Source organism: Paenibacillus sp. FSL H7-0735, assembly GCF_038008505.1.
Lineage (GTDB): Bacteria > Bacillota > Bacilli > Paenibacillales > Paenibacillaceae > Paenibacillus_AQ > Paenibacillus_AQ odorifer.
The window spans coordinates 2,883,577-3,114,262 of sequence record NZ_JBBOZH010000001.1; the positions used below are offsets into that span (position 1 = coordinate 2,883,577).

226 protein-coding genes, 1 tRNA gene and 6 pseudogenes (1 of these 233 cut by a window edge) are annotated in these 230,686 nt (G+C 44.0%); 176 read left to right on the forward strand and 57 right to left on the reverse strand.

Features of this window, described 5'->3' with window-relative positions; genetic code table 11:
* Positions 1 to 120: 120 nt before the first annotated feature.
* The 13 genes from NSS82_RS12870 to NSS82_RS12930 all read left to right on the forward strand — a co-directional run bounded on the left by NSS82_RS12870 (position 121) and on the right by NSS82_RS12930 (position 6,771).
* The gene (locus NSS82_RS12870; RefSeq protein ID WP_036689778.1) at positions 121 to 531 is read left to right on the forward strand and encodes a CidA/LrgA family holin-like protein; all 411 of its coding nucleotides are present in this window, start codon (positions 121 to 123) and stop codon (positions 529 to 531) included.
* A complete protein-coding gene (locus NSS82_RS12875) occupies positions 531 to 1,217 on the forward strand; it encodes an LrgB family protein (protein WP_036689780.1) in 687 nt (228 codons plus the stop codon). The genes NSS82_RS12870 and NSS82_RS12875 overlap by 1 nt, the downstream gene beginning before the upstream one ends.
* 94 nt (positions 1,218 to 1,311) lie before the next feature.
* A complete protein-coding gene (locus tag NSS82_RS12880) occupies positions 1,312 to 1,491 on the forward strand; it encodes a hypothetical protein (protein ID WP_036689781.1) in 180 nt (59 codons plus the stop codon).
* Between the two features lie 166 nt (positions 1,492 to 1,657).
* Entirely contained in the window at positions 1,658 to 1,837 is a 180-nt protein-coding gene (locus tag NSS82_RS12885) for a hypothetical protein (RefSeq protein ID WP_038570027.1), read from the forward strand.
* 164 nt (positions 1,838 to 2,001) lie between these two features.
* On the forward strand, positions 2,002 to 2,568 hold the full coding sequence (locus tag NSS82_RS12890; protein ID WP_036689784.1) for a putative ABC transporter permease: 567 nt from the start codon (positions 2,002 to 2,004) through the stop codon (positions 2,566 to 2,568).
* Between the two features lie 146 nt (positions 2,569 to 2,714).
* A complete protein-coding gene (locus tag NSS82_RS12895) occupies positions 2,715 to 3,191 on the forward strand; it encodes a DUF523 domain-containing protein (protein WP_036689786.1) in 477 nt (158 codons plus the stop codon).
* A gap of 49 nt (positions 3,192 to 3,240) precedes the next feature.
* Positions 3,241 to 3,387, forward strand: a complete 147-nt coding sequence (locus NSS82_RS12900; protein ID WP_155288116.1) for a hypothetical protein — start codon at positions 3,241 to 3,243, stop codon at positions 3,385 to 3,387.
* Between the two features lie 168 nt (positions 3,388 to 3,555).
* The gene (locus tag NSS82_RS12905) at positions 3,556 to 4,005 is read left to right on the forward strand and encodes a DUF4362 domain-containing protein (protein WP_076273056.1); all 450 of its coding nucleotides are present in this window, start codon (positions 3,556 to 3,558) and stop codon (positions 4,003 to 4,005) included.
* A gap of 30 nt (positions 4,006 to 4,035) precedes the next feature.
* Positions 4,036 to 4,509 (forward strand): NUDIX domain-containing protein, encoded by a 474-nt coding sequence (locus tag NSS82_RS12910; RefSeq protein WP_036689829.1) that lies wholly within the window; start codon positions 4,036 to 4,038, stop codon positions 4,507 to 4,509.
* A gap of 16 nt (positions 4,510 to 4,525) precedes the next feature.
* A complete protein-coding gene (locus NSS82_RS12915) occupies positions 4,526 to 5,113 on the forward strand; it encodes a histidine phosphatase family protein (RefSeq protein ID WP_076100752.1) in 588 nt (195 codons plus the stop codon).
* Positions 5,110 to 5,535: a hypothetical protein gene (locus tag NSS82_RS12920; RefSeq protein WP_076273055.1), complete on the forward strand. Its 426-nt coding sequence runs from the start codon at positions 5,110 to 5,112 to the stop codon at positions 5,533 to 5,535. The genes NSS82_RS12915 and NSS82_RS12920 overlap by 4 nt, the downstream gene beginning before the upstream one ends.
* Before the next feature lie 9 nt (positions 5,536 to 5,544).
* Positions 5,545 to 5,955, forward strand: a complete 411-nt coding sequence (locus tag NSS82_RS12925; protein WP_076273054.1) for a ribosomal maturation YjgA family protein — start codon at positions 5,545 to 5,547, stop codon at positions 5,953 to 5,955.
* Between the two features lie 24 nt (positions 5,956 to 5,979).
* A complete protein-coding gene (locus NSS82_RS12930; RefSeq protein WP_036689792.1) occupies positions 5,980 to 6,771 on the forward strand; it encodes a lipid II flippase Amj family protein in 792 nt (263 codons plus the stop codon).
* Positions 6,772 to 6,789: 18 nt separating this feature from the next.
* Here NSS82_RS12930 and NSS82_RS12935 read toward each other — a convergent pair whose 3' ends face one another.
* A complete protein-coding gene (locus NSS82_RS12935) occupies positions 6,790 to 7,521 on the reverse strand; it encodes a hypothetical protein (RefSeq protein WP_256718551.1) in 732 nt (243 codons plus the stop codon).
* Between the two features lie 282 nt (positions 7,522 to 7,803).
* Here NSS82_RS12935 and NSS82_RS12940 point away from each other — a divergent pair, with 282 nt between their 5' ends.
* On the forward strand, positions 7,804 to 8,664 hold the full coding sequence (locus NSS82_RS12940; protein WP_076273053.1) for an SDR family oxidoreductase: 861 nt from the start codon (positions 7,804 to 7,806) through the stop codon (positions 8,662 to 8,664).
* 342 nt (positions 8,665 to 9,006) lie between these two features.
* Positions 9,007 to 9,432, forward strand: a complete 426-nt coding sequence (locus NSS82_RS12945; protein ID WP_141118582.1) for a DUF4265 domain-containing protein — start codon at positions 9,007 to 9,009, stop codon at positions 9,430 to 9,432.
* A gap of 82 nt (positions 9,433 to 9,514) precedes the next feature.
* On the opposite strand, the gene NSS82_RS12950 is transcribed toward NSS82_RS12945, so the two are convergent.
* Positions 9,515 to 10,492 (reverse strand): alpha/beta hydrolase, encoded by a 978-nt coding sequence (locus tag NSS82_RS12950; protein WP_076273052.1) that lies wholly within the window; start codon positions 10,490 to 10,492, stop codon positions 9,515 to 9,517.
* Between the two features lie 167 nt (positions 10,493 to 10,659).
* Between NSS82_RS12950 and lepB the strand changes: the two genes are divergently transcribed.
* The 3 genes from lepB (at position 10,660) to NSS82_RS12965 (ending at position 13,492) form a co-directional block, all read left to right on the forward strand.
* Positions 10,660 to 11,145 carry a signal peptidase I gene (gene lepB / locus NSS82_RS12955; protein ID WP_256718550.1) on the forward strand — a complete coding sequence of 162 codons (486 nt, stop codon included), beginning with the start codon at positions 10,660 to 10,662 and terminating at the stop codon, positions 11,143 to 11,145.
* 184 nt (positions 11,146 to 11,329) lie between these two features.
* Entirely contained in the window at positions 11,330 to 12,367 is a 1,038-nt protein-coding gene (locus tag NSS82_RS12960) for an HD-GYP domain-containing protein (protein ID WP_036689800.1), read from the forward strand.
* 264 nt (positions 12,368 to 12,631) lie between these two features.
* A complete protein-coding gene (locus NSS82_RS12965) occupies positions 12,632 to 13,492 on the forward strand; it encodes an alpha/beta fold hydrolase (protein WP_076100749.1) in 861 nt (286 codons plus the stop codon).
* 83 nt (positions 13,493 to 13,575) lie between these two features.
* On the opposite strand, the gene NSS82_RS12970 is transcribed toward NSS82_RS12965, so the two are convergent.
* The gene (locus tag NSS82_RS12970; protein WP_036689803.1) at positions 13,576 to 13,893 is read right to left on the reverse strand and encodes a MazG nucleotide pyrophosphohydrolase domain-containing protein; all 318 of its coding nucleotides are present in this window, start codon (positions 13,891 to 13,893) and stop codon (positions 13,576 to 13,578) included.
* A 97-nt stretch (positions 13,894 to 13,990) separates the two neighbouring features.
* On the opposite strand from NSS82_RS12970, the gene NSS82_RS12975 reads away from it, so the two are divergent.
* The 4 genes from NSS82_RS12975 (at position 13,991) to NSS82_RS12990 (ending at position 17,746) form a co-directional block, all read left to right on the forward strand.
* Entirely contained in the window at positions 13,991 to 14,569 is a 579-nt protein-coding gene (locus NSS82_RS12975) for an LOG family protein (RefSeq protein ID WP_036689805.1), read from the forward strand.
* Positions 14,570 to 14,585: 16 nt separating this feature from the next.
* Entirely contained in the window at positions 14,586 to 15,146 is a 561-nt protein-coding gene (locus NSS82_RS12980; protein WP_076100748.1) for a GNAT family N-acetyltransferase, read from the forward strand.
* A gap of 68 nt (positions 15,147 to 15,214) precedes the next feature.
* On the forward strand, positions 15,215 to 15,964 hold the full coding sequence (locus tag NSS82_RS12985; RefSeq protein ID WP_036689808.1) for a GTP pyrophosphokinase: 750 nt from the start codon (positions 15,215 to 15,217) through the stop codon (positions 15,962 to 15,964).
* 156 nt (positions 15,965 to 16,120) lie between these two features.
* Positions 16,121 to 17,746 carry a glycoside hydrolase family 9 protein gene (locus NSS82_RS12990; protein WP_076105396.1) on the forward strand — a complete coding sequence of 542 codons (1,626 nt, stop codon included), beginning with the start codon at positions 16,121 to 16,123 and terminating at the stop codon, positions 17,744 to 17,746.
* A 121-nt stretch (positions 17,747 to 17,867) separates the two neighbouring features.
* On the opposite strand, the gene NSS82_RS12995 is transcribed toward NSS82_RS12990, so the two are convergent.
* Entirely contained in the window at positions 17,868 to 18,137 is a 270-nt protein-coding gene (locus NSS82_RS12995; protein WP_038570042.1) for an excalibur calcium-binding domain-containing protein, read from the reverse strand.
* A 209-nt stretch (positions 18,138 to 18,346) separates the two neighbouring features.
* Here NSS82_RS12995 and NSS82_RS13000 point away from each other — a divergent pair, with 209 nt between their 5' ends.
* Complete coding sequence (locus NSS82_RS13000; protein WP_076273051.1) at positions 18,347 to 18,847, forward strand: hypothetical protein; 501 nt, start codon at positions 18,347 to 18,349, stop codon at positions 18,845 to 18,847.
* A 1,344-nt stretch (positions 18,848 to 20,191) separates the two neighbouring features.
* On the opposite strand, the gene NSS82_RS13005 is transcribed toward NSS82_RS13000, so the two are convergent.
* The gene (locus NSS82_RS13005) at positions 20,192 to 21,049 is read right to left on the reverse strand and encodes an alpha/beta hydrolase (RefSeq protein ID WP_081386639.1); all 858 of its coding nucleotides are present in this window, start codon (positions 21,047 to 21,049) and stop codon (positions 20,192 to 20,194) included.
* A gap of 171 nt (positions 21,050 to 21,220) precedes the next feature.
* Between NSS82_RS13005 and NSS82_RS13010 the strand changes: the two are divergent.
* Positions 21,221 to 21,808: pseudogene (locus tag NSS82_RS13010) on the forward strand (cupin domain-containing protein); the annotation flags it as partial.
* A 312-nt stretch (positions 21,809 to 22,120) separates the two neighbouring features.
* Here the strand turns inward: NSS82_RS13010 and NSS82_RS13015 are convergent.
* Positions 22,121 to 23,116, reverse strand: a complete 996-nt coding sequence (locus NSS82_RS13015; RefSeq protein ID WP_076272833.1) for an acrylyl-CoA reductase family protein — start codon at positions 23,114 to 23,116, stop codon at positions 22,121 to 22,123.
* 139 nt (positions 23,117 to 23,255) lie between these two features.
* Here NSS82_RS13015 and NSS82_RS13020 point away from each other — a divergent pair, with 139 nt between their 5' ends.
* From NSS82_RS13020 to NSS82_RS13050, 7 genes are all read left to right on the forward strand, one after another.
* Positions 23,256 to 23,831, forward strand: a complete 576-nt coding sequence (locus NSS82_RS13020) for a hypothetical protein (protein ID WP_076272834.1) — start codon at positions 23,256 to 23,258, stop codon at positions 23,829 to 23,831.
* 320 nt (positions 23,832 to 24,151) lie between these two features.
* On the forward strand, positions 24,152 to 25,570 hold the full coding sequence (locus tag NSS82_RS13025; RefSeq protein WP_076272835.1) for an NAD-dependent malic enzyme: 1,419 nt from the start codon (positions 24,152 to 24,154) through the stop codon (positions 25,568 to 25,570).
* 116 nt (positions 25,571 to 25,686) lie between these two features.
* The gene (locus NSS82_RS13030) at positions 25,687 to 26,220 is read left to right on the forward strand and encodes an AAA family ATPase (RefSeq protein WP_076100738.1); all 534 of its coding nucleotides are present in this window, start codon (positions 25,687 to 25,689) and stop codon (positions 26,218 to 26,220) included.
* Between the two features lie 194 nt (positions 26,221 to 26,414).
* Positions 26,415 to 26,567, forward strand: coding sequence for a hypothetical protein (locus tag NSS82_RS13035; protein WP_178944226.1), 153 nt, complete (start codon positions 26,415 to 26,417; stop codon positions 26,565 to 26,567).
* Between the two features lie 26 nt (positions 26,568 to 26,593).
* Positions 26,594 to 27,037 (forward strand): GNAT family N-acetyltransferase, encoded by a 444-nt coding sequence (locus tag NSS82_RS13040; RefSeq protein ID WP_036683459.1) that lies wholly within the window; start codon positions 26,594 to 26,596, stop codon positions 27,035 to 27,037.
* 31 nt (positions 27,038 to 27,068) lie between these two features.
* The gene (locus tag NSS82_RS13045) at positions 27,069 to 27,560 is read left to right on the forward strand and encodes a DinB family protein (RefSeq protein WP_076272836.1); all 492 of its coding nucleotides are present in this window, start codon (positions 27,069 to 27,071) and stop codon (positions 27,558 to 27,560) included.
* Between the two features lie 88 nt (positions 27,561 to 27,648).
* Positions 27,649 to 29,637: a CotH kinase family protein gene (locus NSS82_RS13050; protein ID WP_076272837.1), complete on the forward strand. Its 1,989-nt coding sequence runs from the start codon at positions 27,649 to 27,651 to the stop codon at positions 29,635 to 29,637.
* Between the two features lie 71 nt (positions 29,638 to 29,708).
* Here NSS82_RS13050 and NSS82_RS13055 read toward each other — a convergent pair whose 3' ends face one another.
* Positions 29,709 to 31,403 (reverse strand): ABC transporter substrate-binding protein, encoded by a 1,695-nt coding sequence (locus NSS82_RS13055; RefSeq protein WP_076272838.1) that lies wholly within the window; start codon positions 31,401 to 31,403, stop codon positions 29,709 to 29,711.
* Positions 31,404 to 31,515: 112 nt separating this feature from the next.
* On the opposite strand from NSS82_RS13055, the gene NSS82_RS13060 reads away from it, so the two are divergent.
* From NSS82_RS13060 to NSS82_RS13105, 10 genes are all read left to right on the forward strand, one after another.
* Positions 31,516 to 33,027, forward strand: coding sequence for a DUF4153 domain-containing protein (locus NSS82_RS13060; protein ID WP_076272839.1), 1,512 nt, complete (start codon positions 31,516 to 31,518; stop codon positions 33,025 to 33,027).
* A gap of 24 nt (positions 33,028 to 33,051) precedes the next feature.
* Positions 33,052 to 33,576, forward strand: coding sequence for a hypothetical protein (locus NSS82_RS13065; RefSeq protein WP_036683471.1), 525 nt, complete (start codon positions 33,052 to 33,054; stop codon positions 33,574 to 33,576).
* 94 nt (positions 33,577 to 33,670) lie between these two features.
* Positions 33,671 to 34,369, forward strand: coding sequence for a Crp/Fnr family transcriptional regulator (locus tag NSS82_RS13070; protein ID WP_036683474.1), 699 nt, complete (start codon positions 33,671 to 33,673; stop codon positions 34,367 to 34,369).
* 161 nt (positions 34,370 to 34,530) lie between these two features.
* Complete coding sequence (locus NSS82_RS13075; RefSeq protein ID WP_076272840.1) at positions 34,531 to 36,225, forward strand: methyl-accepting chemotaxis protein; 1,695 nt, start codon at positions 34,531 to 34,533, stop codon at positions 36,223 to 36,225.
* A gap of 266 nt (positions 36,226 to 36,491) precedes the next feature.
* On the forward strand, positions 36,492 to 40,394 hold the full coding sequence (locus tag NSS82_RS13080) for a discoidin domain-containing protein (RefSeq protein WP_076272841.1): 3,903 nt from the start codon (positions 36,492 to 36,494) through the stop codon (positions 40,392 to 40,394).
* 148 nt (positions 40,395 to 40,542) lie between these two features.
* Positions 40,543 to 41,463: a cysteine synthase A gene (gene cysK / locus NSS82_RS13085; RefSeq protein WP_036683481.1), complete on the forward strand. Its 921-nt coding sequence runs from the start codon at positions 40,543 to 40,545 to the stop codon at positions 41,461 to 41,463.
* A gap of 20 nt (positions 41,464 to 41,483) precedes the next feature.
* Positions 41,484 to 42,377, forward strand: coding sequence for a hypothetical protein (locus tag NSS82_RS13090; protein WP_076272842.1), 894 nt, complete (start codon positions 41,484 to 41,486; stop codon positions 42,375 to 42,377).
* Between the two features lie 241 nt (positions 42,378 to 42,618).
* On the forward strand, positions 42,619 to 43,437 hold the full coding sequence (locus NSS82_RS13095) for a sensor histidine kinase (RefSeq protein ID WP_036683484.1): 819 nt from the start codon (positions 42,619 to 42,621) through the stop codon (positions 43,435 to 43,437).
* The gene (locus NSS82_RS13100; protein WP_036683486.1) at positions 43,434 to 44,093 is read left to right on the forward strand and encodes a response regulator; all 660 of its coding nucleotides are present in this window, start codon (positions 43,434 to 43,436) and stop codon (positions 44,091 to 44,093) included. The genes NSS82_RS13095 and NSS82_RS13100 overlap by 4 nt, the downstream gene beginning before the upstream one ends.
* Before the next feature lie 62 nt (positions 44,094 to 44,155).
* Entirely contained in the window at positions 44,156 to 44,797 is a 642-nt protein-coding gene (locus NSS82_RS13105; protein ID WP_076138753.1) for a DUF1775 domain-containing protein, read from the forward strand.
* A gap of 112 nt (positions 44,798 to 44,909) precedes the next feature.
* Here NSS82_RS13105 and NSS82_RS13110 read toward each other — a convergent pair whose 3' ends face one another.
* The 3 genes from NSS82_RS13110 to NSS82_RS13120 all read right to left on the reverse strand — a co-directional run bounded on the left by NSS82_RS13110 (position 44,910) and on the right by NSS82_RS13120 (position 48,295).
* Positions 44,910 to 46,709, reverse strand: coding sequence for a CotH kinase family protein (locus NSS82_RS13110; protein ID WP_341109823.1), 1,800 nt, complete (start codon positions 46,707 to 46,709; stop codon positions 44,910 to 44,912).
* Positions 46,710 to 46,850: 141 nt separating this feature from the next.
* Positions 46,851 to 47,579 carry a DUF4956 domain-containing protein gene (locus NSS82_RS13115; RefSeq protein WP_036683492.1) on the reverse strand — a complete coding sequence of 243 codons (729 nt, stop codon included), beginning with the start codon at positions 47,577 to 47,579 and terminating at the stop codon, positions 46,851 to 46,853.
* A 2-nt stretch (positions 47,580 to 47,581) separates the two neighbouring features.
* On the reverse strand, positions 47,582 to 48,295 hold the full coding sequence (locus NSS82_RS13120; RefSeq protein WP_036683495.1) for a polyphosphate polymerase domain-containing protein: 714 nt from the start codon (positions 48,293 to 48,295) through the stop codon (positions 47,582 to 47,584).
* 226 nt (positions 48,296 to 48,521) lie between these two features.
* Between NSS82_RS13120 and NSS82_RS13125 the strand changes: the two genes are divergently transcribed.
* From NSS82_RS13125 to NSS82_RS13135, 3 genes are all read left to right on the forward strand, one after another.
* Positions 48,522 to 49,763, forward strand: coding sequence for a purple acid phosphatase family protein (locus tag NSS82_RS13125; RefSeq protein ID WP_076272844.1), 1,242 nt, complete (start codon positions 48,522 to 48,524; stop codon positions 49,761 to 49,763).
* A 218-nt stretch (positions 49,764 to 49,981) separates the two neighbouring features.
* Positions 49,982 to 50,740 (forward strand): DUF6612 family protein, encoded by a 759-nt coding sequence (locus NSS82_RS13130; RefSeq protein ID WP_038570065.1) that lies wholly within the window; start codon positions 49,982 to 49,984, stop codon positions 50,738 to 50,740.
* A 351-nt stretch (positions 50,741 to 51,091) separates the two neighbouring features.
* Entirely contained in the window at positions 51,092 to 54,712 is a 3,621-nt protein-coding gene (locus NSS82_RS13135; RefSeq protein ID WP_256718537.1) for a X2-like carbohydrate binding domain-containing protein, read from the forward strand.
* A gap of 599 nt (positions 54,713 to 55,311) precedes the next feature.
* Here NSS82_RS13135 and NSS82_RS13140 read toward each other — a convergent pair.
* Positions 55,312 to 56,052, reverse strand: coding sequence for an SDR family NAD(P)-dependent oxidoreductase (locus NSS82_RS13140; protein WP_076272846.1), 741 nt, complete (start codon positions 56,050 to 56,052; stop codon positions 55,312 to 55,314).
* A gap of 131 nt (positions 56,053 to 56,183) precedes the next feature.
* On the opposite strand from NSS82_RS13140, the gene NSS82_RS13145 reads away from it, so the two are divergent.
* Together NSS82_RS13145 and NSS82_RS13150 are read left to right on the forward strand one after the other, a co-directional pair.
* Positions 56,184 to 57,077, forward strand: coding sequence for a LysR family transcriptional regulator (locus NSS82_RS13145; RefSeq protein WP_076272847.1), 894 nt, complete (start codon positions 56,184 to 56,186; stop codon positions 57,075 to 57,077).
* Between the two features lie 388 nt (positions 57,078 to 57,465).
* On the forward strand, positions 57,466 to 58,176 hold the full coding sequence (locus NSS82_RS13150; RefSeq protein ID WP_076272848.1) for an SAM-dependent methyltransferase: 711 nt from the start codon (positions 57,466 to 57,468) through the stop codon (positions 58,174 to 58,176).
* A gap of 74 nt (positions 58,177 to 58,250) precedes the next feature.
* Here the strand turns inward: NSS82_RS13150 and NSS82_RS13155 are convergent, their stop codons facing one another.
* Complete coding sequence (locus NSS82_RS13155; RefSeq protein ID WP_038574369.1) at positions 58,251 to 59,465, reverse strand: MFS transporter; 1,215 nt, start codon at positions 59,463 to 59,465, stop codon at positions 58,251 to 58,253.
* A 174-nt stretch (positions 59,466 to 59,639) separates the two neighbouring features.
* On the opposite strand from NSS82_RS13155, the gene NSS82_RS13160 reads away from it, so the two are divergent.
* The 7 genes from NSS82_RS13160 to NSS82_RS13190 all read left to right on the forward strand — a co-directional run bounded on the left by NSS82_RS13160 (position 59,640) and on the right by NSS82_RS13190 (position 65,796).
* Positions 59,640 to 59,801 carry a hypothetical protein gene (locus NSS82_RS13160; protein WP_155288118.1) on the forward strand — a complete coding sequence of 54 codons (162 nt, stop codon included), beginning with the start codon at positions 59,640 to 59,642 and terminating at the stop codon, positions 59,799 to 59,801.
* Positions 59,798 to 60,760, forward strand: coding sequence for a phosphotransferase enzyme family protein (locus NSS82_RS13165; protein ID WP_076272849.1), 963 nt, complete (start codon positions 59,798 to 59,800; stop codon positions 60,758 to 60,760). The genes NSS82_RS13160 and NSS82_RS13165 overlap by 4 nt, the downstream gene beginning before the upstream one ends.
* Before the next feature lie 60 nt (positions 60,761 to 60,820).
* Complete coding sequence (locus NSS82_RS13170) at positions 60,821 to 61,306, forward strand: DUF3888 domain-containing protein (protein WP_143761271.1); 486 nt, start codon at positions 60,821 to 60,823, stop codon at positions 61,304 to 61,306.
* 932 nt (positions 61,307 to 62,238) lie between these two features.
* Positions 62,239 to 62,577: a hypothetical protein gene (locus NSS82_RS13175; protein WP_254924697.1), complete on the forward strand. Its 339-nt coding sequence runs from the start codon at positions 62,239 to 62,241 to the stop codon at positions 62,575 to 62,577.
* Positions 62,578 to 63,720, forward strand: coding sequence for a DNA polymerase III subunit beta (dnaN, locus tag NSS82_RS13180; protein ID WP_076272850.1), 1,143 nt, complete (start codon positions 62,578 to 62,580; stop codon positions 63,718 to 63,720).
* A gap of 567 nt (positions 63,721 to 64,287) precedes the next feature.
* Positions 64,288 to 65,172, forward strand: coding sequence for an EFR1 family ferrodoxin (locus tag NSS82_RS13185; protein WP_038570079.1), 885 nt, complete (start codon positions 64,288 to 64,290; stop codon positions 65,170 to 65,172).
* 3 nt (positions 65,173 to 65,175) lie between these two features.
* The gene (locus NSS82_RS13190; RefSeq protein ID WP_051491419.1) at positions 65,176 to 65,796 is read left to right on the forward strand and encodes a hypothetical protein; all 621 of its coding nucleotides are present in this window, start codon (positions 65,176 to 65,178) and stop codon (positions 65,794 to 65,796) included.
* 111 nt (positions 65,797 to 65,907) lie between these two features.
* Here the strand turns inward: NSS82_RS13190 and NSS82_RS13195 are convergent, their stop codons facing one another.
* Complete coding sequence (locus NSS82_RS13195) at positions 65,908 to 66,525, reverse strand: nitroreductase family protein (protein ID WP_036685885.1); 618 nt, start codon at positions 66,523 to 66,525, stop codon at positions 65,908 to 65,910.
* Between the two features lie 221 nt (positions 66,526 to 66,746).
* On the opposite strand from NSS82_RS13195, the gene NSS82_RS13200 reads away from it, so the two are divergent.
* From NSS82_RS13200 to map, 6 genes are all read left to right on the forward strand, one after another.
* The gene (locus NSS82_RS13200) at positions 66,747 to 67,589 is read left to right on the forward strand and encodes a DUF2785 domain-containing protein (protein WP_076272870.1); all 843 of its coding nucleotides are present in this window, start codon (positions 66,747 to 66,749) and stop codon (positions 67,587 to 67,589) included.
* A gap of 200 nt (positions 67,590 to 67,789) precedes the next feature.
* Positions 67,790 to 68,233 (forward strand): DUF1641 domain-containing protein, encoded by a 444-nt coding sequence (locus NSS82_RS13205; protein ID WP_036685888.1) that lies wholly within the window; start codon positions 67,790 to 67,792, stop codon positions 68,231 to 68,233.
* A 40-nt stretch (positions 68,234 to 68,273) separates the two neighbouring features.
* Positions 68,274 to 69,452 carry an NAD(P)/FAD-dependent oxidoreductase gene (locus NSS82_RS13210; RefSeq protein ID WP_036685891.1) on the forward strand — a complete coding sequence of 393 codons (1,179 nt, stop codon included), beginning with the start codon at positions 68,274 to 68,276 and terminating at the stop codon, positions 69,450 to 69,452.
* Between the two features lie 164 nt (positions 69,453 to 69,616).
* Positions 69,617 to 70,243, forward strand: a complete 627-nt coding sequence (locus NSS82_RS13215) for an SGNH/GDSL hydrolase family protein (protein WP_076100709.1) — start codon at positions 69,617 to 69,619, stop codon at positions 70,241 to 70,243.
* 168 nt (positions 70,244 to 70,411) lie between these two features.
* Complete coding sequence (locus NSS82_RS13220) at positions 70,412 to 71,398, forward strand: hypothetical protein (protein ID WP_143761272.1); 987 nt, start codon at positions 70,412 to 70,414, stop codon at positions 71,396 to 71,398.
* 32 nt (positions 71,399 to 71,430) lie between these two features.
* A complete protein-coding gene (map, locus tag NSS82_RS13225) occupies positions 71,431 to 72,177 on the forward strand; it encodes a type I methionyl aminopeptidase (protein WP_076100706.1) in 747 nt (248 codons plus the stop codon).
* 196 nt (positions 72,178 to 72,373) lie between these two features.
* Here the strand turns inward: map and NSS82_RS13230 are convergent, their stop codons facing one another.
* Both NSS82_RS13230 and NSS82_RS13235 read right to left on the reverse strand, forming a co-directional pair.
* On the reverse strand, positions 72,374 to 73,462 hold the full coding sequence (locus NSS82_RS13230) for a hypothetical protein (RefSeq protein ID WP_036685899.1): 1,089 nt from the start codon (positions 73,460 to 73,462) through the stop codon (positions 72,374 to 72,376).
* Between the two features lie 33 nt (positions 73,463 to 73,495).
* Positions 73,496 to 74,482, reverse strand: a complete 987-nt coding sequence (locus tag NSS82_RS13235) for a hypothetical protein (RefSeq protein WP_038570088.1) — start codon at positions 74,480 to 74,482, stop codon at positions 73,496 to 73,498.
* Between the two features lie 248 nt (positions 74,483 to 74,730).
* Here NSS82_RS13235 and NSS82_RS13240 point away from each other — a divergent pair, with 248 nt between their 5' ends.
* The 27 genes and pseudogenes from NSS82_RS13240 (at position 74,731) to NSS82_RS13365 (ending at position 104,466) form a co-directional block, all read left to right on the forward strand.
* A complete protein-coding gene (locus NSS82_RS13240; protein ID WP_178944227.1) occupies positions 74,731 to 75,507 on the forward strand; it encodes an electron transfer flavoprotein subunit beta/FixA family protein in 777 nt (258 codons plus the stop codon).
* Positions 75,504 to 75,590, forward strand: a pseudogene (locus NSS82_RS32695) (4Fe-4S binding protein); the annotation flags it as partial. The gene NSS82_RS13240 and the pseudogene NSS82_RS32695, both read left to right, overlap by 4 nt.
* Before the next feature lie 3 nt (positions 75,591 to 75,593).
* Positions 75,594 to 76,706 (forward strand): electron transfer flavoprotein subunit alpha/FixB family protein, encoded by a 1,113-nt coding sequence (locus tag NSS82_RS13245; protein WP_445321969.1) that lies wholly within the window; start codon positions 75,594 to 75,596, stop codon positions 76,704 to 76,706.
* Positions 76,703 to 77,398 (forward strand): hypothetical protein, encoded by a 696-nt coding sequence (locus NSS82_RS13250; RefSeq protein WP_076272854.1) that lies wholly within the window; start codon positions 76,703 to 76,705, stop codon positions 77,396 to 77,398. The genes NSS82_RS13245 and NSS82_RS13250 overlap by 4 nt, the downstream gene beginning before the upstream one ends.
* Positions 77,399 to 77,424: 26 nt before the next feature.
* Positions 77,425 to 78,282: a hypothetical protein gene (locus NSS82_RS13255; protein ID WP_076272855.1), complete on the forward strand. Its 858-nt coding sequence runs from the start codon at positions 77,425 to 77,427 to the stop codon at positions 78,280 to 78,282.
* Positions 78,283 to 78,300: 18 nt separating this feature from the next.
* Entirely contained in the window at positions 78,301 to 79,443 is a 1,143-nt protein-coding gene (locus NSS82_RS13260; protein ID WP_341109824.1) for a DegT/DnrJ/EryC1/StrS family aminotransferase, read from the forward strand.
* The gene (locus tag NSS82_RS13265) at positions 79,440 to 80,447 is read left to right on the forward strand and encodes an ABC transporter ATP-binding protein (protein ID WP_036685909.1); all 1,008 of its coding nucleotides are present in this window, start codon (positions 79,440 to 79,442) and stop codon (positions 80,445 to 80,447) included. Before NSS82_RS13260 ends, NSS82_RS13265 begins: the two co-directional genes overlap by 4 nt.
* On the forward strand, positions 80,444 to 81,235 hold the full coding sequence (locus NSS82_RS13270; RefSeq protein ID WP_036685911.1) for an ABC transporter permease: 792 nt from the start codon (positions 80,444 to 80,446) through the stop codon (positions 81,233 to 81,235). Before NSS82_RS13265 ends, NSS82_RS13270 begins: the two co-directional genes overlap by 4 nt.
* Before the next feature lie 5 nt (positions 81,236 to 81,240).
* Positions 81,241 to 82,035, forward strand: a complete 795-nt coding sequence (locus tag NSS82_RS13275; RefSeq protein ID WP_036685913.1) for an ABC transporter permease — start codon at positions 81,241 to 81,243, stop codon at positions 82,033 to 82,035.
* Between the two features lie 12 nt (positions 82,036 to 82,047).
* Entirely contained in the window at positions 82,048 to 83,529 is a 1,482-nt protein-coding gene (locus NSS82_RS13280) for a class I adenylate-forming enzyme family protein (RefSeq protein WP_076272856.1), read from the forward strand.
* A gap of 8 nt (positions 83,530 to 83,537) precedes the next feature.
* Positions 83,538 to 84,452, forward strand: a complete 915-nt coding sequence (locus NSS82_RS13285; RefSeq protein ID WP_038570110.1) for an NAD-dependent epimerase/dehydratase family protein — start codon at positions 83,538 to 83,540, stop codon at positions 84,450 to 84,452.
* A 56-nt stretch (positions 84,453 to 84,508) separates the two neighbouring features.
* Positions 84,509 to 85,645, forward strand: a complete 1,137-nt coding sequence (locus tag NSS82_RS13290; protein WP_341109825.1) for a glycosyltransferase — start codon at positions 84,509 to 84,511, stop codon at positions 85,643 to 85,645.
* Between the two features lie 3 nt (positions 85,646 to 85,648).
* Complete coding sequence (locus NSS82_RS13295; protein WP_038570123.1) at positions 85,649 to 86,818, forward strand: peptidase U32 family protein; 1,170 nt, start codon at positions 85,649 to 85,651, stop codon at positions 86,816 to 86,818.
* Positions 86,819 to 86,832: 14 nt separating this feature from the next.
* Entirely contained in the window at positions 86,833 to 87,099 is a 267-nt protein-coding gene (locus NSS82_RS13300) for an acyl carrier protein (RefSeq protein WP_076272857.1), read from the forward strand.
* 2 nt (positions 87,100 to 87,101) lie between these two features.
* Positions 87,102 to 88,295 (forward strand): glycosyltransferase, encoded by a 1,194-nt coding sequence (locus tag NSS82_RS13305; RefSeq protein ID WP_076272858.1) that lies wholly within the window; start codon positions 87,102 to 87,104, stop codon positions 88,293 to 88,295.
* A 10-nt stretch (positions 88,296 to 88,305) separates the two neighbouring features.
* Positions 88,306 to 90,039 (forward strand): hypothetical protein, encoded by a 1,734-nt coding sequence (locus NSS82_RS13310; RefSeq protein ID WP_076272859.1) that lies wholly within the window; start codon positions 88,306 to 88,308, stop codon positions 90,037 to 90,039.
* Positions 90,032 to 92,617, forward strand: a complete 2,586-nt coding sequence (uvrA, locus tag NSS82_RS13315; RefSeq protein ID WP_076272860.1) for an excinuclease ABC subunit UvrA — start codon at positions 90,032 to 90,034, stop codon at positions 92,615 to 92,617. The genes NSS82_RS13310 and uvrA overlap by 8 nt, the downstream gene beginning before the upstream one ends.
* Positions 92,611 to 94,263, forward strand: coding sequence for a carbamoyltransferase family protein (locus NSS82_RS13320; RefSeq protein WP_036685931.1), 1,653 nt, complete (start codon positions 92,611 to 92,613; stop codon positions 94,261 to 94,263). The genes uvrA and NSS82_RS13320 overlap by 7 nt, the downstream gene beginning before the upstream one ends.
* A gap of 27 nt (positions 94,264 to 94,290) precedes the next feature.
* Positions 94,291 to 94,578 (forward strand): hypothetical protein, encoded by a 288-nt coding sequence (locus NSS82_RS13325; protein WP_036685933.1) that lies wholly within the window; start codon positions 94,291 to 94,293, stop codon positions 94,576 to 94,578.
* Positions 94,579 to 94,616: 38 nt separating this feature from the next.
* Positions 94,617 to 97,958, forward strand: coding sequence for a non-ribosomal peptide synthetase (locus NSS82_RS13330; RefSeq protein WP_341109826.1), 3,342 nt, complete (start codon positions 94,617 to 94,619; stop codon positions 97,956 to 97,958).
* A gap of 18 nt (positions 97,959 to 97,976) precedes the next feature.
* Complete coding sequence (locus NSS82_RS13335; protein ID WP_162164283.1) at positions 97,977 to 98,237, forward strand: acyl carrier protein; 261 nt, start codon at positions 97,977 to 97,979, stop codon at positions 98,235 to 98,237.
* Positions 98,209 to 99,237, forward strand: coding sequence for a hypothetical protein (locus NSS82_RS13340; RefSeq protein WP_340960357.1), 1,029 nt, complete (start codon positions 98,209 to 98,211; stop codon positions 99,235 to 99,237). The genes NSS82_RS13335 and NSS82_RS13340 overlap by 29 nt, the downstream gene beginning before the upstream one ends.
* A complete protein-coding gene (locus NSS82_RS13345) occupies positions 99,234 to 100,406 on the forward strand; it encodes an NAD(P)/FAD-dependent oxidoreductase (protein WP_036685941.1) in 1,173 nt (390 codons plus the stop codon). Before NSS82_RS13340 ends, NSS82_RS13345 begins: the two co-directional genes overlap by 4 nt.
* 21 nt (positions 100,407 to 100,427) lie before the next feature.
* A complete protein-coding gene (locus NSS82_RS13350; RefSeq protein ID WP_076272863.1) occupies positions 100,428 to 101,171 on the forward strand; it encodes a hypothetical protein in 744 nt (247 codons plus the stop codon).
* An 18-nt stretch (positions 101,172 to 101,189) separates the two neighbouring features.
* On the forward strand, positions 101,190 to 102,614 hold the full coding sequence (locus NSS82_RS13355; protein WP_076105502.1) for a B12-binding domain-containing radical SAM protein: 1,425 nt from the start codon (positions 101,190 to 101,192) through the stop codon (positions 102,612 to 102,614).
* 41 nt (positions 102,615 to 102,655) lie between these two features.
* A pseudogene (locus NSS82_RS13360) lies at positions 102,656 to 103,261 on the forward strand (4'-phosphopantetheinyl transferase family protein); the annotation flags it as partial.
* Between the two features lie 377 nt (positions 103,262 to 103,638).
* Positions 103,639 to 104,466, forward strand: a complete 828-nt coding sequence (locus NSS82_RS13365; protein WP_081386641.1) for a hypothetical protein — start codon at positions 103,639 to 103,641, stop codon at positions 104,464 to 104,466.
* On the opposite strand, the gene NSS82_RS13370 is transcribed toward NSS82_RS13365, so the two are convergent.
* Positions 104,463 to 104,669, reverse strand: a complete 207-nt coding sequence (locus NSS82_RS13370; protein WP_076147195.1) for a hypothetical protein — start codon at positions 104,667 to 104,669, stop codon at positions 104,463 to 104,465. The genes NSS82_RS13365 and NSS82_RS13370 overlap by 4 nt on opposite strands.
* 145 nt (positions 104,670 to 104,814) lie before the next feature.
* Here NSS82_RS13370 and NSS82_RS13375 point away from each other — a divergent pair, with 145 nt between their 5' ends.
* The 11 genes from NSS82_RS13375 to NSS82_RS13425 all read left to right on the forward strand — a co-directional run bounded on the left by NSS82_RS13375 (position 104,815) and on the right by NSS82_RS13425 (position 112,938).
* The gene (locus NSS82_RS13375; protein WP_076100677.1) at positions 104,815 to 105,237 is read left to right on the forward strand and encodes an Rrf2 family transcriptional regulator; all 423 of its coding nucleotides are present in this window, start codon (positions 104,815 to 104,817) and stop codon (positions 105,235 to 105,237) included.
* A 175-nt stretch (positions 105,238 to 105,412) separates the two neighbouring features.
* Positions 105,413 to 105,937, forward strand: coding sequence for a hypothetical protein (locus NSS82_RS13380; protein ID WP_076272864.1), 525 nt, complete (start codon positions 105,413 to 105,415; stop codon positions 105,935 to 105,937).
* Between the two features lie 751 nt (positions 105,938 to 106,688).
* Positions 106,689 to 107,423 carry a metallophosphoesterase family protein gene (locus NSS82_RS13385; protein WP_076105504.1) on the forward strand — a complete coding sequence of 245 codons (735 nt, stop codon included), beginning with the start codon at positions 106,689 to 106,691 and terminating at the stop codon, positions 107,421 to 107,423.
* An 81-nt stretch (positions 107,424 to 107,504) separates the two neighbouring features.
* A complete protein-coding gene (locus NSS82_RS13390; RefSeq protein WP_051491425.1) occupies positions 107,505 to 108,107 on the forward strand; it encodes a GNAT family N-acetyltransferase in 603 nt (200 codons plus the stop codon).
* A 5-nt stretch (positions 108,108 to 108,112) separates the two neighbouring features.
* Complete coding sequence (locus NSS82_RS13395) at positions 108,113 to 108,871, forward strand: Type 1 glutamine amidotransferase-like domain-containing protein (RefSeq protein ID WP_143761273.1); 759 nt, start codon at positions 108,113 to 108,115, stop codon at positions 108,869 to 108,871.
* Entirely contained in the window at positions 108,868 to 109,419 is a 552-nt protein-coding gene (locus NSS82_RS13400; RefSeq protein ID WP_036685956.1) for a GNAT family N-acetyltransferase, read from the forward strand. Before NSS82_RS13395 ends, NSS82_RS13400 begins: the two co-directional genes overlap by 4 nt.
* A 36-nt stretch (positions 109,420 to 109,455) precedes the next feature.
* Entirely contained in the window at positions 109,456 to 109,800 is a 345-nt protein-coding gene (locus NSS82_RS13405) for a low molecular weight protein tyrosine phosphatase family protein (RefSeq protein WP_076100670.1), read from the forward strand.
* A complete protein-coding gene (locus NSS82_RS13410) occupies positions 109,790 to 110,302 on the forward strand; it encodes a GNAT family N-acetyltransferase (RefSeq protein WP_036685959.1) in 513 nt (170 codons plus the stop codon). The genes NSS82_RS13405 and NSS82_RS13410 overlap by 11 nt, the downstream gene beginning before the upstream one ends.
* Before the next feature lie 154 nt (positions 110,303 to 110,456).
* Positions 110,457 to 111,323 (forward strand): VOC family protein, encoded by an 867-nt coding sequence (locus NSS82_RS13415; RefSeq protein ID WP_076272866.1) that lies wholly within the window; start codon positions 110,457 to 110,459, stop codon positions 111,321 to 111,323.
* 82 nt (positions 111,324 to 111,405) lie between these two features.
* Entirely contained in the window at positions 111,406 to 112,284 is an 879-nt protein-coding gene (locus NSS82_RS13420; RefSeq protein ID WP_036686534.1) for a beta-1,6-N-acetylglucosaminyltransferase, read from the forward strand.
* A gap of 18 nt (positions 112,285 to 112,302) precedes the next feature.
* A complete protein-coding gene (locus NSS82_RS13425) occupies positions 112,303 to 112,938 on the forward strand; it encodes an NAD(P)-dependent oxidoreductase (RefSeq protein ID WP_036685963.1) in 636 nt (211 codons plus the stop codon).
* 77 nt (positions 112,939 to 113,015) lie between these two features.
* Here NSS82_RS13425 and NSS82_RS13430 read toward each other — a convergent pair whose 3' ends face one another.
* Positions 113,016 to 113,777, reverse strand: a complete 762-nt coding sequence (locus NSS82_RS13430) for an MBL fold metallo-hydrolase (protein WP_076272867.1) — start codon at positions 113,775 to 113,777, stop codon at positions 113,016 to 113,018.
* Between the two features lie 250 nt (positions 113,778 to 114,027).
* Between NSS82_RS13430 and NSS82_RS13435 the strand changes: the two genes are divergently transcribed.
* The 4 genes from NSS82_RS13435 to NSS82_RS13450 all read left to right on the forward strand — a co-directional run bounded on the left by NSS82_RS13435 (position 114,028) and on the right by NSS82_RS13450 (position 118,456).
* Complete coding sequence (locus NSS82_RS13435; protein WP_036685967.1) at positions 114,028 to 116,046, forward strand: Na+/H+ antiporter; 2,019 nt, start codon at positions 114,028 to 114,030, stop codon at positions 116,044 to 116,046.
* Positions 116,047 to 116,048: 2 nt separating this feature from the next.
* Positions 116,049 to 116,579 carry a GNAT family N-acetyltransferase gene (locus tag NSS82_RS13440; protein WP_244886468.1) on the forward strand — a complete coding sequence of 177 codons (531 nt, stop codon included), beginning with the start codon at positions 116,049 to 116,051 and terminating at the stop codon, positions 116,577 to 116,579.
* Positions 116,576 to 117,037: a DIP1984 family protein gene (locus tag NSS82_RS13445; RefSeq protein WP_038570144.1), complete on the forward strand. Its 462-nt coding sequence runs from the start codon at positions 116,576 to 116,578 to the stop codon at positions 117,035 to 117,037. The genes NSS82_RS13440 and NSS82_RS13445 overlap by 4 nt, the downstream gene beginning before the upstream one ends.
* 534 nt (positions 117,038 to 117,571) lie before the next feature.
* Entirely contained in the window at positions 117,572 to 118,456 is an 885-nt protein-coding gene (locus tag NSS82_RS13450) for a DegV family protein (RefSeq protein WP_076272872.1), read from the forward strand.
* 110 nt (positions 118,457 to 118,566) lie between these two features.
* On the opposite strand, the gene NSS82_RS13455 is transcribed toward NSS82_RS13450, so the two are convergent.
* From NSS82_RS13455 to NSS82_RS13470, 4 genes are all read right to left on the reverse strand, one after another.
* Entirely contained in the window at positions 118,567 to 118,995 is a 429-nt protein-coding gene (locus NSS82_RS13455) for a threonine/serine exporter family protein (protein ID WP_036685970.1), read from the reverse strand.
* Between the two features lie 28 nt (positions 118,996 to 119,023).
* Complete coding sequence (locus tag NSS82_RS13460; protein WP_051491428.1) at positions 119,024 to 119,788, reverse strand: threonine/serine exporter family protein; 765 nt, start codon at positions 119,786 to 119,788, stop codon at positions 119,024 to 119,026.
* A gap of 157 nt (positions 119,789 to 119,945) precedes the next feature.
* Positions 119,946 to 121,208 (reverse strand): DNA polymerase IV, encoded by a 1,263-nt coding sequence (locus NSS82_RS13465; RefSeq protein ID WP_036685972.1) that lies wholly within the window; start codon positions 121,206 to 121,208, stop codon positions 119,946 to 119,948.
* Positions 121,209 to 121,289: 81 nt separating this feature from the next.
* Positions 121,290 to 121,892 carry a YitT family protein gene (locus NSS82_RS13470; protein WP_036685975.1) on the reverse strand — a complete coding sequence of 201 codons (603 nt, stop codon included), beginning with the start codon at positions 121,890 to 121,892 and terminating at the stop codon, positions 121,290 to 121,292.
* A gap of 459 nt (positions 121,893 to 122,351) precedes the next feature.
* Here NSS82_RS13470 and NSS82_RS13475 point away from each other — a divergent pair, with 459 nt between their 5' ends.
* Positions 122,352 to 122,603 carry a hypothetical protein gene (locus tag NSS82_RS13475; RefSeq protein WP_340960348.1) on the forward strand — a complete coding sequence of 84 codons (252 nt, stop codon included), beginning with the start codon at positions 122,352 to 122,354 and terminating at the stop codon, positions 122,601 to 122,603.
* Positions 122,604 to 123,494: 891 nt separating this feature from the next.
* Here NSS82_RS13475 and NSS82_RS13480 read toward each other — a convergent pair.
* Positions 123,495 to 124,361 carry a helix-turn-helix transcriptional regulator gene (locus tag NSS82_RS13480; protein ID WP_036685980.1) on the reverse strand — a complete coding sequence of 289 codons (867 nt, stop codon included), beginning with the start codon at positions 124,359 to 124,361 and terminating at the stop codon, positions 123,495 to 123,497.
* 162 nt (positions 124,362 to 124,523) lie between these two features.
* Between NSS82_RS13480 and NSS82_RS13485 the strand changes: the two genes are divergently transcribed.
* From NSS82_RS13485 to NSS82_RS13500, 4 genes are all read left to right on the forward strand, one after another.
* A complete protein-coding gene (locus NSS82_RS13485) occupies positions 124,524 to 126,491 on the forward strand; it encodes a glycoside hydrolase family 127 protein (RefSeq protein ID WP_340960794.1) in 1,968 nt (655 codons plus the stop codon).
* 164 nt (positions 126,492 to 126,655) lie between these two features.
* Entirely contained in the window at positions 126,656 to 127,153 is a 498-nt protein-coding gene (locus tag NSS82_RS13490; RefSeq protein ID WP_076273751.1) for an HIT family protein, read from the forward strand.
* Positions 127,154 to 127,171: 18 nt separating this feature from the next.
* Positions 127,172 to 127,807 (forward strand): pyridoxamine 5'-phosphate oxidase family protein, encoded by a 636-nt coding sequence (locus NSS82_RS13495; RefSeq protein WP_076100658.1) that lies wholly within the window; start codon positions 127,172 to 127,174, stop codon positions 127,805 to 127,807.
* A 104-nt stretch (positions 127,808 to 127,911) separates the two neighbouring features.
* A complete protein-coding gene (locus tag NSS82_RS13500) occupies positions 127,912 to 128,220 on the forward strand; it encodes a hypothetical protein (protein ID WP_076100657.1) in 309 nt (102 codons plus the stop codon).
* 94 nt (positions 128,221 to 128,314) lie between these two features.
* Here NSS82_RS13500 and NSS82_RS13505 read toward each other — a convergent pair whose 3' ends face one another.
* On the reverse strand, positions 128,315 to 130,750 hold the full coding sequence (locus NSS82_RS13505; protein ID WP_036685988.1) for a GH36-type glycosyl hydrolase domain-containing protein: 2,436 nt from the start codon (positions 130,748 to 130,750) through the stop codon (positions 128,315 to 128,317).
* 176 nt (positions 130,751 to 130,926) lie between these two features.
* Positions 130,927 to 131,982, reverse strand: a complete 1,056-nt coding sequence (locus tag NSS82_RS13510; RefSeq protein ID WP_076220152.1) for a LacI family DNA-binding transcriptional regulator — start codon at positions 131,980 to 131,982, stop codon at positions 130,927 to 130,929.
* 288 nt (positions 131,983 to 132,270) lie between these two features.
* On the opposite strand from NSS82_RS13510, the gene NSS82_RS13515 reads away from it, so the two are divergent.
* Positions 132,271 to 133,293, forward strand: a complete 1,023-nt coding sequence (locus NSS82_RS13515; protein ID WP_036685992.1) for an ABC transporter substrate-binding protein — start codon at positions 132,271 to 132,273, stop codon at positions 133,291 to 133,293.
* Positions 133,294 to 133,414: 121 nt separating this feature from the next.
* Complete coding sequence (locus NSS82_RS13520; protein WP_076273749.1) at positions 133,415 to 135,010, forward strand: helix-turn-helix domain-containing protein; 1,596 nt, start codon at positions 133,415 to 133,417, stop codon at positions 135,008 to 135,010.
* A 1-nt stretch (position 135,011) separates the two neighbouring features.
* On the opposite strand, the gene NSS82_RS13525 is transcribed toward NSS82_RS13520, so the two are convergent.
* A complete protein-coding gene (locus NSS82_RS13525) occupies positions 135,012 to 135,203 on the reverse strand; it encodes a DUF6199 family natural product biosynthesis protein (protein ID WP_036685995.1) in 192 nt (63 codons plus the stop codon).
* A gap of 317 nt (positions 135,204 to 135,520) precedes the next feature.
* Between NSS82_RS13525 and NSS82_RS13530 the strand changes: the two genes are divergently transcribed.
* Positions 135,521 to 136,417: an SDR family oxidoreductase gene (locus NSS82_RS13530; protein ID WP_038570168.1), complete on the forward strand. Its 897-nt coding sequence runs from the start codon at positions 135,521 to 135,523 to the stop codon at positions 136,415 to 136,417.
* Positions 136,418 to 136,940: 523 nt separating this feature from the next.
* A protein-coding gene (locus NSS82_RS13535) for an IS3 family transposase (protein WP_094903917.1) occupies positions 136,941 to 138,499 on the forward strand; the annotation gives its coding sequence in 2 pieces (ribosomal slippage) (positions 136,941 to 137,574 and positions 137,574 to 138,499; 1,560 coding nt in all).
* A gap of 159 nt (positions 138,500 to 138,658) precedes the next feature.
* Here NSS82_RS13535 and NSS82_RS13540 read toward each other — a convergent pair.
* Positions 138,659 to 139,336, reverse strand: a complete 678-nt coding sequence (locus NSS82_RS13540; RefSeq protein ID WP_076273484.1) for a DUF1796 family putative cysteine peptidase — start codon at positions 139,334 to 139,336, stop codon at positions 138,659 to 138,661.
* 163 nt (positions 139,337 to 139,499) lie between these two features.
* Here NSS82_RS13540 and NSS82_RS13545 point away from each other — a divergent pair, with 163 nt between their 5' ends.
* Both NSS82_RS13545 and NSS82_RS13550 read left to right on the forward strand, forming a co-directional pair.
* Positions 139,500 to 139,706, forward strand: coding sequence for a hypothetical protein (locus NSS82_RS13545; protein WP_341042639.1), 207 nt, complete (start codon positions 139,500 to 139,502; stop codon positions 139,704 to 139,706).
* Positions 139,707 to 139,836: 130 nt separating this feature from the next.
* A complete protein-coding gene (locus NSS82_RS13550) occupies positions 139,837 to 140,478 on the forward strand; it encodes a uridine kinase family protein (RefSeq protein WP_076273482.1) in 642 nt (213 codons plus the stop codon).
* 141 nt (positions 140,479 to 140,619) lie between these two features.
* Here NSS82_RS13550 and NSS82_RS13555 read toward each other — a convergent pair whose 3' ends face one another.
* Positions 140,620 to 143,163, reverse strand: coding sequence for an Ig-like domain-containing protein (locus NSS82_RS13555; protein WP_076273483.1), 2,544 nt, complete (start codon positions 143,161 to 143,163; stop codon positions 140,620 to 140,622).
* A gap of 266 nt (positions 143,164 to 143,429) precedes the next feature.
* On the opposite strand from NSS82_RS13555, the gene NSS82_RS13560 reads away from it, so the two are divergent.
* From NSS82_RS13560 to NSS82_RS13575, 4 genes and pseudogenes are all read left to right on the forward strand, one after another.
* The gene (locus NSS82_RS13560; RefSeq protein WP_076273481.1) at positions 143,430 to 144,221 is read left to right on the forward strand and encodes an AraC family transcriptional regulator; all 792 of its coding nucleotides are present in this window, start codon (positions 143,430 to 143,432) and stop codon (positions 144,219 to 144,221) included.
* 5 nt (positions 144,222 to 144,226) lie between these two features.
* A pseudogene (locus NSS82_RS13565) lies at positions 144,227 to 144,822 on the forward strand (DJ-1/PfpI family protein).
* 42 nt (positions 144,823 to 144,864) lie between these two features.
* Positions 144,865 to 145,071 carry a hypothetical protein gene (locus NSS82_RS13570; protein ID WP_143766171.1) on the forward strand — a complete coding sequence of 69 codons (207 nt, stop codon included), beginning with the start codon at positions 144,865 to 144,867 and terminating at the stop codon, positions 145,069 to 145,071.
* 53 nt (positions 145,072 to 145,124) lie between these two features.
* On the forward strand, positions 145,125 to 145,559 hold the full coding sequence (locus NSS82_RS13575) for a hypothetical protein (protein ID WP_081384456.1): 435 nt from the start codon (positions 145,125 to 145,127) through the stop codon (positions 145,557 to 145,559).
* A 32-nt stretch (positions 145,560 to 145,591) separates the two neighbouring features.
* Here the strand turns inward: NSS82_RS13575 and NSS82_RS13580 are convergent, their stop codons facing one another.
* A complete protein-coding gene (locus NSS82_RS13580) occupies positions 145,592 to 146,551 on the reverse strand; it encodes a hypothetical protein (protein WP_081386702.1) in 960 nt (319 codons plus the stop codon).
* A 134-nt stretch (positions 146,552 to 146,685) separates the two neighbouring features.
* Here NSS82_RS13580 and NSS82_RS13585 point away from each other — a divergent pair, with 134 nt between their 5' ends.
* Positions 146,686 to 146,925 (forward strand): hypothetical protein, encoded by a 240-nt coding sequence (locus NSS82_RS13585; RefSeq protein WP_036686008.1) that lies wholly within the window; start codon positions 146,686 to 146,688, stop codon positions 146,923 to 146,925.
* A 67-nt stretch (positions 146,926 to 146,992) separates the two neighbouring features.
* Here the strand turns inward: NSS82_RS13585 and NSS82_RS13590 are convergent, their stop codons facing one another.
* Positions 146,993 to 147,124, reverse strand: coding sequence for a hypothetical protein (locus tag NSS82_RS13590; RefSeq protein ID WP_256717407.1), 132 nt, complete (start codon positions 147,122 to 147,124; stop codon positions 146,993 to 146,995).
* Positions 147,125 to 147,344: 220 nt separating this feature from the next.
* Here NSS82_RS13590 and NSS82_RS13595 point away from each other — a divergent pair, with 220 nt between their 5' ends.
* Genes NSS82_RS13595 through NSS82_RS13605 form a run of 3 tightly spaced genes read left to right on the forward strand, consistent with a single transcriptional unit; the run spans position 147,345 to position 148,182 of the window.
* Positions 147,345 to 147,542 (forward strand): hypothetical protein, encoded by a 198-nt coding sequence (locus NSS82_RS13595; RefSeq protein ID WP_370510578.1) that lies wholly within the window; start codon positions 147,345 to 147,347, stop codon positions 147,540 to 147,542.
* A 22-nt stretch (positions 147,543 to 147,564) separates the two neighbouring features.
* Entirely contained in the window at positions 147,565 to 147,843 is a 279-nt protein-coding gene (locus NSS82_RS13600; RefSeq protein ID WP_143766873.1) for a hypothetical protein, read from the forward strand.
* Positions 147,844 to 147,855: 12 nt separating this feature from the next.
* Positions 147,856 to 148,182: a YolD-like family protein gene (locus tag NSS82_RS13605; protein ID WP_036686011.1), complete on the forward strand. Its 327-nt coding sequence runs from the start codon at positions 147,856 to 147,858 to the stop codon at positions 148,180 to 148,182.
* Positions 148,183 to 148,344: 162 nt separating this feature from the next.
* Here the strand turns inward: NSS82_RS13605 and NSS82_RS13610 are convergent, their stop codons facing one another.
* The 9 genes from NSS82_RS13610 to NSS82_RS13650 form a co-directional block, all read right to left on the reverse strand.
* The gene (locus NSS82_RS13610) at positions 148,345 to 149,172 is read right to left on the reverse strand and encodes a hypothetical protein (protein WP_038570183.1); all 828 of its coding nucleotides are present in this window, start codon (positions 149,170 to 149,172) and stop codon (positions 148,345 to 148,347) included.
* A gap of 373 nt (positions 149,173 to 149,545) precedes the next feature.
* Positions 149,546 to 149,767 (reverse strand): hypothetical protein, encoded by a 222-nt coding sequence (locus NSS82_RS13615; protein WP_141240305.1) that lies wholly within the window; start codon positions 149,765 to 149,767, stop codon positions 149,546 to 149,548.
* A gap of 313 nt (positions 149,768 to 150,080) precedes the next feature.
* On the reverse strand, positions 150,081 to 150,611 hold the full coding sequence (locus NSS82_RS13620) for a GNAT family N-acetyltransferase (protein WP_036686017.1): 531 nt from the start codon (positions 150,609 to 150,611) through the stop codon (positions 150,081 to 150,083).
* Between the two features lie 572 nt (positions 150,612 to 151,183).
* Positions 151,184 to 151,435 carry a hypothetical protein gene (locus tag NSS82_RS13625; protein WP_076104774.1) on the reverse strand — a complete coding sequence of 84 codons (252 nt, stop codon included), beginning with the start codon at positions 151,433 to 151,435 and terminating at the stop codon, positions 151,184 to 151,186.
* Between the two features lie 617 nt (positions 151,436 to 152,052).
* The gene (locus NSS82_RS13630; RefSeq protein WP_256715480.1) at positions 152,053 to 153,138 is read right to left on the reverse strand and encodes a hypothetical protein; all 1,086 of its coding nucleotides are present in this window, start codon (positions 153,136 to 153,138) and stop codon (positions 152,053 to 152,055) included.
* Positions 153,139 to 153,282: 144 nt separating this feature from the next.
* On the reverse strand, positions 153,283 to 153,408 hold the full coding sequence (locus NSS82_RS13635; RefSeq protein ID WP_256715481.1) for a hypothetical protein: 126 nt from the start codon (positions 153,406 to 153,408) through the stop codon (positions 153,283 to 153,285).
* 370 nt (positions 153,409 to 153,778) lie between these two features.
* Positions 153,779 to 153,964 carry a hypothetical protein gene (locus NSS82_RS13640; RefSeq protein ID WP_038570197.1) on the reverse strand — a complete coding sequence of 62 codons (186 nt, stop codon included), beginning with the start codon at positions 153,962 to 153,964 and terminating at the stop codon, positions 153,779 to 153,781.
* Between the two features lie 246 nt (positions 153,965 to 154,210).
* On the reverse strand, positions 154,211 to 155,017 hold the full coding sequence (locus NSS82_RS13645) for a dihydrodipicolinate synthase family protein (RefSeq protein WP_445668225.1): 807 nt from the start codon (positions 155,015 to 155,017) through the stop codon (positions 154,211 to 154,213).
* A gap of 479 nt (positions 155,018 to 155,496) precedes the next feature.
* Positions 155,497 to 155,664, reverse strand: a complete 168-nt coding sequence (locus tag NSS82_RS13650) for a hypothetical protein (protein ID WP_254924592.1) — start codon at positions 155,662 to 155,664, stop codon at positions 155,497 to 155,499.
* A gap of 297 nt (positions 155,665 to 155,961) precedes the next feature.
* Here NSS82_RS13650 and NSS82_RS13655 point away from each other — a divergent pair, with 297 nt between their 5' ends.
* The 3 genes from NSS82_RS13655 (at position 155,962) to NSS82_RS13665 (ending at position 156,889) form a co-directional block, all read left to right on the forward strand.
* Positions 155,962 to 156,111 carry a hypothetical protein gene (locus tag NSS82_RS13655; RefSeq protein ID WP_178944282.1) on the forward strand — a complete coding sequence of 50 codons (150 nt, stop codon included), beginning with the start codon at positions 155,962 to 155,964 and terminating at the stop codon, positions 156,109 to 156,111.
* Between the two features lie 187 nt (positions 156,112 to 156,298).
* A complete protein-coding gene (locus NSS82_RS13660; RefSeq protein ID WP_143759042.1) occupies positions 156,299 to 156,493 on the forward strand; it encodes a hypothetical protein in 195 nt (64 codons plus the stop codon).
* A gap of 57 nt (positions 156,494 to 156,550) precedes the next feature.
* Positions 156,551 to 156,889, forward strand: a complete 339-nt coding sequence (locus NSS82_RS13665) for an ArpU family phage packaging/lysis transcriptional regulator (RefSeq protein ID WP_076104777.1) — start codon at positions 156,551 to 156,553, stop codon at positions 156,887 to 156,889.
* Positions 156,890 to 157,199: 310 nt separating this feature from the next.
* Here NSS82_RS13665 and NSS82_RS13670 read toward each other — a convergent pair.
* The 4 genes from NSS82_RS13670 to NSS82_RS13685 all read right to left on the reverse strand — a co-directional run bounded on the left by NSS82_RS13670 (position 157,200) and on the right by NSS82_RS13685 (position 159,032).
* A tRNA-Val gene (locus NSS82_RS13670) sits at positions 157,200 to 157,271 on the reverse strand.
* 149 nt (positions 157,272 to 157,420) lie between these two features.
* Positions 157,421 to 157,723 carry a phosphatidylinositol kinase gene (locus NSS82_RS13675; protein ID WP_076104778.1) on the reverse strand — a complete coding sequence of 101 codons (303 nt, stop codon included), beginning with the start codon at positions 157,721 to 157,723 and terminating at the stop codon, positions 157,421 to 157,423.
* 162 nt (positions 157,724 to 157,885) lie between these two features.
* Entirely contained in the window at positions 157,886 to 158,281 is a 396-nt protein-coding gene (locus NSS82_RS13680) for a hypothetical protein (protein ID WP_076104779.1), read from the reverse strand.
* A 145-nt stretch (positions 158,282 to 158,426) separates the two neighbouring features.
* A complete protein-coding gene (locus NSS82_RS13685; RefSeq protein WP_178944257.1) occupies positions 158,427 to 159,032 on the reverse strand; it encodes a stalk domain-containing protein in 606 nt (201 codons plus the stop codon).
* Positions 159,033 to 159,268: 236 nt separating this feature from the next.
* On the opposite strand from NSS82_RS13685, the pseudogene NSS82_RS13690 reads away from it, so the two are divergent.
* The 4 genes and pseudogenes from NSS82_RS13690 to NSS82_RS13705 all read left to right on the forward strand — a co-directional run bounded on the left by NSS82_RS13690 (position 159,269) and on the right by NSS82_RS13705 (position 161,531).
* Positions 159,269 to 160,341, forward strand: a pseudogene (locus NSS82_RS13690) (site-2 protease family protein).
* Between the two features lie 100 nt (positions 160,342 to 160,441).
* Complete coding sequence (locus NSS82_RS13695; protein WP_036686109.1) at positions 160,442 to 160,654, forward strand: hypothetical protein; 213 nt, start codon at positions 160,442 to 160,444, stop codon at positions 160,652 to 160,654.
* A 107-nt stretch (positions 160,655 to 160,761) separates the two neighbouring features.
* Positions 160,762 to 161,205 (forward strand): GNAT family N-acetyltransferase, encoded by a 444-nt coding sequence (locus tag NSS82_RS13700; RefSeq protein ID WP_036686111.1) that lies wholly within the window; start codon positions 160,762 to 160,764, stop codon positions 161,203 to 161,205.
* An 86-nt stretch (positions 161,206 to 161,291) separates the two neighbouring features.
* Positions 161,292 to 161,531, forward strand: coding sequence for a DUF3892 domain-containing protein (locus tag NSS82_RS13705; RefSeq protein ID WP_036686113.1), 240 nt, complete (start codon positions 161,292 to 161,294; stop codon positions 161,529 to 161,531).
* A 65-nt stretch (positions 161,532 to 161,596) separates the two neighbouring features.
* Here NSS82_RS13705 and NSS82_RS13710 read toward each other — a convergent pair whose 3' ends face one another.
* On the reverse strand, positions 161,597 to 162,334 hold the full coding sequence (locus NSS82_RS13710; protein WP_076104781.1) for an MBL fold metallo-hydrolase: 738 nt from the start codon (positions 162,332 to 162,334) through the stop codon (positions 161,597 to 161,599).
* Positions 162,335 to 162,498: 164 nt separating this feature from the next.
* Here NSS82_RS13710 and NSS82_RS13715 point away from each other — a divergent pair, with 164 nt between their 5' ends.
* A complete protein-coding gene (locus tag NSS82_RS13715) occupies positions 162,499 to 163,053 on the forward strand; it encodes a copper amine oxidase (RefSeq protein WP_036686116.1) in 555 nt (184 codons plus the stop codon).
* 80 nt (positions 163,054 to 163,133) lie between these two features.
* On the forward strand, positions 163,134 to 163,445 hold the full coding sequence (locus NSS82_RS13720) for a DUF1292 domain-containing protein (protein WP_036686118.1): 312 nt from the start codon (positions 163,134 to 163,136) through the stop codon (positions 163,443 to 163,445).
* Positions 163,446 to 163,574: 129 nt separating this feature from the next.
* Here the strand turns inward: NSS82_RS13720 and NSS82_RS13725 are convergent, their stop codons facing one another.
* Positions 163,575 to 165,050: an aminotransferase class I/II-fold pyridoxal phosphate-dependent enzyme gene (locus tag NSS82_RS13725; protein ID WP_036686120.1), complete on the reverse strand. Its 1,476-nt coding sequence runs from the start codon at positions 165,048 to 165,050 to the stop codon at positions 163,575 to 163,577.
* A 97-nt stretch (positions 165,051 to 165,147) separates the two neighbouring features.
* On the opposite strand from NSS82_RS13725, the gene NSS82_RS13730 reads away from it, so the two are divergent.
* The 4 genes from NSS82_RS13730 to NSS82_RS13745 all read left to right on the forward strand — a co-directional run bounded on the left by NSS82_RS13730 (position 165,148) and on the right by NSS82_RS13745 (position 169,785).
* Complete coding sequence (locus NSS82_RS13730) at positions 165,148 to 166,437, forward strand: MFS transporter (RefSeq protein WP_036686122.1); 1,290 nt, start codon at positions 165,148 to 165,150, stop codon at positions 166,435 to 166,437.
* Positions 166,438 to 166,818: 381 nt separating this feature from the next.
* Positions 166,819 to 167,415 (forward strand): hypothetical protein, encoded by a 597-nt coding sequence (locus tag NSS82_RS13735; protein WP_036686566.1) that lies wholly within the window; start codon positions 166,819 to 166,821, stop codon positions 167,413 to 167,415.
* Between the two features lie 261 nt (positions 167,416 to 167,676).
* Positions 167,677 to 169,092 carry an NADP-dependent phosphogluconate dehydrogenase gene (gndA, locus tag NSS82_RS13740; protein WP_038570246.1) on the forward strand — a complete coding sequence of 472 codons (1,416 nt, stop codon included), beginning with the start codon at positions 167,677 to 167,679 and terminating at the stop codon, positions 169,090 to 169,092.
* Between the two features lie 144 nt (positions 169,093 to 169,236).
* Positions 169,237 to 169,785, forward strand: a complete 549-nt coding sequence (locus NSS82_RS13745) for a shikimate kinase (protein ID WP_235219530.1) — start codon at positions 169,237 to 169,239, stop codon at positions 169,783 to 169,785.
* A 4-nt stretch (positions 169,786 to 169,789) separates the two neighbouring features.
* Here NSS82_RS13745 and NSS82_RS13750 read toward each other — a convergent pair whose 3' ends face one another.
* Positions 169,790 to 170,095 (reverse strand): rhodanese-like domain-containing protein, encoded by a 306-nt coding sequence (locus NSS82_RS13750; RefSeq protein WP_038570249.1) that lies wholly within the window; start codon positions 170,093 to 170,095, stop codon positions 169,790 to 169,792.
* A gap of 110 nt (positions 170,096 to 170,205) precedes the next feature.
* Here NSS82_RS13750 and aroA point away from each other — a divergent pair, with 110 nt between their 5' ends.
* From aroA to NSS82_RS13790, 8 genes are all read left to right on the forward strand, one after another.
* Positions 170,206 to 171,498, forward strand: a complete 1,293-nt coding sequence (gene aroA / locus NSS82_RS13755) for a 3-phosphoshikimate 1-carboxyvinyltransferase (protein ID WP_076273338.1) — start codon at positions 170,206 to 170,208, stop codon at positions 171,496 to 171,498.
* 75 nt (positions 171,499 to 171,573) lie between these two features.
* Positions 171,574 to 172,008, forward strand: coding sequence for a CoA-binding protein (locus tag NSS82_RS13760; RefSeq protein ID WP_076273337.1), 435 nt, complete (start codon positions 171,574 to 171,576; stop codon positions 172,006 to 172,008).
* Between the two features lie 398 nt (positions 172,009 to 172,406).
* A complete protein-coding gene (locus tag NSS82_RS13765) occupies positions 172,407 to 173,075 on the forward strand; it encodes a hypothetical protein (RefSeq protein ID WP_038570261.1) in 669 nt (222 codons plus the stop codon).
* A gap of 262 nt (positions 173,076 to 173,337) precedes the next feature.
* Entirely contained in the window at positions 173,338 to 173,481 is a 144-nt protein-coding gene (locus NSS82_RS13770) for a hypothetical protein (RefSeq protein WP_178944159.1), read from the forward strand.
* 812 nt (positions 173,482 to 174,293) lie between these two features.
* A complete protein-coding gene (locus NSS82_RS13775; protein WP_036686132.1) occupies positions 174,294 to 176,180 on the forward strand; it encodes a glucose PTS transporter subunit IIA in 1,887 nt (628 codons plus the stop codon).
* Entirely contained in the window at positions 176,177 to 177,946 is a 1,770-nt protein-coding gene (ptsP, locus tag NSS82_RS13780) for a phosphoenolpyruvate--protein phosphotransferase (protein ID WP_076099558.1), read from the forward strand. Before NSS82_RS13775 ends, ptsP begins: the two co-directional genes overlap by 4 nt.
* Positions 177,947 to 178,125: 179 nt before the next feature.
* Positions 178,126 to 178,656 (forward strand): sigma-70 family RNA polymerase sigma factor, encoded by a 531-nt coding sequence (locus NSS82_RS13785; RefSeq protein WP_143758627.1) that lies wholly within the window; start codon positions 178,126 to 178,128, stop codon positions 178,654 to 178,656.
* The gene (locus NSS82_RS13790; protein ID WP_076273617.1) at positions 178,649 to 180,049 is read left to right on the forward strand and encodes a DUF4179 domain-containing protein; all 1,401 of its coding nucleotides are present in this window, start codon (positions 178,649 to 178,651) and stop codon (positions 180,047 to 180,049) included. The genes NSS82_RS13785 and NSS82_RS13790 overlap by 8 nt, the downstream gene beginning before the upstream one ends.
* Positions 180,050 to 180,140: 91 nt before the next feature.
* Here NSS82_RS13790 and NSS82_RS13795 read toward each other — a convergent pair whose 3' ends face one another.
* Positions 180,141 to 180,665: a type 1 glutamine amidotransferase domain-containing protein gene (locus tag NSS82_RS13795; protein WP_036686137.1), complete on the reverse strand. Its 525-nt coding sequence runs from the start codon at positions 180,663 to 180,665 to the stop codon at positions 180,141 to 180,143.
* Between the two features lie 209 nt (positions 180,666 to 180,874).
* Between NSS82_RS13795 and NSS82_RS13800 the strand changes: the two genes are divergently transcribed.
* The 3 genes from NSS82_RS13800 to NSS82_RS13810 all read left to right on the forward strand — a co-directional run bounded on the left by NSS82_RS13800 (position 180,875) and on the right by NSS82_RS13810 (position 183,390).
* A complete protein-coding gene (locus NSS82_RS13800) occupies positions 180,875 to 181,339 on the forward strand; it encodes a hypothetical protein (RefSeq protein ID WP_076273618.1) in 465 nt (154 codons plus the stop codon).
* A gap of 252 nt (positions 181,340 to 181,591) precedes the next feature.
* Entirely contained in the window at positions 181,592 to 182,602 is a 1,011-nt protein-coding gene (gene ccpA, locus NSS82_RS13805; RefSeq protein WP_036686140.1) for a catabolite control protein A, read from the forward strand.
* A gap of 92 nt (positions 182,603 to 182,694) precedes the next feature.
* Positions 182,695 to 183,390: a 5'-methylthioadenosine/adenosylhomocysteine nucleosidase gene (locus NSS82_RS13810; protein WP_036686141.1), complete on the forward strand. Its 696-nt coding sequence runs from the start codon at positions 182,695 to 182,697 to the stop codon at positions 183,388 to 183,390.
* Positions 183,391 to 183,393: 3 nt separating this feature from the next.
* On the opposite strand, the gene NSS82_RS13815 is transcribed toward NSS82_RS13810, so the two are convergent.
* A complete protein-coding gene (locus tag NSS82_RS13815) occupies positions 183,394 to 184,026 on the reverse strand; it encodes a GNAT family N-acetyltransferase (protein WP_036686143.1) in 633 nt (210 codons plus the stop codon).
* Between the two features lie 159 nt (positions 184,027 to 184,185).
* Here NSS82_RS13815 and acsA point away from each other — a divergent pair, with 159 nt between their 5' ends.
* The gene (gene acsA / locus NSS82_RS13820; RefSeq protein WP_036686145.1) at positions 184,186 to 185,910 is read left to right on the forward strand and encodes an acetate--CoA ligase; all 1,725 of its coding nucleotides are present in this window, start codon (positions 184,186 to 184,188) and stop codon (positions 185,908 to 185,910) included.
* Positions 185,911 to 185,993: 83 nt separating this feature from the next.
* On the opposite strand, the gene NSS82_RS13825 is transcribed toward acsA, so the two are convergent.
* Both NSS82_RS13825 and rpsD read right to left on the reverse strand, forming a co-directional pair.
* The gene (locus NSS82_RS13825) at positions 185,994 to 188,906 is read right to left on the reverse strand and encodes a transglycosylase domain-containing protein (protein ID WP_076273619.1); all 2,913 of its coding nucleotides are present in this window, start codon (positions 188,904 to 188,906) and stop codon (positions 185,994 to 185,996) included.
* 244 nt (positions 188,907 to 189,150) lie between these two features.
* On the reverse strand, positions 189,151 to 189,750 hold the full coding sequence (gene rpsD, locus NSS82_RS13830) for a 30S ribosomal protein S4 (protein ID WP_036686147.1): 600 nt from the start codon (positions 189,748 to 189,750) through the stop codon (positions 189,151 to 189,153).
* Positions 189,751 to 190,150: 400 nt separating this feature from the next.
* On the opposite strand from rpsD, the gene NSS82_RS13835 reads away from it, so the two are divergent.
* On the forward strand, positions 190,151 to 192,154 hold the full coding sequence (locus NSS82_RS13835) for a sensor domain-containing diguanylate cyclase (RefSeq protein ID WP_076099563.1): 2,004 nt from the start codon (positions 190,151 to 190,153) through the stop codon (positions 192,152 to 192,154).
* A gap of 528 nt (positions 192,155 to 192,682) precedes the next feature.
* Here the strand turns inward: NSS82_RS13835 and NSS82_RS13840 are convergent.
* The 3 genes from NSS82_RS13840 to NSS82_RS13850 all read right to left on the reverse strand — a co-directional run bounded on the left by NSS82_RS13840 (position 192,683) and on the right by NSS82_RS13850 (position 194,224).
* The gene (locus NSS82_RS13840) at positions 192,683 to 192,871 is read right to left on the reverse strand and encodes a hypothetical protein (protein WP_076099564.1); all 189 of its coding nucleotides are present in this window, start codon (positions 192,869 to 192,871) and stop codon (positions 192,683 to 192,685) included.
* 160 nt (positions 192,872 to 193,031) lie between these two features.
* Entirely contained in the window at positions 193,032 to 193,958 is a 927-nt protein-coding gene (locus NSS82_RS13845) for an IS3 family transposase (protein WP_341109918.1), read from the reverse strand.
* The gene (locus NSS82_RS13850) at positions 193,907 to 194,224 is read right to left on the reverse strand and encodes a transposase (RefSeq protein ID WP_036683594.1); all 318 of its coding nucleotides are present in this window, start codon (positions 194,222 to 194,224) and stop codon (positions 193,907 to 193,909) included. Before NSS82_RS13850 ends, NSS82_RS13845 begins: the two co-directional genes overlap by 52 nt.
* 328 nt (positions 194,225 to 194,552) lie before the next feature.
* On the opposite strand from NSS82_RS13850, the gene NSS82_RS13855 reads away from it, so the two are divergent.
* From NSS82_RS13855 to NSS82_RS13870, 4 genes are all read left to right on the forward strand, one after another.
* Entirely contained in the window at positions 194,553 to 195,380 is an 828-nt protein-coding gene (locus NSS82_RS13855) for a hypothetical protein (protein WP_036686151.1), read from the forward strand.
* Positions 195,381 to 195,475: 95 nt separating this feature from the next.
* Complete coding sequence (locus NSS82_RS13860) at positions 195,476 to 196,591, forward strand: aminopeptidase (protein ID WP_036686152.1); 1,116 nt, start codon at positions 195,476 to 195,478, stop codon at positions 196,589 to 196,591.
* A 106-nt stretch (positions 196,592 to 196,697) separates the two neighbouring features.
* The gene (locus tag NSS82_RS13865; protein ID WP_036686154.1) at positions 196,698 to 196,943 is read left to right on the forward strand and encodes an HPr family phosphocarrier protein; all 246 of its coding nucleotides are present in this window, start codon (positions 196,698 to 196,700) and stop codon (positions 196,941 to 196,943) included.
* Between the two features lie 202 nt (positions 196,944 to 197,145).
* Positions 197,146 to 197,442, forward strand: a complete 297-nt coding sequence (locus NSS82_RS13870; protein WP_036686156.1) for a YlaN family protein — start codon at positions 197,146 to 197,148, stop codon at positions 197,440 to 197,442.
* Positions 197,443 to 197,529: 87 nt separating this feature from the next.
* Here NSS82_RS13870 and cax read toward each other — a convergent pair whose 3' ends face one another.
* A complete protein-coding gene (gene cax, locus NSS82_RS13875) occupies positions 197,530 to 198,600 on the reverse strand; it encodes a calcium/proton exchanger (protein ID WP_038570286.1) in 1,071 nt (356 codons plus the stop codon).
* Between the two features lie 154 nt (positions 198,601 to 198,754).
* Here cax and NSS82_RS13880 point away from each other — a divergent pair, with 154 nt between their 5' ends.
* The gene (locus NSS82_RS13880; protein ID WP_019911482.1) at positions 198,755 to 199,120 is read left to right on the forward strand and encodes an Asp23/Gls24 family envelope stress response protein; all 366 of its coding nucleotides are present in this window, start codon (positions 198,755 to 198,757) and stop codon (positions 199,118 to 199,120) included.
* Positions 199,121 to 199,208: 88 nt separating this feature from the next.
* On the opposite strand, the gene ftsW is transcribed toward NSS82_RS13880, so the two are convergent.
* Both ftsW and NSS82_RS13890 read right to left on the reverse strand, forming a co-directional pair.
* A complete protein-coding gene (gene ftsW / locus NSS82_RS13885; protein WP_080742469.1) occupies positions 199,209 to 200,450 on the reverse strand; it encodes a putative lipid II flippase FtsW in 1,242 nt (413 codons plus the stop codon).
* Positions 200,447 to 200,794, reverse strand: a complete 348-nt coding sequence (locus NSS82_RS13890; protein ID WP_036686159.1) for a YugN family protein — start codon at positions 200,792 to 200,794, stop codon at positions 200,447 to 200,449. Before NSS82_RS13890 ends, ftsW begins: the two co-directional genes overlap by 4 nt.
* Positions 200,795 to 201,000: 206 nt before the next feature.
* Here NSS82_RS13890 and NSS82_RS13895 point away from each other — a divergent pair, with 206 nt between their 5' ends.
* From NSS82_RS13895 to NSS82_RS13940, 10 genes and pseudogenes are all read left to right on the forward strand, one after another.
* Positions 201,001 to 202,215, forward strand: a complete 1,215-nt coding sequence (locus tag NSS82_RS13895; protein WP_370511327.1) for a M20 family metallopeptidase — start codon at positions 201,001 to 201,003, stop codon at positions 202,213 to 202,215.
* A gap of 63 nt (positions 202,216 to 202,278) precedes the next feature.
* Positions 202,279 to 202,710: a CBS domain-containing protein gene (locus NSS82_RS13900; protein WP_036686162.1), complete on the forward strand. Its 432-nt coding sequence runs from the start codon at positions 202,279 to 202,281 to the stop codon at positions 202,708 to 202,710.
* Positions 202,711 to 202,829: 119 nt separating this feature from the next.
* Positions 202,830 to 204,542, forward strand: a complete 1,713-nt coding sequence (locus NSS82_RS13905) for a DNA repair helicase XPB (protein ID WP_076273884.1) — start codon at positions 202,830 to 202,832, stop codon at positions 204,540 to 204,542.
* Positions 204,539 to 206,464 carry a helicase-associated domain-containing protein gene (locus NSS82_RS13910; protein WP_076273883.1) on the forward strand — a complete coding sequence of 642 codons (1,926 nt, stop codon included), beginning with the start codon at positions 204,539 to 204,541 and terminating at the stop codon, positions 206,462 to 206,464. Before NSS82_RS13905 ends, NSS82_RS13910 begins: the two co-directional genes overlap by 4 nt.
* 20 nt (positions 206,465 to 206,484) lie before the next feature.
* The gene (locus NSS82_RS13915; protein ID WP_036686168.1) at positions 206,485 to 206,922 is read left to right on the forward strand and encodes a YlbF family regulator; all 438 of its coding nucleotides are present in this window, start codon (positions 206,485 to 206,487) and stop codon (positions 206,920 to 206,922) included.
* Between the two features lie 40 nt (positions 206,923 to 206,962).
* Positions 206,963 to 207,226 carry a YlbG family protein gene (locus NSS82_RS13920; RefSeq protein ID WP_036686170.1) on the forward strand — a complete coding sequence of 88 codons (264 nt, stop codon included), beginning with the start codon at positions 206,963 to 206,965 and terminating at the stop codon, positions 207,224 to 207,226.
* A gap of 163 nt (positions 207,227 to 207,389) precedes the next feature.
* Positions 207,390 to 207,827 carry a hypothetical protein gene (locus NSS82_RS13925; RefSeq protein ID WP_036686574.1) on the forward strand — a complete coding sequence of 146 codons (438 nt, stop codon included), beginning with the start codon at positions 207,390 to 207,392 and terminating at the stop codon, positions 207,825 to 207,827.
* 170 nt (positions 207,828 to 207,997) lie between these two features.
* Positions 207,998 to 208,897 carry a selenium metabolism-associated LysR family transcriptional regulator gene (locus tag NSS82_RS13930; RefSeq protein WP_036686171.1) on the forward strand — a complete coding sequence of 300 codons (900 nt, stop codon included), beginning with the start codon at positions 207,998 to 208,000 and terminating at the stop codon, positions 208,895 to 208,897.
* A gap of 23 nt (positions 208,898 to 208,920) precedes the next feature.
* Positions 208,921 to 209,373 (forward strand): annotated as a pseudogene (locus NSS82_RS13935) (GNAT family N-acetyltransferase); the annotation flags it as partial.
* A 72-nt stretch (positions 209,374 to 209,445) separates the two neighbouring features.
* On the forward strand, positions 209,446 to 210,333 hold the full coding sequence (locus NSS82_RS13940; protein WP_076224033.1) for a PHP domain-containing protein: 888 nt from the start codon (positions 209,446 to 209,448) through the stop codon (positions 210,331 to 210,333).
* A gap of 82 nt (positions 210,334 to 210,415) precedes the next feature.
* On the opposite strand, the gene NSS82_RS13945 is transcribed toward NSS82_RS13940, so the two are convergent.
* Complete coding sequence (locus NSS82_RS13945) at positions 210,416 to 212,299, reverse strand: Rqc2 family fibronectin-binding protein (RefSeq protein ID WP_076099568.1); 1,884 nt, start codon at positions 212,297 to 212,299, stop codon at positions 210,416 to 210,418.
* Between the two features lie 290 nt (positions 212,300 to 212,589).
* On the opposite strand from NSS82_RS13945, the gene NSS82_RS13950 reads away from it, so the two are divergent.
* The 5 genes from NSS82_RS13950 (at position 212,590) to NSS82_RS13970 (ending at position 220,519) form a co-directional block, all read left to right on the forward strand.
* On the forward strand, positions 212,590 to 215,409 hold the full coding sequence (locus NSS82_RS13950) for a calcium-translocating P-type ATPase, SERCA-type (RefSeq protein ID WP_036686174.1): 2,820 nt from the start codon (positions 212,590 to 212,592) through the stop codon (positions 215,407 to 215,409).
* Between the two features lie 137 nt (positions 215,410 to 215,546).
* Positions 215,547 to 216,383 (forward strand): diaminopimelate epimerase, encoded by an 837-nt coding sequence (dapF, locus tag NSS82_RS13955; RefSeq protein ID WP_076147270.1) that lies wholly within the window; start codon positions 215,547 to 215,549, stop codon positions 216,381 to 216,383.
* Positions 216,384 to 216,529: 146 nt separating this feature from the next.
* On the forward strand, positions 216,530 to 218,191 hold the full coding sequence (locus NSS82_RS13960; RefSeq protein ID WP_076273882.1) for a spore germination protein: 1,662 nt from the start codon (positions 216,530 to 216,532) through the stop codon (positions 218,189 to 218,191).
* Entirely contained in the window at positions 218,109 to 219,395 is a 1,287-nt protein-coding gene (locus NSS82_RS13965) for a Ger(x)C family spore germination protein (RefSeq protein ID WP_080742471.1), read from the forward strand. Before NSS82_RS13960 ends, NSS82_RS13965 begins: the two co-directional genes overlap by 83 nt.
* 23 nt (positions 219,396 to 219,418) lie before the next feature.
* Positions 219,419 to 220,519: a GerAB/ArcD/ProY family transporter gene (locus NSS82_RS13970; RefSeq protein ID WP_036686178.1), complete on the forward strand. Its 1,101-nt coding sequence runs from the start codon at positions 219,419 to 219,421 to the stop codon at positions 220,517 to 220,519.
* Here NSS82_RS13970 and NSS82_RS13975 read toward each other — a convergent pair.
* Positions 220,492 to 220,749, reverse strand: coding sequence for a hypothetical protein (locus tag NSS82_RS13975; protein WP_036686181.1), 258 nt, complete (start codon positions 220,747 to 220,749; stop codon positions 220,492 to 220,494). The genes NSS82_RS13970 and NSS82_RS13975 overlap by 28 nt on opposite strands.
* 184 nt (positions 220,750 to 220,933) lie before the next feature.
* On the opposite strand from NSS82_RS13975, the gene NSS82_RS13980 reads away from it, so the two are divergent.
* The 10 genes from NSS82_RS13980 to rsmB form a co-directional block, all read left to right on the forward strand.
* Complete coding sequence (locus NSS82_RS13980) at positions 220,934 to 222,802, forward strand: bifunctional homocysteine S-methyltransferase/methylenetetrahydrofolate reductase (protein ID WP_340960328.1); 1,869 nt, start codon at positions 220,934 to 220,936, stop codon at positions 222,800 to 222,802.
* A gap of 38 nt (positions 222,803 to 222,840) precedes the next feature.
* A complete protein-coding gene (locus NSS82_RS13985) occupies positions 222,841 to 223,734 on the forward strand; it encodes a YicC/YloC family endoribonuclease (protein ID WP_036686185.1) in 894 nt (297 codons plus the stop codon).
* Positions 223,735 to 223,782: 48 nt separating this feature from the next.
* Positions 223,783 to 224,043 (forward strand): extracellular matrix/biofilm regulator RemA, encoded by a 261-nt coding sequence (gene remA, locus NSS82_RS13990; RefSeq protein ID WP_006209218.1) that lies wholly within the window; start codon positions 223,783 to 223,785, stop codon positions 224,041 to 224,043.
* 19 nt (positions 224,044 to 224,062) lie between these two features.
* Positions 224,063 to 224,632 (forward strand): guanylate kinase, encoded by a 570-nt coding sequence (gene gmk / locus NSS82_RS13995; RefSeq protein WP_036686186.1) that lies wholly within the window; start codon positions 224,063 to 224,065, stop codon positions 224,630 to 224,632.
* Positions 224,633 to 224,684: 52 nt separating this feature from the next.
* Positions 224,685 to 224,885 carry a DNA-directed RNA polymerase subunit omega gene (gene rpoZ, locus NSS82_RS14000; RefSeq protein WP_036686188.1) on the forward strand — a complete coding sequence of 67 codons (201 nt, stop codon included), beginning with the start codon at positions 224,685 to 224,687 and terminating at the stop codon, positions 224,883 to 224,885.
* A 216-nt stretch (positions 224,886 to 225,101) separates the two neighbouring features.
* Positions 225,102 to 226,337, forward strand: a complete 1,236-nt coding sequence (gene coaBC, locus NSS82_RS14005; protein ID WP_038570318.1) for a bifunctional phosphopantothenoylcysteine decarboxylase/phosphopantothenate--cysteine ligase CoaBC — start codon at positions 225,102 to 225,104, stop codon at positions 226,335 to 226,337.
* Positions 226,337 to 228,868 carry a primosomal protein N' gene (gene priA, locus NSS82_RS14010; protein ID WP_036686191.1) on the forward strand — a complete coding sequence of 844 codons (2,532 nt, stop codon included), beginning with the start codon at positions 226,337 to 226,339 and terminating at the stop codon, positions 228,866 to 228,868. Before coaBC ends, priA begins: the two co-directional genes overlap by 1 nt.
* 85 nt (positions 228,869 to 228,953) lie before the next feature.
* Positions 228,954 to 229,433 (forward strand): peptide deformylase, encoded by a 480-nt coding sequence (def, locus tag NSS82_RS14015; RefSeq protein WP_036686193.1) that lies wholly within the window; start codon positions 228,954 to 228,956, stop codon positions 229,431 to 229,433.
* Positions 229,434 to 229,438: 5 nt separating this feature from the next.
* Positions 229,439 to 230,374: a methionyl-tRNA formyltransferase gene (gene fmt / locus NSS82_RS14020; protein ID WP_076273880.1), complete on the forward strand. Its 936-nt coding sequence runs from the start codon at positions 229,439 to 229,441 to the stop codon at positions 230,372 to 230,374.
* Positions 230,371 to 230,686 carry the beginning of a 16S rRNA (cytosine(967)-C(5))-methyltransferase RsmB gene (rsmB, locus tag NSS82_RS14025; protein WP_076273879.1) on the forward strand. Its footprint extends 1,139 nt past the window's final position, so 316 of the gene's 1,455 nt are visible here — the first part of the coding sequence; its start codon is at positions 230,371 to 230,373; its stop codon lies off the right edge, out of view. The genes fmt and rsmB overlap by 4 nt, the downstream gene beginning before the upstream one ends.

Sequence of the window (230,686 nt, forward strand, 5' to 3'; positions counted from 1 at the left end):
CGATATTTCTTATAAGATTCAAAAAGTAATTGAAAGTTTCATGAAAACTCTGATACCCTTATGAAGGTGACTCAATATTAGCGCTATCGCTTTAACTTAATAATGAAGGGATCCTGCATCATGAAAATCATTCGCATTATTATCCAAGTGTTCCTGCTATATTTGTTCTACTTGGCTGGGGACTATCTGCAAAAGCAACTGCATCTCCCCGTGTCCGGGAGTATCGTAGGATTACTGTTACTTTTTGTTCTATTGCTATTCAGGGTCGTGCCTGTGAAGTGGATTGAAGAGGGTGCAACAACGATATTAGCTTATCTTCCGTTATTTTTTATTCCAGCGACAGCTGGGATCGTGAATCATATGGATATCTTTAGTGGTAGAGGTTTACTATTAATCCTAATCCTTATCGTTAGCAGTGTTCTCACGATTGCCGCAGCTGCACATTCTAGCCAATGGCTTACTAGTGTAAACAACAAGCTGAAAGCGGGTTGGAGCGGCAAGAGACTAAGCGAAAAGGGGAAGGAAATATAATGTTTTTTATCGCAACAGGTATTGTACTGCTTAACGTAGCTATTTATTTGATGATGTCAGTAGTATATAGACGATTTCGTATTCCTGTACTTATTCCCGCGCTTACAGCAACAGTGATTGTTGTAACTTTACTGCTATATTTTCATATTCCGTATGATACATATATGATAGGCGGCCAATGGATTAATCAGCTGCTCGGTCCTGCTGTAGTCTCGTTAGCCTACCCATTATATAAACAACGTAATGTGTTGATTGAGAATCTCCCGGCGATTCTGGGCGGAGCGATTGTGGGACTGCTTATAGGGATGTTTAGTGGACTGCTTTTGGCGGCAGGTCTAGGATTCTCTAAATTATATGTTTTATCTTTATTACCTAAATCGATCACTACACCTGTAGCGATACAGATCTCGAACAGCCTAGGTGGGGACTCTTCTTTAACCTCCGTATTTGTTATGATTGCTGGATTTACTGGTGCGATTGGCGGACCTTTTATCATCAAGCTGTTTAGAATTCGTAGTGAGGTTGGAATCGGAATTGGTCTCGGAACCGCTTCTCATGCTCTAGGAACAGCAAAGGCCTTGGAATATGGTGAACAATCCGTTTCGATGAGCTCGGTTGCGATGACTGTATGCGCGATAGTTGGTTCTTGTATCGGCCCACTTGTAGCGTGGATGATGTACCCTTAAATTATTCTTTTAATTGGACTATGTTTGCAAAACACTCCATCGGGTAACTATAACTAAGGAACAAAAAAAGCAAAGCACCTGAGGAGGATTTCACATGTCCGATCACACACAAGATGAAGCGGAAATCCGCAACAAGGAAAATAAAGAAGGCGATTCATTAGCTGAAATTAAGAAGATGGAGAACGGTGTAGACATCGAGCCAGAGGCAGATGAGTGGGTAGCCAAACCTGCTGAATCCTCACACCCAGATCCGCTTCCCGATAATTTGGAGTAAATGATTCGGAAGACAGGCTGTCCTTTAAGGGACAGTCTGTTTTTGTTGATGATTGTAGTAAGTATTGTATAATAAATAAAAGTACAACCTCATCAGAGTGTTTTCTCCAAGTTCGTCTTAGCTTTTCGCAAATTTCACAGATCTTTGCCAATGGGGAGGAAATGGAATGCGTAGTCGAAATGAGAACAGCCGTTATCGGCAAAAACGTGGTGAGGCTCTCGCAGGAAACTTTGAGAAAAAGTACGGTTCAAACTTTGGCGTACGCAGTGAGCTTAAGATGGATGCACTGAAGAAACAAAACGACGATCAGTTGCTGACGACACCTCATGAAGAAGAGCATAAATAATTAGAAAGTAACGAGTGGGAGACTTTTACTCCTGGAATTCTGGAATGAAGGCATAACCTTTTGGGTTATGTCTTTTTTGTGCGCATATTTCCTGAACGATCAAGACATAATAGGGCCGGATGGACAACTAAGAAAATAATGACAACGAGAGGCGGGATTAGGTCATGATTATTCCTATATTTTCGTTAAGTGGAGATATAGCAGTTACTGTGGTGGGCCAATACTTTTTTTATTTTATGGTCTATTCCTTTTTAGGCTGGGTATTGGAAGGGACCTATAATCTATACAGTAATGGAAGCTTTCGCAAAGAAGGATTTCTAAAAGGTCCATTTAAGCCGATGTATGGCTTTGCTCCACTATTGCTATTGATTGCTAGAGATTTGACGCTGCCACTTCCGCTTTTCCTATTTCTTGCGCTAATCATTCCTTCTGCTGTTGAATTTATAAGCGGCTGGCTGTTAAAAACGGTATTCCATAAGCAATGGTGGGATTACTCAGGAATGTCTTATCAACTGCAAGGGCATATTTGCCTGCGTTTTTCTCTATATTGGTGGGGGCTTTCAGTAGCTAGTGTGTATGTAATTCAGCCGCTTATGGAGCTTTTATATTCGGGTGTTCAGCCTATTTGGAAATTCGTGCTTCCGATCGTGGGGTTCTACTTTATGGCGGATTTATTATGGACCTGCTGGAGCCGGTATCGGATGGAGAAAACCCCTCAATATCAGAAATAATGGTTTTCTATATGTATACAATGAGTCTTCTTTTGTGTATCAAGCACAAACATTTCGTGGACAGGCATTTCGATATTGCATATCCGTTTCTAGTCATAAATAATATAGCAATATATTAAATACTAGACGGACTGGTGGCGATAACGATGACAGGGAAGATTCTAGTGAGCGCATGTCTGTTAGGGCATAAAGTACGTTATGATAATGGCGATGTTCCGTGTCTCGATGCCCGATTCCTAAAGTGGTATGAGGAAGGGCGTTTTGTCCATATTTGTCCAGAGGTAGTGGGCGGTTTGCCAACCCCTCGTCCTGACGCACAGCGGCAAGGAGATCGGGTAGTGACGGGGGCAGGAACGGATGTTACCGAGCCATTTATGAAGGGGGCTCAAGCCACACTAAAGCTGGCTAGGGAGCATCAGGTTGCATTAGCTATTTTAAAACAAGACAGTCCTTCATGCGGAAGCCTGTATATTTATGATGGAACCTTTAAAGATACGAAAGCACCGGGAGAGGGCACCACTACGGAGCTGTTGAGGAAAAATGGGTTTAAAGTATTTGGCGAAGATCAGCTAGACGAAGTCGAGCAGGAACTCGCACGTATGGACGGGCAGGTTATTCTTTAAGTAATAAATAGGTTGCAGGATACATAGTGTGTATAAGGGGAACGAAGCAGTGTCCTTGGGAGAGGAAATGCCGTCCGATGAGCCATCCTTCATTTGGGATAGGAGGCGGACGCAGATGAGTATTGATCAGCTCATTGCTTTGCTCGTTCTTGTTATTATGATCGTACAGCTTGCTGGCACAAAAGGTAAACACTAAGTCTCACCTCATTGTAACTGCTTCCGGAGCTCAGGATTTTTTGAGTTCGGAAGCTTTTTTTGTCCCTGGCTATGCATATTGTGAAATCTAAAGGATTCCTTCATAGTGATGTCTAATATACATATAGTGGGTTTTTGGGAAGTCCAAGGAAAGAAATTAGGGGGAACTATGAAATTTAGAACATGGATAATCATTGTTCAGTTGTTTATAATTGCTGTGCTTGTAGGCGTTTTGGCGGCCGATCTAGGTAAGCCAGGCTCAGATGAGTCTAAACATGATGATATTTTAATACATTTTGATCAAAAAGATTTAAACAGGATAAAAGAAACGGTTCAAAGGTTTAGTGAAGGTAAAGGGGATAACCTGATGTTGATTGAGCCAACCACGGATAGTGGACGGTTAATTCATGATTTCTATTCTAATGGTAAAGAGCTTCATTGGGTAAAGGATGATACAAGAGATGCATGGAGTAATAGTCCTGGGAAGATCGAATATGTATGCAAGGCGATTGAACTAATAGAGACAGGTGAGCGGTTTAATGTCGAGTTATCCCAATGTAATGTTCAGCCAGACGGTGAGAAAATAAATGTGATCAGCTTTTTAAAAGAAAGATTATAAACCCATTTACGGAGAGGATGGATGAACAATATGCCGATGTCTGAGTACTATCAAGGAATTCGTGGGAAAGTGGGCTCAGAATTATTAATGATGCCTTCCGTAGCTGCAGTAATAAGAAATAAAGAGGATGAGATTCTGTTCATCCGCAAGCCAGGAGAATCTTTGTGGGGATTGCCTGCGGGAGCGATTGAGCCAGGGGAGCGTCCTGGAAGAACCTTACGCAGAGAGGTATATGAAGAGACAGGGTTGATGGTTCATCCTACGTCTATTTTAGGTGTTTTTGGTGGAGCGAAATATAGATACGAATATAGTAATGGCGATCAGGTAGAATATACGGTTATTGTATTTGAGTGCTCTATCATCAGAGGAACGCTTAGAGCTATAGATGGGGAGATCGAAGAATTTAAATTTTTCAAAGAGAACGAGCTGCCAGAGATTGCAATTCTATATCCTAGAGAGATTTTTATAAAAGACCGAGAGAAGACTGCAACGATATTTGAGTGACTGAGAGGAGTGCCTCATGAAGACCTACATTTATATGGTTAGACATGCAGTGTCACCTTTTGTATTAGGGAATGAGCGGGAACGGGGATTATCCGAAAAAGGGCACGCAGACGCTTATAGAATCAAAGAGCTTTTGGCGGAGGAGAAAATTACACATTTTGTCTCCAGTCCATATAGACGAGCCGTAGAGACGATCAAGTATTTGGCAGAAGCTTCGAACCAAGAGATTGAACTGTATGAAGAACTCAGAGAACGAGCAATCGGAAGTGTCGAGATTGAAATTAGTGAAGATGACTTTCTGCAGGGCATTCGGACATCATTCAGCGACAAATATTATAAAATGCCGGATGGAGAGAGTACTCAGGAAGCACAAGAGCGTGCAATTCCTGTTATCAAGCAATTAATTAAACAGCATAAAGGCGGCAAAATCGCTTTAGGTACGCACGGGAATATCATGACCATTATCCTGAATTACTTCGATAAGAAGTATGGATATGAGTTCTTTGAACAGACGTCCAAGCCGGATATTTATAAGCTGGAATTTGAAGAATTGGAGCTTACCCATGTGGAGCGGCTGTGGGACTCCGAAGTGCTGAACAGATGAAATATTTCATAAAGTTGAATGCACTAAGCGTACTTTATGCCTTTATGTTATTTGTTGTAATAGAGCTGCCATTGAATATTTATCGAATCAGCAGAATTTCCGGCTTGGAGTTGGGTAAAGTGGATACCTTGCTGTTTATCATCAAGCTTGTGTTATTTTTATTATCTTCTATGGTATTTATTTGGCTTACAAAAAAATATTTGAGCGGAAAAAAATCCATGTATTTCACTACGATCCTATGGTTTCCCTATTTGATTCTGTTCATTAGTTTATTCGCAACCTGGTTCCCAATCACAGAACCTGTAGATAAACCTGCACCGGTAACAGGACTGATCATAATAGGAGCCATGATTATTTATCCGTTTTATATCGCAATGATTAGTATTATCGCAAGCATCACTTTTAAGTCAGACGCTGGATAGAGGTTGGAAATGAGGATCAATGATCTGAAAGAAAAACTTTTTTATATTTGTATTAGTCTCGTTGTTATTGTATTGGGGTTAAGTACTAGAGTATTCTCGGATCAGCTGCCTTTGTTTATATCTAGACATTTCGGAGATGCGCTTTGGGGCAGTATGGTTTATTTTATGTTTCGGGTCCTACTGGTAAATCAAAAGCTAAGGCTCGCCTTTGTATGGAGTTTGGTGTTTAGCTTCGGCATAGAATTTAGCCAGCTGTATCAAGCGGAGTGGATCAACAGCATCCGATCTACAGTATTGGGTGGTCTAATTCTCGGAAAAGGATTCCTATGGATCGACCTCGTTAGATATTTGGTTGGCATTACCCTTTGTTATGGATTGGATCAATACTTTCACCAAAAGGTGCACCGAAATGATAAATAGTGTTTATTGGAGAGGAACCTTTAAATGGTAAATAGTTTGATTGTGGTATGCTTGCTTACGATGATTATTCACACGGCAGAAACCTTATCGTATTCGGTACGATATGCCGGAGTGAAGCTGAACAAGATAGCCATTGCTTTATCTCTCACAGGCATTATTGTTCTCGTCTCAAGAACTGCAAATATGATCCAAGCTCCACTGACGGCTAAATTCGTAGATTATGCCAAAATACATTCTGATTTTCCGCTTCTAAATTACTTGAGAATTATATTATTGGCTTCTTCCTTAGGAACATTAATTGCCATTGCTGTTTTTCCTACCTTTGTCGGCTTGTTTGGGAGAATCATCTCTAAGCTTGAAATTGAGGGTTCTATCCCAAAACTGCTTACCAGTGTAACGATCGGGCAACTAAAGAACACAAGAAAATACATAAGAAAACCAAAAGTGAATCTATATAACTTCAGATACCTGGGGATTCCTAAACGATTTATTGTGATGAATGTTTTTGTTACAGCCTTTTACACCGTAGGTGTCATATCATCATTGTATGCTGCTCATCTAATGCCTCAATATAGCACGACTGCTTCTCAAGCTTCCGGACTGATTAACGGTATGGCGACTATTCTGCTGACCATATTTATCGACCCACAGCTTGGTCTAATTACCCATAAGGCTACTGAAAATGTAGAATACCGTGATCAGCTAGGAAAAATATATGTGGTATTGATGGGTTCTCGATTTGTAGGCACTATATTTGCTCAGCTCCTGATTGTGCCCGCAGCCCAGCTAATTAGTATGTTAGTGAAGCTGATTTGAGCCAGTGGGAGCTAATCATTAGCGAAGTTTAGATTCTGCTGCTCTTAGAGCTAGCGAGATCTTCTGCTCCCAGCTGTAAATATTCTGCTGCATGGAATGAATTCGTTTCATTTGCTCATAGGATGATTTCAATTCTGTAGCGGCTCTAACTGCATCGCCTTGCTTAACAGCTGCTTTATATTGTTTGTCAGCATCCGCGCGTACTTTCTGCGTGACAGTGAGATTCTTACTTTCGGCAGTTATTTGCTTCTTTAAAGCAGTGATGGGTGCCAACGCATCTTTGACGGGTTTAAGCTTAGCAGCGGTTTGCTTGCGAGCGGCTGCCAAAGCGGTTGTCTTCGTTTTAATTTCGGCTCGGGCCAGGGTTACAGCAGCTTTTAATTTATTGCGCTTCAGGTCTAGCAATGTGACTGTTTTCAAGTCTTTAGCTTTCTTGGCTGCGGTAGACTGTTTACCGAGTGTGCTGTATTGTTCCAGAAGGGGAGCGTGTTTCTTCTTAACTGAGGTTGCTTCTGAAAATAAGCGGCTTAACAGTGCTTGATCTGTTGACTGTATGACGGAACGAATAGATTTCAGAGCGTCATTATTCTGCTTGCGTAACTTCTGAATTTCTGAGTTATCTGTCTTGAGGGTGGCTTGAAGCGCGGTATAATTACCATGAAGACTGTTAATGTCATCCAGCGCGGCATCCCAGCCAGTAGCAGCAGACACAAGTGTAAGGTTACAGGTTAGGAAAGTTGCTACCAGCACTAATTGAGCCACCCATTTTAAATCCCTAATTCTGAAAAGGTTCTTTCTACATCTGACGGTACCTTTTGGTTTAAACATTCATCTCAGCTCCTTAATGAATTAGTTAATATACGCAAAAAAGCACCTCCAAGATAGGCATTGACGCCTGTCTTGCGAGGTGCTTCTCCCGCACAGAAATATAAAAGATGCTCTTACTATAACTTGAAATTAATGGATAGTCAATGGACAATAGAACGTTTGTTTGCTTGTTTTTATAATTGTGAAATACAAAGGGGAGTAAATATGAGTTCACATCTAGAGTATGGGCACGATCGAGTGGCCCTGATTACCGGAACCTCCAGTGGATTTGGATTGCTGACAGCGCTCAAATTGGCTGGACAGGGGTTTAAGGTGATAGCAACCATGCGTGATTTAAGCCGTAAAGCCGAGCTGGTGCAGCAGGCAGAGCAGGCAGGAATTTTAAAGCAGCTTCATTTAATGACGATGGATGTCACCGACAGCGATTCTATAGAGACAGCAATATCTTCAGTACACGAAACATTTGGAAGAATTGATGTTCTAGTCAATAATGCAGGTTTTGCCATTGGCGGTTTCATAGAAGAAATATCTATGGAGGAATGGCGGCGGCAAATGGAGACGAACTTTTTTGGATTAGTGGCTGTGACAACAGCTGTGCTGCCCATTATGCGAGAACAGCAGAGCGGCACGATTATTAATGTGGGAAGTGTAAGCGGATTATCCGGATTTCCAGGTTATGCGCCTTATGCAGCTTCTAAATTTGCTGTTGAAGGTTTCAGCGAAAGCCTGCGTCATGAAATGTCCCCTTATGGAATACGGGTGGTATTAATTGAACCGGGCTCCTTCCGTACACCGATATGGGGAAAAGGCATGGAGCAAATTCGACGTAAGGAGGATTCTCCGTATAAAGAACGTCTTGACGCTGTGCTACGATATTCCAAACATACTGCTGAGACAGCGCCTGACCCTAGTCAAGTGGCTAATCTTATCGGTCGTATTACCGAAATGAAAGCACCACGGCTACGTTATCCTATCGGCAAAGGCACGCGAATCTTAATCTTAGGCAAAACGCTGCTTCCATGGAAATGCCTGGAGAGAATTATTGCGAAAGAATTGAGGGGATAGGATGGAGTCATCCATAAATTTAACAATCATTAAACTAATAGGTTATATGTCCAGTTTGATGACCGTTTTTTTATGGCTAATTTTTATATTCATCAATCCATATGCTGAGATTACGAATCGCTCCACTCTTGTAATTAGTATAATTATGTTGTTATTACCGGCGGGGTTATTAGCAATAGGTGTCTTTTTAAACAGAAGTCGGCTAATGCTGCTTGCATTTATCTGGAGTTTTCCCTACAGTTTATATATGTTATTAACGCCCGGAATCTTTAGGTTGTTCGGGATTACGAGCCTAATGTATTTACTTTGTTTTGTGTTATTTAGAATGAACAAGATTAGATATTGAACAAGGATAGAGGTGTGCCGATGCTAGAATCGTCCGGAATCCATATCTGCTTCAACGCAGATGGCCGTGAAATAGAAATCCTCGATGTTACTCCATTTGGCAAAGATAAATTTCGAATTGAAGAGACACCGATTTTTAATCCGGCTGTTACAATGGGAGATATTATACAGGTGAAGGAAGAAAATGGAGTCTATTATTACCAAGAGACCGTCCAGAAATCTCCTTTCAAAAGATACGCTTGGCTGCTTAGTAAAGAGGCTGTTGATTCAACGGCCATTGCAGATTTTAAACATAGAATTATAGAGAATGAAGGCAAATGTGAGTTGATCTTTGGCGGTTTGTTCGTCATTCATATTCCTAAGAATACTTCGATTGATGTTGATGGGGAAATGAATCGAATTATTGAGCGGTTCGAGATTTGAATACTAAGAAAAATGCTGCGTCATGAAATGCAAGGAAACTTGCACACGATGACTGCAGCATGGAGAATAGAAGAAACGCTTTTTATTTTATTTCTTCCATAAATGTCTTGAAATTTTCAGTGATTTCTTTTGATTTGGTATGGTGCAGATAATGTCCTGCATCAAGTTTTACCAATTTTCCTTGTTTAGAATTTTTGACTTGCTCTTCATGCAATGATATCCAATCTTTTAAGAGAGTATCATCCCCTTGTACAAAGAGCAAAAGGGGAAGATCCTTTGGAAAAGTTGAATTTAGAGCCCCTTTATAATTAGAAGACATATGTTCCACTTCATTTAAGTGAGTGTAATTATAAGTGTTTCTAAGTGTAAATAATCTCAATTGTTCTTTAGTTTCATCATCAAACGGCAATCCAACATAGGGGTTTCCACTTGTTTTAAATAACAATCTGCCCAAGCCTGATTTTCTAAGTAGTTTTAATTTTCCTGTTGGTATATTAACATTTGTTCTGTCTTCTGTTGCAATACTGTCATCAATCCCGACAAATGCACTCACTTCGTTTGGATATTTGTTCACATAATTCAAACTGTACATACCGGAAATAGAGTGTGCCATTAGAATATAACGGTCAATATTAAGCTGCTTTACAGCTTCATGAATTTCACTTACAATATTTTCCGTGGTTCGTTCTTTTTCAGTTCTATCACTTAATCCATAACCGAAAGGCTCAATCGCGACAACTTTGTAAAATGGAGATAGTTCATCTATCAGCAGTTTAAAATCAAGTCCCGGTGCCACCGTTCCATAACCAGGTAAGAGTACGACCGTCTCTTCGCCATTTCCTTGAATCAAAACATTCATATTTTTACCGTCGACGCTTACAGACTGACCATAGGGTTTTATTTTAGCTTGGTCCGATTTATTAAGGAAAATATTAGCGACAAAAACAGTCACTAGAAAAAGTACTATTGCAGTAGCTAAAGCCCCTAAGGAAATAAGTATAATTTTCAGCGGTTTATTCATCCTTTTTTTTATAACCTCTTCTTCTGGTTTCACTCGCATCTTCTCCTGTTCTAATCGCTTTATTCTAGCTACCTTAACGAGTCGCTAAAGGAAGCTTACCCGATGAAGATGAACTATACATGACGACAATATGAACTGAATATGAACCAGCTGAAAAAGTTTGACTCAATAAAATGAATGCGAGGTGAGCAATAATGTTGAAATTTATGAAGCAATGGTTGCCGAGTATTATGATCGCAGTGGTTATTTCTTTGTTTGTTAGAACCTATGTTGCTGAAGCCATGCGAGTTCCAACGGGCTCTATGATCCCAACGATTCAAATCAATGATCGCTTGATTGTTGAGAAAATGTTATGGATGACCACACTGGAGCATGGAGATATTGTTGTATTTACGCCACCTGTAGCTGGTGATGAGAATAAAAGATATGTAAAAAGGCTAATGGGGCTGCCTGGAGATACCTTGGAAATTAAAGATGGCGAACTTTACCGAAACGGAGCGAAGGTTAACGAACCTTACCTCAATGAACAGATGGATTACACTTTTGGACCGGTTACGGTACCCGCCGATCATTATTTTTTTCTTGGAGATAACCGGAATATAAGCTATGATGCTCATCTGTGGGATACTCCATTTGTGTCGAAGGATAAGCTGATTGGGAAAGTGATCGCTGAATTTAGCAATCCCTTTTAGGTAGTGTGTAAGACGGATAAATGTAAGGCTTAATCTCTAAAAATAGATTTAGGGGTGCTGAAGTCGCGGGGGTCTTTTGAACTAACCGAGTGGTTTAATGAGACTTTAACCATATTGTTACTTTGGAAGAATTTAGCTATCCTTAAGGTAAAATATACCTACATATAGTAAGGGGTGCTGAATTTTGAAAGCTCATGTCACAGATCTCAAACATGGCGATTGTCTAATAGCAGATACATTCAATAGTGTTGGCCTACACGTGCTTCCGAAGGGGACAGTGGTCTACGGAGAAGAAATCACCATCCTGATGAGGCATCAGATTGATTATGTCGATATTGAACCACGCATGATGGCGCTGGATAATGAAGAAATGAATGTGGCACAAGGGATAGATGGTAATTTCGATCAAGCCATCCAAAACTATGAATCTATATTTCTGGAAGCACTCAGCAAGGGTAGCTTTACGCAGTCGGATGTTGATAATACGCTGCAGCCATTGCTGGAGAAATTGGATGAACAAAAGGATGTCGTTTCTTTATTATTGCTGCTTGAACGTGATGATATCAGTACATACAATCATTCATTGCAGGTCGGACTGTTATCCTTTTACATAGCGACTTGGTTAGGTCATACAAAAGCCGAAAGATTTGAGATTAGTAGAGCCGGTTATTTGCACGATATCGGAAAAAGCCAGATTGCTCCACATATCTTAAATAAGACGGATAACTTAACTCCTGAAGAATCAGAAGAACTAAAACGTCATACTACGTATGGATACGACATTATCCTTAAATCGATGAATGACGAAAAGACCGCACTAGTGGCGCTTCAGCATCATGAATTCGAGGATGGTACAGGTTATCCTAACAATCTCCGTAAACAGGACTTGCACCCGTATACGCAGATTGTTGCTGTCGCAAATACTTATGTAGGCATGACCTTAGGAAGAGCGAATCAACCGAAACAAGGCCTGATTAACGTTCTTCGCAAGGTACATGAACTTGGATTTGGCAAGCTGAATGGAAATGCGGTACAAGCTCTGATCGGACATTTATTGCCGAATTTTGTGGGTAAGAGCGTTCAGCTTAGCAATGGTGAGCAAGGTACGATTATTATGAATAATCCGTTGGATATTTTCAAACCTCTGGTAAAAATAAATGAGACTACGTTCAGAGACTTATCTAAAGAGCGTAATTTGACTGTTGAAGAAGTATTTATTTAACGAATATTTTTGTGGCGAAAAATAGTAAGGCTATCTCCTTGATCCGTAAAATCAGGGGATAGCTTTTTTGTGTTATAATCGGAATTGGGTTAAAAACCCTTTAATATGGAATAGGAGAGTGCTTATCGTGATTATCAAATTCATTCGTTTACGTTAATTTGAGGTGCAATTCAATGATGACATCATCCATTTTTTTGAAAATGTATTGAGTCTTATTTAACTGTGCATTCATTGATAAAATTCGAATGAAATGAGGAATGAACAATGAGCGAAAAAATAGTAAAAGTAAACGGAATTGATATATGCTCGGAAAGTTTTGGAGATCCTAGCAATCCTGCGATATTGCTGATTATGGGTGCCACATGTTCTATGGTTTATTGGGATGAAGAGTTCTGTCAGCGATTAGCAGATACCGGACGTTACGTTATTCGTTATGATAACCGGGATGTCGGACGTTCCGTTGTTTATGAGTCTGGGAGTTCCAATTATACCGTGATAGATATGGCTAATGATGCCGCTGGGTTACTAGACGCCTATAATATTGAACAGGCAAATATCGTTGGGATGTCCTTAGGCGGAATGATTGCACAAGTCCTTGCTACACGTCATCCGCAAAAAGTTCTAACCTTAACCTTGATCGCATCAAGTTTTTTCGAATCTGATGATAATGATCGGAACTTGCCTCCTATGGATGAGCGGATCCTCGCATTCCATGCAGATGGAGCAACACTGGATTGGTCTAATGAGGAAGCGGTAGCCAATTATTTGGTTTCAGGTTCCGGCATACTCTGTGGTTCAAAACATAAATTCGATGAGAAAAGAGTGTATAAACAAGTAAGGATGGAAATAAAACGTGCCAACAACTTGCTTAGCATGTTTAATCATTCTCTCCTTACAGGGGATGACGACTACGAGGGCAAGGCAAAAAATATCATGGTTCCTACCTTGGTTATCCACGGCACAGAAGACACGGTGCTTCCTATAGAGCATGGCTTGGCACTTGCTGCGGAAATTCCTAATGCGTCGCTTCTAACCCTGGAAGGAACGGGCCACGAAGTCCACCCGGATGATTGGGAAACCATAATCAAAGCGATTTCGAATCATACATTAGGCGGTAAAGCTTAACAGGGCTTAAAGAGTAAATTAAAGAAGGGCTACAATTCGGTGTTGCCGATTGTAGTCCTATTTTTTTCAGGATTACTTTGTCCCTAGGAATTAAACCGCTTCACTAATTTGTCTTTATGTGCAGTAAAAGCCTCTTCTAAAGTGATGCCATATAAGTCGGCTAACAATGCGATATTTCCGAGAACATCCCCGATTTCCTCAATCAAGTCGTTTTTCAGTTGCTCTGGAGTGCGAGTCGATTCATCCGGTCGATCTCTGCCGATTTCATAGGAGCGTACAGCTCGTGCTACTTCACCTGTCTCTTCCATTAAGAATCCCACTCTTATAAAAGGACCATAAGTAGTCCAGCCTCGTTCTCCATAAAAATGATTAATCCATTTCTGCACATCATTAATTTCCATATTATGTAGCACTCCTTAATCTTTCACATGATTTATACTCCAACATATAGTATATTAGATAGCGGACATTATCAATATATAGTTTGGAGATGGGATTTTGAAATCAATATGTGTTTTCGCAGGATCGAATTTAGGGGGACATGAGGATTATAAAGCTAAAGCTGTTGAACTTGGTAACTACATGGCTATGAATAATTATCGTTTAATTTACGGTGGCTCAAAAATCGGATTAATGGGTGAAGTCGCTAATGCTGTTTTGAATGGTGGAGGCGAGGTAATCGGGGTAATGCCTAGAGGATTATTTAATGGGGAAATGGTACATAGAGAATTAACGGAGTTGATAGAAGTAGAAGATATGCATGGCCGTAAAGCAAAAATGGGAGAATTGGCAGATGGCTTCATTGCTTTACCTGGAGGGTTTGGAACGTATGAGGAGCTTTTTGAGGTTTTGTGCTGGTCACAAATTGGCATACACAAGAAGCCGGTAGGGGTTCTAAATATCAGGAATTATTTTGATCCTCTGCTGAATCTGATTCATAACAGTATCCAAGAAGGCTTCTCTAATTCTTCGCATCTCAGTCTGCTAAACGTATCCAACGAGCCGTTGGAACTCTTAACTCTATTGAAGGAGTATGTTCCGCAAACGCTAGAGCAAAAGTGGAAACAGCTCAACTAGAAAAAGGAGAACTTACATGAATTCAGAATTTGCATTTACTGATTTCCCTGTGTTACAAACTGAACGATGCACACTACGTAAAGCAACAGAAAATGATCGCTATGATATATTTGAACTTTATTCCCAAGAAGCCGTTGTGAAATATATGCCATTTACACCCTTCATTTCGGTCGAGGATGCGATAGATGAAATGAAATGGTATGACAAAATTTTTAAGGAACAATCCGGTTTACGGTGGATGATTGAAGATCGTGAGACTCAAAAAGTGATTGGAACCTGCGGATTTCTGAATTATGAGCAAGATCATCATCGTGTGGAAATTGGGTATGACTTAATGCCTGCTTTTTGGGGAAAGGGGATTATGACAGAGGTAGTGAACCGTGTTATGCAGTTTGGCTTTTTGAACATCAGACTAAATAAAATTGAAGCGAGAGTGGAACCGAAAAATGAGGCGTCACTTATATTGATGAATAAGCTCGGCTTCTACAAAGAAGGGGTCTTAAGGCAACATGAGTTCGAAAAAGGTCGGTATGTGGATCTTGCTGTCTTCTCTAAATTGAAAAGTGAATACCGCTGAATTTGAATTTCACTAGTGGATTGGCTATGATAAATATAGAGAAACGCTACAAGAGGAGAAATGAGATAATGACCCCCGAGAATCAAATTGAACAATTTAAGAAGCTTAAGCACGATATCACTCGTTTCATGTTGATTTATAAATTTGCATTGGATGAGATGGAAACAAAGATTGAGATCCTAAAACAGGAGTTTCAGTCTCTGCATGATTACAGCCCAATTGAACATACCAAATCGCGTATTAAGTCACCAGAGAGTATCATGAACAAAATGCTGCGCAAAAATGGTGAATTATCGCTGAATTCAGTGAAAAATTGTATTAAAGACATCGCTGGTCTGCGGATCACCTGTTCTTTTATCTCTGATATCTATCATGTTAGTGAGATGCTTCAGAAGCAGGATGATCTAACGGTTCTTGAGGTGAAGGATTATATTAAGAATCCTAAACCTAACGGATATCAGAGTCTTCATTTGCTGATTCAAGTCCCTGTTTTTATGTCCGATCGCCAGGAGCTTGTCTGTGTAGAAGTTCAAATTCGTACCATTGCTATGGATTTCTGGGCAAGCCTCGAACATAAAATCTTTTATAAATATAATAAATCAGTACCTGAGAGCATGACTCGTGAGCTGAAAAATGCGGCGGATGCCGCCCATGCTCTTGATCTGCAAATGGAGCGTCTGCACCGAGATATAAAAGAAATTAAAGACGATGATGAAGATGATCTTAGCTCTTTCGAGGAGGAGCTTCGCCGTATAGTGGTTCATAATAAGCAGTTCACACTTCCAGCTAACTTTATTAAACTGCTTGACGATAAATAAGCTGTTTTGTCCGCCTAGAGTTATCCGTTTCGTTTCGGGTGACTCTAGGTTTTTTCTTGTATACATCATTGCCATAGATAACTAGAATAGAGTATTCTCAACTAGAAGAGAAAGGTTACTTCAGCTTCATCATTTTTACATAAAAGGAGAATGAAGATGAGCGAGCGTACACTTCGCGCCATTACTGTGAATCAAATCGGATATCCGCTGGATGGAGAAAAAATCGCAGTATTTACAGGTGCTGAGCATGATTTTCAGGTAGTTGATGTTGATAGCGGGACTATTGTGTTCAAAGGTAGTTCAGATGCTGGAAGATTTGATAAAGCCAGTGGAGTAACTTTGCACACAGGTGATTTCTCGGAGGTCAAGGCTGAGGGAAGATATCGGATTGAGCAGGGCGAGGGTGTAGCTTCGGCATCCTTTACAATCTCAGATCAGCCTTATCATGAGCTTCAACAGGGCTTGCTGAAAGCTTTCTATTATTATCGCTGTGGCGTTGAATTGACTGAAGAATATGCTGAAGATTGGAAGCACAAGGCGTGTCATACCGCAAAAGGGATTGTATATGGGCAACCGGATCTTCAACTAGACTGTTCGGGTGGCTGGCATGATGCAGGTGATTATGGAAAATATAGCGGTCCCGGAGCGAAAGCTATCGCGGATATGCTGCTTGCATATGAATTATATCCCTCGGCTTTTGTAAGCGCTATCCCATTGCCTGAAAGTGATGGATCTACGCCAGATGTGCTGCTGGAATGCAAGGTGGAGCTCGATTGGTTGTTTAAAATGCAAGACTCCGCAACAGGTGGTGTATACCATAAACTGACTACGCTAAGCTTTCCTGGACTGGATGTTATGCCTGAGGACGATACAGCGGATCTGTACTTCTCACCAATATCTGCTACTGCTACTGGAGATTTTGCTGGGGTTATGGCTATGGCTGCAAGAGTGTACGAGTCTTTTGATGCTGCTTATGCGCGGAAATGTCTGGATGCTGCAGGGGCAGCATGGGAATGGCTTGTTCAGCATCCAGATGTACCCGGTTTTACGAATCCGCCTGAGATTAGCACTGGAGAATACGGGGATGGAGTCGATAAGGACGAGCGGTATTGGGCAGCGGCGGAGCTGTATCGTACGACAGGGAAAGAGGAGTATCATCAAGCTGTTCTCCAGCTAGTGCAGCTGGCTTTTCCAAAATACAGTTTAGGCTGGGGTGATATGGGGGGCTATGGCACTATTGCTTATCTGTTAAATGGTGAGGAGCAAGCAGAACGTGCTTTATATGTGTCGTTAAAAGAAGGGCTTGTTGCTGAGGCGCAACGATTAGTGGAACAGAGTCGTGAGGAGGGCTATAGGATCTCTTTAAAAGAGGAGGACTATATCTGGGGCAGCAATATGCTTGTAATGAACAATGCAATGCTGCTGCTGGCGGCTGAATATTTTAGTGGAGACTCCGGTTTTGCGGACTGTGCCTTAGATCATCTACATTATCTGATGGGGCGTAACGTATTGGATATCAGCTATGTTACCGGATTTGGGGATCATGCCGTGATGAATCCGCATCATCGCCCTTCTGTAGGTGACCAAGTGGCTGATCCGGTGCCAGGATTGGTGTCAGGGGGGCCAGATCGTGGGCTGCATGATGAATATGTAGTTGAGCATTTACAGGGAAAACCAGCTGCGCAGTGCTTTGTCGATCATGAGCTTAGCTATTCTACGAATGAAGTGACGATCTATTGGAATTCACCTGCGGTGTTTGTTGTGGCCCGGTTTAATCAATAAAAAGCAATAGTTCGAATAGGGAAAGGCGTCCTGGATCTGGATGTCTTTCTCTTTTTTATAGTTGAAATGCGATATTCACGCGGGATCTAAGGCTCAAGCAAATGGTTGAGCAAGGTTAAGCCTATTTCTCACAAGCGATTCCGTCTTTGTCACGGTCGCTTTTTTTATTGGCATTATAGAGTTCTTTCGATACATAGGGTTTATTTTTCGTTTTGCCGCCTTTGTTCTTGGTTGAGCTGGAAATAGCAACTCCACCTTTGTAATCTTTGTTTAGCTCCGAGCAGTTTTTGTAGGTTTTGACCTTGGATTCTGCGCTTGCTGTATTTAAGGTACCGACGGATAGAGTGAGTAGCAGGCCTGATGCTAGACAAATGTTTAAGATTTTTTTCATGAGAACATCTCCTATAAAAATCTAATGGAATTGATGATTGCGTAGTATCGTATGTATTTTATATTACCAGTTTAATTCATTGAGGTATACATTATTGGTGGATTTGGAAACAGTGTACATATTTATGAGTGAAGTGGGGGAATAATTAGATTCAATTCACATGTAGTGAACAGGCTACGAATGAGGTGATTCTAATTAGCAAAAAGAAAATGGCGACTGCTCTAATTGCAGGGTTGTTGCTTCTGCCGGGAATGGCCTTGTGTGCATCAGCCCCCGTTACTATGACTCGCGTTAATGGAGAACTGCTATCGGCTATGCCCAAGCCAGCTCCGGAGTCCAAGCGCATTATATTACCTTCTGCAATTCAAGCATCAGAGCTATACGGGTTCGGATTACAGCATCGGAATGCCTCGATTCAATATTCGATCTTCTCTAAAGAATTCAAAAAGATTATGTATCCGCGGTTTGTTGAACTAAACTGGGTAACGGGTGTCTCCAGCCCCTGGATCACGAACTACGAGGTCACTAAAGAAACGATAATTAACAAGAACTCAGAGGTCATAGAAATGCGTTTGGATACTGCGACTTCAAGTGGACCAGCACCTTCTATATTTTTGACAATCTCACTTGTGCAAGAGAAGAATAGCTGGGTGATTACCGGAGTGACATCGGACCCCGAGCTGCCGCGTGGCGGATTGCCTAGGAATTAGGTTGGTTATGGATAGGAAAAAGAGCAAGCGTAGTAGGGGGTTCCCATACGCTTGCTCTTTTTTTTGATTCGAAAGCACAATCGTTCAGTCCACGCGGTCTGTTTCTCCACAAATCATCAGTGACAATGTTCAGCCCAGAGTGGCAATGCCAGCTCGAGTCACAAATCATCAGCCTACGTTGGTGATTAATTAAGAGACCTCGCGTCAGACATCGTTACGGACCGTATTGCAGCTATTTTGGCATTATGATCGTTCTGGCGAGAGTTTCGGACTGTATGGCTCTTATTCCCCTGAAATCACGCATTATAGGAGTACTTTTGGGTGAATAGCTGCATCTGAGTCCGATAGCATGGCTAATTCGCCGAAATTATGAAAATAAGAGCTTCTCGGTCCGATCACCACCAAGCTCCAGTGGATTTGGAGTCGCAATGTTCAGCCCAGAGTGACAATACCTGCTCAGCGTCACAAATCATCAGCCTACGTTGGTGATTAATTAAGAAACCTCGCTTCACACATCGATACGGACCGTATTGCAGCTATTTTGGCATTATGATCGTTCTGGCGAGAGTTTCGGACTGTATGGCTCTTATTCCCCTGAAATCACGCATTATAGGAGTACTTTTGGGTGAATAGCTGCATCTGAGTCCGATAGCATGGCTAAATCGCCGAAATTGTGAAAATAAGAGCTCCTCGGTCCGATCCCCGCCAAGCTCTAGTGGATTTGGAGTCGCAATGTTCAGCCCAGAGTGACAATACCTGCTCAGCGTCACAAATCATCAGCCTACGTTGGTGATTAATTAAGAAACCTCGCGTCAGACATCGTTACGGACCGTATTGCAGCTATTTTGGCATTATGATCGTTCTGGCGAGAGTTTCGGACTGTATGGCTCTTATTCCCCTGAAATCACGCATTATAGGAGTACTTTTGGATGAATAGCTGCATCTGAGTCCGATAGCATGGCTAAATCGCCGAAATTATGAAAATAAGGGCTCCCCGGTCCGATCCCCGCCAAGCTCTAGTGGATTTGGAGTCGCAATGTTCAGCTCAGAGTGGAAGGCCAACTCAGCATCACAAAGCCCAGCTTGCATTATAGAGTATAGCATACGTCACCAGCCCAGCTCATATCATACAGCGCAACTGACGTCACATAGCCCAGCTCGCATTACAAAGCGCAACTCACATCGCATAGCTCAGCTCACATCACAAAGCGCAGCTCGAGCCACCAGCGCAACTCACATCGCATAGCTCAGCTCATACCAAACAGCCCAGCTCACGTCACCAGCCCAGCTCGCGAACCCCAGCTCAAGCCACAACAGCTACCTAGACTATCCAGCTGTTAGCGACTAATCTCTTCCCGCCTTCACCATCAATTCCGCCAGCATTTTGGGCTCGGTTCGAACGGTGGTCATATGATCCCCTTTGCCTTCGATGAAGCGGAAGACGCCTAAATGACTGGATTGTGTAGGATGGAATCCGTATGGACCTTGCGGTATCGCGGTGTCCTCCGTTAGATAAAGATAACTTTTGGGAATCTGGAGACTGTAGAATTTCTTGAGATCAAGCTTTTCGAAAAGTGGACTTGCTGGCTCAGGAGGAGCTTGTTTATAAAAAGCTTGCGCTTCCGCAAGACTGGCGGTGTTGACGAATGTATCCCGGAAGAGAGGAAAGGGGAGCGTTATGGTGTTATTGCCGGAAGTATCTCTTAGCTGTTCAAAGTACTTAAGCGAATCAGCTGGAAATTGGTCCGCCAGACTTTGCCCATCCAGCGGTACGAAGGCATCGAAGAATACCAGACGTTTGGTCCGATCCGGTACTTGCTGAGAGACGGTTTGGATCACCGATCCACCAAAGCTATGTCCGAGCAGAATGATATCCTTTAAGTCTTTTTGCTTGATAAAGTCGACAACAGACTGTGTAATTTGCGCATGCGTTACATTATTGTTTTTGTCCCCGCCATGACCGGCATATTCCGGAGTATAGACGGTGTGTCCTAAGCTGCGAAGTGCGGCGGCCGTTTGATCCCAAAAACCAGCAGTAGCCCAAGACCCATGAACTAGAACAAATGTAAGAGGCGCCTGTTTCGATGATGTTTTGTTATTGGCGGCCTCAACCGTGGAGCTGAGATTCATAGGCTGGAAACCCATAATTGTAAAGAGAGTGATACATAACGCTAACACTATTTTTGTGTGAATGGATTTCATACTATGCCTCCTATGTGGGGTGAGAGTGTAATACTTAGAGGATGCCCCGTTTAGAAAAGAAAGATGAATTTTTATCAGGAGTAGTGAATCTCCGCACCTAGGCATAGGCAAACGCATATCTTGTGTTTAGGGAAAGCAAAAATTTATAGCAACAGAAAGGCAGGAAAAAAAGTGACTTCATACATGGACTATACGTCCCCCAATACAGAGTTTACTTTTGATGTGAACACCAATACACTTTTTAAAAAAGATGCCAACAACTTCATTAACTTGCTGTCGATTAAACAATTGAACACGCTTGAGAACATATCGCTGCTGGATATTTTTCTTAGCAAATCAAATGTTGTGGAACCTCATTATCATCAAAATGCTGCAGAGCTTGTATATTGTATCTGCGGTTCAGCGGTAGTGTCTTTAATCAATCCGTTCACAAATGAACTTCTGCATTTTCCGATTTGTCCGGGTCAAGTGGCAAACGTGCCGCAAGGCTGGTGGCATTATGAGGTAGCTACTGTGGATAATACACATCTGCTCGCGATTTTTGACGCACCTATTCCTGAGGTCATTTTAGGTTCGGATATTCTTAGCAAAACCCCGGCTAATGTATTAGCCCATACTTACTGCTTAAATGAAGCTAAGGTAAAAGAAGCTCTTGCTCCAATCAAGCCGGGAACCTTCATCGGCCCTCCTGCTGACTGCTGCGAAGAAGATAAAGTAATGGGCAGCAGCAATATGGCTCCTAATATGGCCCCTAACATGGCCCCTAACATGGTCCCAAATATGCAAGCCAATGTTAAACCAAATATGCATCCTAATATGCAGCCAAATATGAATCCATACGCTCATATGCAGGCACAACCCATCCCGATATCTTCACAAATGCCTCCAGCTACACAAGCCTTTAATTATCAGCCATACCCGATGCAAGGGTACTATACGCAGGGTTATGATCAGCATTATCGCCAACAACCCTATGTACAGCAGCAGCCGCATTACCAGTATCCAAATAACCAAGAGTAAACTAAAAAAACCTCCCGGAACTCTAGATTCCGGGAGGTTTCGTTGTTAAACCTAGGATAAACGGACAAGTACTCTTCCTCTAAGGTTTCCTTGTAGAATATCTTCCAATGCTTGCGGTAGCTCGTTTAACGTGACTTCACGATCCACGAGGTTCTCCAGTTGACTTGGCTTCAGATCGCTCGCCATCCGTTTCCAAGCCTTCTGGCGAAGGTCTGCAGGACATTCAACGGAATCTATGCCGAGAAGGTTAACACCCCGAAGAATAAACGGAAGTACTGTAGTTGGAACTGAAGTGCCTCCGGTTAAGCCACTTGCAGCTACAGAACCTCTGTAGGTGATTTTACTCAAAACTGCGGCAAGGGTGTCACCACCCACCGAATCTACTGCGCCTGGCCATAATTGTTTGTCCAAGGGTTTGCTGGCGCCGCCAATGACCTCTTCACGTGAGATCACGTCTTCGGCTCCTATACCTCTAAGGTAATCGGTAGCTTTGGCGTTACCTGTGCTTGCCACTACGCTATACCCTTTTGCGCCAAGCATGGCAATAGCAGATCCACCTACACCGCCGGTAGCGCCTGTTACAAGTACTTTGCCTTTGTCCGGGGAAACGTCATGATCTTCCAGGGCTAGTATGGACAAGGCGGCTGTCAGTCCTGCAGTACCGTAGATCATAGCTTCTTTAAGCGTCAGGCCTTCGGGAAGGGGAGTGATCCAACCTGCGGGAATCCGAGCGTATTCGCTAAAGCCGCCAAAGTGTGATACGCCAACACCATATCCTGTCGCAATGACTTGCTGCCCTTTATGAAACCGCTCATCTGTGGAAGATACCACAACACCGGATAAATCTATCCCTGGAATAAAGGGATATGTTCTTAGAATTTTACCGTTTGGAATACTGGCTAAACCGTCTTTATAGTTTACACTGGAGTAAGCAACCTTAATTACAACCTCTCCAGCTGGCAGATCCTCTAGGGTAACCGGCTTAACAGCTACGGAGAAGGATGATTCTGTTTTGTCGACAACTAACGCCTGAAATGATTCTGTCATAAGTGTGAGCTCCTTCAACTACGTTATAGGTAAGACATGTATATAATATTTATTCTGCCCGGTCAATTTGTGATTGTCTATGATATAGCGCAATTGTTTATTAAGGTTCCGTTAAATCTTGTGATAGAGGGTGAAGCTTATGAAATGGAAAAATTTAATGGGTACAGTCTTAGCGGGTATCACATTAGTCTCACTTGGCTTTAATGGATATTCTTTTTATAACAAGCCACCAAAAGAGACTAACCAAACTACCAAGGAGCTTGTTCAAACTATAGGCGAGATTTCAATCCAATCTAATTCTGAGAGTGGAGTGCAGGGTGAAAGCGTGGAGGAACTGAAAAAAATTATTTATAACTTACCTCAAGTGGAGAAAAAATCAGCTTTTATAAAGGGAGTAATCACAGAAGGGAATACGGTTTATCTGGATCTGGATGAGGTGGAATGGTTCGGTGGAGAGGCGGCAGAAATTGCGGCTAAAGAAGATGGTATACAAGAACCCGAATCATTGCCTAATGGATTCTATATCCGAAATGCAAGCGATGAAATCGAACGACTTAAGCTTGAGACTGATGTAACTATAGCTGAACTAAATGGGGCGAGACCTCAGCAAGTTGACTATACGAATTTTATTAGCGAAGAGCTTGTGGATAGATTATTCCATCTGACATTTGTAGAAGGTAAGGCTGTTTTGCTAGAAGAGCAGTACAGACCTTAGTGAGGAGAGCAACTGAAAGTGCCAGCGGAGAAAAGAATCGGCGGGATGCTCTACAGCATGCAGAGAAGGTAATGAAGAGTAGAAGAGCTTACTGTTTGTTTATGCTTACATACACTTAAGATTATGATGAAATTTATTTTCACGGGAAAAATGGCTCTGTGTCCGTAGCTGCCATACCTGATGTATTTGGACCGGGTGCGGATGGGAATACTGTATGAAGAAAAATTTTTCGTTGATCTAGTTAATAGGCGGAAGATATGTTTAAATGGGAAAGTATAGTATTTTTTAAATAATAGGATTGAAGAAAGAGAGGCTAATTCATGTCGATTGCGACTACAATGATTATCAGGCTCGAAATTCGGAAATCGGTTGCATCTTTTGGCGATGTTGCTTCAGGAATTGCCGCAGCTGGCGGAGATATTGTTGCTATTGACGTGATACGTGCAGGGAAGGATGTCACTACCCGAGATATAACAGTGAATGTGCAAGACGCAGCTAATGGAGAAATTATCTCAATATTATCGAAGATGCCGGGAATTAAAATAATCAACGTGTCGGATCGGACGTTTCTGGCTCATCTTGGCGGAAAAATCGAAATCACACCTAAAATGCCGATTAAAAATCGGGAGGATTTATCCTTAGTGTATACGCCGGGGGTAGCCCGAGTGTGTACGGCGATTGCCGAAGATCCCAGAAAAGCTTATTCTCTGACGATGAAAAGAAATACAGTTGCAGTCGTTTCGGACGGCACTGCTGTGCTTGGACTAGGGGATATCGGCCCGGAAGCAGCTATGCCTGTCATGGAAGGTAAGGCGATGCTGTTTAAGCAATTGGCGAACATTGATGCTTTTCCGCTATGCTTAAATACCAAAGATCCGGAAGAAATTATCAATATCGTAAAAGCAGTTTCTCCTGGCTTTGGAGGGATAAACTTAGAGGATATAAGTTCACCACGCTGCTTTGAAATCGAACGCCGGCTTGCGGAAGAGCTGGACATTCCGGTATTCCATGATGATCAGCACGGAACTTCCGTGGTGGCTTTTGCAGGACTTTTGAATGCGCTTAAAGTTGTTAATAAATCTATTGAAAATGCGCGGATTGTTGTTGTGGGTATAGGGGCGGCTGGGGTGTCCATATGTAATCTGCTGCTGGCAGCGGGCGCGCGTTATATTTATGCGGTTGATCGTGAAGGCGTTCTCAGAAAAGATCTCCAGTATGATAATCCGGAATGGCAGAAGCTTGCTGCCGCAACCAATCCTGAGGGAATTGAGGGTGGAATAACGGAGGTTATACGAGGGGCAGATGTCTTTATTGGGGTGTCCCGTGGGGGGATTCTGACCGTGGAGCATCTTAAAAGCATGGCCAGTGATAACATCGTTTTTGCGATGGCTAATCCTACACCGGAGATTGAACCGGATTTTGCAGAACCTTTTGTTCGCGTTCTAGCGACAGGCAGAAGTGATTATCCGAACCAGATCAACAATGTGTTATGTTTTCCGGGTATTTTCCGTGGCGCACTTGATTGCCGGGCTAGAACTGTGAATCTGGAAATGAAGCTGGCTGCGGCAAAAGCCATTGCATCGGTCGTTCATCCCGATGAACTCAATGAGCAATATATCATCCCAAGTATTTTTAACGAAAAAGTAGTTGAACAGGTCCGCCTGGCAGTAATCCAAGCGGCTATATCCACGGATGCAGCACGCCGGATTCCTAAAGACGTAGCAGCTATAACGGAATAAGAGCTATACGATAAATGGACTGCTTTGCTTACTTAGAGAGCAGTCTATTTGTTTTTATATTTGGAGGGAAATTGCCCGAATTGCAACTTTAAATCCACTTAAAGGTGAGGGAATGTATGAGAAAAATTCATATTATGGGAGCCTCAGGCGTAGGAACGAGTACTTTAGGTTACGAATTAGCTAAAGTGTTGCCACATGTCCAGTTAGACAGCGACGACTATTTTTGGGAGCATAAATTCACTAAGCAGCGTGAGGTCAATGAGCGATTAGCAAGAATTACAAGGGATTTGACCCATAAGGAGCCTTGGATTCTAAGCGGTGCGGTATGTGGCTGGGGAGATGGCCTTCGACCATTATTCGATTTGGTTATTTTTCTAGGACTTCCACCGGAAATTCGTTTAGATAGATTAAGAGCCAGAGAGTACGAGAGATATGGTGATCATATTTTGCCTGGAGGAAGTAAATACGAAGCATATCAGACCTTTATGGAGTGGGCGGCATTATATGATGTTGCTGGAGTTGAAGTCAGGAGCAAAGTGCTGCATGAGGAATGGATGTCCGCACTGGAATGTCCTATTTTACGAATAGAGGAAGATTTATCGGTTGGAGAGCGCGTTGAGATCGTGCTGAGATATTTACAAATGGCATAGGAGGAACTTTTGGTCGGCGGAATATATTCAACAGGCTACTGAAGAATTCAGCAATAATGTTGAGGGAGTCAAAGGTGAGTTAAAGTCCGTACATTCTGGGATTGGTGCGTAGAGTGGGATGGACAGAAGGATGAATTCGAGTTGATAGTTCGTAAATAATGGGGCTATGAAGAAGATTAAGCTGCATCCATTTTATGTGGCTAGTGCTGGGGCGGATGGCTTGGTATTATGGGCATTCTTCTTTTATGAAGGTGTTGGCACAGCAGTTGGTCCAAAGAGGTTATAATGGAAAGCGTATATCTCATCCACGGAATGGTGGACTGTATGTGTATGAGCAGGGCTGTTAATTTAAAAGAAAGCAGGATGAACAATCATGGTTGATATTAAAGAAATAGAAATGGAATCTCTTCCTGAACTGGGGAATTTATATCAAGAGCTGATGAATAAACCGTCTGACCTTAATAAGCTTGAAGAAGTGTTTAAAGTGGTTAAGGCGGATAACCGGTACATTCTATTGGGTGCTTTTGTAGAGGGGGAGTTACTAGGGTCTTTGATGGGCATCGTGTGTCAGGACTTAGTGGGGGACTGCAAACCGTTTATGGTGATTGAGAATGTGGTCGTTTCAGCGCGGGCACGTCGTCAAGGCGTCGGCAAAAAACTTATGAACGCCATTGAACAAGCGGCCCGGGAAAGAGACTGCTATTATATTATTTTAGTCTCCGGTGAGCAGCGGAAGGAAGCGCATGTGTTCTATGAATCGTTAGGTTATAGAGATGAAAAGGTAGAAGGATACCGAAAACATTTAAGTTCCCATTAAAAAGTACAACAACTTTCTAGGAGGTTTTTATTTGCAGACATTTTTTCAATATAACTGGATGGTCCGCGAACAATGGTATGAGTGGTGTGCAAATATTTCTGAGGAGGAGCTGCTTGCAATACGTATAGGTGGTGTAGGCAGTATACTCGAGACGCTTTTTCACATTGTGGATGTGGAGTGGAGCTGGATTCAAGTATTGCAAGGAAAACCGGATTTCCAAGAGGATTTTGAGCAGTACAAGACTTTGCAGCAAGTACGAGAATTGGATGCAAAATTCCACACAGAGGTGGAACCCTTTGTAACGGCTTGGCATGAGGGGCTGGAGCAGAGGATTTTTGAGGATCACCTTCCGGATGGCAGGATCGTGACCGATGCCTGGGGTGAGGTAATGCGCCATGTGATTGCTCATGAGATTCATCATGTCGGGCAATTATCTGTCTGGGCCAGAGAGATCGGAAAACCGCCGGTTTCAGCTAATCTGATTGGCAAAGGGCTGATAAACAGCCTGCCTGGCAAAGCGTAGACAAGCTATTCAGCGTATATTCAGATTCATATTTTACAATCTCCTTGAACTGCGAAAACATAAATCTGTACTTCAAGGAGGATTACACATGGTGAAGAAGAAAAATTTACTGAGAAAGTTTATGGCAGTTACACTAAGTCTTGCTATCGTCTCAACGGCGTTTGGTGTTGCTGGAAACACGCCCGTAGTTAGTGCGGCGGATGCAGGTGTAACGAAAGCGTATGAATCCCTGTTCGCGGGTGACAGAATCATTGATGTTAAAGTAACGATTGATGATGCGGATTGGAAAAGTATATTAGCAAGTCCCCTCGAAAAAGAATACAAAAAAGTTAAGGTTGAAGTTGACGGGAATGTTGTTGAAAATGTTGGATTTTCTACTAAAGGGAATCTGACGTTAAAATCGGTAGCCAGTATGACAGACTCGGACAGATACAGCTTCCGGCTGAAATTTGATAAATATGATAAGAAGCAAACGTTACTTGGTCTTGATAAAATGGTACTGAACAACAATTTTTCGGACCCTTCGTATATTCGTGAATATTTACATTACGAAGCGCTCCGTTCTGTTGGTGTGGATGCACCTTTGACTGTGTTCACCAATCTGTATATCAACGGAGAATTATATGGTTTTTATGTAGGTGTGGAAGCAATAGATGACAGCTACTTAGAACGTACCTATGGAGAAAATTATGACGACGGTGTTCTGTATGATACAGAAGAAAAAAGTTATCTGCAGTACAAAGAAGGCAGCGACTACGAAACGATAACTTATGATACAGGTAAAGAAGATGATAAAGCTTCGTTAAAGAACTTCATCAAGGTGCTGAATGAGATGCCTGCCGGTGAGAAGGGTTCTATTGAAAGTGTGCTAGATGTGGATTCGGCCCTGAAGTATATCGCTGCTAATGCTGTATTGGGGAACTATGACAGCTATAACGGGGATAAAGGTCATAATTATATGTTGTACGGGGATGCATCCGGTAAATTTAGTGTACTTCCATGGGATATGAACATGTCCTTTAACGGGTATTCTGGTGGCGGAGGCGGCAGAATAGGGACAACAGATACAACAGCTGCTGCGGGCACAACTTCTACATCGGCAACAACCATCGCAGCCAATACCAACGCAGTAACTGCATCGATTGATAATCCTACACTTGGGATAAGTTTAGATCAGGTCCCAATGATTGCTAATCTGTTGGAAGTGCCTGAATATAAGACTAAATACCTGAAATATGTATCTGAGCTGGTTGATTATTTGGAAGGAATTCAGAGCAGAATTACTGAATTGGCTACCTTAATTAAACCTTACGTTCAAGCAGATCCAACCAAATTTTATACCATGGAACAATTTGAAAGTAATGTTACTTATTCAGCAACAGGTGAGATGGGTGGTAGTGGAGGAATGACACCACCAGCTGGGATGGAAGGCATGACACCTCCTGAAGGGATGGAGGGCATGACACCTCCGGATGGAACGACACCGCCAGCACGTCCTGATAATACAGGGACTGCGACTGATGGTAATCCTACACCTCCAACAGGTAACGCTGGAGGCGGGGGACAAGGTATGGGCACAATGGCTGCAGGTTCGATTATGACCTTTGCGCTGAACAGACTTGCTAATCTGCAAGGCCAGCTAGGACTTAACGTCACACCTCTACCCTCTGTAACTACAACACCATCAACAACTAATCCGAACACGACGGGCACTAACGGAATATCCGTACTTTTAAACGGAACAGCGGTCAGCTTTGCAGATCAGCTTCCTGTGAATAAGGATGGCCGGGTGCTTGTGCCAGTGAATGCAATCTTTAATGCTCTGGGTGCTACAGTAACCATGGATCAAACGACTAAGAAAATCACTGCAGTAAAAGACAATACAACGATCGTAATGGCCATTGGCAGCAAGACTGCTTACATCAATGGCAAAGCGCTCACACTCGACGTTCCTCCGCAAATTATCGGAAATCGGACATTAGTTCCGGTTAGATTTATTTCCGAGGGATTGAATATGGATGTGAAGTGGGATGCGGGGACTTCTACAGTTACAGCTACGACTAAAACAGCAGCTTAATAATTAGCTTTATCGCGTATGCGGAAATCCGGGGCAAGCTCTGGATTTCCGCATTTTTTAATTCAAGCAGATCAACTCGTGCTGCTGCTAGAGAGCAGTGGCGGAAACCAGACATGACGAAGATCGACCCAACCCTGGCTATTGAAGCTAACCCCGCGGACAGAGGGGAGATAAGCTGTCTGAGTCGGCTTTTCATACAAAATATGTAGGTGGTGTTCTTTAATCAGACGGTTCTCGATGATACTGAAACTTTCCGCTCGGGCCACCGGATTAGGTTCGCGCGCGATGGTATACAGCCAGCCTTCTATATCCGCCCGGGTATACGGTTCAATATGCTGGGAGAGCGTAAGGTATAGATCAAATAAACGAAGTTGTTCATCCTCGTCACGGAATAATGAGAAAACAATCAGATCAGATTCCAGCCGAATCGGACCTTTAAATTCCTCTGGAGACACGGAAATGACATTGCATTTATAACCTTGTTGCTCTAGTCTAGTGGCAATAAAATCAGCATCGCCAGCATATTGTGGAATCGTAGAGATTTGCAACGTGATTTCTTGATCTTTTATCACTTCTTGCTCGATGGACGCTGAATCGCCTTTTAAACAGGAGACTATTTTTGCCCGAAGCAGGGGATCGCTTAGCGGTCCCTTTTTTTGCGTATTGCAGGTGACGAATTTCCGGATGGAAGACTCCGAATGAATTCGGCTCCAGGTCGAAGAACTGGCGGATGAGGGATTCTGAATCACGTGAAAAGCAGAACCCGTATCAGAGGATGACGTTTCGGTATCCCACGGGACATAAAGGATTTCAACCCGATCTAAATGAGCCCGTCCTTGAAAATAATAAGGAAAAACCTCCAGCACACAAGTGTCCTCGGTCATGTCCACAACCTTAAAGGGGCCAGTCCCCACGGGTCTACGGCCAAAGCTCTGCTCATCTATTCCTTCTAAATCACGCGGTACAATTGCGGCTCTGCTCGTGCACAAAAATGGCAGAAATAGTTCATTAGGCTGCTTAAGCGTAATTTGAACGGTAGATGGATTTAATGCGGTGACCCGCTGGATTTCTTTGAAAATATAGCTATAGAGTGTTCGTTTAGAGGTTCGCATCAACCGTCCCAGGGAATAGACTACATCCTTGGCTGTAAGCACTTTTCCATGATGGAATAACACCTCTTTGCGCAGAAAAAAAGTCCAGAGCGTCCGGCTCTCATCGACTTCCCAGGCGTGAGCCAGACAGGGAACAATCTTGTCCCGTTCACCGCTTCTTTTCACTAACCCGTCGAAAACATGGCTGGAAACAAATGACTCTGCCAGCAAATTCATATATAACGGATCGAAGGTATGTAGCTGCTGGGTAATGGGCAGGCGGAGAGTATCAATTTGTTTGTCACTACGAATTTCAGAATGATGCCCAAAATAGGTCAGCAGCCAACCCTGTAGTGTATCCTGCAGTGAGGTGGAGCTGGCATGGGTTTTGATGCCTTCTATAGCGTGGTGGACATCTTTGCGGCTAATCGCCTGCATCATGGATTGAAGGGCAATTTCTTCGGAGGGAACAAGAAATTGCAGCAAAGAGCGGCTTCCCCGCCCACGCTTAGGAGTCCATTTGATCCATTCCTGCAACATCATTTTATTCACAATATGCATGGCATTGCGGTGTGTACAGCCGAAAATCAATGCCAACTCATCCATCGTCACTGAGATTTCTATGGCTCCCCCAAAATGAGATTGCAGCTTTAAAAATTGGCTATGCAGCTTCATTGTTTTGGTTCCTTTCGGAAAATAGGAAATTATAAATAAATTCTTTCTCTTTTTTTTCTTATTTTATCACGTAAAATAAGGATGAGAAAGTAAGAAAATGGGGGTAATTACCATGACCGAGGAAATGGAAACGGGAACGGGACTTAGGCTTAATCGATCGCTTGCTGCTTTGCTTGCTGCGTTCTTACTGGCAATAGTTCATCAGTATTTATTTTATGGAAAGCTGGCGGGCCTATCGTATCCAATCTTTGTGTGTCTGTTCTATGCGTTCATGCTTTATTATGCCAAGGCTAAAATCCGCAAGCTCAACAAATTCAGTTACTTCTGGTTTGGAGCGATTTTTCTACTTTCATTAACCTATTTATTCTTTCATAATTTTTTCTTCTTTGGGCTGAACCTGCTGGTGATCCCGGTGTTGATTTTATTACATATGACTTATTTGCTTAGTGATAAACGGCCGGCTTGGAGCCGGCTTGGATTAGTGGGGAACACGCTGGAGCATGTGCTTCCACAGAATTTCCGCCATTGGAGCACTGTGTTTACGATCATTAAAAGGACTGGCGGCAGTAAAATGAAGGACGAGCGTAAGCAGGTCATGGGGAAAGTGCTGATAGGACTTGCGATCTCTTTTCCAATATTGCTGGTTGTGGTTACTCTGCTGTCCTCAGCGGACGGAGTGTTTCATCATGTACTGCTGGAGCTGCCGAATGTGCTGGATCGGATTTCATTTGGGGAAAGTTTTGTGCGGGTGCTGTGGATTATCCTGCTGGGCATGGGCTTGTTCGGCTTAGTGTGGGGGTATGTGGATTCGAAAATCTATGACTGGAATATGCAGCCTAAGGAATATGGTCCAGTGCTGGCGCCTGTAAGCTTTAAAATGGATCCGATAATTATGACGACGATTCTTATAGCCATTAACACGGTATATGTATTGTTTGTTTTCGTACAGTTTTCTTACTTGTTTGGAGCATGGGAAGGGATTTTACCAGAGGGCAGCTCATATGCTGATTACGCACGTAGTGGATTTTTTGAGTTGATTATGGTGGCTGCGATTAATTTCGTGATTTTGCTGCTGGCTTTGGTATCGGAAGGAAATAGAAGTGGAGGGCTGCAAAAATTTATTAATGTCCTGCTCTACATTCTGGTTGGTTGCTCGACAGTGATGCTATATTCCGCCTATACCCGTCTGACTCTATATGAAGAGGTGTACGGCTATACCACGACTCGGTTTTTAGTGCATGCATTTATGATATTTATGGGCTTATTGTTGGTGGTTGCAGCCTTACGGATAGCTGTTCAGCGTGTTCCATTGGCGAAATGTTATATTGTGCTGGGCTTGATCTCCTACGTCGTCATGAACTATATCGGGATGGATGTTATTATCGCTAATAAAAATATGGATCGTTATGCGGCAAGTGGTAAATTGGACGCCAATTATTTGGTCCGTTTATCTCCGGAGGTCATCCCTTCTCTGATAAGGTTTAGTGAACAGGAAGATGGGATGCTGGATGATTTTTTAAAGAATGAATGGAGAGAACTCAATAAGCGTGAGCGGGCCTGGCAGTCGTTCAATTTCCCGCAATATCTGGCGCAGCGTGAGCTGGCTGAATATTTTGCACAGTAAAGGTAAGAAGAAGGTGTGAGGTCAGTGAGGAAGAAGCCATTTAAAAGAGGCTGGTCATTTATCATCATTTTTATTACGGTAGGTTTAAGTTACGGGATCTATCATATCTATTTATACAATGCGCCCAAACAAAATCATTACTCGCGTGTTTCCAGCACCAATCTTGAACAGGAAAGTCTGGGCGGCATTCAGCTGCTTCAAAGCCTTGATTCAATTGCTAGGGAACCTAAGCCAAATAATGATATAGAGCGGTATCAGTATTATGATCTGGGCCACGAGACAACAATAGCCACAGCACGTGGCGATGATAAAATTATTTTAATCAGCGTCTATTCCGATCATACGATGAGTACGGCAAGAGATATTCATGTTGGAGCTTCAGCGGACGAAGTGATCAAGGCTTATGGCACTTCTTATTATAAAAGAGGGGAGCAAGGGGCTGAGATTATCGGATACGTGGATAAAATCAACCATCGGAGTATTGAATTTTGGCTGCAGGATCAGAAGGTAGATATGATTCGTTATTGTGTGGATTCTGTTGTAATGTAAAGTGTCATAGGAAAACCTCATTAAAAAGGACATATGTCCTTTTTTTGTGGGGTATTCTAAATTACACTGGAGCAAACAATAGAGGGGGCACTACATGCAGACGATAAATGACCGTGAGGCTGTCCGTGCCTTGGCAGTGAAGAACGGTCTGGACGGAATATTTAGCCCGCTGGTAACGCATAAAATGGAGTTGAGACGTTACGCGGATGAAGAAAAGCTGTGTTTGGTTGGCGATCAATTGGATGGAATGTTCATATTGGTTGAGGGCAAGCTCAAAATTCAGACCTTGCTGCCAAATGGCAAATCTATGCTGGTGCGGTTTACAAATCCGATATCTGTTATTGGGGATGTAGAGCTGCTTCACCGGTTCCCTGTTAAGAATCAAGTGGAGTCTGTGGGTGAGAGCTTGATTCTTTTTGCAGGTAGAAGACTACTCCTGAGAGAGCTTGAGGAAAATACAGCGTTGTTACGTTTTCTCGTCGGAGAACTTAGTCACAAATTGCATACGCTCGGTCAAGCCTCCGCACTTAACCTGTTGTATCCTGTGGAGAATCGATTTGCCAGTTATTTAATGTCTTTGTTCGCAGATAAAAACGGTGACCGGCGAGTGGAGGAGATTCGGACCTCAAGTCTTATTGAAACAGCAGAATTGCTTGGCACAAGCTATCGGCATCTTAATCGAATCGTACGTCGTTTTATTGATGAAGGAATCATTACACGAAATCGTGGACGCTTAAGTGTACTGGATGAATCGAAGCTGGCAGAGCTGGCTAACGGAAATTTATACGAATAAAAAGATCTCAAAAGACCATTAGTTCCTGCCCTCGGCCGGAAATAGGGGTCTTTTTGTTTTTTTAAGCAAACATTCAGTTCAAATTCAGAGAGGCTTAAGGGAGAGCTAGTAGGATAAAAGTACCAAATAGACCTACATACATATAGAGATGAGGAAAAACGATGGTGAAAAGTATCCGTGGGAAAATAGTCTTAGGATTTACTGCTGTGATTATAGTCTTTCTAGTGGCGATAGCCGGAAACACATTGTTTCAGGGGAAGGTTACCCAATTGACAGATCAGGTTAATCGTAACTGGGACAAGCTGTCACTTGTTCAAGGCTTAACGGATAAGATTCGTACCGCAGATGAGCTGGGTGCTCGTTATGTGATGAGCAACACAGATGATGAGCGGAATTCCTATCTGGCGCAGTATGCAGAAATGCTCCCATTGATTGAAAATGCTATTACAGAGCTGGAGAGTGCCCGATTAAGTGAAGCTGAGTTAAAGGGTGTAACTGAGCTGAAGAGCAAATGGAATGATTATTTGATCGTTCTGAAGGAAGCTTTTGCTTTAGCTAAGGAAGGCAACTTCCCGGAAGCGCAAAAGAAATTCACGGACCTATCATTAGACGCTATGATTGAATCTCAGATTGTGTTTCAGAACATGCTCATGGAGGAAATAGAGAATGGACAAAGCCTGGCAAATTCGCATCGTAATAACGCTTTGATTACTAGCTTTGGTGTGACCGGATTGTCGGTAGTGCTCGCGGTGATCCTTGCGCTGCTAATTTCTGGACGGATTATTAAACCGCTTCGTGATGTGAACACGCAGTTGAAGGAAATTGCAGATGGGGATGCCGATCTTACGCGCAAATTAAGTGTTCGTTCTAAAGATGAGATTGGTGAACTGGCGTTTAACTTTAATAAAATGACAGATAATCTGGGCACGATGATTGAACAGGTGAAGTTATCGGCAAATAGTCTCGCGAATTCCTCTACAAAGCTTAGGTCAGATAGTGGAGTGACGGCAGGCGCCACAGAACGAATATCGGATTTTATGGGTGAAATCGCTACCGGAACAGCCAAACAGATGAATGATTTGCAGACCAATACGATTACAATCTCAGAAATATCACTAGGAATCGGCCAAATTGCTGCCAGTGTCCAGGACATCTCGGAAGCCTCCCATCGCTCTGCGGCATTTGCCATTACAGGAGATGAATCCCTTCAGGCCGCTGGGCAGCAAATGGAATCGATTAATCACTCCATACAATCTTTATCACAGCAAGTCCAAGGTTTTGTGAATCGATCTCAGGAGATTGGCAGTATTGTAGGAGTCATAAAAGGAATCGCTTCGCAGACGAATATGCTGGCCCTAAATGCGACGATTGAGGCAGCTCGTGCTGGTGAGCAAGGTAGAGGTTTTGCTGTGGTTGCCGATCAGGTCCGTAAGCTGGCAGAGCAGTCCGCGGAATCCGCCAATCAAATTGCAGAAATGGCGACTGGGATCCAAAGTGAAGCAGATGATGCCATGAAGGTGATGATGAGCAGCATGCGTGAAGTAAAGGGAGGTACGGAGATTATCGAGGAAGCGGGACGTTCCTTCGGTGAGATTCGATTATCTATAGATTCACTCGCCGAACAGGTTCAGGAAGTATCTGGAGCCGTGGAGGAGATTACGGCGGCTGCGGATGAGATTGTAGAGTCAATTCGTAACGTTACGCAAATCTCGGAAACAACCGCTGCGAGTACTCAGCATGTGTCAGCAGCCTCACAAGAGCAAATGGCTTCGGTCGAACAAATTGCATCCTCTGCAAGTGAATTAAGTGCAATGGCGCATGGACTGCAAGGGTTGGTAGCTAGATTTAATGTATAACACGAAGCGTCGGAGAGTTAAGGGGCAATATAGTCCCCTTGTCCTCTCCGGGGCTTTTTTTGTTGAACGTAATATCCCACATACAAAGCATAGAAATCGCCATCGACGGCCATCTACCTATAACTTATATTATTAGCGTTATTAGTTAGCTTGTATCCGTAATTCATCATCTCAAATGTAGGAGGCGAATGTCTATAAAACTACTATTTTGAAAGCGCATCCTTTCTACTGTATAGCTCCACAAAATTTTGGAAGGTGGTTATTCAATGATAGCAGCTTCTAAAAGATTTACCGGGAAGACGGCAGTACTATATTGTTTGATTGTTATATTATTTGTAGGTCAGTTAGGATTATATCCCTCCGTGAGTTTAGCCGCGGGGAATTTAGCCCAAGGGAAGACTATTACTTCAAGCTCCTTCGGTGATGTATACGTAGCAGCCAATGCTAATGACGGCAGCCAAGGAACGTATTGGGAGAGCGCAAGCGGTGTTTTTCCGCAATGGATTAAAGTGGATTTAGGGGCAGCAAGCAGCGTGAATCAGGTTGTGTTAAAGCTGCCTGCAAATTGGGAAACAAGAACTCAAACGTTAGCGGTGCAAGGGAGTACAGATGATGCAGCTTACAATAACTTAGTAGATTCCGCCAATTATACATTTAATCCAACGAGTGATTCCAATACAGTGACCATCAGCTTTACAGCTGCGAATGTCAGATATGTTAAACTGAATTTCACATCCAATACGGTCTGGCCAGCAGCACAGTTAGCGGAATTTGAGGTTCATGGTAATACAACTACAACTCCATCCTCAGGATATGAAGCGGAGAATGCCGCATTATCGGGTGGTGCCAAGGTTAACACGGATCATACAGGTTATACAGGTACAGGATTTGTTGATGGTTACCTAAATCAAGGTGCTGCAACTGCATTTAGTGTTAATGTGGCTTCTGCTGGTAACTATGATGCTACATTAAGATTTTCAAATGCATCAGGCAGTACAAAAACCATTAGTGTTTATGTGAATGGAACTAAAATTAAGCAAACCTCACTTGCGAATCTGGCCAATTGGAATACGTGGTCAACAAAGATTGAGACGCTGGCTCTGAATGCTGGCGCTAACACGATTACTTATAAGTACGATACAGGAGACACTGGAAATGTGAATCTAGATAATTTGAACGTCACTCCAGCTTCTGCGACAACACCAACGCCGACGGCAACTCCAACACCAACGGCAACACCTACCTCAACTCCAACGGTAACACCAACACCGACACCGACGGTAACTCCTACGCCAACACCGACAGTAACACCTACACCAACTCCAACGGTAACACCGACCCCGACACCAACAGTTACACCAACGCCTGGGGCGGGTTCCAATCTGGCTTTGAACAAAAGCATCAACGCTTCCTCTTCCGTCTTTACCTTTGTTCCTGCAAATGCGAATGACGGTGATGTAACTACTTACTGGGAAGGAGCAGGAGGAAGTTATCCCAATACATTATCTGTAAACCTGGGTAGTAATGCCGATATTACATCCATTGTCCTCAAACTGAATCCATCATCGGCCTGGTCCACACGTACTCAGACTATTCAAGTGCTTGGGCATAATCAGAATACAACAGCCTTTACTAGTCTTGTGCCAGCAACCGTGTATACTTTTAATCCGGCAACCGGCAATACGGTCACTATTCCGGTAACGGCCACGGCTAGTGAAGTACAGTTGAAGATTACCACCAATACTGGTTCAACCGCTGGACAAATCGCTGAATTCCAAGTGATGGGTGCACCAGCTGCTAATCCGGATTTGGAGATAACCGGTCTTACATGGTCACCTTCAGCTCCAGTAGAGACCAATGCCATTACTTTAAATGCAACGGTAAAAAATATTGGAACGTTAGCTTCCACAGCGACTAATGTAAATTTCTACTTGGGCAGCACACTTGTAGGTACTAGCCCAGTGGGGGCATTAGCGGCTGGCGCATCTACGAACGTCACTTTAAATATGGGCGTAAAGGATGCAGCTACCTATACTTTAACTGCAAAGGTTGACGAGAATAATACGGTTATTGAATTGAACGAAGGCAATAACAGCTTCACTAGTCCAAATTCTCTTATTATTGCTCCCGTATCCAGTTCTGATCTAGTAGCTTCCCCTGTTAGCTGGACACCAAGCAATCCAGCAGGCGGCAATGTGGTCAGCTTCTCGGTGGCAATCAAGAATCAAGGAACGGCAGCATCCGCAGGGGGTGAGCATAACATAACCTTGAAGGTTCTGGGTGCTACTACGAATGCTGTACTCCAAACCTTAACTGGAACCTATAACGGCGTGATTGGCAGTGGAGTAACAGCGCCTCCTGTTAGCCTTGGCACTTGGACAGCAGCTAATGGCAAATATACTGTGAAGACCGAAATTGCCGTAGACACTAATGAGCTGCCAGTTAAACAAGCCAACAATATTCAAACACAGTCTCTTTTTGTAGGTCGTGGAGCCAATATGCCTTACGACATGTATGAGGCTGAGGAGGGTGTGATTGGTGGCGGGGCTGTGAAGCTTACTGCTAATCGGACCATTGGAGATCTTGCGGGTGAGGCTTCAGGCAGAAGAGCAGTTACACTGAATACTACAGGCAGTTATGTAGAATTCACTACTAAGGCTGACACTAATACACTGGTCACCCGCTTCTCGATTCCAGATTCGGTGAGTGGAGACGGTACGAATGCTACACTGAACATCTATGTGAACGGAGTTTATACCAAGGCGATTAATCTGACCTCTAAATATGCATGGCTGTACGGTTCAGAGATAAGTCCCGGCAATTCACCAAGCGCGGGCTCTCCGCGGCATATTTATGATGAAGCCAACATTATGTTCGACAGCACGATTCCGAAAGGTAGTACGATTCGACTGCAAAAAGATGTTGCAAATACCTCGCAGTATGCCATTGATTTCATCAGTCTGGAGCAGGTTTCACCGATTGCCAATCCAGATCCGGCTAAATATACGGTCCCAGCCGGTTTTACACATCAGGATGTGCAAAATGCGCTAGATAAAGTACGCATGGATACGACCGGAAATCTTGTAGGTGTGTATTTGCCAGCAGGTAACTATCAGACCTCCAGTAAATTTCAAGTCTATGGAAAAGCAGTGAAGATCATTGGTGCAGGCCCATGGTATACGAGATTCTACGCTCCAACGAATCAGGAGAATACGGATATCGGTTTCCGGGCAAGCGATACCGCTAATGGCTCTACTTTTGCGAATTTTGCTTACTTTGGGAACTACACATCACGTATTGATGGTCCGGGTAAAGTATTTGATTTCTCCAATGTGGCAAATATTACGATCGATAACATTTGGACCGAACATCAGGTGTGTATGTACTGGGGAGCTAATACGGATTACATGGTGATCAAAAACTCCCGTATCCGCAACACCTTCGCTGACGGCATCAATATGACGAATGGCAGCACGAATAATCTCGTATCCAATATTGAGGCACGGGCAACAGGGGATGATAGCTTTGCATTGTTTTCGGCTATTGATTCCGGTGGTGCAGATATGAAGGATAATATTTATGAAAATCTCACTTCAATCTTGACCTGGCGGGCAGCAGGTGTAGCCGTCTATGGCGGATATGCCAATACCTTCCGCAACATTTATATTGCCGACACGCTTTGCTATTCTGGAATTACGATCAGCTCACTTGACTTCGGGTATCCAATGAACGGCTTTGGCGCTTCACCGACAACGAATTTTGAGAATATTTCCATTGTTCGTGCAGGTGGACATTTCTGGGGGGCACAGACCTTCCCGGCAATCTGGGTATTCTCAGCCTCTAAGGTATTCCAAGGCATTCGTGTCAGTGATGTGGATATCATTGATCCAACCTATCATGGTATCATGTTCCAAACCAACTATGTCGGCTCCACGCCACAATTCCCAGTGACAGATACCATCTTCACGAATGTCACAATTTCCGGTGCGCAAAAGAGTGGAGATGCTTTTGACAGCAAATCCGGAGTGGGCATCTGGGTAAATGAAGCGGCTGAGGCTGGGCAAGGTCCTGCCAGAGGGTCAGCCACCTTTAACAATCTGAAGATTACCAACACGGTAACGAATATTAAAAACAATACGTCTACTTTTACGATTAACGTTAATCCTTAAAAATAAATGCTGCAAGTACTGAACAGCCGTCTCCCGCTTTCGTGGGGGGCGGTTGTTTTCAGGTTGCAGAAACCAAGGGTTCTGAATCGACAGGAGGTGCTGCTCACGTTACAATAATGGAAGGTACAGAAATGAAGGAGGCTCTAAAATGACATCCTTAGTGGTTAACAATATAACAGAGCTGATTGGGAATACACCGGTTGTAAGATTAAATCGGCTGACTAGCCCCCAAGATGCAGAACTATATGTGAAGCTGGAGCTTTTTAATCCAAGTGGCAGTGTAAAAGACCGGGCAGCTTATAATCTAATCCTGCAAGCCGAGCTAGCAGGTTTGTTGAAGCCGGGCGGGACGATCATTGAGCCGACTAGTGGAAATACAGGGATAGGATTAGCGATGAATGCCGCGGCAAAAGGGTATAAAGCGATTCTTGTCATGCCTGATAATATGACCAAGGAACGAATCAATATTCTAAAGGCTTATGGTGCGGATGTTGTGCTGACGCCGGCAGCAGAACGGATGCCGGGAGCTATAGCAAAAGCGATTGAGCTGGGAAAAGAAGTGGAGAACAGTTTTATTCCACAGCAATTCGAGAACAAAGCCAACCCTGATATTCACCGGACAACGACCGCTCTGGAAATCCTGGAGCAAATGGAAGGTAAGCTGGACGTGTTTGTTGCTTCATCAGGAACTGGGGGCACGATAACTGGAACCGGTGAGGTTTTGCGTGAGCATCTACCTGATATCCGGGTTCTTGTGGTTGAGCCGCAAGGCTCGCCCGTATTATCTGGAGGAAAGCCAGGACCACATAAGCTGGTAGGAACGAGTCCGGGCTTTGTGCCCGCAATTTTGAATACACAGGTCTACGATGACATCGTTCAGGTCGCGGATGAAGCTGCCTTGGAGACGGTAAGAACGCTGGCTGCAAAAGAAGGAATTCTGCTGGGTCCATCCGGTGGTGCCACTGTATGGGCGGCGTTGCAGGAAGCGCGTCGTCTTGGGGCTGGCAAACGCGTGCTTTGCATTGCACCTGACACAGGGGAACGGTATCTTAGTATGGGAATATTTTAGTTTCGTCTGGAGGAATGGGAGTGAATAAGCTCAGTGTGAGTTTCCTTATTGTTCTACTGCTGGCGGGCTGCTCAGGCTCTAACAAGCCAACCCCTTCTCCAAGTGCAGAGCCAACACCAACGGCAAGCATGCAGCAGCCAGCAGCTTATCTGGAAGCTGGAAAGCTGAAGGCGAATTTTGGTTTTGCAGATGAGTCTGGCAAGAGCATCTTAGTCACCGGGCAGAAAAAAGGGCTGGATGCGCAAATGCAACAATTGAATGAGGCGATCGGCGATCATGGGCAAGTGCTAAAAGTGAAATTGAATAAATGGCAGGAGGGTACGGAGAACAGTAATGGCCGGGAGATGGCTCACAATTTTGTGAATCTGCCAGGGTATCTTTATACGGTTGAAGAGGGGAATGCGACTCCTGATGAGACCTATTACCTGACGGATCAGGCAGAGTTTAATACGAATGCGCTAATCTCTGTTAAGCCTACGGAGGTTAAGCAAGCCTCGCTAAATGTTGCAGAAAATGTGCGGCAGAATATTGTTTCTGCAAAAAATCGTGAAGTAGAGCACATTTGGAAACTTGCTGACCTGTCTGGTGAACGGCAGCTGTATCTCGTTCAATTCATTAGGCAGGATCAGGATATGTTATTCAGTCTCGTACTGGAAGACAAGGTCGGGCTTACCTTTATGGATTATCCGGCTGTCATTCAAGGCGATGAATATTCCGTCTGGAGGGTGGATGATGGAGGGGAAGTGATACCTGAGATGTTCTCTATTCTTTTTGCGGCGGAAACCGCTGAAGGTCCATTACTCGGTATGGAGTGGTGGGGAGCGGAAGGCGTAAATACATTTTTCCTGAAAAAAGAGGGAGATGTTTTTAAAGAAATGGACATTCAATACGGACGCTACACATCACCACTATAACTGGGATGCAGATACATCGAAGGATGTATCTTTTTTTTGCTACAATATAAGAAAGTATAAATTTTCACTATATATTGCTTATAATATTACAAAGGATAGCATTATTTTTTTAAAATACTTAAATTTGTAACAATAAGAACTTTAAATAGCCCGATCGAGTCATGTAGCAGAATTGTGACGGTGATATTGTTAATCATAAGATGTACGGGAGGGGACAGCAACGTATAACCGAATCAAGTACATGATCCTGTTACTGCCAACGCTAATGGTAGGGATCTGGGAGGTCGTGCGCCATCAGTTTCTAATGCCTTATATTTCGATGGATCTGGGGAATTATTTGACACCTGTTCTCGTATTTTTGTTCACTCTTGTATTGCTCGTCCCTATGTTTTCGCTTATGGAGCGGAATCAGCGGGAGCTGGAGCAGGAACGTGCGCTCAAAGAGGCAATGAAAGCCCGGGAAGGGCTAGCTAAGGAACTGCATGATGGGATGGCGCAATCTTTATTTCTTTTATCTGTCAAAATAGATCGTTTGGAAGCAAGCCGCAGGAATGGGGAAGTCAGCGAAGAAAATGTGGATCAGATCAAAAAGACCGTCCACGAGGTGAACCGTTATGTTCGGCAGGCGATCGCTAATCTGAAGGTACCAGTGTCTGAGCAGCACTCTTTTTCATTGGAACAGTCGGTTAAAGATCAGCTTGCTCAAATGGCTAACGAGATTATGATTGAAGTTTCCTTGGATTGGAGTCTACAGGATGAAGCCCTCTCTCCTTCGGAAAAAGCAGAGCTGCTATCTTGTATCCGAGAGGCTATTATTAATGTGCGTAAGCATACAAGAGCGGCGAAGGTTTCTATCACGGGTGCAGGCACTGAGAAAAACTGGAGCGTGGCGATTGTCGACAATGGCGAAGGATTTCAGCATGACCCTTTTGAGGTAAACGGAAGTTACGGCCTTCAGATCATGAAGGAACGTGTCGAAGGAATGGGTTGGAAGCTTCAGGTGATCTCCGGCAATACGGGGACAAATGTAGAAATTACGAAAGGAGGGGGAAGTTTATGAGCCGGTACCGGGTTTTGGTTGTGGATGATCATGCGCATGCGCGTGAGGCGATGTGTGAGATTTTGTCCATGGATGATAGTTTTGAGGTCATTGGTGTAGTGCAGAGTGGTCCTGAGGCGATCGCGTTCACGGCCCAGTGGATGCCTGATCTCATTCTTATCGACATTCAGATGCCGGAGATGGACGGGCTGGAGACTACTCGCCGGATCAAGCAGGAATATCCCTATGTCAAAATCGTTATCGTTACGGTATCGGACGAAATTTCCCACCTCCTCGAAGCATTGAAGCAAGGTGCACAAGGGTACTTACTGAAGAATCTGGCACCTTCCACCTGGATTGAATATTTGCAAGCCATTGTGAATGAAGAAGCACCGCTAAGCCGGGAGCTGGCTTTTCAAATCCTGAAAGAATTTACCGTTCCTTCAGTAACGGACGAAGGAGAGTCATTGACGGCAAGGGAGAAGGAGATTTTAAGCTGTGTGTCTTCCGGATCGACGAATAAAGAGATTGCCATAAGCCTGTCGATTTCGGAGCATACCGTAAAAAACCATCTGAAAAACATCCTTCAAAAGCTTCAACTCCAAAATCGTACGCAGCTGACGCGTTATGCTCTGGAGCAGGGGCTTGCTTCACGTAAACGTGATTTTCCGCGGTAATTATGAGGATAGAGATGAAAGTGAAAAATGATAAAATTACTTAAGGAAAGAGGCCTCTAACTATGAACAGATTATCTCGCAAAATAATGACACTATTCGCACCAGCCGCTGCAACACTTCTGTTGTTCGCAGCCGTGGCAAGCGCACACGTAACCGTGGCACCAGCACAATCCAGTACCGGAGCATGGGAGACTTACACACTTAAAGTCCCTTCAGAAAAAGATGTAGCGACTGTACAAGTTGATCTACGTATCCCGGCAGGTGCCGAGTTCAAGCAATATGAGGCTACACCGGGCTGGGATGTTACCATTGAGGGGAACAAAGTTAGCTGGATAGCTAATGGAGAAGGAATTAAAGCAGGACAATTCCAACGTTTCTATTTCACAGCGAAGAACCCTGATACTGCAGGTGACATTGCTTGGGATGCTTATCAGCATTATGCCGATGGCAGCTTGGTGCAGTGGTCTGGTGAGGCAGGAACAGAAAGTCCGCATTCTATTACTTCGATTGTGCAAGCCTCCGGTGGGAATGAACATTCTCACGGTTCCAGTGACAATGGCATGAGTATGGAAGAACATAATGCCATCATGGAAAGCGAGAACAACTCCAACAGTGTCAACCCAATGGTTTACATCGCATTAGGGATCTCTTTACTAGCCTTTTTAATAGCAACCATAAGTATATTGCGCGGGCGGAAAGAGTAAGCGGGAACTAGTTGTGATACAAGAATATAGTGTTCATGCAAGAAGCCTCCGTCAATAAACGACGGAGGCTTCTTGCATGAATTATTTGTTGATGAGGATACTTTTTACTGCTCTACAGCCGTTTGCGTTTGTAGTAGGTTACGAAAGCAGCGGTTAGTATTAGGAGAAGGATGGCGACGCCAGTGGTGATGGCTTCACTCGTGCTGCCTTTTTGCTGCATAGTACCAGCACCACCAAAGTCGCCACCGCCCATACCACCAGGCATACCGCCACCAAAGCCACCGCCGCCCATGCCGCCACCACCAGGACCATTTCCGCCGCCTTCAGGGAAAGCGGGTCCGCCCATAGCTCCAGGCTCACCACCCGCGCCGCCGTCAAATCCACCTTGAGCAGCTTGGCCGTTAGTGTTGTTTTGTCCGTCTTGAGCAGTTTGCCCTGTTTGTGTAGTCTGCCCACCCGCAGCTGCTTGTGAGTTACTGCCAGGACCATCGCCGGCATTAGGGACAGCCGGTCCACCCATGGCACCAGGCTCACCACCTGCACCACCCTGAGCAGTCTGTCCACCCGTAGCCGCCTGCCCTCCGGTATTTGGTGCAGCTGCGTTTGCGCCAGTATTACCAGTAGCGCCATCCGCACCTGTGGCCTGCCCAGCACCCGCAGCGCCTTGAGCTGCACCATTTTTAGCGCCGCCACCAAAGCCACCGCCGCCCATGCCACCACCCATGCCGCCACCACTTCCTGATCCGTCACCGGATGAAGAAATGGTGCCGTCGAGCTGCTGCTGGATACTTTTGGCCATGTTCGACATGAAGGTCTCAACAGCCTTTATCCCATTTTCATACTGTTCGAAAGTGTAGAAGGCGGATGGATCCGCTTTGACATAGCTGGAAATCATCGTGTTCAGCTCATCAATCCGAGCCTGGAACGTATCGTCCGCTAGATAGCCAGTAATCATCTCACTAACAATTTCGTGATATTTCGTTTTGTATTCCTCATTAGCGAGTAGTTTCGCAATCAGCGGGCGTTCTGCCAACGCACCTTGGGTAGGCTCGTCAATTAACACATCTGCGCTTCCCATGCCGCCAAAAGCCATATTATAATCCCACGGCAGAATCGAGAAGACTCCATCGTCTTCATATAAGTAATAATTCTGCTTATTCCCACCTAAATAACTGTCCATATTACCCGTGACCGCATTTAGAGCGATATACTTCAGCGATTCCTCTACGTCGATGTATTTTTCATAATCGGTGCCGTTATTTAGCTCATTCAGCATGTCGACAAGAATATCATCGTTGGACTTATCGGATTTCATTTCTAGTCCAGTATAGAGGGCTGGATCATCGCCAAGCCAAGTCAAATCACTGCCCTGACCGGTCATTACACCTTTATAAAGTGCACCATAAGCGTTGCCGAAATTGCGTTCCAGATAAGCATCACCGATCTGTTCTACTGCAAGATAGAAACCCTTCAGTTCATCGTTTACATACACATTGACGAAGGAATATTTCGGCGTCGGGAGGCCGACACTTTCAGCGAGCTCATAGGTTAGAAATTCACGCATATAAGAAGCATCGCTGTAATTATTATTAAGATTGATTTTAGTAATGCCGAATAAATTCTGGTTAACATACTCATCAAAAGAAATTTTGAAGCTGTAGCGGTCAGAGTCTGTCATCTGTACTACGCTTCTGAGACTGAGATTTCCTTTGGTCCGTACAGCTACATTATCGTATTTCATACCGTTGTACTCGACGGAAGCCATTTTATATTCTTCAGCACTGGCATTATCCAGCATGTCCTGAAAATCGTCCGGGTCCAAGGTGATTTTGACATCCACGACCTTATCTTTTGGAAAGACCTGCTCGTCTAGCTTTTTCTCATCGCTCGAAATGACCCTTGTCTTGAGCATCAGACGTTGGATTATTTGTTGCAGACGGACTTGCGTTCTGACACCCGGCTACGGCGATGACCAGCAGCAGGCAGCAAAAACTCAGCAGGATTGACTTACCTCTGGTTTTCATCTGGGGCACCGCCTTTCATCTCGTTGTAATTAAGATACATAGTCACCGCTATAGCTGATCAAGAGTGCATTTTTGACACCTTTTAGGTCAGAGACTGTGTTGACAAAGCCGCCTACTTTATCATCCAGACGAAGCTCCAGCGTCAATTCAATATTGTTTGCGGAGACTGTTTTTTGCTTCACATTGTAGCGTTTTACGGATTTGGTGATATGGCTGTGTACTTCACGTTCACTTTCATCACTGTCGCAGTTAATGACCAGTAAGTATGGCGTTTCGATAGAAGAGTGTTTGATGAACAGGAACAAAATGAGGCCGATAATGATCGAACCGATAATAGCCAAGGTGAAAAATCCTGCTCCAGTTACAATCCCTGCTACAGCTGCCCAGAACAAGAAGATCAGATCAGTTGGATCTTTGATTGGTGTTCTGAAACGAACGATGGACAATGCGCCGACCATACCGAGGGACAGCACAAGGTTAGAGTTAATCGCAATAATGACAGTAGCTGTAATCATGGTCATGCCCATAAGTGAGACGTTAAAGCTTTTGGAATATAAAACACCGCTAAAGACACGTTTGTAGAGCAGGTAAATGAAGTATCCGATCAGAAAAGCTACGCCCAAGGTAATCAGCATCTTGGAGATACTAATATCAGATACAAAATTGTCGATCACCGAGTTTTTAATAATGTCCGAAAAATTATTTGTAGTATCTGTAGTCGTTGTTGTAGCTGCTAGCGGTGCTAGTGATGCATTCATAATCAATAATCCTCCCAAGTGTTAGTTTTTAAGAATTTGCGGCAGATCACGTATTTCGAAGCGGACTGCCTATTCAGTCCCTCCAGCTGCAATGCGATTTTAATGTACTCCGGAATATACTCATCGAATTTCACTTCAAAAATTATGAAGTTCTCATCAATCGCCCGAATCGGATGCAAATCCTTATCGAAAATATCCGTAGAATGCAGGCCCGTACGCAATTCTTTATCGAACGTTATTCGCACATTGCCGTTGTGGCAAACATAAGGCTCGCGAACATAATCCACGATGACCTTGGGTCGCAGCAGGTTATGGCGCATCTGATCGTATAACTCCATGAACAGCGGACTGTCCGGGACGTTCAGCACTTCGTAGTTGCCCGCCATAATCTCGTCGTACATTTGCCGGGTTAGCGGTTCTTTGATTTTGGCGATATAATCGTCCATTTTAATTTTTTTCTCAAAGTGAATGATGTTGTCTTGGATGTTGTAAATGCGAATCCGGTATTTGGCCCGCTCTCTGAGACCGCCGAGCTTGTCTGCAAGTGCCGTGTTGTTGATATCGTCAAAATACAAACTCCGAATGTGGTATTCTCCACTCTCATTAGCGTGTTGATCTTTATCAATCAAGCTTTGCAATCGCTGGCGTAATATAAGGTATTGATGATAGTTAATGAAAAATTTAAGTTCATGCCGGAATTGAAGCTTCTTATTCATTTTCACACCTCGTTTCTCTCTCTATCTCTGGCTAACCTTCCTGCTTGACTAATTCTAGGAGACAGACCTTATGCTTAACTTAAAATAGACTGAATGTTTGCTGAATGTTTTACACTGCGTTAACAAAAGTCTGTATAAAGAATCGTGTGCAGATTTGACTTCTGACTTTGTAGGGGGCTATCTTATTTAGAAGGCTAGAGAGAAATTTTCATAAGGAGGTACCGTGATGAGAGACTATAAATTTGCCATAATCCTAGGAGTGCTTGTGATTGTGGTTATTTTAGTGGCTTATGGGTTGGAACGATCGAAAAGCGGAAGTGATGCAAATTCACCAGCACCGTATGATCTCGTGACTACCTTTAAGGGAGCCGCGAGCACAAGCCGCGCGTTTACTTGGTATACAAGTGACTCTAGTGCAGCAGGCATTCTGGAGATTGTAAAGGGACAGGTGTCCTCTTTTGCAAATACGGATGTACAAAGGGGAGAAGCGAAAAGTAGTTCCATCAAAACAGACAATGGCACCAAAGGTGTTCATAAAGTGGAAGCTACGGGTCTTGAACCCGGGACGTTATATACTTATAGAGTGGGTAGTGGCGTTGAAGGGGAATGGAGTCCGGCAGCGGAATTTACAACGGAAGAAGATGGACTGGACAGTGTGTCTTTTATCAACGTAACGGATTCTCAAGGGGAAACGGCAGAGGATTTTAAGCTGTGGGGGAATACACTGAACAAGGCTTTTCAGACATTTCCTGAAGCCAAATTTATTGTGCATAACGGGGATTTGACGGAGGATCCGGAGGATTCGGCAGGCTGGGATGATTTTTTTGGCAATGTGCAGGGCTGGATTTCAGGGATTCCGTTAATGCCGGTAACAGGCAATCATGATGAGGTGGATGAGGATGCAAAGTATTATACTTCACACTTCAACCTGCCGGATAATGGGGCGAAGGGTTCAATTACTGGCACCTCGTATTCCTTCGATTATGGACCTGTGCATGTAACGGTACTGAATACAGAGAGCAATCTAAAAAAGCAAACGGAATGGCTGAAGGAAGATCTGAAGAACACAGACAAGAAATGGAAAATCGTTGCGATGCACCGTCCGGCTTACGGGGGGAACTCCTATAAGAAAGTTGAAGATTGGACGGATATTTTTGATACGTATCAGGTTGACTTAGTGCTGCAGGGTCATAATCATGAATATTCCAGATCCTACCCGTTACGTGGCGGAAAAATAGTTCTAGAAGGTGAGATTTCCAAAGGTGCTAAACGAGGGACAGTCTATGTTGTGACTAACGCTTCTGGAGGGAAATTTAACGAGAAAAAAGAAGATCAGTTCTATCATGCGGTGCATTTTCAGAACAATAAACAAATGTTTGCCGGCATTAACGTTACCGGGGATACATTAACCTATCAGGCCTATGATGTGGATGGAAAGCTGCTGGATGAGTTTGTGTTGACACATTGAGCTAAGGGAATTGGTAATATTACTAAAATACCTTCTCTGCTGTAAAGGCGGGGGAGGTATTTTTTTGATTTGCATCAAACCACCAAACCCGGCGCAACTGTATACCTTAAGACGCTTTTTCACATGTCTACCTTTTCCGTCATATAAGCTGTTAGCTTTATAATGATAAAATAGATTTAGTTATATTTGGATTTCATTTGAAGTGAAGGGGAAGTAATATGTTTATCAGAAAAGCGGTTTTTATCGGTATCATTTGTATGTTAGGTTTGACAGGTTGTGCAACGAACACTAAATCGGGTGCTGAAGGAGGGGGAGATAAGCGTGCAGAGGAGCTGCTCAGCATGTCTCGGAGTGAACTGGCTAAGCAGGAGAGCTACACTATAGAAATGGAGAAACAAGAAGAAACATCAAGCAAATCGGAAAAAAGTGAAGATAAACATTGGTCGAGCGCTGTCTCATTTCATGTCGACTATGTTAGAAATCCTTATACCGTATATCTAAAATCTGAGACTGCGGAAGGGAAGGAACGAGAAGAGTACATATCAGATACTGAATATCATACAAAGGTAATGGATGATTTATTTATCAAGCAAGACGATTATATTCCAGTGAAAGAAAAACAAATGGTACAAAGATTTATTGATCCGTACGATTATATAGACACGTACCAGATAGATTCTCAGGAGATCGTTGTTACTGAAGAGGAACAAGAATACATACTTTCGATGGAGATATCGTCTAATGATGCGAGTAAGGAAACACTCAAATTGATGAAACAGAATTTAACAGACAAAATTAAACTAAGATATACGCTGGATAAAACTACACATTTGCCGCAAAAAGTGGAAGCGGAAATATTCACTTCATTGAAATCAGAAAACTTAGATTCAGAATCAGTGCTCACTTTGCAAACAAATATCAGCCATTTTAATGGTATAAAAGAGATTGTTATGCCTGCAGATACTAGTGAAGAATAGTTATATTAGAAAGCCTCTGGGATTTATTCCGGAGGTTTTCTTTATCAACAGAATTATTTTTGATCAAAATTTAGTGAAATTGTATCCTGAAGTGTGAAAATGGTACGATTTTTAGAGACAATCTTCTGCAAAATATAACCATTTTCTCTCGATAATGAAAAACCTTACCATTATAATGAAAGCGTTATCAGAAAATGGATTCTAAGTTCTAAAGGTATGGATTAAGGGGGAGGGAGGAGCAGGGATATAGAGTAAGAAGAAGGCATAAACAAACCAATTATATCGTAGGAGGCGTAAAACGTGATTCGTAACCGTATCCGGAAAACAGGACTTTTGGTCCTGCTTGGCGCGATGGTAGGCTCTTTATTCTCTGCATTCCCAGCTACTACCCATGCAGCCTCAAGTGAACCTTACACCTGGAAAAGCGTTGTAACGGGAGCTGGCGGGGGCTTTGTACCCGGAATTATTTTTAATCAAACTGAACCGGATCTGATTTATGCCAGAACAGATATTGGCGGTGCCTATCGCTGGAATCAAGCTACATCCAGTTGGGTCTCAATTAGTGACTCGGTAGGCTGGGTAGATTGGAACAAGAATGGCGTAGATGCTCTGGCTACAGACCCAATTGATCCTAATAAAGTCTACATGGCAACGGGTACGTATACTAATCATTGGGATAATAATGGCCAGATTATGCGCTCTAATGACCGGGGGAACACCTGGCAAACCACACCACTGCCTTTTAAAGTAGGTGGCAATATGCCGGGCCGTTCCGCTGGTGAACGCCTAGTCATCGACCCCAATAAGAACAACATTCTCTACTTTGGAGCTAGAAGTGGTAACGGTCTCTGGAAGAGTATTGACTCTGGTGTAACTTGGTCAAAGGTAACCTCTTTTCCAAATGTAGGCACGTATATTCAGAATCCGACACTTGATTATGGGAATGATCTCGTCGGATTGTCTTGGATCACTTTCGATAAGAGTACAGGTACACTTGGCAACGCTACTCAAACGATCTATGTCGGTGTAGCCGACACGGCTAGCAGCGTATATCGGAGTACAGATGGTGGAGTAACCTGGACAGCTCTGGCTGGACAACCTACGGGTTTCTTGCCACATCACGGCGAGCTGTCATCCACAGGCGATCTCTATATTACTTATAGTAATGGTGTAGGACCGTATGATGGTAGTAAGGGTGAAGTATGGAAATACAACAAAACTAGTGGGGCTTGGACCAATATCAGTCCTACGACTGGTACAGATAATTGGTACGGCTTTGGTGGATTGGCGCTGGATGCTCAGCACCCTAATACATTGATGGTATCCAGCTTAAACGCCTGGTGGCCTGATGAAGTCATTTTCCGCAGTACCAACGGTGGCGCTACTTGGAGTCGCATTTGGGATTGGGGCAATTATCCAGAACGGACTTATAAGTTCAGTATGGATATCACCGCCGCTCCATGGCTCGATCATGGAACCACTTCTACATCCCTGGATCCTTCACCGAAGTTAGGCTGGATGATGGGTGATTTGGAAATTGATCCATTTAACTCGAATCGAATGATGTACGGCACTGGAGCAACAATTTATGGCTCGAACAATTTGACCTCATGGGATACCGGAGGCAAGGTAAATATCTCAGTCATGGCAAAAGGTGTGGAGGAAACTGCAGTGCTGGGTCTAATTAGCCCGCCAACTGGAACTTCGCATTTGATCACTGCACTTGGTGACGTTTCTGGTTTCCGTCATGAGGATTTGTCGGTAGCACCAACCAAATTCCAGACCAGTCCTTCATGGGCAACAACGATGAGTATTGACTACGCTGAACTGAGTCCGTCCTATATGGTGCGGGTAGGCAGTGCAGATAAAGAAAAAACGCCAAGCATGAAGTCCATTGGTATCTCTAACGATGGTGGAGTGAACTGGTATATGCCAAACTCCGAGCCTTCAAATGGAACCAAAACAACGGTGGGCCATGGACAAGTGGCAGTCTCTGCAAGTGGTAATTCCATTCTGTGGAGCACCTCAGATATTGGGGTGTATTATTCCAAAACCTCAGGCAATTCTTGGACAGCAAGTGCAGGATTACCGGCAGGGGCGAAGATAGCGTCTGATCGCGTGAATCCTAACAAATATTATGGATTCTATGCAGGAACTTTCTATGTAAGTGTGGATGGTGGAGCTACATTTACTGCCACCGGAGCTTCGGGCTTCCCGACCAATAATGTGGCTGGATTACAGCCGAATGAAGCCCAAATCAGTATGAAGGCAGTTCCAGGTATTGAAGGCGACATTTGGTTCGCCGGAGGGAATACGGTTGAGAATAAATATGGTCTATGGCACTCCACTAATTCAGGTGCGAGCTTCACGAAGTTAACGAATGTAGAAGAAGCTGATCTTATTGGTTATGGTAAGGCTGCTCCGGGCCAAACTTATATGTCATTGTACACCGTAGCGAAGATTGATGGTGTAAGGGGCGTTTTCCGTTCCGATGATGTTGGCGCAACTTGGGTACGTATTAATGACGATGCTCACCAATACGCTAAGATCAATATGGCGATTACTGGGGATCCAAGAATCTATGGACGTGTATATCTCGGTACGAATGGCCGAGGCACCTTGTATGCTGATCCTGTAAATCCACCAGCTACAGGCTCGACCATTACGCCAATAACTGCAAGCTTTGATAAGAAAACAGCGAATCAGGTAGACGTCGCAGTAACTATGACGTTGAACGGAAATACACTGAGCACGATCAAAAATGGAACGGCAACCCTCGTAGCCGGAACGGATTATACGGTAAGTGGATCAACAGTGACGATTAAAAAAGCGTATTTAGCGACGCAAGCGGTAGGAACGACTACGCTGACATTCAGCTTTAGCGCTGGAGCTACACAATCTTTGGCGGTAGCGGTAACGGATACTACAACACCAGTATCCAACTCGACCATCACCCCAAGCAGCGCAGGTTTTGATAAGAAAACAGCAAATCAAGCAGACGTTGCAGTAACTATGACGTTGAACGGAAATACGCTGAGCACGATCAAGAACGGAACGGCAACCCTTGTAGCCGGAACGGATTATACGGTAAGTGGATCAACAGTGACGATTAAAAAAGCGTATTTAGCGACACAAGCGGTAGGAACGACAACGCTGACGTTCAGCTTTAGCGCTGGAGCCACACAATCCTTGGCGGTAGCGGTAACGGATACTACAACACCAGTATCCAACTCCACGATAACGCCAACAAGCGCCGGATTTGATAAGAAGACAGCGAATCAGACAGACGTCGCCGTAACTATGACGTTGAACGGAAATACGCTGAGTGCGATCAAAAATGGAACGGCAACCCTCGTAGCTGGAACGGATTATACGGTAAGTGGATCAACAGTCACTCTCAAGAAGGAGTATCTGGCAACTCAAGCCGTAGGAACGACAACGCTGACCTTTGAGTTTAGTGCCGGAGCCGCACAATCCTTGGTTGTCACTATCTCAGATACGTCAGTAGCTCCTACAGTAGCACTGAAAGTGCAGATGTATAACGGTACAGTGTCTGCTTCCGGAAATACACTAAATCCAAAGTTTAAGCTGGTGAATACAAGCACAAGTGCTGTTGCACTTTCTGATGTGAAATTAAGATATTATTACACAATTGACGGTGAGCAGGCACAAAGCTTCTTCTGCGATTGGTCACAGGCTGGAAGCGCGAATGTAACGGGCACGTTTGTGAAGCTGCCAACGGCTAAAGCAGATGCGGATTATTATCTGGAGCTTGGATTCTCGAGTGCAGCAGGTTCACTTGATGCGGGTGCGAGCATCGATATCCAAGTGCGAGTGGCTAAAGAGGATTGGTCAAATTACACTCAAACCGGAGATTACTCCTTTAATGCGGTTGATACCAATTTTGTAGATTGGACAAAAGCGCCAGCCTACATCTCGGGTAATCTGATCTGGGGTAGTGAACCTAACTAAGAATCTCCATTAATAGTTATGCTGAAAAGGCTGTCCTAAAAGTAGAAAATTCTACTTTTGGGGCAGCTTCTTACTTTAACCCTCAGGCTATAGGAGGTATGTTATATGTGCTATACGCTATGTGCTATGTACTACGTTCTATGAGGCATGTGGTATATGCTATGTGCTACGTTCTATGAGTCATGCGATATGTGATATATCGGATGGCTTCGTTCTATGAATCATGTGGTATGTGGTACGTGCTATGAGGAGGTGTGTGGTATACGTTATGTGGTATGTCGGATGCATTTATGGTTCCTACAGTGTTGGCTATATAGTATTTAGGGAAAACCTCCCTGAAAATAGCCGATATTTGCTTTAAATGAACGAAATCAGGGAATACCTCCCTAAAAATCAGGCGAATTCGTTATTTGCCAGTAAATTAGCTAATAATTAGGGAGGTTTTCCCTAATTATTGGTTGGATGACCAGAAAACTCAGAATTTTAGGGAGAAATCCCCCAATTATTCTATCAACGCTTCACTTCCTCCTGTACGGTACGTAAGAACCAGCTAATGATACTTAAAAGTAGTTCTGACATACCATTAGCTGTTTTGGCTGTTACAATGTTTGTCCGCTATCTATGGTAATGATCTGTCCAGTCATTGCTTCCTGTTCTAGCGCAGCGCAGACGAACTGGGCGATATCTTCGGGGGTTGAAATATGCTGAAGCAGCAGATTAGGGGCTAGTTTATACATCTGTTCTTCTCGTCCAGCCCACCATCTAGTAGCAACGGCGCCCGGTGCTACACAGTTAACTCTAATATGGGGAGCCAGCGCATGTGCCAGCGATTTCGTAAGACCGTGGACAGCCGCTTTGGAGACGGCATAAGGAAGGGAGGAGCCTAAGCCTGTCTGTCCAGCGATGCTGCCGAGATTGATGATGGCTCCTGAATTTTTATGGTTCATATACGGTGCAACCGCTCTGGCACAGAAAAACATTCCTTTCACATTTACATCATATAACTCATCCCATACTTCCTCTGTTGCCTTTTCCAGATCTCCGAGAGCAATATGTTTAGTTATACTGGCGTTATTCACTAGCAGATCTATTGTCCCGAAATGCTGAATAATCGAATGGACCATACTTCGCACATCCTGATCTTTAGACACATTCGCTTGTATTGCTATAGCCTGCCCTCCTTGATTCAGAATCGTCTTTACGGTTTCATTAGCTTCATCCTCAGATCTAGAATAGTTCACTACGACGTGAGCCCCGCGTTTGGATAGTTCCAAGCTTACAGCTTTGCCAATTCCAGTCCCTCCACCAGTTACTAATGCGACTTTATTGTTGAGATCCATCCTCATGCACTCCTTAAGTTGGCGTATGTTGTTGATATAAAGTATTCTATAGAGAAAAGTGGATTTCGTATAATTGAATATAATGAAGGTTTGGTTCAATTTATTTGAATTGAACACTGGAGGACACTAGGATGGATCTAAAAACAATAAAAACCTTTCAAACAATCGTAACTTCCGGAAGCTTTAATCGTGCCGCAGAAGAATTGAACTATGCCCAATCTACAGTTACGATGCAGATGCAAAGGCTTGAATCTGATCTGGGATGTCAATTGCTTGAGCGGGGTAAGCAAATCAGCTTAACAGAAGCAGGCAGATTGTTTTATGAAGAGAGCTTACATATCGTTAAAGATATGGAACGACTAGAGAGCCGTTTGGCTGATTTAAAAATAGGGGAAGCTGGCAACGTGCGATTAGGGGTAACGGACCCGACGGCGAGCTATCGTTTACCGCAGCTTTTAAGTGAGTTTATGGCACAGTTTCCTAAAGTGAAAGTCTCCGTGGATATTGCGGGAACCGCAGCACTTAGTGAACTACTCCTGCGTGGTGAAATTGATATGGCTGTGTGCTCGGCGCCTGAGCTCGGCAAGGAGCTTTATTTTGAACCCTTATTTGCAGAGGAATTTGTGTTACTTTTGCCAGAAGAGCATCCGCTAGCATCCAAGGAGAGTATCACCCCAGAGGATATACAGGCTCATCGCTTATTGATTACGGCAGCGAATTGTCCTTATCGCAAAAAATTAGAAAGTGTGCTGCAGGAATCAGGTGGGCCGCCACTAGATACAATGGAAATCGGGAGCATGACAGCGCTGAAATATTTTGTGGGAAGTGGTTTAGGAGTGGCTCTTGTGCCTGAGATTGTGCTGAATCCAGCCCCAGCAGGAACTATAGTACGGAAGCTGGAGGGAAAGGTTATTGATATGACCTGTGGGATCATATGTAAACTTTCAGATTATCCGCTTAAGCTAGCGAGCTCCAGATTGTATCATTTTTTAAAACAGGAACTAACCGTGACAAGGATATTTTGAATTTTAAACGAATTGTTAAGAAATAGAAAAAATAGAAAGGGCGGTGTTTGATGTTTTTTAGGAGGAAATTCAGTTTCTGGCTTTCGATTATAAGTATCATCATCTGTCTGAGTGACTATCTGGGGGTGGGGATCGCGAATATTATTCTTGTACGTTTGAACCCTATTATAGATACACTGATCTTTACAGAACCTTTTGAAAGCTTCATGGTTGATGTAAATAATCCGAGATGGGGAACCAATAGTGCGTTAATCAGCGTCAGATTCCCAACTTATATTATTCATTTTGGAACGTTTTTGATTTTGGGGATTCTAATTGATTACCTTATTCGTATATTAAAACAGAAGTAGAAGTGTAAATGAGCCTAGAAGAGGAAAGGTGAGCTGAGATGAGCGGAGCAAAGGGAAAGCTTGATTTGGAGAGAATTGTTTTTATTGGCAGGACCTATGAGGAATATTTACGTATGTTTGATTTGCTGGAATCAGATCTCATCGGCCAGAGAATTCTGGATTGTCCTGCGGGTGCTTGTTCTTTTACAGCAATAGCGAATCAGTTGGGTGGTGATGTAACGGCTGCCGATATTGCTTACTATTACTCTGAAGATGAGCTGGCAGACAAAGGGGTTCAAGATATTGCGCATGCGATGTCCGGAATGGAAAAAGTACAGGATAACTTCGTTTGGAACTACTTTAAATCAATCGAGGGCCTGACCGAAGCTAGGAACGCAGCTTTAACCGCCAGCACTAAAGATCGAAGACAAACCCCGGAGCGTTATGTTCCTGTGGTACTTCCGGATCTGCCATTTGCGGATGAAGCATTTGATCTGACATTATCTGCTCACTTTCTATTTATGTACAGCGATCGGCTGGACTATGAATTTCATCTAAAGACTATTAAGAAACTAATGCGGGTGACGAGAGGCGAGCTTCGAATCTTTCCACTAGTCGACCTTTCTTGTAAAAGGTATGAGCATTTAGACCGCCTTATTGATGATTTGGTAAGGCAAGGATTTACTGCAGAGGAACTAGAGGTTCCTTATGAATTTCAAAAAGGTGCAAAGCAGATGTTGAAGATTAGAAGAGCAGAATTGTTCCTCTGAAATATAAAACGAGGGTGCCTCAAGCCATGAGACTTTGGGAGCGCCCTCGTTTTTTGTATAAATATCTATAAAGCTTACGCCACAGTTTCTTTCCGTTCTGCTACAAAACAAGCTATGCCTAATACCAGACCAAGGCCCACTAGAACCGCACCGACCCAAGGAAGCGAAGTGATCGCTAAATGAGAAATGACCCAACCGCCAATAAAGGCACCCGTTGCGTTACCGAGATTCCCGGCGGAGTGGCTGGTCGTTGAGGCAAGTGCAGGGGCTGCCTGAGCCAGACTCATAATCCGTATTTGCAGACCTGGCATGACCGCAAAGGACACCATACCCCAGAAAAATATTGTGATTACCGCAGCTATTGGGCTATGCATCGTGAAGGAAAAGATCGTTAGAATCATACTGACTGCAAAATAAAGTCCCACGATAGAAGGCATCAGCTTCCAATCCGCAAGCTTTCCGCCAACGATGTTCCCGATGGTCACCCCACAGCCGAATAAGACTAGAATCCAAGTCACACTATGTTCAGCAAAACCAGTCACTTCTTCAAGCAGTGGAGTAATATATGTGAACACGGTGAACAAGCTGGCGTTCCCTAACGCCCCGATCAATAAGAATAGTAGCAGCTTTGGATTAGCCAGCGCAGCAATCTGCTGGATAACACTCGCTGGTTTCTCTTGTTTAAGCTTTGGAATAAAAATGAGAATACCGATCAGCGCGGCGACTCCCATGACAGCAATCGCTGCAAATGAGGCCCGCCAGCCCATACTTTGTCCAATAAATGTCCCTAGAGGAACTCCGACAATATTGGCTATCGTTAAACCTGCCATCATAATAGATACGGCTCCGGCCCGCTTATTGGGTTGTACAAGATTGGATGCGATGACTGCGCCAACCCCAAAAAAAGTACCATGAGTTAAAGCTGTAATTATACGAGCTACCATGAGAACGGTATAGTTGGGTGCAAACACAGAGATTCCGTTGCCCAGTATAAAAAGAATCATGAGAAGACATAACAGTTTCTTTTGTGGAATGCGTTGCGTGAGAATGGTCAGGATGGGTGCGCCAACGGCCACTCCAAGTGCGTACATTGTAATGAGTTGGCCAGCAGTCGAAATACTAACCTGTAAATCGTTGGCGACATTTGGTAAAATACCCATAATAACAAACTCAGTCATACCAATCGCAAAAGCGCCTACCGTAAGAGAAAGTATAGAGATGGGAAAGGGCTCTTTCCCTGCTCGTTCTTTGCGTGTTTGTGCCTTGTTAAGGTTTGGAATTGCGTTCATGATGCCGATGTTCAACCTTTCTTCTGCCTGTAATGAAGCTCCACCTTGGTTAAGATGATAGATCCGACATGTAAGTATTGCTTTTCTATTATTTAGTTTTCTGAAAATATTTTCAAGATAAATATTTTTTCAGATAGTTTTCATTTTTATAGATCATTGAAGGGATGGTTATTTATGAATGTTGAAGGCCAAGTCCAAGTACTTGAATTGCCGGAAATGAAGCAAGAATTTAATAACAGTTTGCAGAGTAATGATCTTGGATTGGATATAGAAATCTATCAAATTGCGAACCCTTCCTGGCCCGATGAGGCTGAAGTGTTCCTTCCTTTGCGATGAGAAAAAATTATAAGCAGGCAGCTTTAATGGCGCTTCAGAACTTTGACCTGGATTGGACGCAGATTCGTTTTAACCAGCTGTCGGATACCTGTACCTTTGTAATCGAAACTAATAAAGAGGGAACTTTTTTACTGCGCCTTCATTCGGGGAGATCTAAAGAGGAAATCAACTCCGAAATCGCGTGGCTGGAGCTTTTGAAGAGCAAAATTGATGTCCCCCTGCCAAAAGGTATTCACGATCGCACAGGTGCTGTAACGTTCAGAGTGGAACAGGGAAATGGAGAAGGTGTGTATGCCTCTTTAATGCGTTGGGTTGAAGGGGAACATGCGAATGAAAGACTTACCGAAGAACAAATTTACAAAGAAGGCGTTCTATTAGCCAAGCTGCATAAGGCGGCACAGGAGCTGGAGTTACCCTCTGGCTTTAATCGTCCTGTTTGGGATGAGCATAGCTTTCGAAAGGCAATGCTTCGTTTAAAGCTGCATTATCATTGTTTTCTTACGGATGATGAGTTTGTGCTGTATCAGTCGGCAGCTGAAAAATTATACAACTGGTTAAGCAAGCAGCATAAAAATAAGAACAGAAGGTCTTATGGCGTTATCCATGGAGATTTACATCAAGGCAACATCATATTTAAAGAGGGCGAACCTCGGCCGATTGATTTTGGAAGATGTGGTTGGGGTTATTATCTTTATGACGTTGCACATACCCTTCTTGGACTGTATCCATTGCAAAGAGAAGGGGTCATTAAGGGGTACGAAAGTATCGCCAAGCTCGATGGGGAGTGGGTTCAGACTTTAGAGAATTTTACGGTCATGGTTATGATCGAAAATTATTGCCATCACGTATCCGATCCTAGGGAAACTGAGGGTCTAAAAGCAGAACAGCCCTATGCGCTAGCGATCCTGAGAAACTATCTTAAGGGAGAACCCTTTCTTTTTGACAGGATTGAGATTTAACGTATAAAAATGGGGTCTCTTTGGGGAATTTATATAAAGTTCCCTAAGGAGGCTATTGTGATGAAAAAAAGCTGGATTGCTCCCCTTCTTGTCGCAGTGATGCTTGTTCTGACGCCACAACCTTGCTCCGCTAGTAGGTTAATTCAACCTCAATCTATAACGCCCTCCAGGTCTGATTCGGGACTTCAACTGCCAGATCAAGATTCTCGCGAACTTAAGTTTCAAGACATGCTGATGTTATTTCTTTTACCCCATATTGAGAAAAAAATTGCAGATATTTATTCACCGCTTCTGCGAGAATCGCCAATGGTTTATCCTTACTTTGTGGATGTGACTGAGGTGAAGCGGCTCAATGGTTTCCGTGGGTTTGATTTCTTGATTACACTTAACGTATATCCTACAGTAGGTCCACATATTTCAGTTGGAGAAGATACCATGACTTTTAGGATCTCTCCTGGTCCTAAGGTGAAGCTTGAATCGTTCAAGCATCTAAAAGACCCCCAAAAGTCAGACTTCCCACCAAATTATCAGAACATCCTGAGATAGTGTAGTTTAGGTAAGGCGGGCGGAAGAGTAGATGTTAATATGTGCCGCGCGTTGAGTTATGAGGCGAGCTATTTTTACATGAGTAGGGAGTTCTGCGGTAAAGGTAATGGGTTGAGTAGGGAAGGGAGTCTTAGGAGATGGTGAGTGAGAGGGGAGGAAGGTTGGGCTAGTGGCGTGATGAGGGTGAGTGAGAGGGGAATAAGGTTTGGTTAGCGGCATGATGAGGGGCAGTGAGAGGGGATGAAGGATGGGCTACTGGCGTGATGAGGGTGTGTATGTGAGGGGATAGAGGTTGGGTTAGTGGCATGATGAGGGTGTGTGAGAGGGAATGAAGGTTGGGCTAGTGGCGTGATGAGGGTGTGCGTGAGGGGATAGAAGTTGGGTTAGTGGCGTGATGAGGGTGTGTGAGAGGGAATGAAGGTTGGGCTAGTGGCGTGATGAGGGTGAGTGCGTGTGTCCGGGAGTGGGTAAACGGGATAGTTGCAGTTTATACACTTATTTGCAGGAGATAAGAAGCTTAGTCACTTTTAGTTGCATTTGGTGCAGTTAAAAGAAGTCTTTTCACACTAATTTGTTAATATCGTTGAATTTAGTTGCAGAGAATACACTTATTTCGCTCGGGCAGCACTATGTATTGTTTATAGTTGTATAAAGTGCAATTAACTCATACATTCACAAAAAAATTTAAGCAAAATAAAAAATCCATGGGTTAACGTTGCAATACCCAACTCATACCCAACTCATACCCAACGCATACCCAACTCATACCCAACGCATACCAAACTCATGCCTAGCCCACCACACACACTCCGATCTTTGGGGTGTTTTTTTTTGTGGTTAGACTTGTGGTGGATTAATGGCGATTATGGTATTATGAAATTAGTGAATGCATTGATTTGAGTTACTAAATTCAAATAAGGAGGTGCGAGGGATTGGGTGATCATAAATTTGAAGGCGAACACAAGGGAAGGAGCAGTATTAGCGAAATTAAAGATAAAGTCACTAGCGATAGCGCAAGTAACAACGAGGATAAAGTTAAAGTAGGTGTAGCTACTAAAGATGGGCAGTTGGGGTTTCTTTTTACAAGGGGAGGTCTTCGGGAGGGTGCGGGTAGAAAAAGCACTGGTGTAACTAAAAAGGTATCTTTGACGTTATCTGAGGACGTTTGGCAGGAGATAGAGCAGGCTTGTGCGGATCAGAACGCATCTCGCTCTCAAGTATTTCGGAACATTATTGAGGCGCATTTTGTAAAGGAATCTAAGGAGAGTTAGGTGAAGTCTTTGCTAATCCATGTATCAAAAGATTCTCTGAGTACCGCTTTACAGGCAGCATTAAAAGCCATATCCGCGAATAGTTCCTCACGTGTTCTATCTGGAATACTTATTCAAGCGCAAACTCAGGGTCTGATATTAACAGCCAGCAATATAAGAATGACCATTGAATATAAGCTCCCTGTAAAAATGGATTCGGTGGTTGTGCACAACACAGGTGAGATCGTAGTTCCCGCACGTTATTTTTATGAGATCATTCGTAAGCTTGATCCTGGACTAATTAGGCTGGAAATCGTAGAGTCATTGATATTAAATATTCAATCAGGGAACACTCAATTTCGTTTATGTGGAATGGATGCAGCAGAGTTTCCGAGAATCCAATACATAGATCATCCAAATATTCAAAGGATAAGCATGAAGAACATTCTCTTGAAGCAAATATTTAAAAGAGTGGTTTTTGCGGTCTCTTCATCGGAAACCAGACCTGTGCTTACAGGAGTTTTGCTTCAAATAGATAAGCGAAATATTCGTGTAGTCGCCACTGATGGCATCTGCTTCGCCCAGCATATTGTTGAAAGCATAGAAGATTACGGTGCAATTCCTTTAGATGTTGTAATCCCGGGCAGCAGCCTGGAGGATCTTTTAAAAATATTAAGCGATGATGCAGACAGCAGCACCGATTTAGAAATAGGCCCCAAGCAGATCAGATTTATTTCTAATGGATTGAGGGTTCAGTCTGCCCTTCTAGAAGGAACTTATCCCTCTGTCAATAATTTAATCCCAAAAGCGTATCTCTCCGAAGTGATTGTTAAGACAGACCGTTTGTTACATGTGGTTGAACGTATTTCTATATTGGCTGGTGAGAGTGTTATGCTCAGCGTACTTCCTTCTAACACGCTAAGTTTAGTGTCCAAGACTGCAGAAATTGGGGATGTAAAAGAAGAGATTCCTTTGGAACATCTAGAGGGTGATCATTTTCGAGTAGCCTTTAACGGAAAATATTTCAGGGACATCCTTCGGGCGATTGATAGTGAGACGCTTAGAATCAGGTTCGCGGGAAAAGAAAGACCGCTGGTGATCCTGCCTGTAGACGCATCTTCGTCCACACTTTTTTTAATTACTCCTGTGAGGACGCATGATTGAGGATATGTTAATTGCAGTATTTGAGTAGATTTGGGTGAATAGCTGCAACTGAGTCCGAGCAATTGCTGAAAAGAACGCCACCTGCCAAATCTGCTCCTAAACGTGCTAACCAGTGCTTAAACTAACTGTCTATGGCTCAACTTATCTACTCCGTGCGCGGAATTAGCTGCCTATTGCTCAACCTATCTACACCGTGCGGAATTAGCTACCTATAGCTCAACCTATCTACTCCGTGCACGAAATTAGTTACCTATAGCACAATCTATCCGCCTACGTCTCGAAACCAGTTACCTTTTGCTCGATCTAGATCGTAGCGGACCGTACTGCAGCTATTTCAGCATATGGGTTTATTTTGCGAAGGTTTCGGACTGTATAGCACCTATTGCCCTTGATTTACTCAGAAAAGGAGTACATTTGAGCGAATAGCTGCAACTGAGTCCGATAGTGTGGCAAAACGAGCGAAATTATGGAAATAAGAGCAACTGAGTCCGAAATAGCCCAAACCCACTTCAGCATCACAGCTTTCCCAGACGGGAATGAGGTATATTTGATCTGGGAGGGGATGGAATGCATAATGCAAAGACGGCCATATTTTATTTCTCAGGTACTGGCAATACGGAGATTATTGCTAAGCAATTTGCTGAAAGGCTAAGAAGTAAAGGGCAAGACGTAGATTTGTTTAGAGTGGAAGATATTATTAAAGGCACTCGTTCTGTAGAATATGAAGCCTATGATCTTATAGGTATTGGTCATCCGGTTCTAGGCTTTGGCGCTTCCGGTTTTGTTGAACATTTTGCAGATCAGCTGCCTGAATGTAATGGAACCCCGGCATTTGTATTCAAAACGGCATCCTCTCCACACTATATCAATAACGGTGCTTCGAATACGGTTCTTCGTTCTTTGCGTGGGAAGGGATATATCCCTTTTCACAATTCCATTTTGGCGATGCCATGTAATTTTTATATCAAATATGATGACAGGTTGAATAAGCAGTTGTACCAAGCCGCACAGCGTAAGGTGGAATTGTTTGCAGAGGAAATCGTAAACCGAACACCACGAAATCTGCCGATTCACCCTGTGTTGGAGCGGGTTCTGAGAACAGTATATTATTGTGAGGAACACCAAGGGGGAAAATACTTCGCAAAAGGATTGCGTACAACGGACGCTTGCACACTATGTTTAAAATGTGTCAGCAACTGTCCAACATCCAATATTAGTAGCGGCGTAGAAGGAATTGTTTTCAGTCAAAATTGTTTATTATGTATGCGTTGTGTTTATTCTTGTCCTCAGAAGGCAATCCAAGCGACACGACTGAAGGCTAGCGTAGTAGATCCCTATACTGGAGGTCCGAATCTTCATAAACTAATGAAGGATTCTGCGAATGATGGACGGTTTGTTACTCCCAAATCCAAGGGCTACTATAAGCATTTTATTAAGTATTTGGAGGAATGACATATGAATCTGTTTCGGATGGGATCTAAGCTACTGGGGATTGAGCGGATCAGCACATTTTTGGAGGATAATTATGTGAGTATCGGCTACCCCGGAATAGGGGATCTGGAGAATCTAAGCATAGAGGAACTTCGTGATCGATTAATCGGTACTTACCAATATAGTGAGCCGGAGCTTATGCAACATCTGCAAGCCCTTCAGCTATTTGTACATACGATGCAAGATGGAGATTATGTGCTGGTGGCCGATGGAGATTGGGTACATCTCGGAGACCTCGGAGATTATTTTTACAACGAGTTAAATGATAATGTTGACGAGGGTACATGCCATCGGCGTGGTGTAACGTGGTTGAAAAGTCTGCCGATTTCTGAACTAAACGCAGGCGTGCGGGAGTTATTTAACCAAAGTGCACCGGTTGTACAATTTAAGGGTCCAAAACCAAGTGCTCGCTTGGATCTGTGGATTACAGGTGTTTCTGCTAATGAACAAGAAGTGAATAGTCCGCTGGAATTGGATGAGGAGACGCTCTCTAAGGCGCTTAATATTTTGAAAGAAGCTTTGATTTGTGATGACTCCGAACGACGGGAACGAGCAGCGATTGCCATTTTACAATATGCGAAGTAGAGCACCTCTTCTATATCGGGCACACGGTTCATTATCTTCATGATGAGTTCCAATTAAAAAAACGTTCCACCCGCTACTTGCCTCGGATGGAACGTTTTGCTGTATCTATAATCAGATGAACTCAACGAATTCGTTGACTGGCTTACGGTAGCCGCGGGGTCTGATTTTATGTTTTTTGTCTTTGCCGATCGTGATCAGCATAACAGGTACCATATGATCCGGCAGATTCAAGGTGGATTGGATAACATCAGCATCGAAGCCGATCATCGGGCAGGTATCCCAGCCTTTATCTTTGGCGATCAGCATAAAGTGCATGGCCGAGAGAGAGGCATTACGTATTGCTTCATCTCTTTGAAAAGCATCCTTATCAATGTAAGCATTGTTAATCATCTCTATTTGCTCATCATATTCCTCTTGTGACATCGCTCCTAAAGCTTTAAGCCCGCCATAGATTTCTGGAGCCTGCTGATAAGCATGCTTATCTCCTAGCACTACAATAACTGCTGAAGCAGTATGGATTTTATATTGGCCGTAAGCCGCTTCGCGAATTTCTTCTTTTAAGCTCTCGTTAGATATCACTTTGTAATTTGTATGCTGTAGATTATAGGCCGATGGTGCCAATCTGGCGTAAGAGAACATTTCCTCTAATTCATTCTGAGGGATGGTGACCCCTTCCACAAAATTCATAGCGGATCTGCGGGACTGAATCAAGTCTGTAAAAGCGCTCATAAGTATTCCTCCGTTGTGTATGTATTCGGTTGTAAAATATAAACACCTGATATTTGTAAATGTACTAACTAAATGTTACTAACTCAAAATAACACAGCCTATAAAATTCGTCAATGATAAAATTTATTGAAGTTAATCTTGAATACCCTGTTGTCAAAAAATAGGACATAAATTAGGATATTAGGATATGTAAAAACACGGTGAATGAAAGGGTGGATAAATTGATTAATAGTAGAGAACGATTGATGATAGATTTACAAAGAATCGAAGAGAATGACTACGAGCTTAGAAGTGGACAGGACATAAAGGATTATGTGAAGTTGATGCTTGAGCATTTAGGAGATCCCGAGCCTGTGCTGCGTGATGAATTGATTTATTCCACATTCTACAAATGGATTAATGAGAAACATTGGTTTAATGATGCGGAGCTTCGTGAACTGCTGTGGATACTCCTTGACGAGCAGCATCTATTTTATCACATTGGGAACAAAGAAGATCAGACGGTGTATACAAGAACATTTTCTGTATTGGTTGTTGCTCTTATTCTCCAGCGGCATAGGGAAAAGGCTATATTGGATAGCTCTGAATTTACAAAGGTGAAGCAGGGTTTAATTCGTTATTATAAGGAAGAACGGGATTTAAGAGGTTATATGGAAAAAGAAGGCTGGGCACACGCAGCAGCCCATGGCGCAGACGCCTTGGATGAGCTGGTTTTATGCTCGGAGAGTGATGCCGAGGTGCGGGAAGAGGTTCTGACAGTTGTTCAAAAGATGCTTTATAACGATCAATACATATTCAGGGAGGAAGAAGATGAACGGATTGCTACTATTATAGTTACAATCATCGATCATCATTTACTTCCACAGCAGTCTATAACCGATTGGATTCTCAACTTGGCGCAATGTGGCAGTTGGCCTAGAAGCCACAGCCAGTACGTTACTCGAATAAATACAAAGAACTTCCTGCGTTCTCTTTATTTCAGGTTACTTCTAACAGAGAAGAATATGGACATTGTGGATGTTTTGTTGAAAACTGAGAAGAATTTGAATGAATTTGTACATTAATTCACTCAAACGGTTTTAATTAACACTGGTAATTTAAATAATTTATTATAATGTAATAAAAATCACAAAATTTTATGGAAATTCAAAAACTTTGTGACATTTATAACTTGATAAGTGCTATAATAGAAATATGGCGTTAAAAGTTCTTATGTTTTTCATTACTATTAAGCAGCAAAGCTTATTGCAGAGGAGATTTGGATATGTCAGAATCAATCACTCAAACACAACCTGAACAAGAATCACCAAAAGTAGCTGTTAGCAAGGAACAAATGGATGTTCTAGAGCAGCTCTTGAAACCAGAAGTTCAGGAATCATTAACAGTCTTGGTGGAACAGCTGCCAAAATTAACTGAGCTTGTTGGCGTGCTTACAAAGTCCTATGACTTTGTGCAAACTGTCGCAGCGGATGATGTCTTGAAAAGTGATACGGTAAGTGCAATTAAAGAACTTGCTGAACCTGTAGTGCATTCCGCGAAGAATATGGCAGCTACAGTGATCGAAGCAAAAGATCGTGCGAATGAAAGTAACGAAGTTATTGGTCTTTTTGGTCTTATGAAGTTGTTGAAAGATCCGCAAGCGCAAAAGCTTTTCCGTTTCGTAAATGCATACCTTCAAGTTGCTGGAGAACGCAGTAAGCAGAAATAATCATTTTCATATCTTATTCGTAAGGGACGGAGGAAACATCATGTCTAAACATATTGTCATTCTAGGAGCAGGTTATGGTGGTCTACTAAGCGCCTTAACCGTACGCAAGTATCTCAAAAAAGATGAAGCTAAAATTACTGTAGTTAATCAGTATCCTACCCACCAAATCATCACAGAATTGCATCGTCTTGCAGCAGGTAGTGTTGCAGAGGGTGCTGTTGCTATGCCTCTAACTAAGCTTTTCGCAGGTAAAGATATTGACCTGAAAATCGCGAAGGTTAATTCATTTTCTGTGGAGAACAAACAAATTGTTCTTTCTGATGGTGTGACACTTACTTATGATGCGCTTGTTGTAGGTCTTGGCAGCACTACAGCTTATTTTGGCATTCCAGGGCTTGAACAATACAGTATGGTATTGAAATCAGCTGCAGATGCTAACAAAATTCATCAACATATTGAAGATCGTATTCGTGAATATGCGAAATCGAAAAATGAAGCAGATGCAAACATCCTGATCGGTGGCGGCGGTTTAACCGGCGTTGAGCTTGTTGGTGAAATCGCGGATGTATTGCCTACACTTACTAAAAAATATGGCGTTGATCCTAAAGAAATTAAGCTTATGCTCGTTGAAGCAGGTCCTAAAATCCTTCCAGTATTGCCAGATGCATTGATCGAACGTGCTGTAGCAAGCTTGGAAAAACGTGGTGTTCAATTCTTGACAGGTCTTCCTGTTACGAATGTAGAAGGCAATGCGATTGACTTGAAAGACGGTCAAAAAATTATTGCTAACACGTTTGTATGGACTGGTGGCGTACAAGGAAATCCACTCATCGGCGAATCCGGTCTTGAAGTTAACCGCGGTCGTGCAACGGTGAATGAGTTCTTGCAATCCACTTCTCACAAAGATGTATTCGTTGCTGGTGACAGCGCGGTGGTCTTTGCAGAAGATGGACGTCCATACCCTCCAACTGCTCAAATCGCTTGGCAAATGGGTGAATTGATCGGATACAATCTGTATGCCTTCTTGAAAAATAAATCGTTTGAAAGCTTTAGCCCAATCAACTCTGGTACGCTTGCTAGCTTAGGCCGTAAAGACGGTGTAGCCATCGTTGGTGCAAGTTCTACTCCGTTAAAAGGCTTGCCTGCAACTCTGATGAAGGAAGCAAGTAATATTCGTTACTTGTCCCACATTAAAGGATTGTTCAGCCTAGCTTACTAATATAGTTTAACCCTAAACCCTGCTCGAATCTGAGCGGGGTTTTTGTTATTGTTTTTTTAGTGAAATGTTTGCATTATTGATGTTTCGTAGTAGGCTGCATTCATTGTATTTGATATAATAGATTGGGTTATATTAACAGAGGTAGTTAGAGGAGGATTTCATTTATGATATTCCAACAAAACGATGTCATTCTGTTTCAAGGTGACAGCATAACAGACTGGGGACGTAATCATGAAGACGCTTCATCGCTTGGAGTGGGTTATGCAATGATGGTCGCCGCTCGTCTGGGGTATTTATATCCAGAGAAGAATCTTACTTTTATTAACCGTGGCATTGGTGGCAACCGTATTGTTGATTTACAGGGGCGTTGGGATAAGGATTGCCTGGATTTGAAGCCGACTTGGGTGTCCATTTATATTGGAATTAACGACACTTGGCGCCGTTTTGATTCTGGTGAAGAAACCACTCCCGAGCAGTTTGAAGCTTCATATCGGGACCTGATTAAACGCACTCAGAAATCTTTGGATGCTAAATTAGTTCTTATAGAGCCTTTTGTTTTGCCTGTACCGGAAGATCGTAGAACTTGGCGTCAGGATCTTGATCCTAAAATTCATATTGTCCGCGAGCTGGCACGTGAATATGGGGCGCCGCTGGTTCCGCTAGATGGACTTTTTGCAGCGGCCTCCGTAAAAGCAGAACCGGCTTACTGGGCATATGATGGAGTACATCCTACTCCTGCAGGTCATGCACTTATTGCGGATGCTTGGCTCAAAACGATGGGAGCAATCTAATCAATTGTCATTTTAAGACTAGAACCACGCTTTAATAAGCAGGTTGTAGTCTTTTTTTAATCGCGTGTTAGTAAAGTCGTTTTTATATATTTATAGACACTGTTATAATTGGAATATGCTTATGTATTGGAGGCGATTCGCATTAGGCGGTTAATATGGATAGCACCTTTGTTATTGGTCGTAGTGTTAAGCGGATGTAAAAGTGATTTGGGCTTCATCAATGCCAGATGGATCGAAGGCGTGTCGTTGACACCCGTGGCAACTAGTGATCAGAAACAAGCGGATCGTCCTTTGCACTCAGAGAGCTTAACGCTAAAGGATTCTGTTTTGATCAAGACGCTTGCGGAGGCTATGAACAAGAGTAAAAAATTTTCTGATGATCTGGATTGGGGTCCGGAATTTGAAATGAAGCTTGTTTATGGGGACGGCTATTCGGAAGACTATTACATAGCGCTTGGAGATCAACTTGGACATGAAGGGATGTTTACTACAGCGGAGAACAGCAGTCAGGGCTACACGATTCCTGTAAAAAACTCTGACCAGTTAAGAAAGCTCATTTATGGAACAATCGATACGGAGAACATTGAACAGGCAGACCCTGTGGAGACTTCTGTCGAGGTAACAGGTCCAGTAACCCTATCACATAATGAACTGTCTCCGGTCACAGGCAGAGCGGGATTTTTAAATCTGCAACTGCTAGAGGGGAGATATAGCGAAGATTGGACTACACCCAGTCCGTTAACGGGAAGAAACTGGAGTGGCCGATTTAGACTAGTTGTGACTGATGAGCAAGGGAAAACGCTGAGTAGCTATCCGTTAAATGATCAATTTGCCCAGACCTTTAATGATTTTTTCCAGCTTCAGTTTGAGGATTATAATGGAGACGGTGATCCCGATTTTACGATCGGACAATATGGAACGAGTAACGGTTATTTCTATAAGCTTTTTACACTCAGAAGAAATAACGTGATAGAAGAACTGCCTATTAAACCTGAAAATCAGCTGTTTATCAGCAGTCCTGAGCGGTATTCCATAAAGCTGGATAAAGTTGATGAGCATAGCTTCAAGAGAAGTTACTACGATAACGCAGCAGGCAAACAAGTGGAAGATACTTTTCAGTGGGTAGGGAGTGCATTTCAGAGGCTGGACAATTGATTAATTCATGAAGTGAGAGGAATGTGTGTTGGATGACAAGTGATACGGTACAAGATTTAGAAGGGTTAAAAGCTATTGGAAAAGTGGTGGGCCACACCATCGCCGAGATGAAAAAGAAAGTAACCCCTGGGATGACGACTGCGGAGTTGGATCTTATTGGAGCTGAGATTCTGGAAAGCTTCGGAGCATCCTCAGCCCCGAAGATAACTTATAATTTCCCGGGCAGCACCTGCATCAGTGTGAACGAAGAGGTTGCTCATGGTATTCCGGGTCCGAGAGTGATTAATGCTGGCGATTTGATCAACATTGATGTCTCTGCTGAGCTGAATGGGTATTATGGGGATGCTGGCGTTTCTTTTCAACTGCCGCCCTATAACGATGATATTCTGCGTTTATGCCGGAGTACTGAGGAAACCATGATGAGTGTGATCAATCATCTGCGGGCAGGGATGAAGGTTAACGAGATCGGCAGAATGATGGAACTTGAAGCTCGCAAACGCGGTTATAGAGTGGTGCGTAATCTGTGTAGCCATGGAATTGGCAAATCACTGCATGAGAAGCCTTTTGAAATTCTACCCTTCTATAATCCAAGAGTGACCACAGTACTGAAGGAAGGACAAGTAATTACAGTAGAGCCTTTCCTCTCGACTGGAGCGGACTATGTGGAGCAGCAATCGGATGGCTGGACGCTAAGTGTTGTAGATAACGGTCGGGTAGCGCAGTTTGAACATACGATTATCGTGACTAAAGGTGAGCCTATTATTCTGACTAGTGTGTAAGCCCGAATAGCGACTTAAAGGGGTGGAGGATGGAGGGGGATATGAGCAAAAGCCCTTACCCGGACCCTCCGTTCCTTCCATGTCGTTAGCGAAGATGTTATTAGCCGTGATAAGTGGCAATGCGGTAAATGCTTTAAAGAGACCTGTCTATTTGACAAGTCTCTTTTTTTCTAGGATGAGGCGTTACGCTTATATCCTATATTTGGCATAAATTATCGATGTTTTTTTCAATGGAATGATAAAACAGGTCTTCCGCATGAAGGACATAGGCCATGTATTCTTCCATCTGGTCAGTAAGTGTAAATTCATTCATGATATACTGCCTGGTCATAACATTCCTTAAAAGTTCCCATTGTTCGATGCTTTGCCGAGCACAATGAATGACATCGCTGAGAGCATTAGGATTTGCTAAGGAATTCAGCAGCAACAGCAATACTTTTTTCCTATCTGAATGACGGGTGAGCGTCGTCCGGGTTAAAGAGTAAAGGTCATGGGGGCGGTTTGAAATCTTTGTATTGAGGATGAAACGTCCACTTGCAAACAGATTGTTCAGTTCCTGGATGGCTGATCGTCCGATATATTCCAGGCGTCCTTCGGTACAAGAGGGCGGCTTATAATAATTCGATAGTGCGGTTCTTAAAATGAGCGAGGCTCGGGCTGGCAATTCAGCAAGCTCATCTTGATTAGGATGTACTGTGAAACAGGAAAACTGCCGATTGTAGGCATCCATAAACGAAGTTTTGGCATCTTGACCGATATTTTTGTTATGCGGATAAGGCTTGAAATACTCTTTGTTGTAATTTATATAATTGTCCAAGAAATAAAAATCAGTTGCCGTCTGCCCTAGGATCAAAAATATATGCCCATCCACAATATGATCTGTTTCCAGAGCCGGGTTTAATTCAAATGTTCTATAAAAGGGGACTCGTTTCATTAACGTATTGACAAATACGACTTCGTTATTTGCTAACAGTGTCTCTATCGTCTGGATGGCTGCCTCTGCATTGTTGCTAAAAGTATGTTTATTAGCGACTGTTATATAATCCTCGGGATCTTTGATCTCGTTCAAGCTTAATTCAAACTGGTCACTGTCAGTATGGGTAACTAATTTCAGATTAAAATCATCTAAAAACATCTTGTACAATACGCTAGAATCATTGACATACCTCTTTAGCATGAAAAAAATATTACGGGTATAGCAGTTTCCCAGTGACTGTACCTCTGCAATAGGCTCCCCTGCAGAATTATAGTAATATTCCATTTCTAACGTCTGCAACGTCTGCATAATTGTCCCTCCAACTGCTGCTAATTCTCCAATTCATCCCTTGGAGCCGAGCGCGCTTATTATTTCGCCCAATAATTTGGTTTCGTCTGTTTGTATGGTCAACAGAGAATGTTTGAGTGCGTCTAGCACCTTGGGGTCCATGGACAGATTATACCGAAGCACCATATTTCTGTTCAGAAGAGAGCGTTCTTCAAGCTCAGTACAACGCTCAATCCATCGGTCGCTTTGCAGCAGGAGTTTTATTTGTTGGAGATATTTAAGTCTTAAAACCATAAGCTTCTTATGCTCCCACAGCAAATGATAGGCTCTAATGTCAAGCTCAGGGTCATCTTCTTTAGGATGCTCCATTTGATAAATGAGGTGTTGGTAAACACTTTGTCCATAGATGCTGGTAGTGGTATGGTTAATAAAATCGAATGAGCGCTTGGAGGATAGATATCGCTGCAAGCTGTCGACAATCTGTTCGACGTTTAAATCAAATTCTGCATCGATTTTGCTAAGCAAAGTTACACGCGTAATAAAATTTTCTTCCCCGGACAGATAGTCAAAGGCGGATTCCAGTTCGGAAAAGGTGCATTGAGCGGTCATAAATTTACCGCCCGTAATATTGTCCCGAATGCAGACTGTTTGGCGATCAAGATCGTAGCCGTAAATTAATGTCTCGTGAAAACGGTGCTCTTGGCCGAACTCCTGATATGCAGATATAAAGTACCGGTCGAGATGGCACCATACATAGCAATCGCCGTTGATAGAGTCTACTACAAAATCCGTAAAGGAAGACCACTTGGAAATGATGGTTCTAGGCAATATGAACTTATTGAGAAATGGGCAATAATCAACAAGAAGCTCATGATTGTCAAAAAAGTAAGTTTCCCAATCCGTTACATATCTCAGCTGAATGAAGTTGGAATAAACCCAGGGCCATATGCGGTTATCCGAAGAAATAATAGAAAACAAAGTCCCATAGGCGTTGGAAGTATTTATTAGTGGATCGGAAACGGGTAAAGTAATTTTACTCAATTTACACCTCCATATTCCTCTTATATGTAAATGAAAATGAAATAAATGACATTATTATACTATAATAATTGTTCATTCCAATTATGTGATGATAATCATATTATGATAATAAAGGGAAATGGTAATCTGGCGAAGAATAGTACTTTTGGAAACATTTTGACATACGTTTCTCTGATAAAAAAGCAGCAGAATGTGATGGGGGGAGCGATATATTGCGAATAGTAGTTTGTTTAAAGTTTATTGCACACGTGAACAAAGACGATGTGCATGGCATTGCTGATGGCCGTAAGATCTCGGCCTCACCGCCACCGAAGGCAACCTTTGAGCTAAACTATCCGGACCGGCAAGCCATCCATGTGGCATTGGAGCTGAAGAATAGCTGTAATGCTAATGTAACTCTTATTTCCATGGCCCCTCCCGGTTGTAAAACGGCTCTGCAGGAGTTTATGGGTTATGGAATCGATGAGGCAGTCCTGCTCAGCGACGCTTCATTTGCCGGTTCGGATACATTGGCGACATCGCTGGTACTGGCTCGTGCTGTTGAGAAGCTTGGTGGATGTGATCTGGTTCTGACCGGCAGCCATTCAACCGACAGTGATACCGGTCAGGTAGGTCCGGGAATCGGCGAGTATCTAGATATCCCCCACGCGATAAATGTAACACGGTTTGAGGATATTTCGACCGATGAGGTTTTGTTCCACCGCCAGCATGACGAAGGGGTAACAACCAGACAGTCTTGCCGGCTTCCGGCAGTATTGAGTATTAGTGGAATGACAGCCGTCTCTGAGTTGAAACCGCTAACAATTGCTGCCAAATTACATGCCAGAACCAAGGATATTCTGGTATGGTCCTGTCATGACCTTGGCCTTGACCCACAGACGGTTGGTTTGGCAGGCTCGGCTACTGAAGTAGTTTCAGTGTACGAACAGCACTCCGAAAGAAAGGGGATTTTGCTGGAAAGCGATGAATATCTACGGGTATTGGAGCCGATAATCAGCAAAATCAGCGAGGTTAGAAATGGATGATTAGGATTGATCAGGAACAATGCACATATTGCCTCCTGTGTTTAAAACGCTGTCCCGCCGCTGCAATCAAGGATGAGGATGAGGGCTTGCGTATCGACGTTGCGGCATGTACTTATTGCTCAGTCTGCACGTCTTGCTGTCCTAACCAAGCCATTATAATGAAAGACAGGGCACAGGAGACCAGACAACCGTACCCTGAGCATGAGGGTATTTGCCTTGTTGTGGAACATGCTGAAGGCGCGCTCTCTTCATATTTTCCGGAACTGGTTACCGCAGCAAAACAGCTGCAGGCTATGAGAGCCCAGCGCATTTACGCTTTGGTGGTCGGAGAGCGTATAGAAGACCTAGCCCAGCATCTGCTTCAGTGGGGAGTAGATGAGGTGTGGATGGTGAACAAACCGGGAATACAGCGTTACGCCGAAGATATTCATTATAATTTGATTTCTGCGGTGCTCCGGGATCAAAGACCGTCTGTCGTACTAGGTATGGCTACCGCATGGGGGAGGTCTATTTTCCCCAGAGTCGCAGTTCGCCTGCGGACGGGGCTATGCGCCGATTGCATCGATTTGAAGATGGGACCGGATCACGGGGATTTTATTATTACCAGACCGACGCAAATGGGCGAGCAATTCGCTGAGATAAAAATACCGGCAAGACGGCCGCAAATGGCAACTGTAAAAACCAATTTTTATTCCGCTGCTGAGACCGCACACGTCGCGCAGGGCAAGATTGTTGATCTAAGCTCCCTGTATTCTTGCTCTTCCTCAGTCCTGCAGTTTATGGGAGTAATTGAAGAAGCCGCGGGCAAGGAGAACATCGAGACTACAGAAATTATTGTTGCTGCCGGGAGAGGCATTCAAAACGCAGACAATCTTCGTTTAATCTATGCGCTCGCCGATGCGCTTGGGGGGAAAGTAGCGGTTACCAGACCGCTTGTAGAATGTGGATGGATGGATAGTATGCATCAAGTCGGACTGACAGGTAAAATGGTCAAGCCCAAACTGTACATTGCCTGCGGAGTGTCTGGGGCAGTGCAGCATAAGGTTGGGATGCATCATTCGGAGACGATAATTGCAATAAATACGGATCGCAATGCACCTATCTTTGATTACTCCACATATGGGATCGTAGGCGATCTTTTTACAGTCATACCTGAAATATTGTCGGCATTGAACACAGTACAGGAGGTTGGGCGATGATTGAGAAGGAGCTATTAAGACAACAAACGCTGCATACGATTGGCGTCATGCTCGATGAGCACTTGCTTCAGAAGGAGGATATGTTCAGGTTTCAAAGCGATGTCCACGACACATATTCTCCGGAATACATCCGGAGCGAGATGGAGAATTGGTACAGAACATTAGGAATCGAATATATCATCCAGCGAAAATTTTCACTTCGGATGCCGCAGTTTACGAGAGAAGAATTAGAAGAAGCGGACCGAAGAAACGAGATCATTTTATGTGTTCCCCAAGGCGTCAGTCGCAAGCAATTAGGCTGCTTGTTTAATATCCGCAATTGGGCGCTGGAGAGTGAACTGGTCGCAGCAACTCCGGAAATTGAGGATTTCTGGTTCACCGTTCCGCGGACAACCGAACCGGATATGCTGGATCGGACGGCTGTGGAAATACAGCGTACATACAAGAAAACCGGAAAATTGGGAATGAGTCTGGAGCGGTATCTGGTATTTGTCGCCCGCATGAGGCATCTGACAGGACAAACACCGGATATAAGGTCAAAGATGTGGATTACCAACGGCAAATATGAAGGAAAGGCGATGCTTGTGGTTGGTTTCGACTCGGCTGGCGAGTTTACAGCACATGGCTGGATGCCGAATTTCCACTCGCCTATGGTGGGCGGACGTTATACCTGGATACCTGACCATATATAAACAGTAAGGAGACGGTTATTTCGGCTATGTACAATAAGTTCACTGAATCGGGGCCTCAGCCTAGTGTACACTTCACCGCTGCTCGCAAGGCGGAACCGGGTCCTAATGAATTGTTCATTACCAACCGTTTTACTTTAACGGGAACGGTAAAGGACCCATCCTGCTTGCAGCTTTTTCATGGGGCATGCCATTTACCAGGGCATTATCCTTACTCCAGTGTCGGAGTAGTGACTAAAGCGGGGCTTGGAGCAGAGCATCGCGTAGGCCAAGCTCTTGTGTTTTCTCCTCATTATACAAAGGATGTATGTGTCCCTCTGCACAGTGGGGTGGATGGTCAGATCTTTATTTCCAACGACTTAGACCCTGTGACAGCTGCGTTTGTTCCTATGTTTTGTGTGGCACTAAATGTGTGTGAAGAGCTGGCAGATGAAGGCATTAAAACGGTGGAACTGTGGGGAATGGGACTGCTAGGAAAGCTTTTATTAAGGTTGCTTGAGCAGGATGAAGATTTGAGCTTCAGTGTTGAAAAGAAGGAGGCCAAGGATGAGATTTGGGCCGGGTTAAACAGCGGTGTGTGGGACTGCGAGGAGAGAGCCATTGTTGCACTTGATTCGGACCTGCTCTCGCAGGTTCAACGGCATTCGGCTTTAAAAAACCATCCACCAGACCAGCACATACAATTTATTGATATGACAAGACCTGGAATACTTAAGGAATCCATAACGCATGACCGTATTCAGGAAATCTCTCGCAGAATTGGGAAGCAAGAGCTTGAAGTAACCAGCCTAATTGCCCAACATATTCATGCGGAACATATGGAGCAATTTATCAGGCAAGCGGCGGAAGGCTTTTTTGAAGGGAAAACTGTAGTCTATGACTGGTAGAGGAGGTTCGTCATGTAGTTGACACAAGGTGTTATGGATGTACCCGCACTCGATATTGCATTTTCTGAGCAGGAGCGGCGTATCATTATGGAGCGAATTGATGATTGTCTGTCGAGAGGAGCGTTGAGTCAGGGTAGGTATGTACAGGAGCTGGAGGAACGTTTTGCCCGGTATGTAGGAGTTACTCATGCCATTGCGGTTAATTCGGGTACAAGTGCGATTGAAGCGGTAATGAGAGTGCTCGAAGTAAAGGGGCAGGAAGTGCTGGTTCCGGCAAATACGTTTATTGCCACGGCTTCCAGTGTCCTGTTTGCCGGAGGGCATGTTCGCCTTGTTGATATTGATCCCCGTACATTTTCGGTGTCGCTGGCTGAAATAAAGAAGCAGGCCACGAGTCGTACCCGAGGGGTTATTATCGTACATATTGGCGGAATTGTTACACCGGAGATTGAAGAAATCAGGCAATGGTGCGATGAGCAGGGGCTCTGGTTATTTGAAGATGCCGCTCATGCACATGGCAGCAGGATGGCCGGAAAAGGTGCGGGAGCTTTCGGAATTGCCGGAAGTTATTCCTTTTTTGCCACGAAAATCATTACCTCGGGGGAAGGAGGGATCATTGTCACAAACGATCATTCAATGGCTGAGAAGCTAAGAATGTTCCGCAATCATGGCAAGCCCCAGCCTTGGGAGACTTACCACACCTCGCTTGGCAATAATTATCGAATGAGTGATATCACAGCAACGATAGCGCTTACCCAGTTTGAGCGGCTCGACGCGATCATTGAACAACGGGAAGCGATCGCCAACCGTTATACTTCCTTCTTTACGAAAAATCTTCCTGATTTCGAGATTGTGATGCCGCAGGACAGATGCAGTTGGTATAAGTACATTGTTATAGTGCCTTTAGACGTTGACAGTTCCGATTTGAAGGACAGACTCAAGGAGAAAGGCGTTTCGCTCCAAGGGGAGGTATATGCAACGCCGCTTCATAGGCAGCCGATCGCTGCTTCCCTACAGTTCAGTGGGGAATATCCGCTAGCGGATGATTATTGTCGGCGTCATATCTGCTTGCCGATTTATCCCAATTTGACTGATCAGCAGATCGATTATGTTTTGGCTGTATTCTTAAGTGTGGTCGCAGAGTTAAGGGGGCAGCAATGAACGAGGGCATTATTATTGATAATCTGAGAAAGGTCTATCGCGTCCCTGTAAGAGAACATGGGTTAAAGCATGCGTTCAAAAGTCTGATCAAAATGGAATACAACGAAGTTGAGGCGGTAAAAGGTATCGACCTCAGGGTTGAGCCGGGAGAAATTGTCGGGTTCATCGGACCTAACGGCGCGGGAAAGACAACCACGCTGAAGATGCTCTCCGGTATCCTGTATCCGACATCAGGCAACATTTCCGTCTATGGCTTCAAACCGTGGGAACGCCAACATAAGTTTCTGCGCAACATCAGTATGGTAATGGGGAACAAATCGACGTTAACCTGGGATATTACGGTCGAGGACTCTTTCTTTGTGATGAAGGAAATATACGGAGTCTCTGATGCTGATTTTAAACAAAGACTCAACGAGCTAAAAGAACTACTGGATATAGGGCATCTGCTTAAGAATCAGGCACGGAATCTCTCTTTGGGAGAACGCTCCAAGTGTGAATTAACAGCAGCGTTGTTACATCAGCCACGTGTATTGTTTTTGGATGAGCCTACTTTGGGGCTGGATGTTAGCATGCAGCTGCGGCTTCGCAGTTTTATCAAGGAGTATAACCAAAAACATGAGACAACCATCCTGCTTACCAGTCACTATATGGAGGATATTTCTTCCCTTTGTAAACGGGTTGTGCTGATCAATCAAGGCAAGCTGTTATACGACGGATCTCTGGAGCAACTGAGCGGTAAAATAGCTCCCTACCGCATTCTCAAAGTCAGTTTTATGGATGAAGACGTAACGGGCACAATTGAAGAGCTAAAGGAGAAGTTTACTGACAGCTTGCAGGTCATGGAGCTTGCGGAAAGCTACGTATTGTTTAAGATTCAGAAGGAAGCTGTACCTGAGATTGTTTCAGAAATCTTTAATAGCTATTGCATTGGAAATGTAACAATCAATGATGCTCCAATCGATTCGGTAATTGATGAAGTGTATCGAGAGGGGAGGCTCCTTTGAATTTTCGCGGAGGCTTTGCGCTGATACGTAGGACTATGTTCGGGTTTATGGCTGAGAAAGGTTTTTTCTGGACATTGACGCTTGGTTGGATGATGGGACCTATCATCTATATGTTTGTTTGGACCGTTGCTGCGGGAGATGGAAGCATAACCGGGTTCACTCAGCAGGATTTTGTGAGGTATTATATTCTGTTAATTCTTGTGAACCAGCTGACCTACCCTACCTCACACTGGACGGTCGGCGATCAAATCTATGGCGGCAAGATGTCGATTGTATTATTGAGGCCGATATCGCCTTTTTACGATGTGGTTGCATCAGATTTGGCTGTCAAAATCGTCTGTATGCCTTTTGTTATATTTGTTGCCGGTGTGGCAGCCATTTTTTTGAACTTCAGACTGGCTATATCCGGTCTGGACTTGCTGGTGGCCGTTTATCTTCTTCTCATGGCTCAAATAATCAGATTTATGCTGGCCTATACACTTTCCCTGTTTGCATTTTTCACCAATAAAATCAAGTCCTTGCTTTCTATTAATGACACCCTGGTATTTTTGCTGGCCGGACAGGTAGCGCCTTCGTCGTTGCTTCCGGGATTTATGCAGGATATCTCGGATTATTTACCTTTTCAATATATGATCAGCTTTCCGATAGAGTTTTCCCTTGGAAAGTTGGATCATTCACAGCTTGTTTTTGGCATAATTGTTCAATTCGTTTGGGCGGTCGTTATCATATTATGTAACCGTTTAGTGTGGAAAAAAGGGATTCGTGCATACATGGCCGTGGGAGGGTAGGGAACATGCTGAGATATATGCGTTTGCTGAGATTGTTTTTCTCTACAGCGCTTCTAAAGGAAGCGTCATTCCGCGGTGACTTTCTAATCAAAATTCTGTATACCGCAATTAATTTAACCGGGACGATTGGCGGGATCGCGATCCTCTTTTCCAACACAAATTCGCTTAACAGTTGGACTTTTGCGGATACGCTGGCATTATCGGGCGTGTACTATTTTATTTTGGCAATGAAAAATCTATTTGTTGGTCCAAGCCTTGGCTCATTAGCCGGGATGGAAGGGGAGCTATGGACTGGAGGATTTGATTTAACGCTGCTCAAACCGATTGAGACCCAGTTTTATGTGAGCACGAGATACTGGTCTCCGCTTAATCTGTTTGATGTTATGGTGGGAGTAGCGGTGATGGTGCTGGGCGTTTCTCAAATGCAAGAAGCGATAGGAATATCCACTTGTCTGATGTTTGTATGGGCCATTTGCAATGCTTTACTGCTGTTGTACTCAATACTGCTGTTATTAAGCTCTTTGGCGTTTTGGTATGCCGGAAGTCCGATGTTGAGTATATTCGACAGTATCATGCAGATGGGTAGATTTCCGGTCAATGTATATCAGAAACCAATCCAATTGGCGCTTACCTGGATCGTTCCTGTCGCCTTTATCGTTTCCATTCCTGCAGAAGCATTAGTGGGCAGGGTAAGCCTGTCCTATTTATTCGGAGGCAGCTTGCTAGCTGCGGTTTTGCTAATGTTAGCCAGTGCGTTTTTTAAACGAGCAGTGAAAAAATATGCAAGTGCTTCTAGCTGAGGAGGATTCTAAGTGAACACTTCTTCCATATTGGATTTGATTTATTTCAATTGCTCGAATAATCCAGGGCTTACGGCCATTGATTATGAAGGATCAACGATCACTTATGAAGAGCTACGGCAGGAACTGGAGCACAGTAGTGAGAAGCTGGATCTCGCGGGGATCCGGCCCGGGCACAGAGTTGCCTTAGCCGTTGCAGACAAATCTGCTTTTATCATGCTGTGGCTTGCATGCTGGCATACGGGAGCCGTTCCGATCCCATTTGAACCTGTGAAGAACTTACCGGAACTGGAGAGAATGCACTCGTCAAGCCATTGTCAGTATTTAATTTGCGATCCAATTGATTCGGAGGGCAGCAGTCAGCTTGAGCTCGTACTCAGAGTACCGATGTTTATTTTTAGGACTGCAACGCTTTTTTTACAGGCAGATAAGCAGTCTGATGAAGATATTGCTTTGAATTTTTATACCTCAGGAACGACTGGACCGCCTAAATGCGTACAGTTTAGCCATCGGGCCATCTACAATAATGTAATGGCCATCTGTAGAGGGCTTGAAATTACTGCAAACGACAAGCTGTTCACACCGATTTCGCCGTGGCTGCCCGCGACGCTAACCACTGTAGTCCTACCGGCCCTCTGTGCCGGTGCTACATTAATCATGTCGAAGGGAACAATGCCTGCTAGAATTTGCGAGCAGATCAATCGCAAAGAGGTAACGATTCTTTTTGCGGTTCCCTATATGTATGCCTTGCTTAATGAGTCAGTCGTGTCATCGTCAAGTGTAGCTTGGGATAAAGTGAGACTGTGCATCAGCTGCTCTGCTCATCTGGACGCAGCGACTTTTAAGGACTTTTATAAGCTGTCGGGCAAGTCTATCCGTTCATTGTTCTGTTCATCCGAAGGTGGGGCAATTGCCTATAATCCTTCAAATGAGCAAGAACTGATCAGAGATTCGGTGGGACAGCCACATCTGGGAGTTTCTATTCGGCTGCTTGACCCGGAGGGGCACGAGGTTGCTCATGGAGAGGAAGGAGAGATATGGGTCAGCAGCGCTCATATATCGTGCGGGTATTACGGGCAGCCCGAGTTGCAGGCAGAGGTCTTTCAACAGGGTTGGGTACGTACGGGTGATCTGGGAAGGTTGGATGAGGCTGGGTATCTGTATTTGTCGGGACGGCTTTCTGATAACATCAATGTCGGCGGACATTTGGTAAATCCGGCAGAGATTGAACAAGTCCTGCTGCTCCATAACGGCATTAAAGAAGCACTTGTATATGGTGTTTCCGATAAATACTATGGCAGCAAGCTGATTGCGGAGATCGTGCCGCTGGATGCCCAGGTATCAGCCGATGATATTATCAGATTCTGTTCAGCGAGACTTGCGGCATATAAGGTGCCGAGAGTAATCAAGTGGACGGATAACATTCCCAAGGGTCGCTATGGGAAGAAGCTGAGAAATCAGAATCAAGCAGCCAGTCACATCCTGACGCCATGAGGTTTCTTGTGACAGGTTGCAGCGGTTTTATCGGGAGCAGGTTAACAAGCAGTTTACTGGAACAGGGACATGCTGTCAGAGGGCTTGTATTGCCGAAGGAAAAAGGCGTTGGCGAAACACTTGCAGAATTGGGTATGGAACTGTGGGTAGGCGACGTTCTGAACCCTGAAACGATGGATGGCATAGGGGAGGATATTGATGTCGTCTATCATCTTGCCGGCAAACATTCTGGTTCTGTGTCCCGGATGAGGCAGCTGTATGTAGAGGGGACGCGGAATCTGCTGGACCAACTTTTGCGCAGCGGAACGTATGGCAAGTTCATTGTGGCAAGCAATGGGGCTGTATATGGAAGCGACAACGTTTGTGTGGCCGATGAATCTGCACTGTGCCATCCCGTTCATCCATTTGGAAGAATTACACTCGAAATGGAGCGGCTGGTCCAGCAATACTGCACCCATGCGAAATTTTCTTATATCATTCTCAGGATCGCTGAAGTGTACGGCCCGCTTGAGCATAATTATATCCGGCAATTAATGCGCTGCACTCAGATGCTGGGGAACGGGCGCAGTTATTCATCTAAAGTGCATATTGATGATGTTATTTCAATGATGCAGTTGGCCTGGAGTAATCTTGCTGTTCAAGAGATTTATAACGTGAGTGATGATCTTCCTCTAACACAGGAGGAATTGATAAAAGAGGTTCGGAAATATGCTCAACTGTCTGAAATACAATGGATTTCTCCTGAGGCTGTCACTGATCGTATCAGACTAAGTATACATGGTTTACGCGCCCTTTCCGTACGTATGGGAAACGAAAAGATAAAAAAGAATGCCGATGTACGGCTGGCATACCCTACTTACGCCCATGCGATTCCTTATTTAATCGAAGAAATGTCCAATAGAAGCGAGGTGAATAGTTTGTGAGTCCGCCAAGAATTATGCTTCTTCCAAGCCCCCCTAGCTCCGGTTCTGTAGGATCAGTGAGCAAAACGCTGGGCATTGCCAAGGTTCTGCAAAGCCAAGGTTGCACGGTCAGCTTTGTGATTGGCGGCAAGCTTGCTGACTTTGTCCGAGCCAACGGCTTTCAGGTTTATGACTATCCGATTCCGCTTCCTTCAGGGAATTCCGGAGATGTTCGCAGTGCTGCCGATTATGTAGAGTGGACAGGGATGGCAGAATCGGGCTTTATTCGTCAAGCGGTTGAGGCTGAACTGAAGGCGATACAGGCTTTTAAACCCAACGCCATATTTGCCGAGTCTCGTCCGAGTGCTTCCATTTCAGCTGCCGTGGCCCAGATTCCCGCTTTGATGATTGCGAGCTGGCCAAGCCATCCAGCCTTCCCGGCCAACCTACAGTATCCGGGATCTGCCAAAGCTATCGCCGCTTTTAATGAGGTGTTGGCGGATTATTCACTGGATTCTGTTTCCAATCTGGCTGAATTATTATTTTCAAGAGCAACGATTAAAATGGCACCGACACTACCGGAACTGGAGCCGGAGCTGGCTGCGTTGAAGGAGTGCGATTTCGCCGGTTACATTCTGGATTTGGAGGCAAGACAATCTTCAAATCTGCAGTGGCATCCGGACTGGCAGGGCAAGCCGCTAATTTTTATTTATTTAAGCGTTAGTGCCATTCCCCCTTTAATTTATATTGAGCTTGTCAAAGAGATCTTTGACAAGCAACCCTACCGTGTTGCCTGTTTATGCGGATTTCATTATGAACTTAAGGTGCTTCCTGACCATACCGACAATATTCAATTCCATTGGTTTATCCCGGCTGCTGAAATTATGCCGGAAGCAGCTCTGGTAATCTTTCATGGCGGACAAGATACTATGCTTACGACAATGCTTCATGGACTTCCGAGCATAACCGTTCCCGGTCAACATTTTGAACGGGACTATAATTGTACGCAGCTCCAAAATCTTGGTCTCACTTATAAGCTACCCGTTCAAGCATTCAGACCAAGCCGTATCCGTAAGATTGTTGAGACAGCGTTGAACGATAATTTGGCTGAGCTTCGCGGGCATTATAGGTCCAAGCTGAGGACTTTAAGCGGAACTGAGAATTGCTGTGCTGCATTGATCGCACTGGCACAAAAAAATAGCTGGCAGGTGTAATTTATGAAGATATCTGTTCCATATAACGGCGATATCCAGCTTATTGACGAGCTGGGCGGATACGAATATATCAGCTGCTTCTTCGGTGGTTCTTCTCAGGAGGGCTGTGGAAGCGGAAGATCGGCTGCGGCAATGCCGATAAGTACGCGGAGCGATATTGAACAAGCGGTTAAGCGGGCCCATATGTACAACAAAGAGTTTAACTATTTGATGAACAGTTCCTGTCTCGGCAACAGGGAATATGAGGATGAAGGCTACCGACAAATTGTAGATCAAATGGATTGGGCCGCTGAAATAGGTGTGGACTGGATCACCTTAGCCAATCAGCTGCTTGTGGACATTTGCAGGAGAAGACATCCTGAGATCAAAGTGAGCTTGTCCTCCTTTGCGGTGGTCGAAAGTGTGGAACGGGCAAAATACTTTGATTCAATGGGCGTCAAAGAGATCACAGTAAGAGAAAACATAGCCAGAGATTTCAGGCTGCTTGAACGTATACAGAACAGCGTTGAATGTGAAATCCAGGTCATTGTCAATCAGACCTGTCTCTATGAATGTCCAATGCAGGTCTATCATGACAATGTAATGAGCCATGGCTCATCCAACCGTGGAACGGATAACCAAAGCTTTATGGATTATTGCTCCGTCAAATGCACTTACGAGAAATTTAATGATCCAGGGAATATCATGAAGGCGCGCTGGATCAGGCCGGAGGATTTGGCGGAATATGAGAAGATAGGCATACACCGTTTTAAGCTGACGGACCGGTCAAAATCTACTGCCTGGCTGTTGCAGGCGGCAAAAGCCTATCATGATAGGCAGTATCCGGGGAACTTGGCTGATATTTTGAACATCGTTCACACCAACCATCGCAGAACGGCCGGTGCGGTTACACGAGAAAAGGCGTTTTTTTCCCGGCAAACGCAGCAGAGCCGCCAGAGCATCCGTGCCCTGACCTTATTGGATGTTTATATTGACAATTCTAAGCTGCAAGGTTTTATTGATTTTTTCAAAGAAGTCGATTGCCGGTCACTGGATTGTGCGGTATGCGGGTATTGTGATCAATTTGCCGTTGAAGTCCTTTCGTTTCCTGATCCTTCCGCCCGGACCAAGAGCTTAAACATGCTGCAGCAGCTGGTACAAGATACGGCAGAGCGGCAACCAAAGGTTTTCTGAGAGGAGATATAAGCATGCAGAACAAGGAGATTCTGGGTAAGCTGGCCGCTATTTTTTCAGAGGTCTTGAGCAAGGAGGTTACAATGGAGGAACTGGATGCGCAAGCGGATTTACTTGAAGCGTTCCATATGGATTCACTGATTGCTTTGCAGATTATCGTTAAGATTGAACAACAGCTTGGAATCGTCATTGAAGATGATGACCTGGCACTGGAACTATTAAATGATACCGGGAAATTGATGGCATATATTGAGGGACAGTCGGAAAGGGTGAGCAGCTGACGATGAATCTTTTGTTTCTTTCTGAAGGTGCTTATTTTGCTTATTATCAAGGGGCCGTCAAGGCTAACCGTGCAGTATTCGAGTCCCTGGCTGCCAGGGGACATCAATGTAGAGTAGTCCATCTGGTAGACCAGGAAGATTCTCTGTTACAGGTGGAGGAACAGCTGCAGGAGCATGGGGTAAACAATATTATTCGTTCCGCGCATAGTCTTCAGGGGACAGTAAGTGGTGTAGAATGCCATTTCACCACGAGTGTTATGCTGTTATACAGAACAGCAGGGGATTTGATGAAAAAAGGCAATCCGGACGTGGTTCTTGTGAATATGGCTTACCACACCATGGTTGCTGCGGGAATAAAGCTCGTGGCTGGAAGCGCAACAAAATTGGTTGTGATTTGTCATGATGTGATCACTCTCCCTTTTGGGCCGCATAGCTGGATCGAAAATCCGCTGCTCCGACAGGAGCTTGCCCAGGTCTCCGGCTTTATTGGTGACAGTGATTTCGTAGCTCATAATATCACCGAATGGGGTGGTTATACCAATGCTGTTTCGCTACGTTTCCCAATTTATGGGGATGGTATTTTTCCAACCTTTCATAATTTCAACAGAGGATACATCGCGATATGCAACCCTACAGAGATAAAGGGTTTATCCATTTTTCTGAAGCTGGCTCAAGCTTTTCCGGACTATCCTTTTGCTGCGGTAATTACATGGGGCGATTTGAAGCAGGAGGAACAATCCGCTTTACGTGCTCTGCCTAATGTGACACTGCTTGAACCGGAGCGCGAGATGAATTTGATTTTTGAACAGGTACGAGTGTGGCTTCATCCTTCCATCTGCGCTGAAGCTTTTGGGCAGACAGTAATTGAAGCGATGCTAAGAGGTATTCCTGTTATTGCAAGCGACCAAGGCGGCCTCATGCAATCGAAATGCAAGGTTGACTATAATCTTCCGGTGACGCCGATTACGGAAACTTACAAGGATGAAGCAACAGGACATACAATGCCGGTTATTCCCGAACAGGATACTGCCATATGGGTGGAGACTTTGCAACGGCTGCTGACGGACAGGACACTCTACGAATCCATTTCTGCAGCCTCTAAAGCTGCCGCGCAGGAATTTATAACGGAGGCCCAGCCTGAAAAATTCGAACTGTATCTGGAGAATATGCTGCAATCCGAAATGTCAGCAAGGTGAGGTGAAGAGTGTGGAAAAGACATTGGATACATCCGCCATTTCCGTTACATTGCTCGACTGTCTTCATCGTGCTTTAACAACAGGAGATATTGAACTTTGGCTGGAGACCCAGTATTTCGAAGATGAAATGGAAGCTGAATCACAGCGGGCATGGTTCCATGGGTATTTACAAAAAACAGTTCCGACTTGCATAGAATTTAACGTACGAAATGTCAGAATAAGTCTTGCTGAAATTGTTGCTGCTTGTACTTTGACCTTTACTTATGAACAGTTTGACCAGCTAAAGGATGAGCATATTTATACTATGCGCTATGTTGAAGACAAAAAAGAATGGAAGGTTGTAACGATCGAGAAAAGCTGGCTACCGTTTGGTTCGGCCGAAGCCGATCTAATTCATTACGATACTTATTCCATGACTGATCTCTTCTGGTGGACCAATGAAGCGGAATTGGAGATTGTTAGAAACAGCAACGATCCTCTGCCGGCGAATTTATACGCTCGGGCAATTCCACGAAATATACGTTCCCGGGAAGTGCACTCTGAATTGGAATGTGCGGCCATTCTATCCAATATGCTGTCTTTGCGCGTAGCTGATCTGGCAGCATTGCTGTTTCAGCCAACCGCTCTAGGGACGCTGGAGTCCTTATATCATTTTGCAAGTGAAAATATCAATTTCCAGATTGAGCGGCCTGATCGTAACAGCAGCTGGTCAAGCAAATTTACTGCTCCAACGTTTAGTTATGATGAACTGTTGACCTTGGCTGAAGATCACTTTCCATTAACCGCTAATTGTACGCCGCTTATGTCATTTTATTTTGCGGTGCTCCGATTATGCGGCTTGGCGGCTTCGGATATCGTCCAGCTCCGTTTAGTTAATTACGATTGTTTGCTCGTCTCCATCACTGGAGAGGCATACCTGTTTTTCACAGACCGGATTGTTAAATTAAATGCAGGTACTTACTATTATCAGACCGAAATCAGCAAGCTGTTCAATGAGAGGGAGTATTGGTCTGCTGCCGGAAGTTCGAATTTATCAGGCCGGACGGTGGAGCGATTAAATAACTGGTTCAAGGATGGCACTGTGTTTAAATTCTCACGTCCTCTAACAACGGGAATTAGCTATATGGATGAATGCCCAATGCCCAGTTTAAAAGAATGCGCTGACCCGCTGCAACTTCATCGGTTGCTGCGTCAAACGATGCTGAGATACAGCTGCAATCTGCCGGATTCTGTATATACGTACGCCAAATATGCTTATCAGACACTATTAGTAACAAAACCGCAGGCTTATGTTCTGGCATCTATGAATAGTCCGCTTATTCGTCAGTTTCTGAGCGATTATAATACGAAACAGCATTTTTTTGAGTATGTGGATTTATTGAAGAAGAAATCCATATTTCGGGAACACGACCGACTGATGACTGCAGACCAAGTAATACGTCACGGTACCGCCGATCCGGCTTCCCTTACAGTGTTGGTGTATGTCTGGTTAAATCAAAGCCACCAGTCTCAAGGCGGGGTTTGTATAACTGATGAAGATAGCTATTGTTTTTTTGAAGGAGAAATATGGAGCGGCAAAAAACGAAAACCAGCATCAAAGATGCAAGGAAATCTGTTAGTAGCTTTTAACCATGAATCATGCTTCAGTGAGCTGATGAACATTTCTGAAGCGAAGACCGAATGGATAACATTCATACGGCAGCATATGACGATGTCTCATGAAGGAGCCGATCACATTGAATGACTGGATTAAAATTCAAGGTGCGAGAGAAAACAATCTGAAAAATATATCTCTGTCTATCCCCCGAAACAAACTAGTGGTGTTAACTGGATTGTCTGGTTCCGGCAAATCAACGCTTGCCATGAATACCTTGCAGCAGGAATGTCAGAGGCAATACATGGATTCGCTCGGTATGATAAGTGATTTTATCCACAAACCTAAGGTTGATTCTATTGAAGGGTTGTCGCCTTCCATCTGTATTGACCAGCGCCACACTAACCGAAATCCCCGGTCAACCGTTGGAACTACAACGGATTTGTACACCTTGCTTCGTATATTGTTTACCAAAAGCGGAGAAAGAGCTTGTCCTAATTGCGGAAGCCAAGTCAAGGGTTCAAGTAGTGCTGACATCTGGCAGGAAAACTATGAGTCGATCGAAACAGAGATTCATGATCTTCCTATGTCCTATTCCGATGAGGGCAAAGCCGTGTGCCCAGAGTGCAGCCATGAGCTTAGAGCATTGACCATGTCCCATTTCTCTTTCAATAAACCTGAAGGCGCATGTCCGGTTTGTATGGGCTTGGGGGTTGAACGAAAACCGAATTTACAAGAAATTTTCGATGACAGCCTCAGCTTGAAGCAGTGTGCACTTAAGGGGAGCAATCCTCATGGAGCACAGTTAATGGCCGATAATTTGGTTGCAGCCGGTAACTATTACGGATTTGTGTTTGATCCTGATAAACCCTTGAGAGATTTGGGCACGGTCGAACGGGATCTGCTGTATTTCGGTGTATACAGCCAGCGATTTATCAGGCATTTTCCTGGGAAGACCCCTCCAACTTATGCTGCAGAGGGAAGATTCGAGGGGATTCTGACCAACCTGGAACGCAGATACAAGGAACGTGGACACGAATCGGACTATCGAGAGAAGATTGAAAAATTCTTTCATCTGCAAGAGTGTTCGGATTGTCACGGTACGAAGCTGAACGCAGACAGTCGAGCGGTTACGCTAGCCGGGAAAAGTATCACCGAAGCATCTGCAATGCCGCTCTTCCATTTGCTTGGCTGGTTGCGTAAAGTGTCCGCTCAACAGCTAGGGGGAAGTCAGGATCCGCTTATGAACATCGTTTCCGAAATGGAAAAAAAGCTGGCTCGCTTGATTGAAGTGGGTGTCGGCTACTTAAGCTTGGACCGCTCCACCGTTTCTTTATCTCTGGGAGAAATGCAGAGGCTTAAGCTCGTCTCATTAATCGGAGCTAGCTTAACAGGAGTTTTATATATTCTCGATGAACCGACAATTGGCCTTCACCCGATAGATACCGAAGGTCTGCTCCGGGTGCTCCGGCAGTTGCGTGATCTTGGAAATACGGTTCTAGTTATCGAGCATGACCCGGATGTTATGCGGGCGGCCGATTACCTTATTGATATCGGACCGGGTGCGGGCAAGCAAGGGGGAGAAGTGGTTGCGGCTGGCTCCGTGCAGCAGCTGATTCAGTGCAGCAGATCATGGACCGGGCAGTATTTCGCTGGTAAAGATACGGTGGTTCTTCCTGAACAGCGCCGCAGAGGGAACGGGAAATGCATTGAGATTACAAATGCCAATCGCCATAACCTTAAGGATGTAAGTGTGAATATCCCGTTGGGCAAGCTCGTTGTGCTGACCGGGGTATCAGGGTCGGGGAAATCGACTCTTATGTTCGACGTCCTGGCTCGATCCGCACAGCTTCATTTTACCCAAAGCACCGAGACTGATGCCTATGCAGATGTTAAGGGCTGGGAGAATGTGCATAAGGTCATTAGCTTTGATCAATCCCCTATCGGTCAGACTGCAAGATCAAACGCGGCAACTTACACAGATGTGTACACGGCGATAAGGAATATTTTTGCTGCGCTGCCTGAAGCGAAAATGCGTAATCTCCAGGCCAAACACTTTTCTTGCAACGTCCCCGGCGGCCGATGCGAACGCTGTCAGGGAGCAGGGCTTGTGCAAGTGAATTTGCAATTCCTACCGTCGGTTGAGACCCCATGTCCTGTATGCCGGACCAAACGATTTAAGCCGGAGATTCTGGATGTAAAGTATAAAAACCATAGCATTTCAGATGTATTGGCTTGCTCTGTAAAAGAAGGGATGGAACTGTTCGCGGATGAACCATCCGTATATAACAAGCTGGATGTGATGTGCCGTATTGGACTGGATTATTTAATTCTGGGCCAGCCGGCAACCACTTTGTCCGGCGGGGAGGCACAACGGGTAAAGTTGGCCAGAGAGCTCTCCAAAAGCAGTAGACACCACACCTTGTACTTGCTTGATGAACCAACAACAGGCCTGCATCCGCATGATGTGATTAAGCTGATTGATATGCTTGGGCAGTTGGTCGACTCGGGTAATTCTGTCGTTGTGATAGAACATAATACCGATGTCTTAGTCATGGCGGACTGGATTATTGACATGGGGCCGGAGGGAGGCCTGGAGGGGGGACAAGTCTTGGGTGAAAGCACACCAGAGAACATCGCGGAAATCAAGAATTCCAAAACAGGTCGAATTGTAAATCAGCTTCTCAATCAATATCAACAAAACTTAGAGGGGGAGTATACGTGTTAATTCTTGGTTTAAGCGGTGGGCTAGGACATGATTCAGCGGCATGTTTGGTTCATGATGGCGTTTTGGTGGCCTATGCTGAGGAGGAGCGTTTTTGCCGAAAAAAACATGCTTACGGAGAGCCCCCGGTTTTGTCGCTCCTCAATTGTCTGTCACAAGCGGGCGTTGCTTTTGAAGATATCGATCTGATTGCTTTATCATGGGACCCGCAAAAAGCGGAAGAATTGGGGATATTGGAGAAATTCAAGAAGCACCCGGTATTATCAGGCAAAAAAATGCCCACTATCATTTCGGTCAGCCACCATTTATGCCATGCGGCAAGTGCCTACTATTTATCCGGGTTCGATGATGCGGTGATTTTGGTTATGGACGGACAAGGTGACGATATTTCAACCACAGTAGCCTATGGGAAGAATGAGCATATTGAGGTTAAGCAAGAATACGGGATTTCACAATCGCTTGGATTTTTTTATTCCATCGTCAGTGATTATTTACAGCTTGGAGCATCGGGAGAAGGAAAGCTGATGGGATTAGCCTCTTATGGAGAGTCAGTCTATGACTTTTCTGTACGGTTGACGGAAGACGGGTACGAGATTCCTATCGGAGAACCTGATAGTTCGCTTGGTTTGGAGGATAAGTATAACAAGCTGACCCGAATATGGATGAAGGAAATGTACCGTAAATTCGGTGATCCTCCAAAGCGTATCTATAGCAATAATACACTGTATGGCGGGCTCAATTATACGGTCGAATACAGCAAGAAGCACAAAGATATTGCCGCATCGGCGCAGCAGGCGCTGGAAGACACTATTGTGCATCTTTGCCAGCAGACCATCCGGCAAGGCAACAGTAAAAATTTGGTGATAGGCGGAGGTGTTGCTCTCAATTGTACGACGAATGGAAGGCTGGAACGCCTCGGAATTTTCGATGAAATCTTCGTATTACCGGCAACCAATGATGCTGGGGGCTGTATCGGAGCTGCCATGATTGCCTCTAAAGAACGTTCCGTTCTCCCTGTAAAGGGCAGACTGAAGACTCCTTACTGGGGAATTTCCTATGATGACAACCATATATCGGAGGTATTAAACAAGCTTGGTTTGAAGTATAACTATTCATCCGATATTTGCCGGCAGACGGCAGAACTGATTGATAGAGGTAAAGTCATTGGCTGGTTCCAAGGCGCAGCCGAGATGGGGCCAAGGGCATTGGGCAATCGTTCCATAACAGCCAGTCCTGCAAGTTATGATTCATATGTAAAAGTCAATCAAAAAATCAAATTCAGAGAATCCTGGAGACCGCTGGCGCCAAGTATTATGGATGAACATGCGGATTGGTTGGTGGAGGAGGCGCAGTATTCGCCGTATATGCTGAAAGCCTACACAGTCAAAGAAGAGAGAAGGCAGGCTGTTCCTGCCATCGTGCATGTAGATGGATCTACCAGACCGCAAACGGTTCGAAGCGAGGTGAATCCGGTCTGGCATCAGCTTATTGCCGAGCATTATAAGTTGTCTGGAATTCCGCTGATAATGAACACATCGCTTAACACACGAGGAGAACCGGTGTGTGAGACTCCATACGACGCCATCAAAACCTTCTATACCTCCGCTATGGATGCGCTGGCGGTCGGCAATTTCTTAATCGAAAAATAATACGGGAAACGAGGGGATTTGACCGTTATGAACAGAGATGAGGAATATATCCAAGCGACAGTGATGGAACTAATCCGCAAAAATGGAGCCTTACCCTCAGTAGAGCAGAAAGAGACGCTGCAGGCTGCTGATTTGAACAGAACTTTAACCGAATGGGGAGTTAATTCGTTCCGGGCTTTATATCTTCTGTACGATTTGGAGGAGGTCTTCCGGGTTCAGATTCCAGACAACTGTCTCACTCCAGAGACCTTTGAGTCTCCCTTGACGATTATTAACTGTCTTAAAGTGTTGCTCAATGATAAGGCAATTTCCTGATGCATGATTTTTAATTCCAAGAATCGGGAGGATGAAGTATGACTCGAGGTTTATCAAATTGGGAAGCGCTGCTGCAGGCCGAGCGAATGCATAGAAGTCTCCCTCCTATCCGTGCTGATTCCGATTTAACCGATATTCCGCTGAGCGGCGCTCAGCGCAGATTATGGTTTTTGCATCAATTGAACCCTGCCAGCTCCGCTTACAATATGACGATACAATACCGCTTGAAGGGTTGTCTGAATTATAAACACTTGACTGAATGTCTGGGTATATTGAAGGAAAGGCATCGAATTTTAGACACTGTATTTTACGAAAAAGACGGGGAGCCTTACCAAAAGACGGTTCCACAGCCCGCAGCGGTCAGGATTGAGCGGTTGGATTGTCTTGAGTCAGAGATGGAGAAACAGGCGCTGGATTGGTTGGCAATGGAGATTAATAAACCGTTCGAATTAAATGGAGGCTCTTTATTTGAGACGGTACTGGTGCAGATGAGCCCAACCGAGCATTTACTGATATTTCGTTTCCATCACAGCATTTCAGATGCGTTGTCTCTGGATATTTTTACAAATGAATTCAGGGAGATCTACAACGCTTTGGAAGAAGGCAGGGTGGCACGCTTGCCTGAATTGCCGGTACAGTATTCTGCTTATGCGGTCTGGGAACAAAAATATATTGCAAATGCCGGCAATCCAACACTAATGGATTATTGGAGCAACAAGTTAGCTTCGGCAGATACACGGCTTGATTTAAACCTTGCGGCAATGCCTGAAGCTGCTGGGCCAACCGATTCGGAGTGCAATTATGGGGGAGAGTTGCCGCAGGATGCCTATAATGAAATGCTGGATTTTATAAAACGTCACCCCGAATTCACGGTCTATAACGTTATGCTCGCAGCCTACCGGGTCCTGATGTTTAGATATACCGGCCAGTCTAACCTGATTATCGGCTCAACCATGGCTAACCGTAACCGCATTGAAGTAAGGAATCTTATCGGTTTTTTTGCCAATACTTTGCCACTCACCACCAATGTGCAGACTGAAGACAGCTTCTTTGAAGTATTGAATAAAGAGAAAGAAACAATTAATGAGGGCATTGCCTATCAACAAGTCTCTTTCGACAAGCTGGTCAGTATTATGCATCCAGATCGCAGGCCAGGGGAAAATCCGCTGTTTCAAACGATGTTTACTTATGTGCAGAGCGGCAAAACGGATTTGGAGTTATCCAACCTAACTGTTGAAGCGTTAAAGGCAGATAAAAGCTCTTCGGCCTTTGACCTGACGATTGGGCTTAATGATACCGGAAGCGGAGTGCAATTATTTTACGAATACAACAATGATAAATGGTACGCGGCCTCATTGAGGCAATTCCATTACCACTACATTAACATTCTCCAGCAGCTGCTGCAGCGACCGGAGGCTACGGTTAGCAGCCACATGTTTTTGACCGCGGAAGAAATCAATAAAGTGATCTACGAATGGAATGATACTTGTACGGATTTCGGCTGTCTGGACAGCCGAAGGTTCATAAGCCAGATCAAAAAACAAGCTGCGAAGCATAGTCATCTGCGGGCTGTATTTTTGAGCGAAGAAGACAACATGAGTTATGAGGAGCTTGATCTGGCCTCAGATATGCTTGCTTCGAGGCTGATACAATTGGGGATCGGGCGTGGCAGCCTTGTTGGGTTGGGCTTGGAGAGATCTGTTGAGCTAGTCACCTCAATTCTGGCGGTAATTAAATGCGGCGGGGCATTTATGCCGCTTGATCCACAGCTGCCCTCCAAACGTCTGGCCCATATGATTTGTGAGTCGTCGTGTGCACTGATCATCACCCAGGAACAATATGCGGCTCTGTTTAAACCGATGCATAAGGTGGTCCTCGTCGGGAATAGCTCTTATTCAGCTGACTTCAGGTGTGAAATTGTGCACAATGAGCCGGCCGAACCCAGCGATTTAGCCTATGTTATCTATACTTCCGGTTCAACCGGAACCCCGAAGGGCGCGATGAACAGCTATGAGGGGTTATACAACCGGCTTCTTTGGATGCAGCAGCAGTTTGGTTTGGATGAGACCGATAAAGTGCTGCAGAAGACACCGCTCACTTTTGATGTGGCAGTATGGGAGCTGCTGTGGCCATTACTGCATGGAGCGGAATTGGTATTAGCCCGACCGGATAAACCGCATGATCCTGAATATATTGGGAATGTGATTGTCGAGAGGCATATTACGACGATTCATTTTGTTCCGGCGTTACTGCAGCAGTTTATGGACTCCTTTCCAATAGAAAGCTGCATTTCACTTAAAAATGTCATTTGCAGTGGAGAAGAGCTGAGTACCACATTACGTGATTCTTTTTTCTCAAAATCCGCTGCGCATTTGTTCAACTTGTACGGGCCCGCTGAGGCGGCCATTGATGTAACCTGCTGGGACTGTGCGGAGAGCCGAGGCCATTCAAGTGTTCCGATCGGCAAACCGATTTCCAATCTCCGAATTTACATTCTGGATAAATATCTTCTGCCGGTTCCCGTTGGGGTTTACGGAGAAATATGCATTGGTGGAATAGGAGTGGGCCTAGGATACATCGGAAATGAAGAGCTGACCAACCGCAGTTTTGTACCCAATCCTTACACCAGACATCCTGCTGCTGAACGTCTGTACCGCACAGGAGACATGGGCAAATTCCTCGAAGACGGCACGATTATTTATGGGGGAAGAACAGATCAACAAATCAAGCTCAACGGTGCGCGGATAGAGCTGGGTGAAATCGAGGCCGTATTTCGCCGTTACAACCGGATCAAAGAGATTCTTGTCCATCCGCTCAAGCAGAATAACGGGGGGCAGCTTATGATTGCCTATTATGTGAGCGATAAAGAGATTGCCGCTGCGGAGCTGCGAAACTATGCGAGAGCTTATTTGCCGGCCTATATGATTCCTGGCATCTTTATGAGACTTGAGAGATTTCCGTTAAATCGAAATGGTAAGGTTGATCGCCAGGCGCTTCCGCTGCCTGATGTGAGATTTAAAGAAGCGAGCAGCGCTCTACTTCCTAAAAATGAGTTTCAGGCAGAGATAGAATCTATCTGGCAAGAGTTGTTGAGTTTGGAGGGCCGTGCGATCGGCATTGCCGAGAATTTTTTTGATCTGGGCGGCCATTCGTTATTAGCTCTAAAGCTAGTTAGTATTGTCAACAAAAGATTCAATACAAACATAACCATTATGGAGTTGTACCTAGGCGAATTTACGATTGCAAGAATGGCGGACATGCTTGCTGAACCGCCCTCTGCTGCAGCCCAGGGACAGCTGACGAAATCAGTGTTATCTCAATTAGGAATGTCGTTGGAAGAAATTTTGCAAGTAGGCGAAGGAACATTAGGCCAGAGATAAATGATGGACAGGGAGGATATGATGGACCAAATACAACAGCGGGTGGAGGTATTGCTGCGCCTATTTGTAAAGTGTGATATTTCCTTGGAGCCCGAAAGTGTGTTCACAGATCTGGAAATGGATTCGCTTACTTACATCAAATTTATTGTTGAAGTTGAGCGGGCGTTGCAATTGGACTTTGATCCTTACCTTTTGGTAGCAGGACATTTTCCTACGGTTGGAGATTTAACGGCATATCTCTGGAGTAAAAATGGTGAAGGATGTGCCACAGATGCCTAACCTGCCGATCAAGTACCCTATGGTGAACAGCAGCATGAACAGCTCTCATCTGCTCAGTGTAGTGGAAGTCTGCTCTAGAAAGATGGATTGGCTGCATAACCATTATATTCATTTATATCTTGGAGCGAATATGGATGTGATGGATCTTGAATTTCTGTCACCCGAGCAATCTTTGGGGCATTTCCCCTATCTGAATTTGAAAGAGATCAGGCTTGGTCCTGAACGTGTTGCTGTAAAACAGATCTTGGATTGTCTGGCTGAGAAGGAGTATGTCGAAGTAAGCTTGGATGAATTTTATATAGAAGGTAAGCACTATTTTAATAAGGTTCATTTCGAAAGGAATTTTATGATTTACGGCTATGATGATCTTAGTCATACATTTAGTATTGCTGGCTCGGATTACGATAAAATCTTCGAGTTTCATGAGCTTCCCGCCGATCAGATCATATCATCGCTGCGCGCTCATGCATTCGAACGGCGTTCGATTCGCTCTGTCCGGCTAAATGAAGCTGATAAGATTCATTTTGAGCCAACTACACTGATCGCAAGCCTAGCGGATTATTACTATTCACGCCAGCCAGAAACCATGGTAACCTGCCCGGGAACAGATGGAGGTTCGTGTTGGGGAATGAAGGTGTATGGAGCGCTGCTAGACTATTTAGATAGGTTGGCGCGTAACGAAATTTTCTATTGTGTTCGTCCGTTTCATTTACTCTGGGAGCACAAAAAATGCATGGTTAACAGGCTTGGATATTTATCTCAATGTGGATATAACCTTTCTGATTTCATTATGAAAGGCTATGAGGATATATACGAAACCACTCTTATTCTCAGAAACATTTTGGTGAAATATCATCTTGAGCCTGACCTTAACCTGTTGCGGATCGCTGCACGCACAGTGGAGAGTATCGATGTGCAAGAGCGCGCGCTTCTGTCAGCGCTTTTGAAAGAGTTTAGTACTGTAACCAGCAAAATAGAAGAAAAGGAGAATTCTCGGTGATACCCGATAAATGTGAAGTTGTTATTATTGGATCTGGGGCAGTCGGGGCGTGTACAGCCTACTATTTAGCCAAAAAAGGAATAACTGATGTGGTAGTGCTTGAGAAAAGCGAAAGTTTAGGCGGAGCAACCACATCTATCTGCGCAGGCGGGATGCGAAGTCAGTTTACAACGGAGATAAATATTGAATTGTCCAAGTTAAGTTTTCGATTGCTGGAGCAGCTTGATTCGTATAACCTTGTTCAGGATGAAATGGACCAGTGCGGATATATGTTTATTTTCACGGCACAAGATAATCTTTCTGAGTTTTATGATGCGATGCTTTTGCAGCAAAGGTTGGGTGTGCAAACGGAATGGATGGAGCCTAAGCAGATTCAAAAGAAGCTGCCGATGCTGGTTCTAGAGGATGTAACCGGTGCAACTTACAATAAGCAGGATGGATTGATCGATCCCAATAAGATTACAAGCACGTATATTCGGCTCTCCAGAGAGCTGGGTGTCAAATATTATCCTGGAGTCGCTGTAACGGACTTTATTACTGACGGTTCCGCGATACAGCAAGTGGTAACGTCAGAAGGAGCGATAACTTCGCGAGTTGTTGTAAATGCTACGGGCCCCTGGTCCAAATTTGTGGCTGCTAAAGCCGGAATTGAGTTGCCGGTAATCCCCTGCCATCAGCAGTTGTTGGTTACAGATGTGCTCCCATGGCTGCCCGCCGATTTTCCCGTTATTGTGTTCCCCGGGGAAGGTCTGGGCTTACATAAGGAGACAGGCGGTCTGTTAACGGGCTTAAATAAGCCCTTTGTTGCAGGGGGATGCGAAGATCCGGATTATAGCTACTCAGACCCGGAATGGGAATATAAACATCTGGAAGCTGCTCTTCGTCGGCTGCCTCGTCTCCAGGAAGCAACCATCAAATCCTGCTGGGGAGGGTATTATGATGACACGCCGGACTCCCATCCGGTGCTGGGCGCTGATAACAAAATCCAAGGGTTTTACCATGCGTCAGGATTCAGCGGACATGGTTTTATGCACAGCCCGGCCGCCGGACTCCTAATCAGTGAAGAAATAGCCGGGAATTCGGCACAAACATTAGACATATCATCATTGCGGTCCAATCGCTGGCTAACTGCAGCAGGCAGAAAAATTAATGAATACTACAAGATTTAGAAGTATAGGAGGTTTATTGAAATGGAGAACTCTAAGAACCAAATGTTAAGGCTTATAGATAATATGCTAAACGCAAATGTGCTTCAGCGGACGGATCTCAAACGGTTTACCGCAAACCTTGAGCATTCACCGGATGATCCCGAAATGCTGCGTCTGGAGCTTGAATCCTGGTATCGTGGGATGGGGGTAGATCAGATCATTGGCAGAAAATTCGAACTATCGCCTTGTCCTTTTACAAGCGAAGAGATTCGTTCATCGAGAGAAAATGGAGAAATTATTTTGTGCTTTCCCAAGGGAATTACACGGGAACAGATTGGTGAGCTTACAAGAATTTCAAGCTGGGCCTTAAAAGATCCACTTGTGACAGCCGCAACGGAGCAGGAAGATTGCTGGATTCGAACAGCGGCTGCGCTGTCGCCTTCATTAATGAAACACACAGGGCTAGAGGTTGCACACTTAGTGGAAGACAGCGGGGATCTTAACTTTAGTTTGGAAAGGTATCTTCTTTTCGTGGCTAGAGTGAGATTCTTGACAGGTAATACCCCGGATTCGGAATACTGGATTTGGCTTCCAAGAGGGAGATACGACCGTTCGGGAATGTTAATTGCCGGTTTTGACCGAAATGGCTGCTTTAATGTGCATGGCTGGATGCCCCAATTCTCTGCCAGTTTTTTGGGTGCCAGATTTGGAACACTTCCCGGTTCCGCTGCCAAAGTCGGTTCTTCCATCGTCTCAGATTCAGACCTCAGTTTCACTAAAATTTAACAATGGAGGCCGAAATCAATGGCAGATCGTCAGAGTAAAAGAGTAGCCTGTGTTATTCCCCCGTTTTACCGGCTTATTGAGTCGAAAAACAATAGGATCAGTCCTGCTATGCATTACATAGCGGAGATATTGCATCGTAGGGGTCATGCAGTCACGTTAATTAATGGCGATAATGCTCCAGATGATCATGATTATACAGAGCGGTACAGTATGACTATGAACAGCTGGCTTATGCAGGAACGTTGTACTCGGGGGCATGAAAGCTTTGATATGGTCATAAATGAGCTAGAGCGCTTTCAGCCTGATTATGTGTTTATTGGTGTTGGCGATGTTCTGATGCCTACTGTCGAACTTGGAAGTACTCAGTCCTGTGCATACCTTGCAAAAGAGATAAAGAAGAGATGGGGAGATAAGGTTACCTGTATTGGTTATGGACATTTGCTTAAACATGCCAAGCTGAAGGACACGGCTGATTTGGATACGATCATTGTTGGAGAAGGCGAGGATCTTGCGGTTTCTGTAGTAGAGGGGAATGCAAGGGGAATGCTGCCTGTTAAATGGGCCCAGCAATTAAACGATCTTCCGATACTGACAGATTCATATTTAGCGCAGAAAAATAAGCCGGAAGACTGGGACTACATTATGTCTATGCGCGGGTGCCCCAAACGCTGTACATTCTGTTATCAGCCCTCGCTGCGCGGCTGCAATGTCTCCTTTATGTCTCCCGAACGTTTTGTTAGCGAAATCCGCTACCGCATTGAACGTATGCATGTATTTGGATTTTATTTCTCAGATATGATCTTTCTGCCGGGCTTAGGCAAACGCACTTCAGAAATGCTTAGATTGCTGATTGAACTAAAAGAGGAGTACCCTGAGTTTCACTGGTGGGCAGAGGCGCGCGTGGACATTTGTGTGAGACAGAATATCCTTGATAAGATGAAGCAGTCGGGGTGCGTGCATTTGAAATTTGGTGTGGAAATGGCCAACCAAAGGATGCTGCAAGTGGTGAATAAAGGAATTAGATTGACGGAAGTCGAGGAAGCTTTCCGCATGGCAGCGGAGGCGGGAATCAAACGGACAGCCTATATTTTGCTGGGATGCCCTGGATTCAATGACCAAGATTATATAGAGATGTTACCTTTTTTTAAAGCCTTAAAGGCTGATAATTATGTGATAAATATCAATGTTCCTTATGTTGGCACACAGCTATATGAACAGGTGAAGGAACAGCTTTTTGATTTTGGAATTTATAAAGATGGTGAAGAAAGCTACATGCATACTTCCTTGGTGATGCAAAAATTCTGGGGAATTTCTGATGAAACACGGGATAGTTTTTTTGCACTTCAAGGAGAGAAAGATGATGCAAAAGTAAGGAATTATAAGCGGAAAATTGTAGAGAAAGCTGCTTTTATAGAGAATGACGTGTTGTCCTTTCATGAATAGGATTCGCAAGTACTTATGAGCTGAAGGAGTAGCGATGAGCGATGGAGATCTTCGGGGTGAAGGTGGCTGAGCTAATATCTGAACCTGCGTTAGAAACATTAATGTGGCGCATCCCCCAACAAAAGAGAGAGCGGCTTAAACGCTTTAAAAGAGTGGAAGCGTTGCAGCATTCTCTTATTGCTGAATTGCTGGTTCGTGTAAGCTTAAATAAACGGTTAAAAGTGAACAACCGCGATATCGAGTTTGTTACAAATGTCTACGGAAAACCCTCCCTAAAAAAAAGGGGGGGGACTGTAGAGTTTAACATTTCGCATTCAGGAGAATGGGTGGTTTGCGCATTGGATGAATTGCCGATCGGTATTGACATTGAGCAGATTCAGCAAGCCGATCTTAATATTGCTAAGCGTTTTTTTTCGCAAGATGAATATGTCCAATTGACGGAATGTGAAGAGATGGGCCGGATGAGTCTGTTCTTTGACCTTTGGACACTTAAAGAAAGCTATATCAAAGCGATAGGGAAGGGATTATCTCTTCCATTGAACTCGTTTTCGTTTCGTTTAAACAACGGAATTCAATTGGAGAACCATGACGCAATCGGATTGTATCACTTTAAGCAGTATCATATTGATGAGAAATATAAATTAGCCGTATGTGCGCAAAACCCCTTATTTCCCGGGGAGGTTTCAGTGGTAAACCAATGCCAATTTCACCAGGATTGCATGCAACTATTGGATGCTTTTTAACGATCTAAGCCTAGGTGATATTGAACTTGTTACAGAGAAGCGGCTTATCTACAGATAAGTTGCTTTTTGTCTTGCACGTTTTCGCTTTATCTAGATTTGAAGTTTTCTGCCATGGTGTTAATATTCCCTCATCGGTTATATGCATAAGCCATTGATGTGATGTAAAATGTCCATGAGTGATTAATGCTGGAGATTTGATCAAATATTGATGGAACAGGAAACTCGCATACGCGATGCAAGGAATCGTTCGAATCTGAAGATAACTATCGGAGGGACCAGAGATGGCTGAGCAAAAGATGATTGAAGTGCCGTTTCAGCAATGGGTAAACGATAAGGAGCTGTGGGTACAGCTTAATGATTTGATGATGCAGGAGAGTAAACTCCCAGGACCACGAGTGAATTTGGAGCTCTCAGACCATTTCGCCAAACAATTCGCGCATCCTAATCTAACAGATACAGGCTGGGAGCTGCTCGTCTCTTGGACTAATATTACTGAAGCTGAAGCTGGGGTGAATGATCCCCGTGAGTTTCTGCCGTTTTGTGCGGTTAGGGCGTTCGGTGCTTATTACAGTTACGGTGGAGAAGAGCAGCAAGTAGTGATTCAAAACAGCATTAAGACAGCTATGAATGACTCGCGATGGAGGGTGCGTGAAGCGTCTGCTATGGCGCTGCAAAGTATAGGGGAGGATGATTTCACCCTGCTCAGGCAGCTGATTGACATGTGGGAGAAAGGTGCGAACAGGCTTGAACAACGGGCTTTTGTAGCGGCATTAGCGCATCCTCCTCTTTTAAAAAAGAAAGAAAATACGCTATATTGTCTTCAGTTGGCTGCCCGAATCATGGAGAGTATAGATGGTAGGGGAGTGCAACATGAGGATACTGAGCATTTTCGTGTATTATCTAAGGGACTTGAATACAGCTTGAGTGTATTTGTGGCGAATGAGCCTGAAGAAGGCTTTGTTATGCTGGAGAGATTTGCAAAGAGCCGAGATGCCCGAATCATTAAGATTGTGAAGAGTAATCTTGGCAAATCGCGTCTGAGTAAAAAATATGCTGCCCAGGTGGCTGAGATTCTAAAGGAATTCGATAACATAGGAAAAGATACTTAGGATACGAGTGCCATTTGGCAGTTGTATTTAATCATTTTTTTGTTTTTACTTATATTAGAATTAACAATTAAAGAAACAAAGAGAATTAATATAATCAAAGAAAACCATTCTATGGATTGTTCGAATATTAAACTGTAAGTTATATTAATAAATTCAAAGACAACTGTTATTATTAAAAATATTGCCCAGCGATCTTTTTTCATGAAAATATACCATCCTAATCTATATGGAGAATATTGATAGATTTTAAGTTGTTCATATCCTCAAAAGTTTGACAAATGCATGGAATGTAACTATTATAGTTGCATCTGAATGATGTTTTGCAGCAAGGCAGAAGGAGAGATTTCTATGAATATTAGCACCCGATTTGCGGTAGCCATTCATATATTAACGTTGATTGACAGCAATAAAGAAGGCAAAAGCACGTCGGAGTGGATAGCTGGTAGCGTAAACACAAACCCTGTAGTTATCCGTCGGCTTACGAGTATGCTGCAAAAAGCAGGATTAGTAAATGCCCGCCCCGGAGTCGCAGGTGCTTCGCTTACACGTAGCGCATCCGAGATTACGCTGCTGCAGATTTATAAAGCAGTTAATGCGGTGGAAGAGGACTCGTTGTTTTCTGTCCATGAGCATCCTAATCCCGATTGTCCTGTTGGCAAGAATATAGCCAGTGCAATTGTACCTGTGTTCTCACTCGCCCAAAAAGCAATGGAGAATGTTCTCCAGGAGGTTACATTGGAACAGATTGTGAATGAAATGCCAGAACTATAATTCCTCCATATCATAGCTTAGAAGAAAGGCCAAAACATGTGAAAACGTGATTCTGGTCTTTTTTTGCTTAATTAGGTTTATGGTCAAAGAAGGGAAGTAAGAGGGAATATAGAATCTGTATTTATAAGCCGGATTAAAGATAATATACATACATACATTGAGGGAGAGCTAAAGAATGTTAAAGAAATTACTGCCTATACTACTAATTATAGTAATGATTACCGGATGTAATGAATCAAGGGATACCACTAAATACGAGGATGCGAATTTTGGAATCACCTTTAACTATCCGGATCATTGGGTTGTAACTGAGAAGTATGGAGCGCCATTATGGTTGATAGTCTCTACGACTGATTATAAACCTGCTGAGGGACTTAAAGGTCCAGGAGTAATGCTCTTTGGATTTAAGCCTAAGGATATGGAGCTTGTCAACAAATGGCTCGGGGATGCCCAAACGAATTACAACAACGGGGCGGAGCTGACAAAAAGTAAAGCTAGTTTAGGCGGGTTAGAGTCCATAAAGTACGAAACTGAAGTATTCGAAGAGGAAGGGAGTAAAGGGAAAGCTATCTATTACGTTATTGAGGAACCGGAAATGTCATTTATGGTGCAGTTCCCTTACAGTGTAGATGAAGTACATAAAGAAGACATGAAGAGGATAGAGGATATTTTACAATCCATAAAGTTTACAAAAGATTAAGTGGGACTAGAACAAGATAGCTGGAATGGTGAAATGTACGGTATAAATGCCTTTGTAATGAGCTGAAGTGGCTGGAATGGTGGAATGTACGGTATAAATGCCGTTGAAATGGGCTGAAGTAGCTGGAATGGTGGAATGTACGGTATAAATGCCGTTGAAATGGGCTGAAGTGGCTGGACTCGTGAAATGTACGGTATAAATGCCGTTGAAATGGGCTGAAGTGGCTGGAATGGTGAAATGTACGGTATAAATGCCGTTGAAATGGGCTGAAGTAGCTGAAATGGTGAAATGTACGGTATAAATGCCGTAGAAATGGGCTGAAGTGGATGGAATGGTGAAATGTACGGTATAAATGCCGTTGAAATGTGCTGAAGTAGCTGGAATGATGAAATGTACGGTATAAATGCCGTTGAAATGGGCTGAAGTGGCTGGAATGATTAAATGTACGGTATAAATGCCTTAGAAATGGGCTGAAGTAGCTGAAATGGTGAAATGTACGGTATAAATGCCGTTGAAATGTGCGGAAGTGGCTGGAATGGTGGAATGTACGGTATAAATGCCTTAGAAATGGGCTGAAGTAGCTGAAATGGTGAAATGTACGGTATAAATGCCTCAGATTTGGCTGAAATCATCCAAAGTAGCAAAATGAGAAGCAAAAAAGCCCTATAAATGAGCCACAGTCGCTGATGCAGTACAATTAGAATTAGGATAAGTAACTTTTTTAAAGATCAATATATACGGAGGTTCTACAGTGGAGCAAATTGCAATAATCTCAGACATTCATGGAAATATACCGGCCCTTACGGCCGTTTTAGATGACATCCAGCAGCGGGGAATCAGCAGAGTCTTTTGTTTAGGCGATATTGTTGGAAAAGGACCGAACTCAGATCTAGCCGTTGATATCATAAAAAAGAATTGTGAAATCAGTGTTATGGGGAACTGGGATGATTTAATGAATCAGGATGTTGATTTTGAGATGGCTCGGTGGTGCCGCGGGTTATTAGGTCAAGAACGTCTTGATTATTTAAGCACGTTGACGTTTTCGATTGAGTTTATGATAAGTGGTAAATTTGTGCGATTATTTCATGCTTCGCCACGAAGCCTGTATGAACGTGTTCAACCTTGGGATGATTATGAAAAGCGATTATCTTTGTTTGATTATTCTGATCTCTGCCAGGAGAAACGACAAGCGGATATCGTAGGTTACGGGGATATTCATAATGCTTTTATTCAACATTTAGAAGGCAAGACTTTATTTAATGTAGGCAGTGTGGGGAATCCGCTTGATTTAACCCAGGCATCTTATGTGATTATGGAGGGAGAATACATGGGAGGGTCAGCAGCTCCTTTAAATATGCAATTTGTAAGAGTGCCTTATGACATCGAGTTAGCCGTTCAACAGGCCGTTGAGGCAGATATGCCAGCTGCAGAGCCTTATATTCGTGAGCTTAGAACCGCGCAGTACAGGGGAAGTGTCCGGGGATAATAAAGGAAAGGATAATAAAGGAAACAAAAAATCAAACTGCAACCTTAATCCAAGCCATCAAAAAGTAATGGAGGGAACAAATTGAAGCTTAGTCACGTATTTGAGCAATTCCCTACTTTGGAATCCGAGCAATTATTACTGAAAAAGATTGAAGTCAGCAACCTTAATGAGGTATTTGGGATATATAGCAATGATCAAGTGTTTGAGTACTGTGGGATTATTCCGAAACATAATAAAGATACAGTCAAAAATATGATTGGTCATTTCGAACGTGATTTTACCAAAGGGGTAAGAGTGAAATGGGGGATTTTCCTCAAAAATAACCCTTACATACTGCTAGGTATCATCGAAGTTATGGATTTTAATCAAAAGGTGGATATGGTGACGATCGGTTACTTTTTGGCGGAACCTTATTGGGGCAAAGGGATTGCAGCTCAGGCCATTCAGTTAGTGGTGAAATATTTATTTGAGACTGCAGAAGTCAATCGAATTCAAGCTGAGGTTATGCCCTTTAATGAACGATCGAAGCGGGTGCTTTTGAAAAATGGCTTTACGAAAGAAGGCACGTTAAGGCAGGCGCATGTATGGTCAGGTAAAGGGCTGGTGGATCTGGAGATTTACAGCATTTTGGCAGAGGAATATTTTGCAAGCATCGGTAAGCCAAGAGTAAGCAATAGGATGTAATCCTAGTGAAAGAAGGGGAAAACATGGGCACTATCGTAGTTATTGGCGGGGGAGAGTTAATCGAGCTTGAAACGTTGGAAATTGATCGTGAAGTTGTGCAGCTAACTCAAAAGGCTAAGCCGAAGGCGTTATTTATTCCAACAGCCAGTAGTGATGCGCCGGGGCATTGTGATACTTTTAGCAAAGTATATGGCGATATTCTCGGATGTGAAACAAGTCACTTATTGCTTGTGAGCCAAACCTACACTCAGGATGAGATTACAGATTTAATTACAGCTGCTGATTTGATTTATGTTGGTGGAGGCAATACCCGAAAGATGCTGGAGATTTGGAAAAATACAGGGGTAGATACGCTTTTGAAAGAAGCTTATTCCTCTGGAACCGTATTGGCCGGGCTTAGCGCAGGTTCCATCTGTTGGTTTGAATATGGGCATAGTGACTCTGAAGCGTTCGACGACCAGGGTGAATGGCAGTATATCAAGCTTGCAGCCATGGGGATTCTGCCGGGCATTCATTGTCCGCATTATAATGAGGATATTCGGGTTGAAGATTTTACACGCATGGTTAAAGGTGGAGGTCTGCCGGGAATCGCGGTGGATAACAATTGTGCAATCATCTATAAAGATAATGAATATAAAGTGATGTCGACCAGAGAAGTAGCTAAAGCCTACCGTGTGATTGACTCCGAGCAAGGTGTTGTCGTAACGGAAATAGAAGAACATCCAAGCTACAGACCTCTTTATGAACTGTATGGCGCGTTATGATTATTTTTGAAAAGCAAGAGATCAGACTGAGAACACTTGAGTTAAACGATGCCGCATTACTTGTAAAATGGCTCTCAGATCCCGTTGTACTGGAGTTCTATGAAGGCCGTGATCGCCCGCATGATTTGGAGCTGGTGAGGGAGCATTTTTACGACGAGCAAGCAGAAGTCACGCGGTGTATAGTGCAATACAAGGAGCGGGATATAGGTTATCTCCAGTTCTATCTTATAGATGATGAAGAATTAGAAGTGTACGGCTACGTGGGATTCAAAGGTCAAATCTTTGGGATGGACCAGTTCATTGGCGAGCCTGTTTTATGGAATCAAGGAATTGGTTCACGGCTCATTAAAGAAACGGTTAAGTATCTTATCGAAATAAAACAAGCGGACAAAATTGTCATGGACCCGCAAGCCTGGAATAAGAGAGCCCTTAGAGTATATGAGAAGATTGGCTTTGTGAAGAAGAAATACCTTGAACAGCACGAGCAACATGAAGGAGAGCTAAGAGATTGTTGGTTGATTGAATACACGAAGCAGGCGAGACAATAAATATCTTTTTAACAATCGGATAAGGAAGGTGCACTTATTAAACTACTGTTTGTCTGCAGCCAGAATCGCTGGCGGAGTCTAACTGCGGAGAAGATCTTTCAAGGAATTGATGGTCATGAAGTGAGATCTGCAGGGACTGAAGATCATGCCAGAATCAAAATTTCTGAAGGGCATTTGGGTTGGGCGGATGTGATTTTTGTGATGGAGAAGAAACATGTTCGAAGAATTCAAGATAAATTTAGAGGTTGTGTAATTGGCAAAAAAATAATTTGCCTGAACATAGCTGATGACTATAAGTATATGGATGAAGATTTGATCGGCCTTCTGGAATCCAGTGTATCCGAATATTTTCTGGAATGGAGCAACAAAAATGAGAATTAGAACAGAAACTGTGGCAGACTATAATGGAGTATTTCAAGTGAATGTTAAGGCTTTTGGTGATCGGGAAGATGAAGCGCGGTTGGTCGAAAACATTAGAAATTCGCAGGGGTTTATCCCGGAGCTCTCGATTGTAGCGGAAAAGGATAATGAGATTGTAGGACATCTACTGTTAAGTAAGGCTGTAGTTCAAGATGGGGAGAAGTTATCTGATGTGATTGCGTTAGCCCCATTAGCTGTTCTGCCGAACGTTCAGAAGCAAGGAATCGGCAAGGCGCTGATCCAAGAAGGGTTAGAAAGATGTAGAACGCTTGGATATGAGCTTGTTTTTTTGATCGGGCATCCCGAATATTACCCAAGATTCGGATTTCAACCCGCAGGGCCACATGGGCTCGAGTTGAAGCAGTTTGAGGTACCGGAGAGAGTCTTTATGGTCTGTGAGCTGAAGGAAGGCGTACTGCAGAGGATTAAGGGAGAGTTGAAATACCCGGAAACCTTTTTTTGAATTACTTCTTATATGTTCTTGTGAATCATGTTTGGCTGTGAACCAGTCGACATGATTTTTTTATAGGTAATTGACAAACATATAGAAGGTAACTATACTAAAGATAGTTAATTTGTAACTGAAATAGTTACAGCATGATTAGGAGGAATTTATAATGACGACTAAAACAATACTTCAACCAGACACTCAGATCGGTCTGGTGCAGATTAGAGTAAGCAATTTGGAGCGTTCGCTCACCTTTTATCAGAATGTTGTGGGATTAAGCGTTTTACGGCAGACTGGCCGCGAAGTTGAAATGACCGCTGACGGTCAGAATGTGTTATTGATTTTGCGGGAGATTGAAAATGCGCGGGTGATCCGTCCTAATTCTGTGGCTGGGTTGTATCATTTTGCTATCCTTGTTCCAGATCGTCCTAGCCTTGGATTGGTTGTGCGTAATTTGATCTCTTCGGGGATTGAGGTGGGGCAGGGCGATCATCTGGTCAGTGAAGCACTGTATATTCAGGATCCAGATAATAATGGGATTGAAATTTATCGAGATCGACCTAAGAGTGAATGGAAATATGATGCGGAAGGGCATGTAATGATGTCCACTGATCCAGTGGATGTAGATGGACTACTGGCTGCTTCTGAAGGTTTATCATGGAACGGGCTGCCAGCAGGAACAGTGATTGGGCATGTACACTTTCATGTGGGGAATTTAAATAAGGCGAAAGCCTTCTACGTCGATTTGCTTGGTTTTGAACTAACAGCCAATTATGGAAGTGCTGCTATGTTTATCTCTGCTGGTGGTTATCATCACCATATCGGGCTGAATGTTTGGGCCGGACAGGGTGCACCTGCGGCTCCAGCTGATACTGTAGGGATTGATTATTTCACATTAATTCTTGCGAATGAAGAGGAACGTAACGCTGTGGTGGAGCGAGTTCGGCAGGCTGGTTACGCAGTTACAGAAGAGAATGGAAATCCTACATTCCAAGATCCATGGAACATTGGAATCAGACTTGTTTTAGAAAGATAAATCTATATCCATTTTCGTCCATTTATTTTATAATATTGGAAATAGGTGGGCGGAAGGGTGAAGTTTGTTGGAAGCATTCAAAATGGCGTATATAATTCTCTGTCATAAAAATCCGGAGCAGATCAATATGCTAATCGATAGTTTAACTAACGAGTCCGTAGAGTTTTTCCTGCATGTCGATCAGAAAAGTAATATTGAGGCTGATATTATTCATCGTAACGATATTCATTTTGTGGAAAAGCCTATTGATGTACAGTGGGGGCATTACAGTCAAATTGAATGTATTTTGAAGTGCTTTTCGCTGATCAAAGAACATGGGGATTTCAATTATATTCACATCTTAAGCGGTCAGGATCTGCCTCTAGCTTCAAATGAAGTGATTCTAGATTTCTTTAAGATGAATGAGGGTAAGGAATTTGTGAAGTATTTGCAGCTGCCTAATGCAGCGGAAACTTGGGGATGTTACGAGCGGGTCTCAGTTTATTATCCTAGGTTCCTCATCTCAAGGACCCGGCGTATGACAGCGATCAGAATGAGGTACATTAAACTAATTATGAGCGTTCCGTTTCTGCAAAGAAAATTAGGTGCTTTGCCGAAAGGTTTATATAAAGGCTCGAACTGGATGTCAATTACAGGTGAATGTATGGAATACATCTTGGATTTTACAAAAAGCTCTCCGGAATACGTCAGATTTTTTAGGAACACTTTATGTGGAGATGAAATCTTTTTCCATACGATAATTTTGAATAGCGTTTATAAGATGCATGTACTGAATGAAATTAAGCGGTATACAGATTGGGAAACAGGACCGGATTATCCTAGAACACTAACGATAGAAGACTATGATCGGATCACTCAACGGGGCACGGAATGCTTTTGGGGGAGAAAATTTGATCTCGATATCGATAGAACCATCGTTCAGGAGCTTCTTGATATAAATACTAAAGCGAAAACATCGTAAACTCAGGAGGACAATCATATGAAAATCGCAGTTGTTGGAGCAAGTGGAAAAGCTGGAAGTCGAATTACGCAGGAAGCGTTGGATAGAGGTCATGAAGTTACAGCGATTGTACGGGATGCATCTAAAGTAACAAATAGGAAAGCGAATGTCATCGAAAAGGATGTATTTGCGCTTACCACTGAAGATTTGCAGGGGTTCGACGTGGTTGTGAATGCTTTTGGTGCGCCGTTTGGACAAGAACATCTGCATGTGGATGCCGGGAATGTGCTTATTGAAGCTTTGAAGGCTTCGCCCGATACAAGATTGATTGTAGTTGGCGGTGCAGGAAGTCTATATGTAGATGAAGCCAAAACGCTTAAAGTAGCGGATACGAATGACTTTCCTGACTTCATTAAGCCAACAGCGACGAATCAAGCTAAGAATTTGGAGATACTACAAGGAACAGATTCACTCTCTTGGACCTTTGTTAGTCCATCTGCTAATTTTGCCATTGGCACAAGAACGGGCTCTTATGTAAAAGGTAAGGATAATCTTCTGGTGAACTCCAAAGGCGAGAGTTATGTCAGCTACGAAGACTATGCCGTTGCTATTGTTGATGAAATCGAACAGCCGCAGCATATTCGTGAACGGTTTACGGTAGGTTCAGAGTCTTAAGTGATAATTAAGAATAGCGATCATATATGAAAAAAGAAGACAGAGCCGGATTTCAGGCTCTGTCTTCTTTTGTACAATTACAGCTTTCCTTTTCCTTCTGCTAGTTCAGCAATACGTCTGTTTGCATCTCCGCGGTAGCGTCCGCCGTGATAACAAATGACCGTATCGATCTCATACTCAGAGAACTTGGTCAGAGAGGACAAAGCCAGCTCCATGTCAGGTGTGGCGGAAGGAGTGGGACCCTGTAGCTCGCCATTCTGAACGGTCAAGGCATCGGCAGCAATAAGTGTACGGCTATTATGATGGTAAAGACTGAGATGCCCTGGGCTATGGCCTGGGGTATGGATCACCGTAATTCCACCGGCAAAAGGTAACTTTTCTCCATCCACAAGTGTTTGATCCACTTTTCCTTTAGGAGGATGGGCTAATACAGAGAGGAAGGCACGCCGCCACTCCTCAGGTACATGAGCTGGGATCATAGCCGCTGCCACCGCTAATGCTTCGGGAGTGTGCTTAAGGAGCATTCGCTCTCCTTGAATATAGGGCTGCTCAATTTCATGAGCCAGAACAGTAAGCTCTAGATCTTCTTCAGCCAATAGGGCAGGGAGGCAACCAATATGGTCTAAATCCTGATGCGTGATAATAAGGGTGCGGAGCTTCTGCCAAGGCACATCCGCTTCTTTTAGAGCCTCTTTGAAATTAGAGAGTAGACCCGGGAATCCGGTATCGACGAGTACGGCGGCATGTCCATCCCAGAGTAGCGTGGGGTAAATCGTGTCTTTTCCACCCATAACCTGCGCTGTAATCTCGAGCATTTCTATTCCTTGAGCAATGTACATAATATCCCTCCGTGATTGATAATAAGAGCGACGCCGTGAGGCTAATGCATATATTACTCAAAACTAGAAACGAACACAATAGGTAAATATTTTATTATAACACAAATAAATATTTATGTCAATATATATCTGATGGAATTTTTGTGGAATTTGTAGGGGGTTTTATTATTGAGAATCTTTTGCTAGATTTTGCCCTTGCCTAAAGCTTTGCGATATAATAATCAAATAAAAAAAAGGGAGTTGATGTGGTTTGGAGACATTTCTAGTTGTACTCGTCCTACTTGGGCTTATCGCAATATCCAACATCATAAACCGATTCATTCCCTTCGTGCCGATACCCTTAATACAAATTGGCTTGGGTGTAGTGGTCGTACTATTGCCTTTGGGAATACATATGTCACTGGAGCCAGAGTTGTTTTTCGTGTTATTTATTGCGCCGCTTTTGTTCAATGACGGAAAGCGAACACCAAGAAATGAGTTATGGAACCTGCGTGCTCCAATCTTAATGCTGGCACTAGGCTTGGTATTTGCTACAGTGCTTATCGCTGGATATTCCATTAACTGGATGATCCCCACCATTCCACTCGCAGCTGCTTTTGCGCTGGCAGCGATCTTATCGCCGACAGATGCTGTGGCGGTAAGCGCAATCGCTGGGAGAGTACATCTTCCCAAGAGTATTCATCGTATTCTAGAGGGTGAATCATTGATGAATGATGCCTCTGGTCTTGTTGCGTTTAACTTCGCTATTGCAGCAGCTGTTACAGGCATATTTTCTTTGCCGAAAGCCTCTATTAGCTTTGTGATTATTGCTCTAGGTGGACTAATTGTCGGAGCAATACTCGCGTTCCTCCTGATTCGGTTCAGCGTATTTATTCGCAGACTGGGGATGGAGGACATCACAGTGCATGTGCTGCTGCAAATCCTGACTCCTTTCATTGTGTATCTGATTAGTGAAGAAATAGGGGTATCCGGTATTTTAGCTGTGGTTGCAGCAGGCATAATTCATGCTGTCGAGAAGGACCGTGCAGTTTCGCCACAGTATAAGCTACAGCTGGTGTCCGCCAGCACATGGTCTGTGCTGCTCTACATCTTGAATGGCTTGGTCTTCCTTATTCTCGGGTTGTCGATTCCAGATGTTATTGAAGTGATCTACCGGGATACAGCTGTGGACAATCTTATGGTGATTGGTTATGTATTAGCGATAACGTTGCTGCTTTTTGTGCTGCGTTTTATATGGGTGTATGTGTTCTCCCTGGCTGGCGCCGGCCTGCAAAAAATGGAAAAGTCGTCTATTAAGTCTATGCTAATCCTGACAATTTCAGGAGTGCGAGGCGCGGTTACTTTAGCCGGTGCCTTCTCGATTCCTTTTGTGTTAGGGGATGGCTCACCTTTTCCTGAACGTGATCTAATTATCTTTATCGCTGCGGGTGTGATTCTGATGTCACTGCTGATCGCTAGTATCTTTTTACCAATTCTCGCAGGTAAAGAAGAGCCGGTTGCTGAACCGGGTGATACTGAGGTTGAGCAGGCGGCCAAATCTAAGGTTGTTGCCGCCGGGATAACCTTGCTTCAAAGTATGATGACAGAAGAGAGCAAGGAATCTGCATTGCCAGCTTTGAGTGAGTTTAAAGAAAAAGTTTATAGTCTTAACCGCGAAGATCAGGCGAATGACCCCGCATTGGAGAACTTCCGCCGACTTGGGGTTGAAGCAAGGATTGTGGGTCTGCATGCCGAACGCAAAGAGCTGAGCCAATTGCTGGCCAACAATGAGATTCCTGCCTCAGTGGCGCTGAAGATGGAAGAATTCTTGGATCATAGTGAAGTCTTTCTAGCCAGAAGTCTAAACTCTCAGATCAGAATCTCCATTACGGAGATTAGACGGCTGTTTGCGGGGATGTTCTCTGGCCAGAATGAAGGGGAAGCTAGTCAACTGATGCTGCAACAGGCTGAGTGTGCCAGAAAAGCTAAGATCTCTATGTCTCATGCAGCGATTGCTGCTATTAATGCAAGTAAGAATGAGAACAACCGTAAAGCAGCTGAGAAGGTCGCAGACAGTTACGAAAAGCTGATCTCACGCCTCCAGCAGGGACAAGGCTGGACTAAAGATGGTCTTGTTGATGATCAAAAGCTGGAATTGAAACTGAAAGCTATTCAGGAGCAACGGGATAAGGTCCAGCAAATGTACCAGGATGGAACCATTAACCGCAAGCTAGCCGGTAAATTACGCAAGTTCGTCGATCATTTGGAAACATCCATTTGGGAGGATTAGCTGTGTTGAACAAAGTAATGGGAGAAAGTTTGTTATTCACTGAAATTCGCGAAGAGCATCTGTCGGATGTACTCGATATTTATAACTATTACGTGCTGAACACTACGGTTTCTTTTCATACCGAGCCTTTAAGTTTGGACGAAATGCGGCAATCAGTGATGAATGATGATCCGCGGTTTAAATCATACGTTATATTATCCTGGGACAATGTTATTCAGGGCTATGTTCTGATTGCTAGACATAAGAGTAAGCCGGCTTATGATAGCTCTGGGGAGATCAGTGTGTATTTGAAACCGGCTTGTGTGGGTAAAAGAATAGGACAGCATGCCTTACGCTTTATTGAAGAGAGAGCTGCCGAACTGGATTTCCATGTGTTAGTAGCTACCGTTTGCGCAGAGAATGAACGCAGTCGCCAGCTTTTCTCAAAGAATGGATATGAACAATGCGCCTACTTCAAGGAGATTGGCTGTAAATTTGGTCGAAGACTGGATATCGCCAGCTATCAGAAAATCTTAGGGGGAACTCAAATATGAAACTTGCGGAAGCATTAGTGAACCGAAGTGATCTTACTCGTAAAATCGCGCAGCTAAAGCAGCGGCTCGATCGGGTCGTTAAGGTGCAGGAAGGGGAAGAACCGGCAGAGCAGCCGGAGGCTCTTTTGCGTGAGCTGGAAATAGCTGTTAACGAGCAGACGATTTTGATTCGAGCAATTAATCGAACGAATTCATCTGTGGCCTTCAATGAGAAGTGGAGTATTGCCGATGCCCTAGCCGAACGGGATAAAATGCTTCAGCTGCGGAAGCTTTTTAGCGATTTGCTTGAGCAAGCATCGATCACTCAGGATCGGTACAGCCGCTCTGAGGTTCGTTTCCAGAGAACGGTGGATGTCGCCCAGATTCAGAAGCAGATTGATGAGCTGTCTAAGTCTTATCGGGAGTTGGATTTTAAAATTCAGGAGAAAAACTGGACGGTAGACTTACTTACACCGTAATAAGCTAAGCTTTATCACAGCAGAAGGTAACTGATCTTCATAAAGGCGAGCGCAACCCGCCAACAGGGAAAGTTGGACAAATTGACAGATGCCGGGCCAAATCTGACCAAATCATAACTTAGCCCCGTACTGTAACAACTGTAAAGAGTACCTATTAATGTAACTACCAAGCGCTGATTTATGTAAGAACGGTGAGGGCGGGGACGGGGATATTTTTGCTGTGGTTAGGCTTTTACATAACATGAAGTGGCTCTATTAGGATAGGTATATTCGTCATACATAATGTGAAATAATGTCGAATAAAGTTGAAAAAAGATGAATAAAATTTGCATTATCGTCCTGTTTTGCCTATCTTATCGCTCGTTATCTTGTATAATTTACGAATACGCACGAGGACTTCCTAAACCGCTGGTCTATTCGTATGTTGATTGTACAGGATGAGAGAGTGATTCATTGGCCGAGAAGGTTTAGTGGCCCTTGTCTCTTCAAACATTCTACTATTCCTTTCATGAAAGAGAGAAGTGACAAGTGACCATGAAATCAATTGCCTGGGTAACCGACAGTACATGTACAATCGATCCTGAGTTCGCCAAGAACAACCATGTGTATATTGTTCCTTTACGTCTGATTATTAACAACGAGTGTTATAAAGAAAATATAGATATTACGATCGATGAGTTCTATGAGAAAATGCGTCAGGATGATCAAGTAGGCAGCTCACAGCCGCCAATCGGTGAGTTTATCGAGTTATACGAACGGTTGAAGGAAGAATATGATGAGATTATCGCGGTGCATCTTTCGACAGGGCTTAGCGGAACATACAATGCTTCCATGCAAGGTGCTGAAATAGCAGAAGCTAATGTCATTGGAATTGATTCTAAGGTTGGCGCTTATCCGATTCGGGAAATGATCACGCGAGGTATTCATTGGCACAAGATGGGCTTTACTGCCCTAGAAATTAAAGAAAAGATAGAGAATATCATTCAAAATATGTCCTTCTACTTAATCCCTTCAAGCTTGTCCCAGCTTCACCGTAGTGGGCGTGTTTCTGGTACACAGGTAGTGCTTAGTCAATTATTGCGGATAAATTTGCTGCTGCGTTTTGACGAGGGTAAGGTCATTGTTGTGGAAAAAATCCGTACGATGAAGAAGACGAAGCAGGCGCTGTTAGATATCTTTAAACAGGATGCTGGACTTGTTAGCGATGTGTGCATCATGCATTCCAATAATTTAGAAATGGCGCTGAAGTTAGAAGAAGACATCAAAGAAATGGCGCCTGATTTACGTACGGAGATTATGACATACATTCCTGCCGTGGCTGTTCATGCGGGTGAAGGTACCGTAGGACTTTCTTGGATTAAAAATAACAGGATCAATAGTATTTATTCGGAGGTTGAACCTGTAGCAGTACTTGTGTAGATAGGACAGTAAACAAAGAAATCGCTTCTTGGAAGAGGGTTGGATGATCCTCATTATACCAAGAGACGATTTCTTTTTTTTTGAATCTATGAGATGACGTTGTAAGAAGGTTAGGCTTTGCTTGCACGACGGCGGAACATTTGTCCGATAACTTCACTCAGTACCAGTCCAGCCGCAATTGCGCCAGAGAGCATTAATGCCCGAACAGCGATTTCTACAGCCAGATTATAGTTCTCTTCCACAAATCTGCGCATAGCATCGTAAGCAAGGCCACCCGGAACAAGTGGGATAATACCGCCTACACTAAAAATAATAACCGGCATTTTGAAGGATCGGGCAAACAACTGGCTGACGATGCCCACAACTACAGTAGCTGCAAACGTAGCAACAACAGGCCCACACTCTACATCAAGGATCACATACACCATCCAGCCTACCATTCCAGCAAAACCACACTGCAGTAGAGCGCGCTTAGGCGCATTAAATAAAATACAGAAGGTTGCCGCGGCGATAAAACTGGTTATAAGTTGCAAAATCATGAAGGGCTAACCTCTTTCACATGGAGAATTAAAATAGTGATAGTACAAGCCCAATGCCTGTACCGATCGCAAAAGCAGTTAGAAAGGCATCGGCTCCTTTGGATATGCCTGAGACCAGATGACCGGCCATCAGATCACGAACGGCATTTGTAATGAGTAGACCGGGTACTAGAGGCATCACGGAGCCGATGATGATTTTGTCCATTTCTTGACCTATACCCAGCTTTACAGAATAGAAGGCTAGAAGTCCGATCAGGAAGGAAGCAGAGAACTCTGCAAAAAATCTAGTCTGCACAAGACGATGCAGGTAGATAACCGCAGCATAACCTAACCCGGAAATCGGCAATGCGGGGAGAGCATCCCACAAGCTGCCTTTAAACATAACGGTGAAGCAAGCGCCGGTAAGTGCCGCAGCTATGATTTGCAGCCATACCGGATACGCATGTGCGGCATCATCGACCTCTCCTAATCGTGTCCGAGCTTCCTCGGCTGTAATCTGACGCTCGTTCAGACGCCGCGAGATATCATTAACCTCCGAGACTTTCTGCAGATCTGTGGTTCGCTCGGCAATCCGATATAACTTAACGGGTTCCGTTCTATTTGTGGTGAACATAATAACGGTTGGCGTCACATAACTGTGTGCCCCTGGAAAACCGAGAGAAGCAGCCATACGTGTCATTGTATCTTCTACTCTGTAGGTTTCTGCACCGTTTTGCAGCATGATCTTGCCAGCAAGAAGACAGAGATCAACGATTTCATAATAGGTAGTGTTAGTGTTGCTCGTGCTTTCCAACTTCTCCGGTCCTCCCCTGGAATGTTACATATCTATGTGTATATACTTATGATTGTCGCTTCATTGTGTGAAAATAACAACCTCAATATAGCATTATAAACGATATGGGATATATTTTAATATAGTTTAAGAAATAAAATGTATAAAGATGCACTGTTTATTTATAGTGCCCGCCAATTTTTCCGGATCTGTCCTTAAGTTGTCCGGCATCTGTGAACGATGCGGCGCGTCCAATGATCGATTCTCCGTATTTATTCTTCAGCGCATCAGTGGCCCGTTCGAGCTCGCGGTAGCGGGGGCGCGACTCAAATAAGGTTAGCTGATATTGGCTTTCGTCAGACAGATTGGACAGGCTTAGATGAATTCGGCGCACAGGCTGACCTTCCCAATGCTGTTTGAAAAGAGCGAGGGCGGCCTCGTATACCAGCTGGGTTGCATTCGTAGGATCGCTCATCGTAGTCTGCCTCGAGAAGCCGCTGGGGTCATCAAAGCTGGCGCCTTGGCAGCCAACAGACACGACTGCACCATGCACCTTTAGTTTGCGGCTGCGCCTGCACACCAGCTCTGAGAGCTCCAGAATGATGGTCTTGATCTCTTGCAGTGTATAGTAATCCCGTGGCAGTGTCATTTGGTGCCCGACGCTCTTGGGTGCTACTTCATAGGTAGCGGGACTTACAGGGCTATCGTCGATGCCATTGGCAATTCGCCAATACAGCTCGGCATCGATATCGCATTTTTTATGGAATTTCTCCCGCATGCGCCATTTCAGCTCGCTTAGCGGCATCTGTGCCAAATGGCCTATCGTTGTGAGGCCCATGCTTTGGAAGTGCGCGGACATGCGGCGGCCTACCATAAACAACTCACTAATGGGCAGCGGCCAAAGTACATCTGGAAGCTCTTCCTGAGTGAGAGTAAATAGACCTTCCGGGTTCTTCTTGGCCCACAGGTCGCAAGCCATTTTGGCGGTAACCTTGGAATAACCTATACCGATACGTGCGCGCACACCTGTATTTCTGCGGATTAAGTCCTGAATGGTCGCAGCGATCTGTCTTGGGCTTCCGAATAAGCTGAGGCTGCCGGTGATATCAATAAACTGCTCATCGATGGAATAAGGTTCTACGAGGTCACTGAATTTGCGTAGAATGTCCGTGATTTGGGAGGAAACATCGATATATTGCTGCATATGCGGTCTGACGACGATTACTTCGGGGCATTTCGCGAGTGCTTCCTTCAAGGTCTCGGCGGTAGTAATGCCAAAAGATTTGGCTAACGGACAAGCGGCAAGCACAATCCCGCTTCGTCTAGCTGGATCTCCGGCGACAATAAGCGGTTTGTTGCTGTATTGCGGATTAGAGGCCTTCTCCACGGAGGCGTAAAAGCTCTGACAATCGGATAACAAAATAACACGCTCTTTATTCATAGATTCACACTCTCCAGGTGAGGTAGAGATACGGTAGATGATTTTCTTATTATTATAATACGAACATATGATCGTGTATATTCATATTTTTTTCCATTTCTCTTCAGTCTCCAAGGTGCAGAGACCTGTGGCCACACCCCCAGCGATAATCGTGAGGATGGAGTGGAAGAAGGTTTCTTTAGAAATTAGGAGTCCTCCCGCGCCGATAATTATGAAATCCGTCAAAAAAATGATGAGTCCAAGATTAAGCGGGAGATACCTTTTGATATATTGAGCCAGCAGATCCGTTCCGCCTGTACTGGCTTTGAACCGCAGCATAAGCCCAAGACCCGTTCCCATTAAAAAACCGCCAATAATGGCGCTGGAAATGGAGCCGAACTCAAAATAATACAGAAAGTGGTACTGCAAAGGACCGAGAAGCTCAATGAGAAACGATGAGGTCAATAAGCCTAATATACTGTTGAAAAAGATATCGCGTTCCTTCAGCCAGGCTAACAGGAATATCGGAAAGCTGCAGAGAAGGACAGCTATACCGATTTTGGCATCGGATAAATAATTGATGATGAGGGCTATTCCTATTATTCCCCCATCTAGGATTTTATATGGGACTAGAAAAAAATTAGTTGCTGCTGCAATAAGCAAACTTCCGATCAGGATGATCGCGTATCTTAATAATGACTGCATATTTAACATCTCCACATTAAAGGCATGTCTTATAAATATGCTTGTCACTTCCAAAAAATTGCAGTGAAGCAAAAAAACTGATTTCGGGCCTAATCATGCGGACCCAGCAGACCCTATTAGGCAGATATAAGGCATTTTTTCGAGCTAACGGACCCAGTTGCAGCTATTCCCTCAAATATGGTCCGATTGCGGGCAAATTATGGGCAATAAGAGCTATACAGTCCGAAACTGCCGCAAAATGGGCCGAAAATCACAAATAGGTGCAATACGGTCCGATACGATCAAGATCGAGCAAAGGTAGCTGATTTCGAGACGTAGACAGCTAGGTTATGCAACAGGTAACAAATTCTGCGCACGGAGTAGCTAGGTTAAGCCATAGGTAACTAATTCCGCACGGAGTAGATAGGTTGAGCCCTAGACAGCTAGTTTAAGCACTGGGCAGCACGTTTAGGAGCAAATTTGGCAGGCGGCGTTCTTTTCAGCAACTGTTCGGACTCAGTTGCTCTTATTTCCATGATTCCGCTCATTTTGTCACACTATCGGACTCGGTTGCAGCTATTCGCTCAAATGCGCTCCTTCTCTGCGCAAATCAAGGGCAATAAGAACTATACAGTCCGAAACTGCCGCAAAATGGGCCGAAAATCACAAATAGGTGCAATAGGGTCCGATACGATCAAGATCGAGCAAAAGGTAGCTGATTTCGAGACGTAGACAGCTAGGTTATGCAACAGGTAACAAATTCTGCGCACGGAGTAGCTAGGTTAAGCCATAGGTAGCTAATTCCGCACGGTGTAGATAGGTTGAGCTATAGGTAGATAATTCCGCACAGTGTAGCTAGGTTGAGCTCCAGACAGCTAGTTTAAACAATGGGTAGCACGTTTAGGATCAAATGCGGCAGGCAGTGTTCTTTTTAGCAACTGTTCGGACTCAGTTGCGCTTATTTCCATGATTTCGCTCGTTTTGTCACACTATCGGAATCAGTTGCAGCTATTCCTACAAATGTGGTCCAAATGCGGGCAAATTATGGGCAATAAGAGCTATACAGTCCGAAACTGCCGCAAAATAGGCGGAAAATCAAAAATAGGTGCAATCCGGTCCGCAACGGGGAATGCTATGAATGATTAAGCAGACGCGTCTCCGGGGGATACAGAGAGTAGTGTGGTGGCTATACGGTGAGTTACTTGCTGATAAGCTTTGGAGGGTCGAGCCGCATAATCAGCGTTGATCTATGGTAAGTATGAGTGCGCCGCGCCTAGGAAGGTAAACTGGTAAAATTATTGCAAGAAGAAAGAAGAAAGAAGCAAGAAGCAAGAAGCAAGAAGCAAGAAGTAAGAAGTAAGAAGTAAGAAGTAAGAGCAGCAGAAGGATTTAGGACGGATCACGGGTACACAATAAATGTGCCAATCGGAGTACTGCTCCATCACAATAGTTACCTAGGTTTCTCCGAGCTAGAGGAGCATCTCGCGTCCAATTAATCCAAAGCTGATCACGTAAGCCAGCAGCACAGAAGAAAGCCAGCAGCACACAAGAAAGCTACAGCAGCGCATCGCATTAACAACGAAAACAGCACGCCTCCAATTATGAGACGTGCTGTTTTTGCTGTTATCGGGAATACCGCTTGCGGAAGCGAAGCGGAGAGATTCCGATCTGCTGAGTAAAGCGACGAGAGAAGTAGGCGGTGCTCTCGAAACCAATACGTTCTGCGATCGCAGCTATAGGCATCTCTGTTTTAAGCAGAAGCAGCTTGGCCTGTTCCAAACGGTAATCCGTTAAATACTCCATCGGAGTCAGTCCATATACGCGTTTCATGCAGCGGGCAAGGTAGTTATAATGAAAATGCAGCGCATCCGCCAGAGAGGCATTGGAGAGAGGCTCCGCATAATGATTGCGGATATAAGTCTCTGTCTTCTCGGCAATCTCTACCGCATGACTTTCTGAAGTATCATGCTGCGCTAGATCCATCATCCGCAGCATTTCTTCAAAAATCCTTTGCTGCTCCCAAACTGCACTGGAACGTCTTCCAGTGGACAGCTGTAAAAGCTTCTCAGCTTGTCCACTCCGTTTAAAGGGATCAGGAAGGGGACCAAACTGCGGGATGCGAATGGTATATGGATGAGTAAGAAACTGCCGGAAATGTGTCTCTCGGTTGATATACACAGGCTCGCCTTCAGAGCTTGACCAATCTGCGAGGGTATGAAAATGAATCCAAATAAACGAAGTCAGCTCCTCGCAAGACTTAACGGAATAATGATAGCGGTCAGGCAGCAGAAGCAGCGTATGCCCAGCCGCAACCTCCCATTGATTATGCTCTTCACCGATAAATAGGCAACCTTGCTCTACAATAATCAGATCAAATAAGCCGATATGGCTTCTATTTGGATGCTGCTCTCCGGGTTGATAAACAGTGTGATTGCATTCCAGAAAATATGGAAAAGGCGGCGCTGCGAAATGTACATAGGAAGGACTCACTGTGTTCTACCTCTCTTTTTATCGTAGTCCGAGCTCAAATTGTCCTTGGAAATAGGAGTGTGAAATAGTACAAAAAAGGGGTTGCTTCTGATTATATTTTTTATCTATTGTACGCTCTATAATTGTAATTAGCGAGTATAAAATAAGGCTAAGGGGAAGATGATGATGAATAAAACGATCCAGGATCAGCAAGTTGTAAAAGATCAATCCGTTAGCATTAAAGATGATTTCTGGGGAAGTTATATAAAGCTGGTACAGGATGTTGTAATCCCGTATCAATATGAGGCATTGCACGACAAAGCAGCGGGAGCTGAGCCCAGTCATGCCATTGCTAACTTTGAGATTGCTGCGGGCCGGAAGAGCGGCGAATTTTACGGCTGGGTTTTTCAAGACAGTGATGTAGCCAAGTGGCTGGAGGCCGTAGGTTATTCCTTAAGCATCAAACGTGATCCCGAGCTGGAGCGTCAAGCGGATGAAGTGATTGACCTCGTTGGAGAAGCGCAGCAGGAAGACGGGTACTTAAATACTTATTTTACGATAAAAGAACCCGGCAAACGCTGGACTAATCTGAACGATTGCCACGAGCTGTACTGTGCTGGGCATTTCATTGAAGCCGCCGTTTCTTACTATGAAGCTACAGGCAAAAGAAAACTGCTCGACATCATGTGCCGAATGGTTGATCATATCGATTCTGTGTTTGGTCCGGAAGAAGGAAAAATGCGGGGATATGATGGTCATCAGGAGATTGAGCTTGCGCTCGTTAAGTTGTATCGGCTCACAGGTGAGGAGCGGTATTTGAAGCTCAGCAGCTTTTTTATTAATGAGCGAGGTCAACAGCCGAATTTCTTAAAGCAACAATGGGATAATCTGGGGAGTATCAATTTTTTCACAGGTCAGAAGGAGAATTTAGATTTAAAATATTACCAAAGTCATCTTCCGGTAAGAGAACAGGAAGTGGCTGTAGGACACGCTGTGCGTGCGGTTTATATGTATACTGCTATGGCTGATCTAGCCGCACTTACGGGAGATGATACCCTTCGCGAAGCATGCAAGAGACTGTGGAATAACATCACTACTAAGCAAATGTACATTACTGGCGGGATCGGATCTACGCATCGGGGTGAGGCTTTCACCTTCGATTATGATCTGCCTAACGATTCGGTGTACGCAGAGACTTGTGCATCTATTGGGTTGATCTTTTTTGCACAACGGATGCTGAGAATATCGCCGGATGCACGTTATGCCGATGTCATGGAGCGGGCGCTTTATAACAATGTGTTGGGTTCGATGGCACAGGATGGTAAGCACTATTTTTATGTAAATCCACTGGAAGTATGGCCTAAGGCATGTAGCTGCAACCCAGATAAACATCATGTGAAGTCCGAGCGTCAAGGCTGGTTTGGCTGCGCTTGCTGTCCTCCGAATGTGGCGCGTCTGCTGACTTCGCTTAATCAATATATCTATACGATCCATGGTGATACGCTCTATACGAATTTGTATATTGGCAGTGAGCTGACAACAAAGCTGGGTGGAACAGATGTTGCAATTCAGCAAGAGAGTAACTATCCATGGGAAGGTACAGTCTCGTTGAAGATTAATCCTGCAGCGGAAGCAGAGTTTGGGATTGCCTTGCGGATTCCATCTTGGAGCCAAGGTATGGAGATCAGAGTCAACGGTGAAGTAATGAATACTGCTGAGAACATCGAGCAGGGATACCTCGTTATCCGGAGACTGTGGAGAGCAGGAGATGTAATCGAAGTGCATGACCCTATGGAGACACATCGTATCTACGCACATCCGAATTTGCGTGCAGATGCTCAAAAAGTAACGATTCAGCGTGGACCTCTTGTGTATTGCCTTGAAAGTATAGATAATGGTGAGCCTTTAAGCTCAATTTCTTTAAAAGAAGGCAGTGAACTTACTGCGGCTTTTGATGAGACATTGCTCGGCGGCGCTGTTGTTGTCGAGGCAGAGGGGCTGCGTGTAGATAAAGCGGGCTGGAGTGGTGGACTTTACAGTAGAGTAAAAGCACCAGTTCAAACCGTTCAGGTTAAGGCGATTCCATATTACTTATGGGGAAATCGCGGCAGTGGTGAAATGAAGGTATGGATTCCGGAAGCCAGCGTTTAAGTTATAGGTAGACTTAGATCTCGGAGATGACTTTGTTTTATCAGCATTTTACCAATGGGGACAGCTGTAATTTACAGTCTGTCCTTTTCTTTTTGCAAAAAGGAGAACACAGGCGAAATGGCGAAATTAGAAGAAACATAGAAATATTCTTAAATCCTATAACAGTGGAGGCGGGCTATATTTATAATCATGCTCCAGAGGGTTATACTTGTCCCTTTTGTTTGTTGGTTTCGGGCATTGAAAATGAACATGTGCGTTCTAAGCAAGCGGATATTATTTATAAAGATCATTACATAACGGCTTTTATTGCTTCTCATTGGTATCCGAATAATGAAGGGCATGTTCTAATCATCCCTAATCAGCATATCGAGAATATTTACACATTGGATGTTGAGATCTCAAACCGGATACATGAGCTGGAAATTGAAATTGCTAAAGGTCTTAAAGAAGTTTATAAATGTGATGGCGTTTCTTCTAGACAACATAATGAGCCGGATGGCAGCCAAGATGTATGGCATTATCATTTACATGTGTTTCCAAGATATCATGCGGATAATCTGTATGGCACTTATGGGAAGTTATCGGATGAGACAGCAAGGAAAAATTTCGCCCAATTATTAAGCGGATATTTGAGCAAAAATAAGAACATTGGGGCTTATTAAGTTGAGAGGGGGAGAAGTATGAAGCCAAACTTTTTCGAAAAAGTTATAGAGTCAGAAGAAGAGTTAAGGTCTTTATTTGGGTACCCAAGCGAATTGGTTAACAACAAAACCATAACTTTTATAGATCATCATTGCCGTGATTATATCTCAAAATCCCCGATGCTTTTTATGGCTACAAGCGGTTCGTCCGGTGCTTGTGATGTCTCTCCGCGCGGGGACGCAGAAGGTTTTGTTCACGTGTTGGATGATAAACATTTAGTGATCCCTGAACGCCCTGGGAACAGACGGTTTGATTCTTTGCGGAATATACTTGAGAACCCAAAAGTCGGTTTGATATTCATCATTCCCGGACTTGAAGAAACATTAAGAATAAATGGGCACGCGAGTATAGTTAAGGATGAAGAAATATTGAAACCTATGGAAGCGCATGGTAAAGTCCCGGTCATTGGAATTGGCGTGGAAGTTGAAGAATGTTATATGCATTGTGCAAAAGCCTTTAAGCGGTCACATTTGTGGGATGACGATCATTGGCTTGCGAAAGAAGTATTGCCTAATCCATCAAAAATACTGGCGCAGCATGCCCGCAAACTTGGAGTTACTCCAGAGGATATCTCGAAATCACTAAAAGAAAGCTATGAAAAACGGCTATATTAACATTTTTGACTTAGAAATGGAATGGGATTTGCCCTTCATTGTATGCTATATTTGATCTGGATAAGGCAACTGATCATTTTACAGATAATAATGGAGGCATCACAATGAGTAAACGTTATCGGATGACAAGAGCAATGCAGAATGATGGAGATTCAGCAACAACCCTATCTTTAGAAGAGTGTAAGCAATATTTCGCATCCAAACCTGATTTCACCTATACATCAGTTTTTACAGTAACAGGTGCCACTACCATGTCCATTGAGGGAGATTTCTTTATGTGGAGCTATGGTGATACAACAATCCCATTTAGACATTATCAGGGTGATATTTATGTTTCTGGCGCCAATGAAGCCGTGATTCCTAGAATGCTTGAGGTTGCGAGTGATTTAAGAGCAGATATTGTGGAAGGGTAAAAAAAGATGACCCCTGAATCCTTCAGGGGTCATCTACTGTTAATTTTTGATCCGCTCAATCGTTCAAACGAACGGTTGAGCGGATTTTTTTGTATTAACCCAGTTCTACAACTACTTGGTGTACAGCACCGTCTCCAACAGGAGTGATGATGTTACCTTCTACAGCTGCGCCATCCAAGGTAAGACTAGCTACACCTTTGGATACATGGTTCGGGTTCTTGATTTGAATCACATAAGTATCTCCACGGAAGACACGGGTGATTTCAAAGCTGTCCCACTCTGTAGGAATACAAGGATCGATCTTCAGACCATTGAAGTCCGCTTGAATACCAAGGATAGATTGTGTAATCGCTACATAGTTCCAAGCAGCAGTACCAGTCAACCAGGAGTTTTTAGCTTCCCCGTGGCGAACGGCATCTTTACCTGCGATCATTTGCGAGTATACATAAGGTTCAGTACGGTGAATTTCGCTGATGTCCTCCAAGTAAGCAGGAGCAATTTTAGCGTAAATTTCAAACGCTCTGTCACCATGTCCAAGTACTGTTTCAGCGATCATGATCCAAGGGTTATTGTGGCAGAAAATACCAGCATTTTCTTTGTAGCCCGGAGGGTACGTAGAAATTTCACCCAGGTTCAGATAGTACTTGGAATATGGTGGCTGTTGCAATACGATACCGTATTTAGTATCCAAATGCTCTTGCACGGAAGTCAGAGCTTTTTCAGCTTGACCATCTTCCACACCGATACCGGCCATAACACAGATACCTTGTGGTTCGATGAAGATTTTACCTTCTTCGTTTTCTTTGGAACCGATCTTGTCGCCATAGTGGTCATAAGCGCGCAGGAACCAGTCACCATCGAAACCGTGAGTCAGTGTGATTTCACGCATGTTGTCAATCTTAGCTTCTGCATCCGTAGCTACATCATTAAGTCCGCGCATCCGGCAGATTTCTGCATAGTCCGGTCCAACGAAGACGAACAGACCCGCGATAAATACGGATTCCGCTACGCGGCCTTCGATGTTGGCAGTAGTTTGGAAAGATTCGCCCGGCTCTGTAGAGAAGCAGTTCAGGTTCAAGCAGTCATTCCAGTCTGCACGGCCGATCAGCGGCAAGCCGTGAGGTCCGAGATTGTTAGTTACATGCTCGAAGGAGCGTTTCAAGTGCTCAAACAGAGTAGCTGTGTTATCCGGATTGCTGTCAAAAGGAACCTGCTCATCAAGAATCGATGTGTCGCCAGTTTCTTTGATGTAAGCAGCTGTGCCAAGGATCAACCAAAGCGGGTCATCATTAAAGCCGGTACCGACTTCATTGTTACCTTTTTTGGTGAGCGGCTGGTATTGGTGATAGGCACTGCCGTCTTCAAATTGTGTAGCGGCGATATCGAGAATACGTTCTTTAGCACGTTCAGGAATTTGGTGCACAAATCCGAGCAAGTCTTGGTTAGAATCCCGGAAGCCCATACCACGGCCAATACCGGATTCAAAGTAAGAAGCGGAGCGGGACATGTTGAAGGTAACCATACATTGATATGGATTCCAGATGTTAACCATACGGTTCAACTTGTCGTCGCCACTTTGGATTTGATATTTGGACAACAGGTTATCCCAGTGTGCAGCCAGTGCAGCCAAAGCGGCGTCCACTTGAGCGTCTGTAGCAAATTGCTCGATCATAGCCTCTGCTGGTTTTTTGTTGATTACGTTCAGAGATTCCCATTTGTCTTCTTCCGGGTTTTCAATGTAACCAAGGACAAAGATGAAGCTTTGCTCTTCGCCTGGCTCCAGAGTAATGTTCAGGGCGTGCGATCCGATAGGGGACCAGCCGCTCGCTACGGAGTTAGTTGGTTCACCTGCAGCAACAGCTTGTGGGCTTTCCAGACCATTGTACATCCCTACGAAAGCTTCGCGGTCAGTATCAAAGCCGGCGATTTCTTTGTTAACAGAGTAGAAAGCGTAGTGGTTTCTGCGCTCACGGTATTCTGTTTTGTGATAGATAACGGAACCCTTCACTTCAACCTCACCAGTGCTGAGATTGCGTTGGAAGTTAGTCATATCATCTTGTGCATTCCAAAGACAGAATTCTGCAAAAGAGAATAGCTTAACGGATTTCTTCGCGGAACCCGTGTTTTTCACTACAAGACGATGTACCTCAGCATTATGACCCATAGGTACAAAAGCAAGCTGGTTTACAGAGATGCCGTTGCGTTCACCAGTAATGGAAGTGTAGCCAAGACCGTGACGGCATTCGTAGAAGTCCAGATCACGTTTTACTGGCATCCAGCCTGGAGTCCAGAAATCACCATCATCATAAAGATAGTAGTAACGGCCGCCAGCATCCATTGGGATATTGTTGTAACGGTAACGGGTCAATCTTCTGAGACGAGCGTCTCTATAGAAGGTATAGCCACCAGCAGTATTAGAAATAAGTCCGAAAAATTGTTCATTACCAAGGTAGTTAATCCAAGGGTAAGGTGTTTTTGGTGTGTTAATTACATACTCTTTACGAGTGTCGTCAAAGGTACCGAATTTCATGTGAGAAAGTCTCCTTTCGATTGTGAACGCGCGTTTATAAGTTTCAGGAAAAATTCCCTCGAGGGAAGGGATTCTTTCCGTTGTTTCTAAAAGATAGTATTAGGCAGTGATTTCGAGAACCAATGATAGCAGCTTCACAGAAAAATATATATTCTTCAGTGAATGATGAATCTGTGCTACTTCTTCGGCGGTTGACAGGAATCTCTCTCCACTAAACGAGCTGGAAAGCTGATCGTGCTGAAAGTCGGCTGCTGCGAATCACACAGCTCGATTACTTTTTCCACTGCAGCCTTGGACATTTCATAAATCGGCAAGCGTACAGAGGTCAGCTTAGGCTGAATACGGGATGCCAGCTGAATGTCATCAAAACCAGCAATGGAGATATCCTCAGGGACAATGATTCCGTGTTCGGAGAACGCTTCCATCGCTGAAATAGCCATGTCATCGTTGGAAGAGAAGAAGGCAGTCGGCAAAGGTTCATCAGAAGCAAGCAGCTTCTTGACCTCTTCATAAGCCGTCTCTTTCAGAAAATCACCCTTTAGGATAAACTTCTCATTCATAGGCAGACCATGTTTTTTTAGCGTATCCTCATAGGCCGTGTAGCGTTCTCGACCAGAGTACGTATTCATTTGCCCGCAGATGATGCCGATCTCTTGATGGCCTAGGGAGATTAAATGTTCAATCACTTCTGTGGTGCCCTCGTAATCTTTGGAGTTCACAATGGCCAAATGATTGCGGTCAAGATGCTCCGACATAATCTCTGAGATATCATAATCAATCAGTACTAGCGGAGAATCGAGTCCCACCATTTCGCGGACGATATTAATATCCTTCTGAGTGCCGACAATTATACCACCGTCAATCCGTTTTTGCAGAAAAGCTTGTTTTACCTTCAGAAAATCGTCCGGAGAGTATACCGTATGAATCAGAACGTAACATCCGCGGGCATTCGACGTGTCGACTACGGCATCGACGAATGGTGCAAAGTAATTGTTCTGATAAATTCGGGTAGTGTTCTCTTTCTCGTTCATACTGATGGCGAACAATCCGATGGTATCGGTTTTCTTACCGGCCAGAGCCCGTGCAAAGCTGTTCGGTTCGTACTGATGTTGCTCAATCACCCGCAGCACTTTAGCCCGGGTTTCTTCAGGAACATTGGAATAGTTGTTGATCACGCGGGATACCGTACTTCGGGAAACCCCGGCCAACTTAGCAATATCTTCGCTGCGCATGTTTCCCCTCTTTTCATAAACGCGCGTTTATGAGTTTATTGTAAGCGAAAGCATCGTATAAATCAATCGTAAAAAAAGAAATTTTGCGATCAAGTTAATAAAGGGTGACCTATTTTAAATAGAAGAAGAATCCTACCAAATAATGATAGAGCAGAATAACTAGAAATAGTTTGTATAAGTTTTTTGCGGAGAAAGTGCATTGAAAGCTATGAAAGTCATGCTACTATTGTGATAAAGGTTATTGAGAATGATAATCAATGACAATAAAGCATAGGAGTGAAGGGATCAATGGCAAGATGGGGTCAGAAGTTTTTGTGGGCAGCGGTACTTATAATGGCAATCACCGCGCTGGCAGCATGCGGAACGAATAACAATACTGCGAAAGAAAACGTTGCTAAGACAGAGAATGCAGAGGAATCTACCTCAGCGAGCACTAGCGCACCAACTGAAGGAAGTGGAAATGCCGCAGAAGAGGGTGCAACCCGGACGATTGCCGGGGAATTCGGGGATGTTGAAATTCCAGTTAAACCGCAACGGGTAGCCGGGATCTATGTAGAAGATTATTTGAAGGCATTGGGCATTACCCCGGTGGTTCAGTGGTATCATCCAAGCTGGGGCAAACAGGATTATTTAAATCTGGATGTGCCAGAATTCGATATCACGGGTAGCGTGGAGGCATTATTGGAAAAAGACCCCGATTTGATTATTGTGGACGGAGGCGCTGATGCGGCGAGGTATGAACTATATTCCAAGATAGCACCAACTTATCGTCTACCTGAGTCGGTGTTGCAAGACTCAAGACAAATGCTTACAGCTATTGCAGATGCCCTTGGTATTCCGGAGAAGGCGGAATCCGTCCTTGCAGCGTATGATCAGAAGGTGGCAGAGGGGAAAGCTAAGCTGCAACAGGCCCTGGGTCAGGAAAAAGTAGCGGTGATCCGGCTTAACGTAGCGGATAAAACCTTTGCTCTATTCGGTGTTAAAAACCGCTATACCGGTGTGATTTATGATCAATTTGGGCTGACACCCGTGCCTATGGCGGCAGAAATGACCGAATATCAATCTGTTATTTCTGAAGAGCTTATTCCTCAGCTCGACGCGGATCATATTATTGTGTTCCCTGATAATGGGGGCTGGGATACTGAAGGGAATCAGGAAGCGATTCAAATACTTGAGGGTCCATTGTGGAAGAGTCTGCCTGCGGTGAAGAACGGGAATGTCTATAGAATGGAACGTTCCCACTGGCAGTCCGGTGCCATCACAGCCAATTCGATGAAGCTTGATGACTTGCTGAAAGCTATGGTGAAATAAAACGGTAGCCGTCGTAAGGAATAGCATAAAGAAGGTCTATCAGCATAGTTGATAGACCTTCTTTTTTATTCTAAACTATAGTAAAGTGAATGAAAATGGTTCTCAATTGGAGGGCGCTAGAATGGCAGAAGATTTACAAGACAGCAATAAAAAGAGGCTATTCTATAGCTTGATTAACATAGAAGCCCAATCCTTATCGGTGAACGGACAGACCTTAGTGTTTCAAGATCATACCCTGATCATTGTATCGGAAGGACAGGGATGGTTAGAAGCCGAGGAGAAGCGTTTTCCCCTGGAAAAAGGTGTCGGGTTCTTGTTCGAACCGGGGCTTATAAGCAGAATCAATGCCGAGGAGCGAGGACTTAGCTTTTATAGGCTTACTTTTGAAGTAATCGAAACCGGGGGAAGTAAGCAGAGTGGAATGGAAAAGGGGACTAGAGAAGGAATTCTCCGGTCTGGTCCGCTAAGCTGCAGACCTTTTTCACAATGTGCACTACTGCTTGAGGCTATCTATCATAGTCGCAGAAGTACGGAAGAGATTGAATGGTTCGCAGGTCATACCCGCTTTCAAGAGTTACTGCTGCTGATCATGCGGGCAAATTCCTCTGTCATCCAGATGAAAGGAGCCCATGAGGCGGTGCAGCGTTCCATCCGCTATATGCAGGAACATTATAATCACGCCATAACCGTCGATCAATTGGCTGAAGTGGCAGGCGTTACACGTACACGCTACACACAGATTTTTAAAGAAGTGACAGGGCGGATTCCCTTAGAGCATTTGAACGGACTTCGTATTGAAAGGGCCCAGCAGCAGTTGCTGCTTACGAATGACCGTATGCATGATATCGCGTTATCCGTAGGATATAGCAATGAGTATTATTTTAACCGGCGTTTCAAAAGATCGGTGGGCGTTACGCCCGGCCAATACAGAAGCTTCCATCAGGAAGGGCTGCGGGTGTTCGCTCCTTTTCTGGAAGACTATCTGCTGGCTCTGGATATTACACCGGTGGCGCAATATTCTCACGCTCAGTGGGGGAAGCAGGAGTATCTGTCCCTCAACGATGTGCCTGCGGTTGATATTTCAACTGGCGATTGGCAGGAGCTCTCCCAGTACATGCCCGAACTGATCCTGCTGGATGATGGCTTTCAGCGTTGGCACCTGGATGAGTGCAGCCAAATTGCTCCGTTGTTCAAGCTGCCTTTTCATCAGGAGGATTGGCGTGCCACGTTATTTTCTGCAGCAGCCGTCTTTGGCAGAACGGACCGTGTCCAGGAAGTGATCGGCAATTATGAGCATCGGGCGCAGCAAGCCAAACGAGTGCTTAACCGTTCTGTCCAAGGGCAGACTGTAGCATGCTTAAGAATATCTTCCTACGGAATCAATCTCTATGGATGCGGGCAATTGGGTTATACAGGTAGCGTACTCCATCATGATTTAGGTTTGCAGCCCCATGAATTGGTTCCGAAGTTGACCCGTGGACAGAAGCGGGTGAGCCTAACAAGAGAAGAGCTTGCGAGCCTGACTGCAGATCATTTGTTCATTACCTTTGATCGGCAGGAAGGAGAAGGACGGGAACTGCTGGATACACCGCTTTGGCGCAGTCTGCCCGCTGTGCGTAGTCGCTGTGTATATGAGGTGGATTTTATGGCCTGGATGAATTACGGGGTATTGTCGCATCAGCGCAAGATTGAAGATGTGCTAAGAGCGTTAGGGTAAGTCAGAAACTAGTCCAGATAAAAACGAGGATAATAAGTGCCACTATACTGCTGAGGCGAGTCATTAATAAATAGGCATCACTGGGCTCTACATCGCCTTTCATCATCCAGCCATAGCGCATGTACCATCCCAAATGAGGAAAGAAGATATTAAGCAATGCTAACAGTACAAAGAGGAATATAAAAATGCCCATGATTTATCACTCCTTTATCTAATGTATACGCCAGACTATACGGAGCGTTCCCCAATTTATAAGTGAGTTTCCATATATTATTTAAGCATACGCACGCGGTACGAGTCAGTGCAAGGCAGGTCAGAGGAGATTTAAGCCTGAAAAATATTGTAAGGGATACCCTAGCCACCTTGACAGGTGGTTGGGGTATTTTTGTGGCACTATTCAAGGTTGTGTTATCGAAGGCGAATGTTTAGAGGCGTGCTTGTTGTGTTTACATAACAAAGAGTTCGGAAAATATAAAAATGTATTTCTAAAAATAAAGGAGGAATTGATCGATGTCTAACCAATATACGATGCAAGATCCTACCACTCAGTACACTAAGGCTGGACCGGAATTTCAGCAGCAACAAGAGGAGCCGGGTTTGCAGAAGAAAATGAATCCAGTACCTGATACAGGAGAAGATACCTATAAAGGAACCGGGCGCCTGACCGGACGTAAAGCGTTAGTTACGGGAGCGGACAGCGGTATAGGTCGTGCTGTTGCTATTGCTTTTGCTCGCGAGGGGGCAGATGTTGTTCTATCTTATATGCCTGAGGAAGAGGAAGATGCAAAGCAGGTGCTCAAGCTAGTGCAGGAAGCGGGTCGTACTGCAATCGCCATTCCAGGTGATCTGAAGGATGAGGCATACTGTGAACAACTCGTCGATACTACGGTTAAGGAGCTAGGTGGAATTGATATTTTAGCCAATATCGCGGGCAAACAGCAATTCGTCCCAGACATCGCTGATCTCACTACGAAGCATTTTGACGATACATTTAAGACGAACGTGTATGCCATGTTCTGGCTGTGCAAAGCTGCAGTGAAGCATATGCAACCGGGCAGCACCATTATTAACACTTCTTCTATTCAAGCTTATAATCCCTCGCCGATCCTTTTGGACTACGCGACTACCAAGGCGGCTATTAATACATTCAGTAAGTCTCTCGCTCAGCAAGTAGCTGATAAGGGAATTCGCGTCAATGTAGTGGCGCCAGGTCCTGTATGGACACCTCTTCAAGTTGTGGGTGGGCAACCGGAGGAAGTGCTGAAGGAGTTCGGTGCGAGCACACCACTAGGTCGTCCGGGACAGCCTGCGGAGATGGCTCCGGCATATGTATTCCTGGCTAGCCAGGAATCTAGCTATATCAGTGGCGAAACACTGAATGCGAACGGCGGAACACCAACTCCATAAACCGCTCAGCGGAATGTTGATATTGTAAATACGGCGAATCATTCAAAAGTATCCTGCTAATTTTAGTGCGGGGTGCTTTTGTTTTTATATATAGAAAGGAGTATTATCGAATTCGAGGCTTTTTCTCCCATTATTTTCATAGAATATGATCTATACTGATCAAGATTGTCGAATACATAGGTTTCCTGCGATTACCCAAGAAATAATTTGAACGGCTCTAAGTTTTAGGGGAGACCACAGAAAGAATTAGGAGATGTATGATGCGAAAAAAGAAACTAGCAATCCTCACAATTTGCTGTGTCTTATTCATGGCGTGTTTTCAATCGGGATCTGTCCTTGCGGATAAAGGAAACGGAACAGTAGTAGATAGTGGAACCAAGGAAAGGCTGATGGAGAAGTATGATCTTGTAGAGCCTGAACCCGCAAATCCAGCAGCGCATGGGAGTCAATACGTTTTGATATGCTCCCCATATAGTAGACAGGTGAAATAATAAAAACCTGTCGCTGTATGGGGAGCATTTTTATGGAACAAAAGAAGTATACAGCACTGGAAAAGTTAACGATTCTCCAAGAAATTGAACGGGGCGACATTGGTTTGAAAGCTGCGGCCCGGAAGTATGGAATATCCAAAAACTCTATAGTGAAGTGGCGGCAACGTTATCAATTGTATGGATACGAAGGGCTGGAAGTCCGAAGCTACAATCGTACGTATTCTGCAGAACTTAAACTCTATGCCGTTAAGGATTATCTCGAGGGAGGATTGTCGCAAAACCAAATCATCTGCAAGTATAAGATTGCAAGTGCAACCCAACTCGCCAACTGGATTAGGAAGTATAATGGTCATAGCAACAGCTTAACAGCTCATTCAGGAGGAACTAAAGCTATGACCAAAGGACGCGTAACCACTTGGCAGGAACGGATAAATATCGTGCTGTACTGCCTTTCGAACGGAGAAGACTATGCGAAGGCGGCAAGCCATTTTCACGTGTCTTACCAACAAGTATATAGCTGGGTAAAGAAGTACGAAGCAGGTGGTGAAGAGGCATTACGAGACGGTAGAGGACGCACCAAAGCGCCTGAAGAACTTACGGAAGCAGATCGCCACAAACTCGCGATGCAAAAGCTGGAATACGAGAATGCACGCCTGCGTGCGGAGAATGCTTTTCTAAAAAAGTTAGAGGAACTCGAAAAGAGGAGGCGTTAAGAACCATTCGCCAGGTGAATATCTACCTGGCCATTCAGGCTGTTCAGCAGGAACAGTCTTGCTCCATTCGGCTTTTGTGTGACATCGCAGGGATTTCACGGTCAAGTTATTACAAATGGTTGAATCGCAAACCCAGTTTTCGAGAGGCTGACAACGAGAAACTGACAGAGGCCATGCTCCTCTTGTATGAGAAGGTGGAACGAACCTTTGGGTATCGCCAATTGACCCTGCATTTGCGCAGACAAATGGATAAATCTATTAACGCAAAGCGAGTGTACCGGCTGATGAGATGCCAAGGTATCCAGTCAGTCATCCGCAGAAAGAGAAAGAAGTATGTAGGCTCCACGCCTCAGCAGGTTGCAGAGAATGTGCTGAACCGTAATTTTGAGGCTGAAGCTCCAAACCAAAAATGGGTAACGGATGTAACGGAATTCAAATACGGCAACGGCAAGAAGGCGTATTTAAGTGCAATAAAAGATCTGTATGACAAGTCCATTGTTGCTTACGTTCTGGGTCATTCCAATAATAATTCGCTAGTTTTTAACACACTGGAATTAGCTTTGCAGGCAGCACCGGAGAGCCGAACCTTACTCCATAGCGACCGTGGTTTCCAGTATACCTCTCTGCATTTTAAGAAGATGCTGGACGATGCAGAACTGAAGCAAAGCATGTCCCGAGTAGGCTGCTGCATTGACAATTCGCCGATGGAATCCTTCTGGGGAACATTGAAATGTGAGAAGTACTACTTACATACCTACCAGACCTTTGAAGAACTCCAAACAGATATTGATACCTACATTCACTTTTATAATAACGAACGGTTACAGGCAAAACTAAACGGCCTCAGTCCCATTGAATTTAGGACTAAGGCCGCTTAAACTACTTTTATTTTTTGTGCTGTCTACTTGACGGGGTGCAGTTCAATTTTGGAATTAGTAACCCTATTTCTTTATTGGTCAGCATCAGTAGGCTGTATTTGTATCTATATGTTTTTGCAGCACAGGAAATAATTAATCATTTGATCGATCAAAGCGAAATTAGTTATTAGTTACTTGTATGTCCTTCAAAATATAATCCCAGCTATCATAATCGTTCATATCCTCAGGAACTTCTAACACACAAATATTATTAATATTCCAACTTAATTCTTGTACCGAGGTTGCTTCACGAACGGGATTAAGAATAAGAATAATAAATTCGTTCGGTTTTAATAAACCAGATAAAATCGATTGTAGCTCTACAGCCTGTTCATATGAGGCGGACCATCTAATGAATAAAGTTTTTTTACTGGTGATTAACTTGTCCCAAAATCTATTAATTCGTAATTCCAGCTTCGCTTTATACGAAGGATAGGTTGTAGACCAGTGTTTACCTTGGTGGATTGGAAAATCATGAACGGAGATAATGTTATAAAAAGTATCCTGAATAAAATAGGATTTCACTAATGCATTTTTGTTCCAATTAGGATAGACTGGTATTCCATCCTCCAGAAAAAAATGTGTTTCATCAAGGATTTGCAGATTTATTAATTCCATGAAATTTTGAAATCTATTCTTATACAGTCTATTTACATCAGCTAATGAATAAGAAACCATCCAGTCGAGTGGCATGGAGAATTTCCTCAAGCTATTTCTTTGCAGATTTATAGCAGGAGCACAAGACATCCCTAAGCTTACTATTAAATCATAGCTTTTTTTCACAGCTTGTAATTTCATGGACGCACCCATTTTCAATCAGATTCAGTTCCTAATAAATTATATACACCATTTTCTAGGAATGATTGGACTTTAAGTGTAATGAGATACACAGAAAAAAGAGAGCAGCAATTTCACTGCCCCCTAAACCTATTAGTTACGTTGTAACAAAATATATCCGCTAATGTTTGAAGTCTTTTTACGAAAGACTACTTTAAAACCAACATCGTTGTCTAATAAGCAAGCCAAAGCGGTGTTAAGCAATCCATTGGGTCTCAAGCTAGGTCTGCAAGGCACGGCATTTCCAATAACACGCGCGGCAATAATCCTACGTGCTGATCCAGGAACCAAAGGATTTCTGCTCCAACTGATCAACACTAAATCAGGCTGACGAGTAGCCATGGAAGATCTACCCCTTTCTATTAAGTTTCTTTATATAAAATGCACCATAGATTTTAATGTGCTAACCAATAGCGGAGTAAGGAATACATAGGATCGTGTAGGGAGAGAGGGAGAATAATATGGACAAGGTGTTACATAAGATAGCTAATTTGATTAGCGGTGAGGCTAATAGAGTCATCATTGGGATCTCGGGTCATGGTGCATCTGGAAAAACAACGTTTGCTCATAATCTTTTAAAGCTTTTGCAGCAGGATGATGTGAATTATATTAATACAGACCCCTATATTGTTGAATCTAATCTTAGAAAATACACTTCTATCGACTATGAATATAAGAATGAACATTACCACGATAAAGTGACAGCTTGTCATCCTGCTGCTCATTATATATCTGCTTTAGAGAGAGATATTCATATGTTGAGGGATGGGTTGGATTTTTACACCATTGGCACGGACTATACAAAAAGTATGTTCATATCTTCACAAAACAAGATAAATATTGTAGAAGGCATGAGCGTTGCTTTTACTGACCCAAATTTGTATGATCTGAAAATCTACTTATATACGGATGGAGAAACCGAGTTGGTGAGAAGGAGTATACGTGATGTTTCTGAAAGAGGAACGGATATAAATTATTTAAGAAAATCCCATGAACAGCGTAGGATGCAATATGAGTTGTTTATGCATTCTTATCATCATAAATTTGATATCGTTTTAAAAAACTCCAATGAAGAGTATGTTCTTGAAAAGGGAACGTTGTAAAGTCAACTTCATTCTCGTGGAGTAAAAACAGTGAACAGCGAATCAGGCAATATATTGTGTTGGTCCAGTCGGATATCAATAAAAACACGGAAGCCGCTTTACTGGCTTCCGTGTTTTTGGAACTGTGTAGATGAACAGATGCTATTTATTTACCGCTGAGTCACCTATTGGAGTGAATGTATTCTCCACAGTAATGTTAGAGAACTTAGCATAGTTCAGTTGTTCAATCTTATTGGCAACATCATTACTGTCAACGGCAAATCCGACATATACCGAACCATCCATAGCAATAGTTCGCTCGCCAATTAGCTTCCAGTCTTTCCCATTCGTTGATCCGTAAGCATAAAAAACATCTCCCTTACGGCCAAGTTTGAGCCAATACCCTTGCTCCACACCATTTATTTTGAACGGAATATCTGGAACAAGTTGAATGCCAGCTTTTTCAGCAGCTGATACGCTGTCTAAAGTTTCAGTTAATTCATCAAATCCTCCGCCCTTAATGTTTCTGCCCGTCAGATAAGATGACCAGCTGGTTTCTTTGGACAACTTCACATAGGAGATACCAAGGGCCGCCGCGGCACTGTCTTTATTCAAGTCATCGCGGATCATTAGCCCGGTGAAGGCATGGTTGTCAACGGCCCCGATTTCTTCGAGCTTCGCGGTAAATTCCATATCTCCGTTCATTTCTTTATACACGAAGTGGAAGTCATCTTTGGTTGCATTGTTTGCTTCTGATCGTTCTGCGCCACCTTCACTTTTTCCAAGCTTTCCGTTGCCTTTAACGGTAAGCACATCATTTGTCATACTTCCGGAACCCTTAATGTTCGGATCACCGATATCTGCTGTAGTCCAACCCTTTCCAGCCAGGGAAGAGGTAGCAGCATTGACATGAATGTTAGCAGCTGTGGTCTGCGTCTCATTTCCTTGGGTATCGGTCACTCTTGCAGAAATATAGTAGGAAGCATCCGTTAAATTCTTGAGGGTATATGTGTATGTGTTGCCTTTTTTGGCTGCTTCTCCAAGATATTTAGAACCATTATATACAGCAACTTTTTTTATTTTGTTTCCGGATTTAGGGGAAGCATTAATTTTAACTTCGACCTCTTTCCCGGTAACAAATTGTGCATTGTTTTCTGGCGCCAAAAGCTTAGCAGCGGGGTTGTCGGCGACGTGTTTCATATCAACTAGGCCGTTAATATAAAGCTCAAGCCAGGTGTAACCATTTTTAGTAACCGTTTTGTATGCATCCTTGATGCCCCAGATTTTATTTTTCTTTTCCCACTTGTCGTCTATTCCGTTTTGATTAGTGTCAAATTGCTTATCATATTGTGCCTCAATGACGCCAAAGTCTGAAATGTAACCCCCGACTTCATGTTCAGTGTTGATATATCTTCCCGAGTTCTGCTCGACTTCTGCCACAATTCTTGCATCGATAGCATCGCGACGCGGATAGGTAGCTCCCGCTTGTTGCAGAATGCTTTTTAATAGTGATTCATTCGCTTGCTTTACGCCGGACTTAACATAATTATCAAATGCTTTATTGGTAATACCATGGTTAACTCCAGTACTGTCCGCGGAAAGATATGGTGTGGCTGCAAGGGTCGTCTTTTGTTCACCACTCTGTACACCGGAAAATTTCACATAATCTGAAGAATCATTCAGTAAGCCTGTGAGCTTGCCGTTAATTCTGTTTCCAGCGATGTAGAAACCGCCCAGCTTGGTAGCTTCACCGGCATCAATGACTCTGTTAGTTACATTATCTCTTGTACCTGGACCGGCAATTTCGATATTGTTCATAAAGTTAGTAAAAGTAAAACCTCCGCCATAAGTGCCGTTAAAGCCCCAATTGTAAATTACATTGTTCGAGAACTGAACAACCGCCACATGATCAGCATCTGCAGCACCTGCGTAACCGCCGCCTAGTCTTGGGTTTCGCGAGGTATGGTTCGCGTACAGATTGTGATGGAATGTTGTTTTGTCTCCGCCTGAAATACCACCGTAGCCATGTCTTCCTTTGGAATGCCCGGATAGAGTCAGACTTTCGGAAATAATGGACCACTGGATCGTGCCATTTTCGCCTCTATATAAAGATAGAGTTTCATCTGTGTTCCAACTGAAGGAACAATGGTCAATGAGGAAGTAGTTGTTGTCTCTCCCCCAAAGCGCATCCATTGAATCGCTGCCATTATACACATTAGTGGCACCCGGACGGAAAGAGGTGTAGCGTATGATGATATTCTCTGAATTGCTGATATTGGTATCCCAACCTGCAATGGTAATTCCGTTGCCTGGAGCGGTTTGCCCAGCGATGGTCAGGTTTTTAATATTATTGAGACTTAACGTGCTCTTCAGTTCAATCGTTCCGGAAACATGAAAAACAATTGTACGACCCTCTTTAGGAGTAGATAAAATCCCATAGCGAAGGGAGCCTGCAATCGGTTTGTCTTTTACAGCGTAATCTTCAAGGGTAGTTACGATGTATACATCGCCTCCTCGACCACCGCTCGTATAGGCGCCGCCACCTTCCGCGCCAGGAAAAGCAAGAATAGAGGCACCCGCAAAACTTTTGTCTCCGTCTGTCTGCCCTGAAGCTGCAAGTGTGTGACCTCCTAAAAATGAAAACGCTACCGAAAAACTCAATAAGACACCCATAACCTTACCTGATTTTTTACTCTTCCATTTCATCTTTTTGACGTATAACATGGATACAGTCTTATCGCTGAATGCTGTTCCTGTTATACTTCCTCCTCTCAGTGAAATGTTACTGGTCTGCGACAAGCAGCTTACTGGTAATACTTTAAAACTTTTAGGGCGTATTTACCTGCCAAAAAAATCTTTTTTTGTGCCAACTATTGCTCTTTGGTTCTTGCGCAAACGAACAAATTCATATTATGTTCTTAGTATTACAGCAGCTATAGTGCTTGGCATTCCATGACGATAGGGAGAAAAACATGAATATTAAATATCAGCATCGTGACCAGGCGTTTCACTCCTTTATTTCTACCAATAACACTTATCCTCTTCATCTACACAAAAATGTAGAGATAACAATGGTTTTGTCCGGCAAAATCAATATCAACATCAATGGAAAAGAGTATGATTTGTCTGAAGGAGACATAGCGATTATTTTTTCCAATCAACCTCACAGCTACAAAACCATAGAGAAAAGCCAGATCCTGCTGTTCTTTTTTGACGCCACGTTTCCGGGGGATTTTGCGGGGGATCTGCTTAATCATGTTCCGGATAACCCTATAGTTTCGAAACAAAAGGTGCTTCAAGATCTGCTGGCAACCTTGTATAAACTATATAAAGAACAATGTGATGTTCGTCTGCTCAAGGCTTATACCTCTGTAGTATTAGGGCACGCTCTGCCGTTACTGCTAATGAAAAAAGTAGACTACAAAAAAGAAATGGATCTCGTCCCCAAAATCCTTGCTTACATCGACATGCATTTTTTAGATCACATAAATCTGGATACGCTTTCAAGAGAGCTTGGCATTAGTAAATTTATCATTTCCCGAATCTTTTCTGAGCAGTTTCATATTTCATTTCGTGATTACATCAATGGCCAACGGGTAGCCTATGCTCATATGCTGCTGTTATCCACTACCCATCCGGTCACGGATATTGCGTTTGATTCCGGATTCAACAGTTTGCGCTCTTTCTATCGTGTTTTTAAAAATGAATACGGGATAACCCCCAATGAATTTCGCCGAAAAGTATCGAAGGAGTGTGTAGAATGAAAATGCTGAAGATGGCTTATATTCTATTTGACGGGATGACTACGTTAGATTTTGTTGGTTTTTACGATGCGGTTACCCGGATGGGAGTTCTAAAGGCGATAGAAAATGTATCGTGGGATTTTTGTTCCAACAAGGAAGAAGTCACGGATGATCGAGGATTGACGTTGAAAATAAACCAGGTTTCCCCTGATCTGTCAGCCTATGATTTGATATTTATCCCTGGAGGGTTATCCACTCGACAACTTAGATTCGTTACTGATTTTATAACATGGATTCAGACTGCTCGAGAGGTTGAATACAAGGTGTCAGTGTGTACAGGGGCTTTGATTTTGGGAGCTGCCGGTTTCTTAAATCAGAAGAAGGCGACTACCAACCCTTCTGCATATGAACTATTAGCACCTTATTGTTCCGAAGTAGTTAAGGAACGGTTCGTAAGGATGGAAATGTTTTTACTGGGGGAGGAGTAGCAGCTTCGATTGATCTGGGTTTATATTTCATAGAATCGCTTACTAATGAAAATGTAGTTCGAGAAGTTCAAGAGAAGATGGATTACCCATATTACAAGACAATTAACCCTTCCAAAGGGAGACCATACCTATAAAAGATGGGAATTAATGATATAATATCCATATGGTACTTTTTGATGGCAGGGACTTCAGCTGTTGTTAATGTAGTGTCAGTAAATAAAAGAGAAATAGTAATACAAAATATGAGCGGTGATCAAAATACAGTCACAATCCCAAAAGGAATATATAAGTTAATAGATGTAAATGAGGAGTACTTTATTTCATATAATAGTAGAATAGGGCAAAAGCCATTCTTAACCTCAATAGAACCAAGTGCGAAATGATAATTTGAAAAATCGGCTGTAAGTATAAAAAGCATAAAGATGGTGGGATTGTTTTGCGTGCAGTTAAGCCTATAATGTTATGGTTTATTTCGACGATTTTATTCACCCTGGCAGCCTTTGGATTGGAGCTTTGGGAAGGAAATAAAATAAGTACAACAGAATATTACGGTTTTCAAAACATTGGGTTTGCTTTTATTTTTCTGATGTTCCTTTTTTCAGTTCTTCTTTACCCGGTTATACTGCTTCCTTTATCATGGGTTATTCGAAAGATAGTTAATCCTTTAATAAGCCGCATAATGATATTCTTATTGAGTGGTATTGCGGGATATGGTTTCTTTTACGAGGTGTACGATGAACGCTTTATACGGGAATACCATTTGAATAGTAGTACAGCTATTGTTTTTTTCGGAATTGCTGGTTTCATTTATGTTCTGGTGGATTACTATTTTGAGTCGCAAGCCATTAAAGCCGAACAAAATCCCTGCTAACCGTGGCGGCCGGCAGGGATTTTATTTTTAATCTAAGAATTGGGTAATTTGTCAACCTCATCAGTAAAGGCTTCCAAGTACTGGGTGAATATTCCTGTATCTATTTTGGTGGTTGCATCATTTGCAATAGGAGGCGTATCTTGGATTTGTTTGTACATACGATCCATCTCACCCGTGAGCTTAGTCCAGATGCTTTTAACTGAATCATATTTTGCATCAAGGTTGTTGATATAATTATCGTACTCCATTTTTTGGTTCATCGCTTTTGCTAATTGCTCGATTGTAAAATCTATATCTATTGTTTGACCCGTAGAGCCAGTTCCTGAACCTGCATACCAGCTGATATCAACAAATCCATCATTCCAAATATCTGAAACGACAAAATTACTGATTTCTTTAAGCGTCGCTTCAGGAGACTGTTCAGTTGTACCTGCATTACCTGAATCTGAAGTATTAATTACAGGTTCCTTAAAGAGTTTCCTCACTTCGTTAAATGCATCCTTGTCCTTGTCATTAGACGAATATCCCCAACCAACTTTATCATCCTTAATAAAAATGATAAGTTCGCTATTGGAGGAAGACTTCTCACCTTGGATAAGCACGAGTTTATCTTTTCCGCCATCTTTGTCCGTATAATCAGCTGTTTCAATTACTGTAGGATTCTTAAGTTTATTATTCTCGGGTGTCTCAGTAGATTCAGCCATTTGGAAAATGGGTTGTACATCTGGAAGTATATTTTCGGATACGAATTTCTTTTTCGCTTCGATATCTGAACCATTGAGGAAAATCTCCACATAGTTGAGAGCCAGTTTCTCGGAAGCTGTAAGTTTCTTTTTTGGCTCAGGAGTGGGCTCTGAAGGGCTGGCTGTTGCTTCGGACGGTGTAACTCCTGTAGACGTTGTATTTTTTTTCTCTGAATTTGTTGTGGAACTACCACATCCTGAAAGGATTACAATAGTTGCCACGATGCATAAAAAAGCTTTTTTGTTCAATCTTATATCCCCCTAAATCTGCTAATAATTGCTAGTTGATTCTACCAGATATAGGAATAGTAATCTATGAATTTTAATTTATGACGGAACCAATATATTAGATTAGCGTGTTTTATTTTTCGGAGGTGAACATTTTGCTGAAAGTACTAAGGGTGTGCGGTATTTTATTCAGTGCAGCAACAATCATTCTGGGAATCACATTTTTCCGCGGTCAGGATCAAGTGATAATCTCTTGGACTATGCTGGGGATGTGCGGAGCTTTAATATTTAATGGAGCGGCATTGTATTTGAAAACTAAAGATAAAATGGCTGTGCTATCCTCGATTGTTGGGATTGTACTGTTAATAGTCTCGCTTACTCAGTTTCCTTTTTGAAAATTAAAAACAACCTCGTCAACCTTAATGGGTCGGTGGGGCTTTTTTACGTTATTTTCCTTTATATTTATTTCTTTTTCTTCTTTGTGGGTCCGATCTGGCGTCTTACCTTATCGTTCTCATCTACCTCAATAATATAAATCTCCTTCACTGTACCGGAGAGAGTAAACCATTCACGCATAGCTTCAACCTCAGTCATCGGTCCTAATATTCGTTTCCCCCTATAACATATAAAAAACACTCATACTCCTTAGTTTGTTTGCGGAAATGCAATAAATGCTTATAAAACAAATTATAAACCTGAGCGATGACTTTGTATGTAATAATTCATGCCTGGCGGGATATTTTTACATTGATTAACGAACGTACGTTTGGTTATAATACAAACAAATGTTCTTATCCTTGGAAGGTGAGTAATTATGCAAATAAGAATCGGTCAAACCATTGAAATAGTGTACCAAGATAAATCAGGTAAGATATCTCAACGTAAAATTGAAGTGAAAGGGATTCGTGGAGAATATATTCGCGCAACTTGCTTATCAACCGGAGCTCCGCGCGTATTTCTGGAGGCTAATATTCTTGCTTGGCAGCCTGTGCAAATGAAGCGACATGCTTAGTGACACCGCCCGAAAGCTACTAATGATCATGCGCCACTCTGCCGTGCATCATGCTCATATGCCAACTTTACAGGAGTTAGAAATCAAGAGTGGACGGACACCAAGTAAGATCATTAGTGGGCTTAGGGAATTAGTTAACGAAAAATATATAGAATGGACCCCGCACACTCCACCAGAGAGCGCCCGAATTATTGAAGGCTGGGAAAGGATTGACCCTAGGTTTAAAAAGAAAAAGTCAGAGCCACAAGAGCTCCAGTGGGGGATAGATGGTAGCAAAACGAATTACTGGACGGATTATTAGGAGGGCAACTTCATGATGAAAAAATTAGAGAACGTATGGGAGTGTAGCAGAATGATATTGCCCGAACATAAAAACCGGATTATAGATGACAATAATGAGCAGGAACGTCGTGAAAAACCCACTCTAGATCTACAGGAGATAGAGCGCTTTGAAAAATTGTTATATCGTTCTATGGAAGAGCACAGCCCGATTACACTCACTCTGTTTGATCCCATGGAGAATATATTAAAACGAGGTATCGTGATGAAACTGGATAAACAACAGGGAATTAAACTCCGCTGGTCGGAGGATGAGTGGGATTGGTTCAAGATGGAGGATGTTATTGCAATAACTACATAATTCACTTAATAAAAAACAGGTTAGGAGCAATCTCCTAACCCGCGCTGTACTTCTGATATTAATGTTCTGCTCCGTGGAATAAGACCACTGGTGAGGTACTTGGCAGTGCTGGCGCAATGCTGACGATAGTGAGGACCAACAATAAAGAGACGGCAAATTTTTTCACAGAGACTCAACCCTTTCTTTGAAATTTATTATTTTCTCTTCAAAATCTTTAATCTGAGTAGCATCAGCACATGAACGTAATGATTCGAAGTATACTACTGCTTGTTTAAAGATTTTATCAGAGTTTGTGACCTCTGCAGAATCTAATAATTTCATGCTATATTTGATAGCTGTATTATAATCTTGAATTTTTGTTTTATATCTGATCATATTAATAAAAAAAGTTTCTTGGTAGGAATTTATTATAATTTCATCAGCAGCGGTATCCTCAAATTTTGAAATTCTATTAGAGAAAAGAGCTAAATGAGATTCAATGTTTAAATCAAAATTAGTAGCTGCCTTTAACAAAGTTATTAGTCCTGGTAGAACTTCTTTAGAGTTGGATAAAAGGAACGAAACATAGCGATCTATGAATTGAATATTTCCAGAAAGCACTTCTACTTCTAAAAGATTTGGTTCTGATATGTACTTATAATAGGCTACCTCATTTAATCCTTCAGCATCTAATCCCTTGAACCAACTCAAATCGCTATAAGCTTTAATGTAAGTTCGAGCTTTATCATAATTTTCAATTTCTTTGTGGGCTAGTCCCAACATAAGCAAGCTGTATCCATAATAATAAATTAAAGGTCGTTGGTGTTTTAGTTCCAGTTCATTATTGTGTGTGTAATTATTATAAATTTGAGTTATTCGGTTGAAAAAGGTATCTGCTAGTTTTAGAAGATTGGGCCAGCTTTCAAAAGAATATATCATTTTAAGAACTTTTACGGCTGGATCAAGATCTAGAAGATTTATATCTAAATCTAAATCGATATTTCCATCCAACAGCCTCACCTGCCTTTATTTTACATAATATACCTGTATTATACAATGTAATCAATAGATGGTCAATTAAGTGCTTCATATAAAAAATAGATGATTAATAGGGACCAATAAAGTAAATCTATCCATTGTTGCGCCATGATGTGTGCCTGGGTAAGCTTTGGCCCGATGGCACTGACACGTACTGCGTATGGCCAAAGTTTATTAAAAGAAAGTGAGGCGATCGGTGGAAATCAACTGTCTAGCGAACATATCGTCAGTTTGGGAGAGCCCGCGACCCATGCGGTCGCGCTCCCGTATTTCCGAGTTATTTTCGTCGAGGTATTGAAGTAACGGAAACGGAACGCTGGGCTGGTGAGGTTTGGTAGTAGTAGAATTACCGCTCTAGATGACCACATAAAAAGTCATATAGATTATGTAATGCTTCAAGAATAGCAGCAGCTACGACATAAACTAAAAGGTTGCTATTGATTAAATCATTTACCGTATTATGTTTTGTGAGTACAAACTGGAAGAATGTGTACATCGCAATTGTTGCATATGCAGCAACCTTGGAAATATTAAATAACTTATCAAAGATCATTAACAGTGCGTCCACCTCCTTAAGGAATAAATATTATCAATAAATACCTAATTTGAATATCTGTAAACAGAAGCTCAGAGCTGCTGGCAGAAGGCGGTTAAGCTCGATCCGGAATCGGCTGTGTCGAGATTTTATCTAGCTATCTTTTCGGTAAAGAGGTGTTAATTTACTGGTTTCAAAAAAAGAGGCTAGGAGAGTCTGTCTAGCCCTCTACGTTTGGAAGATGTGACAACAGTTGCTCTACTTAATACACAGTACGCATTTAGTTGAGCAACGTGAAGTAAATAAAAGGCCTACACCATAAAAATGTAGGCCCACCCATTAAAAGTTACTCTGTTACTAATTTTGAGAAAATGCTTAAATCAATAAACTTTCCTTTGGACATTTCGCACTTTCTCATTGTTCCTTCGAATGTATAGTTTAACTTTTGCAAAACTCTTATGGAATTATTGTTTTCGGGTTCGACTTTTGCTTCTATCCTGTTGAAATTTAAAGTGTTGAACGCATAATCCATCAGAGATTGAATGGCCTCAGGAGCATATCCCTTGCCCCAATAATCTTTACTAATATCGTATCCAATCTCTGCTTTAGCGTTTGAAGAATCTATAGAATTATAACCGCAGGAACCAATTATGCGATTTGATTCTAACTCGATTATGGAATAACGAATAGCTTTGCTTTCCAAAGACAGGTTATTAAGAATTTTAATCATTTCTACTGCTTGGCTTTCATCAGTGAAACTATTGATATTCATAAACTTTGTAACCTCAGGATCAGACCAAATGTTAAACAAACTAGCAGAGTCAGATAATTTCATTTTTCTTAATTTTAGTCTTTTGGTTTGTATTTCTGTAATCAATATATTACCTCCATTATCTATTTATTTTGGGGTTAAGATATCGATATCTGCGCATAGTTCAGTCCCTTCAATATTTAATTCAACACTATTATAACGTAAGAGTTTTTTTATGTCACAGTACGAAGATACAGATCATTAAAGGAGTAGGAGTATCCCTCCAAAGGTTATGACGAAGTAGACGTATATTGCGAAGTATAGATGCTATCTAGCGGTAATGCAGCCTATTTCTCTTTTGGCAGAAGTAATGTTCTTATAAAAGCGCCAATACAACCAGAAAGAATAATAATCATTACAACATTTAGTGATCTAATAAGTACTGAAGATGAAAAAATTAATTGAAGGCCTTTTTGTACGATGATAATTCCAAATACCAAAGACATGGTGATTAAGAATGTTTGGATAGATATTTTCATATCATTAATTCCTCTCTAAACAAATTACCAAAATCTAAATTTAGTTTAACAAAAAATGATTGAGTGAAACGTAGTACGAAGATACATGACATTAAGGGATAGAGGAGGTTACAGCAATCCTCTCCCAAAGGTTATGAAGAAGTAGCAGCCTATTGCGCATCAGGGAAGAGAAGGTCGTCGTTTTGATAACGAAATGATGTTTTTATCCTTATCATCACCATGGTCCGCATTTTCTTCTATCTCTTTTTTCTCATCGTGAAATTCAACAGGAGATTGGGCCGTGATGTAGTCAAATGGAGTGTAATTATTATTTGGTAATTTACTTGTAAGGATTACCTTTACAATGATGATTCCTAATGAGAGATAGAAAATCGCGCCTACTCCAGCCAACATGAATAGTACTAATCTCATTGTTAACACCGCCTTTGTTTGATTTTATAATCAAATGGTAATATTTACAAGAATCAGGCTGCTGAGTACTATTCATTCGACTGAGATTTGATGCACAGTAGGAAATTCTTGGGCCACTAGATTTTACAAATGGTGGAACCTTCGAACATACGAATGAAGTGTAGCACAATAGTCATACCTACACATGAAATGATTTGACAGTTATAAATATTAATTACTTTAAAGCATCACAGAAAGGTTGTTTTACAGACACCATACTCATATGGATATCCGATCTCATCTTTAAATGTAACCTCTGCACCATATCGACAGATACTGCTCTTAGAGACAGAACCTTTAATGTTGTATATTTCATCTACTGTGCTTCTTGGTAATAAGATAGGTTTTTAGATATATCAGTTTCTAACGGTAAGACCAATTTTTATGTAGTTACTACATTGAATAATAATGGAAAGTTAAGTTTCAAACGAAGCATCAGCTACCCCTCAGAAGGCAGATCAACCTGAACCAGAACCATCTGGTGTTCGTGCAATACTCACAATTACATTAATAACTGGTCTTGAAAAAGTCAGTGTGGCGGCGGTGCCCCGACTGCTGTATTTCTGTAACGTTTCCGCTTAATTGGCTTTGTCAGAAGCTTCATAGATTAGGCAACGAAGGGTCTGATCGGGATAGCGGAACTCCGCGATATAGCTACTTCCATCTTCCAACAACAGTTTAACATCCACCATTCCGCGTTTGTTGTTAAACTCGGTGTCGGTTAGATAAGCTTTGACAATGGTTCTTGTTTCTCCCTGTTTGTCCGTGATGACCTGCACGGCTTTATGAATCCAACTGGCATCCTTCTGGATGGTGCCGGCTGCGTCGTCGTCGATGGGAGTTCTCTTCAGTGCCAAATTAATGGCTGTCGTATCCTCTACGGCACCGGTTGTTGCATTAATCAACACATCATATTCCCAGAATACCTCGCCTGATCCGAGCAGGGTAAGATTCTTGTAAGGAGCAAAATGAACTGTCCAGGTTGGACGTTTGTTTATTCCCAGCTCAATCAGCATTCTCGATATTTTTAGCTTGGACACGTCGGCATCGAACAGCTTGCGCACACTGTCAGAGGCTAGTGCCTCAGCTTCAACCTGGCTGATTTTCTGAGGCTGAAGCTGAGGCACAGGCGGATTTCGTTTTGACACGAAGTAATTCAGCCGGTAGTACCAGTCAATCAGCTGTAACAGTTCCTCATCAGTCATACTCCTCTCCGGGTAGGTGTACGTATTGGTTTCTAAATCTAGATACATATCTGCTTGTCCAGCCTTTAACGGCAGCTGCTGCTTGGGGCGGAGGCCGTCATACACATACTTATCGTCCAACACTTGTCTGCGGTTGATTTCGGATTCGGTTTGTTCCCGACCTGAAATATGGGGATCTTCTGCCTTGTCTATAAAGTCATAGATTTGCTGGATTTGCGCCGCTGTCATCTGTTGATACAGGTCTTGTTGTATGGTGGATACCGGCGCCGGCGCCTCCACCTTTAGCACGGGTATCGTGCTTTCGCTCAAAGCCAGCCGGTTACTGCCCTGAATTGACGAACTGTTCTTGGCGAAAACTACGGAATTCATCAGGCTGGGGACGATCAGAGCACTGGCTGCAAGCACACCAGCTGAAAACAGGATAACAACTAATGTAGCGAACCGCTTTTTCTTGTTCAATCGGATTACCTCCATTGGGATCTAAGATGATGAATCTTTATACATCTTAACACCAAGTTATTATAGAATTAGGAGGATAGTTGTTATGGAGTTGTAAAAAGATCGGATACTTCCCCTTTCACCAAGGACAGTCAGGAGTTAATCTCAATTTTGTCCACGTTCTTCTTCAAGAGCCACAGCTACAATGCAAGAAGTGTCTTTACAATAAAAATGTGCCAGAAGCGGGAAGTGTTTACTTAGTGTCGTATTTACATCGATGTGATTAGTCATAACTTTTCACCTAATTGTAAGTATGATTCGTGGGATAATTACATGAACAACAATAAAGTTATTAAGAAGGACTTTAAAGCAGAAGAACGATTGGTTGCGAAGAAATAGATAGTTCGGAGAACAAGCAGTTTTTGTACTGATGAACAATAAAGATTTTCAATACAGAGAGACATACTTTATTGTGGGGAATCCAGCAACTCTATGGATACTCATACTTGGATTGGTTTCGTTTGGAACAAGATCCAATAGGTCATCTTATGGATTATGGTGGGATTGTAGAGGGGGATACACCGGATCTATTAAACTAGCTGGATCTCATTTTGTTTGGGAGTGATTTGAATTTAGAGCATGCATTAAATAACCTACGATATCACACTTCTTTAATCCGTTTGATCGCCCAAGAAGGAAAAGAAAATAAACCACTCTTAGTTCTTATTGTGAAGTAACCTGAAGAGTCGCTCTCCTGACAAAAACCAACATATGTCTCTCCACTGACTAAATGTATTTGTAGTTGTAATTCTGTTTCAATTGCGTGAAAAATCAGTGTGAGATTCATATTAAAGCCCCCTTGCATAAGATGATTATATTCATAAAATACCCACTTCATTGTTAATGAACGCAAAATAGTTGACAATTGACAATGTTGTAATATTTTAAGCGTGATTTTGGCATAAGCATGTCTATAACAAATACCCCGTCAATCACTTAAGGTTGATGGGGTATTTGTTATATTGATGAAAACTAACGATCCTTACCAGTGTTATAGAGCAGCATATATACTTCCCAATGAATTATATTAAGTTTATACAGTAAACTTTAATTCCTTTAGAATGATATTCAGGTGATTCCTAACGGATTTGTTTAATGGTTGTAAAGGCAAGGGAAGACTAGGACTTTTAATTAAGCCAATTATTTCAGCAGCTGCTGAAATCACTCGAAGGCTACCGTAGCTATTGAATAACTTCCAGATCGGTTCTAGTAATTTTGAAAGGTGTTGTGCTTCTTCTAAATGGCCACTTTGAGTCATTCTTGTGATATCTAGACATAACCTCGGAAATAAACCACCTAGCACTGAGTACCATAAGTCACAACCTGCACTCAAGCCTAGATATGCGGATGGATTCCCGCTTATTCCAAACGTAACATGGAGTGGAATGACAGCTCTGAGTTTTTCTACACGTAACTTGGCTTTATCAGATTCTGACGGTATGACGGGAATCTTAATGGAACAAACATTAGGTAACCTAGCAATTTTGCTGTGCAGCTCATCACTGAAATGGAAATGTGAAGTGACGGGATTATCATAAACACAAAGTGGAATGGAGAGTGAACTTGTCACATGCTCGTATAGAAAAAACACCTCTTCATCTGTTAGTGCCTGATAGGAGATAGGAGCCAAGAGTACTGCACTTGCCCCAGCTTGTTGTACATCTTCCGCTAATCGAAGTACTTCTGAAGTTCGAATCGCTCTTATGCTTGTCATCACGGGAATCCCTTCAGCAGAACTAACAGCAAGCTCAAGGACACGCAAACGCTCCCCTCTACTAAGATGCGCATAGTTTCCAGTTGGTCCCAGTACACCAATTGAGTCTACTCCTGCCTTTACCAATTCTTTAATAAAAAAAGGGACCAATTTTAGAGGCTAGGTGTTGTTAGAAATTATGAGTTGCCACGTTTGTCCCGTAGCGATTTAGATTCAGAACAAACATAAAATAACCTGTCAAGCTTATGCCTGAAGGGTCTATTAGTGCTTATACGATAAACTCTGTAAATACTGGGCTTCGAAGCATGCCAGATTTGGTCCAGTTCCTCATTCTTACTTTTGCTTGTAGCCGGGACTCCAGATGTACAAACTCCGTATCCTTACCTTTGTATATCAAGATATCAAAGATGGCGTAATACGCTGGGAGTGTCCCAGTGAGTTGAGTTATTTTATCAGTTCGTCTCGCTTGAAATCGGCTCATAACAGATTCAAAATCGGATACTCACAGTACGAAGATACATGGACAGAGAGGGTTAATAGCCCTCCTCTCACAAAGGTTATGAAGTAGTAGATACATATTGCGACATGAAAAAAGATAAAAATGCTTATGCATCCTTATCTTTTTCAAGTAATTCTATTATTCTGTCTAATTTTTTCTCTATGCTAGTAGTTTTATCTGAAACCTTGTTTTTGGTTCCATAATCACCTTTTAACAGTAAAACCAAGGGAATTGCCAAAACAAATGCCAACGGTATTAAAAAAAAATATTGCAAGATAACACCTCATTAAAAGTTTTTATTTAATTATAACAAATTTCAAAAAAAAGACTCTCTCCCACAAGGAGGATATAAGAGATAGTTTGGCTGTACTGAACTTATAAAGGGGATGGATAATCTTCATTTCTTACCCATTAAAGATATACCATAGTAATCCATAAGCTATTCCGAAGTAAGCAATGACACCCAGTAAAGAGATGGATAAAAGAATAGTGATAACTTTCTTACCGTTCATAAAATTCACCTCTTATTTAATATATCACGGATTGAGGGAGGAACTGACGTCAACGTGGATTGAAATTATTTTTTGCTTTTATCGCTATCCTATCTTTTATTTCAGCAGCTGACAAAGAATCTATTCTTTACAAGCAACGTGGCATGCACATGGCAGCAATATGTGTTGCTTCAATTATCGCACTAGCTGCAGACATTATTTTTTCATAAAACCCAAATTTGAGAGGAGTAATTATAAATGAAAGTTCAGATAGCAGCACATTTCAATAAGCAAACGAAGGATTCCAAAAAGGAACTTTTATAGTTCCACGTAAAGGGTGATACATCCTCTGAAAACTCCTATGAATTCTATCGGAAGGCAGGATCAGATGTAATCTTGGAAATCGCTGAATCTCAAATGAGCATTGAAGAGTTCCGAGGTGATGACGATGAAGAGGATCGTGAGGAGTCAAGAGAAGGCGTACGAGGAAAGGTTAATCCAGAAGGTACGATTGAATTGGAAGACAAGGATCAACTAACCATTGAGGTGATCGCTGCCGCTGGTGAAAACGGTCCGCCGATACCTGAAGGTGACGATGATCTACCGTTCTAAGATGGTATACTCCCCGGCTTCGGTCGGGGGATTCTTAACAAAGGGGGGGATTGCCCGGTGCAACAAAGCTTCCTGCCAGAGATAGATAGAGAACGGACGCAAGCTGCGGTTGAAGCGGCTTTTGATAAGTATCGAGAGAATAAATTCCTAACTTTTGAGGAACGCGAAGCAGCCACGACAGCAGCATGGTCAACTACTCCGAGAAGCGACACGGGAACAACTTCGGACCAGACCGCGAATATTGCCATACACAATGTTGATAGTTTAGCAGCACGTAAGGAGTACTGGGAGAGAATTGAAAGGATTGTAAATAGGCTTCCACGAATGGAATCATTTTTGATTAAAGAAAGATATATAATAACCGAATATGATTACATCACGGATCAGAAGATATAGGCAAAGCTTCCCGATGACACTCCGCCCAAAGCATGTAAAGGAAATAATGAAATTGAGTCAAGCTAAGTTATATGAGTTTTTAGGGGACGCACATTTCATGTTGCAAAAGCAGGAAGGGAATTATATATCAGTAAAGCGGTATTTAGGAATTGGCTAGAGGGTAGAAGTGATGATATTTTCCCGGAGGACCTAGCGAACTGATATGAAAAGCAAATAACGATTCGTATCAAATTCGTATCATGAAGGATTTCAATAGAATGATAAGTGAATAGAAAACAAAAAAAGCCTTGAATATCAAGGCTTTCACGTATAGGACGGATGGGGTTCGAACCCATGACCCCTACCCTGTCAAGATAGTGCTCTCCCGCTGAGCTACCGTCCTGCGACGAAATTTATAATACCATATGAGAGAGTAGGATGGCAATTCTTTTTTATAATCAATATAGATGTAGAGTGGTGTTTTCTCTTATCTCCTCCGACTAAGTAGTTAATAGCTAGAAAGGGGATGACCCATCATCCCCCTGCACCGAGTCAGATAAAAAACGGGAGTAGAAATAGACTGCTTATTCCGAAAAAAGGGATACGGCGTGGATAGAAGCGGCGTCTTGGGTAAAAACCGGGCTGGAACCCGAATTGTCTATAGTTCGATTGCTCAGCAGCCATTCCGTTCATACGATCGACCATTTCGTTGCTGGGAACCGCAAGGGTGATATAGTTCTGGTCCACGTGAGCGATGAAGCCGTCAAAGGATTGACCATCAGTCGTTACTATACCTACATATTTATTCATGCAATTCCAAGCGACCTGTTGATGAAAATTTGTATTTGATTCCATGGATATCCTCCTCGAATGTTTCAATCCTGATAACAGTCTATGGTCCTTAGCCTACAACGTTCACGGCGTTTGCCTATATGTAGGAAGGTTAATTTTCAGGGATAATCACTGAGGAGGATTCGATTAGTTCTTTAATCAATACACATGCTTGTGCTGTACTTTCTAATCAGTATTATTCTTGGAGTTATTGGAATGAGCTTCAATGGAGTAGATAACTTCTTTTTTGCCAGTAAGCGGGGAGTCATTTATAAAATACAATTTGTCACCGCTCCGCTTTACGAATTTCAAAGTATCTCCTTTAAAAGGAACATCGTTATTTTCCGCGTATTCCTGATCCTTTGCTGTGAGTAGCTCCTTATACAAAAGGGTTCGCTCGCCTGTTTGGCGGTCGATTAAGGTAAGCAATCCATTCTGATTTCCACGAAGCAGTAAGATTTCTTTATCAATGCCTTCTACATAGTAAGCATCTTCCTCGCCACCCAGCTTTACAAGATCAAGAGTATCTATTACATTGCCCGTGCCGTCTTGGATGAAACGTAAGGTATTACCATCATGCAAGATTAGGTTGCCATCATAAGGTTTGAAATCCGTATCTCCTCTGAACTGGTAAGCGAATGTGGCCTTGCGTAGTAATGCACCATTTTTGAATATGAGTGTGATTTCGCGTGTATTAATATGAGGCTCTCCATAGGAATCAATAATCTTAATGACTAGCAGCCCCCCCCGCCGTTTTCTCGATCTTCATGCCTGCCCAGTCAAAGTTTGTTTGGAGTGAAGTGAGTTTTATCACCGTATCCTTGCCTTGTGAGACATATAAATCACCATTAGCCTTGACCAGCGTATAGGTACGCCCTCCATAGGATTCTGTAAAAACATTGTAGGTCTTCAGATTATCCGCTAAAAGTGTATTCGTTGTGGAGTCCAGACGGAGATGACTGCCTTCGAAAGCCTTAACGATAAAACGCGCCGGCACATATATCCCATCTTCTTTGGATTTAAAAGGTATTCCTCCTAGATCTACCGCTTTCCCGTCAAGCACGCCAGTTTGACTCCCGATTCGAACAGCAAAACTTTTAGTCCAGCCTTTGAACAGAGCACGTTTGCCGGATTTATCCCAGTCCATTTTTAAGCCAGCTTGCTCAGCGATCCCCCGAACATCTACGTAGATTACACCATTTTTGAGCAGCGCAGGTCCGCCAATGTTTCCGCCTGGAACGCCAAATTGGTAGTATACTTGCGAAGTATTAGCAAAGGAAGCTTGGGCGAGCGCAGGCGACTCCGATACAGTTAATGAAGAGTTTGCTGACACGGTGGCAGGGAGTAGAAGTGTTGAGAGCATTAAGACGGATAATCAAGCTTTGGAGTGAAAAGAGAGCATATGAACCAACCCTTTCTTTATCTGGCAGTAAAATTTATCCAAGATAGTTGGTTTGACGCTGAAACGTTTCTAAAAGTTGCATCGTATACATTCGGAAGGACTCTTTGTTGAAATACTAGCAGTTTTTTTAAAATTGAAAGATAAAGGAGCTTGTGATCTTGCCGCAAATGCAAAATGAGCAGAAAAAGAATACTTCTACTCCGCTGAAATGGTTGGGAGGCGGAGCCGCTATGCTCCTGTTAAAAGGAAAGGCGATTTTGTCTCTGCTGAAAATAGGTAAAATTGCCGGGCCGTTAATTTCCATGATGGTTTCGATAGGGGCATATGCTTTAATTTATCCGTGGGGGTTTGCCATAGGTATCGTCCTGCTTTTGCTTGTTCATGAATTGGGACATGTTATAGCCGCTAAGCGCATCGGGCTACCCGTCAGCGCTCCGCTATTTATTCCTTTTTTAGGCGCGTTAATTACTATGAAAAAACATCCGCTGGATGCGAAGACAGAAGCGTATGTAGCTTTTGGCGGACCGATTCTGGGTACTATTGGGTCTACTGCTGTTTTTGGAGCGGCATATTATATGGATAGTCCGCTTCTTTATTCCCTGGCTTATATAGGCTTTTTGCTTAATTTGATTAACCTGCTGCCAATCCATCCGCTAGACGGTGGACGTATCGCTACCGCGGTTACGCGCTGGCTGTGGCTTGTGGGTCTGGTCGGTGGCTTAGCTATAATCGTTTACTTGCGTTCGATTTTGTTCTTTATCATCTGGGCAATGTTTGCTTACGATCTGTATAACAAATTTGTGAAAAGACGTAACAACAACCGGCCGCAGTCTGTGACTAAGGGTTTCTTAATTCCAGTGGAGCCCTTGAGAGAGCGGGTTACATGATTCCAGGAGCTGAGCATCGCCGGGATTTACCTTTTACCACCTACAGTGATCTAGAGAGACAGCAGTATGTTGTGGTGAGATGGGATCAGCTGAATTATTATGGCAAAGCTACACTGCCACAGCAATGTATTATTGAAAAGGTAAGAATTTCGCAGCTGGAGCAAGTAACGTTAGAGAATGGTCTTCATTTAAAAATGCATTGTGACATCAGCTATACAGTCCATGATAATGATAAGTATTACGATGTACCAGCCAGTACACGTTGGAAATATGGGACAGCTTATTTTGTTTTAGCAGGCTTTCTGGTTGGGATGATGTATTTAGTCCATTTGGTTGGAAACGTCAATCTCTAAGAGGGCAACTGGAATGAATAGCTCCTATTGTTTATAAAGCTCCTGAATCGTCAAAGCTGTAGTGAGTATAACTGCAGCTGCGGTGAAAGGAGCTTTTTTAATGTCTAAAATTGTGAAATGGGAAGTCGGCGTTTGCCTAGTGTTACTACTGGGTGTAGTGGGATGTTCTACGGCGAAACCCACAAAAGTTATGGAAATCAATGAGATGACCAATCTGGATGGCAAATCTAAAAGTCAGTATCCTCCGTTATCACCTGTGATGAAAGACGTATATAACCGTTCGATCCCTGAAGAAGTATATTCTGTGGATTAGTCTACTGAGAGGTTACGGATTCCATATGTAGGCTTTTCTTTCTAGTCATTATTTTATATAATAGACAACTATCGTTGGCTACATAGAGAGAGGAGTTTGCAACTAACATGGCGGCAGAAATCTTACGGGTAACTACAGAGGAACAGCTTCAGATGGGGCTGGATATCCGCACTAAAGTATTTGTTGAGGAACAAAAGGTACCGGCCGAGGAAGAAATTGACGAATACGATGCCATCAGTCCGAATGCGCACCATATTCTGATTATAGATGAAGGGGTACCTGTAGCAACGGGGAGATTGATCTATTACAAAGCAGGTACTGCTAAAATGCAGCGCATCGCCGTATTGAAAGACTATCGGGTCAAAGGATACGGACGTGTCTTGTTGCTGGCTATGGAAGAGCTTGCTCGGGAGCTTGGACTGGAAGCTTCAATTTTAGATGCTCAGTGTCAGGCAGAGAATTTCTATAAGAAACTCGGCTATGAAGTTATTTCTACGGAGCCATTCTATGATGCAGGTATATTACATGTACGGATGCAAAAAATGCTTTAAAGATTGGCGCACATAATTATTGGACTCTTTACGCAAGCTAGGATGTGCCGAATGATGGCAAATCCAAGTGCAAGGGGCGAGCTAAAGTGCCAAATAACGAACGAGAATCTTTCGTAGCTGTTCAAAAAAATGGGGATGGCGATTTGACAAGCTTCCAGACCTCTACAGGACGTGTGCTGGCGTATGACCAAGCCCTGCAAGAAGTACAGGCCGGAAATATTGCCGGAGTGAACGCTTTTAAAGGTAAGGATGGAGAAACTTATATCCGCGGAGATGCGGATGGAGATCCAACTAACAATCTGGATAATTTGCCGACATTTTCATAGTTCAACACGAAAAGCCGTACATACGTCAACAGACGTTTATGTACGGCTTTTTTTATATGCAAAGATCAGAGCTTATAATTCACATGCTGCTCTAAAAATTCCATCTCTCCTGTAAGTCCGACGAAATCTGGTTGTTCATCGCTATAATGCATGAGCTTGATCCGTTCGCGAACATCTTTAGGCAGAGACATCAGCTCTTCCAGCGTAGTGTGAACAACGCCTGTTCCGCCTAATTGGCAGTCATGCAGGATGATCCGGATCCCGCGCTCCCGCACAAGGCTAATCAGTAGATCCGGCTGAAAGGTCATGTCCGCACTATAAAAAATCTCGTTATTTATTAGAAGGGAATAACTGTTTTTGCCGGGAATATGCGGTGTTTGTACGATCTCTAATGAAAGAGTAGGAGAGAGGTTGTAGGTAATTTCAGGCTGCAAGGGCTTAACTTCGAAGATATCAGATAAGGAAGATACAGCATCTTCTTGGTACAAGCCTCCCTTTAATGTATTGTTCCACAAGGGCTCTATAAGTGTCTCAGGAAGCAGCAAGGTCATTTTTTTACCGTGCACATGCTTTAAGGTTAGCGCAAGCTCTTCCAGCCCTCCAACGTGATCCGCATGAATATGTGTAATGAGCGTAGCATTTACGTCATTGAAGGATTTTCCAAGTCTATGCATGGCAAGCGGGGCTGTTATCCCGCAATCAATCAGCAGGGTGTAATTTTCATCTAGCAGCAAGCCATTGTTGTTAAAATATTTTTTCGCAAAAGCATTGCCTGTTCCTAGCATTTGTAGGCTTAGACTCATAAGAAAGAACCCTCCTGAAATCGGTTATAGCTAATGTTTCTGCTTCGAATAAGACCATAATATCATTTTTCGCAAGATCAATGAAATATTTACCTAAAATTAGCGCAACTTGCTGAAACAAAGTAAGTATATATTAACAGCATGAATTATCTGGAGGGTCTCAAATGAATAGATGGAAAAAAATCACTTTGTGCGTGTTTGCTTTTTCCTTAATGGGTGGCTCATTATTATTCGCCGATTCCGTTAATCAGAAAATTAGAGTATGGAGCAACGGAAAAGAAATTGTAGACGGCGGTTATCTAATTGATGGAAAAACGTACATTCCTGCTAGAGAAACAGGCGGGGTTGTTACTTGGGACGGTTCTGGGAAAGTTACGATTCTTAAACCTAATGTCCATATTGTACTTTTTAAAGGGGATACGGTTTTTGGCAATGTCAACGTAGGCAAGCTGAAAATTAAGATATTAACACAGGTAGATAGCCTGACTGAAGAGATTTCAGCTGTGAAAGTAGCCATGACAGATCCGTCTGGTAACGTTAAGGATATTCAGTCGCAGGTGCTTGAAGGCTCACAGAAGGATAATTTCTGGTTTCCAACCTCTGAGTTTACTTATGACTTTAAAGAAGCGGGCAAATATCGGGTGGGCTTCTATATTAAGCCATCCAAAAATGCAGATTACGTACTTGTGTCGGAGAAGGTAATTACAGCGTTAAATTAGGTGTTCTAAATTGACCTGAACTAATCTAACGTGGTACGATACCAGATGTAGGATAATACAATTCAAAGTGAGGTATTACAATGAGCGATCACAAACATGAGCATGGTGAAGCATGCGGTTGCGGGCATGATCACGACCATGAGCACGAGGAGTTTGTGCTGACCTTGACGAACGAGCAGGGCGAAGATGTGGAAATGGTGCTTGTAGAAACGTTCGACATAGGCGAGAAATTATATGCTCTGTTGTTAGAGCGCGAGAATCCAGAAGCAGACGGCATTATTCTGCGTATGGAAGAAGAAGACGAAGAAATGGTATTGTATAATATCGAAGATGAAGAAGAATGGAAAGCTGTTGAAGAAGCTTACAACAATCTGCTTGCTCAGCAAGAATAGATTCTAGCGACTAAACTTAAGCTGTTCTATGTGAATGGGACAGTTGATGCTTATATACAGAAACCCGATACTCATTATGGTATCGGGTTTTTGTATAAATGATTGAAGTTTTTTAGGAAAAGATGGATCTTAGGATATAGGATCGGCTTCAACAATCACCTTAACATTAGTGATGCTGCGGTCCTCAGGACCTTTAACCGGCAGACCGATTTCGACGTGGTCGATAATGTAGTCGATATTATCCTGAGTAATGACTTCGCCAGGGAGGAGAATCGGTATCCCCGGTGGATATACATAGATAAACTCTGCAATGATGTACCCGGCAGATTCGCGGAACGGAACTAACTGAGTGTCAGCATAAAAAGCATCTCTTGGAATCAAAGCAAGCTGCGGGATTTCTGGAACCTGAACCTTCAGTTCATAGATTTCACCCTTGCTATAATGGATGGCGGACAACACCCGCAAAGCAGCTAATAATTTATCTACTGATTCTTGAGTATCACCTGGGGTAATAAGGCAAAGAATATTATACATGTCACTCAGTTCAACTTCGATGTTGTATTTCTCACGCAGCCAGTTTTCGGTTTCGTAACCTGTGATCCCTAAATGGCGAACATGAATGTTAAGTTTGGTTGGATCTAGATCGAAAGTTGCTTCAGTTCCAAGTATTTCTTTACCAAAACTGTACAAGCCTTCGATAGTGTTAATGGTCTCGCGTGCGTAGTTGGACAATTGGATCGTTCTTTCCGCCATTTCATGTCCGTTCAGCGCGAGATTACGTCTAGATGTATCGAGAGACGCCAATAAAATATATGAGGTTGATGTTGTTGTCAGCATGCTCATAATGGTCTGCACCCGTTGTGGGTTAATCAGCCCAGTCTTCGCATTTAGATTCAGTACCGAGCTTTGCGTCATGGAACCACCAAGCTTATGCACACTAGTGGCAGCTATGTCCGCACCGGCCTGCATGGCCGATACCGGCAGATCCTCATGAAAATGAATCAGTACTCCATGTGCCTCGTCCACCAGTACGGGTACCCCGTAACGGTGAGCCAGGTCGACAATCGAACGCAGGTCGGCACATACGCCGAAGTACGTTGGATTGATAACTAGAACTCCTTTAGCGTCTGGATGACGCTTTAACGCTCGTTCCAGCGCACTGGTGGTTATGCCGTGATCTATCCCGAGATTCTCATCCTGTACAGGCGAGACGAACACAGGCTTGGCTCCGGAGAAGATAATGGCCGACATTACGGATTTATGAATGTTACGCGGCACAATTATTTTTTCACCCGGTGAGCAGACAGAGAGGATCATCGTCATGATGGCATTGCTCGTGCCCTGTACGCTAAAATACGTATAGTCGGCGCCGAAAGCCTTCGCAGCCAGCTTTTGAGCCTCCTGGATTACGCCAGTTGGCTGATGTAGATCATCAAGCGGTGCGATGTTGATTAGATCTATGGATAGAGCGTTATCGCCGATAAACTCACGGAATTCGGCATCGGTTCCTAGCCCCTTCTTATGCCCGGGAATATGAAATTGAACTGGATTGCCGGCGGCATGCTTTTTTAGAGCTGTGAAGAGGGGAGTACGGTGTTGATTCATTTAATGCTGTCACAACCTTTCGCGAATAGTTAATTTTTAAGGCAAGCATCAGTATAACAAAACAATCTTCAGAATACTAGGATTTGGATGTGATAGAATGTCCACGAAAGCTGAACAACGGATGAATATTAGTTTAGCATCACCATTTATTGTGGAGATGTGGGTAATTATTTTTTTAGTTGAATTTGTTAAAGGTTCGCTGCTTGTTGCCTTGTTGCCGGTGTATATGGAGAATATACTGGGCCTGTCGGTGACAGTAGTGGGATTCGCTTTTGCCCTACAGTATTTGGGGGACAACGTCTTCCGCAGCCCTTCAGGCTGGGTTATGGAGCGCATAGGGTTCCGCTGGACGATGACAGGTGCATTGTTGCTGATTCTAGTAGCCATTGGCTTGATAATCTATGCCAAAACGGCCGTTGCGTTATCCATCGCCTGTCTCATTCTTGGGATCGGGACATCTCCGCTTTGGCCATGTGTGATGACCGGAATTACCGAACTCGCCGGATCAACCAAAAGCGGCAGCAGTGGTGCGGCCATGGGCGCTGTTGAGATGGCCTCTCTCGCAGGAACAGGAATCGGTCCAATTGTTGTGAATTTTTTAATGGATCAGGGTGGACAGAGTTATCATGTGGCTTTTCTGGTCTTGTTAGGTTGTGCTGCCGCTGTAGTTGTAGTAGCCCTTTTCTTACCTAAACGAATCTCTTCCAGCGGGTCTCATGCTGTCGTGAGGGACATGCATGGACTTGGCGGAGCAATGGATCGTAAAAAGCTTAGTCCGATAGAAAGTATAAAAAGAACGCTGCATCAGGTGAGAACTACCCTGAAAGTCAGCAGATGGCTGTACCCAGCCTTGTTCCTACAAGCCTTCGCCATTGGCTTGATGACGCCTGTAGTTACCTTGTTTGCACGTACAGAGCTGCATGTTAGTCCCAATCAATTCAGTTTGCTCCTCATTGCAGGGGGAGGGATTACAGTTCTTGCACTTATTCCCGCAGGCAAGCTGGTGGACCGCATAGGGACAACGGTGTTTCTGAATATAGGTTTTTTGTTAGCTGCCTTTTCACTGGCCTTTTTCTCTCAGGTTCGCTGGCTGCCACTTGCCTTTATCGCGGTGGCACTGGTCGGTATAAGCTACGCGCTTATCCTCCCGGCATGGAATGCCTTTCTGGCTAAGCAAGTACCTAAGGGAGAACGAGGGACGGTCTGGGGGTTGTTCCTGACACTCCAAGGATCAGGAATGGTAGCGGGGCCAGTTTTGTCAGGAAGATTATGGGATCATGTAGGACATGGTGTCCCATTCCTGGCAAGTGCCATTGTAATGCTGCTGCTCTTCGGGCTGCATCTGCTTATTGTGCATAGAACGAAACAGAAATTTAAGACTAGCTGAGGAAAATAAAGAGCCGCTGATAACCGAAGAATGATCCGGTATATCAGCGGTTTTTTTAGAAAATTAGAAGGACATAAGATATAACGGAAGTAAGTTTCGAAGGTCTTCTGTATGACACTGTGCAGCTGAAGGACTAGAACGCCTATGCTCCAAAAGGACTAAAAGGCATTAAAATTCTCGCTCAGCGTTTGGAGAAAGGCTGTTGCGGGTAAAAATAGTCAATAAACCAAGTTACCGCTACATAAACTGAAGTATAAAATAAGATTAAGACGAACGCAAAAAGGAAGTTAACTCAAGAAGAGGTCCGGCAGCCATGATTACTCTGGAATTGAACTAATGAAGGCTGGCTTTACAGATGTGAAGCTGTTAGGGGGGAGTGCCGTGAACAAAAACGACGAGGTGGAATATTGTAACCTGGAACTGCGGTTCGACAGACAGCATATCCAGGACCTGATCAAGGATTTGATTCAAGAAGGTTATTCCCTATATTGGAGCGAGAATGAACAGGTCTTTGTGATTTCGGTCCGTACGGGTCGTAAGTTAGTGAAATTGCGGTTTCAAAGGATTAAGGACGGCTATAAGCTTGTGGGCGATTATATGATCCGTGATGCTCGCTTGTCAGAGTGGATGGAGAAATTAATTGGGGATATGCGCGGGCATGCTATCGTTAAGCGTTTCCGGGATCGGCAGATTATTATTGAAAATATTCTGTTTGGCGAAGTGATTCGCCTGGTTGAAATTTCTGGTTATCAGCAGCGTGTGTTATATCAGAAGGGACCTATGCTCACAGATGAGGAGCTGACAAGACTCTTTTATTCTATTGAAGGGGAAGAACGGGTTCGCCAGCGGAGAATTGAAGTTGATGAACAGTTGGATCGGTTAAATGATGCATTAAAGGCTGGAGATACGGTTCGCGCGGACAAATGTCGAGCTGAGCTTGCCTTTTTGACCAAGGAATTGTTTATGTTAGAATGGTAAGCAAGTGCCGGGCAAATGTTCTTTCAAGGCACCCCGTTCATCGGGGTGTCTTATATTTGTATTGGAACTTGCAGACAGGGGTTCACTTCTGACGTTAAAAACGTTAAAATAGTCATTGTGATCATTTCTTAGACTGAATTTGTCAATGAAATTGATCTCTATTCGCAGGGCAGGCTTTGCTGTCTCTGATAAAGGGTGGTATTCTTATACTGCGAGAAATGGATTTCACAAAAATATAGGGTGCAAAGGGTGGAGGACCAGATGGCAAAACAACAAATCGGCGTTATTGGCTTGGCGGTAATGGGCAAGAATTTGGCTCTAAATATCGAAAGCAAAGGTTTTTCCGTATCCGTATTCAACCGCTCCCCGGAGAAGACACATGATCTTCTTGCTGAAGCGGAAGGTAAAAACCTCGTAGGCACATTTTCTGTTGAGGAATTTGTAGCTTCGCTGGAAACACCGCGCAAAATTCTGATCATGGTTCAAGCTGGTAAAGCTACTGATGCTACCATCGAGCAACTGCTGCCGCATCTTGATCAAGGCGACATCATTATCGACGGAGGGAATGCTTACTTCCCTGATACAGTTCGTCGCAGTAAAGAGCTGGAAGAAAAAGGTTTCCGCTTTATCGGTACTGGAGTTTCTGGTGGTGAAGAAGGTGCTCTTAAAGGTCCTTCGATTATGCCAGGTGGTCAAGAAAGTGCGTATAAACTTGTAGAGCCTATCCTAACGGCAATCTCAGCCAAAGTGGACGGAGAGCCTTGCTGTACATATATCGGACCTGACGGTGCAGGACACTATGTTAAAATGGTGCACAACGGTATCGAATATGGTGATATGCAATTGATCTGTGAAGCTTATCAGTTGTTGAAAGATGTTCTAGGTCTGGATGCAAAAGAACTTCACAATATTTTCAAAGAGTGGAACAGCGGCGAGCTCGACAGCTACCTGATCGAGATCACTACTGATATCTTTGCTCAATATGACGAAGAAACCGGTAAACCTATGGTTGACGTTATCCTTGATTCCGCTGGCCAAAAGGGTACTGGTAAATGGACAAGCCAAAGCTCACTAGATCTTGGTGTACCTCTGTCCATGATTACCGAATCCGTATTCTCCCGCTTCCTGTCTGCTATGAAGGATGAGCGCGTAGAAGCAAGCAAAGTGCTTAACGGACCAGAAGCAACAACATTTGAAGGCGACAAAGCCGAATTCATCGAGAACGTGCGTAAAGCATTGTTCGCGAGCAAAATCGTATCCTACGCGCAAGGTTTCGCTCAACTTCGCGTAGCTTCCGACGAATATGGATGGGATCTGAAATATGGCGAGCTGGCTAAAATCTGGCGCGGCGGCTGCATTATCCGTTCCCGTTTCCTACAAAACATCACAGATGCTTATGAGAACAATGCAGAGCTTAAGAATCTGCTTCTTGATCCTTTCTTCAAGAATGTTATGGATAATTACCAATCTGCATGGCGTAAAGTCATTGCTTCTGCGGTAACTTTGGGTGTTCCAGTCCCTGGATTCTCCAGCGCATTGGCTTACTATGACAGCTACCGTACAGAACGTTTGCCTGCTAACTTGCTTCAGGCTCAACGTGATTACTTTGGCGCTCACACCTTCAAACGCGTGGACAAAGAAGGCGTCTTCCACCACAACTGGATGGCAGCAGAATAATCTAATTGACTGAATGACAAGCGGCCCGGACGGCTTCACCAGAAATGGGGAGCCTTTCGGGTCTTTTTTTACTGGAAGAAGCGGATTGTCTAATGTTTTGACCCTGTGTTATGATATGACAAATATCGCGGTTGGAGGATAGTCATGGCTGGGGATACAGAAGAACTAAAAACGATGAGTCAGGAAGATAAGAACAAAAACATTATTTTAGTAGGGATGATGGCGACTGGTAAGTCAACTGTTGGTGCTATTTTGGCCGAGGAGCTGGGCTATGAGCTGGTTGATTTGGATCATGTCATTATTGAGACTGAAGGCAGAAGCATTGCAGAAATCTTCGCAGAAGATGGTGAGGAATACTTTCGAAGCGTAGAAACTGCGGTTCTAAAGCAAATGCTAGAGTCTGAGAATAAATTAATATCCACTGGTGGAGGCGCGGTATTGGCGCCGGGGAATACAGCCTTAATGCTGAGTAAAGGGCATGTGGTTGCGCTAACGGCAACTGAGGAAGAGATTATTGCACGTGTTAGCGGGGATGAGAATCGTCCGCTGCTCGCCGGCAATGCAGAAGAACGGGTCAGACGAATCATGGAAGATCGCCAGGATGCATACCTATTCGCGCATTACACGGTCGATACAACGGGACTGACTGCGGCAGAAGTGTCGCAACATATTTTAATGCATTACCGCGGTTGAGCTTTTAAGAGAGTGTCTCATTCCATTCAATCATACCACCGCTGAGGTTCGCAGCGTTATAACCAAACTGCTGTAGATATTCGCAGACACGTTGGCTGCGGGCACCGGAACGGCAAATGAAGATCACTTTGGCGTCGCTTGGAATATCCTCAGTACGGTGTGGAATTTCTCCCATAGGGATATGTTGTGCACCTGGAATCATCCCAGAGGCCACCTCTTCGTCTTCGCGAACATCGATGAGTACAAGGTCTTCACCTGTCTCTATACACTGCCGTAATTCTTGCGGTGTGATTTGTGGTACATTATGCATGGGTTTGACCTCTTTTCATCAGAAGAATGGTTTAATGATAACACAAGAACAGAATACCCTGTCAAACGAGCAGTACATACCCACTACATCTACTAAGGAGAGTTTATATTATGGACGTTATTGTTAGGCCAACGCCATCTCTGCAAGGAGAATTTGGAGCCCTCTCTTCCAAAAACTATACGACACGTTATCTGCTGGTTGCGGCATTGTCTGAAGGAGTAAGTACGATTTATCATCCTGCACATAGTGAGGATAGCGACGCGATCCGTCGCTGCATAGCAGATTTGGGTGCTGTGCTTACAGAGGATGAGGAAAAGATTGTGATTCAAGGCTTCGGACGTCATCCAAAAGACGTTAAAGAACTTAATGTAGGAAATGCCGGAGCGGTGCTGCGTTTTCTTATGGCTGTGGCCGCGTTAAGTCCTGAGGTTACTTTTGTAAATACGTATCCAGACTCATTGGGCAAACGTCCGCATGACGACTTGATTGTGGCGCTGGAACAGCTAGGTGTTCAGGTGGAGCATAATGAAGGGAAATTGCCAATCACGATCCGTGGGGGTAAACCGGTTGGAGGCAGAATTACTGTCTCTGGTGCAGTAAGCTCCCAGTTCTTAAGTGCTCTATTATTCCTGACACCATTGCTTGAAGAAGATAGTGAAATTATTGTCCTCGATGATTTGAAATCGAAGGTTGTCGTGGGCCAGACCTTGGAAGTGTTGGAGCAGGCAGGTATTGTGGTGCACGCTGCGGATGATTACATGTCCTTTAAAGTTCCAGGTCGTCAAGCTTATGCAGCTAAGTCATATACTGTTCAAGGTGACTACCCAGGCTCTGCGGCAATCCTTGCGGCGGCTGCCGTTACAAAGTCGGATGTGAAAATCCGCCGTCTTGCAGAACAAAGTAAACAAGGTGAAAGAGCCATTGTTGATGTGCTGCGGATGATGGAAGTTCCTCTTACTCATGAAGAGGGCACAGTACATGTCCAAGGGAACGGTATCCTAAAAGCTGTTGAATTTGATGGAGATGCTGCAACCGATGCGGTATTGGCCATGGTGGCTGCCGCAGTATTTGCAGAAGGCACCTCCCGATTCTACAATGTTGAGAATTTGCGTTATAAGGAATGCGATCGCATTACCGATTACTTAGCAGAATTAACCCGTGCCGGAGCTAAGGTAGAAGAACGCCGCGATGAGATAATTGTTCACGGTATGCCTGAAGGTGTCGAAGGCGGAGTCACCATTAATGCGCATTATGATCACCGCGTAATTATGGCACTATCCGTAGTGGGCTTGCGTGCGCGTAAACCTCTTTTGATTAAGGATGCACATCATGTGGCAAAATCTTATCCGCAATATTTTGATCACTTGCGTGCGCTTGGTGCGAATGTGGAGTGGGTACAATAGGAATGAGGGAGCTAGCGTATCTAGCTTCAGTTAAACAAGGATCATTAAGTGTAACTATGGAAAGGGGCACTACTTATGAGCTTTGAGAATCCAAGTCGGGAGCAGATCGGAGATATCCTTGCTTCCGCAGGTAACATTGCTGTTGTCGGCTTGTCAGACAAAACAGACCGAACCTCTTATATGGTCGCGGGCGCCATGCAACGCCGGGGATATCGGATCATTCCCGTTAACCCAACGGTGGATGGTGAGATCCTGGGAGAAAAGTGTTATCACACTTTAGCAGAAATTCCGGAGCCAGTGGACATCGTCAATGTATTCCGTCGAAGCGAACACTGCGCAAAGGTCGCGCAGGAGGCTGCTGACATTGGCGCACGTGTGCTGTGGCTCCAGCAGGGTATAGTTAGCGCAGAAGCCGCTGAAATCGCCGCTGAGCACGGTATGATCGCCATTATGGACCGCTGCATCAAGGTCGAAGAAGCGATCACAATGCATGGGCGTAGCCGGCAGTAGGGTTGGTCATATACTGTTGAACTGAACACTGAGTTAAGTGTGTGGTGATTACAGTTATCGTTGACCAACGGACGTAACAAGGAACTGACGAATAACGAACTAGCTGGTGAAGAACGAACTAGCTGGTGAAGAACGGACTAACTGGTGAAGAACGAACTAGCTGTTATGAATGAGCAAAAGTGCAATAAACTAACTAGGTTTAAATTTATGACGCTGAGGTTATAGCAAACTTAGATGATGGAGATCAGCCAAAGTAAGAGGTATTGTGTAACAAAAGGTGCGATTTTTAATGTAACTCGCCTGTTGAGCTAGTTATAATGAGATTAGACGAAGAACGTCCTTTAACCGCTTTTTGCGGTGAAGGGCGTTTTTTTATTTTGTAGGGGAGGCTATAGGTTATGGAGTTTGAAGAAGCGCATGGTTTGTTTATCGACCAACATATGAAATCAAGAACAGGTGAAAGAAGAGGGAGGCTGGTTAGAGGCAATAATTTTGCGGAAAAGCTATTTTTGCAGAATGTATGGTGGCCTATGTTTGAGTCCCTAGACGATTTGCATCCAGAATACGAAGTATATGACTGGAATCGCAAATCACAATTTTTGGACTTTGCTTTTCTTCCGCAGACGGGCAGCAGCTTTGGGATCGAGTGTGATGGATATCAAAGCCATGTGAAAGATATGGACCGCGAGAAATTCAACTATTCAGTAAATCGGGACACTTTTTTGACTGGGATGGGCTGGAGGATGATTCATTTTTCTTTTGATGATATCCAGCAACGTCCCGAGGTCTGCCGGATGCTGTTGCAACTGGTGCTGGCGCCTTACTTGGCGCGTAATTTTGCTAGCGTAGCTATTTTGTCTGAGGAAAAAGAGGTTCTGCGTTTCGCTTGGCGTCTCGGTAGACCGGTTCGTCCAAAGGATGTGGCCACGCATTTCTGCATTAATTTCCGTACGGCGCGTCGATTGCTGCAATCATTAAGTGAGAAGGGGTTGCTGAAGCCGGTTAATCAGGGAGAAAGAATTCGGTATTATGAGGTGAAGGCTCTCAGACCAGATCAAATGTGGTAAGAGGATCTTTAGAGTCTGCGCAAGGGAATAATTGCACTTTGTACAACTAAATCGCCGGAATAGTTATCTAAATGCGAAATAGTTGTACTTTGTACACTTAAAACGCATCAAATATTAGATGAAGAGGGAAATCATTAAAAATAGTTGTATGAAGTGCAGTTAAAAAAGTGCTCAGAGTAACGTCGATATGAATAGTTGTACAAAGTACACTTAAACTCAGGTGGAATTCCTAACTGTGAGTTTAGGGTGTTGGAGATAGCTAATGGGGGGAGAAAAGTTCGATGTTATGAAGCGAATGCTCTGGGATCAGATCAGTTCAGACCAGACTAGACCAGACCAGACCAGACCAGATCAAATCCAATCCAATCCAATCCAATCAGGTATGCTAGGGACATCTATGGGATAGCTGCGCAAGGGAATAATTGCACTTTATACAACTAAATCGCCGAAATAGCCATCTAAATGCGAAATAGTTGTACTTTGTACACTTAAAACGCATCAAATATTAGATGAAGAGGGAAATCATTAAAAATAGTTGTATGAAGTGCAGTTAAAAAAGTGCTCAGAGTAACGTCGATATGAATAGTTGTACAAAGTACACTTAAACTCAGGTGGAATTCCTAACTGTGAGTTTAGGGTGTTGGAGCTAGCTAATGGGGGGAGAAAAGTTCGATGTTATGAAGCGAATGCTCTGGGATCAGACCAGACCAGACTAGACTAGACTAGACCAGACCAGACCAGACCAGACCAGACCAGACCAGACCAGATCAAATCCAATCCAATCCAATCAATCAAATCAGGTATGCGAGGGATATCTATACGATAGCTGCGCAAGGGAATAATTGCACTTTATACAACTAAAACGCTAAAATAGCTATCTAAATGCGAAATAGTTGTACTTTGTACACTTAAAACGCATCAACGATTAGGTTAAGTGGAAAATCTCTAAAAATAGTTGTATGAAGTGCAGTTAAAAAGGTGCTCAGAGTAACATCGATAGGAATAGTTGCACAAAGTACACTTAAACTAAATTCTGACTCTGTAGTATTAATAGCTCCACGTAAATACCAGCCGTTCTATGGATACTAATGAATAAATGTTTAGTGGAATGTGAGAATATTTGTTTTAAAAATGTAACGTGAAGATCTCATGAGTTTCTTTTGACAAAAATCCCCGCAGCGCTTACCATTCAATATAGAAAGAAAGGAGAGGGTAGCCTTGAATTGGCTCGGATCATTGCAGCAATTGGGCAGAGCCATAATGCTTCCTACCATGGTACTGCCGGCGGCAGCCATTTTGCTGAGTTTGGGCAGCTTACCTTGGTCTGCATGGGGACTTTCTTCGGTGTCTGAAGTGGCTACTTACGCGGGGCAGGCAATATTTTATTATATGCCTTATTTGTTCGCTGTAGGTGTAGCATGGGGGTTATCCAATCAAGCCGGAACGGCGGGGCTTGCAGCGCTGGCTGGGATGTTCACTTACGACCGAATTGTCACCCAAATGGGAGACGGGCTTGTACAACCTGCAACACTAATCGGAATTTTGCTGGGGATCGTTGCCGGTGTCGCGCAAAACCGGTTTAAAAATATTAAGCTTCCAGAGGCGATCCAGTTTTTTGGAGGGTCGCGTTTTGTTTTGCTGTTCATGGGCTTATTTTCTGCCGGGTTCGCGTGGGTAATGTTAGGAATATCTCCGCTGCTGCAGATTGGGCTGGATAATCTTTTTCAGGGAATATTGCAGACGGGCGGGTTTGGTGTTTTTATCTATGGGGTCCTATATAGGGTTCTGACCGCTTTTGGACTACATCATATTCTTAATAATGTGTTTTGGTTTCAATTTGGGAATTTTACGACTCCTGATGGCAGTGCTGTGGTTCAGGGGGATTTGCCGCGTTTTTTTGCAGGCGATCCTACGGCGGGGATTTTTATGGCGGGGTTGTTTCCGATTATGATGTTTGCGCTGCCTGCCATTGCTTTTGCAATTATTCAGGAAGCGCGCGAGGATTTGAAGCCCAAGATTAAAAAGACTTTTGTACGGGCGGCGTTGGTTTGTTTTCTGACCGGGGTTTCGGAGCAAATCGAATTTGCATTTTTATTTGCTTCTCCGTATTTGTTCGCGGTACATACTGTAATGTCCGGTCTCGCAATGGTACTGACCTACATGCTGGGAATCCATCACGGGTTCTCCTATTCGGCTGGAGCCATCGATTTCTTCTTGAACATGCATTTATCACAGAGGGCTTGGCTGCTGATTCCGATTGGTATCGGCTACGGGATTGTGTACTATAATTTATTCCGCTGGGCGATTCGCCGTTTTCAGATCCCGACACCGGGGCGTGAAGAAGGTTCAGAGCTTGGGGATTGGGCCGGCAATATCCCTTATCAGGCACCGCTAATTTTAGAGGCGCTTGGGGGCAAGGAGAATATTGTACAAGTGCAGTCCTGTATCACCCGTCTGCGGCTTACGGTTCATAATGACCGATATATAGATACTGGAGCGCTTAAAGGTTTGGGTTCCGCAGGGATTATCAAGCTGGGCGGCGGAAATGTCCAGGTAGTATTTGGCACGTATTCTGAACTGATCCGCGAGGAGATTAACAAGCTTATGCTTCGTGATTTGCCGCAGGTGCTGTTCAGTTCGCCAATGCAGGGCAGAATGATGCCTATCGAGGAAGTGCCTGATCACATTTTTGCAGCTAAGCTAGTGGGCGATGGGGTTGCATTTTTGCCGGAAAAAGGGGAACTTACTTCACCCGTATTCGGGAAAGTTATGCACGTCTATCCTACAATGCATGCCGTGGGTATTTCGACGCCGGAAGGGCTGGAAGTACTCATGCATATAGGGATCGACACTTCACAGCTCAAGGGACCTTTCGAGGCGGTTGTAAAAGAAGGCGACAGCGTGGAGCCAGGTCAATTGCTTGTTAAATTCGACCTCGCTTATTTGCGTGAACATGCGGCCTCATTGGCAACACCGATGGTGATCACGAATCCTGATCGGGTCAAATCATGGAGCTATGCTCCATTTAAAAATGTTAAAAAGGGGCAATCATCAGTAATGTCCGTAGTCTTACACGAAAGTAACGTTGGAGGGATTGAAGGATGATACAAGGCATAGGCGCAGCAGCAGGTGTAGCTATCGGGAAGGCCTTTGTCTTGCCGAACTGGGAATGGAGCTTACCGGATACACAAGTGAACCCAGTGGATCTAGCTAAGGAGTTTGAGCGTTTATACGAAGGTATCCGTACCTCTAAGGACGAGATTGAATTCATCAAAAAAGAGTTCAGAGAAGTGGTAGGTCCGGAGGAATCGAGTATTTTTGATGCTCATCTGGCGATCTTAGATGATCCTGTGTTCATGAGTGAAATCCGCGGGATCATTGAACGCCAGTACAAAGCGGCAGAAGTAGCTGTGAAAGAAGCGATTGATCATTTTGTAGCGATGTTTGATCTGCTAGACGATGAGTACATGAAGGAGCGGGCGGTTGATATCAAGGATGTCGGAAACCGTCTTTTAAAACATCTTTTAGGCGCTCCAGAGGTTACGTTACCATCGGATACACAGCCATATATTCTTGTTGCGAAGGAGTTGTCTCCTTCCCAGCTAGCTCACTTGAATCCAACTTATGTTCTAGGTATTGTCACCATGATGGGCGGTAAAACCTCACATTCCTCCATTATGGCTCGTGCGCTAGGCATTCCGCTTGTAGCGGGCTTGGAGAATAATCTGTCTAATCCTATTCAGACCGGGGACATGCTTGTGATCGACGGCGATACCGGATCTGTACAAATCCATCCAGATGAACTTACGATAAATGAATATGTAGCGATTCGGGATAAACAGCATAAAAAGAAAGAGCAGCTGGAACTGCTCGCCACCGTGGAGGCTGTCACCAAGGATGGTGTGAACCTGCGACTTGCCGGCAATATCAGTTCAGTTAAAGAACTCAACATAGCACTTAAGTATGGTGCTGAAGGTGTAGGCTTGTTCCGTACAGAGTTTCTTTATATGGACCGCAGATCTTTCCCAACTGAGGATGAACAATTTGAAGTGTATAAACAGGTTGTCGAGAAGGTGGGCAATAACACTGTAGTGATTCGTACGCTGGATATTGGCGGGGACAAGCAGTTGGATTATATCCAGCTGCCTGAAGAACAGAATCCTTTCCTTGGTTATCGGGCGATTCGCATCAGCTTGGATCGATTGGATATGTTCAAAACCCAGTTAAGTGCCATTTTGCGGGCAAGTGCATACGGGAATGTAAAGTTAATGTTTCCGATGATTTCTTCCGTAGAGGAAGTGCAGGCGGCAAAAGCTGTTTTAGAAGAAGTGAAAGCTGAGCTGGAGCAACGAGATATCCCTTTTAACCGGACTCTTCCTGTGGGTATTATGATTGAAGTTCCGGCGGCGGTTATGATTGCGGATTTATTGGCTGAGGAAGTTGACTTTTTCAGTATCGGCACTAATGATTTGGTTCAATATGTGTTAGCGGTAGACCGTATGAATGAACAAATTGCTCATATGTATCATCCGTACCATCCAGCGGTTCTGCGAATGATCCGTATGACGGTAGAAGCGGCACGTAATGCCAAGATTGATATCAGTGTATGTGGTGAAATGGCGGCGGATGAGCGTTCTTTGCCTCTTTGGCTGGAGCTGGGAATTAGAGATCTCAGCATGTCGCCGCAGGCGCTGCTGAAGGTTAAACACCGCACACTGAACACATTGGCCAAGGATGCCAAAAGAATTGCCAAAGCGTGTTTCCATCATCGTACAAGCTCAGAGACGGAAGAAATGTTAACTGCGTTTGCACAAAAAAGTGGTCTTACACTTGGATCAAGCGGGGAACTACAGGAGAAAGCCTCATCCTAAAGTTACTGTAACTTTTATTCAATTCATATCAAGGTTCGGCATTCTTGCCGAGCCTTTTTCTATATTTATGACATACTTTAAAAAAAACAAAACCGTTTACCCTGCAGCGCAGTCAATACATAGAGAGAGTTACACAGAACCGATTTAGGAATAAAGGCAAGGGGGGAGACAGGCCGAAAATGGATCACATTATAAATGATGAAATGGACATGGCCGCTACGGACGAAGAGCTGTTTTATGAGCAAGTGGCTGGACAGAAAAGAAAACTTTATAGCATTGCCTACAGCTATTTGCGAAATGAAGCGGATTCGCTGGAGGTTTTGCAGGAGGCAACCTGCCGCGCATGGATTAAACGAAAGAGCTTAAAAGACGCGGAGCGGTTCGCTCCTTGGTTAACACGTATTTTGATTAATTGCTGTAATGATGAGCTGAAGCGCCGAAAGAGGAACACAGTCGCAGAAGCTGCTCGAAGTGATGAGGGAATCATGGAGATGAAAAGTGACCGCAGACTGGACATGGAACAAGCGCTGGATGGAGTGAAACCCAAATATCGCCAAGTGCTGGTGCTCAAATATTACAAGGATATGACCCTTGCCGAAATTGCAGAGGTGCTGGATAAACCAGAGGGCACAGTGAAGACATGGCTGAATAAAGGATTAAAACAATTGCGTGACAAAATGAAGCGGAAGGGGGAGCTATTTTATGGCTGAGTCTGAAGAAAAGCTGCTTAAGGATTATTTTCAGAAAATCGATGCGGAGGCAGAAGAAATTTTGGATGTAAAACTGGACACTGCGATCCGCAGGGGGATGCAGCAAGGGAACCGTACACGTTTGTCTTTTAGTAAAAGGTACGCTGTTGTTGTATTGGTGGTCTTGGTATTCGCCTTACTTATAATTGTGCCTTGGGCAAATCAGATGATAAATCCCGTACGTGCACAATTACCTCCAAAAAGCTGGGGCCAGCTTGAAGTGTTTAGACCCGTTATTGCTAATAATCTGACGATTAAATCAGCACTTGATGCAGGGATGATGAAGGAGGTAAGTATCTCTTCTTCTGAGGTGGATGGGATAACATGGACTGTTAACGGAATCATTGCAGACCGAAGAGGCATTGCAGTGCTTTATACAATCCAGAATAATACGGATCAGAAGATGCGTCTTTTTGGCTTGTCTTTGAAAAAGACTCCAGAGGATAAATACCACCTTAGTGGATACAGCGGGTTTAGCACTTCTAATGCACAAGAGGTTGGGTCCCCTGGGACGACTCGTATGTATGAGCAAATCGTCTGGGATAAATATCAGGATGAGATACCAGAGGAGTTGAATATCACATTATCGCTTTTTCCAGATGCTCTTAGTCAAGTTTTTAATAACAAGGATATAAAAGAAATGGGTGTCAAAATTCCACTGGAAGCCGATAACAATTATTTTCAAGGAGAACTTGTTGATTTGAAGGATAGTCTGTCTATCGGTGGACAGAAAATTATAATGGATCAGGTTTATATTGGACCTACGGGTATTTATATGCGGGAAACCTTTGGCAGAGAGAATACAATGAGGATTTTTAGTTTGCTTTCACCTAAGCTTGTCCTCGGAAAAGGGGATCATCAAGAGGAACTAATGCGGGCAAGTGGATCGAATATTTACCACAATGACAATATGAGACCTAATGATCCAATCAAACTTGAAGTTGAAGGAATCTCTGCTCTAGATCAATCAGAGGTCGAGCTTGTGATTAACACGGAAACGCAGCAGATTTTAAAGGCACCGGATAACTCTCTCTCGATTTCCAAACGGACCGCGGACGAAGAGCAGGGGATTATAGTATTGGATTTATTGATTCCCAAAAAAGTTGAGGAATTGCATGAAGCAACCGATTTTGGGATAGACGATAATTTCGTGGATAGCACTGGAAGCGGACATTGGCTTGTACATGATTCTGAGGGTTATTCTAGATATAGAGAATACCGTGAGGATGCTAAGGGAACTACAATAACTTATTTTCTTAACGTGGGTAAAGAAAAGCTGCCTCAACCTTTGACCTTTAGGTTTACAAATTATCCAAATATGATCATGGAGACGGATTCTATGCGGATCAGGTAATAATTTGGAATTTTAAACGCCTCAAATCAAAAGCCCTGCTCCTCAAATTGTGAGAAACAGGGCTTGTTTGATTTTAAACTATACCTATTGTTTATTCCCCAGCAAGTGCATCGCAAAAGGCTTTGCCGTATGGCGGAAGATCTGGCGGGCGGCGAGCGGAAATGATATGTCCATCCGTAACTACAGCCTCATCCTTCCAGATGGCTCCGGCATTCTCCATGTCATCACGGATGCCCGGCGTGGAGGTGACGGTTACACCTTCCAGAATTTTAGCAGAAATTAATACCCAGCCTGCATGGCAGATCTGCCCAATTGGTTTTTTAGCCGCATTAAAATCCTGTACTAGCTTTAGAACGGCACTGTATCTACGGATTTTATCAGGAGCCCAGCCGCCTGGAACCAAAATCCCATCATAATCTGCGGCATTAAGCTCGTCCCAGGAGTATTCTGCTTTAGCAGGTACGCCATATTTACCGACGTACGTCTTATTTTTTTCCAGACCTGCCAAGTGAACCTCGGCACCTTCTTCTCTCACCCGATACACGGGATACCAGAGCTCCAAATCTTCAAATTCATCGTCTACGAGTGCTATCACCTTTTTACCGGCTAGTCTCATTTAGTTAAGCTCCTTTCGATTCCCATGATTCTTTCATTATTCTATCAAATTTAAAATATGAAGTCATCTTTAGGGATGTAAATTATAGACAAATTGCCAATTTAATCATTATATGCAATAAAGGAGGGTTTTAATCGAGTAGAGTCGAATATAGAAGTTGAAAAAGTCAAACTTTGTGCTTTATTAATTTTGTGCAAGAGGTGTAGAAGATGTATAAAGATAATTTGATGGAGAAGTTGTGCAGTTGTGGTGGCCTCATGAACTTACATATGCATTCTTTGATTTTTAATACGAAGATGAAGATTACGCATGTTCCTGTCTATACCTGCCCAGAATGCGCTAGTTATGAACCTTTGCAGTTTATTAAAGCAGATCTAGGCAAATTAGTAAAAGAACTCAGTGGAGATGATCCGGGAAAAGATTTTTTGTTTACGGAGAGAAATGAATTGGCCAGTGTATTAAAAGAATCCTTGTCAGAAACTATAATAGGGGGAATATTAGAACTAGAGACGATAATCCGAGAGAGGATTCAGACCCGAGTCGATATGCTTCTCGATATCTATCGTTTAGCTGAGAAGCTGTCAGACCAGCATTGGATGGAAGAAACTAGTCGAAGATTGTCTCAATTATCCTTCCAAATGACTGAAAATGAAGATTATAAAAAAATTGTGTGAAAATAATGAAAATTTTTCACGGAATGTTGGATTTTTCACTCACTTTTTGTTACGATAGATAGAAGTTACATTATTGATGCTCTTGGACAGGTTAACCAGCACTGGTCACAATTTTAATCCAGGGTGACGTTTTCAGCCTTGAAAGAAATTTTGAAAGGAAAATGAAGCGTTATCATTGCACAAATGTACAAAGTGTCGTATCATATTTTTAATTAGTCGAACGATAAAATTTATCGCAATGGAGAGAGTAATTTGACGGTAACCATTTACGATGTAGCTCGAGAAGCAGGCGTATCTATGGCTACGGTATCACGGGTTGTGAATAATAACCCTAACGTGAAACCGCAGACCCGGAAGAAAGTTTTTGAAGCGATTGAACGTTTGGGATATCGTCCCAATGCCGTGGCAAGAGGTCTTGCCAGTAAGAAAACGACAACCGTTGGGGTTGTCATCCCTGATATTTCAAACTCGATTTTTGCAGAAATTGCACGCGGGATTGAAGATATCGCGAACATGTATCATTACAATATCATATTGTGTAACGCGGATAAGCGTAAAGAGAAAGAAATTCGTGTCATTAATACCCTTTTGGAGAAACAGGTCGATGGTCTGCTCTTCATGGGGGGTACAGTAACTGACGAACATATTCAAGCTTTCCAGACTTCTGCAGTTCCGATTGTTCTATGTGCTACACGGGATGAGAAGGGAACTTATCCTTCCGTTGACATCGATCATGAAACCGCTGCTTTTGATGCTGTGAACACATTGATTCGTCACGGTCATCGTGAGATTGCTATGATCAGTGGCACACTGCAGGATCCTGCAAATGGATATGCACGTTTCCATGGTTACAAGAAAGCACTGGAACAGGCAGGAATCGAGTACCAAGAGGATTTGGTACGCATCGGTAACTACCGCTATGAATCTGGTGTAGAAGCAATGAAGTATTTCCTTGGACTCAAGAAGAAACCAACCGCTATTTTTGCGGCAACGGATGAAATGGCTATTGGCGCCATTCACAGTATTCAAGATGAAGGTCTGAAGGTACCGGATGATTTCTCCATTATTAGTGTGGATAACATTCGTATGGCTTCGATGGTTCGTCCTTTGCTGACAACCGTAGCTCAGCCTATGTACGATTTGGGCGCGGTTGCGATGAGACTTTTGACCAAGCTTATGAAGAAAGAAACCGTTGAGAATCCGCGGGTTATCCTGCCTCATGAAACGATTCTCCGCTTGTCGGTTAATCATCTGAATAAGTAATTTAAGAACTGAACAGTTATTCCGTAAAAAGCTCCTTATGGAGCTTTTTATGTTTTTATTTATTAAACAAATCATCAAAGGAGGCATTTGCTGTGAGTGAAATCATCGGATTAATCGGAGCGATGGATGAAGAAATTAAGCTGCTTCTAGAAGGCATGGAGGACAAGCGGACAAAAGTTAAAGCAGGTATACAATATTACATAGGAAATATATTAGGCAAATCCGTAGTGCTCTGTAAATCTGGGGTGGGTAAAGTAAATGCAGCAGTTACGACTCAGCTTCTAATTGATAATTTTGGCGTATCCCGTGTGCTGTTTACGGGGGTTGCTGGTGCTGTACATCCTGAATTGAATATTGGAGATATTGTTATATCGTCTACATGTGTACAACATGACATGGATGCTACGGGGCTTGGGTTCGCAAGAGGCGAAATTCCTTATCAGGAGACTTCCGTCTTCCAGGCAGACCCTGCGTTAGTACAGCTTGCTGAGAAGGCATGCAATGAGTTAGGTCAAAAGTACTTGATAGGCAAAGTGTTATCTGGTGATCAATTCATTTCTAATGCGGAGATGGTAGCTGAATTAAGAGAGCAAATGGATGGAGCTTGTGTGGAAATGGAAGGGGCGGCGGTTGCCCAAGTCTGTCATATGAACGCCACGCCCTTTGTCATCATTCGCTCGATGTCAGATAAGTCTGATGGATCAGCTGAGGTGAATTTCAGAGAATTTACAGTACAATCTTCACAACGCTCGCATTCCATATTAGAATTTATGCTGCAGCATATTTAATGCTCAATACATGAAACGTTGTCTAAAACGTACTCTGTCAAAGGTCTCCTGAGAGGACATGGGCACCTCTTGTCCAATGCGAACCATTAGGCAGTTAGCGGGATGTGAGCAGATTTCCGGATCATCCGTAGCATACCAAACCATATTAACGGTCTTCATCAGGCGTTCCATCATTTGGCGATAGGCCCACACGTCCAGCCCACTGCCTTTTAAATCCCAGTGCCAATAATACTCTGTTGTAAAAACAATACAATTCTCTAATTGCTCCCGTTCAAAAGCAGTAGAAATCAGCAGCCGGCCTAGTCCGGCCCCTCTATAATCATTACTCACCTCTATCGCTCCAAGCTCAATAAGATCCTCCATCCCACCCTGTGACCATAACTCCATTTCATCTGGATAATGGAAGGTCACATAGCCCACTATGACATCATTCTCTACCGCAGTAATCACACGGCCTTCTGGCAAGCTGGCGATCTCTACGAGCGCCTCTTGCTGCTCTAATGGCCTGCGAAAAGCATCTAGATCCTGATGCATATGCAGGGCTTCAAGGTCCTCAGGAGATCGGGGTCCGCTCACAGTTATCGTTCTACCCATATAGGAGAGAGTATGGGAAATAGGGATTTTGCGATGCTCCATGACAGTGCTCCTTTCAGATCAAAAAAATGGTATGTAAACGCTTGCTATGGTATACTAATTCAGACATAAAAAATTCACATTCACTGCATTGACATCATTATTTAAAACATGAGTCTTACCCTTAAAGCTTAAATCAAACGAGTGAGGGAGGCAAGAGTGATGGGTCAAGTCCATAGCGAAATTTTGCCGGGTCGTGTGCAGAGCTCCAATATGTCTGATTATGCGGAGGCAGTAGCCAATTTTGAGTGGGAGGATGTTGAACGTAATTTCTCATGGTATGAAACCGGCAAGGTTAATATGGCCTATGAAGCCGTTGATCGCCATGTTGATGAAGGGCGGGGAGCGGCAACGGCCCTACTCTACAGTGACACTGTACGGGAAGAATCCTATACATTTACCGATCTGCAGGAACGGTCGAATCGGTTCGGAAATGTATTGCGTAAATATGGCATCGGTAAAGGAGATAGGGTATTTATTTTTATGCCTCGCCAACCGGAACTGTATTTCAGTCTGCTAGGTATTCTCAAAATCGGAGCCATAGCAGGACCCTTGTTCGAAGCCTTCATGGAAACAGCAGTTAAGGATCGTTTGGAGGATAGTGGAGCCGTTGCGTTGGTAACTACGCCTGAATTGCTGCATCGGGTCAAACGAGAAGAGCTTCCGGAGCTTCGTCATATTTTTCTAGTAGGTGGAGCAACAGATATTGAGCAAGGAAACTTAGGATTCGCAGAAGAGATGGCTAACGTTTCAGCTGATCTTAATTTAGAATGGCTTGATTTGGACGATGGCCTTATTATGCATTATACATCTGGTTCTACAGGTAAGCCCAAGGGCGTTTATCATGTGCATAGAGCAATGATTCAACATTATTATACAGGTAGAGTAGTGCTAGATCTACGTCAAGACGATATATACTGGTGTACGGCAGATCCTGGCTGGGTGACAGGAACTTCATATGGGATATTTGCCCCTTGGTTAAACGGCGTAACGAATGTAGTCAGAGGCGGTCGCTTTAGTCCTCAGGATTGGTATAAGACAATCGAACGGAATAAGGTATCTGTATGGTACAGCGCACCTACAGCTTTTCGTATGTTGATGGGTGCAGGGGAGCACTCTTTACAGGGGATTGATTTAAGCAGTTTGCGCCATGTTCTATCGGTTGGTGAACCGTTAAATCCGGAAGTGGTGCGTTGGGGAGATAAATTTTACAATCAGCGTATACATGATACTTGGTGGATGACTGAAACAGGGGCACAATTGATTTGTAATTATCCGGCAATGGATATCAAACCAGGCTCAATGGGCCGTCCGTTACCGGGGATTGAAGCAGCGATTCTGGATGATCGGGGAAATGTTCTTCCGCCGTTCTCTATGGGGAATCTTGCGATAAAAACTCCGTGGCCGTCCATGATGAAAACGATCTGGAACAATCAGACGAAGTATGAGGAATATTTCCGGATTCCTGGCTGGTACATTTCTGGCGATTCCGCTTATATGGATGACGAAGGATATTTCTGGTTTCAGGGACGAATTGATGATGTTATCAACTCTTCTGGTGAGCGTATTGGGCCATTTGAAGTGGAGAGCAAATTAGTGGAACATCCGGCAGTGGCAGAAGCGGGTGTAATCGGCAAACCGGATCTTGTGCGGGGTGAGATTATTAAGGCTTTTATCTCGCTTAGAGAAGGTTATACTCCAACTGCTGCTCTGAAAGAGGAGATCGCCGCTTTTGTCAAAGCAGGCCTGTCTGCACATGCTGCGCCGCGAGAAATCGAGTTTAAGGATAAACTACCGAAGACACGATCAGGTAAAATCATGCGGCGTGTACTGAAGGCATGGGAGCTGCATCTTCCGACAGGAGATCTATCCACGATTGAGGATTAGAATGAATTGTAAAAAAACACCGTTCCCGGATGAATCCATGGGAACGGTGTTTTGCTGTGTAAAGTTATTTATTAATCTTTGGGCTAACGTGTCCCTGTATTATTACCTGCTGTGGGATTATTACTGCCCCCAGTACTGTTACCTCCACCGGCTGGTGTTTCCGTCGGTAGCGGGAGAATGTTACCTGGATCCTCAATAATGTCTCCTGGTGTCGTCTCAGGCTCTGTAGGCGGCTCTGTGCCAGGTTGTTGATCAGGTGTAGGAGTTGCTTCTGGTGTTGGTGTAATCCCTCCAGCAACGCTGCCAGAAGCCGTCTCATTACCTGCAACATCCACGGCGGTTACATAGAAGGTTGCATTAGCACTTGCCGGTGTACCCGGCGTGAATACCTTGTTCTCATCTGCCATGAGTATAGATTGCTTTTGGAAAGAACCTCCATTTAATGAACGATATAAGCGGTATCCCACAACATCTGCCGAGCTGCTAGCGGAGAAGCTGATGACCGCTTTACCAGTGCTATAAGAGACGTTAACATTTCCAGGAGCAGCAGGGGAAGCCCCGTCGTCCACTCGTGGATCAACTTCTGTTGGGAAATCCGTCTTGGCATCGGCTGGCATATAATACTCCAGTGATTTATGATCCTTCATCTTAGGGAAGGCAGCCAGGAGTTCTTTGACGAGTTCCTGTATCGGCTTCTCACGTTTAACGACGATTTTTTCCTTTAGGAACTCCTCTGGAGTACCTTCCAACGGGATATAATTGACGCCTTTGTAAGTAATATACTTGGCTTTGGAAATCCCGTCGTCGCTCTCTTTTGGCACATATTTTGTATTAAATATATCCGTTGTGAATTTATCAGTCAGAGATGTTGGCAGTTTGCCGCTATATGCTGAAACTGTCTTTTTGATAATTCCTTCAGGCTGTGCAAATTTGTCTGTGACGAATAGTTCCGGCTGCTTATCAATGACAGCATTCAATACTTTTGCCCATAATGTTTGGGCTTGACGTTTTTGTGTATCTCCCGTAAGGGTGTTGATTTGCTCTTTGTAACCGACCCACATTCCCAATGTGACATCAGGAGTGTAGCCCATAAACCATACGTCCCCATAATTCTGGGTAGATCCAGTCTTACCGACAATCGGAATTTCTTTAGAGTGTTTGTATGCTCTTTTTACGGTGCTGGCTGTACCCTCTGTAATTACAGTTCGCAGCATATCTGTCATTAGGTAAGCTGTTTGCTTAGAGAATACTTGCTCAGGATTAACCTTGTGCTGATAGATAATTTTGCCCTCTGAATTGACGATTTTCTCAATCATGTAGGCATCATTAAAGGCTCCCTGGTTGCCGATAGCGGAATAGGCATTGGTTAACTCTTCTACGGATACACCGTATTTGAGACCGCCTATAACCCCAGTCTGCGCGCTGTAATCATCATCTGTGAGGGTGGTGATCCCCAGCTTTTTAGTAAAGGCCCAAGATTTCTCTATTCCGACCTTTTCATTAAACAGCTTAAGCGCAGGCAAGTTGAGCGATTTGTTAAGTGCGTAACGGGCAGTGACCAGACCTTGATAGCGGTTATTGGCATTCTTGGGAATATGGAATCCTTTTCCGCCGTCTTTTAGAATAATTGGCGCGTCATCCACAATCCCGGCAGGCTGAATCAGCCCTGCATCTAAGGCTGGTAAATAAGCTGAAATTGGCTTCATAGTCGATCCGGGCTGACGGATCATTTGGGTAGCATAATTCATCTGCTCAATATTGAAGTCGCGGCCCTCAATCATGCCGAGAATGGCTCCCGTTTTGTTATCAATTAACATGCCAGCCGTCTGTTCCATACCTTTGGTTTTGCTGTCTTTAGTAAAATTATTGCTGTCTTCTGAGACACTATGCATTGCATTGTAAACTTTTTTATCAATAGTTGTGTAGACTCGATAACCGCCGGTCATGAGCTGCTGTCTTGCTTCTTCAAGTAACACGGCATTGTCAGTAGTGCTATTGGCATCCGTTGTGCCATTTTTCTCTTCATTCAATGATAGAAGGATCTCGGATGCTTTACGCTCAGTCTCCATCATCAGGTATGGATATGTAGCATAGGCTTTTTTGGTATGTGGCGCCAGAGAACTCTTGATATCAAATTTAAGGGCTTCATCATATTGAGAGGTAGTGATCTTATTCTCCTCAAGCATACGACGAAGTACAAGATGTTGACGGTCCATAGCTCTGTTGAAAGCTTTTTCGTTGAATTCACCTATGCCATTAAATGCAGAATAAGCAGAAGGGAGCTGCGGAAGACCAGCCAAATACGCTGCTTGAGCGACATTCAATTTGTCCAGATCGTCTAGACCGAATATCCCCTTGGCTGCTGCTTTAATCCCGAAAACATTGTAGCCATTCGAACCATTGCCGAAAGGAACCTTATTTAGATAAGCCGTTAATATTTCTTGCTTGGTCAAGAAGCGTTCCAATCTAAGAGAAAGTAGAATTTCTTTTACTTTACGATCTTCTGTCCGATCCAGATTCAGGAATACACGTCTTGCGAGCTGCTGGGTGAGTGTACTGCCTCCGGTCTGAACGGATTCATTGAGAAGCTTTTGTTTGACGGCACGCAAGGTGCCTTTGAAATCCACGCCATTATGCTCATTAAAATTATTGTCCTCTATTGCGAGAACTGCATCGATAATAAGCTGGGGGATATCGTTGAATTCAATGAGCCTTCGGTCTTCTTCTGTCCGAAGCTGGCCGATCGGTGCGCCGTCTCGGAAATAAGCGAATCCGGTGATCGCATTTTGACTGACCTGCTGCTGAATCATTTCTTCGGAGCGAACAGGTTCATCCTTCACAATGGAAGCGACATAGCCTGCTACAGCACCACCGGCAAATAGAACGCCTATTATTCCAAGAATAAACATCCACTTAACTACAGAACCGAACCTGCTTAGGGCGGATCTGCGGGGTGAAGGCTTCTTAGCTTTTTTTTTCTTGTTCTCTTGAGCCATCGACGATAATTCCTCCTTTTAACGGAATTATTATAGCATAAATTGGCGTTTTTGAATGCGCTTCTACCTGATTCTCATGGTCTTAAGATTCGACTTTTGTGCAAAAATTATAAATAAAGTAATTTAGGGTATGATTTGCGAAAGTGTAATAGGCAACAAACGGCTTGGAATTTAGAATATAGACATAACAAAAAGCCCCCGGATTAATCCGGAGGCTTCGGTCATACCCGCTAAAAGCGAGATATTAACGGTTGTAGAACTCGACGATTTGTTTCTCATCGATATCCTGGGAAAGCTCGGAACGTTCTGGCAAACGGATATATTTACCTTCGAAAGATCCTTCAGCATATTCCAGGTAAGCTGGAAGGTGGTTACGGTTAGCAAGAGCTTCTTTGATGGAAGCCATGCCTTGGCTCTTCTCGCGAAGGCCGATAACGTCGCCCAAGCTTACACGGTAAGAAGCGATGTCGACTTTTTTGCCGTTTACAGTTACGTGTCCGTGGGATACCAACTGACGTGCTCCAGCACGGGAGTTAGCAAATCCAAGACGGTAAACTAGGTTGTCCAAGCGGCTTTCAAGCAAGAACATGAAGTTTTCGCCCGCAAGACCTGGAAGTTTTTGTGCTTTAGCGAAGAGAGTACGGAATTGTTTCTCTCCCAAGCCGTACATGTGACGCAGTTTTTGTTTTTCCAAAAGCTGCATTCCGTAGTTACTTACTTTTCTGCGTTGGTTAGCGCCGTGTTGTCCTGGTGGGAAAGGGCGTTTCAGGTCTTTGCCTGTACCGCTAAGGGAAATGCCCAGACGGCGGCTGAGTTTGAATTTAGGTCCGGTGTAACGTGCCATGTTATAGTAGACTCCTTTATATTTGAAATTTCAGGTTAGGGCTCTATTTGCGCCGCATTTCGTATCCGTGATTAGCATTATTGGCTTCCACACTACCAGGGAAGTTCAGCCGCTGCCCTGGCAGTAACGAAATGCGTGAGGGTGACACAACGTTACGCCCAAGTAAGACTTGTTACAGTCTTGTTCAACAATAAATATTATATGAAAGTAGTATATAAAGTCAAGCGCATATTAAAAGAGTTTTTGTCATTCTTTGTCGTTAGTTCTTTGGTCCTAAAAAAAATCCCGGAAATAAGGAAAATATAATGCAATACACAAAGAAAGGGAGTAAAATATAGTTAATTAGATGTTAATTGGGAAGGTTTTTTTTCTTAATTGAGAAGCAAAGGGGATCTTCGTTATGTCAGAACAGAAAGCATACGCTTATAAAGACAGTCGTATGCTGATACAGGACAAATTGCACGCTAGTAGAGATTCCGAAGATCCCACCGCCTGGCTTAGGGAAACGGAAATAGTGTCCCATGACTTCCCATATTTGGCCAATCTGATTGCAGACAGCTTCGAGGAATGGATCGATGGGCTAGAGGCTCTACCGTTCGCTAAATCATGGGATTGGTGTGTACTGAATTTTGAAGGCAGATATTTTGCTAATATTGCCGATCAGCAAGAACGATGGAGGCACCAATGGGAGCAGGCGGCGGCAGCTAGTTTACTTTCCGGCACAACCTCATCTGTTCAACTGACGGTGCAAGGTCAGGATATGAGCTTTTTTACTATACCGCTCATCACTCGCGTTGACAAAGAAATTTTTGCTTTCCTGGGCTGTGCTATGCCGACACAACAATATTTAATGGGTGGACGAGATACTGCTGAGGCTATATCGTTGCAGTACCGGACCATTTTCTATCATAAGTTTGAACATATTTTTGTAACTGATCTTGCGAGTGTTCATCTACATGCTGAACGTGAGAGCAATCGCCGCTCCTTGTTATTTCAGATCGTTCAGCGGATGCATGACAATATTGATGTGAACGCCGTGCTTACGGAGGTTATAGATAGCATTTCTGCAATGTACCCTGGTGCCAGGCTTGAGCTGTTTATGTCGCAAGATCACCGCAGCACTCATCCGCAGGTCAAACCTTTACCGTTTCAGATGTCCAGTGATGATGTCTGCGCTAGAGCATTTAAAGACGGCCGTGTTGCTCTGAACACCAATACTGAAGATCAACACATTGTAGAAATTGGTCTTCCGCTAGGCGGGAAGCAAGGGGTTTATGGCGTATTCCACATGGTGATGGATAACTCGATCTTTATGGATGTAGATTTACGGTTTCTCTCGATGGTGGCGGATACCGCAGGTACTGCTTTTGAGAATGCCAAGCTGTATGAACGGTCCAATCAGCTCATTCGTGAGCTGCGTATGAGTAATGAACTTACACAACGGCTGAATCAGAGCTTGCGTTTAGGGGATATTTTTCAATTTGCGTTTGAAGAGCTGTTAGAGATGTTTGGCGCAGACTACTGCTGTATTTTACATATGAACGAAGAAAAGGGCGGGCTAGAGGTTATTGCTTGCAATCATTCCTCCTTGCAAAATGAAATTTTAGAAGTAGGACAAGGTTTAGGCGGGAAGGTCTATACTACTGGGGAATCATTAATCATGTCTAACTACATAGATAATCCTAACACTACTTCTCGTTTAATGAATGCTACCGGGTCGCAGTCGCTGATTGCCACACCTTTAAGTGTAGGTGGTGAAGTGCGTGGTGCCATCATGTTGGCGCATCGCGATGCCCATTATTTCTCTTATGACAATTACAGATTGCTTCAGGCGATGGCGGGGCATATTGGACTTGCTGTAGGGAACGCAAGGCTGCATGCCGAAGTTAGACGTCTAGCGAACAGAGATAGCCTAACTGGACTTTATGCTCGTCATTATCTGGACGAAGAAATAAAGGAACGGCAGTCTACAGATTTTTGCGGTTGCTTAATCGTTGTGGATATCGATCAGTTCAAGATGGTGAATGATACCTATGGTCATCAAAAGGGTGACAAGATTTTAAAAGAGGTCAGTGAAATTGTGAAGTCCTCCATCCGACAGGGTGATATTGCTGCGAGGTGGGGCGGAGAAGAACTGTCGGTCTATTTACCATTAATGGGAGTAGAACAAGCAGTAAATGTGGCTGAGCGTATTCGCAAGCGGGTGATGAACGAAACCGAACCTAATGTAACAGTGTCCTGCGGTATAGCAGAATGGAGCTGGATGGACGAACGTGTAAGCGTGGAATCCCTGTTCTATCGAGCGGATATGGCACTGTATAAAGCTAAGAACAATGGGCGTAACCAGGTGATCGTTGACACTAAAGAGAATGGCAGTGGTGTGAAGGGATTGCCTCATAAGTAAAAAAAGATAGCAGAGCAGCGGTTCTCCCCTTATTGGAGAGTCGCTGCTTTTTGTTTTGGCAGATGGCTGGCTGCTTCGACTGTGTATCTATCATCCTGCTGCGATGCATCGGACTCAGATGACGTTATTTGCGTGATTTTAGCTTTTTAAGCATGGTTTCGGACTCCGGAGACGCTATTGTTTGGAAAAGGACTCATTTTGTGCGTTTTTGAGGTCAATAGCTGCGCTGGAGTCCGTTGGTATGGGAAATATCGGGAAATGCTGCGTTAAGGGTCAGTTGTGTCCGTTATGGAGTTACTGTGCATATCTTTAGTTAGCCAGGACTGTGGCGCTGTAAGTCTCGCATTAACTATCGACACCACGCGGATTCATTAGCGAATATGTATGGACACATTGAATAGTTCTGAAAAAGGAAGGTGAGAGTGAAGTAGGTTCCTATGCACCACCGCATTACATTTGATAATGGCTCCATGCTTACGGTGACTTTGTATGCGCACAAGATTGCGACTACCTAATTGAGTCTATATCTTAAATGTACGCACATTTAAGATAGGTCGACGCTAATAAATCAGTATCTGACTCCCACATGAGCAGCGGTTCTCCGATATTGGAGAAATGCTGCTCTTTGTGTTGCACGTTAGCTTCGCGTTTCATCTGCGTCCACAGCATCCAACGTGCATCGGACTCAGATGATGTTATTTGCGTGATTTTAGCCATTGAAGCATGTTTTCGGACTCCGGAGACGCTATTCCTTAATAAGAGGGGCATATCGGGCGCATTTCGGATCAATAGCTGCAATGGAGTCCGTTGGCATACGAAATATCGCAAAATACTGTAATTAAGGTCAGCTGTGGACCTCTGTCAAGAAAGTGGACAGTCACGCAACAGACATTCTAGTCAATTGCTCAGCAAAACGAACTGGAGAAAGATACCCCAGCGCGCCATGCATTCGCTTGCGGTTATAATAAAACTCAATATATTGAAAAAGTGTCTGGTAGGCTTGCTCCTTAGTTTTGAATCGTGGATTACAATAAATGAGCTCCTTTTTCAAAATGCTGTGCCACGACTCGATACAGGCGTTATCATAACAGTTACCTCTGCGGCTCATGCTGGACTCCATGCCATACGCTTTCAACTGCTTCGTGTATTCATGAGAAGTATATTGAGAACCTCTATCGGAGTGATGTAATAGACCCTTTTCCGGTTGTTTAGCTTCGTAAGCATCTTGTAAGGCGCCCGAAATTAAGCTAGTTTCCATATGGTTCTCCAAGCGCCACCCCACGATTTCGCGCGTGCAAAGGTCCATCACACTAGCCAGGTACAAGCGCCCTCCCCGGCAAGGAATGTATGTAATGTCGGTAACCCATACTGAATTGGGTTTGAGTATTTTAAATTGCTGGTTCAGCGTATTTGGGGCAATCGGATGGTCATGATTGGAGTCGGTGGTCTTTACGCGATACGTTTTGGAGACAATGGAGCGAAGCTTCATATGTCGCATGTACACACTCACCGTGCGTTCGGTAACGGTATAACCTTCTTGATGTAACAGGCGGGTGATCTTCGGACTCCCATACCGCTTTTGATGGTCTGCAAAATGATACTGAATTCGCTTCATTATCGCAGCCTTACGAAGCATATGCGTACTGTTTTTTTCTGTCCGCCACTTGTAGTACCCGCTCCGTGACACATGTAGGGTCATGCACATCTTCTCCAAGAGAAACTCGGAGCGATGTTTTTCAATAAACTGGAATCTCAGTTCCTTGGTTTGCTGAAGATGTGCACTGCTTTTTTTACGATCGCTAATTCCTCTTCCACATCAGCAATCTTGTTATCTTTTTCTTGAAGTTGTCGGCTCATTTCTTTCAACTGTGCCTCGAGTTCCCGTACTCGATCCACGCTAGCTGCCGGTTCATTCTTTAGTTCTCGATACTGGCTCATCCATTGATGCAGGGTACTTTTTGGGATGTTGAGCTCTTCCGCCAAGTCGCCCACTGTCTTTGTTTGCTCTTGAATGAACTGCACTGTCTGTTTTTTAAATTCTTCGTTATACCGTTGTCGATGTTCTCCCATGTGAACACACCTCCGTGGACTCATTATCGCCAGTCTGTTAACTACTGTCCACTTTTTATTCTAGCTTCACTGTGTCCGAAAGCGACAACGGTGCGGCGACTGGCAGCGGTAACTTCGTGAGTCTGAAGGTGGTATGTACTGACATTCGAAAGCAAGCGACGAACGCGCATAAGTTAGAGCAATGTATGGAAAACGATAGCAGCAACGTATTTGCATCTGTATAAGGCGCGCAGGAAGGGAGAACCCTATAGTGGGCTGTAAAGTAAAATACTCCAAGAAAGGCCTGATGACCGTGAGAAAGTCATTGTTACTAAAGGGGTTAGTTCTTATGATTTTTACCTTGTCCTGCGTGTTCAACAGCGGTTGCAGCGTTATTAGAGACAAACCAGCCAAGAAAGATCTAAGTTTGGTGTTAGCGGGTATAACGGGCAGCGATGGGGTTACTTTTAAAGGGTCAACCATGCTTACAAAAGGTGGAAAGACCGTTCCGGAATCCATGATATTTTACGAAGGCACAGTACAGGACCATAAGAAGGTCAATCTGTATACACTGCTTCCTGATAAATCCTCATCCACAAAAAAAGCTGCTAATAGCGCTAAAGATTTAAAAAGCGGCATCACTTCTATGAAAGCTTTCCATAGTCAGCTAGAGAAAAAAGAGGGGGAATGGGTAGCGTTGACCACTGAAGGTTCATCTGAGGACGGAAATCCGCTTGCTTTGCTTAATCCGTTAAAACAGCTGGAGGAGCTGCAATCCATGGAGGCTAATGTGACTGAAGATGCGGGTGCAGGCAGAGGGACAAATGTGCTGCGGATCGAGCTGACGCCTGCTGAGGCCAGAAAGCAGCTGACTGCTGAATTGGAAAAAGAGATGCAAGACCTTCGACCTGAAACACCTGATTCGGCTGGAAAAATAACAAAGAACGATCAGGCGGTTACGCAAGCTTTAGTGGAGCTGTGGGAGAAGAAAAATAATGAGTTACAGCAAAAGCTGAAACAAGCTAATGTTGAGACTGTCTACCATTTAACCGTTGATACAAAACATAATCTGCCGAGAAAGCTCACCTTAAATCGTAAGGTTACCTACTCGGAAGCGGGGAATAAATCTGATAATGAAACTTATGTATCACAGGTGAATTTTTCAGGATTTCGTTGATTTTCACATTATCCTACAGGTCTTGCGCTCCATACAGGGCGTGCTACAATAGAAAAGCTTGCTTATTTTTTAGACAGAGGAAGGAAGAATACACAATGAAAGATCCCAGAATTCAAAAGCTGGCGGCTAACCTAGTCGGTTATTCCGTAAATGTCCAGCCAGGCGAGAACGTGCTCGTCGAAATGATTGGCAATGAAAGAGATTTAATTAAAGCAGTTGTAGAGGAAATCGGCAAGGCCGGCGGTCATGCTTTTGTACAATTAACAGATCGTACAGTCCTGCGCAGCATGCTTAAATACGCAACTCGTGAGAGTCTTCAGACATGGGCTGAAATTGACTTGAACCGGATGAAGCAAATGGATTGTTATATCGGGATTCGTGCAGGTGAGAATGTGAATGACCTGTCTGATGTTCCTGAAGAAAATATGAAATTGTATAACTCGTTGTACTCCCATCCAGTGCACAGTGAACAACGTGTGAAGCACACGAAGTGGGTAGTGCTGCGTTATCCGAATGCGAGCATGGCTCAGCTTGCGAATATTAGCACTGAAGCGTTTGAAGACTTTTATTTCGAAGTGTGTAATTTGGATTACGCCAAGATGGACAAGGCTCAGGATGCTTTAGCTGATCTCATGCGCAGAACGGATAAGGTACATATTTTGAGTGCTGGAACAGATCTTAAGTTCTCGATTAAAGGAATCGGTGCAGAGAAATGCTCCGGGCAAAAAAATATTCCGGATGGCGAGGTTTACAGCGCCCCAGTTCGCGATTCTGTAAATGGAACGATCAGCTATAATGCACCGTCAGTATATAATGGAGTGACCTTTGAAAATATCAAATTCAAATTCGAGAACGGAAAAATTGTTGAAGCCACCAGCAATGACTCCGCCCGTTTGAACGAGATTTTGAATTCAGATGACGGCGCACGTCATATTGGCGAATTCGCTATCGGGTTTAACCCTTACATTCTTCACCCGATGAATGATATTCTTTTTGACGAAAAAATCGCAGGCAGCCTGCACTTTACGCCAGGACAAGCATATGATGTTACAGATAACGGTAACCGCTCCTCCATTCACTGGGATCTTGTGTTGATCCAACGTCCAGATTATGGCGGCGGAGAAATTTATTTTGACGATGTATTGATCCGTAAGGATGGAATTTTTGTGTTGCCGGAACTCGAAGGTCTGAATCCTGAAAACTTGAAATAAAATGTAATAACAAGAAAACTCCTTGCACAAGTAAGCGGATTCAATGTATCATAAGAAATGATAACAAAAGACTAAAGTTTTATAATCAAGTTGCGGAGGGATTTCTATGTCCAGTAACAATGCGGCAATTGTCGATATTGCCCAAACGGCAGGCCAGTTCAACTCTTCAATCGTTCTTCAAGCGGACAACAAGTACATTGATGTTAAAAGTATCCTTGGTTTGTTCACTACTTTGGTATCCAGCCAAAGCTATGAGCTTCATGTTCATGGGGCAGATGCTGAAGAAGCTAAGAAGGCAATGACTGAAGTGTTTGCAAAACACGGTTTGAAATTCACAGTTGTTGCTGAGTAATAGTCGTGCTAAAAACGTCCTACCGGTTTTCGGTGGGGCGTTTTTTCTAGAAGTAGATATGAAACTTGATAGGATAACGCAGCAGGTTCTTTTAAATATATGGTTAGTATAAACTGAATTGTTGTATTGATACCGGATTTCGTCTAATATTAAGTAAAATAGTAAAAGCAGCTTAACTTTTGGACATGGGGGGGATAGAGGCATGACTTCATCGGAATTACAGGAACAGTATAATCTTAAAGCAATCAATCTTCTACAAGAAGATGCCGATAAAATTCAGCAACTTATAGAAGTGCAGATGGAGAATCTGGCAACACGCTACTGCCCTCTCTATGAGGAAGTGCTGGATACCCAGATGTACGGTTTCTCCAGAGAAGTGGATTTTGCGGTTAGAGCAGGTTTGGTCCCAGAAATTACTGGTAAGATGGTACTAAGTAAGCTGGAGCGTAACTTAGCAGTACTCTACGAGGCTTTGAACAACAAAGCGAAAGAAGAATAAATATCGGTTTCTTAAGTATTTATAGAAGCGCACATGAGGACGAATCGCTCATGTGCGCTTTTTGTTGTGTACAATGGTTAATAATAATTATACGAGATAGAAGGAGACTCCTAAAATCAGGTAAACAGTTAATAACAAGAGGCCCTCATACCAGTTAGTTGAGCCGTCCTGGGTAATTGATTTGGCAATAAAGACGGCTACACCGATGGCGACAATCTCAATGGTCGTAAAAACAATGTCCATTGTATCACCCATGAAATAACTGGCGAAGATTAGGACAGGTGCTACGAACAGGGCGATTTGGAGACTGCTTCCAACTGCAATTTCTACGGCTGCACCGATTTTGTTCTTCATGGCCAGCATAATGGCTGCACTGTGCTCTGCGGCATTACCGATGATGGCTACGAGGAACGCACCTACAAACAGCTCGCTGAATCCGAAACGTTCTGTTAAAGTCTCTAACGTACCTACCAGCCACTCACTCACGAAGGCTACCATTACGGTGGCAAGCACGAGATAAAGGATGGATTTGTTTCTGGACCATGCAGGGGCATGTTCATGGGCTAACTCTTCTTTACCCTCTTCTGTAACGTCCTCTAGATGTTTCTTATGCGTGATCATGGAGAAGATTAGCCAAGCAATGTACGAAGCGATGAGCAGCCCGGCAACGATTAAACTGAGCACATCTGTATCTTTCTCCGTAATAGAGTGGGTGGTAAAGAACATAGCGGGAACAAATAAGGCAATGACGGCAACGATCATCAAGGAGCCATTCATTCCGGCAAGGGTTACGTTAAAGTTCTGAACTTTGAACTTCATCCCGCCGGCGAAAATACTCAATCCTAGAACAAGCAACAGGTTGCCGATAATAGAACCGGTAAGACTGGCTTTGACCATGTCGAACAATCCTTCCTTGACCAGGAAGAAGGCAATGATTAGCTCAGCAGCATTGCCGAAGGTGGCGTTAAGGAAGCCGCCCAGTCGCTGTCCGGCATAATGAGCTACACTTTCAGTAGCCCGGCCGAGAAATCCAGCCACAAACACCACAGCGATTGCTGAGAGAATGAACTGCAGGGTATGATCCCAATCGGCATAATGGCCGATTGCACTAAGGATAAAGGTGATACCCATCAGTGATGGTGAAATCCATTTTTTCAATGTAAAGGACACTCCTATCTATGTATTTAGATTGAATTCATAATCAATATACCCAAATTGTTCCTAGGTGTAAACGAGAAAGCGATAAAGTGATTTGCTTTTTAGCCTGTTTTGGAATTACAATAATTGATAATGAGTGTAGGGGGGATATGGCATGGCAGAACAACTTCAACTGGAAATGGGAAATATACGAATTTCAAATGACGTCGTCTCAAAAATTGCCGGTTTGGCTGCCTTGGAGACTCCGGGAATTGCAGCCATGTCTGGTGGCCTGTCAGAAGGCTGGGCGAAACGTCTAAGCGGTAAGAACGTTCAGAAGGGCGTTACCGTTGAAGTAGGACAGCTGGAAGCAGCAGTAGATCTACGAATTATCGTTCTCTATGAAACACCGATCCACGAAGTGTGCCGGATGCTTCAGCAGAACGTACGTGAAGCTGTGGAGAGCATGACTGGACTTCATATTGTTGAGGTAAATGTCAAAGTTGAAGGCGTAGCTTTCAAGAATGATGAAATCTCTTAAAAAACTTGTACACAAAAAAGCAGTCCAAGGTTAATTCCCTGGGCTGCTTTTTTATGTGTATATCCCCTAACCTCCGGCTTTATAAAGCTTACCGGGAACGAACCTGTCTAACCGTTGTTACAGATTTCGTTACTTCCTCTTTGGCAGGAAGGTTGGTTTCTCTTGAGATGCTTAGCATAATTCCCATGCACAGCATGCTGACAAGGAGTGAAGAGCCCCCGTAGCTGATAAACGGCAAGGTAACGCCGGTAAGAGGGATTGTATTGGTTACACCGCCGATATTGACAAAGGCCTGAATGGCTATGAGGCCCATAATCCCAATTCCGACGAGCGTACCAAAGGGATCCTTACACCTTAAAGCGATTAGAATACCCCGCCAGATAAAATACAGATATAACATCAAAAATATGGAGGTCCCTAGGAAGCCGAACTCTTCACCAATTACGGGGAAGATAAAGTCCGTATAAGGGTATTTTAGATAGTCCAGCTTTTGAATGCTTTTGCCGAAGCCGGAACCACTTACTCCACCTTGGCCAAGAGCGGTTAAGGATTGAATAATGTTATAACCATCACCCTCAGCAACCTGATAAGGATCTAAAAAGGCAACGATACGACCTTTTCTATAATCCTGAGTGTCAGTGGCTTTATCGGATGGAGATAAGGAATCAATCGCTGCTTTGGCGCCTATAACTAGTCCTACACCCAGCACTAGCAGTGCTATAGAGCCCAGAATATGCTTCATGCTGGCACCACCGGCATAAATAACAAGTCCGCTGGTAGCTACGAGAATGAGGCAAGAACCTAAATCCGGCTGCATCATTATAAGTCCGGCAACAATACCCACGATAACCATTACAGGGATATATCCTGTACGGAAATCTCTAAACCGTTCACCTTTTTTGGTGATGAGTGCTGAGATATACAGGATAATCGATATTTTGGCTAATTCGGTGGGTTGAATTCCAAGTTTCCCGATACTAAGCCAGCTCTTGGCACCATTAATTTTTTCAGAGAAGGCTACCACGAGCAGAAGAATAACGGTGATGATAAAAATAGGTACATACCACTTCTTAAACTTACTGTAGTGAATGTTCATAGCTATAAACATAACAACGGTTCCGAGTACGATCCAGATCACTTGGCGTTTAATGAAATATAGAGGGTCATTACCGAACTTCGAGCTTGCTAATGTTAAGCTTGAGCTAGCACTGAAGACCATGACTAGACCGAAACCCACAAGTAGTAGTGTTAAGATAAGTAGTTGGAAATCGGGTGTTCCTCTTTTGGGCAGGCTGACATTTTGTTTCGTCGTTCCCTTTCTGTTACTCAAGCCTCTAACAGCTGCTTTAATTCAAGAATCCGCTTAGCAGCAGTGTCCAATACTGGTTTTGGCACCGGAGATTCATATTCCAGGCCATGAGGGAAGGTTGCTTTTCCTAAGTATACGGCTTCAATTGCAAGTACGGCATCAGACTTCTCTAGCTTTCCCTCGACAGCGCGAGTGTTAATGCGTAGGAAGTATTCGCCACCATCCTGTGGGTCTTCAATTTTGCAGTCGTAAGTGGCACGATAGTATTCCCATTGCCAGCGGATGAAGCCAGCTTTTGTGGCACTCTCGTCCAGATAGAGAAGATCACTCTTCAATCCTACGAGGCCCGTGTTCTCAAAAATCATAGCACGCATATCCCCCTTATGAAGTATAATGATGAATTTCTGATCCGATTGCTGATGTTCTACCTCATGATAGTATGTTTCTAAAGGTTGTGCAAGAGTAGGCAGTGCCTAACAATACCCAGTTTTTTGCGTTTCTGCTACAATAAAAGAATTATAGTCGTTCGCGGCTGGAACAAAGTGAACAGGACTGCTATCGCTTGCTATGGATGCGGGTTTATCGAGAAGGGGATGGAGAACTTATGAAGAGCTTAGCGGTTGATTCGCTCATGCCGGAGATCGTGGAATGGAGACGCCATTTGCATCGTCATCCGGAGTTGTCTTTTCATGAAAAGGAAACGTCAGCATTTATAGCAGATAAGTTAGCCAAATTCGGAATTGAAGTCAGAAAAAGCGGGACAGGGTATGGTGTGCTTGGCATATTACGGGGGAAGCGGCCGGGGAAAACCGTTGTTCTTCGCGCGGATATGGACGCCCTACCTATTAAAGAGGAGAACAAGAAGGATTACGTTTCGCAAAATGAAGGGGTAATGCATGCCTGTGGACATGATGGCCACACTTCCATACTGCTCGGTGTAGCCTCTTACTACAGCAGTCGGCTTGAGGAGCTGGAAGGGGAGCTGCGTTTTCTTTTTCAGCCCGCAGAGGAAGTATGCCCAGGAGGGGCGCAGGGGATGATCGCCGAAGGCATGTTAGAAGGAGCGGATGCGGTGTATGGTCTGCATCTGTGGACTCCATTGCCTATGGGAACTGTAGGGAGTGCTCCGGGACCGTTGATGGCGTCTGCGGACGAGTTTTTTATAGATATCATTGGCAAAGGCGGACACGGCGGCATGCCGAACCGTACCATTGATAGCATCGTGGCGGGAGCGGCGCTGGTGACCCAGCTCCAGAGCATTGTAAGCCGCTCTGTAAACCCGCTGGAGCCTGCTGTACTCAGTGTAGGAACTATTCAAGGGGGATTCGCCCAGAATGTCATTGCCGAGCAATGCCGGATCACAGGGACAGTGCGGGCATTCGACGAGGAGACACGGCATTTGATACGCCAGCGAATCGAAGAAATGACCGTTTCTATTACCAGCGCTTACGGGGCAGAAGCTAAGATAGATTACGTAATGGGATATCCTCCCCTCGTAAATCACGATGGTGAAGTTCAGCGGTTTTTCGAGGTGGCCCCAGCGGCTTTAGGAGAATCTGTTGAGGTGATTCGGATGGAAAAGCTGATGCCAGCTGAGGATTTTGCCTATTATGTTAAGGAGATTCCAGGCTGTTTTATGTTTGTGGGTGCTGGAAATCCGGATAAAGAGGCTGACTATCCACATCATCATAGCAAATTTGATTTTGACGAAGATGCCATGCTGCACGGAATGAAGCTGCTCATTGCTATGGCGAATTCCTGTATGCGTGAGAACACAATCGTATAATTTCGTTTCATAGAGGAGAACCTATTCCCATAACATGGAGACCATGATTAGGAGGGTTCATTCTTGAAGACAGTGAAAGAGGTTATGACGAAGGAGCCTGCAACGGTTACGCTGCAAGATAATGTGTATGAAGTTGCCGTGAAAATGCGAGATTATGACACTGGATTTATACCTGTTGTTGATAATGAAGAACATAAGACACTGATCGGCGTAATTACTGACCGCGATCTCGTGATTAGAGGTTATGCGGCTAAACATCCTGGTTCAACCTCAGTGGAAACTGTAATGAGTAAAGAGATTCAGACCGTCTCGGAGAATACTTCAGTAGATGAGGCTGCAGAGTTAATGGCTGGCTGGCAAATCCGCAGGCTGGCGGTGACACGTGACCAGAAGCTGGTGGGCGTAGTGTCGATTGGAGATCTGGCTGTGCGCGACATTTTTGCGGATGAAGCTGGTGAAGCACTTCATGATATTTCGCAGCAGCATTTACATTAAATAGTCAGATAGGGAAGCTCATGACCGTTATGCGGGGATGGGCTTTTTCCTGTTATATGAAAATAAACAAAATTACATAGCGCAAACTTAAATTACATGAACACTAGGGAGGAAAAGCTATGAATGGATCAGGAGCTTGCATCGTGCGCAGGGACCGGACAATTTTACTGGAATGTGCTCATCCGGATTTTGAGGTGTCAAGGAAAAAGCTAGGGACTTTCGCGGAGCTGATAAAAAGTCCTCCTGCTTACCATACCTACCGAATTACCCCGTTATCTCTTTGGAATGCGGCTGCGCTTAATTATACTGCTGAGGAGATTATCACTAGCCTGCATCACCTTGCACGCTGGGGTGTTCCCACAGGACTGGAGGAGGAAATCGAAACTCTTTTGTCCAGATATGGAAAGCTGACTCTTCATGGCCAAGAGACTCGGAATGAGGTCGTTATGTTAAGAGCGGATGCTCCTGAGCTTTTGGATGAATTGAGTGATGAACAAGGTCTAAAAGCGTTGGGTCTACTGAGAATAAATCCTCTGGAATGCTCGTGTCCTGCGGAGAATAGAGGGCTTTTGAAACAAGAGCTGATGAGATTGGGTTATCCAGTTCTCGACTACGCCGGATATCATGAAGGACAAGCGCTTAGCTTGACCTGGAAGGAGAATCTCGATGCCTGCAAGGCTGATACGGCAAACGATTCATTTGGCTTACGTGAATACCAGCAGGAGGCCGTTCAGCTGTTTCAAGGGACAGAAGGACAAGGGGGAAGCGGTGTGGTGGTGCTACCTTGTGGCGCAGGAAAGACAATTGTAGGAGTAGCAGTACTTGAAAGTCTCCAATGTGAAACCTTAATTTTAACTTCAAATACAACATCCGTAAGGCAATGGATGGATGAACTGCTGGAGCGAACAGATTTGGCCGGGGAGGCAGTGGGAGAATATTCCGGTGAAAAAAGAGAAGTGCGGCCAGTTACCATTGCCACCTATCAAATATTAACCCATCGTTCGTCCAAAGACGGTCCGTTTCTCCATATGAAGCTGTTTAACGAACGCAATTGGGGCTTGATTATATATGATGAGGTTCACCTGCTTCCAGCGCCTGTATTTCGGGCTACAGCAGACATTCAGGCTACACGTCGACTGGGGCTTACAGCCACTTTGGTTAGAGAAGACGGGAAGGAAGGGGATGTGTTCTCTTTAATCGGACCGAAACGCTACGATCTGCCTTGGAAGGAGCTGGAGCAGCAGGGCTGGATCGCTGAAGTGGAATGTGTAGAGATCATTGTGCCCATGAATCCGGAGCTTAAACAAGAATATATGTACGCGGCGGCAAAAGAAAAATTTCGTATGGCTTCATGCAATCCTGCCAAAGCTGAGATTGTAGCCAAGCTTCTAAAGGTCCATGCAGGCTCTTCGGTACTGGTTATTGGACAATATCTCGACCAGTTAAGTGAACTGGCTGACAGGATCGGGGCACCTTTAATTACCGGCAAAACGAAGCAGCGTGAAAGAGACGAGCTATATGCGGCTTTTAACGAGGGAGATATACAGGTACTGGTGGTGTCAAAAGTAGCGAATTTCGCGGTGAATTTACCTGACGCGTCGATTGCTATTGAAGTCTCGGGAGCTTATGGATCCCGGCAGGAGGAAGCTCAGCGACTAGGTCGAATCCTCCGTCCAAAAGCGGGGGAGAATAAAGCCTATTTTTATACACTGGTATCTGAAGATAGCCGGGAACAGGATTTCGCTTTGCGCCGCCGGATGTTTTTGACTGAGCAGGGTTATGAATATGTCGTTAAAAAGATGCCGAGTGGAGAGGAGCGAACCATTCATTGAACCAGCTATCAACAGAAGCATTAGAGGTCTTAAAGCGGTTATGTGCAGCTTATGCTGCCCAGCCGTTTGAAGAAGGGAAAGAAGAACGATTGCGCCCTGTGGCGCTTTGTCGTGCTGAGCAAAAGCTTGCAATGAACGAATTGCGCCGCGAGGGGCTGTTAACTGCAAGGCATAAAATTTTGGGCGAAAAGCTGTATCAGATTCCGGTTGATCAACTACCGGCAATTGAACAAGAATTTTTCCCGTATCAGCCGCAATTCATTGCCGGGCATTTAGTGAGTCTTACCATGGAGGCGGGGGCCGGACTGGCGATAGATCTGTTTCGGGCTTTGCTGTTCACCGCTTGGGAAGGATTACCGCTGACAGCCAAGGGGATTATTCATAAAAAGCATCTAAACCGCTTAGCGGCGCAGCTCTCTTTTGGCGAGGAGCATTTGCAATGGCTCTCCGTGGGTTCTCTTTTAGAGGAACAGAAAACTCTTTCTGTCATTGCGACGGTGGATATCCTGCTGTGTCTTGGACTTATTCGCAGGCAGAGCGCCGGGTACACGCTTGATATGGAGCTATTGGATCGTTGGCTGCAGCTTCCTGAAGCGACGATGAGTGACATTCTCTATGGAATTGTAATTAATCGCTGCGGATGCGTGGGACCTGCCGATCAACATTTTCGTTATATAATCTCAAATGCAGATTTTATCCCCGGGAAATGGATAATGCTGCCCGCGCTATTAGACTGGATGATGGATGCTAATCTCACAGGTACCGTTGCCCGTAATGAGCTTGAACAATCAAGTTTGAACTGGTTACGTTGTTTAACAGGTTTTGGCTGGTGCGAGCTGGGAGAAACCGCTGAGGGTATGTTGTGTTTTTGCTGGACCGCTGCTAAGCCAATGTTATCTTCTGAGAGGGGATCATTCGCTGCTGTTGGGTCTGGAGATACACAGGAACAGTTTATTGTGCAGCCGGATTTCGAGGTGCTGGTTCCACCGGAGGTCCCCTATTCTGTACGATGGACACTGGCTGGCTGCGCTGAGCTCCAGCAAAGTGATACGATATGGAGCTTCCGGCTGACGAAAGAGAGGTTGGAACTTGCAGCTGAGCGTGGAATGTCACCGAATGACATCATCTCATGGATAAGTGAGCATGCACTAGGAGGACTTCCTTCGGTGGTTCAAATGTCTCTTGAGCAATGGGCAAAAAGCATTGGCCGTACCTCACTCTCCCAAGTAATTATTTTGACCTGTCAGACGGAAGCAGATGGAGCTGCTATCGCAGCTCACCCGCGTTTACAGGAGAACCTTGAACGTATCGGTCCTTTACATTTCATAGTGGACCCGCAATGTATGGAACAGATACGAAAAGAGCTGTACTCCGCGGGGTTAGCGCCTTCCAGAATCATTGGAGGACAGGTAGAGGAAACAAACCTAGGGTGGTGTTTGTTTCCTCATGAAACAGGAAACCCCGAAGCAATGTATGTTCTTCCAGAGCTGAATGTAGAACTAGGATTGCTGTCCAAAGGGAATCCTTTTCTTAACCTGCCGGTTATTGCTCCTGAACAGGAGGAAGAGATTCTCTTCGGTGGAGAAAATGTACCGCAGATCTGGAGCAAAGAATGGCGGCATTATCATAGCTCGACTGCACAAAAGGTGATGGAGCAAGGGTTAAGATGGGGAGTCAAGGTGCGTTTTGCACTAAAGGATCAGATGTTAGATTTTATCCCTTCACGCATAAGTGGGAATCCATGGAGAGTTTCCGGACAACTGCTCTTTCATGATGGTGAAACGGTTGAAGATATAGAGCTCACTCCGGAAGACTGGAAGGAAATGAAGTTAGTTATTCCCAAAGGACGAAGAAATTCCTCTTCTGCTCAAGCGAGTGATTATGGTATGATAGAAAAGTCTACTGAATCGGTAGATCATTAACGAAGAAAAGAGCTGAGTTCATGAGCGTAGCTGAAATAAATACGGTCGATATGGCTGAAGTACTGACATACGCCTATGAATTAGGCGATATGATTAATCAATCCGCCGAGGTGTCGGATTACTTATACTGGAAAGGGCGGGTTGATACGAACCCCGAAATTCAGGCCATGGTCAAACGACTTCAGACTAAGAAGGAGCTGTTTGAAGAAACACAGCGTTTCGGACATTTCCACCCGAATTATCATTCAGCAAAGGATGAGGTTTCGGCAGTAGAAGCGGAACTGGAGCAGTTCGAAGAAGTTGTTCGTTTCAAGCTGGCAGAGAAGACCCTTGACGACATTCTGCATTCCATGTCGGAAGCGATTGCTTTTTCAGTATCAGATAGCATTAAAGTACCAAGTAATGATCCTTCCCCTAAAGGTGGATGCGGCAGCGGGGGAAAATGCTCCTGCGGATAAGCTTCCCTTAGGATTTAGAGAGAGAAAGGCGGTTTAGCTTATGTTTGCGGAACGGACAGGATACATCATTTGGGTAAGTGACGTTAAAGCGGCACGTAACCTTGAGAAATACGGAACATTACATTATGTTTCTCGGAAAATGCATTATGCAGTTATGTATGTAAATGCAGAACGGGCCGAGGAAGTTATGAAGAATGTCCGCAGACTCTCCTATGTACGAAAGATTGAAAGATCTTATCGTAACGAAATTAAGACAGAGTATACTAGTAATGGACCGGACAAGTCCCGTAATTACAGTATGTGATTCCAGGAGATAAACAGGCGCTTAAACAGCGCCTGTTTTTTTTATGCTTATTTACAAAAAAAGCCATTACTCTCAAGGGGAGAAACTTGTACAACTTTCGGCAATGAGGTAAGATGACAACATTAAGTGCATACTAAGACCCTTATGGTGGAGTGTGATGATGATGCGCAACAAGGGGATGGATTGGCCCAGCACTTATGAGCCCTTCCACATCATGCTGAACGATTACAGGGTCGCCGACATCGTTATAACAAATCATGCGAAGAGCCGTTATATGGACCGCATCAGCAATGGTGCAAGCAATGCCGAAGAGGTCGCTGCATGGATGTGGCAGTGCCTAATGCAGAATCGGATCAAGCCCTTTTCAAGCAGTGATTATAACGCATATTTAATTGACGATGACTCTGTAGTAATCGCTGAGTTTACGGAATTGACAGGTGAGAGAGATCTCTCAGGCCAGCCATTATATTCTATGATCATCGTTTCGTTTCTTGGTAGAATCTCGGTGATGCCACAGCTGAGAGATTTAAAGACCTATTTTTCACTGCTGCGTAATTCTCACCGTACAAAGCTGTCGAAGAAGAAGCGAAGACGCAAATAGTCTATAAAGAAACGGGCAAGAGGCATGCGGCGAGTCTGCATGTCCTTTTTGAAAATATAAGAATTTATATACTGCACAATTATAATATTCTTAGATTTCTACGGGAAACGATTGTCGTCTTTAAAGGACGGCAACGACGTTTCTTCTTGTAATATAAGGAGTTGCGAAGCATGAACTTTCACCAGCTGCATATTTTTTATACGGTCTCCGAGCGGGGAAGCTTCTCGGCGGCGGCGCAGACTTTACATATGACTCAACCAGCTGTGACCATGCAGGTACAGGCGCTGGAGGATTATTTTGGCACCAAATTGTTTAATCGTTCCACCAAAAAAATCGTACTCTCTGAGGCAGGGCACACTCTAATGCCATACGCGCTACGCAGTATTCTGCTGATGCGAGAGACGGATCAAGCCATGTCAGCATTCACACATATGCTGGAAGGGAGATTGCAGCTTGGGGCGAGTCTTACGATAGGAGAATACGTGCTGCCACGGCTGTTAGGCCCTTTCGGAAAGCAATATCCTAACATTTCAATTATGATGAAAGTGATGAACACCTCGCAAATTATGGAGGAAATCCTCAAGCATCAACTGAATTTTGGTTTAATTGAAGCCCCGGTCACACATCCGGACATGGAGATCGAGCCCGTGATGGGGGATGAGCTGAAGTTGATCGTGCCATATGATCATCCACTTGCGGAGCAGCAAGAGGTTACCTTGGAGCAAGTGCTTCAGCATCCTTTTGTATTGCGTGAGCAGGGCTCAGGAACACGGCGTGTGATGGAAGAGCAGCTGTTCTCCAAGGGACTTGATCCGGGAACAATGAAGATCGTGATGGAGCTTGGAAGTACGGGAGCTGTGAAATCAGCGGTGGAAGCAGGTCTTGGCATAACGATCATATCGACCTCTTCGGTTAAGCATGAAGTTGCGCTTGGACTGTTGAAAATTGTGAATATCTCCGATGCCTCTTTTAAAAGACAATTCTACGCCATTCATTTAAAATCAACATTGCTGCCAATTTCTGCAGTAACCTTCCTGACTTATTTGCGTGAGCATTCGAATGAAATCTGATAGTTAAAGCGGGGGATATCACAATGTCAATTGTTCTACGTGGAGAAAAGCTAGTATTGCGCGATATTACAGAGGCTGATTTTCAGAAGCTTTATTATCACTATCATGAAGCTGAAGACCGTGAACACTTGAAATGGGATGGTCCTTATAAATCTTTGGCACATCAAAGATTCGAAAAGTTTACCGAGGACTACATAGGTCATTTGGCGTTAGTTGAGACGGAAACCCCGCGTAACCTGTTGATCATAGAAATAGACGGCAAGGTAAAGGGGAAAGTAGGACGCTACTGGATATCGCAAGAAACCAACTGGATGGAGATTGGTATAGTAATCTTTGATTCTAGTTATTGGTCAGGTGGTTACGGTACGGAAGCGTTTAAGATGTGGATAGATTATTTATTTAATTCTCTTGATACAGTCCGTCTTGGAATAGGCACCTGGTCAGGGAATAAAAGAATGATCGGGTTGGCAGCGAAATGTGGCATGGTGGAGGAAGCTCGCGTCCGTAAAGCACGAATCGTGCGAGGAGAATACTACGATGCCATAAAAATGGGGATTCTGCGGGAAGAGTGGGAGAATGCAGGCAACCTACCTGCGAAGGATGTATGCGACCTCCATACCCATACTCAAGCATCTGACGGCATGCAGCCACCAGCGGAGAATGTACGACTTGCTAAGGAGAAGGGGCTAAGCGCTGTTGCCATTACGGATCATGATACAGTGGCTGGCGTGAAGGAAGCCTGTGAAGCAGGGGATAAGTACGGAATAACCGTTGTGCCTGGTGTAGAGATCAGTACGCGTGCTGGTGGCAAAGACATTCATGTGCTGGGCTATTATGTTGATCCTGAGAATGAACAATTTCTCTCACGTTTGGAAGGGCTAAGAGATACCCGGGCACTTAGAAATGAAGCGATAATTACCAAGCTGCAAGACCTTGGGATTGCGATTACCTTGGAACAGGTTATAGCGGGGATCGGGCGGGAATTGAAGCCTGATGAAAGCATCGGCCGGCCACATATTGCCGACGAGCTGGTTCGGATTGGGGCAGCTACCGATATGAGAGATGCCTTCAACAAGTATTTGGCCGAGGGTGCAGCGGCCTATGTGTCACCTCCTAGAATCACACCGGAGGAAGCTTGCGAGTGGATCATTGAGGCAGGAGGTTCTCCAGTATTAGCCCATCCGGGTTTGTACGGGGATGACCTTCTGGTGCGAGATATTCTGGAGCAAGGCGCTTTTAAAGGGATTGAGGTCTATCACTCTGATCATGGACCTGCGGAAGAAGAACGTTACCAAGTTATGGCTGAGGATTATAATCTGTTAATAACCGGAGGTTCTGACTTTCATGGTGCCCGTCAAGGCGTGATTTTTCACGGGGATATCGGCAGTGTTACGGTTTCTACAGAAGTACTGAAGTTTTTAAACAAAAAGGCATGAAATTAGTGCGGAGCGAATTATAAAAAACCTCCAGCTTTAGATGTTCAACATCTGCAGATGGAGGTTTCTTTATATCTAGTATTTAGCTTCTCAAAGTATTTGGAAGACTCTTAATTCTTTCCTCATTGGGTGTGACGAACAGTGTCTTTTGATGATCATAGATTACAAATCCCGGCTTGGAACCGCTTGGTTTACGTACATAGCGGATCAATGTACAGTCCACAGGCACACTGCTGGACTGTTTGGCTTGGCTGAAATAAGCGGCAAGCTGAGCGGCTTCTTCCAGCGTTGCATCTCCAAATTGCTCACTTCGGATGACCACGTGTGATCCGGGGATGTCCTTGGTATGCAGCCAAGTATCATTCGGAGAAGCCAGTCGATTGGTGACGTATTCGTTCTGCAAATTATTTTTGCCGACATAAATATCGATTCCTTCTGAAGAGGTGAAGACCTGTAATGTGGGTCTGGTGGCCTTTTTCTTCTTTTTGCCCTTTTTGCTCCGGTCTCGCAGATAACCTTGGCTTACAAGCTCGTCGCGGATCTCCTCAATATCGTTGAGGGAAGCGTGGGCAAGTTGCTGCAGCAGACTCTCCATATACAGAATTTCCTCATGCGTCTTCAAAAGCTGTTCATTAATGACAAGCAGGCTGTTTTTATATTTGTTGTATTTTTTGAAATAACGTTGTGCATTGTCCGAAGGATTTAATAACGGATCGAGCGGAACCACCATTTCCGCCTGATTTTCATCATAATAATTGACCAAGGAGGCTTCTTTATCCCCTTTGGATACCGCGTGTAATGAAGCGAAAAGCAACTCACCCCAAATGCGGTAACGATCAGCATCCTGAGCTTCGTCGAGATCCTTCTGCAAATTAGCGAGTTTCTTAACGTTTTTGCTCCGTTCATTGCTGAGGAAGCGGATCAAATCACTCACCCGTTGCTTTACAGTATCGCGCTCGGCTTTATCCCCGTAATAATCCTCCATACATTCACTGATGGAGTTGTAATGTTTCGCACTCTCACCCAGAAGTGTTAAGGGGATCGCAGAAAAAATCATCTTACCTTTTGCGTTTGCACCTGCAACAGGAGAAAATTCGTTATCGCGTACGGATCCCATTACGGAATGGAAGGCAACCCATAATTGTGTCGGAAATGCTGCTTCGGATTCTGTAACGCCTTTATCCAGGGTGTTTCTCAGACGAAGAGCAATTTCACCAGCAATCAGTGGGCTCATTCCGCTGAAAGCATGTACCATCCAGCCCACGGGGTCAGCTGAGGGAGAAGGACCGCCAGAGCCGTCAGGTTTTTGCTCTACTGCTTCTTTTGTGATCAGATTAGCAAGCTCACCCTCAATGATTTCTTCTGGCTCAGCCTCCTCATCATCCTCTATCAGTGCAGCTTCTTCAGCAGCCGAGATTAAATTGAGAAATTGCTCCTGACCAATCTCCAAAGGGTTCAGCTTATGTTGCTGTGGCGGTTCTGTGTATGCGATACCGGGCATCACAATCCGATAGCTGCTGATCGATGGAGTTACATGATGAATGCCGTCTATGATCGTTCCAGAACTGAGATCAGTAAGAATGATGTTACTGTGTCGACCCATGAGTTCTATGATGATCTTTTTGGCAAAGACGTCACCAAGCTCATCTCTAGTCTTGACGTTTATGTGAATAATTCGTTCCATACCTACCTGCGTAATACTTTCAATGGTCCCTCCCTCACAATGCTTCCGCATAAGCATGCAGAACATGGGTGCTTCCGAAGGATTAATGCTGTTTCTTTCGGTAAAATGCACCCGAGGATACGTTGGATTAGCAGAGAGCAGCAGCTTGCCGCCGCCACCTGCGCCGCGCAGGTTAAAAATTAAATCGTGATTGTTCGGTTGATATATTTTTCCTATACGTGCACCTATGAATGATTGCAATTCGTGCACGATAGCTCGGGTAACAATGCCGTCTAATGCCATGATAAAGCTCTCCTGTCGCCGTGAAATGAATTTCTTAAATATAAGAAAGTAAAAGTTTCACACAATACTTATATCTTATATTTCTCGCTCAAACGCTTACCTGTCCTTATAAGGACGCCGAAGACGTCTATGCTCACCTCTCTATGATGCCATACTTTAGGACATTCGCGCAAAAGGGGAATTGGATAGGGGTGATATTATTGGACGACCTTGAATACATTTGTCATGAACAGGTGGAAAAGCTGTGCGCCGCCGGAAGTAAAGAAACGACCGGGAGGGAAAGAAAAGTCATGGAACAAAACAGTTGGCACCGTCTCGGTGCAGAAGAGCTGCAGAAAATGTTCAATGTCCAGCCAAGGACGGGCCTCAGTGATGAGGAAGCCGCGGAGAGACGAAAGGAGAACGGGTACAACGAGCTGTCGGAAGGAAAGACAGTATCTCCGTTTACCCTGCTGTTGAACCAGTTCAAGGATTTCATGGTGCTTGTGCTCATGGGTGCAACGCTTGTATCCGGGTTGCTAGGCGAATACTTGGATGCCATCACGATCATCGCGATTATCCTACTGAATGGAGCGCTTGGATTTGTTCAGGAGTTTCGCGCCGAACGTTCGCTAAGAGCTTTAAAGCAACTCTCCGCACCTTCTGCCAAAGTGCTACGTGGAGGGAATAGCGAGATTATCCCAGCCAAGATGTTGGTGCCAGGTGATATTGTCTTGCTGGAGAGTGGAGATCGGATTCCTGCCGATGTACGTTGGTTGGAATGCAGTGCTCTATATGTGGAAGAATCCGCACTTACTGGGGAATCATTGCCTGTCTCGAAGCATTCGGAAGCGATCCGTGCAGAAGAGATTCCGCTTGGTGATCAGAAGAATTTAGGCTTCATGGGCACTATGGTGACCAGAGGAACAGGGCGAGCTGTTGTAATCCGTACCGGTATGAACACGGAAATGGGTAAGATAGCGGATCTAATCCAAAATACGGATTCTCAGGAAACACCTTTACAGCATCGGCTTGAGCAGCTAGGAAAGATTCTGATCTACGTATCTCTGGGATTGACAATTGTAGTTGTGGTAGCAGGTATTCTGCATGGACAGCCTGCCACCTCCATGTTCTTAGCTGGTGTGAGCTTGGCAGTTGCCGCGATTCCGGAAGGTCTCCCCGCTATTGTAACTATTGCGCTTGCGCTAGGCGTGCAGCGGATGATCAAACGCAAGGCTATCGTTCGTAAATTGCCGTCAGTGGAAACGTTGGGCTGTGCCTCGGTAATCTGTTCAGACAAGACAGGAACATTAACGCAAAATAAAATGACGGTGACCCGATTATGGACGGGTGGACGTGGTCTTGAGGTAACAGGTGAAGGGTATGCTCCAAATGGACAGGTTCTGGAGAAAGGCAAAGCAGTGGATCTAAAACATGATCAAAGCTTACGGCGGATGTTGCAGGTTGGCGCATTATGCAGCAACGCGGAAATTATTGAGACCTTCCAGTCTGAAGTGCGAGGCAAACGAAAAGGGAAGGATAAGGATGCTGTTCTTGAAAAGTCTGCAGACAACACTTCCGTTTGGGAACTGAAGGGCGACCCGACAGAAGGAGCGCTCGTGGCACTGTCAGGAAAGATGGGACTGACCGCTCAGACGCTTGCCGTAACCTACACTCGTGAACAGGAATTTCCGTTTGATTCTGAGCGGAAGCTGATGTCTGTGATCGTAGGCCATCCGGGAGGACGGATGGTATGTACCAAAGGTGCGCCCGATGTATTGCTGAATCGCTGCGCATATATGCTTTGGGAGGGCGGTGTTGTGCCTTGTACGCCAACTTTGCGGCAGAAGGTGCTTGATGCCAATGAGCAAATGGCTTCAGGAGCCCTTCGTGTGCTAGGTATGGCTTACCGGGATATGCGTCCAAATGAACATGTGAATAGTGAAAAGGATGCGGAGAATCAATTAGTCTTTATTGGCTTGGCAGGAATGATCGATCCGCCACGTCGTGAAGTCCGCGATGCCATCAGTGTCACACGCCGGGCAGGGATTAAGACGGTTATGATTACTGGTGATCATGGAACAACTGCCGAGGCAATTGCTCACCAGCTGGGAATTCTGCAGCGTGGTGGAACGGTGCTGACAGGCGCTCAGTTAACCCGGATGGATGATGATGAGCTGGATAAGATATCGGACAATGTGTTTGTATTCGCCCGCGTATCTCCAGAGCATAAGCTTCGGATCGTTAAATCTCTACAACGTCACGGTCACGTAGTGGCTATGACCGGAGATGGAGTGAACGACGCTCCAGCCATTAAGGCTGCAGATATCGGGATATCCATGGGGATCACAGGTACAGATGTGACCAAGGAAGCATCATCACTTGTTCTCGGGGATGATAACTTCTCAACGATTGTTGCTGCCATCGAAGAAGGCAGAAATATCTATGAGAATATTCGTAAATTCATTCGTTATCTGTTGGCATCCAATGTGGGAGAGATTCTGACTATGTTTTTTGCCATGATGCTGGGTCTGCCATTACCACTCGTTCCGATCCAAATTCTTTGGGTCAATCTAGTGACGGACGGACTGCCAGCGATGGCACTTGGAGTGGATCAGCCCGAGAAGGATTTGATGGAGCATAAACCTCGTGGTGCGAAAGAAAATATTTTTGCCCGCCGCTTAGGCTGGAAAATTATAAGCCGTGGATTCTTGATTGGTTTATGTACGCTAGGAGCATTTTGGCTAACCTTACGTATAGCACCAGAGAATCCTGCACAATTGATTCGGGCACAGTCCGTTGCTTTTGCAACACTAGTTATGGCACAGTTGATCCATGTTTTCGATTGCCGCAGTTCGCGTTCAGTGTTCCACCGCAATCCGTTCCAGAATAAGTATCTAGTGCTTGCCGTGTTGTCATCAGTCTTACTGATGCTGGCCGTAATGTACGTGCCTGTGCTCCAGCCTGTCTTCAAAACAGTGCCGCTCAATTTCCGCGAATGGTGTCTGGTGTTTGTAACAGCGGGGATCCCGACCTTCTTGATGGGTGCCGGCAGTGTTTGGGGTGGCAAACGTAATCGTGGACGCAGCGGCAGTAATCCGATGATAAAAAGTACAAAAATTTCAGCATAAAGTCAATACTAATGCTCCATTCCTAAAGGTATACTTGTTGCAGTTAACCGCTCATATGCTTGCGAAATGCTCAATTACACAGAACTTTAAGCTTAAGCGAATGCTAACATAACATAACCTTTAGGAGTGGACTTTTAATGGAATTCACAAAAATGCACGGCCTCGGTAATGACTTCATCGTTGTTTTCGGCGAGCAAGAGCTGCCAAGTAATGCAGCGGAGCTTGCTGTAACCCTATGCAACCGGTTCTTTGGAATCGGTGCTGACGGACTGGTATATATCCTGCCTTCTGAGCGTGGCGATTTCAAGATGCGTATTATGAATTCTGATGGTTCGGAGGCGGAGCAGTGCGGAAATGCCATTCGCTGTGTCTCTAAATATGTATATGACCACGGACTGGTAAGCTCAGAGCAGATTGTAATAGAAACGATTGGTGCCGGAGAACAAAAGGTTACTTTAAACGTGAAAGACGGTGTTGTGGAGACTGTAACCGTAGATATGGGCGAACCTGTATTGTCCGGTCTGCAAATTCCAGTATCTATTGATGCAGAGCCAGTGCTCGCTCAGCCGATTGAAGCGGAAGGAACCGAATTTAAGTTCACAGCGGTATCCATGGGAAATCCTCATTGCGTGATTTACGTAGAAGATGCAGTGAATTTTGATCTTGCCACATGGGGACCTAAGCTTGAGGTACATCCTTTGTTCCCGAGAAAAGTAAACGTTGAATTCGCAACGGTACTGGATCGGGGCAGAGTGGATATGCGTGTCTGGGAACGTGGGGCAGGACCTACGCTTGCCTGTGGCACTGGAGCCTGTGCAACCCTTGTCTCCTCTGTGCTGAATGATCTTACAAACCGGGCAGCTTGGATTAGTCTAAAGGGCGGCGATCTCTATATTGAATGGAATGAAGAGGATAATCATGTGTATATGACTGGACCTGCTGAGGTCGTATTCACGGGCAGTGTAGCAATATAGAAAAATAATAAAAAGGCAGTCCAAGAGCGCATTCTTGGACTGCCTTTTTTGTGTTTCTAACCTGAGGTGACTTTAAGCAGCCGAATAATGGAAGGAGTAACCGAGAATAATACTACAATGTTTATGAAAAAAAGGAGGGGAGCTTGTTGAACATCAACGGGTTAACTAAAAAAAATAAATCCGGTAAGGGACAGCAAGCTGACCCGGCAGGTCCAGGTTCTGGAGTGAGATTAACCATTCATCTGGAGCAGACGCTAAACAATATCATAACCGAGCTGGGAGATAGTCCGGATCTTAGAATCCGCCAGGTAAAGCTTGGTGAGGAATCCGTTGTTGAGGCTGCTGCGGTACATCTTAATGGTCTAGCTAAGACAGAAACCGTGAATCAATTTGTAATGGGTTCATTGCTCTCCATTACGGATGAGATGCTCAAGGAAAGCAATACTGCAGCAAATAATCTGAATGACCTCATTTTAAACCGTGCCCTGGAAATAGGTGAAGCGCAGCTGCAGGAGGATTGGAACGAGGTGCTGCTCGGAATTCTTTCTGGGAAGACACTGATTCTCATTGAAGGTTATGACAGTGGCATCATGTGTGAGACTGAAGGAGGGGAAGCTCGTTCTGTCACTGAACCCTCCACTCAGCTAGTTGTGCGTGGTCCAAAGGATAGCTTTGTTGAATCTTTGGCTACGAATGTCTCATTAATACGCAGAAGAATAAGATCACCCAAACTAAGACTCGAGCATGTGAAGATCGGGGCGGTAACTCAGACCGATGTGGTTTTTATGTACATCAAGGATACTGCGGACGAGAAGCTGGTTGAAGAAGTTAGAAAACGGCTGCAGCAGATTAATGTAGATGCCATCATGGAATCCGGTTATATCGAAGAGCTGATTCAGGATAAGACCTTTACCCCTTTTCCGACCATCAATAACAGCGAGCGGCCAGACGTTGCTGCAACGAATCTGTTAGAAGGGAGGGTAGTGATTGTCGTTGATGGTACCCCCTTTGTATTGATTTTGCCTGCAGTTTTCACTCTTTTTTTTCAGTCAGCTTCGGATTATGCGCAAAGGTTCGATATTGCAATTCTGATGCGAATTATTCGGTATATCAGTTTTATCGTGCTTATTCTAGGGCCTTCCGTGTATATAGCTTTGACGACGTTTCATTATGAGATGATCCCTACGACTTTGCTGATCAACCTTTTATCGCAACGGGAAAATGTGCCTTTCCCCGCTTTTGTCGAAGCTATTCTAATGGAAGGTGCGTTTGAGATCATCCGGGAAGCGGGAGTAAGAATGCCGCGTGCAGTTGGGCAGACCGTATCTGTAGTAGGTGCTCTGATTCTTGGTCAGGCTGTGGTAGAGGCTGGAATTATTACGCCCGTTATGGTGATTGTGGTCGCGTTGACCGGGATTGCGAGCTTTGCCATTCCAGCGTATAACATGGCGATTGCGGGCAGAATTATCCGCTTTGGTTTTTTGATATTGGCTGGTATGTTTGGTTTTTACGGGATTACACTGGGTTTAATCGTACTGGTTGCACATATGAACAGTCTGCGGACTTTTGGCGTTCCTTATTTGTCTCCAATCGTGCCTTTGTCATCCAGAGGTCAGAAGGATGCCGTCTTAAGGCTGCCTTTGTGGGCGCTTGGCACAGCAGAACCAGCTCCTGCTACTGCGCAGCAAGGGAACATTTCAGAAGGGAAGGAGATCACAGCCGGACATGAACAGAACCTATCTCCAAAAATTCTTGATAAGACTAAAGGGACACAGCCGCATAAGAAAGGAAAGCAAGATTCTGAGTAAATGCAATTTTTTCTTAGCAGGACTTTTACCTTGCGTATTGATCTGTCTTAGTCTCACAGGCTGCTGGGATAGTGTGGAATTAAACAGAAGAGCCATCGTTTCCGGTGTGTCCATAGATAGAGGACCTACAGAAGAAGAGAAATATGTATTATCCTTTCAGGTTATCGTTGCTGACGAAATCTCTGGGAAGAACGCTAGAGGAACTTCACCTGTTTCGGTTTATAAAGGTAGCGGCCGCACTATGTTTGAAGCATTAGCTAATGCCTCGCGTCAGACTGCACGTTTTTTGTCTTTAGGACATATTAGGGTGGTCATCATTTCCGAGAAGTTCGCTCAAGAAGGCATCAAGGATATCATGGATGTGCTGGAAAGGGAAAGCGAAACCCGGCTGACAAGCCTGATTTTTATTTCCAAGGGACAGCCTGCAAGTGAATGTATGACAACTATGACCGTGTTCGGAAGGATTCCAGCCAATGATTTGGTGGAGAAGCTGCAGACAACCTCTAAACAATTCGGATATAACTATCGGATGGAAGTGGATGATATTATCCGGGGGATTCAGGTTCCGGGTGGGGGGCCTGTGATCAATGGCGTGCTAGTGACTGGAGATTTGGACCAGAGGGAGAGCAACGATAATTTAAAGAACATAAGTCCGAAGACCATAATAAAGGTTACCGGTCTTGCAGCTTTTAAAGAAGACAAGCTTAAAGGATGGCTGCTCGGCGAAGAGGCGATCGGTACCGTTCTACTTAAGAATAAAATATCTCAGATGCCGGTATTGGTCTCGATAGGGGAGAAGGACTATATATCGTTTAATGTGTATTTATCACAGGTACATATCCACGCGGATGCGAAAGATATAGAGCATCCTATCTTCACGGTTAATGTCACTCAGCAGGCTGGATTAAAGGAATCGCCCAATGGCTTGGATCTAACAGATCCAACAGTGTTAAACGATCTTTCGAAGCTTTTGGAAAAGAATATTCAAGAACAGATCCGCGCTGCCATAGCAACTGCCCGTTCATTAAAAAGTGATTATCTAGGTTTCGGTGAAGCAGTAGAAAGAGCTAATCCACGTGGCTGGAAACAAGTAAAAGATCATTGGGAGAGTATATTTGAAACCTGCCAGATTAATATCGAGGCTGATGCTGTGATCAGGCATACGGATATGCGAAGTGATTCCTTTCAATCCAAGAATAAGTAATGACAATAAAGGAGGAGACAGCTATGGGAAAGATAAAAATAGGACTACTCCAATTTTTCACGTTGACTTTGTTGTTTGAGCTGGGAACAGCGCTGGTAGTGAATCTTGGGATGGAGTCTGGTAAAGATGCGTGGATATCCATACTCCTCGGAAATTTGATCGGTTTGATTGTATTTTCGGGGTACACTTATTTGTACAGAAAGTTTCCGGATCTCCCCTTAACGGCTTATACCCGCAAGCTATTGGGAAAATCCTTAGGTACGGTGATTTCCGTTCTCTACATTACCCTATTCCTCAATTTAGCGGGTCGTGATTTACGGGATGGCAGTTCCATGCTGGTTATGGCTACTATGCACCGCACACCTTTGTTTATTATTTCAACGTTGATGATCTTATCTTCTGCGTATGTTTTGCATAAAGGAGTAGAGGTATTATCCCGAACTTCATTGGTATTCGCAACTCTTGTAATGCTGATAGGAATATTTTGCTCGATCATGCTGATGTTATCGGGCTCAATTAATTTAAATCGATTACTTCCTATTTTTGAGAATGGGTTCCAGCCTGTGATTGATTCTGTTATTCGCCAGAACTATATGTTCCCTTTTGGTGAAATGATTTGTTTTACCATGCTAATGCCCTATCTGAACAATGTTAAAAAAGGTCCTTGGGTCATCGCCGCGGGGATATTTGTTTCAGGTTTGCTCTTAAGTCTGACTATGATGCTGAATATTTCCGTGCTTGGCACAGATATAGTGAAACGGTCACCCCTCCCTCTGATGCCCACGATTAGCAAGATTTCAATCTCCGATTTTATTCAACGTGTGGATATTCTAATTGTTATGGTGCTGATTATCGGCGTTTTTTTCAAAATGTCTGTGTTTTTTGCGGCCGCACTTATAGGAATTTCGGAATTGTTCAAGATTCCTTACCGGAGAATGGTCTATCCCTGTGCTCTGATCATTCTGTTCAGCTCGATGTTGAATGCGCGGAGCTTTACTGAACATATTAATGAGGGGGGGAGATTGTTATATACGATTTTTCCCTTCTTTATGGTGTTGATCCCTGTAATTCTTATCATCGTTGCGGCGATAAGAAGTCATCTTTCCCCGCCACGTTCTGGTTGATGTCCTGTTTTCCAGTAATAGATATCGGGGATGAACAAGCAAAGCAGCAAAATACAAGCAGTAGCTTTCTCAGAGGCGGTATAGAATAGATAGTTAAGGATATACCCGACGTTACCCAGCCCATAGCCATACAGCCAATCTAGCAAATAAATATACAGCAAGCAGAGAGTGGCTAGCAGTAAAGTTACAGCGTATTTTCGGATCAGAAACTTTCTTGTTTTTTTCTTCAAAGTATTCTCTCCTTTATGGAAATAACGGCATTAACGTTAGTATGAAGCTTTTTACATATGAACATGCATGGTGATATTTTGGTCTAAATGCTTTTCTTTTGTAAAGCTTATCATCCATACCGATTTATGTTACATTAGTATGAAACTAAAGTTAGAAACTAATGTGGCAGGGGAGGATCTTGTTGTGAAGCCGGATTTACGTTCCGCATGGGGAAATAAAGTATTAGTCGGAGACGGAGCGATGGGGACCTACTTATATCAGAAGGGTTTCCCGGTCGGCATTTCCTATGAAGAATTAAATTTGACCTCTCCGGGGGTAATCGAAGATGTTCATCGCAGCTATATTGAGGCAGGGGCAGTGCTGCTGGAAAGCAACACCTTCTCGGCGAACTATGACAGGCTGTCCAAATATGGTCTAGAATCCAAGGTTGAGGAAATAAATCGAGCCGGGGTTAGAATCGCTCGCCAGGCTGCTGGAGATCATGGGTATGTATTAGGAGCTGTAGGATCTATTCGTGCGGGCAAACGTGCGAATCTCTCTTCCACAGAGCTGAAAAAATATTTTACACAGCAGATTGCTGCATTGCTAGAAGAGGACGTAGATGGCATTATGCTGGAAACCTTTTACGATGTTGAGGAACTGCATTTAGCTCTAAGAACGCTCCGCAAGATCAGCTCGCTTCCTGTAGTTTGCCAATTAGCTGTCGATGAAACGGCACGCACATTAGATGGATTAACTTTGCCAGAAGCCTTTCGTATTCTGGAAGGCGATGGCGCTGATGTTATCGGATTTAACTGTAACACAGGCCCGAACGGAATGAAGCGAGCGCTCAAAGCTGTACAAGGGAATCTGGTTCTGCCAGCCTCTGTGTATCCAAATGCGGGTGTGGCGGATTATGTAGACGGAGAATATCGGTACGGGGCTTCACCAGAATATTTTGGCCAAATGGCACAGACTTTCGCGGAGATGGGCTGCCGGATAATCGGTGGTTGCTGTGGTACAACTCCGCAGCATATCGCAGAAATCTCCTCTGCACTGAAGAATTATGTACCGCAACCGCTTCCTAAACCGTTGCCACCTGCAGTGGAGCGTGTATCGCTGCAAGAGAATTTTGGCGATGAGGATAGAGATGGTAGAGAGCCGAACCTGGTTGATCTGGTAAAGGAACGACATACGGTTATTGTTGAGCTTGATCCACCTCGTGAATTGGATATTGCAAAGTTTATGCAGGGCGCAGAAGTTCTGAGAAGAGCAGGCGCGGATGCGCTGACACTCGCCGACAACTCCCTGGCTGTCACACGGATGAGCAACATGGCTTTGGGACATTTGGTGCACGCTAAAACTGGACTTCGTCCGCTAGTGCATATTGCTTGCCGGGATCGTAATTTGATTGGTACTCAATCCCATTTGATGGGTTTTGATGCGCTTGGAATTGATCATGTGCTGGCTGTAACAGGTGATCCTGCGAAATTTGGAGATCTTCCCGGCTCAAGCTCGGTTTATGATTTAACCTCTTTTGAGATTATTAGAATGATCAAGCAGCTGAATGACGGGATTTCCTTCTCAGGTAAACCTTTGAAACAGAAAGCGAATTTTGTAATCGGAGCTGCATTTAACCCGAATGTTAAACATTTGGATAAGGCAGTGCAACGTCTGGAGAAGAAAATTGCCTCTGGTGCCGACTATATTATGACCCAGCCTGTCTATGATCAGGAACTTATCGTGAAGATAGCTGAGGCAACAGCACATCTGGACATCCCCGTATTCATTGGTGTTATGCCACTGGCAAGCGGACGTAATGCAGAGTTTCTACATAATGAGGTTCCCGGTATTCAGCTTACGGACGATGTCCGCAACCGCATGAAGGGACTTGAAGGGGAAGCTGGAAGAGCAGAAGGTGTCGCTATCGCTAAGGAACTGTTAGATGTTGCTACTGCCCATTTTAATGGAATCTATCTGATGACTCCGTTCATGTTCTATGATATGAGCGCACAGCTAATGGAGTATGTGTGGGAGAAATCAGGACGCAAATTGTCCCCCTTGTTTCGCTAGTAATAATCAATTACAATAGTGTAATGGATGTGATTCCGTTGTCATTTAGCATGACCGGATACGGTCAATCGTCCCTGCAATTCGGCGGCTACAAGATTATGTTCGAAGTGAAATCGGTGAATCACCGGTACTGCGAAGTTGTACTGCGGATGCCCCGGGATTGGACGGGTTATGAGGATGTGTTGAGAAGAAAGGTTCAACAGCACATCAAACGGGGAAGAATAGATGTTACCATCAATAGAGAGCACGATGAGTCGACAGTTAGACCGGTTCTGAATCACTCTGCTGTAATGACCTATCTAAAGGCAGCAGAGCAGCTTAAGAACGAATATGGTTTGACTGGTGAGTTGACTTTACGTGATATACTTTCTATACCCGGTATTATGGACAGCAAAGACGAGGCTGCGGGTGCCGTGTCTGCGACATTAGAAGACTACTCCGAAGTATTGGAGGCGGGACTTGAGCAGTGTTTGCAGTCTCTGCTGGAGATGCGCGCCCGTGAAGGCAGTTATCTAGCCGCAGATATTGAACAGCGCCTGAACCATCTTGAGAACATGCATGCTGAAATGGTTGAACTTGCACCTGTCGTAATCATTGAATATCGTGAGAAACTTCGACATCGATTGAATGAACTAAATGATGGGACGTTCGCTTTTGATGAGCATAAATTCGGGATGGAGATCGCTATTTTTGCAGATCGCTGTAATATTGATGAAGAGTTGACCCGGTTGTATAGTCATTTCGAGCAATGCAGAGCCCTCCTGAAGGGGAAAGGACCGGTAGGACGCAAACTGGATTTTCTCATTCAGGAGATGAACCGTGAGACGAATACAATCGGATCGAAATGCAATCATCTAACTCTCGTGGGTCTTGTGCTAGATATGAAAGCAGAACTGGAGAAGATTCGAGAACAAGCTGCGAACATAGAGTAATCGGGAATAGGTAATAGCATAGAACTTTATGGGGGGAACTACCGGAACATGGCAATCAAACTTATTAACATTGGCTTTGGAAATATTGTGTCTGCCAACCGCATTATTTCTATCGTCAGTCCGGAATCTGCACCAATCAAACGTATTATCCAGGAGGCACGTGATCGGCATATGTTGATCGACGCCACCTATGGCCGACGGACTCGTGCCGTAATCATTACAGATAGTGATCATGTCATCCTATCGGCTGTACAGCCGGAGACTGTGGCGCATCGCTTATCCAGTAAAGATGACGACAACGACGAATAACAACTAAATGGAGTGTATTATGTCAAAAGGATTGCTCATCATATTATCCGGACCTTCCGGCGTGGGTAAAGGTACTGTTTGTACTGCACTACGTCCGAAGATGCCCGAACTTGTCTACTCAGTTTCTGCTACTACTCGCAGTCCGCGTGCGGGTGAGGAAGATGGCGTCAACTATTTTTTCAAAAGCAAAGAGGAATTTATGACAATGATCGAAGCCGATCAATTGCTTGAATACGCGGAGTACGTAGGTAATTATTACGGTACTCCCCGTGATTTTGTAGAGAGAACTCTCAATAGCGGCAAAGACATTATTCTCGAAATTGAGGTTCAAGGAGCTCTCAAAGTCAAAGAGAAATTTCCTGAAGGGATTTTTGTGTTCCTTCTTCCTCCATCCATGGACGAGTTGAAGGACCGCATTCGCGGACGGGGTACTGAGCATCCAGATGTGATCGATCACCGCATGACTGTAGCGGAAGATGAGATCAACTTAATGCAGCATTATGATTATGCTGTTGTGAATGATGAGATTGATCTGGCTTGTAAGAGAATAGAAAGCATTATTATCGCCGAACATTGTAAAGTCAGATAATTTATGCTGAAGGTCAAATGGTATTAACAGTAAACTATGAAGAGGTGTCCCAGTGCTATATCCATCCATTGATGAAATGATGACTAAGGTTGACAGTAAGTATTCGCTCGTTGTCGCTGCTGCACGTCGTGCTAGACAATTGCGTGAGGGTGGCAAGACAGATGTGAAGAATCCTAGATCGCATAAATTTGTTGGTGTTGCTCTTGAGGAAATTTACGAAGATCGCATTACTCTAACCCGCGGTGAAGAGTAGTCTCAAGCATAAGTAATAATGACCTATTGTAGAAACGGATGCCGCCTATTTGTTTTGAGGCGCTGCCGTTTCTTCTTGGGTTATGGAGCATTTACGGGTCTTAAATTTATGATGAAAGCCCAGAACCGGGCTCTTTATGACAACCGGAAGGTTGTTATTTTTTTCTCGTCGTAAAGATAGCCATTCGTTGTAAGAGTAGGGAACAGGGGGGAGATCATGTTGAAGAGCTTGAAGGGGAAGACTATTTTACTTGGGATCACAGGAGGAATTGCTGCTTATAAAGCGGCGTCCTTGACCAGTAAGCTTGTCCAAAAAGGAGCCGAGGTTCATGTCATTATGACAGCTTCGGCGAAGCAGTTCATTACAGAATTAACTCTACAGTCACTATCGAAGCAACGAGTATATAGCGATACATTCCAGGAGAGAGATCCATCCTCCATTTCACATATTGATCTGGCAGATGCTGCGGATCTTGTGCTGGTAGCACCCGCAACCGCAAATATAATTGCCAAAATGGCACACGGTATCGCCGATGATATGTTATCTACTACACTGCTTGCTACTACGGCTCCTATTATGGTTGCACCAGCTATGAATGTTCATATGTATCAGCATCCAGCTGTACTTAATAATTTGAATATTCTCGCTAGCCGAGGCATTCATTTTATTGAGCCTGGTGAAGGACTGCTGGCATGTGGATACGTTGGCAAAGGTCGGCTAGAAGAGCCAGAGGCTATTGTGAGTGTGGTTGAGAATTTTTTTGCACACCAAGCTAGCGTCGCATCCAAACCTCTTGCGGGTAAAAAAATCGTCATCACAGCGGGTGGAACGGTAGAACGGATTGATCCAGTGCGTTATATCTCCAATGATTCATCCGGTAAAATGGGCTTCGCGCTAGCACGTGCTGCACGTGCAATGGGTGCTGAGGTAACGTTGATTGCTGCGCGTACAGATGAGGCTCCTCCACAGGAACCAGAGATTTCAGTCATTCGTGTTCAATCTGCACAGGAAATGTATGAAGCAGTTACCGCACTGTGGGACAGCTGCGACATTATGATCAAGGCGGCTGCTGTATCGGATTACCGTCCGAAGCATAGTGAGCCTTCCAAGATTAAAAAAAGCGGAGAGACGATGACGCTTGAGCTTGTGAAGACAACGGATATTCTGGAAACACTCGGTAAGACCAAAAACAAGCAGTTTTTGGTCGGCTTTGCTGCGGAAACGGGCAATACGGAATTTTATGCTAAGGACAAGCTGGTCCGCAAAAACTGCGATCTCATCGTTGCTAACAATGTAGCGGCTGCAGGAGCCGGATTTGGAGCGGATACGAATATCGTTTCGATATATGATGTGAATGGATTGGTGCTTGAATTGCCACAATTGTCGAAGGATGAGGTTGCTCGTCATTTGCTGACGCTCGTGGCAGAGCGGATTACTGGAGCTTCATTATAATGGATATCGCCAAGGTCATTGTGGATGTGCCTGTACGCAGCACTGACCGGCCATTTGATTATAGTATTCCAGAATCCCTGAAGTTATGGATTGAAGTGGGCAGTCGGGTAGCCGTTCCGTTTGGGCACCGGACAGTCCAAGGTTTTGTAGTATCTTTAGAATCAGGCGAGACCCTAGTGAGTCCTAGCCTGAAGCCTATTCAAGAAGTGTTGGATTTGCTTCCGCCTTTATCTCCTGAATTAGTTGAGCTTGCGGACTGGATGAGTAAAAGATATGCATGTAGACGAATTTCAGCACTGCAGGCGATGTTGCCCACCGCTCTAAAAGGGAAGGCAGAACGGCTGATTTCACTTGGAGATGTGCAGGAAGAGACAGCATTTCCAGAGGATGAATTGTTCCCAATGTTTGCCGACACAGGGGATGAGGAACGACTAATCACAGAATTTATTGGACGTAGTGGCGAAGTTTCCATGAAGCAGCTTACTCGTGCATTTCCTGAGGCTGCTGAGACGGTGAAGTTCATGCTGCGGCGTGGAGTACTTATAGAGAGTCAATCCATTAAGGATAAAATGGGTAAGAAAAAGCTCAAGGCAGTCGATCTGGCGATAGGTGTCACTGCTGCCCGTGAGGCATTGAACAAATTCCCGAAAAAATCCGCACGCCAGAAGGAAGTTCTGAGCTTTTTAGTTGATATGGAAGCTACACTCCCTATGGCCCTTAAAGAAGTTTTGTCTGCACTCCAAGTAACGGCAAGTACTGTAAAGGCCTTGGAGGAAAAAGGTTTTATCGAGATCAGTGAAATTGAAGTCTATCGCGATCCTTATCAAGGACGAGATTTTAAACCTACCACACCTCTACCGCTTACAGCGGAACAAGAGGTCGTATATACAAGAATTTCTCGAACCTTAGAGGAGCAGCTTCACGAAGTATTTCTGCTTCATGGAGTTACGGGTAGTGGTAAGACAGAGATCTATTTGCAATGTATTAAACGCTGTTTAGATCAGGGCAGACAGGCTGTTGTTCTTGTGCCAGAGATTGCTTTAACACCACAAATGGTGGAGCGGTTTAAGGGGCGGTTCGGCAGCGGGGTCGCGGTTATGCATAGCCGGCTGTCTGTTGGTGAGCGATACGATGAGTGGCGTAAAATCCGTGAAGGAAAGGCCACAGTCGCTGTAGGCGCAAGATCGGCCGTGTTTGCTCCTTTCTCCAACCTAGGGTTGATTATTATGGATGAAGAACATGAGACCTCTTATAAACAGGAGGAGAATCCGAAATATCATGCCCGTGATGCTGCTATTCGTAGAGCGGAACAGTGTGGGGCAGCTGTGATTCTAGGTTCTGCTACGCCTTCGCTGGAAAGCTATCATGCTGCAAGATCGCAGAGTGATATTCATTTTTCACCGGTACTGCTGGAGATGCCTACCCGTGCGCTTGGAAATGAACTTCCAAAGGTGAACGTAGTAGACATGCGGGAAGAGCTTAAAGAAGGCAACCGTTCGATGTTCAGCCGAAAGCTTCATTCAGCACTGGAAGAGAGGCTGGAACGCGGAGAACAGACGGTGCTGCTGCTTAACCGTAGAGGTTTCTCAACCTTTGTCATGTGTCGTAGCTGTGGTTACGTAGCCGGTTGTCCAGAATGTGATATCTCACTAACGTATCATAGCCGTAGTGACAATTTGCGTTGTCATTATTGCGGACATGCTGAACCAGCACCTAAGCTTTGTCCGGAGTGTGGTAGTGAGCATATCCGGTTTTTCGGAACGGGTACACAGCGGGTGGAGGAAGAGCTTGGTAAGCTATTCCCAGGCATACGAGTGATTCGTATGGATGTGGACACAACAACAGAAAAGGGCTCGCATGAGAAGCTGCTGAACCAATTTAGAGACAAAAAAGCGGATGTTCTCCTGGGCACTCAGATGGTAGCAAAGGGACTGGATTTTCCAGATGTCACTCTTGTTGGTGTAATCACAGCAGATTCAGCTTTGAACCTGCCCGATTTTCGCGCAGCAGAGAAGACATTCCAATTGCTTACACAAGTTGCAGGCAGAGCAGGCCGGCACCAGCTTCCAGGCGAAGTGGTCGTTCAGTCCTATACGCCAGAGCATTATTCTATTATTCATGCCAGCGGACATGACTATCTCTCTTTTGTACGTGAAGAGCTGAAGCATCGCAGAGGTCTCCATTATCCGCCATATTGCAGACTCATCCTGGTCACATTGTCTCATGAACAGCTGCCGCTTCTACTGCGGATGGCAGAGAATTATGCTCTGAATCTTCAGGGAAAGGCCAGACAGCTAAGGTGGTATGGAAGTCTCGATAAGCTAACCAGCGATGTGTTAGATCTGTTGGGTCCTGTGGCATCACCTATCCCTCGATTAAAGGGTAGATATAGATTCCAGTGTATGATAAAATGGCGCGGCGCCATCGATGTGATTGGACTTGTCCGCCAAGTGGCTGAAGAGTTAGAGGATTCTGTGCGGGATACCGGTCTTCAGATCAGCATTGATGTGGATCCGCAGATGTTGATGTAAATCCGTATCATGTTACAATGTAAAAAAAGAGCTTTATCAATTGACTTTAAATATAGAAATGTTCAGAACGGGAAGGTGTTTTGTAATGGCTATACGTTTGATCGTTAAAGAACCGGATGAAGTATTGCACAAAAAAGCTAAAGAAGTAGCTGTAGTTACTCCTAATGTTAAAAAATTGCTGGATGATATGGCACATACGATGTATGACGCTGAAGGAGTAGGGCTGGCGGCACCCCAAGTCGGAATTTTGAAACGTCTAATTGTGGTGGATGCGGATGAAGAGCATGGATTGATCAAAATGATTAACCCTGAAATCATCAGCATGGAAGGTGAACAGCTAGGACCAGAAGGATGTCTTAGTATTCCTGGCTTGAATGGTGATGTTCGCCGTGCGGAGACTGTAACTGTACGTGGCCTTAACCGTGAGGGAAAAGAGATTACGATAACCGGCAGTGGTTTACTTGCCCGGGCTTTTCAGCATGAGATTGACCATTTGAATGGAGTTCTATTTACAGATATCGCTGAAAAAGTATACGAGATGACTGCTAACGAGACTGAGGAGTGAGGAATATGAAGATTGTATTCATGGGAACTCCAGCTTTTGCGGTGCCAAGCTTGCAAATGCTGGTAGATGAAGGCTATGAAGTTGTAGCTGTCATCACCCAACCAGATCGTCCGCAGGGGAGAAAAAAGATCTTAGTTCCTTCACCAGTTAAGGAAGCCGCATTAGCTCTCGGATTACCTGTGCTTCAGCCAGAACGCATGCGTCGTCCTGAGGCAGTCGCCGAGCTGGCAGCATATGAGCCGGATTTGATCGTCACGGCTGCTTATGGTCAAATTTTGCCTAAAGCTGTGTTGGACTTACCGCGGAATGGTTGTGTGAATGTACACGGTTCGTTGCTTCCTAAATATCGGGGAGGTGCTCCGATTCAGCGCAGTATCATCAATGGGGAGAAAGTGACCGGCGTTACTTTGATGTATATGGCTGAGGGGCTGGATACCGGTGACATGATCTCTCGTGTCGAAGTGGCTATTGAGGATGAGGATACCTCTGGAACTCTTTTTGAGAAGCTGAGCCTGGCTGGACGAGATCTGTTAAAGTCTGAAATGCCACGTTTAGTAAGCGGAAAAGTTCAAGCTGTTCAGCAAGACGATAGTGAGGCAACTTATGCCCCTAACCTTAATCGCGAGGATGAACGCTTGGATTGGAACGCTAGCTCACGTGACAACTATAATCGAATTCGTGGATTAGTTCCTTTTTCCGGCGCATTTACGCTCTGGAATGGTGAGACCTTTAAAGCTTGGGCTTCTAAGCTGCCTGAAGCGCAGAAAGCAAGTGATAGTGCTCCAGGAACGGTGCTTTCTGTAACTGAACGAGGTGTCGAAGTGAAGACAGGTGACGGAAGTCTGCTGCTGACAACGGTTCAACCTGCTGGCAAAAAAGCAATGAGTGCGGCCGATTTTAGCCGTGGTGCTGTTATGAAGCCAGGGACGGTGTTAGGTTGAGCGGCGGTGGAAATGGTGTTGGCCGATCAGCAGTAAATCCTAGCGCTGGTAAGAGACAGGGGAATAACTCTAAAGCAGTTGGCAACAAGGGTAAGGTTACCCCTGCTTCTGCCCGGGAAATCGCGCTTGATATAATGGTTAAAGTTGAGCAGCAAGGTGCTTATAGCAATTTGCTGCTCAACAGCAGTCTACAGAAGGCAACGCTTAGCAGAGAAGATGCCGGACTGGTCACAGAACTTGTCTATGGCTCTATTTCGCGGATGAACACCCTGGATTATGTGCTTGAAGGATTTGTTAGTAAAGGGATAGCCA

Bases quoted from the DNA above. Each gene is read 5' to 3' on its own strand.
- NSS82_RS13725 (WP_036686120.1), bottom strand. From the start codon at position 165,050: ATGAATCAACACCGTACTCCCCTCTTCACAGCTCTAAAAAAGCATGCC.
- priA (WP_036686191.1), top strand. From the start codon at position 226,337: ATGGATATCGCCAAGGTCATTGTGGATGTGCCTGTACGCAGCACTGAC.
- NSS82_RS13400 (WP_036685956.1), top strand. From the start codon at position 108,868: ATGATTATTTTTGAAAAGCAAGAGATCAGACTGAGAACACTTGAGTTA.
- remA (WP_006209218.1), top strand. From the start codon at position 223,783: ATGGCAATCAAACTTATTAACATTGGCTTTGGAAATATTGTGTCTGCC.
- NSS82_RS12910 (WP_036689829.1), top strand. From the start codon at position 4,036: ATGCCGATGTCTGAGTACTATCAAGGAATTCGTGGGAAAGTGGGCTCA.
- NSS82_RS12870 (WP_036689778.1), top strand. From the start codon at position 121: ATGAAAATCATTCGCATTATTATCCAAGTGTTCCTGCTATATTTGTTC.
- NSS82_RS13560 (WP_076273481.1), top strand. From the start codon at position 143,430: ATGAATATTAAATATCAGCATCGTGACCAGGCGTTTCACTCCTTTATT.
- NSS82_RS13380 (WP_076272864.1), top strand. From the start codon at position 105,413: ATGTTAAAGAAATTACTGCCTATACTACTAATTATAGTAATGATTACC.
- map (WP_076100706.1), top strand. From the start codon at position 71,431: ATGACAAGTGATACGGTACAAGATTTAGAAGGGTTAAAAGCTATTGGA.
- NSS82_RS13035 (WP_178944226.1), top strand. From the start codon at position 26,415: ATGTGGCTAGTGCTGGGGCGGATGGCTTGGTATTATGGGCATTCTTCT.
- NSS82_RS13015 (WP_076272833.1), bottom strand. From the start codon at position 23,116: ATGACAGAATCATTTCAGGCGTTAGTTGTCGACAAAACAGAATCATCC.
- NSS82_RS13205 (WP_036685888.1), top strand. From the start codon at position 67,790: ATGTCAGAATCAATCACTCAAACACAACCTGAACAAGAATCACCAAAA.
- NSS82_RS13520 (WP_076273749.1), top strand. From the start codon at position 133,415: ATGGCAGAAGATTTACAAGACAGCAATAAAAAGAGGCTATTCTATAGC.
- NSS82_RS13325 (WP_036685933.1), top strand. From the start codon at position 94,291: ATGAACAGAGATGAGGAATATATCCAAGCGACAGTGATGGAACTAATC.
- NSS82_RS13330 (WP_341109826.1), top strand. From the start codon at position 94,617: ATGACTCGAGGTTTATCAAATTGGGAAGCGCTGCTGCAGGCCGAGCGA.
- NSS82_RS13965 (WP_080742471.1), top strand. From the start codon at position 218,109: ATGAACAGAACCTATCTCCAAAAATTCTTGATAAGACTAAAGGGACAC.
- NSS82_RS13525 (WP_036685995.1), bottom strand. From the start codon at position 135,203: ATGGGCATTTTTATATTCCTCTTTGTACTGTTAGCATTGCTTAATATC.
- NSS82_RS13545 (WP_341042639.1), top strand. From the start codon at position 139,500: ATGTTTGAAGTCTTTTTACGAAAGACTACTTTAAAACCAACATCGTTG.
- dapF (WP_076147270.1), top strand. From the start codon at position 215,547: ATGGAATTCACAAAAATGCACGGCCTCGGTAATGACTTCATCGTTGTT.
- NSS82_RS13590 (WP_256717407.1), bottom strand. From the start codon at position 147,124: ATGACTGAGGTTGAAGCTATGCGTGAATGGTTTACTCTCTCCGGTACA.
- NSS82_RS13150 (WP_076272848.1), top strand. From the start codon at position 57,466: ATGAGCGGAGCAAAGGGAAAGCTTGATTTGGAGAGAATTGTTTTTATT.
- NSS82_RS13925 (WP_036686574.1), top strand. From the start codon at position 207,390: ATGCGCAACAAGGGGATGGATTGGCCCAGCACTTATGAGCCCTTCCAC.
- NSS82_RS13950 (WP_036686174.1), top strand. From the start codon at position 212,590: ATGGAACAAAACAGTTGGCACCGTCTCGGTGCAGAAGAGCTGCAGAAA.
- NSS82_RS13750 (WP_038570249.1), bottom strand. From the start codon at position 170,095: ATGCATAATGTACCACAAATCACACCGCAAGAATTACGGCAGTGTATA.
- NSS82_RS13970 (WP_036686178.1), top strand. From the start codon at position 219,419: ATGGGAAAGATAAAAATAGGACTACTCCAATTTTTCACGTTGACTTTG.
- NSS82_RS13600 (WP_143766873.1), top strand. From the start codon at position 147,565: ATGATCATGCGCCACTCTGCCGTGCATCATGCTCATATGCCAACTTTA.
- NSS82_RS12915 (WP_076100752.1), top strand. From the start codon at position 4,526: ATGAAGACCTACATTTATATGGTTAGACATGCAGTGTCACCTTTTGTA.
- NSS82_RS13430 (WP_076272867.1), bottom strand. From the start codon at position 113,777: ATGTACATTGCTCAAGGAATAGAAATGCTCGAGATTACAGCGCAGGTT.
- NSS82_RS13190 (WP_051491419.1), top strand. From the start codon at position 65,176: ATGAATCTGTTTCGGATGGGATCTAAGCTACTGGGGATTGAGCGGATC.
- NSS82_RS12920 (WP_076273055.1), top strand. From the start codon at position 5,110: ATGAAATATTTCATAAAGTTGAATGCACTAAGCGTACTTTATGCCTTT.
- NSS82_RS13465 (WP_036685972.1), bottom strand. From the start codon at position 121,208: ATGAATAAAGAGCGTGTTATTTTGTTATCCGATTGTCAGAGCTTTTAC.
- NSS82_RS13505 (WP_036685988.1), bottom strand. From the start codon at position 130,750: ATGAAATTCGGTACCTTTGACGACACTCGTAAAGAGTATGTAATTAAC.
- NSS82_RS13095 (WP_036683484.1), top strand. From the start codon at position 42,619: ATGATCCTGTTACTGCCAACGCTAATGGTAGGGATCTGGGAGGTCGTG.
- NSS82_RS13115 (WP_036683492.1), bottom strand. From the start codon at position 47,579: ATGAATGCATCACTAGCACCGCTAGCAGCTACAACAACGACTACAGAT.
- NSS82_RS12995 (WP_038570042.1), bottom strand. From the start codon at position 18,137: ATGAAAAAAATCTTAAACATTTGTCTAGCATCAGGCCTGCTACTCACT.
- NSS82_RS13455 (WP_036685970.1), bottom strand. From the start codon at position 118,995: ATGATTTTGCAACTTATAACCAGTTTTATCGCCGCGGCAACCTTCTGT.
- NSS82_RS13155 (WP_038574369.1), bottom strand. From the start codon at position 59,465: ATGAACGCAATTCCAAACCTTAACAAGGCACAAACACGCAAAGAACGA.
- NSS82_RS13470 (WP_036685975.1), bottom strand. From the start codon at position 121,892: ATGCAGTCATTATTAAGATACGCGATCATCCTGATCGGAAGTTTGCTT.
- NSS82_RS13070 (WP_036683474.1), top strand. From the start codon at position 33,671: ATGCAGACGATAAATGACCGTGAGGCTGTCCGTGCCTTGGCAGTGAAG.
- NSS82_RS13335 (WP_162164283.1), top strand. From the start codon at position 97,977: ATGATGGACCAAATACAACAGCGGGTGGAGGTATTGCTGCGCCTATTT.
- NSS82_RS13515 (WP_036685992.1), top strand. From the start codon at position 132,271: ATGGCAAGATGGGGTCAGAAGTTTTTGTGGGCAGCGGTACTTATAATG.
- NSS82_RS12905 (WP_076273056.1), top strand. From the start codon at position 3,556: ATGAAATTTAGAACATGGATAATCATTGTTCAGTTGTTTATAATTGCT.
- NSS82_RS12925 (WP_076273054.1), top strand. From the start codon at position 5,545: ATGAGGATCAATGATCTGAAAGAAAAACTTTTTTATATTTGTATTAGT.
- NSS82_RS13165 (WP_076272849.1), top strand. From the start codon at position 59,798: ATGAGAAAAAATTATAAGCAGGCAGCTTTAATGGCGCTTCAGAACTTT.
- NSS82_RS13595 (WP_370510578.1), top strand. From the start codon at position 147,345: ATGCAAATAAGAATCGGTCAAACCATTGAAATAGTGTACCAAGATAAA.
- NSS82_RS13295 (WP_038570123.1), top strand. From the start codon at position 85,649: ATGAAGATATCTGTTCCATATAACGGCGATATCCAGCTTATTGACGAG.
- rpsD (WP_036686147.1), bottom strand. From the start codon at position 189,750: ATGGCACGTTACACCGGACCTAAATTCAAACTCAGCCGCCGTCTGGGC.
- NSS82_RS13145 (WP_076272847.1), top strand. From the start codon at position 56,184: ATGGATCTAAAAACAATAAAAACCTTTCAAACAATCGTAACTTCCGGA.
- NSS82_RS12980 (WP_076100748.1), top strand. From the start codon at position 14,586: ATGAATTCAGAATTTGCATTTACTGATTTCCCTGTGTTACAAACTGAA.
- NSS82_RS13640 (WP_038570197.1), bottom strand. From the start codon at position 153,964: ATGAATCTCACACTGATTTTTCACGCAATTGAAACAGAATTACAACTA.
- NSS82_RS13605 (WP_036686011.1), top strand. From the start codon at position 147,856: ATGATGAAAAAATTAGAGAACGTATGGGAGTGTAGCAGAATGATATTG.
- NSS82_RS13375 (WP_076100677.1), top strand. From the start codon at position 104,815: ATGAATATTAGCACCCGATTTGCGGTAGCCATTCATATATTAACGTTG.
- NSS82_RS13040 (WP_036683459.1), top strand. From the start codon at position 26,594: ATGGTTGATATTAAAGAAATAGAAATGGAATCTCTTCCTGAACTGGGG.
- NSS82_RS13855 (WP_036686151.1), top strand. From the start codon at position 194,553: ATGATTTTTACCTTGTCCTGCGTGTTCAACAGCGGTTGCAGCGTTATT.
- NSS82_RS13485 (WP_340960794.1), top strand. From the start codon at position 124,524: ATGATGAATAAAACGATCCAGGATCAGCAAGTTGTAAAAGATCAATCC.
- NSS82_RS13030 (WP_076100738.1), top strand. From the start codon at position 25,687: ATGAGAAAAATTCATATTATGGGAGCCTCAGGCGTAGGAACGAGTACT.
- NSS82_RS13365 (WP_081386641.1), top strand. From the start codon at position 103,639: ATGGCTGAGCAAAAGATGATTGAAGTGCCGTTTCAGCAATGGGTAAAC.
- NSS82_RS13550 (WP_076273482.1), top strand. From the start codon at position 139,837: ATGGACAAGGTGTTACATAAGATAGCTAATTTGATTAGCGGTGAGGCT.
- NSS82_RS13060 (WP_076272839.1), top strand. From the start codon at position 31,516: ATGACCGAGGAAATGGAAACGGGAACGGGACTTAGGCTTAATCGATCG.
- NSS82_RS12990 (WP_076105396.1), top strand. From the start codon at position 16,121: ATGAGCGAGCGTACACTTCGCGCCATTACTGTGAATCAAATCGGATAT.
- NSS82_RS13185 (WP_038570079.1), top strand. From the start codon at position 64,288: ATGCATAATGCAAAGACGGCCATATTTTATTTCTCAGGTACTGGCAAT.
- NSS82_RS13255 (WP_076272855.1), top strand. From the start codon at position 77,425: ATGTACAATAAGTTCACTGAATCGGGGCCTCAGCCTAGTGTACACTTC.
- NSS82_RS13800 (WP_076273618.1), top strand. From the start codon at position 180,875: ATGTATAAAGATAATTTGATGGAGAAGTTGTGCAGTTGTGGTGGCCTC.
- NSS82_RS13120 (WP_036683495.1), bottom strand. From the start codon at position 48,295: ATGAATAAGAAGCTTCAATTCCGGCATGAACTTAAATTTTTCATTAAC.
- NSS82_RS13715 (WP_036686116.1), top strand. From the start codon at position 162,499: ATGAATAGATGGAAAAAAATCACTTTGTGCGTGTTTGCTTTTTCCTTA.
- gndA (WP_038570246.1), top strand. From the start codon at position 167,677: ATGGCAAAACAACAAATCGGCGTTATTGGCTTGGCGGTAATGGGCAAG.
- NSS82_RS13555 (WP_076273483.1), bottom strand. From the start codon at position 143,163: ATGAAATGGAAGAGTAAAAAATCAGGTAAGGTTATGGGTGTCTTATTG.
- NSS82_RS13675 (WP_076104778.1), bottom strand. From the start codon at position 157,723: ATGGAATCAAATACAAATTTTCATCAACAGGTCGCTTGGAATTGCATG.
- NSS82_RS13905 (WP_076273884.1), top strand. From the start codon at position 202,830: ATGAATGGATCAGGAGCTTGCATCGTGCGCAGGGACCGGACAATTTTA.
- NSS82_RS13075 (WP_076272840.1), top strand. From the start codon at position 34,531: ATGGTGAAAAGTATCCGTGGGAAAATAGTCTTAGGATTTACTGCTGTG.
- NSS82_RS12895 (WP_036689786.1), top strand. From the start codon at position 2,715: ATGACAGGGAAGATTCTAGTGAGCGCATGTCTGTTAGGGCATAAAGTA.
- NSS82_RS13625 (WP_076104774.1), bottom strand. From the start codon at position 151,435: ATGAGATTAGTACTATTCATGTTGGCTGGAGTAGGCGCGATTTTCTAT.
- NSS82_RS12930 (WP_036689792.1), top strand. From the start codon at position 5,980: ATGGTAAATAGTTTGATTGTGGTATGCTTGCTTACGATGATTATTCAC.
- NSS82_RS12875 (WP_036689780.1), top strand. From the start codon at position 531: ATGTTTTTTATCGCAACAGGTATTGTACTGCTTAACGTAGCTATTTAT.
- coaBC (WP_038570318.1), top strand. From the start codon at position 225,102: ATGTTGAAGAGCTTGAAGGGGAAGACTATTTTACTTGGGATCACAGGA.
- NSS82_RS13930 (WP_036686171.1), top strand. From the start codon at position 207,998: ATGAACTTTCACCAGCTGCATATTTTTTATACGGTCTCCGAGCGGGGA.
- NSS82_RS13760 (WP_076273337.1), top strand. From the start codon at position 171,574: ATGAGCTTTGAGAATCCAAGTCGGGAGCAGATCGGAGATATCCTTGCT.
- cysK (WP_036683481.1), top strand. From the start codon at position 40,543: ATGACATCCTTAGTGGTTAACAATATAACAGAGCTGATTGGGAATACA.
- NSS82_RS13710 (WP_076104781.1), bottom strand. From the start codon at position 162,334: ATGAGTCTAAGCCTACAAATGCTAGGAACAGGCAATGCTTTTGCGAAA.
- NSS82_RS13720 (WP_036686118.1), top strand. From the start codon at position 163,134: ATGAGCGATCACAAACATGAGCATGGTGAAGCATGCGGTTGCGGGCAT.
- NSS82_RS13815 (WP_036686143.1), bottom strand. From the start codon at position 184,026: ATGGAGCATCGCAAAATCCCTATTTCCCATACTCTCTCCTATATGGGT.
- NSS82_RS13140 (WP_076272846.1), bottom strand. From the start codon at position 56,052: ATGGATCTCAACAATAAAGTCGCATTAGTAACTGGTGGAGGGACTGGA.
- NSS82_RS13795 (WP_036686137.1), bottom strand. From the start codon at position 180,665: ATGAGACTAGCCGGTAAAAAGGTGATAGCACTCGTAGACGATGAATTT.
- NSS82_RS13850 (WP_036683594.1), bottom strand. From the start codon at position 194,224: ATGGGAGAACATCGACAACGGTATAACGAAGAATTTAAAAAACAGACA.
- NSS82_RS13080 (WP_076272841.1), top strand. From the start codon at position 36,492: ATGATAGCAGCTTCTAAAAGATTTACCGGGAAGACGGCAGTACTATAT.
- NSS82_RS13570 (WP_143766171.1), top strand. From the start codon at position 144,865: ATGGCAGGGACTTCAGCTGTTGTTAATGTAGTGTCAGTAAATAAAAGA.
- NSS82_RS13770 (WP_178944159.1), top strand. From the start codon at position 173,338: ATGGGGGGAGAAAAGTTCGATGTTATGAAGCGAATGCTCTGGGATCAG.
- NSS82_RS13765 (WP_038570261.1), top strand. From the start codon at position 172,407: ATGGAGTTTGAAGAAGCGCATGGTTTGTTTATCGACCAACATATGAAA.
- NSS82_RS13000 (WP_076273051.1), top strand. From the start codon at position 18,347: ATGGCGACTGCTCTAATTGCAGGGTTGTTGCTTCTGCCGGGAATGGCC.
- NSS82_RS13355 (WP_076105502.1), top strand. From the start codon at position 101,190: ATGGCAGATCGTCAGAGTAAAAGAGTAGCCTGTGTTATTCCCCCGTTT.
- NSS82_RS13895 (WP_370511327.1), top strand. From the start codon at position 201,001: ATGCGGGTTTATCGAGAAGGGGATGGAGAACTTATGAAGAGCTTAGCG.
- NSS82_RS13410 (WP_036685959.1), top strand. From the start codon at position 109,790: ATGAGAATTAGAACAGAAACTGTGGCAGACTATAATGGAGTATTTCAA.
- NSS82_RS13415 (WP_076272866.1), top strand. From the start codon at position 110,457: ATGACGACTAAAACAATACTTCAACCAGACACTCAGATCGGTCTGGTG.
- NSS82_RS12880 (WP_036689781.1), top strand. From the start codon at position 1,312: ATGTCCGATCACACACAAGATGAAGCGGAAATCCGCAACAAGGAAAAT.
- NSS82_RS13055 (WP_076272838.1), bottom strand. From the start codon at position 31,403: ATGAAGCTGCATAGCCAATTTTTAAAGCTGCAATCTCATTTTGGGGGA.
- NSS82_RS13635 (WP_256715481.1), bottom strand. From the start codon at position 153,408: ATGACTAATCACATCGATGTAAATACGACACTAAGTAAACACTTCCCG.
- fmt (WP_076273880.1), top strand. From the start codon at position 229,439: ATGAAGATTGTATTCATGGGAACTCCAGCTTTTGCGGTGCCAAGCTTG.
- NSS82_RS13130 (WP_038570065.1), top strand. From the start codon at position 49,982: ATGTTTATCAGAAAAGCGGTTTTTATCGGTATCATTTGTATGTTAGGT.
- NSS82_RS13860 (WP_036686152.1), top strand. From the start codon at position 195,476: ATGAAAGATCCCAGAATTCAAAAGCTGGCGGCTAACCTAGTCGGTTAT.
- NSS82_RS13450 (WP_076272872.1), top strand. From the start codon at position 117,572: ATGAAATCAATTGCCTGGGTAACCGACAGTACATGTACAATCGATCCT.
- NSS82_RS13110 (WP_341109823.1), bottom strand. From the start codon at position 46,709: ATGCTCAAGACAAGGGTCATTTCGAGCGATGAGAAAAAGCTAGACGAG.
- NSS82_RS12890 (WP_036689784.1), top strand. From the start codon at position 2,002: ATGATTATTCCTATATTTTCGTTAAGTGGAGATATAGCAGTTACTGTG.
- NSS82_RS13210 (WP_036685891.1), top strand. From the start codon at position 68,274: ATGTCTAAACATATTGTCATTCTAGGAGCAGGTTATGGTGGTCTACTA.
- ptsP (WP_076099558.1), top strand. From the start codon at position 176,177: ATGATACAAGGCATAGGCGCAGCAGCAGGTGTAGCTATCGGGAAGGCC.
- NSS82_RS13215 (WP_076100709.1), top strand. From the start codon at position 69,617: ATGATATTCCAACAAAACGATGTCATTCTGTTTCAAGGTGACAGCATA.
- NSS82_RS13170 (WP_143761271.1), top strand. From the start codon at position 60,821: ATGAAAAAAAGCTGGATTGCTCCCCTTCTTGTCGCAGTGATGCTTGTT.
- NSS82_RS12985 (WP_036689808.1), top strand. From the start codon at position 15,215: ATGACCCCCGAGAATCAAATTGAACAATTTAAGAAGCTTAAGCACGAT.
- NSS82_RS13530 (WP_038570168.1), top strand. From the start codon at position 135,521: ATGTCTAACCAATATACGATGCAAGATCCTACCACTCAGTACACTAAG.
- NSS82_RS13230 (WP_036685899.1), bottom strand. From the start codon at position 73,462: ATGCAGACGTTGCAGACGTTAGAAATGGAATATTACTATAATTCTGCA.
- NSS82_RS13250 (WP_076272854.1), top strand. From the start codon at position 76,703: ATGATTGAGAAGGAGCTATTAAGACAACAAACGCTGCATACGATTGGC.
- NSS82_RS13445 (WP_038570144.1), top strand. From the start codon at position 116,576: ATGAAACTTGCGGAAGCATTAGTGAACCGAAGTGATCTTACTCGTAAA.
- lepB (WP_256718550.1), top strand. From the start codon at position 10,660: ATGAAGCAATGGTTGCCGAGTATTATGATCGCAGTGGTTATTTCTTTG.
- NSS82_RS12940 (WP_076273053.1), top strand. From the start codon at position 7,804: ATGAGTTCACATCTAGAGTATGGGCACGATCGAGTGGCCCTGATTACC.
- NSS82_RS13695 (WP_036686109.1), top strand. From the start codon at position 160,442: ATGTCTAAAATTGTGAAATGGGAAGTCGGCGTTTGCCTAGTGTTACTA.
- NSS82_RS13540 (WP_076273484.1), bottom strand. From the start codon at position 139,336: ATGAAATTACAAGCTGTGAAAAAAAGCTATGATTTAATAGTAAGCTTA.
- NSS82_RS13350 (WP_076272863.1), top strand. From the start codon at position 100,428: ATGGAGAACTCTAAGAACCAAATGTTAAGGCTTATAGATAATATGCTA.
- NSS82_RS13105 (WP_076138753.1), top strand. From the start codon at position 44,156: ATGAACAGATTATCTCGCAAAATAATGACACTATTCGCACCAGCCGCT.
- NSS82_RS13730 (WP_036686122.1), top strand. From the start codon at position 165,148: ATGTCCACGAAAGCTGAACAACGGATGAATATTAGTTTAGCATCACCA.
- NSS82_RS13050 (WP_076272837.1), top strand. From the start codon at position 27,649: ATGGTGAAGAAGAAAAATTTACTGAGAAAGTTTATGGCAGTTACACTA.
- NSS82_RS13025 (WP_076272835.1), top strand. From the start codon at position 24,152: ATGTCGATTGCGACTACAATGATTATCAGGCTCGAAATTCGGAAATCG.
- NSS82_RS13840 (WP_076099564.1), bottom strand. From the start codon at position 192,871: ATGGCTAAAATCACGCAAATAACATCATCTGAGTCCGATGCACGTTGG.
- aroA (WP_076273338.1), top strand. From the start codon at position 170,206: ATGGACGTTATTGTTAGGCCAACGCCATCTCTGCAAGGAGAATTTGGA.
- NSS82_RS13420 (WP_036686534.1), top strand. From the start codon at position 111,406: ATGGCGTATATAATTCTCTGTCATAAAAATCCGGAGCAGATCAATATG.
- NSS82_RS13825 (WP_076273619.1), bottom strand. From the start codon at position 188,906: ATGGCTCAAGAGAACAAGAAAAAAAAAGCTAAGAAGCCTTCACCCCGC.
- def (WP_036686193.1), top strand. From the start codon at position 228,954: ATGGCTATACGTTTGATCGTTAAAGAACCGGATGAAGTATTGCACAAA.
- NSS82_RS13890 (WP_036686159.1), bottom strand. From the start codon at position 200,794: ATGATTTTTGAGAACACGGGCCTCGTAGGATTGAAGAGTGATCTTCTC.
- NSS82_RS13495 (WP_076100658.1), top strand. From the start codon at position 127,172: ATGAAGCCAAACTTTTTCGAAAAAGTTATAGAGTCAGAAGAAGAGTTA.
- NSS82_RS13880 (WP_019911482.1), top strand. From the start codon at position 198,755: ATGGCAGAACAACTTCAACTGGAAATGGGAAATATACGAATTTCAAAT.
- NSS82_RS13020 (WP_076272834.1), top strand. From the start codon at position 23,256: ATGAAATGGAAAAATTTAATGGGTACAGTCTTAGCGGGTATCACATTA.
- NSS82_RS13005 (WP_081386639.1), bottom strand. From the start codon at position 21,049: ATGAAATCCATTCACACAAAAATAGTGTTAGCGTTATGTATCACTCTC.
- NSS82_RS12950 (WP_076273052.1), bottom strand. From the start codon at position 10,492: ATGCGAGTGAAACCAGAAGAAGAGGTTATAAAAAAAAGGATGAATAAA.
- NSS82_RS13915 (WP_036686168.1), top strand. From the start codon at position 206,485: ATGAGCGTAGCTGAAATAAATACGGTCGATATGGCTGAAGTACTGACA.
- NSS82_RS13265 (WP_036685909.1), top strand. From the start codon at position 79,440: ATGAACGAGGGCATTATTATTGATAATCTGAGAAAGGTCTATCGCGTC.
- NSS82_RS13920 (WP_036686170.1), top strand. From the start codon at position 206,963: ATGTTTGCGGAACGGACAGGATACATCATTTGGGTAAGTGACGTTAAA.
- NSS82_RS13870 (WP_036686156.1), top strand. From the start codon at position 197,146: ATGACTTCATCGGAATTACAGGAACAGTATAATCTTAAAGCAATCAAT.
- NSS82_RS13100 (WP_036683486.1), top strand. From the start codon at position 43,434: ATGAGCCGGTACCGGGTTTTGGTTGTGGATGATCATGCGCATGCGCGT.
- NSS82_RS13660 (WP_143759042.1), top strand. From the start codon at position 156,299: ATGAGCATTGAAGAGTTCCGAGGTGATGACGATGAAGAGGATCGTGAG.
- NSS82_RS13865 (WP_036686154.1), top strand. From the start codon at position 196,698: ATGTCCAGTAACAATGCGGCAATTGTCGATATTGCCCAAACGGCAGGC.
- NSS82_RS13835 (WP_076099563.1), top strand. From the start codon at position 190,151: ATGTCAGAACAGAAAGCATACGCTTATAAAGACAGTCGTATGCTGATA.
- NSS82_RS13785 (WP_143758627.1), top strand. From the start codon at position 178,126: ATGGATCACATTATAAATGATGAAATGGACATGGCCGCTACGGACGAA.
- NSS82_RS13160 (WP_155288118.1), top strand. From the start codon at position 59,640: ATGAATGTTGAAGGCCAAGTCCAAGTACTTGAATTGCCGGAAATGAAG.
- NSS82_RS13370 (WP_076147195.1), bottom strand. From the start codon at position 104,669: ATGAAAAAAGATCGCTGGGCAATATTTTTAATAATAACAGTTGTCTTT.
- gmk (WP_036686186.1), top strand. From the start codon at position 224,063: ATGTCAAAAGGATTGCTCATCATATTATCCGGACCTTCCGGCGTGGGT.
- NSS82_RS13940 (WP_076224033.1), top strand. From the start codon at position 209,446: ATGGGGATTCTGCGGGAAGAGTGGGAGAATGCAGGCAACCTACCTGCG.
- NSS82_RS12965 (WP_076100749.1), top strand. From the start codon at position 12,632: ATGAGCGAAAAAATAGTAAAAGTAAACGGAATTGATATATGCTCGGAA.
- NSS82_RS13425 (WP_036685963.1), top strand. From the start codon at position 112,303: ATGAAAATCGCAGTTGTTGGAGCAAGTGGAAAAGCTGGAAGTCGAATT.
- acsA (WP_036686145.1), top strand. From the start codon at position 184,186: ATGGGTCAAGTCCATAGCGAAATTTTGCCGGGTCGTGTGCAGAGCTCC.
- NSS82_RS12885 (WP_038570027.1), top strand. From the start codon at position 1,658: ATGCGTAGTCGAAATGAGAACAGCCGTTATCGGCAAAAACGTGGTGAG.
- NSS82_RS12970 (WP_036689803.1), bottom strand. From the start codon at position 13,893: ATGGAAATTAATGATGTGCAGAAATGGATTAATCATTTTTATGGAGAA.
- NSS82_RS13195 (WP_036685885.1), bottom strand. From the start codon at position 66,525: ATGAGCGCTTTTACAGACTTGATTCAGTCCCGCAGATCCGCTATGAAT.
- NSS82_RS13945 (WP_076099568.1), bottom strand. From the start codon at position 212,299: ATGGCATTAGACGGCATTGTTACCCGAGCTATCGTGCACGAATTGCAA.
- NSS82_RS13790 (WP_076273617.1), top strand. From the start codon at position 178,649: ATGGCTGAGTCTGAAGAAAAGCTGCTTAAGGATTATTTTCAGAAAATC.
- NSS82_RS13300 (WP_076272857.1), top strand. From the start codon at position 86,833: ATGCAGAACAAGGAGATTCTGGGTAAGCTGGCCGCTATTTTTTCAGAG.
- NSS82_RS13305 (WP_076272858.1), top strand. From the start codon at position 87,102: ATGAATCTTTTGTTTCTTTCTGAAGGTGCTTATTTTGCTTATTATCAA.
- NSS82_RS13125 (WP_076272844.1), top strand. From the start codon at position 48,522: ATGAGAGACTATAAATTTGCCATAATCCTAGGAGTGCTTGTGATTGTG.
- NSS82_RS13135 (WP_256718537.1), top strand. From the start codon at position 51,092: ATGGTAGGCTCTTTATTCTCTGCATTCCCAGCTACTACCCATGCAGCC.
- NSS82_RS13745 (WP_235219530.1), top strand. From the start codon at position 169,237: ATGGCTGGGGATACAGAAGAACTAAAAACGATGAGTCAGGAAGATAAG.
- NSS82_RS13500 (WP_076100657.1), top strand. From the start codon at position 127,912: ATGAGTAAACGTTATCGGATGACAAGAGCAATGCAGAATGATGGAGAT.
- NSS82_RS13700 (WP_036686111.1), top strand. From the start codon at position 160,762: ATGGCGGCAGAAATCTTACGGGTAACTACAGAGGAACAGCTTCAGATG.
- NSS82_RS13340 (WP_340960357.1), top strand. From the start codon at position 98,209: ATGGTGAAGGATGTGCCACAGATGCCTAACCTGCCGATCAAGTACCCT.
- NSS82_RS13510 (WP_076220152.1), bottom strand. From the start codon at position 131,982: ATGCGCAGCGAAGATATTGCTAAGTTGGCCGGGGTTTCCCGAAGTACG.
- NSS82_RS13275 (WP_036685913.1), top strand. From the start codon at position 81,241: ATGCTGAGATATATGCGTTTGCTGAGATTGTTTTTCTCTACAGCGCTT.